The sequence below is a fragment of the Streptomyces sp. DT190 genome (assembly GCF_049846985.1).
Classification (GTDB): domain Bacteria; phylum Actinomycetota; class Actinomycetes; order Streptomycetales; family Streptomycetaceae; genus Streptomyces.
The window spans coordinates 179,664-407,506 of the sequence record NZ_JBNCNM010000003.1; the positions used below are offsets into that span (position 1 = coordinate 179,664).

General features: G+C 73.6%; 196 protein-coding genes and 6 pseudogenes (1 of these 202 only partly in view). 95 read left to right on the plus strand and 107 right to left on the minus strand.

Going from position 1 to position 227,843, the window contains the following annotated elements:
* The first annotated feature begins 551 nt into the window (after positions 1-551).
* Both ACPXCS_RS07670 and ACPXCS_RS07675 read left to right on the plus strand, forming a co-directional pair.
* The gene (locus tag ACPXCS_RS07670; protein WP_425945243.1) at positions 552-1,481 is read left to right on the plus strand and encodes an N-acetylmuramoyl-L-alanine amidase; all 930 of its coding nucleotides are present in this window, start codon (positions 552-554) and stop codon (positions 1,479-1,481) included.
* 158 nt (positions 1,482-1,639) lie between these two features.
* Complete coding sequence (locus ACPXCS_RS07675; protein ID WP_425945242.1) at positions 1,640-2,464, plus strand: hypothetical protein; 825 nt, start codon at positions 1,640-1,642, stop codon at positions 2,462-2,464.
* Between the two features lie 179 nt (positions 2,465-2,643).
* Here the strand turns inward: ACPXCS_RS07675 and ACPXCS_RS07680 are convergent, their stop codons facing one another.
* From ACPXCS_RS07680 to ACPXCS_RS07690, 3 genes are read right to left on the minus strand one after another with little or no spacing between them, the layout of a single operon-like run.
* Complete coding sequence (locus tag ACPXCS_RS07680) at positions 2,644-3,393, minus strand: hypothetical protein (RefSeq protein WP_425945241.1); 750 nt, start codon at positions 3,391-3,393, stop codon at positions 2,644-2,646.
* The gene (locus ACPXCS_RS07685; protein ID WP_425945240.1) at positions 3,380-4,909 is read right to left on the minus strand and encodes a substrate-binding domain-containing protein; all 1,530 of its coding nucleotides are present in this window, start codon (positions 4,907-4,909) and stop codon (positions 3,380-3,382) included. The genes ACPXCS_RS07680 and ACPXCS_RS07685 overlap by 14 nt, the downstream gene beginning before the upstream one ends.
* A 32-nt stretch (positions 4,910-4,941) precedes the next feature.
* Complete coding sequence (locus ACPXCS_RS07690; RefSeq protein WP_425945239.1) at positions 4,942-6,147, minus strand: hypothetical protein; 1,206 nt, start codon at positions 6,145-6,147, stop codon at positions 4,942-4,944.
* Positions 6,148-6,345: 198 nt separating this feature from the next.
* Here ACPXCS_RS07690 and ACPXCS_RS07695 point away from each other — a divergent pair, with 198 nt between their 5' ends.
* Positions 6,346-6,639: a hypothetical protein gene (locus tag ACPXCS_RS07695; RefSeq protein WP_031112118.1), complete on the plus strand. Its 294-nt coding sequence runs from the start codon at positions 6,346-6,348 to the stop codon at positions 6,637-6,639.
* Positions 6,640-6,782: 143 nt separating this feature from the next.
* On the opposite strand, the gene ACPXCS_RS07700 is transcribed toward ACPXCS_RS07695, so the two are convergent.
* The 6 genes from ACPXCS_RS07700 to ACPXCS_RS07725 form a co-directional block, all read right to left on the minus strand.
* Positions 6,783-7,898 (minus strand): winged helix DNA-binding domain-containing protein, encoded by a 1,116-nt coding sequence (locus ACPXCS_RS07700; protein ID WP_425944606.1) that lies wholly within the window; start codon positions 7,896-7,898, stop codon positions 6,783-6,785.
* A 46-nt stretch (positions 7,899-7,944) separates the two neighbouring features.
* Entirely contained in the window at positions 7,945-11,547 is a 3,603-nt protein-coding gene (gene putP / locus ACPXCS_RS07705; RefSeq protein ID WP_425944607.1) for a sodium/proline symporter PutP, read from the minus strand.
* A gap of 123 nt (positions 11,548-11,670) precedes the next feature.
* The gene (locus ACPXCS_RS07710) at positions 11,671-12,369 is read right to left on the minus strand and encodes a hypothetical protein (protein ID WP_425944608.1); all 699 of its coding nucleotides are present in this window, start codon (positions 12,367-12,369) and stop codon (positions 11,671-11,673) included.
* Positions 12,366-14,042: a serine/threonine-protein kinase gene (locus ACPXCS_RS07715; protein WP_425944609.1), complete on the minus strand. Its 1,677-nt coding sequence runs from the start codon at positions 14,040-14,042 to the stop codon at positions 12,366-12,368. The genes ACPXCS_RS07710 and ACPXCS_RS07715 overlap by 4 nt, the downstream gene beginning before the upstream one ends.
* 193 nt (positions 14,043-14,235) lie before the next feature.
* On the minus strand, positions 14,236-14,826 hold the full coding sequence (locus ACPXCS_RS07720) for a hemerythrin domain-containing protein (RefSeq protein WP_425944610.1): 591 nt from the start codon (positions 14,824-14,826) through the stop codon (positions 14,236-14,238).
* An 11-nt stretch (positions 14,827-14,837) separates the two neighbouring features.
* Positions 14,838-16,037 carry a hypothetical protein gene (locus ACPXCS_RS07725; protein WP_425944611.1) on the minus strand — a complete coding sequence of 400 codons (1,200 nt, stop codon included), beginning with the start codon at positions 16,035-16,037 and terminating at the stop codon, positions 14,838-14,840.
* Between the two features lie 244 nt (positions 16,038-16,281).
* Between ACPXCS_RS07725 and ACPXCS_RS07730 the strand changes: the two genes are divergently transcribed.
* A complete protein-coding gene (locus tag ACPXCS_RS07730; protein ID WP_425944612.1) occupies positions 16,282-16,956 on the plus strand; it encodes a hemerythrin domain-containing protein in 675 nt (224 codons plus the stop codon).
* 126 nt (positions 16,957-17,082) lie between these two features.
* Here the strand turns inward: ACPXCS_RS07730 and ACPXCS_RS07735 are convergent, their stop codons facing one another.
* The 6 genes from ACPXCS_RS07735 to ACPXCS_RS07760 all read right to left on the minus strand — a co-directional run bounded on the left by ACPXCS_RS07735 (position 17,083) and on the right by ACPXCS_RS07760 (position 21,323).
* Complete coding sequence (locus ACPXCS_RS07735) at positions 17,083-17,616, minus strand: hypothetical protein (RefSeq protein WP_425944613.1); 534 nt, start codon at positions 17,614-17,616, stop codon at positions 17,083-17,085.
* A gap of 45 nt (positions 17,617-17,661) precedes the next feature.
* Positions 17,662-18,195, minus strand: a complete 534-nt coding sequence (locus tag ACPXCS_RS07740; protein ID WP_425944614.1) for a DUF1360 domain-containing protein — start codon at positions 18,193-18,195, stop codon at positions 17,662-17,664.
* The gene (locus ACPXCS_RS07745) at positions 18,188-19,150 is read right to left on the minus strand and encodes a Rieske 2Fe-2S domain-containing protein (RefSeq protein WP_425944615.1); all 963 of its coding nucleotides are present in this window, start codon (positions 19,148-19,150) and stop codon (positions 18,188-18,190) included. The genes ACPXCS_RS07740 and ACPXCS_RS07745 overlap by 8 nt, the downstream gene beginning before the upstream one ends.
* Before the next feature lie 62 nt (positions 19,151-19,212).
* Positions 19,213-20,388 carry a zinc-dependent alcohol dehydrogenase gene (locus ACPXCS_RS07750; RefSeq protein WP_425944616.1) on the minus strand — a complete coding sequence of 392 codons (1,176 nt, stop codon included), beginning with the start codon at positions 20,386-20,388 and terminating at the stop codon, positions 19,213-19,215.
* Complete coding sequence (locus ACPXCS_RS07755; protein ID WP_425944617.1) at positions 20,385-20,858, minus strand: hypothetical protein; 474 nt, start codon at positions 20,856-20,858, stop codon at positions 20,385-20,387. Before ACPXCS_RS07755 ends, ACPXCS_RS07750 begins: the two co-directional genes overlap by 4 nt.
* 6 nt (positions 20,859-20,864) lie before the next feature.
* Complete coding sequence (locus ACPXCS_RS07760) at positions 20,865-21,323, minus strand: DUF4383 domain-containing protein (RefSeq protein WP_425944618.1); 459 nt, start codon at positions 21,321-21,323, stop codon at positions 20,865-20,867.
* Positions 21,324-21,455: 132 nt separating this feature from the next.
* On the opposite strand from ACPXCS_RS07760, the gene ACPXCS_RS07765 reads away from it, so the two are divergent.
* Positions 21,456-22,703 carry a cytochrome P450 gene (locus ACPXCS_RS07765; RefSeq protein WP_425944619.1) on the plus strand — a complete coding sequence of 416 codons (1,248 nt, stop codon included), beginning with the start codon at positions 21,456-21,458 and terminating at the stop codon, positions 22,701-22,703.
* 339 nt (positions 22,704-23,042) lie between these two features.
* Here ACPXCS_RS07765 and ACPXCS_RS07770 read toward each other — a convergent pair whose 3' ends face one another.
* Complete coding sequence (locus tag ACPXCS_RS07770; RefSeq protein WP_425944620.1) at positions 23,043-24,020, minus strand: SDR family oxidoreductase; 978 nt, start codon at positions 24,018-24,020, stop codon at positions 23,043-23,045.
* A 178-nt stretch (positions 24,021-24,198) separates the two neighbouring features.
* Here ACPXCS_RS07770 and ACPXCS_RS07775 point away from each other — a divergent pair, with 178 nt between their 5' ends.
* From ACPXCS_RS07775 to argG, 4 genes are all read left to right on the plus strand, one after another.
* Positions 24,199-26,010: a methylmalonyl-CoA mutase family protein gene (locus ACPXCS_RS07775; protein ID WP_425944621.1), complete on the plus strand. Its 1,812-nt coding sequence runs from the start codon at positions 24,199-24,201 to the stop codon at positions 26,008-26,010.
* A complete protein-coding gene (gene scpA, locus ACPXCS_RS07780) occupies positions 26,007-28,193 on the plus strand; it encodes a methylmalonyl-CoA mutase (RefSeq protein ID WP_425944622.1) in 2,187 nt (728 codons plus the stop codon). The genes ACPXCS_RS07775 and scpA overlap by 4 nt, the downstream gene beginning before the upstream one ends.
* Positions 28,190-29,182 (plus strand): methylmalonyl Co-A mutase-associated GTPase MeaB, encoded by a 993-nt coding sequence (gene meaB, locus ACPXCS_RS07785; RefSeq protein ID WP_425944623.1) that lies wholly within the window; start codon positions 28,190-28,192, stop codon positions 29,180-29,182. Before scpA ends, meaB begins: the two co-directional genes overlap by 4 nt.
* Before the next feature lie 72 nt (positions 29,183-29,254).
* On the plus strand, positions 29,255-30,709 hold the full coding sequence (gene argG / locus ACPXCS_RS07790; protein WP_383588369.1) for an argininosuccinate synthase: 1,455 nt from the start codon (positions 29,255-29,257) through the stop codon (positions 30,707-30,709).
* A gap of 72 nt (positions 30,710-30,781) precedes the next feature.
* Here argG and pntB read toward each other — a convergent pair whose 3' ends face one another.
* The gene (pntB, locus tag ACPXCS_RS07795) at positions 30,782-32,215 is read right to left on the minus strand and encodes a Re/Si-specific NAD(P)(+) transhydrogenase subunit beta (RefSeq protein WP_425944624.1); all 1,434 of its coding nucleotides are present in this window, start codon (positions 32,213-32,215) and stop codon (positions 30,782-30,784) included.
* Positions 32,216-32,221: 6 nt separating this feature from the next.
* On the minus strand, positions 32,222-33,781 hold the full coding sequence (locus tag ACPXCS_RS07800) for a Re/Si-specific NAD(P)(+) transhydrogenase subunit alpha (protein WP_425944625.1): 1,560 nt from the start codon (positions 33,779-33,781) through the stop codon (positions 32,222-32,224).
* Between the two features lie 320 nt (positions 33,782-34,101).
* On the opposite strand from ACPXCS_RS07800, the gene ACPXCS_RS07805 reads away from it, so the two are divergent.
* Entirely contained in the window at positions 34,102-35,637 is a 1,536-nt protein-coding gene (locus ACPXCS_RS07805) for an MFS transporter (protein ID WP_425944958.1), read from the plus strand.
* 21 nt (positions 35,638-35,658) lie between these two features.
* On the opposite strand, the gene ACPXCS_RS07810 is transcribed toward ACPXCS_RS07805, so the two are convergent.
* Both ACPXCS_RS07810 and ACPXCS_RS07815 read right to left on the minus strand, forming a co-directional pair.
* A complete protein-coding gene (locus ACPXCS_RS07810; RefSeq protein WP_425944626.1) occupies positions 35,659-36,114 on the minus strand; it encodes a VOC family protein in 456 nt (151 codons plus the stop codon).
* Between the two features lie 62 nt (positions 36,115-36,176).
* Positions 36,177-37,019, minus strand: a complete 843-nt coding sequence (locus tag ACPXCS_RS07815; protein ID WP_425944627.1) for a helix-turn-helix domain-containing protein — start codon at positions 37,017-37,019, stop codon at positions 36,177-36,179.
* Positions 37,020-37,215: 196 nt separating this feature from the next.
* Here ACPXCS_RS07815 and ACPXCS_RS07820 point away from each other — a divergent pair, with 196 nt between their 5' ends.
* The 3 genes from ACPXCS_RS07820 (at position 37,216) to ACPXCS_RS07830 (ending at position 40,073) form a co-directional block, all read left to right on the plus strand.
* Complete coding sequence (locus ACPXCS_RS07820) at positions 37,216-38,658, plus strand: family 43 glycosylhydrolase (RefSeq protein WP_425944628.1); 1,443 nt, start codon at positions 37,216-37,218, stop codon at positions 38,656-38,658.
* A 79-nt stretch (positions 38,659-38,737) separates the two neighbouring features.
* The gene (locus ACPXCS_RS07825; RefSeq protein ID WP_425944629.1) at positions 38,738-39,646 is read left to right on the plus strand and encodes a polysaccharide pyruvyl transferase family protein; all 909 of its coding nucleotides are present in this window, start codon (positions 38,738-38,740) and stop codon (positions 39,644-39,646) included.
* 106 nt (positions 39,647-39,752) lie between these two features.
* On the plus strand, positions 39,753-40,073 hold the full coding sequence (locus ACPXCS_RS07830) for a DUF3040 domain-containing protein (RefSeq protein WP_425944630.1): 321 nt from the start codon (positions 39,753-39,755) through the stop codon (positions 40,071-40,073).
* A gap of 36 nt (positions 40,074-40,109) precedes the next feature.
* On the opposite strand, the gene ACPXCS_RS07835 is transcribed toward ACPXCS_RS07830, so the two are convergent.
* The 3 genes from ACPXCS_RS07835 to ACPXCS_RS07845 all read right to left on the minus strand — a co-directional run bounded on the left by ACPXCS_RS07835 (position 40,110) and on the right by ACPXCS_RS07845 (position 43,029).
* A complete protein-coding gene (locus ACPXCS_RS07835) occupies positions 40,110-41,081 on the minus strand; it encodes a glycosyltransferase family 9 protein (protein ID WP_425944631.1) in 972 nt (323 codons plus the stop codon).
* Between the two features lie 353 nt (positions 41,082-41,434).
* On the minus strand, positions 41,435-42,424 hold the full coding sequence (locus ACPXCS_RS07840; RefSeq protein ID WP_425944632.1) for a glycosyltransferase family 9 protein: 990 nt from the start codon (positions 42,422-42,424) through the stop codon (positions 41,435-41,437).
* Positions 42,421-43,029 (minus strand): D-glycero-alpha-D-manno-heptose-1,7-bisphosphate 7-phosphatase, encoded by a 609-nt coding sequence (locus ACPXCS_RS07845; RefSeq protein WP_425944633.1) that lies wholly within the window; start codon positions 43,027-43,029, stop codon positions 42,421-42,423. Before ACPXCS_RS07845 ends, ACPXCS_RS07840 begins: the two co-directional genes overlap by 4 nt.
* A 226-nt stretch (positions 43,030-43,255) precedes the next feature.
* Between ACPXCS_RS07845 and ACPXCS_RS07850 the strand changes: the two genes are divergently transcribed.
* The 3 genes and pseudogenes from ACPXCS_RS07850 (at position 43,256) to ACPXCS_RS07860 (ending at position 44,803) form a co-directional block, all read left to right on the plus strand.
* Positions 43,256-44,044, plus strand: coding sequence for a polysaccharide deacetylase family protein (locus ACPXCS_RS07850; protein ID WP_425944634.1), 789 nt, complete (start codon positions 43,256-43,258; stop codon positions 44,042-44,044).
* Positions 44,045-44,159: 115 nt separating this feature from the next.
* Positions 44,160-44,255: pseudogene (locus ACPXCS_RS07855) on the plus strand (virginiamycin B lyase); the annotation flags it as partial.
* 107 nt (positions 44,256-44,362) lie between these two features.
* Entirely contained in the window at positions 44,363-44,803 is a 441-nt protein-coding gene (locus ACPXCS_RS07860; RefSeq protein WP_425944635.1) for an SRPBCC family protein, read from the plus strand.
* 99 nt (positions 44,804-44,902) lie between these two features.
* On the opposite strand, the gene ACPXCS_RS07865 is transcribed toward ACPXCS_RS07860, so the two are convergent.
* The 5 genes from ACPXCS_RS07865 to ACPXCS_RS07885 form a co-directional block, all read right to left on the minus strand.
* Complete coding sequence (locus tag ACPXCS_RS07865; protein WP_425944636.1) at positions 44,903-46,054, minus strand: XdhC family protein; 1,152 nt, start codon at positions 46,052-46,054, stop codon at positions 44,903-44,905.
* 41 nt (positions 46,055-46,095) lie between these two features.
* A complete protein-coding gene (locus tag ACPXCS_RS07870) occupies positions 46,096-47,553 on the minus strand; it encodes an NCS2 family permease (RefSeq protein WP_425944637.1) in 1,458 nt (485 codons plus the stop codon).
* A 203-nt stretch (positions 47,554-47,756) separates the two neighbouring features.
* A complete protein-coding gene (gene pucD, locus ACPXCS_RS07875) occupies positions 47,757-50,144 on the minus strand; it encodes a xanthine dehydrogenase subunit D (protein WP_425944638.1) in 2,388 nt (795 codons plus the stop codon).
* A 2-nt stretch (positions 50,145-50,146) separates the two neighbouring features.
* A complete protein-coding gene (locus ACPXCS_RS07880; protein WP_425944639.1) occupies positions 50,147-50,728 on the minus strand; it encodes a (2Fe-2S)-binding protein in 582 nt (193 codons plus the stop codon).
* On the minus strand, positions 50,728-51,618 hold the full coding sequence (locus tag ACPXCS_RS07885; RefSeq protein WP_425944640.1) for an FAD binding domain-containing protein: 891 nt from the start codon (positions 51,616-51,618) through the stop codon (positions 50,728-50,730). The genes ACPXCS_RS07880 and ACPXCS_RS07885 overlap by 1 nt, the downstream gene beginning before the upstream one ends.
* Positions 51,619-51,995: 377 nt before the next feature.
* Here ACPXCS_RS07885 and ACPXCS_RS07890 point away from each other — a divergent pair, with 377 nt between their 5' ends.
* Complete coding sequence (locus tag ACPXCS_RS07890; RefSeq protein ID WP_425944641.1) at positions 51,996-53,669, plus strand: PucR family transcriptional regulator; 1,674 nt, start codon at positions 51,996-51,998, stop codon at positions 53,667-53,669.
* Positions 53,670-53,819: 150 nt separating this feature from the next.
* On the plus strand, positions 53,820-54,599 hold the full coding sequence (locus tag ACPXCS_RS07895; protein WP_425944642.1) for a hypothetical protein: 780 nt from the start codon (positions 53,820-53,822) through the stop codon (positions 54,597-54,599).
* Positions 54,600-54,619: 20 nt separating this feature from the next.
* On the opposite strand, the gene ACPXCS_RS07900 is transcribed toward ACPXCS_RS07895, so the two are convergent.
* The 5 genes from ACPXCS_RS07900 to ACPXCS_RS07920 all read right to left on the minus strand — a co-directional run bounded on the left by ACPXCS_RS07900 (position 54,620) and on the right by ACPXCS_RS07920 (position 61,131).
* Positions 54,620-55,039: a DUF3592 domain-containing protein gene (locus tag ACPXCS_RS07900; protein WP_425944643.1), complete on the minus strand. Its 420-nt coding sequence runs from the start codon at positions 55,037-55,039 to the stop codon at positions 54,620-54,622.
* Positions 55,040-55,074: 35 nt separating this feature from the next.
* Positions 55,075-59,157, minus strand: a complete 4,083-nt coding sequence (locus tag ACPXCS_RS07905; protein WP_425944644.1) for a CHAT domain-containing protein — start codon at positions 59,155-59,157, stop codon at positions 55,075-55,077.
* A 58-nt stretch (positions 59,158-59,215) separates the two neighbouring features.
* On the minus strand, positions 59,216-59,911 hold the full coding sequence (locus ACPXCS_RS07910; protein WP_425944645.1) for a hypothetical protein: 696 nt from the start codon (positions 59,909-59,911) through the stop codon (positions 59,216-59,218).
* Positions 59,908-60,111, minus strand: coding sequence for a hypothetical protein (locus ACPXCS_RS07915; protein ID WP_425944646.1), 204 nt, complete (start codon positions 60,109-60,111; stop codon positions 59,908-59,910). The genes ACPXCS_RS07910 and ACPXCS_RS07915 overlap by 4 nt, the downstream gene beginning before the upstream one ends.
* Positions 60,112-60,351: 240 nt before the next feature.
* On the minus strand, positions 60,352-61,131 hold the full coding sequence (locus ACPXCS_RS07920; RefSeq protein ID WP_425944647.1) for a GntR family transcriptional regulator: 780 nt from the start codon (positions 61,129-61,131) through the stop codon (positions 60,352-60,354).
* Between the two features lie 176 nt (positions 61,132-61,307).
* On the opposite strand from ACPXCS_RS07920, the gene ACPXCS_RS07925 reads away from it, so the two are divergent.
* Both ACPXCS_RS07925 and ACPXCS_RS07930 read left to right on the plus strand, forming a co-directional pair.
* On the plus strand, positions 61,308-62,159 hold the full coding sequence (locus tag ACPXCS_RS07925; RefSeq protein ID WP_425944648.1) for a (2Fe-2S)-binding protein: 852 nt from the start codon (positions 61,308-61,310) through the stop codon (positions 62,157-62,159).
* A 304-nt stretch (positions 62,160-62,463) separates the two neighbouring features.
* Positions 62,464-63,504, plus strand: a complete 1,041-nt coding sequence (locus ACPXCS_RS07930; RefSeq protein WP_425944649.1) for a DUF2637 domain-containing protein — start codon at positions 62,464-62,466, stop codon at positions 63,502-63,504.
* Positions 63,505-63,608: 104 nt separating this feature from the next.
* Here ACPXCS_RS07930 and ACPXCS_RS07935 read toward each other — a convergent pair whose 3' ends face one another.
* On the minus strand, positions 63,609-64,040 hold the full coding sequence (locus tag ACPXCS_RS07935; RefSeq protein ID WP_425944959.1) for an ATP-binding protein: 432 nt from the start codon (positions 64,038-64,040) through the stop codon (positions 63,609-63,611).
* Between the two features lie 488 nt (positions 64,041-64,528).
* Entirely contained in the window at positions 64,529-65,152 is a 624-nt protein-coding gene (locus ACPXCS_RS07940) for a hypothetical protein (RefSeq protein ID WP_425944650.1), read from the minus strand.
* Positions 65,153-65,398: 246 nt separating this feature from the next.
* Here ACPXCS_RS07940 and ACPXCS_RS07945 point away from each other — a divergent pair, with 246 nt between their 5' ends.
* Positions 65,399-67,144 (plus strand): helix-turn-helix domain-containing protein, encoded by a 1,746-nt coding sequence (locus ACPXCS_RS07945; RefSeq protein ID WP_425944961.1) that lies wholly within the window; start codon positions 65,399-65,401, stop codon positions 67,142-67,144.
* 32 nt (positions 67,145-67,176) lie between these two features.
* Here the strand turns inward: ACPXCS_RS07945 and ACPXCS_RS07950 are convergent, their stop codons facing one another.
* Both ACPXCS_RS07950 and ACPXCS_RS07955 read right to left on the minus strand, forming a co-directional pair.
* Positions 67,177-68,919: a pyruvate dehydrogenase gene (locus ACPXCS_RS07950; RefSeq protein WP_425944651.1), complete on the minus strand. Its 1,743-nt coding sequence runs from the start codon at positions 68,917-68,919 to the stop codon at positions 67,177-67,179.
* A gap of 65 nt (positions 68,920-68,984) precedes the next feature.
* Positions 68,985-70,448 (minus strand): protein phosphatase 2C domain-containing protein, encoded by a 1,464-nt coding sequence (locus ACPXCS_RS07955; RefSeq protein ID WP_425944962.1) that lies wholly within the window; start codon positions 70,446-70,448, stop codon positions 68,985-68,987.
* 664 nt (positions 70,449-71,112) lie between these two features.
* Here ACPXCS_RS07955 and ACPXCS_RS07960 point away from each other — a divergent pair.
* Positions 71,113-71,595 carry a DUF456 domain-containing protein gene (locus ACPXCS_RS07960; RefSeq protein WP_425944652.1) on the plus strand — a complete coding sequence of 161 codons (483 nt, stop codon included), beginning with the start codon at positions 71,113-71,115 and terminating at the stop codon, positions 71,593-71,595.
* A gap of 21 nt (positions 71,596-71,616) precedes the next feature.
* Here ACPXCS_RS07960 and ACPXCS_RS07965 read toward each other — a convergent pair whose 3' ends face one another.
* The 6 genes from ACPXCS_RS07965 to ACPXCS_RS07990 all read right to left on the minus strand — a co-directional run bounded on the left by ACPXCS_RS07965 (position 71,617) and on the right by ACPXCS_RS07990 (position 79,124).
* Positions 71,617-72,105: a methylated-DNA--[protein]-cysteine S-methyltransferase gene (locus tag ACPXCS_RS07965; protein WP_425944653.1), complete on the minus strand. Its 489-nt coding sequence runs from the start codon at positions 72,103-72,105 to the stop codon at positions 71,617-71,619.
* A complete protein-coding gene (locus tag ACPXCS_RS07970) occupies positions 72,102-73,517 on the minus strand; it encodes a DNA-3-methyladenine glycosylase 2 family protein (RefSeq protein ID WP_425944654.1) in 1,416 nt (471 codons plus the stop codon). Before ACPXCS_RS07970 ends, ACPXCS_RS07965 begins: the two co-directional genes overlap by 4 nt.
* 137 nt (positions 73,518-73,654) lie before the next feature.
* Complete coding sequence (rsgA, locus tag ACPXCS_RS07975; RefSeq protein ID WP_425944655.1) at positions 73,655-74,770, minus strand: ribosome small subunit-dependent GTPase A; 1,116 nt, start codon at positions 74,768-74,770, stop codon at positions 73,655-73,657.
* 204 nt (positions 74,771-74,974) lie between these two features.
* Positions 74,975-76,477, minus strand: coding sequence for a cellulose binding domain-containing protein (locus ACPXCS_RS07980; protein ID WP_425944656.1), 1,503 nt, complete (start codon positions 76,475-76,477; stop codon positions 74,975-74,977).
* Positions 76,478-76,661: 184 nt separating this feature from the next.
* On the minus strand, positions 76,662-77,987 hold the full coding sequence (locus ACPXCS_RS07985; RefSeq protein WP_425944657.1) for a radical SAM protein: 1,326 nt from the start codon (positions 77,985-77,987) through the stop codon (positions 76,662-76,664).
* A gap of 129 nt (positions 77,988-78,116) precedes the next feature.
* Positions 78,117-79,124 carry a hydroxyacid dehydrogenase gene (locus ACPXCS_RS07990; protein ID WP_425944658.1) on the minus strand — a complete coding sequence of 336 codons (1,008 nt, stop codon included), beginning with the start codon at positions 79,122-79,124 and terminating at the stop codon, positions 78,117-78,119.
* Between the two features lie 175 nt (positions 79,125-79,299).
* Between ACPXCS_RS07990 and ACPXCS_RS07995 the strand changes: the two genes are divergently transcribed.
* Entirely contained in the window at positions 79,300-80,556 is a 1,257-nt protein-coding gene (locus ACPXCS_RS07995; RefSeq protein ID WP_425944659.1) for a D-arabinono-1,4-lactone oxidase, read from the plus strand.
* A gap of 54 nt (positions 80,557-80,610) precedes the next feature.
* Here the strand turns inward: ACPXCS_RS07995 and ACPXCS_RS08000 are convergent, their stop codons facing one another.
* Positions 80,611-80,961 (minus strand): helix-turn-helix transcriptional regulator, encoded by a 351-nt coding sequence (locus tag ACPXCS_RS08000; protein ID WP_425944660.1) that lies wholly within the window; start codon positions 80,959-80,961, stop codon positions 80,611-80,613.
* Between the two features lie 131 nt (positions 80,962-81,092).
* Between ACPXCS_RS08000 and ACPXCS_RS08005 the strand changes: the two genes are divergently transcribed.
* From ACPXCS_RS08005 to ACPXCS_RS08030, 6 genes are all read left to right on the plus strand, one after another.
* A complete protein-coding gene (locus tag ACPXCS_RS08005) occupies positions 81,093-81,599 on the plus strand; it encodes an STAS domain-containing protein (protein WP_425944661.1) in 507 nt (168 codons plus the stop codon).
* Positions 81,600-82,241: 642 nt separating this feature from the next.
* On the plus strand, positions 82,242-83,486 hold the full coding sequence (locus ACPXCS_RS08010) for an ROK family transcriptional regulator (protein WP_425944662.1): 1,245 nt from the start codon (positions 82,242-82,244) through the stop codon (positions 83,484-83,486).
* A 224-nt stretch (positions 83,487-83,710) separates the two neighbouring features.
* Complete coding sequence (locus ACPXCS_RS08015; protein WP_425944663.1) at positions 83,711-84,976, plus strand: ABC transporter substrate-binding protein; 1,266 nt, start codon at positions 83,711-83,713, stop codon at positions 84,974-84,976.
* Between the two features lie 20 nt (positions 84,977-84,996).
* Positions 84,997-85,965, plus strand: coding sequence for a carbohydrate ABC transporter permease (locus ACPXCS_RS08020; protein WP_311688912.1), 969 nt, complete (start codon positions 84,997-84,999; stop codon positions 85,963-85,965).
* Positions 85,962-86,843, plus strand: a complete 882-nt coding sequence (locus ACPXCS_RS08025; RefSeq protein ID WP_425944664.1) for a carbohydrate ABC transporter permease — start codon at positions 85,962-85,964, stop codon at positions 86,841-86,843. The genes ACPXCS_RS08020 and ACPXCS_RS08025 overlap by 4 nt, the downstream gene beginning before the upstream one ends.
* A gap of 12 nt (positions 86,844-86,855) precedes the next feature.
* The gene (locus ACPXCS_RS08030) at positions 86,856-89,729 is read left to right on the plus strand and encodes a glycoside hydrolase family 2 TIM barrel-domain containing protein (RefSeq protein ID WP_425944665.1); all 2,874 of its coding nucleotides are present in this window, start codon (positions 86,856-86,858) and stop codon (positions 89,727-89,729) included.
* A gap of 70 nt (positions 89,730-89,799) precedes the next feature.
* On the opposite strand, the gene ACPXCS_RS08035 is transcribed toward ACPXCS_RS08030, so the two are convergent.
* The 3 genes from ACPXCS_RS08035 to ACPXCS_RS08045 form a co-directional block, all read right to left on the minus strand.
* Entirely contained in the window at positions 89,800-91,104 is a 1,305-nt protein-coding gene (locus ACPXCS_RS08035) for an MFS transporter (protein ID WP_425944666.1), read from the minus strand.
* 269 nt (positions 91,105-91,373) lie between these two features.
* The gene (locus ACPXCS_RS08040) at positions 91,374-91,901 is read right to left on the minus strand and encodes a hypothetical protein (protein ID WP_425944667.1); all 528 of its coding nucleotides are present in this window, start codon (positions 91,899-91,901) and stop codon (positions 91,374-91,376) included.
* Positions 91,883-93,574: a PHP domain-containing protein gene (locus ACPXCS_RS08045; protein ID WP_425944668.1), complete on the minus strand. Its 1,692-nt coding sequence runs from the start codon at positions 93,572-93,574 to the stop codon at positions 91,883-91,885. Before ACPXCS_RS08045 ends, ACPXCS_RS08040 begins: the two co-directional genes overlap by 19 nt.
* A 249-nt stretch (positions 93,575-93,823) precedes the next feature.
* Between ACPXCS_RS08045 and ACPXCS_RS08050 the strand changes: the two genes are divergently transcribed.
* Positions 93,824-95,149, plus strand: a complete 1,326-nt coding sequence (locus tag ACPXCS_RS08050) for a jacalin-like lectin (RefSeq protein WP_425944669.1) — start codon at positions 93,824-93,826, stop codon at positions 95,147-95,149.
* Between the two features lie 438 nt (positions 95,150-95,587).
* Positions 95,588-96,175 carry a TetR/AcrR family transcriptional regulator gene (locus ACPXCS_RS08055; RefSeq protein WP_425944670.1) on the plus strand — a complete coding sequence of 196 codons (588 nt, stop codon included), beginning with the start codon at positions 95,588-95,590 and terminating at the stop codon, positions 96,173-96,175.
* Between the two features lie 50 nt (positions 96,176-96,225).
* Here the strand turns inward: ACPXCS_RS08055 and ACPXCS_RS08060 are convergent, their stop codons facing one another.
* The 10 genes and pseudogenes from ACPXCS_RS08060 to ACPXCS_RS08105 all read right to left on the minus strand — a co-directional run.
* Positions 96,226-97,017, minus strand: a complete 792-nt coding sequence (locus ACPXCS_RS08060) for an isocitrate lyase/PEP mutase family protein (RefSeq protein ID WP_425944671.1) — start codon at positions 97,015-97,017, stop codon at positions 96,226-96,228.
* A gap of 176 nt (positions 97,018-97,193) precedes the next feature.
* Positions 97,194-98,876 carry a DUF2264 domain-containing protein gene (locus ACPXCS_RS08065; RefSeq protein WP_425944672.1) on the minus strand — a complete coding sequence of 561 codons (1,683 nt, stop codon included), beginning with the start codon at positions 98,874-98,876 and terminating at the stop codon, positions 97,194-97,196.
* 78 nt (positions 98,877-98,954) lie between these two features.
* Entirely contained in the window at positions 98,955-99,995 is a 1,041-nt protein-coding gene (locus tag ACPXCS_RS08070; protein WP_425944673.1) for a rhamnogalacturonan acetylesterase, read from the minus strand.
* A complete protein-coding gene (locus ACPXCS_RS08075; RefSeq protein ID WP_425944674.1) occupies positions 99,992-101,401 on the minus strand; it encodes an RICIN domain-containing protein in 1,410 nt (469 codons plus the stop codon). Before ACPXCS_RS08075 ends, ACPXCS_RS08070 begins: the two co-directional genes overlap by 4 nt.
* Before the next feature lies 1 nt (position 101,402).
* Positions 101,403-102,503: a glycoside hydrolase family 43 protein gene (locus tag ACPXCS_RS08080; RefSeq protein ID WP_425944675.1), complete on the minus strand. Its 1,101-nt coding sequence runs from the start codon at positions 102,501-102,503 to the stop codon at positions 101,403-101,405.
* Between the two features lie 195 nt (positions 102,504-102,698).
* Positions 102,699-103,526 carry an MOSC domain-containing protein gene (locus tag ACPXCS_RS08085; protein ID WP_425944676.1) on the minus strand — a complete coding sequence of 276 codons (828 nt, stop codon included), beginning with the start codon at positions 103,524-103,526 and terminating at the stop codon, positions 102,699-102,701.
* A gap of 25 nt (positions 103,527-103,551) precedes the next feature.
* Complete coding sequence (locus tag ACPXCS_RS08090) at positions 103,552-104,670, minus strand: aminoglycoside phosphotransferase (protein ID WP_425944677.1); 1,119 nt, start codon at positions 104,668-104,670, stop codon at positions 103,552-103,554.
* 250 nt (positions 104,671-104,920) lie between these two features.
* Positions 104,921-105,325 carry a hypothetical protein gene (locus tag ACPXCS_RS08095; RefSeq protein WP_425944678.1) on the minus strand — a complete coding sequence of 135 codons (405 nt, stop codon included), beginning with the start codon at positions 105,323-105,325 and terminating at the stop codon, positions 104,921-104,923.
* Between the two features lie 248 nt (positions 105,326-105,573).
* Positions 105,574-106,173: an abortive infection family protein gene (locus ACPXCS_RS08100; protein WP_425944963.1), complete on the minus strand. Its 600-nt coding sequence runs from the start codon at positions 106,171-106,173 to the stop codon at positions 105,574-105,576.
* Between the two features lie 136 nt (positions 106,174-106,309).
* Positions 106,310-106,697 (minus strand): annotated as a pseudogene (locus tag ACPXCS_RS08105) (transposase); the annotation flags it as partial.
* Between the two features lie 736 nt (positions 106,698-107,433).
* Between ACPXCS_RS08105 and ACPXCS_RS08110 the strand changes: the two are divergent.
* Positions 107,434-107,823, plus strand: a complete 390-nt coding sequence (locus ACPXCS_RS08110) for a hypothetical protein (RefSeq protein ID WP_425944679.1) — start codon at positions 107,434-107,436, stop codon at positions 107,821-107,823.
* 60 nt (positions 107,824-107,883) lie between these two features.
* Here ACPXCS_RS08110 and ACPXCS_RS08115 read toward each other — a convergent pair.
* A pseudogene (locus ACPXCS_RS08115) lies at positions 107,884-108,033 on the minus strand (amino acid permease); the annotation flags it as partial.
* 239 nt (positions 108,034-108,272) lie between these two features.
* Between ACPXCS_RS08115 and mmuM the strand changes: the two are divergent.
* Entirely contained in the window at positions 108,273-109,184 is a 912-nt protein-coding gene (gene mmuM / locus ACPXCS_RS08120) for a homocysteine S-methyltransferase (RefSeq protein ID WP_425944680.1), read from the plus strand.
* A 350-nt stretch (positions 109,185-109,534) separates the two neighbouring features.
* On the opposite strand, the gene ACPXCS_RS08125 is transcribed toward mmuM, so the two are convergent.
* Complete coding sequence (locus tag ACPXCS_RS08125) at positions 109,535-111,112, minus strand: carboxylesterase/lipase family protein (RefSeq protein ID WP_425944681.1); 1,578 nt, start codon at positions 111,110-111,112, stop codon at positions 109,535-109,537.
* 332 nt (positions 111,113-111,444) lie between these two features.
* Between ACPXCS_RS08125 and ACPXCS_RS08130 the strand changes: the two genes are divergently transcribed.
* Positions 111,445-112,488 carry a LacI family DNA-binding transcriptional regulator gene (locus tag ACPXCS_RS08130; protein ID WP_425944682.1) on the plus strand — a complete coding sequence of 348 codons (1,044 nt, stop codon included), beginning with the start codon at positions 111,445-111,447 and terminating at the stop codon, positions 112,486-112,488.
* Positions 112,489-112,770: 282 nt separating this feature from the next.
* Complete coding sequence (locus ACPXCS_RS08135; protein ID WP_425944683.1) at positions 112,771-113,193, plus strand: RidA family protein; 423 nt, start codon at positions 112,771-112,773, stop codon at positions 113,191-113,193.
* 533 nt (positions 113,194-113,726) lie between these two features.
* Here the strand turns inward: ACPXCS_RS08135 and ACPXCS_RS08140 are convergent.
* A complete protein-coding gene (locus tag ACPXCS_RS08140) occupies positions 113,727-114,380 on the minus strand; it encodes a ThuA domain-containing protein (RefSeq protein WP_425944964.1) in 654 nt (217 codons plus the stop codon).
* 414 nt (positions 114,381-114,794) lie between these two features.
* Here ACPXCS_RS08140 and ACPXCS_RS08145 point away from each other — a divergent pair, with 414 nt between their 5' ends.
* Positions 114,795-115,199 (plus strand): VOC family protein, encoded by a 405-nt coding sequence (locus tag ACPXCS_RS08145; protein WP_425944684.1) that lies wholly within the window; start codon positions 114,795-114,797, stop codon positions 115,197-115,199.
* Here the strand turns inward: ACPXCS_RS08145 and ACPXCS_RS08150 are convergent.
* Both ACPXCS_RS08150 and ACPXCS_RS08155 read right to left on the minus strand, forming a co-directional pair.
* Positions 115,188-115,868 (minus strand): annotated as a pseudogene (locus tag ACPXCS_RS08150) (helix-turn-helix domain-containing protein); the annotation flags it as partial. The gene ACPXCS_RS08145 and the pseudogene ACPXCS_RS08150 sit on opposite strands and share 12 nt — an antisense overlap.
* Before the next feature lie 262 nt (positions 115,869-116,130).
* Positions 116,131-117,066 carry an AraC family transcriptional regulator gene (locus tag ACPXCS_RS08155; protein WP_425944685.1) on the minus strand — a complete coding sequence of 312 codons (936 nt, stop codon included), beginning with the start codon at positions 117,064-117,066 and terminating at the stop codon, positions 116,131-116,133.
* Between the two features lie 81 nt (positions 117,067-117,147).
* Here ACPXCS_RS08155 and ACPXCS_RS08160 point away from each other — a divergent pair, with 81 nt between their 5' ends.
* On the plus strand, positions 117,148-118,014 hold the full coding sequence (locus ACPXCS_RS08160; protein ID WP_425944686.1) for an NmrA family NAD(P)-binding protein: 867 nt from the start codon (positions 117,148-117,150) through the stop codon (positions 118,012-118,014).
* 56 nt (positions 118,015-118,070) lie between these two features.
* On the opposite strand, the gene ACPXCS_RS08165 is transcribed toward ACPXCS_RS08160, so the two are convergent.
* Complete coding sequence (locus ACPXCS_RS08165) at positions 118,071-119,222, minus strand: YihY/virulence factor BrkB family protein (RefSeq protein WP_425944687.1); 1,152 nt, start codon at positions 119,220-119,222, stop codon at positions 118,071-118,073.
* 110 nt (positions 119,223-119,332) lie between these two features.
* Between ACPXCS_RS08165 and ACPXCS_RS08170 the strand changes: the two genes are divergently transcribed.
* The 15 genes from ACPXCS_RS08170 (at position 119,333) to ACPXCS_RS08240 (ending at position 134,276) form a co-directional block, all read left to right on the plus strand.
* Complete coding sequence (locus ACPXCS_RS08170) at positions 119,333-120,979, plus strand: acyl-CoA dehydrogenase family protein (protein WP_425944688.1); 1,647 nt, start codon at positions 119,333-119,335, stop codon at positions 120,977-120,979.
* 250 nt (positions 120,980-121,229) lie between these two features.
* The gene (locus tag ACPXCS_RS08175) at positions 121,230-122,507 is read left to right on the plus strand and encodes a GAF domain-containing protein (RefSeq protein WP_425944689.1); all 1,278 of its coding nucleotides are present in this window, start codon (positions 121,230-121,232) and stop codon (positions 122,505-122,507) included.
* A gap of 303 nt (positions 122,508-122,810) precedes the next feature.
* Positions 122,811-124,139: a hypothetical protein gene (locus ACPXCS_RS08180; RefSeq protein ID WP_425944690.1), complete on the plus strand. Its 1,329-nt coding sequence runs from the start codon at positions 122,811-122,813 to the stop codon at positions 124,137-124,139.
* Positions 124,140-124,161: 22 nt separating this feature from the next.
* Positions 124,162-124,734 carry a GNAT family N-acetyltransferase gene (locus ACPXCS_RS08185; RefSeq protein WP_425944691.1) on the plus strand — a complete coding sequence of 191 codons (573 nt, stop codon included), beginning with the start codon at positions 124,162-124,164 and terminating at the stop codon, positions 124,732-124,734.
* A 126-nt stretch (positions 124,735-124,860) separates the two neighbouring features.
* Positions 124,861-124,944, plus strand: a complete 84-nt coding sequence (locus ACPXCS_RS08190; protein ID WP_311241247.1) for a putative leader peptide — start codon at positions 124,861-124,863, stop codon at positions 124,942-124,944.
* A gap of 130 nt (positions 124,945-125,074) precedes the next feature.
* Entirely contained in the window at positions 125,075-126,772 is a 1,698-nt protein-coding gene (locus ACPXCS_RS08195) for a nitrite/sulfite reductase (protein ID WP_425944692.1), read from the plus strand.
* Positions 126,769-126,948, plus strand: a complete 180-nt coding sequence (locus ACPXCS_RS08200) for a hypothetical protein (RefSeq protein ID WP_425944693.1) — start codon at positions 126,769-126,771, stop codon at positions 126,946-126,948. Before ACPXCS_RS08195 ends, ACPXCS_RS08200 begins: the two co-directional genes overlap by 4 nt.
* Positions 126,945-127,655 carry a phosphoadenylyl-sulfate reductase gene (locus ACPXCS_RS08205; protein ID WP_425944694.1) on the plus strand — a complete coding sequence of 237 codons (711 nt, stop codon included), beginning with the start codon at positions 126,945-126,947 and terminating at the stop codon, positions 127,653-127,655. Before ACPXCS_RS08200 ends, ACPXCS_RS08205 begins: the two co-directional genes overlap by 4 nt.
* Before the next feature lie 29 nt (positions 127,656-127,684).
* A complete protein-coding gene (cysC, locus tag ACPXCS_RS08210; RefSeq protein ID WP_425944695.1) occupies positions 127,685-128,221 on the plus strand; it encodes an adenylyl-sulfate kinase in 537 nt (178 codons plus the stop codon).
* The gene (cysD, locus tag ACPXCS_RS08215) at positions 128,218-129,156 is read left to right on the plus strand and encodes a sulfate adenylyltransferase subunit CysD (RefSeq protein ID WP_392114127.1); all 939 of its coding nucleotides are present in this window, start codon (positions 128,218-128,220) and stop codon (positions 129,154-129,156) included. The genes cysC and cysD overlap by 4 nt, the downstream gene beginning before the upstream one ends.
* 2 nt (positions 129,157-129,158) lie before the next feature.
* On the plus strand, positions 129,159-130,493 hold the full coding sequence (locus tag ACPXCS_RS08220) for a sulfate adenylyltransferase subunit 1 (protein WP_425944696.1): 1,335 nt from the start codon (positions 129,159-129,161) through the stop codon (positions 130,491-130,493).
* A gap of 222 nt (positions 130,494-130,715) precedes the next feature.
* Positions 130,716-131,819, plus strand: a complete 1,104-nt coding sequence (locus ACPXCS_RS08225; protein ID WP_425944697.1) for an aliphatic sulfonate ABC transporter substrate-binding protein — start codon at positions 130,716-130,718, stop codon at positions 131,817-131,819.
* A gap of 36 nt (positions 131,820-131,855) precedes the next feature.
* Positions 131,856-132,644, plus strand: coding sequence for an ABC transporter ATP-binding protein (locus ACPXCS_RS08230; protein WP_425944698.1), 789 nt, complete (start codon positions 131,856-131,858; stop codon positions 132,642-132,644).
* On the plus strand, positions 132,631-133,527 hold the full coding sequence (locus tag ACPXCS_RS08235; RefSeq protein ID WP_425944699.1) for an ABC transporter permease: 897 nt from the start codon (positions 132,631-132,633) through the stop codon (positions 133,525-133,527). Before ACPXCS_RS08230 ends, ACPXCS_RS08235 begins: the two co-directional genes overlap by 14 nt.
* Positions 133,528-133,532: 5 nt before the next feature.
* Entirely contained in the window at positions 133,533-134,276 is a 744-nt protein-coding gene (locus ACPXCS_RS08240; protein WP_425944700.1) for a sirohydrochlorin chelatase, read from the plus strand.
* Positions 134,277-134,298: 22 nt separating this feature from the next.
* On the opposite strand, the gene ACPXCS_RS08245 is transcribed toward ACPXCS_RS08240, so the two are convergent.
* Together ACPXCS_RS08245 and ACPXCS_RS08250 are read right to left on the minus strand one after the other, a co-directional pair.
* Positions 134,299-135,114 carry a GvpL/GvpF family gas vesicle protein gene (locus ACPXCS_RS08245; RefSeq protein WP_425944701.1) on the minus strand — a complete coding sequence of 272 codons (816 nt, stop codon included), beginning with the start codon at positions 135,112-135,114 and terminating at the stop codon, positions 134,299-134,301.
* 144 nt (positions 135,115-135,258) lie between these two features.
* Complete coding sequence (locus ACPXCS_RS08250; RefSeq protein ID WP_425944702.1) at positions 135,259-135,813, minus strand: DUF1697 domain-containing protein; 555 nt, start codon at positions 135,811-135,813, stop codon at positions 135,259-135,261.
* A gap of 342 nt (positions 135,814-136,155) precedes the next feature.
* Between ACPXCS_RS08250 and ACPXCS_RS08255 the strand changes: the two genes are divergently transcribed.
* Positions 136,156-138,405 (plus strand): MMPL family transporter, encoded by a 2,250-nt coding sequence (locus tag ACPXCS_RS08255; RefSeq protein WP_425944703.1) that lies wholly within the window; start codon positions 136,156-136,158, stop codon positions 138,403-138,405.
* 57 nt (positions 138,406-138,462) lie between these two features.
* Here the strand turns inward: ACPXCS_RS08255 and ACPXCS_RS08260 are convergent, their stop codons facing one another.
* Positions 138,463-138,795: a hypothetical protein gene (locus ACPXCS_RS08260; RefSeq protein ID WP_425944704.1), complete on the minus strand. Its 333-nt coding sequence runs from the start codon at positions 138,793-138,795 to the stop codon at positions 138,463-138,465.
* 199 nt (positions 138,796-138,994) lie between these two features.
* Between ACPXCS_RS08260 and ACPXCS_RS08265 the strand changes: the two genes are divergently transcribed.
* Positions 138,995-139,945 carry a zinc metalloprotease gene (locus ACPXCS_RS08265; RefSeq protein WP_425944705.1) on the plus strand — a complete coding sequence of 317 codons (951 nt, stop codon included), beginning with the start codon at positions 138,995-138,997 and terminating at the stop codon, positions 139,943-139,945.
* Positions 139,946-139,969: 24 nt separating this feature from the next.
* Here the strand turns inward: ACPXCS_RS08265 and mgt are convergent, their stop codons facing one another.
* The 4 genes from mgt to ACPXCS_RS08285 form a co-directional block, all read right to left on the minus strand.
* Entirely contained in the window at positions 139,970-141,172 is a 1,203-nt protein-coding gene (gene mgt, locus ACPXCS_RS08270; RefSeq protein WP_425944706.1) for a macrolide-inactivating glycosyltransferase, read from the minus strand.
* Positions 141,173-141,252: 80 nt separating this feature from the next.
* The gene (locus ACPXCS_RS08275; RefSeq protein WP_425944707.1) at positions 141,253-142,527 is read right to left on the minus strand and encodes an ABC transporter substrate-binding protein; all 1,275 of its coding nucleotides are present in this window, start codon (positions 142,525-142,527) and stop codon (positions 141,253-141,255) included.
* Positions 142,527-143,360 carry a carbohydrate ABC transporter permease gene (locus ACPXCS_RS08280; RefSeq protein ID WP_425944708.1) on the minus strand — a complete coding sequence of 278 codons (834 nt, stop codon included), beginning with the start codon at positions 143,358-143,360 and terminating at the stop codon, positions 142,527-142,529. Before ACPXCS_RS08280 ends, ACPXCS_RS08275 begins: the two co-directional genes overlap by 1 nt.
* The gene (locus ACPXCS_RS08285; RefSeq protein WP_425944709.1) at positions 143,357-144,301 is read right to left on the minus strand and encodes a carbohydrate ABC transporter permease; all 945 of its coding nucleotides are present in this window, start codon (positions 144,299-144,301) and stop codon (positions 143,357-143,359) included. Before ACPXCS_RS08285 ends, ACPXCS_RS08280 begins: the two co-directional genes overlap by 4 nt.
* A gap of 160 nt (positions 144,302-144,461) precedes the next feature.
* On the opposite strand from ACPXCS_RS08285, the gene ACPXCS_RS08290 reads away from it, so the two are divergent.
* Positions 144,462-145,325, plus strand: coding sequence for an aminoglycoside phosphotransferase family protein (locus ACPXCS_RS08290; RefSeq protein ID WP_425944710.1), 864 nt, complete (start codon positions 144,462-144,464; stop codon positions 145,323-145,325).
* 16 nt (positions 145,326-145,341) lie between these two features.
* On the opposite strand, the gene ACPXCS_RS08295 is transcribed toward ACPXCS_RS08290, so the two are convergent.
* The 3 genes from ACPXCS_RS08295 to ACPXCS_RS08305 form a co-directional block, all read right to left on the minus strand.
* Positions 145,342-146,064, minus strand: coding sequence for a 3'-5' exonuclease (locus ACPXCS_RS08295; protein ID WP_425944711.1), 723 nt, complete (start codon positions 146,062-146,064; stop codon positions 145,342-145,344).
* Positions 146,065-146,195: 131 nt separating this feature from the next.
* The gene (locus ACPXCS_RS08300; protein ID WP_425944965.1) at positions 146,196-147,467 is read right to left on the minus strand and encodes an SAV2148 family HEPN domain-containing protein; all 1,272 of its coding nucleotides are present in this window, start codon (positions 147,465-147,467) and stop codon (positions 146,196-146,198) included.
* Between the two features lie 72 nt (positions 147,468-147,539).
* Positions 147,540-148,490 carry a hypothetical protein gene (locus ACPXCS_RS08305; protein WP_425944712.1) on the minus strand — a complete coding sequence of 317 codons (951 nt, stop codon included), beginning with the start codon at positions 148,488-148,490 and terminating at the stop codon, positions 147,540-147,542.
* 181 nt (positions 148,491-148,671) lie between these two features.
* On the opposite strand from ACPXCS_RS08305, the gene glgX reads away from it, so the two are divergent.
* From glgX to ACPXCS_RS08320, 3 genes are all read left to right on the plus strand, one after another.
* Entirely contained in the window at positions 148,672-150,804 is a 2,133-nt protein-coding gene (glgX, locus tag ACPXCS_RS08310; RefSeq protein WP_425944713.1) for a glycogen debranching protein GlgX, read from the plus strand.
* Between the two features lie 125 nt (positions 150,805-150,929).
* A complete protein-coding gene (gene treY, locus ACPXCS_RS08315) occupies positions 150,930-153,299 on the plus strand; it encodes a malto-oligosyltrehalose synthase (RefSeq protein WP_425944714.1) in 2,370 nt (789 codons plus the stop codon).
* Positions 153,300-153,885: 586 nt separating this feature from the next.
* Positions 153,886-155,136, plus strand: a complete 1,251-nt coding sequence (locus tag ACPXCS_RS08320) for a M14 family zinc carboxypeptidase (RefSeq protein ID WP_425944715.1) — start codon at positions 153,886-153,888, stop codon at positions 155,134-155,136.
* A 10-nt stretch (positions 155,137-155,146) separates the two neighbouring features.
* Here ACPXCS_RS08320 and ACPXCS_RS08325 read toward each other — a convergent pair whose 3' ends face one another.
* Positions 155,147-156,478, minus strand: a complete 1,332-nt coding sequence (locus tag ACPXCS_RS08325) for a M14 family zinc carboxypeptidase (RefSeq protein ID WP_425944716.1) — start codon at positions 156,476-156,478, stop codon at positions 155,147-155,149.
* Between the two features lie 203 nt (positions 156,479-156,681).
* Complete coding sequence (locus tag ACPXCS_RS08330) at positions 156,682-157,233, minus strand: FHA domain-containing protein (RefSeq protein WP_425944717.1); 552 nt, start codon at positions 157,231-157,233, stop codon at positions 156,682-156,684.
* A 173-nt stretch (positions 157,234-157,406) separates the two neighbouring features.
* Between ACPXCS_RS08330 and treZ the strand changes: the two genes are divergently transcribed.
* Positions 157,407-159,152 (plus strand): malto-oligosyltrehalose trehalohydrolase, encoded by a 1,746-nt coding sequence (gene treZ, locus ACPXCS_RS08335; RefSeq protein WP_425944718.1) that lies wholly within the window; start codon positions 157,407-157,409, stop codon positions 159,150-159,152.
* 15 nt (positions 159,153-159,167) lie between these two features.
* Here the strand turns inward: treZ and ACPXCS_RS08340 are convergent, their stop codons facing one another.
* Complete coding sequence (locus ACPXCS_RS08340) at positions 159,168-160,139, minus strand: aminoglycoside phosphotransferase family protein (RefSeq protein ID WP_425944966.1); 972 nt, start codon at positions 160,137-160,139, stop codon at positions 159,168-159,170.
* A gap of 47 nt (positions 160,140-160,186) precedes the next feature.
* Positions 160,187-161,314 carry a M24 family metallopeptidase gene (locus ACPXCS_RS08345; RefSeq protein ID WP_425944719.1) on the minus strand — a complete coding sequence of 376 codons (1,128 nt, stop codon included), beginning with the start codon at positions 161,312-161,314 and terminating at the stop codon, positions 160,187-160,189.
* Positions 161,315-161,440: 126 nt separating this feature from the next.
* On the opposite strand from ACPXCS_RS08345, the pseudogene ACPXCS_RS08350 reads away from it, so the two are divergent.
* Positions 161,441-161,923: pseudogene (locus ACPXCS_RS08350) on the plus strand (phosphodiesterase); the annotation flags it as partial.
* 27 nt (positions 161,924-161,950) lie between these two features.
* Here ACPXCS_RS08350 and ACPXCS_RS08355 read toward each other — a convergent pair.
* From ACPXCS_RS08355 to ACPXCS_RS08375, 5 genes are all read right to left on the minus strand, one after another.
* The gene (locus ACPXCS_RS08355; protein WP_425944720.1) at positions 161,951-162,508 is read right to left on the minus strand and encodes a PDZ domain-containing protein; all 558 of its coding nucleotides are present in this window, start codon (positions 162,506-162,508) and stop codon (positions 161,951-161,953) included.
* 262 nt (positions 162,509-162,770) lie between these two features.
* On the minus strand, positions 162,771-164,936 hold the full coding sequence (gene cyc2, locus ACPXCS_RS08360; protein ID WP_425944721.1) for a germacradienol/geosmin synthase Cyc2: 2,166 nt from the start codon (positions 164,934-164,936) through the stop codon (positions 162,771-162,773).
* A 101-nt stretch (positions 164,937-165,037) separates the two neighbouring features.
* The gene (locus ACPXCS_RS08365; RefSeq protein WP_425944722.1) at positions 165,038-166,219 is read right to left on the minus strand and encodes a damage-control phosphatase ARMT1 family protein; all 1,182 of its coding nucleotides are present in this window, start codon (positions 166,217-166,219) and stop codon (positions 165,038-165,040) included.
* Positions 166,220-166,366: 147 nt separating this feature from the next.
* Entirely contained in the window at positions 166,367-167,014 is a 648-nt protein-coding gene (locus ACPXCS_RS08370) for a ScbR family autoregulator-binding transcription factor (RefSeq protein ID WP_425944723.1), read from the minus strand.
* A 279-nt stretch (positions 167,015-167,293) separates the two neighbouring features.
* A complete protein-coding gene (locus tag ACPXCS_RS08375) occupies positions 167,294-169,093 on the minus strand; it encodes a S8 family peptidase (RefSeq protein ID WP_425944724.1) in 1,800 nt (599 codons plus the stop codon).
* A gap of 359 nt (positions 169,094-169,452) precedes the next feature.
* On the opposite strand from ACPXCS_RS08375, the gene ACPXCS_RS08380 reads away from it, so the two are divergent.
* Complete coding sequence (locus ACPXCS_RS08380) at positions 169,453-170,400, plus strand: lytic polysaccharide monooxygenase (protein ID WP_425944725.1); 948 nt, start codon at positions 169,453-169,455, stop codon at positions 170,398-170,400.
* 18 nt (positions 170,401-170,418) lie between these two features.
* Here ACPXCS_RS08380 and ACPXCS_RS08385 read toward each other — a convergent pair whose 3' ends face one another.
* Positions 170,419-171,060: a Tat pathway signal sequence domain protein gene (locus tag ACPXCS_RS08385; protein ID WP_425944726.1), complete on the minus strand. Its 642-nt coding sequence runs from the start codon at positions 171,058-171,060 to the stop codon at positions 170,419-170,421.
* A gap of 626 nt (positions 171,061-171,686) precedes the next feature.
* On the opposite strand from ACPXCS_RS08385, the gene ACPXCS_RS08390 reads away from it, so the two are divergent.
* The 7 genes from ACPXCS_RS08390 (at position 171,687) to ACPXCS_RS08420 (ending at position 178,834) form a co-directional block, all read left to right on the plus strand.
* Positions 171,687-172,358: a DUF6230 family protein gene (locus tag ACPXCS_RS08390; protein ID WP_425944727.1), complete on the plus strand. Its 672-nt coding sequence runs from the start codon at positions 171,687-171,689 to the stop codon at positions 172,356-172,358.
* Complete coding sequence (locus tag ACPXCS_RS08395; protein ID WP_425944728.1) at positions 172,358-172,828, plus strand: DUF6114 domain-containing protein; 471 nt, start codon at positions 172,358-172,360, stop codon at positions 172,826-172,828. Before ACPXCS_RS08390 ends, ACPXCS_RS08395 begins: the two co-directional genes overlap by 1 nt.
* Before the next feature lie 828 nt (positions 172,829-173,656).
* The gene (locus ACPXCS_RS08400; protein ID WP_425944729.1) at positions 173,657-174,664 is read left to right on the plus strand and encodes a substrate-binding domain-containing protein; all 1,008 of its coding nucleotides are present in this window, start codon (positions 173,657-173,659) and stop codon (positions 174,662-174,664) included.
* A gap of 191 nt (positions 174,665-174,855) precedes the next feature.
* Positions 174,856-177,456, plus strand: a complete 2,601-nt coding sequence (locus ACPXCS_RS08405) for a sensor histidine kinase (RefSeq protein ID WP_425944730.1) — start codon at positions 174,856-174,858, stop codon at positions 177,454-177,456.
* A 14-nt stretch (positions 177,457-177,470) separates the two neighbouring features.
* Entirely contained in the window at positions 177,471-177,902 is a 432-nt protein-coding gene (locus ACPXCS_RS08410; RefSeq protein WP_010034179.1) for a roadblock/LC7 domain-containing protein, read from the plus strand.
* 1 nt (position 177,903) lies between these two features.
* Positions 177,904-178,263, plus strand: coding sequence for a DUF742 domain-containing protein (locus ACPXCS_RS08415; RefSeq protein WP_425944731.1), 360 nt, complete (start codon positions 177,904-177,906; stop codon positions 178,261-178,263).
* Entirely contained in the window at positions 178,250-178,834 is a 585-nt protein-coding gene (locus ACPXCS_RS08420) for a GTP-binding protein (RefSeq protein ID WP_425944732.1), read from the plus strand. Before ACPXCS_RS08415 ends, ACPXCS_RS08420 begins: the two co-directional genes overlap by 14 nt.
* Positions 178,835-178,847: 13 nt before the next feature.
* Here ACPXCS_RS08420 and ACPXCS_RS08425 read toward each other — a convergent pair whose 3' ends face one another.
* From ACPXCS_RS08425 to ACPXCS_RS08455, 7 genes are all read right to left on the minus strand, one after another.
* The gene (locus ACPXCS_RS08425; RefSeq protein ID WP_425944733.1) at positions 178,848-179,777 is read right to left on the minus strand and encodes a hypothetical protein; all 930 of its coding nucleotides are present in this window, start codon (positions 179,775-179,777) and stop codon (positions 178,848-178,850) included.
* A gap of 123 nt (positions 179,778-179,900) precedes the next feature.
* Positions 179,901-180,857, minus strand: a complete 957-nt coding sequence (locus ACPXCS_RS08430) for an ABC transporter substrate-binding protein (protein WP_425944734.1) — start codon at positions 180,855-180,857, stop codon at positions 179,901-179,903.
* Positions 180,858-180,932: 75 nt separating this feature from the next.
* Entirely contained in the window at positions 180,933-181,598 is a 666-nt protein-coding gene (locus ACPXCS_RS08435; RefSeq protein WP_425944735.1) for an ABC transporter permease, read from the minus strand.
* Positions 181,595-182,296 carry an ABC transporter permease gene (locus tag ACPXCS_RS08440; RefSeq protein ID WP_425944736.1) on the minus strand — a complete coding sequence of 234 codons (702 nt, stop codon included), beginning with the start codon at positions 182,294-182,296 and terminating at the stop codon, positions 181,595-181,597. The genes ACPXCS_RS08435 and ACPXCS_RS08440 overlap by 4 nt, the downstream gene beginning before the upstream one ends.
* Complete coding sequence (locus ACPXCS_RS08445; RefSeq protein ID WP_425944737.1) at positions 182,293-183,417, minus strand: ABC transporter ATP-binding protein; 1,125 nt, start codon at positions 183,415-183,417, stop codon at positions 182,293-182,295. The genes ACPXCS_RS08440 and ACPXCS_RS08445 overlap by 4 nt, the downstream gene beginning before the upstream one ends.
* Before the next feature lie 81 nt (positions 183,418-183,498).
* Positions 183,499-184,956, minus strand: a complete 1,458-nt coding sequence (locus ACPXCS_RS08450) for a sensor histidine kinase (RefSeq protein ID WP_425944738.1) — start codon at positions 184,954-184,956, stop codon at positions 183,499-183,501.
* Positions 184,953-185,651, minus strand: a complete 699-nt coding sequence (locus ACPXCS_RS08455) for a response regulator transcription factor (protein ID WP_425944739.1) — start codon at positions 185,649-185,651, stop codon at positions 184,953-184,955. Before ACPXCS_RS08455 ends, ACPXCS_RS08450 begins: the two co-directional genes overlap by 4 nt.
* 152 nt (positions 185,652-185,803) lie before the next feature.
* Here ACPXCS_RS08455 and ACPXCS_RS08460 point away from each other — a divergent pair, with 152 nt between their 5' ends.
* From ACPXCS_RS08460 to ACPXCS_RS08475, 4 genes are all read left to right on the plus strand, one after another.
* Positions 185,804-187,144, plus strand: a complete 1,341-nt coding sequence (locus ACPXCS_RS08460) for a ferredoxin reductase family protein (protein WP_425944740.1) — start codon at positions 185,804-185,806, stop codon at positions 187,142-187,144.
* 13 nt (positions 187,145-187,157) lie between these two features.
* Positions 187,158-187,565, plus strand: a complete 408-nt coding sequence (locus ACPXCS_RS08465) for an FMN-binding protein (RefSeq protein ID WP_425944741.1) — start codon at positions 187,158-187,160, stop codon at positions 187,563-187,565.
* 3 nt (positions 187,566-187,568) lie between these two features.
* Positions 187,569-188,285, plus strand: a complete 717-nt coding sequence (locus ACPXCS_RS08470) for an FAD:protein FMN transferase (protein ID WP_425944742.1) — start codon at positions 187,569-187,571, stop codon at positions 188,283-188,285.
* A gap of 326 nt (positions 188,286-188,611) precedes the next feature.
* The gene (locus ACPXCS_RS08475) at positions 188,612-189,610 is read left to right on the plus strand and encodes a lysylphosphatidylglycerol synthase transmembrane domain-containing protein (RefSeq protein ID WP_425944968.1); all 999 of its coding nucleotides are present in this window, start codon (positions 188,612-188,614) and stop codon (positions 189,608-189,610) included.
* Positions 189,611-189,626: 16 nt separating this feature from the next.
* On the opposite strand, the gene ACPXCS_RS08480 is transcribed toward ACPXCS_RS08475, so the two are convergent.
* The 3 genes and pseudogenes from ACPXCS_RS08480 to ACPXCS_RS08490 form a co-directional block, all read right to left on the minus strand.
* A complete protein-coding gene (locus tag ACPXCS_RS08480; protein WP_425944743.1) occupies positions 189,627-190,565 on the minus strand; it encodes a Dyp-type peroxidase in 939 nt (312 codons plus the stop codon).
* 108 nt (positions 190,566-190,673) lie between these two features.
* Positions 190,674-190,805, minus strand: coding sequence for a hypothetical protein (locus ACPXCS_RS08485; protein ID WP_425944744.1), 132 nt, complete (start codon positions 190,803-190,805; stop codon positions 190,674-190,676).
* Between the two features lie 172 nt (positions 190,806-190,977).
* Positions 190,978-191,361 (minus strand): annotated as a pseudogene (locus ACPXCS_RS08490) (hypothetical protein); the annotation flags it as partial.
* Here ACPXCS_RS08490 and ACPXCS_RS08495 point away from each other — a divergent pair.
* Complete coding sequence (locus ACPXCS_RS08495) at positions 191,288-191,485, plus strand: hypothetical protein (protein WP_425944745.1); 198 nt, start codon at positions 191,288-191,290, stop codon at positions 191,483-191,485. The pseudogene ACPXCS_RS08490 and the gene ACPXCS_RS08495 overlap by 74 nt on opposite strands.
* Complete coding sequence (locus tag ACPXCS_RS08500) at positions 191,485-192,033, plus strand: hypothetical protein (protein ID WP_425944746.1); 549 nt, start codon at positions 191,485-191,487, stop codon at positions 192,031-192,033. Before ACPXCS_RS08495 ends, ACPXCS_RS08500 begins: the two co-directional genes overlap by 1 nt.
* A gap of 7 nt (positions 192,034-192,040) precedes the next feature.
* Here the strand turns inward: ACPXCS_RS08500 and msrB are convergent, their stop codons facing one another.
* The 4 genes from msrB to ACPXCS_RS08520 form a co-directional block, all read right to left on the minus strand.
* A complete protein-coding gene (msrB, locus tag ACPXCS_RS08505) occupies positions 192,041-192,448 on the minus strand; it encodes a peptide-methionine (R)-S-oxide reductase MsrB (RefSeq protein WP_425944747.1) in 408 nt (135 codons plus the stop codon).
* A gap of 14 nt (positions 192,449-192,462) precedes the next feature.
* Positions 192,463-193,854 carry a UDP-N-acetylmuramate--L-alanine ligase gene (murC, locus tag ACPXCS_RS08510; protein ID WP_425944748.1) on the minus strand — a complete coding sequence of 464 codons (1,392 nt, stop codon included), beginning with the start codon at positions 193,852-193,854 and terminating at the stop codon, positions 192,463-192,465.
* Positions 193,855-193,953: 99 nt separating this feature from the next.
* Entirely contained in the window at positions 193,954-194,427 is a 474-nt protein-coding gene (locus ACPXCS_RS08515) for an indole-3-glycerol phosphate synthase (protein ID WP_425944749.1), read from the minus strand.
* A gap of 253 nt (positions 194,428-194,680) precedes the next feature.
* Positions 194,681-195,484: a pyrimidine reductase family protein gene (locus ACPXCS_RS08520; protein WP_425944750.1), complete on the minus strand. Its 804-nt coding sequence runs from the start codon at positions 195,482-195,484 to the stop codon at positions 194,681-194,683.
* 37 nt (positions 195,485-195,521) lie between these two features.
* Between ACPXCS_RS08520 and zapE the strand changes: the two genes are divergently transcribed.
* The 6 genes from zapE (at position 195,522) to ACPXCS_RS08550 (ending at position 201,900) form a co-directional block, all read left to right on the plus strand.
* Positions 195,522-196,619 carry a cell division protein ZapE gene (zapE, locus tag ACPXCS_RS08525; RefSeq protein WP_425944751.1) on the plus strand — a complete coding sequence of 366 codons (1,098 nt, stop codon included), beginning with the start codon at positions 195,522-195,524 and terminating at the stop codon, positions 196,617-196,619.
* A 198-nt stretch (positions 196,620-196,817) separates the two neighbouring features.
* Positions 196,818-197,246 carry a hypothetical protein gene (locus tag ACPXCS_RS08530; protein WP_425944752.1) on the plus strand — a complete coding sequence of 143 codons (429 nt, stop codon included), beginning with the start codon at positions 196,818-196,820 and terminating at the stop codon, positions 197,244-197,246.
* A 77-nt stretch (positions 197,247-197,323) separates the two neighbouring features.
* Positions 197,324-197,905 carry a carbonic anhydrase gene (locus tag ACPXCS_RS08535; RefSeq protein WP_425944753.1) on the plus strand — a complete coding sequence of 194 codons (582 nt, stop codon included), beginning with the start codon at positions 197,324-197,326 and terminating at the stop codon, positions 197,903-197,905.
* Positions 197,906-197,918: 13 nt separating this feature from the next.
* Entirely contained in the window at positions 197,919-199,412 is a 1,494-nt protein-coding gene (locus ACPXCS_RS08540; RefSeq protein ID WP_425944754.1) for a SulP family inorganic anion transporter, read from the plus strand.
* Between the two features lie 154 nt (positions 199,413-199,566).
* Positions 199,567-200,427 carry a slipin family protein gene (locus ACPXCS_RS08545; RefSeq protein ID WP_425944755.1) on the plus strand — a complete coding sequence of 287 codons (861 nt, stop codon included), beginning with the start codon at positions 199,567-199,569 and terminating at the stop codon, positions 200,425-200,427.
* Between the two features lie 90 nt (positions 200,428-200,517).
* Complete coding sequence (locus ACPXCS_RS08550) at positions 200,518-201,900, plus strand: alkaline phosphatase PhoX (RefSeq protein ID WP_425944756.1); 1,383 nt, start codon at positions 200,518-200,520, stop codon at positions 201,898-201,900.
* 105 nt (positions 201,901-202,005) lie between these two features.
* Here ACPXCS_RS08550 and ACPXCS_RS08555 read toward each other — a convergent pair whose 3' ends face one another.
* Together ACPXCS_RS08555 and ACPXCS_RS08560 are read right to left on the minus strand one after the other, a co-directional pair.
* On the minus strand, positions 202,006-202,491 hold the full coding sequence (locus tag ACPXCS_RS08555) for an SRPBCC family protein (protein ID WP_425944757.1): 486 nt from the start codon (positions 202,489-202,491) through the stop codon (positions 202,006-202,008).
* Positions 202,488-202,892 carry an ArsR/SmtB family transcription factor gene (locus ACPXCS_RS08560; protein ID WP_425944758.1) on the minus strand — a complete coding sequence of 135 codons (405 nt, stop codon included), beginning with the start codon at positions 202,890-202,892 and terminating at the stop codon, positions 202,488-202,490. The genes ACPXCS_RS08555 and ACPXCS_RS08560 overlap by 4 nt, the downstream gene beginning before the upstream one ends.
* Positions 202,893-202,977: 85 nt before the next feature.
* Here ACPXCS_RS08560 and ACPXCS_RS08565 point away from each other — a divergent pair, with 85 nt between their 5' ends.
* The 4 genes from ACPXCS_RS08565 to ACPXCS_RS08580 all read left to right on the plus strand — a co-directional run bounded on the left by ACPXCS_RS08565 (position 202,978) and on the right by ACPXCS_RS08580 (position 206,106).
* Positions 202,978-204,495 (plus strand): FAD-dependent oxidoreductase, encoded by a 1,518-nt coding sequence (locus tag ACPXCS_RS08565; protein ID WP_425944759.1) that lies wholly within the window; start codon positions 202,978-202,980, stop codon positions 204,493-204,495.
* 43 nt (positions 204,496-204,538) lie between these two features.
* The gene (locus tag ACPXCS_RS08570) at positions 204,539-204,718 is read left to right on the plus strand and encodes a hypothetical protein (RefSeq protein ID WP_344533922.1); all 180 of its coding nucleotides are present in this window, start codon (positions 204,539-204,541) and stop codon (positions 204,716-204,718) included.
* A 103-nt stretch (positions 204,719-204,821) separates the two neighbouring features.
* Entirely contained in the window at positions 204,822-205,562 is a 741-nt protein-coding gene (locus ACPXCS_RS08575) for a peptidyl-tRNA hydrolase (protein WP_425944969.1), read from the plus strand.
* 70 nt (positions 205,563-205,632) lie between these two features.
* The gene (locus ACPXCS_RS08580; protein ID WP_425944760.1) at positions 205,633-206,106 is read left to right on the plus strand and encodes a DUF7144 family membrane protein; all 474 of its coding nucleotides are present in this window, start codon (positions 205,633-205,635) and stop codon (positions 206,104-206,106) included.
* 13 nt (positions 206,107-206,119) lie between these two features.
* Here ACPXCS_RS08580 and ACPXCS_RS08585 read toward each other — a convergent pair whose 3' ends face one another.
* The gene (locus ACPXCS_RS08585) at positions 206,120-206,716 is read right to left on the minus strand and encodes a potassium channel family protein (protein WP_425944761.1); all 597 of its coding nucleotides are present in this window, start codon (positions 206,714-206,716) and stop codon (positions 206,120-206,122) included.
* A 180-nt stretch (positions 206,717-206,896) separates the two neighbouring features.
* Here ACPXCS_RS08585 and ACPXCS_RS08590 point away from each other — a divergent pair, with 180 nt between their 5' ends.
* From ACPXCS_RS08590 to ACPXCS_RS08605, 4 genes are all read left to right on the plus strand, one after another.
* Positions 206,897-209,119: a DUF692 family multinuclear iron-containing protein gene (locus ACPXCS_RS08590; protein WP_425944762.1), complete on the plus strand. Its 2,223-nt coding sequence runs from the start codon at positions 206,897-206,899 to the stop codon at positions 209,117-209,119.
* Positions 209,120-209,331: 212 nt separating this feature from the next.
* Positions 209,332-210,057 (plus strand): DUF4142 domain-containing protein, encoded by a 726-nt coding sequence (locus tag ACPXCS_RS08595; RefSeq protein WP_425944763.1) that lies wholly within the window; start codon positions 209,332-209,334, stop codon positions 210,055-210,057.
* A gap of 86 nt (positions 210,058-210,143) precedes the next feature.
* On the plus strand, positions 210,144-210,914 hold the full coding sequence (locus tag ACPXCS_RS08600; protein WP_425944764.1) for a TIGR04222 domain-containing membrane protein: 771 nt from the start codon (positions 210,144-210,146) through the stop codon (positions 210,912-210,914).
* 114 nt (positions 210,915-211,028) lie between these two features.
* Positions 211,029-212,627, plus strand: a complete 1,599-nt coding sequence (locus tag ACPXCS_RS08605) for an alpha/beta hydrolase (protein ID WP_425944765.1) — start codon at positions 211,029-211,031, stop codon at positions 212,625-212,627.
* On the opposite strand, the gene hemQ is transcribed toward ACPXCS_RS08605, so the two are convergent.
* Together hemQ and hemG are read right to left on the minus strand one after the other, a co-directional pair.
* Positions 212,628-213,371 (minus strand): hydrogen peroxide-dependent heme synthase, encoded by a 744-nt coding sequence (gene hemQ / locus ACPXCS_RS08610; RefSeq protein ID WP_425944766.1) that lies wholly within the window; start codon positions 213,369-213,371, stop codon positions 212,628-212,630.
* Between the two features lie 5 nt (positions 213,372-213,376).
* Positions 213,377-214,912: a protoporphyrinogen oxidase gene (hemG, locus tag ACPXCS_RS08615; RefSeq protein ID WP_425944767.1), complete on the minus strand. Its 1,536-nt coding sequence runs from the start codon at positions 214,910-214,912 to the stop codon at positions 213,377-213,379.
* Between the two features lie 158 nt (positions 214,913-215,070).
* Here hemG and ACPXCS_RS08620 point away from each other — a divergent pair, with 158 nt between their 5' ends.
* Together ACPXCS_RS08620 and ACPXCS_RS08625 are read left to right on the plus strand one after the other, a co-directional pair.
* Positions 215,071-216,054, plus strand: coding sequence for a DUF4349 domain-containing protein (locus ACPXCS_RS08620; protein WP_425944768.1), 984 nt, complete (start codon positions 215,071-215,073; stop codon positions 216,052-216,054).
* Between the two features lie 27 nt (positions 216,055-216,081).
* Entirely contained in the window at positions 216,082-217,473 is a 1,392-nt protein-coding gene (locus tag ACPXCS_RS08625; protein ID WP_425944769.1) for an FAD-dependent oxidoreductase, read from the plus strand.
* Positions 217,474-217,483: 10 nt separating this feature from the next.
* Here the strand turns inward: ACPXCS_RS08625 and ACPXCS_RS08630 are convergent, their stop codons facing one another.
* Positions 217,484-217,816, minus strand: coding sequence for a hypothetical protein (locus ACPXCS_RS08630; protein ID WP_425944770.1), 333 nt, complete (start codon positions 217,814-217,816; stop codon positions 217,484-217,486).
* A 134-nt stretch (positions 217,817-217,950) separates the two neighbouring features.
* On the opposite strand from ACPXCS_RS08630, the gene ACPXCS_RS08635 reads away from it, so the two are divergent.
* Positions 217,951-218,769, plus strand: a complete 819-nt coding sequence (locus ACPXCS_RS08635; protein ID WP_425944771.1) for a rhomboid family intramembrane serine protease — start codon at positions 217,951-217,953, stop codon at positions 218,767-218,769.
* A 240-nt stretch (positions 218,770-219,009) separates the two neighbouring features.
* Here the strand turns inward: ACPXCS_RS08635 and hemE are convergent, their stop codons facing one another.
* Positions 219,010-220,077, minus strand: coding sequence for a uroporphyrinogen decarboxylase (gene hemE, locus ACPXCS_RS08640; RefSeq protein WP_425944772.1), 1,068 nt, complete (start codon positions 220,075-220,077; stop codon positions 219,010-219,012).
* A 101-nt stretch (positions 220,078-220,178) separates the two neighbouring features.
* Between hemE and ACPXCS_RS08645 the strand changes: the two genes are divergently transcribed.
* The 3 genes from ACPXCS_RS08645 to ACPXCS_RS08655 all read left to right on the plus strand — a co-directional run bounded on the left by ACPXCS_RS08645 (position 220,179) and on the right by ACPXCS_RS08655 (position 223,387).
* Complete coding sequence (locus ACPXCS_RS08645; protein WP_425944773.1) at positions 220,179-220,853, plus strand: DUF3000 domain-containing protein; 675 nt, start codon at positions 220,179-220,181, stop codon at positions 220,851-220,853.
* A 361-nt stretch (positions 220,854-221,214) separates the two neighbouring features.
* On the plus strand, positions 221,215-221,877 hold the full coding sequence (locus tag ACPXCS_RS08650) for a response regulator transcription factor (RefSeq protein WP_003993737.1): 663 nt from the start codon (positions 221,215-221,217) through the stop codon (positions 221,875-221,877).
* 220 nt (positions 221,878-222,097) lie between these two features.
* Positions 222,098-223,387, plus strand: coding sequence for a ribonuclease D (locus ACPXCS_RS08655; RefSeq protein ID WP_425944774.1), 1,290 nt, complete (start codon positions 222,098-222,100; stop codon positions 223,385-223,387).
* Between the two features lie 15 nt (positions 223,388-223,402).
* Here the strand turns inward: ACPXCS_RS08655 and ACPXCS_RS08660 are convergent, their stop codons facing one another.
* The 3 genes from ACPXCS_RS08660 to ACPXCS_RS08670 are packed head-to-tail and all read right to left on the minus strand — an operon-like array spanning position 223,403 to position 226,490.
* Positions 223,403-224,233, minus strand: coding sequence for a carbohydrate ABC transporter permease (locus ACPXCS_RS08660; protein WP_425944775.1), 831 nt, complete (start codon positions 224,231-224,233; stop codon positions 223,403-223,405).
* The gene (locus tag ACPXCS_RS08665; protein ID WP_425944776.1) at positions 224,230-225,177 is read right to left on the minus strand and encodes a carbohydrate ABC transporter permease; all 948 of its coding nucleotides are present in this window, start codon (positions 225,175-225,177) and stop codon (positions 224,230-224,232) included. Before ACPXCS_RS08665 ends, ACPXCS_RS08660 begins: the two co-directional genes overlap by 4 nt.
* Positions 225,177-226,490 (minus strand): ABC transporter substrate-binding protein, encoded by a 1,314-nt coding sequence (locus tag ACPXCS_RS08670; RefSeq protein ID WP_425944777.1) that lies wholly within the window; start codon positions 226,488-226,490, stop codon positions 225,177-225,179. Before ACPXCS_RS08670 ends, ACPXCS_RS08665 begins: the two co-directional genes overlap by 1 nt.
* A gap of 163 nt (positions 226,491-226,653) precedes the next feature.
* Between ACPXCS_RS08670 and ACPXCS_RS08675 the strand changes: the two genes are divergently transcribed.
* Positions 226,654-227,843: the 5' portion of a glycoside hydrolase family 2 protein gene (locus tag ACPXCS_RS08675; RefSeq protein WP_425944778.1), read on the plus strand. The gene runs 1,183 nt beyond the window's last position; only the first 1,190 of its 2,373 coding nucleotides appear in the window; its start codon is at positions 226,654-226,656; the stop codon falls past the right edge of the window.

Consider the following 227,843-nt stretch of genomic DNA (forward strand, 5'->3'; position numbering starts at 1 on the left):
GGCACCCGCCCGCGTCACGCCTCCGCACGTCCCTCCGGAACACCGGACCCACGCCCCGCACCAAGCCCGGCCCACCCGCGGACCCGCCGCCCAGACACCACCGCAACGACCCACCCCGCACCCGCAACCAGCGCGGCACCCGCCCGCGTCACGCCTCCGCACGTCCCTCCGGAACACCGGACCCACGCCCCGCACCAAGCCCGGCCCACCCCCGGACCCGCCGCCCAGACACCACCGCAGCGACCCACCCCGCACCCGCAGCCCACGCCAGCCCCGCCGCCGCACCCGCGCGCTGCCCGCGTCCGCCCACGCCCGCACATCCCTCCCGGACACGGGACCCGCGCCCCGCACCAAGCCCCGACCCCACCCGCGAACCCGCCGCCCAGGCACCACCGCAGCGACCCGCACCACACCCGCAGCCCGCGCAGGACCCGCCGCCGCCCCCGGACCCCGCGGCCCGTTTCGTCCCGGTCGCGCGGCTCCTCAGGGGGTGGCCGTCCGTCGGGGTGCCTCGGGCCGCGGGGTCCGGGGGCGGCCGCTAGGGTGGCTGCGTGTCGTACGCAGGCCCGGACTTCGAACCTCCCCAGCCCCGCCGCTCCCGTCGCGGCCCTCTGACCGTCGCGCTCGCCGCGCTCGTGCCGGGGGCGCTGCTCGGCTGGCTCGTCTACGAGACGGTGGGCGGCTCGGGGGACGACGGCGGTACGAGCCGGGCGACCGTCGGGGCGTCCACGCCCGCCGCTCCCACCGGGGACGGCAAGCAGCCGGAGCCCTCGCCGACGCCCACGGCCTCCGCTCCCGCCGCCACCGGTCCGCTCAAGGGCAAGGTCGTCGTCATCGACCCGGGCCACAACCCGGGCAACTTCCAGCACCCGGACGAGATCAACCGCACGGTGGACATCGGCACCCACCGCAAGGAGTGCGACACCACGGGCACGTCCACCGACGACGGGTACACCGAGGCGAAGTTCACGCTGGACGTGGCGCACCGGATGCGCACCCTGCTGGAGAGGCAGGGCGCCACGGTGAAGCTGACGCAGGACGGCGACCGGCCGTTCGGCCCCTGCGTCGACGAGCGGGCCCGGATCGGCAACCGGGCGAAGGCCGACGCGGTGGTGTCCGTGCACGCGGACGGCTCGGGGGCCGGCAACCGCGGCTTCCACGTGATCCTGCCCGGCCCGGTCCGGGCCGGCGCCGCCGACACCCGGGCGATCGTGGCCCCTTCCCGCGACCTCGGCGAGCGCGTGGCGGGCCGCTTCGTGGCCGTCACCGGCAGCGCGCCCTCCAACTACGTCGGTGACGGCGGGGGTCTCGTCACGCGGAAGGACCTGGGCGGTCTCAATCTGTCAACGGTTCCCAAGGTGTTCATCGAGTGCGGCAACATGCGCGATAGCAAGGACGCGGCGTTGCTCACCAGTGGCGCCTGGCGACAGAAGGCGGCGCAGGGAATCTCTGAGGGAATCGTGAGTTTCCTGCGCGGGTAGGTGCGGACCGGCAGATCCCGGCGGACACCCTGATGGGGCGGACGATAGGGTCCTCCTTACGATGAGGGGCCACCCCCGCGCTTCACACCGAGTCCGGACGGCGACATGGTGACAGCGACGCCTCTACCGACGACGAGACGACCTACGAAGGACCTGAAGTGAATATCCGCTCCCTCACTCGGGGCGACGGCGTGGTGATCGGAGCAGCGGTATTGCTGTTGATCGCGTCGTTCCTCGACCTCTACTCGTTCGACAATGTCCCCGACAGCGTCGACCTCCCCAGCCTGTGGGGCAGCGGCCCGGTCGTGTTCAGCGTCGTGCTGGCCGGGATCATCGGCGCCGCGCTCGTCGTCGTCGGCCGGGGCCTGCCGCAGGCCCCGAAGATCGCGGGGCTGGAGCTCGTCCCGTTCGGTGTCGCCTTCACGGTGTTCGCCGCGTGGAGCGCGCTCGGCAACATCTTCGACGTGCCGGGCGGCTTCGACAACATCGGTGAGAACGGCAGTTCCGGCGCCCCGAGCCCCGGCATCGGCATGATCCTCGCCCTCGTCGCCACGCTGCTGATGGCCGCCGCCGCCCTCGCCACGCCCCTGGTCCCCGCCCTCAAGGGCGCCCTCGTCCCGGCCCCCCGCCCCGCCGCTCCCCAGCCCTACGGCGGCCAGCCCCAAGGTGGTTACGGCTACCCGGGCGCCCAGCAGCCCGGCGGCTACGGCCAGCCGCAGCCGGGGCAGCCGTTCGGCGGTCAGCCCCAGCCGCAGCAGGCCCAGGCGCCGCAGCCGCCGGCCGGGGACTTCTCCCCGTTCTGGTTCGCGGTGCCGGTGCCGCGTCCGCTGTTCGCGGAGGACGGTTCGCCGACGCCCATCGCCGAACTCGCCCCGGGCACCTGGTACCTGGCCGTCGAGCAGCGTGGAGCGGCCCTGGTCGCCCAGACGCAGGACGGCCGCCGCGGAGTCCTGCAGGACACCTCGGGCATCCAGCGCGGCTGAGCCCCACGGCCCCTCGCACGGCCCCTCGCCCTTCCGGGCGGGGGGCCGTCGCCGTACAGTCGTCGCCCCCATCGGCTGACACACCGTCAGAAGTCGGGCGCGCGGCTCGGACTCGCGCCTCGCGCCCGACCCGCACCCCCTGCGGGTGCTCGCCGACCTCGGCTCCCGCTGAGCGGCGGTCACCAGAAGATCGCGATCGCCTCCAGCGTCACCTCGCGGGTCTCCTCGCGCCAGCCGGTCATCTTGCCCAGGCAGCGGGCCGTGAAGGTGCCGGCCGGGATGGAGCGGCGGGCGTTCCCGGGGGCCACGACCCGCATGGACACCGGGGGCCGCTCCGCGCCGTACTCGGCCCGCAGTGCGAAGCCGTCGGCCACGTCCGGGACGCGGGTGAAGACGCCCTTGACGGAGACGAACTCGCCGATGCGGCTCAGGGTCACCGCGCGGCCGTCCGCCAGGTCGGCGGAGAGGTTCCGGTTGGGGACGACGGTCAGGGTGGTCAGGTCGGCGTGGACGATGGCGTCGGCCCGGTCGAAGGCCTCCATGACCACGCCGATCACGTTGATCGGCTTGTCCTTGCGCACGAACTTGCGGAACGTCTCCTGGCTGACGTCCCGCTTCAGCCGGAACCGGAACAGCCACGTCAGCACCCGGCTCCAGAAGCCGACACTCGTGTCGACCTTCGTGCGCAGCTCGACGGCCTCCTCCAGCGCGGACCGGTAGTTGCCGAGCTCCCACAGGTCCATCACCGCCTGCTCGTCCAGGTACAGGCAGATGCTGTACGCCGACTGCCAGCGCCTCAGGTGCCTGCGGCGCTCGCGGGCGTGGCGCACCAGGACCACCGCGAGCACCACGGTGCCGGCGGCCGTCACCAGCCAGACCGTCATCCACGGCCACCACAGGCTCCACCACAGTGCGTCAGTGACAGCCACGGATCTCCTTGAACGCCTCGGACAGGGACGAGCCGGCGGCCTCCACCATCCGTCCGCCCGTCCGTGCCGCAACGCGCCGCAGCTCGTCGGCGTCGGCCTCGCCGAAGTGGACGGGGTAGGTGGGAACGGCGGAGCGCACGGCGGCGGGCAGCGCCTGGTGGCGGCGCGCGAACTGCGCGTAGCTCAGGCCCGCGTTGTTCTCGCCGTCCGTCATCAGCACGAGGGAGACGGAGCGGCCGGGGTCGGCGGCCAGTTCGCGGGCCGCGGTGCGGTAGCCGTGGTCGAGGGCGGACCACAGGGCGGTGGCGCCGCCGTGGCCGCCCCGGGCGACGGCGGAGGCGAGGGCGTCGAGGTCCTCCGGCCCGGTGACGGTGACGGTCTTCTCCCCCAGGACCCGGCCGCCGAAGCGGACGACGGTCAGCCGCTCGCCCCGGTGGAAGCGGGTGAACTTGCCGGAGGCGGAGGGGTCCGCGCCGCTGAGGCCGGCGAAGGCCGCGCGCAGGGCGGCCGTCCGGGCCCCGCGCATCGAGCCGGAGAAGTCGAGCAGGAAGACCACCTGGCTCGTGGTGCGCCGGCCGGGGTCGCCGTAGTCCGCCAGCAGCGCGTCGACGACGGCGGCCCGGTCGGGGAAGTACAGGGCGTTGCCGACGGGTTCGCGCAGCCGCGCGTCCCGGGTGACGGTCGTGCTGACGGGGCGGCGCAGGGTCTGCCGCATGATCTGCCGCTGCACCGAGTCGCGGCGCAGCCACCGTGTGACCTTGTCGTACGCGGTGCGCCGGGCCGGGTCGAGCAGGAGCAGCGGGAAGTCCGCCAGGACCGTGCCGTCCTCGGGGCGGACGACCTCCAGGGGGCCGGCGAGGCGGCCGGAGGCGTTCAGGGCGAGCAGGTCGGACTCGTACGTGATGAGGGCGTCGGCCTCGTCCTGGTGGTCGACGTAGGAGTCGACGAGGGCGGGGCCGGTGTCGGCGGTGAGGGTCTGGCCGGAGCGGAAGCCGCGCAGCCGGTCGCAGGAGACGTCCTCGGGGCGCAGCGCGGCCCCGGTGCCGGCGGCGGCGGTGGCGACGCCGACGAGGGCGGCCAGTCCGCTGCCGGCGTGCCGCGGGTCGGCCATGCCGAAGCGGACGGTGCCGGTGGCGGCGGCGTCGGCGATGTCGGCCCAGGTGGGCCGGGAGCCGGCCACCCGGGCGCGCAGGTGCGCGGCCACGCCGGGCTTCAGGCCGACGACGACGGGGGACGTCATGGTGGGCGTGCGCTGCAGCCCTCGGGTCGCGTCGTTGCCGGTGAGGCGCAGATAGCGGTCGGAGGACAGCCAGGCGAGGTCGTACCGGCCGCGGTCCGGGGGGCGCGTCTCGGCGTCGGGCCGGTGCTCCAGACGCAGGTCGACGCCCGTCTCGTCCCGCAGCTGCGCCAGCAGCGGCGCCGGTACGGAGACGTCGGGGCCGGCCAGCACGCGCAGCCGCACCGGGTCGTCGCCGTCGCCGCCCGAGCAGGCGGTGACCAGGGAGGCGACGAGCACGAGGCAGAGGGCCGGCAGGCCCGCGCCGCGCCTCACCGGCCGCCCGTCCGGTCCGGGCAGTCGCCGACGATCTCGATCATCCTCTCCAGCAGGGGCAGGCTGGGCAGCACGGCCCGGGTGTCGTCGGAGGACGTGGTGGGCACCGGGATCTGCCGCTCGGTGAGGAACCGGGTGAGTCCGTCACCGGCCGTGCCGCCGCCGGCGTTGCGGGCGCGGAAGCCCAACTCCACGGCGCGCTGCTGGAGTTCGGGGTCCGTGCTGACGAGCTCGCCGAGCCGGGCGCCGTCGCCGGTCAGCGCGACGAGCTGGGGCTCGGTGACGAAGCGGGTGGACGGGTAGAGCAGGACGCGTTCGCCGTCGGGCACGCCCTCGGCGGCCTCGTGCCTGATCTGGTGGGCGAGGAACTGGTGCTCGTAGATCACCGAGACGGGGGCGATGCCCGGCCCGTCCGGGGACAGATACGTCTCGGCCCGCTCCGAGGACGGCAGGCCCTGTTCGACGAGGAGCGGCTTGATCTTCCGGGCGAGTCGCTCCGCCTCGGCCGCGTTGTCCGGCGCGTCGTTGCCGTGCTCGACGAAGGCGACGAGTCCGAGGTAGGTGCCGGCGGAGTTGGCCTCGCAGATGTCCGAGGTCTGGGCGAGGATCTTGTTGCCGTTGCGGACGCGGTCGCCGTGGTCGATCTCGTCCCAGCGGTAGCCGTTGTCCGGGTCGCGCCGGTCGCCCTTTCTCCTGCCGTGGGCCAGATCGAGGAACTTGCGCATGTCGAGGGTGTAGTACATCGGCCGCCCGCCGGGGCCCGGCAGGCGCCGCGCGACGCCCTCGGCCGCGAGGACCTCGGCGTAGTCGCGGTAGGTGGCCAGCACGATGGGGCTGACGAAGGGGCGGTAGAGCAGCACCGGACGGTTCGCCCGGGCGCGCTCGCGGCTGATCAGGTCGGCGGCCGGCTGGCCGGAGGGGAAGACGACGTCGTATCCCTCGTGGTCCTGCTGGGCGATCTCACGGGAGCCCATGTTGGTGATGTGCACCCGGAAGCCGTGCTTCATGAGCAGCCGTTCGACCTCGGGGTCCTGGAAGAAGTCCCGTTTCGAGGCCATCTTGGCCTCGATGGTGACCACGGTCCGCAGCGGCAGCAGGAGGTTCCCGGAGGCCACGAGCAGGGCCAGCCCGACGACCGGGACGGGCAGCGCCGACGCCAGCGCTCTGCGCAGACGCCGGCGCGGAGGTCTGGTGACGGTCAACCGCGGCTCTCGGGTTGCGGGTCTGTTCGCAGGCACCTGCGTCTCTCCCCCCGTGACACCGGCGCGCTCCCCGGCCGCCCGGGCCAGGATCGTCGGTGATGCGGGTGTACCCCGAACGACCGGGCCGGGAACACCGGTTGAACACGGCGGGAAACCCGCGACGGGTTTCGAACCGGCGGCGCGGGCAATCCGGTACCCATGTCCCCTCGATATCGCAACGGCGCGAATCAGGCCGGCACGATCATCGCGGTCGTCGCCGACATCATGGCCCTCATCCTGGGCCTGTGGATCCTGATGTACCTGCTGGACGCGAACCGGGCGAACGACTTCGTCCAGTTCATCCACGACGCGGCCCGCTGGCTGGCCGGCTGGTCGCACGACCTGTTCACCTTCGACGAGGCATGGGCCAGGGTCGTGGCGGGCTACGGCCTGGCGGCGGTGGTGTACCTGTTCGTGGGCCACGCCATCGCCAACCGGGTGCACCGGCACTGAACCTGCCCGCACGGGCGCGGGGGGGGGGGGGGGGGGCGCCCCCCCCCCCCCCCCCCCCCCCCCCCCCCCCCCCCCCTCTCCATGTCCGCGGGCTCATCTCGCCCACGGCGTCGCAGGCACCCCTCCCCGGCGGTCCGGGCCGTTCACCTGCGTACGGTGCCGAAACGGATGTCGTACGAGGTGTCCGGGTGCATGATCCGCAGCATCCGCTCCGCCTCGGCGGTGACCTCCTCGCGCCGCGCCGTGCCGAGCGGTTCGAAGGGCTCGATCACGAGGGCGTCCTTCTCCAGCCGCCACAGGCCCGCGAGGAAGCCGTCGACGAGGAGCGTGCAGTAGGCGATGTTGCCCTGCCAGCTGCGGCCGCGGTGCTCGGGCGGGACGACCCGGGTGCGGTCGGCGTGGGAGAGCAGCAGGTTGTCGAACTCGGGCAGGAAGCGCGGCGGGGCCTCGGTGTCCGGGTCGGGGCGCGGGGCGTCCGGGAGGTCGAAGAGCTCGGTGCCCCTGTCGTCCCGGAAGGTCACCAGGCGCGGGCGCAGCCGCTCGAACGCCTCGCCCAGGCGCGTCACTCCGGCCCAGGCCTGCATGTCGCGCACGGAGGCCGGGCCGAAGGCGGCGAGGTAGCGCAGGACGACCGCGTCGGGCGTGGCGGGCGGTCCGGCGGGGCGGCCGAGCCACCGCTCGGCGGTGGTGAGAGCGACCTGTCCGCTCCTGCCCCACAGGCCGCGCGGGGTGACCTGCACGAGCGGCAGGCGGCAGCGGGCGGCGACCGCCAGGGACTGCGGATCGGCGTCGGGCCACTCCCGCAGCAGGGCCTCGCGCAGCTGCTTCATGGTGCGCGGCTCGGCCTCCACGAGATCGCGGGCCACCCGGTCGAGGCGCTCCAGGTCGACGCCGTCGAGGCCCTTGCGGAAGTGCGCCACCTCCCGGTCCATGGCGGGTTGCGTCAGCGGCCGCAGGGCGAGGCAGTCGGCCGCGGTGTGGGTGTGGAGGGTGGAGCGCATGGTGACGATCCGGACGACCTCCCGGTCGGCCATCGGCCGCGACAGTTCCTCCGGCGTGAAGCCGTCGAGCCGGGCGGCGAGCGCCCAGTACGGCGGCTTGACGTTCTGCGCCTGCAGACCGACCAGGTGCTCGACGGCGCCGGCGGCGGACATCCGGGCGGGCCGCAGGAGCAACTGCCGTTCCAGGGTGGCACGGTTGAGGGCCCTGGTGCCGAGGAGGGGGGCCGTACCGGTGACGCTCCGCTTGGTCTTCGTCATACAGGGCACGGTAGCCGGGCTTGCGGACAGGTACTGTCCGCAAGCCTCACGCGCCGTCCGCCCGCCGGCCGGGCTCGGCGCCCTGGCGCAGGACCTGCTCCGTCCAGATGATCTTGCCGTTCGCGGTGTAGCGGGTGCCCCACCGCTGGGCGAGCTGCGCCACGATCAGCAGACCCCGTCCGCCTTCGTCGGTGGTCCGGGCGTGGCGCAGGCGCGGTGCGGTGCTGGCGCCGTCGGAGACCTCGCAGATGAGGCCGCGGTCCCGGATCAGGCGCAGGCAGACCGGTCCGGTGGCGTGGCGGATGGCGTTGGTGACCAGTTCGCTGACGATGAGTTCCGTGGTGAAGGCCAGGTCCGCCAGGCCCCACTCCTCCAGGCGCCCGACGGCGAGGGAGCGGGCGTGGGCGACGGCGGCCGGGTCGCTGGGCAGGTCCCAGGCGACGACCTGCTCCGCGGCCAGGACGCGGGTCCGGGCCAGCAGCAGGGCCACGTCGTCGGAGGGCGGACCGGTCAGCAGGGCGTCGACCGCGCCCCGGCCGATCTCCTCCAGGTCCGTGCCCCGCGTCGCGAGGGCGTCGCCGAGCCGGTCGAGCCCCAGGTCGACGTCCCGGTCGTAGGTCTCGATGAGGCCGTCCGTGTACAGGGCGATGAGGCTGCCCTCGGCCAGTTCCACCTCGACGGACTCGAAGGGGAGGTAGCCCAGGCCGAGGGGCGGTCCGGCGGGCAGGTCGAGGAGTTCCGCGGTGCCGTCGGGGGCGACGACCACCGGCGGGAGGTGGCCGGCCCGGGCCAGCGCGCACCGTCTGCTGACCGGGTCGTAGACGGCGTACAGGCAGGTCGCCCCGAGGAACGCGGCGCCCGCGGTCTCGTCGTCCGCGGCGGCGGGCTCCCGGTCGCCGGAGTCCCCGAGGTGGCCGATCACCAGGTCGTCCAGATGGGCCAGCAGTTCGTCCGGGGGCAGGTCCAGGTCGGCGAGGGTGCGGACCGCCGTGCGCAGGCGCCCCATGGTGGCCGCCGCGTTCATGCCGTGGCCCACGACGTCCCCGACCACCAGGGCGACCCGGGCACCGGACAGCGGGATCACGTCGAACCAGTCACCGCCCACCCCGCTGGGGGCGTCCGCGGGCAGGTACCAGGACGCCACCTCCAGCGCCGAGCCGCCGGCCAGTTCGTGCGGCAGCAGGTAGCGCTGCATGGAGCGGGCCGCGGCGCGCTCGCGCGTGAAGCGGCGCGCGTTGTCGACGGACACGGCCGCCCGCGACACGAGTTCCTCGGCGAGCCGTACGTCGTCGTCCTCGAACGGGCCCGTGCGGTCGGTGCGGGCGAACGTCGCCACGCCGAGGGTGACGCCGCGGGCCCGCACCGGCACCACCATGAGCGAGCGGAAGCCGAAGTCGCGCAGGGTCGAGCCAAGCGACTCGTCCTCGGTCACCCAGGCGCTGGCCGACAGGTCCAGGACGCGTTCCACCAGCGTCCGGCTCTCCCGCAGGCAGCGGGTCACCGGTGACCGGGACGCGCGCCGTACGGTCTCGCCCACCGCCAGGCTCGCCTCCGGGCAGCCCGCGCGCAGCGACTGCTGGCCCGCGCGGCGGATGACGGGCGTCATGCCCACCGGCCCGGGGGCCGGTTCCTCGCCGCGCATGACCGAGTCGAGCAGGTCGACCGCGACGAACTCGGCGACGGCCGGCACCGCCTCGTCGGCCAGTTCCTGCGCGGTGCGGGTGATCTCCAGCGTGCTGCCGATGCGCGCGCCGGCGTTGTTGAGCAGCGCCAGGCGCTCCTGGGCCCGCCACCGCTCGGTGACGTCGACGACCATGTAGGAGACGCCGACGGTGCGGCCCTTGCGGTCCCGCATGCCGAAGAAGGAGGCGGAGCAGGCCCGGACCCGGCCGGGGTCGAGGTGGCCGGGGGCGCGGTACTCGTGGTCCAGCACCGGTTCCCCGGTCTCCAGGACCTTGCGCATCTGCTCCTCGAAGGCCGCCGCCTCCTCCTGCGGCAGCACCTCCCGCACCTGGCGTCCCAGCCGTCGTTCGAGCGGGATGAGGCGCTCCAGCGGCTCGTTCACCCAGACGTAGCGCAGGTCCGCGTCCAGGACGGCCATGCCGACCGGCGCGTCCGTGAGCAGCGGCGCCACCATCAGCCGGCTGACGCCTCCGCCGGGCATCCGCCAGAAGGCGCGTTTCGGCGGCCGGCCGACGAACCTGCCGAAGACCAGCGCGGCGGCCGTGGCGACCAGGACGCCCGGGACCATCTCGTAGAGGCCCGACTCCAGAGGGCCGAGCAGGGGGTTGAGGTGGTCCCAGAGCAGGACCGTGGCCGCGCCCGACACGATCCCGGCCATGGCGCCCGCCCAGGTCATGCGCGGCCAGTACAGCGACAGCAGGACCACCGGCCCGAAGGCGGCGCCGAAGCCCGCCCAGGCCTGGCCGACGATGTCCAGCAGCCCGCCGCGTCTGAGCGCGATCACATAGGCCACCACGATCACCACGACGACGGCGGCCCGGCCGACCCGCACCAGCGTGCGGTCCCCGGCCCGCCGGTGCAGGAACGCCCGGTAGAAGTCCTCGGTGAGCGCCGTGGAGGACACCAGGAGCTGGCTGTCGGCGGTCGACATGATCGCGGCCAGCACGGCGATCAGCAGCACACCGGCGACCCAGGGCGTGAACAGGGCCCGCGCCAGGGCGATGTACACCGTGTCCGGGTCGCCGAGCGGGGGGTCCAGCCGGGCGATGCCCACCAGGCCGACGACGGTGGCGCCGGCGAGCACGACGGCGACCCAGGCCGTGCCGATGCGGCGGGCCGCCGGGACGGCCCGGGTGCTGCGGATGCCCATGAAGCGGGCCAGGATGTGCGGCTGGCCGAAGTAGCCCAGGCCCCAGGCGAGCAGCGAGACGGTCGCGACGAACCCGAGCGGCCCGTCCGGTGACCACTGTCCGTCGGCGTAGCCGACCCTGGCTCCCATGTCGAGCAGCCCCGGCGTCCTGCCGTCGACGGCGTCGCCCAGGGCCCCGAAGCCGCCGAGCGCCACGACCCCCGTCAGGGGGAGCACCAGCAGCGCCAGGAACATCAGGCTGCCCTGCATCACATGGGTGGTGCTCACGGCGAGGAAGCCGCCCAGGCCCGCGTAGACGACGATCACCAGGGCGGTCAGGGTCACCCCGAGACCGAAGCGGACGTCGAAGACCTGCTCGAACAGCAGTCCGCCGGCCACCAGGCCACCGGCGACGTAGACGGTGAAGAACACCAGCGTGACGGCGGCCGATACCAGCCGGAGCATCCGGGTGCGGTCCTCGAACCGCTCCTCCAGATAGGCCGACAGGCTGACGGCGTTCTCGGCGCGCTCGGTGTAGGTGCGCAGCCGTGGAGCGACGAAGAGCCAGTTGAGGTAGGTGCCGGCGACCAGGCCGACGGCGATCCAGCCGGCGCCGAGACCGGCCGCGTAGATGGCGCCGGGCAACGCGAGGAACAGCCAGCCGGACATGTCGCTGGCCCCGGCGGACAGGGCCGCGACGAACGCGCTGAGCCGGCGGCCGCCGAGCGCGAAGTCGGTGAACGTACGAGTGCGGCGGTACGCCCAGACACCGGTCCCGATCATGGCGGCCACGTACACGAGGAACATGGTCAGGATCGGCGCACTCACATCGAGCATGTGGTCCTCGCCTGCGCGGCTCAGGGGACGGGCACGACCGTCGGCACGCCTGGCATTTTGTCTGTCTCTTCGACCAAATGTACAGATCCCCGCCGGGAGTGGCCGCCCGGCGGGGCTGACGGGTCAGGGGCAGTCGTAGGTGAAACCGGTGCTCAGGGTGCGGGGAGCCGGGGAGATGATGCGCAGTTCGGCCCGGGCGGTCCGCTGCCCGGTGCCCTGGAAGGTCCAGCGCAGGTGCAGGCGTGCCCGGGTCTGCCCCCGGACCAGTTCCTCCTCCAGGACGCCCGAGGCGGTGCCGTCGCTGCGCACCCAGCGGTAGGACAGCGTGCCCGGGCGGCCGTTGGTGGTGACGAGGCCGGTCAGGTGCGCGGTGCCGCCGCAGCCGAGCACCGCGGGCCGGGCCGTGACCGTGGCCCCGCGGACGGCGAGGGGCGGCCCGAGGCGCTGCCAGGCGAGGAACGCGAGGACCCAGAGCACGACCAGCGCGGGCAGCGCGTGCCGGCGCAGCCGTCGGCGCGGGGGCCCGGCGGGAGGCGGCACGGCGGGAAGCGTCCGGTGGGCGCGCTGCGCGACGGCGGCGTTCACACCCGGCCCGAAGCGCAGCACGGTGCCCTCGACGCGGTCGGGCCGCGTCGGCTCCTCCTCCCCCGCGTCCCGCTCGACGCGGGTCTCGTCCTCCTCCGGCCGCACGATCCAGTGGCTGGCCAGCACGGTGGCGCTGTACCCGGTGTCGTCCGGCCCGGTTGTCCGGGCCGGGTCGGCGGGCGGGGAGGCAGCGGTCCGCTCCTCGGGGGGCACGGGGGTGTCGTCGCGTGCGGTCATCGCAGATCGCACCGCCGGGTGAGCAGCTGCTGCGAGGCACCGCCGCCGGCGGCGGCCGGCGTGGTGCCGGCCTGCACCGTCCAGTAGCAGCCGAGGGTCAGGAAGGTGTGGTCGACGGTGAGCGTGTACCGGGTGGCGCCGCTGCGCTCGAAGGTCCGGGGCGCGCCGTCCGGGGTGCCCGGCTGTCCCGCCGTGTCGCCCGTGAACCAGCCGACCGTGATCGTGAGGGGACCGGTGCCGTCCGTGGTGACGCCGAGGGTGGCGGTGGCGGTGGTGGGGCCCGTCTGGCGGAAGGACGTCACCAAGACGTCCTTCACCGCGGGGGCGGCGGGACCGGCGGGAGCGGAGGGGCCGTCGGGCGAGGGCGGGGCCGTGGCCGGCGGCTGCGCGGTGCTCTCGCCGCCGGGGCCGGTCCCGCCGCCGGCCGGGGTGCCGGACGAGGGCGGTCCGCCGGCGTCGGTGGCCGCCGTGCCGGAGGGCGACGCGCCGGACGATTCGGACGGCGACGGCGACAGGCCGCCGGCGGACGCGGTGGGTGCGGCGGACGGGGACGGGGAGGACGCCGTCGCGCCGGGCGTCGCCGACGGTCCGGCTCCGGCACCGGTGGTGGCCAGCGCCTCCGCCGCGCGCTGCGCGGCCGCCCCCGTCTCCTGCGGCAGGCCGGTGAGCAGGGCTCCGAGGAGCACGGCGGCGGCGGACACCAGCAGTCCCGGCCGGTCCGGCAGCCAGGACCGGTCCCGGCCGCGGCCCGTCCCCCCGCTCAGCACGGTGCGGGCGGTGTCCACGGTGCTCCGGGGCGCCTGCCGGGCGGAGGGCAGGAGCAGGGGCAGCAGGGCGACCAGGGCGGCCAGCCGGCCCCGGCCGCGTTCCTCCCAGTCCGGGCCGTAGGCGGCGCCGGCGGCGGCCTCCAGCTCGGTGACGAGGTCCTCGGCACGCTCGGGCCGTTCCCGCGGGTCCTTGGCCATGCCCCGGCGCACCAGGTCCCGTACCGGCTCCGGGGCCTCTTCGGCGGGGACGGGCGCGTCGACGTGCTGGAGCGCGAGTTCCGCGAGGTTCTCACCGGTGTACGGCTTGCGGCCCGTCAGGCACTCGAAGAAGGTGGCCGTGGCCGCGTACACGTCCCCGGCGGGCGAGGCGGGCGCGCCGGTCCACTGCTCGGGCGCCATGTAGGAAGGGGTGCCGGCCACACCGGCGGTGGTGCCCGCGTCCACCGCGATGCCGAAGTCGACCAGCTTGGAGGAACCGTCCGGCTCGACCAGGACGTTCTCCGGCTTGTAGTCGCGGTGGACGACGCCGAGACGGTGCGCGTCGGCCAGACCGAGCAGCGAACCCTTCAGGACCACGAGCGCGGCCTCGGGGCCGAGCGGGCCGCCGCGCCTGAGCAGCGCGCGCAGGGACACCCCGTCGACGAGCTCCATCACGATGGCGGCGCCGTCCGGGCTCTCCACGTACTCGTACAGCCCGGCGACGTACGGGCTCTCCAGCCCGCCGAGCAGCCGCGCCTCGGCCCGGAAGCCGTGCACGAAGCCCGGCCGGGTGCGCAGCGACTCGCTGAGGTACTTCACCGCGACCGGGACGCCGGTCTCCTCGTGGACGGCCAGGACGACCCGTCCGCCGGCTCCCGCGCCGAGTTCGAGCGACTCGGTGTAGCCGGGCACTTCCCATGTGTTCATCGCATCCCCCCGGGCCGCCGCCCAGCAGCGGGCGGCCGCACTCGGAGACACATCTTTCGGCCACCGCGGTTGCGTGGCCAGAAGGATGCGCGAGGCGTGCCCGGACCGTGACACGGCGCGCGGCCGGCGCCACGCGCACCACGGGCGCCGGCCCACCGGCGGGCGGGGCCGGGGGGCGGCACCCGAAAGGCGTCTAGTCCTGGCCCATGGCCCTGCGGACCGCGTCCTTGGTGCGGTCCATCAGCGCGGCGACGGGGCCCAGGGCCACGTTGGCCGCGCCGGACTCGACGCCCGGGTGCGGCCGGGTGGGAGCCATGGCCTCGGCGGCCTTCACGGCCTTGGCCATGGAGGCGAGGCCGGAGGTGTCGGTGCTGCGGCGGATGTGGGCGAACTCGTAGCGCTCCTCCGCCCGGGCGTGCTCCTGCACGTCCGTGCGCAGCTCCCGCAGCCGGGGCAGGAACTCCGGGTCGTCGGTGTCCATGTCGTCCAGGGCCGCGAGGGTCTCCTTGGCCGCGCGTTCCTCCGCGAGCCGGTCCTCCACGACCTGTTCGCCGCCCGGCAGCGACCGGCGGGCGAAGGGGTGGACGACCTCCTCCTCGGCGGTCTCGTGCACCGCCAGCAGCCGTACCAGGCGCCGGAACGCGTCCCGGCGCTCCTCGCCCTCACCGGCCTCCACCTCGTCGAAGAGGTTGCGGATGTCGCCGTGCTGGCGCATCAGGAGGGCGACGACGTCGGCGTCCGGTGCCCGGTCGTCGCCGGCCTGGGGGGTGTGGAGATCGGACATGACCGGCCGCCTCACTTCTCGCGCATCGCGGGGTCGGGGTGCTCGCCCTCGGACTGCACCCGGTACTCGCGGCCGAACATCGCGTCGTGCTCGGCCATGACGCGCTCGCTCGGCGGCTCCTCGCCGCCGTGGCTCTGCTCCTGCAGCTTCTCGAACCGCTCATGGGCCTCGCGCACATAGCCGGCGCCCAGGGTGGTGAGGTCCATCTGGGTCTCCAGCAGTTCGCGCAGGTACTGCTTGTTCGGCTCGAAGGTGAGCACGTCGGGCAACTCCGGCGCCAGGACCTCCTGCGGCTCGCGGCCGTCGTGCCGGCGCATCAGCTCGCAGGCGGTGTGCAGGTGCTCCAGCTCCATGTTCAGGTGCAGCTCCCAGATCGCCTTGACCTTGGGATCGCTCTCCTGCTCCATGAACGAGTAGTACAGGTAGCACTCGTTGTACTCGTGGTTGACCAGTTGCTCCCACCACGTCTCACCCGGGTCGACGAGGGACTCGTAGTGGGTGACGTGCTCCTCCTCGATCAGCCCGATCTCCTGGTAGAGCTGGCGGGCGATCGGCTCCATGTAGGTGGGGCCGGTGTTCATGTAGAAGTTCATGGTCTGCTGCTCCGCCGACATGATCGTCAGGGCGTGCAGCTTCGACAGGGGGTTCGTCCGGTCCTTGTCGTAGGGGTCTCGGACGTTGTCGGCCGGGTGGCGGTGGTGGTACTTCGTGGGGCGCCCCGGCATCACCTCGGTCAGCCCGTCGACGATCGACTCCGCCTTGCGGTGCTCGATCATCTCGTAGAGGTTGGCGTACCGGTACAGGTGGTCGAAGTCCTCCAGCACCCCGAACTGGTATGCCTGCCTGAGATAGGGGTCGGGCTCCATCCGGGCCACCCAGGCGGTCAGGTCCACCGCGACCTGCTCGTAGGCGATGGTCGTCTCCAGTACGGAGGAGACCCCGGGCAGCAGCCAGTTGACGGCCTTCTGCTGCTGCGCCTCGATGTACCGGGTCTGTGCCAGCTGCCGCTTGACCTCCGGGTCGACGGTGTTGCGGGCGAGCTGGTGGCTGAAGAGGATCGCCTCCACCTCGATGCCGTTCATGGTGATGATGCGGCAGCGGGTGTAGGGGTCGCAGCGGTCGGGGTCGATGGGCTGCACGTTCAGCTCGCGCCAGCTGCGCACCTGGCGGTCCAGCGGGATGCCCCGCTGCTCCAGTGGATTGAAGGTCACGGACGGTCTCCTGGGTGGGGGGAAGGGCACTCGCGCGGAAGGACCCACCAGGCCCGGCGAGCACGAGGGCGTCCTTCGCAGTCTTTCGACCGGGACACGGTCCGGCCACCGGTCACGCCCTGTCGACGTGCGGGTTCGGCCGGCCGGGTGACGAGAGGGCATCCGGCCCTGAAAGGGGTACCCGCGCCCTGTGGCACCCGGCGGGCGCCGCGGCGGACGCCGGCGGCCCGGAAAGGAGCGGGGCATGGCCACGACCATCGCGACACAGAGCGTCGACCAGCTGGGAGGCCCGGGCAGCGTCCTGGCCCGCCAGCGCCGCGATCACGCGGAGATGGACCGGCTGATGGACCGGTACCGGGCGCTGGAGGACGGCGCGGACCGAGAGCGGGTCCTGAAGGAGGTCGTCCAACTGGTGTTCAGCCACGCCTTCGCCGAGGAGACGGTGCTGTGGCCGGCCGTGCGCCGGGCGGTCCCGGACGGGGAGGAGCTGACCTCCCGGGTCGAGGAGGAGCACCAGGAGATCAACGACCTGGTCGCCGGCATCGAGCGCCTGGAGCCCGGCACGGCGGAGCGCGAGGACACGATGGAGCGCGTCTTCGACCTGATCCGGCAGGACATCCGGGACGAGGAGGACCTGGTCCTGCCGCGGCTGCAGGAGGCCCTGGACGCCGACCGGCTGCGGCGGCTCGGCGCGGTGTGGGAGACGGTGCGCAGGAGCGCGCCGACCCATCCGCATCCGGTCGTGCCGCGGCGCCCGCCGGGCAACGCGGTCCTGGGCGTGCCGCTCAGCCTCTACGACCGGCTCCGCGACGGGCTGGGGCTCGGCGTGTCGGGCCCGTGGGGCCGGAGGATCCTGTCCGGTCTGATCGGGCTGCTCGTCGCCGGCGCGGTCGTCGTGATCGTGCGCGGCCGGCGGTGAACCGGCAGGTCACCGCCCGGGGGCGTCCCGCGGTGAGCCGACGGGTCATCGCCGTTGAGCAGCCCCGCCGGCCCCCGCCGCTCAGGCCGCCGGGCGACTCCGCCAGGGCGGCCACAGGGCCGGGGGTCAGCGGCCGTGGGCATCACCTCGGGGCAGGGGGCCGACGTCCGCGTGGCGGCCGGGGCGCAGGGCGGCGTGCCGCTGTCCGGGGCCGGGGCCGCCACGCGCGGCCAGGGCGTCTGCGACGGCGCCCGTGACGAAGGCGTAGACGGCCTTGTGCAGGACGTCCACCACCAGTTCCCGCCGCGGCCAGGTCTCGGGCGGGGCGCCGACACCGGTCGCGTTCTCCAGGATCTGGTCGTTGGTGAGGCGGACGACGGCGAACTTGGCGGAGGCGACCGGCCCGCGCAGCCCGGACTGGGCCATGACCGAGCGCAGCACGCCGAGCAGGGCGGCCTGTCCGAAGTGCATGGCCCGATTGACCTTCGGCGGCTGGGTGCCCGGCCGCTCGGGCAGGCCGGTCAGCCGCTGCAGGACGCGGGCCGGTACCTGCGAGTCCGGCCGGCCCGTGACGGCCTGCTCCAGTTTCTCGCCGAGGGTCATCACGGCGCCCCCGGCGGTACCGGCGAGCAGCCCTTGCCACAGTGCGCGCTTGAGCATGTCCCGGCGAGTACCCGGTTCCGGGACCGCGTCACGCGCCGCCCCTCAGTCGCCGGTGGTCTTGTCCATGAGGGCGCTGTACGCCAGTTGCAGCGTGTCCGCCCCCGCCAGGGCCGTGAGGGTGCCCATGGCGGTGCGGGTGGCCCGGGGCCACAGCAACTGGCCGGCGGTCAGGGCCGACGCCACCCAGACGCTCATGCAGAACGGGCAGGTGGCGAGTTCGCCGACGGTGTGCCTGCCGTGCTCGGGCCGCGCCTCCTCGTGCAGTTCGGCCGGGCCCTGTGGTCCGGCGTACCGCGTGAAGGGGGCGCGCAGCGGGCTGGTCACCGAGGCCTTGGTGAGCAGCCTGCTGAGCCGGAAGGTGGCCACCGAGGTCAGGACGACGTCCCACGGCTCGGGGCGGTCGGGCAGCGGGCGGCCGCGGGTGTGCACGACCGTGGCCCAGGCCGTCGTGAACGTGGCGAAGCCCGCCATGGCGGCGACGTATCCGCCGAGCGGCCGGTCGTGCCCCGCCGCGTAGGCGCGTTCGACGCGCCGCAGCAGACCGGTCAGCCGTCGTGCGGGGCGCGCGTCAGCCATCGGAGTCCTGCCTCTGTGCGGCACCCGAGCGTCCCGCCGTCGCGCGGTGCTGCCCCACACGCCGTCCTCCGTTCTGGTGGCGCAGGCGCACCTCGACGCGGCCGTCGGTGATCCGGGACTCGAAGGAGGGCTGCGGCGCGGTGGCCGGGCCGCGTACGTTCCAGCCGTCGGAGAGCCGGAAGACGCTGCCGTGCCACGGGCACCGCACGCAGCCGTCCTCCACGGTGCCCTCCGCGAGCGGTCCGGCGAGGTGGCTGCACCGCTCGGCGAGGGCGTGGATCTGCCCGCCGGTCTCACGGACCACCAGGACCGGCACGTCGTCGACGACCCGGCGCACCGGGCGGCCGGCCGGAAACTCGTCCATGGTTCCCACCGGGTGCCAGCCCTCGGAGACCACGTGCGGGATTTCCTCGGCGTGGTTGGCGCCGGAGGCCTGCCGGTAGGCGAGGTGGCCGCCGAGCATGCCGCCGATCCCGACGGCCGTCATGCCGAGGAAGCCGTAGGTGCGGCCCGCCGTCTCGCGTCCCTTGGTCCGGCAGGCGAGCGAGACGGCGTAGAGGCCGACGGCCGCCGTGTTGGACAGGGCGTGCACCAGGCCGACGCGCTGCTGCTGACGGTGGAGTTCCGCCCAGTCGGTCCAGCCGGCGAGGGCCGCGGGAGCGGCGGCGGCCAGGCCGACGCCGATGAGCAGCCGGGACTCGCGGGAGCGGCCGGGCCGCAGGTCGAGCACGGCCGCCGACAGCCAGCTGCCGATCGGCACCTGGACCATCAGCGGGTGCACCGGGTGCCCGAGCGGGCGGCCGTGCAGCAGGTCCCGGCCGCGGCCCAGGGGCAGAGCCCGTACGCCCTTGCGGAGCGTGTCGATCACCGCGTCGGCCCTGGGTTCGCGCTCCAGGCGGTCCAACAGCCACAGAACCCGGTTCTGCCGCAGCAGGCGGCGTCGCTTTGCACTCATGCCCCGCCGGGTTTCCACCGGTATGGGCGGCAAACGGAGCAGTGTGCGGTGGTGGGGCATCGTCAGCCTCCCGGCCGGATGACCGCGCGGACGCAGCCGTCGCTCTTGTCCTTGAACATCTCGTAGGCCCGCGGCGCCTCGTCCAGGGGCACGCTGTGGGTCGCGAGATGGGCGGTGCTCAGCTCCCCGGCCGCCAGCCGGTCCAGCAGCATCGGGATGTAGCGCTGGCCGTGCTGCTGGGCGCCCCGGACCGTCAGGCCCTTGTTGATCACCGCGCCCAGCGGGAACTTGTCGACGGCGCCGGCGAAGACGCCGAGGACGAAGACGGTGCCGCCCTTGCGGCAGGCGTGGATGGCCTGCCGGACGGCGGTGGGCCGGTCGGTCTGCAGGCGCAGTTGCTGTTTCACCTGGTCGTAGAGGTGCACCGGGCTGTCGCTGTGGGCCTCCATGCCGACCGCCTCGATGCACACGTCGGGGCCGCGGCCGCCGGTGCGTTCGCGCAGTTCGGCGCCGACGTCGGTGGCGGTGTAGTCGATGACCTCGCTGCCGACGTGGCGTTCGGTCATGGCCAGCCGCTCGGGGATGCGGTCGATGGAGATCACGCGTTCCGCGCCCAGCAGGATCGCGGCCCGGGCCGCCATCTGGCCGACGGCCCCGCAGCCCCACACGGCGACCACGTCGCCGGGCTTGACGCCGCCCAGGTCGGCGCCCATCCAGCCGGTGGGCACCGAGTCGGAGACGAACAGGGCGCTGGTGTCGTCGACGCCCTCCGGGACGGGGAAGGCCCCGTGGTCGGCGAAGGGCACCCGCACGTACTCGGCGTGGCTGCCGCGCAGCCCGCCCATGGCGTGGGAGTAGCCGAAGATGCCGCCGGTGTCGGCACCGAACAGGGCCTGCCCGATCCCGGGGTTGGTGTTGGTGTTGTCGCACAGGGACCACAGGTCGTGGGTGCAGTACCAGCAGCGGCCGCAGCCGACGAAGGAGCAGACCACGACCCGGTCGCCCACCTTGTGTTTGCGCACGGCGGAGCCGGTCTCCACGACCTCGCCGACGAACTCGTGGCCGATGACGTCCCCGGACCGCATGAAGGGGATGTAGCCGCCGATGAGGTGGAGGTCGGAGCCGCAGGTGGTGCCTGCGACGAGCCGGACGATCACGTCCTGGTCGTTGCGCAGCTCGGGGTCGGGCACCTGCTCGACGGAGAGCTTGTTGACGCCTTCCCAGCACAGGGCCTTCACAGCACTCCCTCCCCGCCGGCGCGGCGGCCGAGCAGTCCGACGAGCTTTCCGCCCGGGGTGTCGTGGGTGGTGGGCGGCGCGTCGGGTTCGAGGACCTCACCGGCCTCCAGCAGCGACTTGGCGTCGCGCAGCGCCCGGCGCAGGTCCTGGCGCGGGTCCTCACCGGCGAGCCGGGCGGGCAGCGAGTGCGCTCCCTCGGGCTGCGGTTCCCGCAGCCGTACGGCGAGTTCGGTGCCGCGGTCACCGGGGGCGGGGCCGATGCGCGTCTCGATGCGGTCGCCGTACTCCCGCAGGGGCGGGGGCAGCTTGTCCGGCTGGAGCTCGCCCGGGTCGACGTTGATCGTCACGGCGAGCCAGCGGTCGGCCGCGGCGGCGTGGCCGGAGGGGCCCGCCGCCTTGCGCTGCCAGGCGATGACCGCGCCGGCGGTGAGTCCGGCGGCGGCCGTCCACAGGGTCTTGGTGTGCGCCATCGGCGGTCACATCCTCCGCGAGGTGGCGGCCGGACGGCGGGTGAGCAGGGCGCCCAGGGCGATCATGCCGATGCCGAGGACGAAGTGCAGCCAGTCGTCGGCCGTGTTGAGCGGGACGAAGTTGGCGTCGCTGTCGTGGCCGATGATCAGGCCGTACAGCCACAGGACCAGGTAGATGGCGCCGCCCGCCAGGAGGTAGGTGCGGGCTCCGGAGGCGGTGCGGGACAGGGCCAGGCCCGCGACGCCGAACGCGAGGTGGACGAGGTTGTGCAGGATCGAGATCTGGAAGATCCCGAGGAGTTCGGCCCCGGAGTCGTGCGAGGCGAACTTCATGGTGTCGTAGTCCGTGGTGATCCCCGGGATGAAGCCCAGGATCCCGACCAGCAGGAACACCGCTCCGACCAGCAGCGCCGCCTGCTGCACGGGGGTGCGGGCCGTTCTCGTCGGCGAAGTGCGTGTGTTCATGACGGTGGCCTTCCGGCGCGGGGGGCGCGTCAGGGTGAGCGCCCGGTGCGCGGCGAGTACCCCTGCTTCGGCGTGCAATCGTCCGCTGCCGGGCCGCGTTTCCGGGTGGGGCCGACGGGCACCCGGCGCGCCATGGACGACACTCGTCGAGCCCCGCTCGCGGACAGCTCGCTCGCCCTGCTGGCCAAGGGGTACAGCTGGCTGCCCGACCTCCGGAGCCGCACCACCGCCCCCTTGATGCGCACCCGCCTCATGGGCCGGCACGCCGTGGCCCTGTACGGCCCGGAGGCGGTGCGGTTCTTCTACGACGAGCAGCACGTGGAGCGCGGATCGGCGCTGCCCGGACCGGTGCTGAGCACCCTGTTCGGGCACGGGGCCGTGCACACGCTGGACGGGCTGCGGCACCGGGGCCGCAAGGAGATGTTCCTGTCCCTGCTCACCGGCCCGAAGGCGGTCGCCGGGGTGGTGGACGAGGTCGCCGCCGCGTGGGACGAGACCGTCGCCGCGTGGCCCGGGCGCCGGGTCGTGCTGTTCGACGAGGCGAGCCGGGTGCTCACCCGGGGCGTGTGCCGGTGGGCCGGGATCCCGCTGGACGACGCCGGCGCGGTGGCGCGGGACCTGGTCGCCATGGTGGACGGTTTCGCCACGGCGGGTCCGCGCCACTGGCGGGCCCGCCGCGCCCGGACCCGGTGCGAGGAGTGGCTGGGACGGCTGGTCGAGGACGTCCGGGCGGGGACCGCGAGCGCCCCGGACGGATCGGTGCTGGAGGCGGTGGCCGGGCACCGGGACGCGGACGGCCGGCTCCTGGATCCGCGCACCGCGGCGGTCGAACTGCTCAACGTGATCCGGCCGACGGTCGCCGTGTGCTGGTTCGTCTCCTACGCCGGGCACGCGATGCGCCGCCCGGACGTCCGGGAACGCCTGCGCGACGACGACCCGGCCTACGCCGTGGCCTTCGCCCACGAGCTGCGGCGCTTCTACCCCTTCGCGCCGTTCGTCGGCGGCAAGGCGGTCACCGACCTCCAGTGGCGGGGCGAGACCGTCCCGGCGGGCACGATGGTGCTGCTGGACCTGTACGGGCAGAACCACGACCCGGAGCTGTGGGACGACCCGTACGCCTTCCGGCCGCAGCGCTTCCTCGGTCATCCGCCGGCCCGGGACGAGCTGATCCCGCAGGGCGGCGGCGACCGCGCCACGGGCCACCGCTGCCCCGGCGAGGACATCACGATCGCCCTGGTGGCGTCCCTGGCGCCCCGGCTGGCCCGGCTGGAGTACGAGGTGCCCGACCAGGACCTGCGGATCCCGCTGAACCGGGTGCCGGCGCGGGTGCGCAGCGGGTTCGTCCTGGAGTCGGTCCGGGTACCGGCGCCCGTGGGCTGACCGGCACCCGCCGCCCCCAGGGGACGGGCCGGGTGCCCGCCCCTTCGGCCGGCCGGCACCCCCGCACCCTCGACGGCCCGCCCCTCCCCCGGGACAGGCCGTCGAGACCGCTCCCCCGGCGGGTCAGGCGCGGGACAACCGCCGCCACGGCCGCACCCGCCATCGCGGGCCGGCGCAGCGCGGTGCGCCACCGGAAGCTGTTACGTGCACCGCACCGCGCGCGGCGGGTCCGTCCCCGGTCGGGCCGGGTGCCCGCCCCGTCGGCCGGCCGGCACCTCCACACCCTCGACGGCCCGCCCTTCCCCCGCGGCGGGCCGTCGACACCGCTCCCCCGGCGGGTCAGGCGCGGGACAACCGCCGCCCCGCCGCCACGGCCGCACCCGCCATCGCGGTGACCAGCGCGGCCCGGCGCAGCGCGGTGCGCCGGCGCCCGCCCCAGCCGCCGTGCACCGCGCCCTCACCGGGCGCCGGCACGTGCAGCGCACCGTGCGTGGCGGGAGCGTCCTCGTCGTGGTCCAGGTGGCCCCGGTCGGTCTGCCGGGCCATCGCCCGCTCCGCGAGGGCCGGTGCCAGCCGGGCCTGGCGGACCAGGGCGCGGCCCGCCGGGCCGACCACGACCTCGCGGCGCGGGCGGCGCACGAGGGCCACGACCGCGTCGGCGACCCGCTCGGGCGTGTAGACGGGCGGCATGGCCACGACCTTGTGCCCGGTGTGGTTGGCCGCCTGCTGGAAGTGCGGCGTGTCGATGGTCGCCGGCAGCACCGTGCACACGTCGATGCCCTTCACGCCCTCAACGCGCAACTGCTGCCGCAGACCGGAGCCGAGCGCCCGGACGGCGTGCTTGGACATGCCGTAGGGGTGGCTGTAGGGCTGGGCGACGGCCCCCACGATCGACGAGATGTTGATCAGCGTGCCCGAGCCCTGCTCCCGCATCACCGGCAGCGCCGCCCGGGCGCCGTACACGCACCCCATGACGTTGACGTCCAGGACCCTGCGGAAGTCCTCCAGCGGCACGTCCTCGAAACGGCCGAAGGCGTTGACCGCTGCGTTGTTCACCCAGACGTCGATCCGGCCGAACTCCTGCACCGCACGCCGCGCCAGGTCCTCGACCGCCTTGACGTCGCTGACGTCGGTCGGCACGACGAGCGTCCGGGCCCCGCGGTGCCGCTCGCACTCCTCGGCCGCCGCCCGCAGCGCCTCCTCGCGCCGCGCCGCCAGCACCACGGCGCAGCCCTTGCGGGCGAACGCCTCCGCCGTGGCCCGTCCGATCCCGCTGGACGCCCCGGTCACCACCACCACGTGATCCCGCAGTCGCATCCCGCACCTCCTCACGTCTGCGCGGGCCGGGCGCCCGGTGCCCGCCTCCGCGGCACGCCGGGTACCCGCGCCGCGCGCTACGGCACCGGCCCGGAGAGCGGGGTCACAGTCAGGGCGAGGGAAAGGTCACAGCCTCGCCCTCTGCTGCGCCTTCATGCTTGTGCCCTAGCATCCGAGCATGACGGTCCTGCCTGACGACGGGCTTGAACTGGCCGGCGAGTTCCCTGACGTGCCCCATGAGCAGTGGCAGCGCCTTGTGGCGGGTGTGCTGCGCAAGGCGGGCAAGGACGTCGAGGGCGCCGAGGCCGAGGAAGCCCTCTCCACCGCGCTGGAGGACGGGGTGCGCACCCGGCCCCTCTACACCGCGCGCGATGCCTCACCCGAGCCGGGTCTGCCGGGATTCGCGCCCTTTGTGCGCGGCGGCCGAGCCGAAGGGAACACGCTCGGCGGCTGGGACGTACGGCAGCGGCACACGACCGCCGACCGCGACGCCGTGCTCGCGGACCTGGAGAACGGGGTCACCTCCCTCTGGCTGAAGGTCGGCGAGGGCGGCGTCCCGCTGCCGGAGCTCGGCCGGGTCCTCGACGGCGTGTACCTGGACCTCGCCCCGGTCGCGCTCGACCCGGGACCCGAAGCGGAGCCCGCCGCGCGGGAGTTGCTGCGGCTGTACGAGGAGCGGGGCGTGGCCCCGGAGGCCGCGCGCGGCAATCTCGGCGCGGATCCGCTGGGACAGCAGGCCCGTACCGGCCGGACGTACGACGTCGCGCCGGCGGCGGAACTCGCGCGGCTGTGCGCCGCGCGGTACCCGGGGCTGCGGGCGCTGAGCGTGGACGCGCTGCCGTACCACGAGGCCGGCGGTTCGGCCGCGCAGGAACTGGGTGCCTCGCTGGCCACGGCGGTGGCGTACCTGCGGGAGCTGACCGGGGCCGGGTTGAGCGTCGAACAGGCCTGCGGGCAACTGGAGTTCCGGTACGCGGCGACCGCCGACCAGTTCCTGACCATCGCCAAGCTGCGGGCGGCGCGCCGGCTGTGGGCGCGGGTGGCCGAGGTCTGCGGCGCGCCGCGCGCCGGGGCGCAGGCGCAGCACGTGGTCACCTCGCCGGTGATGATGACGCGCCGCGACCCCTGGGTGAACATGCTGCGCACGACGATCGCCACGCTCGCGGCCGGAGCGGGCGGGGCCGACGCGGTGACCGTGCTGCCCTTCGACCACGCCCTCGGGCTGCCGGACGCGTTCGCGCGCCGCATCGCCCGCAACACCTCCACGATCCTCATCGAGGAGTCGCACCTGGCCCGGGTGATCGACCCGGCGGGCGGCTCCTGGTACGTGGAGCGGCTCACGGACGAACTCGCCCACGCGGGCTGGGAGTTCTTCCAGCGGATCGAGCGGCTCGGCGGCATGGCGGCCGCGCTGCGCTCGGGAGACGTCGAGCGGGACCTCGCCGAGACCTGGCAGGCGCGCACCGGCCGGCTGGCCAGACGGCGCGAACCGGTCACGGGCGTCAGCGAGTTCCCGTACCTGGCGGAGAAGCCGGTGGTGCGCGCGAGCGCCCCGGAGCAGCTGTCCGGCGGGCTGCCGCGGGTGCGCCGCGACGAGGCCTTCGAGGAGCTGCGGGCCCGCTCGGACGCGCATCTGGCCGCGACCGGCTCCCGGCCGCGCGTCTACCTCGCCGCGCTCGGTCCGGCCGCCGCCCACACCGCACGCCTCACCTTCGCCTCCAACCTGTTCCAGGCGGGCGGCATCGAGCCGGTCACCGAGGGCGCGTTCGCGGACAGCGGCGCGACCGAGGCCGTGCTCTGCTCCAGCGACGCCCTGTACGAGGAGCAGGCGGCGGATCGCGCCGCGGAACTGAAGGAGGCGGGCGCCGCGCACGTGTTCCTCGCCGGGCGGCCCGGGGAGTACCCCGGTGTCGACGGTTACGTCTTCGCGGGCTGCGACGCCGTGGCCGTGCTGTCCGCGACCCTCGACCGCATGGGAGTTGCCCGATGACCGCCCGCGATGGCATCCCCGACTTCTCCGGGATCGAGCTGGGCGTCCCGGCCGCCGACGGCACGCCCGACGAGTGGCGCGCGGCGGTCAAGAACGCCTCCGGCGGGGACGACCTGCTGTGGGAGACCCCGGAGGGCATCGCGGTCAAGCCGCTGTACACCGGCCGCGACCTGGAGGGCCTGGACTTCCTGCAGACGTACCCGGGTGCGGCGCCGTACCTGCGCGGGCCGTACCCGACGATGTACGTCAACCAGCCCTGGACGATCCGCCAGTACGCCGGTTTCTCCACGGCCGAGGAGTCCAACGCCTTCTACCGGCGCAACCTCGCGGCCGGGCAGAAGGGCCTGTCGGTCGCCTTCGACCTGCCCACGCACCGCGGTTACGACAGCGACCACCCGCGCGTGACGGGTGACGTCGGCATGGCGGGCGTGGCCATCGACTCGATCCTCGACATGCGGCAGCTGTTCGACGGCATCCCGCTGGACAGGATGACCGTGTCGATGACGATGAACGGCGCCGTGCTGCCGGTGCTGGCGCTCTACATCGTCGCCGCCGAGGAGCAGGGCGTGCCGCCGGAGAAGCTGGCGGGGACCATCCAGAACGACATCCTCAAGGAGTTCATGGTCCGCAACACCTACATCTATCCGCCGAAGCCGTCGATGCGGATCATCTCCGACATCTTCGCCTTCACCTCGCAGCGGATGCCGCGCTACAACTCCATCTCCATCTCCGGCTACCACATCCAGGAGGCCGGCGCGACGGCCGACCTGGAGCTGGCGTACACGCTCGCGGACGGCGTGGAGTACATCCGAGCGGGCCGTGAGGCCGGCCTGGACGTGGACGCGTTCGCGCCCCGGCTGTCGTTCTTCTGGGCGATCGGCATGAACTTCTTCATGGAGGTCGCCAAGCTGCGCGCCGCGCGCCTGCTGTGGGCGAAGCTGGTGAAGCAGTTCGACCCGCAGAACGCCAAGTCGCTGTCCCTGCGGACCCATTCGCAGACCTCCGGCTGGTCGCTGACCGCGCAGGACGTGTTCAACAACGTCACGCGCACCTGCGTCGAGGCGATGGCGGCGACGCAGGGCCACACCCAGTCGCTGCACACCAACGCCCTGGACGAGGCGCTCGCCCTGCCGACCGACTTCTCGGCGCGCATCGCCCGCAACACCCAGCTGCTGCTGCAGCAGGAGTCCGGCACGACCCGGGTCATCGACCCGTGGGGCGGCAGCGCCTACGTGGAGAAGCTGACGTACGACCTGGCCCGGCGGGCCTGGCAGCACATCCAGGAGGTCGAGGCCGCGGGCGGCATGGCCAAGGCCATCGACGCGGGCATCCCGAAGCTGCGCATCGAGGAGGCCGCGGCCCGCACGCAGGCGCGGATCGACTCGGGCCGCCAGCCGGTCATCGGCGTCAACAAGTACCGGGTGGAGACCGACGAGCAGATCGACGTGCTCAAGGTCGACAACTCCTCCGTGCGCGCCCAGCAGATCGAGAAGCTGCGGCGGCTGCGCGCCGAGCGGGACGAGACGGCCTGCCGGGACGCGCTGGACGCGCTGACCCGGGCCGCCGCGGGCGAGGGCAACCTGCTGGAGCTGGCGGTGCACGCGGCCCGCGCCAAGGCCACGGTCGGGGAGATCTCCGACGCGCTGGAGAAGGTGTACGGCCGGCACGCGAGCCAGATCCGTACGATCACCGGCGTGTACCGCAACGAGACGGGAGAGTCCCCGAGCGTGGACCGCACCCGCACCCTGGTGTCCGACTTCGAGGAGGCCGAGGGCCGCCGCCCGCGCATCCTGGTCGCCAAGATGGGCCAGGACGGCCACGACCGCGGCCAGAAGGTCATCGCCACCGCCTTCGCCGACCTCGGCTTCGACGTGGACGTCGGCCCGCTGTTCCAGACGCCCGCCGAGGTCGCCCGGCAGGCCGTCGAGGCGGACGTGCACATCGTCGGCGTGTCGTCGCTGGCGGCCGGTCACCTCACCCTCGTCCCGGCGCTGCGCGAGGCGCTGGCCGAGGAGGGGCGCGAGGACATCATGGTCGTGGTCGGCGGCGTGATCCCGCCGCAGGACGTGCCGACGCTGCTGGAGATGGGCGCGGCGGCCGTGTTCCCGCCCGGGACGGTGATCCCGGACGCGGCGTACGACCTGGTGAAGCGGCTGTCGGGCGACCTCGGGCACGACCTGTGATCGATGTCGACGCGTATGTGAAGGGCGTGCTCGACGGGAAGCGGGCGATCGTCGCCCGGGCCATCACACTCGTCGAGTCGACCCGGCCGCAGCACCGCGCGCTGGCGCAGGAGGTGCTCACCGCGCTGCTGCCGCACAGCGGCCGGGCCCGGCGGATCGGGATCAGCGGGGTGCCCGGGGTGGGCAAGTCGACGTTCATCGACGCGTTCGGCACGCTGCTGACCTCCCTCGGGCACCGGGTGGCGGTCCTGGCCGTCGATCCGTCCTCCAGCCGTACGGGCGGCTCCATCCTGGGCGACAAGACCCGGATGGAGCGGCTCGCGGTGGACCCGGCGGCGTTCGTGCGCCCCTCCCCCACGGCGGGCACGCTGGGCGGGGTCGCCAAGGCCACCCGCGAGTCGATCGTGGTGATGGAGGCGGCCGGCTACGACGTGATCCTGGTGGAGACGGTCGGCGTCGGGCAGTCGGAGACGGCCGTGGCGAACATGGTCGACACCTTCCTGCTGCTCACCCTCGCCCGCACCGGCGACCAGCTCCAGGGCATCAAGAAGGGCGTGCTGGAGCTGGCCGACGTGATCGCCGTCAACAAGGCGGACGGGCCGCACGAGCGCGACGCCCGGGCGGCCGCGCGGGAACTGGCGGGCGCGCTGCGCCTGATGCACGGCAAGGACGCCTTCTGGACCCCGCCGGTGCTGCACTGCAGCGCCCGCGAGTCGACGGGCCTGGACGCGGTGTGGGAGCGCCTGGAGCAGCACCGCACGCTGCTGGACTCCACGGGCCGGCTCACCGCCAAGCGCCGCGACCAGCAGGTCGACTGGACCTGGAACATGGTCCGCGACGAGCTCCTCGGCCGGCTGCGGGACGATCCGGCGGTGCGGGCCCTGGCTCCGGTGCTGGAGCGGCGCGTCCGGGAGGGCGAGCTGACCCCGACGCTGGCGGCCGAGCGGATCCTGGGCGCGCTGGACGGTTCCGGAGCGGCTGATTCCTGAGTGTCACCCGGCCGGGCGGCGATTTCGCATACCCGGCTTGCATGACTATGCAAAGTGATACATACTCTTTCTATGTCCAAGGTCCTCACCTCCCTGCCCGCCGGCGAGCGCGTCGGCATCGCCTTCTCGGGCGGTCTCGACACGTCCGTCGCGGTCGCGTGGATGCGCGACAAGGGCGCCGTCCCGTGCACCTACACCGCCGACATCGGCCAGTACGACGAGCCCGACATCGCCTCGGTGCCCGGCCGTGCCCAGACCTACGGGGCCGAGATCGCCCGCCTGGTCGACTGCCGAGCGGCGCTGGTGGAGGAGGGCCTGGCCGCGCTGACCTGCGGCGCGTTCCACATCCGCTCGGGCGGGCGGGCGTACTTCAACACCACCCCGCTGGGCCGCGCCGTCACCGGCACGCTGCTGGTGCGGGCGATGCTGGAGGACGACGTCCAGATCTGGGGCGACGGCTCGACCTTCAAGGGCAACGACATCGAGCGGTTCTACCGCTACGGCCTGCTCGCCAACCCGCACCTCAGGATCTACAAGCCCTGGCTGGACGCGGCGTTCGTGACCGAGCTCGGCGGCCGCAAGGAGATGTCGGAGTGGCTGCTCGCCCACGGCCTCCCCTACCGCGACAGCACGGAGAAGGCGTACTCCACCGACGCCAACATCTGGGGCGCCACCCACGAGGCCAAGACCCTGGAGCACCTGGACACCGGCATCGAGACGGTCGAGCCCATCATGGGTGTGAAGTTCTGGGACCCGTCGGTCGAGATCGCCACCGAGGACGTGACGATCGGCTTCGACCAGGGCCGCCCGGTGTCGATCAACGGCAAGGAGTTCGCCACCGCCGTCGACCTGGTCATGGAGGCCAACGCCATCGGCGGCCGGCACGGCCTCGGCATGTCCGACCAGATCGAGAACCGCATCATCGAGGCCAAGAGCCGCGGCATCTACGAGGCCCCCGGCATGGCCCTGCTGCACGCCGCGTACGAGCGGCTCGTCAACGCCATCCACAACGAGGACACCCTCGCCCAGTACCACACCGAGGGCCGGCGTCTCGGGCGGCTGATGTACGAGGGCCGCTGGCTGGACCCGCAGGCGCTGATGATCCGCGAGTCGCTGCAGCGCTGGGTCGGCGCGGCCGTCACCGGCGAGGTCACGCTGCGGCTGCGGCGCGGTGAGGACTACTCGATCCTGGACACCACCGGCCCGGCCTTCAGCTACCACCCGGACAAGCTGTCCATGGAGCGCACCGAGGACTCCGCGTTCGGCCCGGTGGACCGGATCGGCCAGCTCACCATGCGCAACCTGGACATCGCCGACTCGCGCGCCAAGCTGGAGCAGTACGCCGGCATCGGCCTGATCGGCACCGGCAGCCCCACCATCGGCGCCTCCCAGGCCGCCGCGACCGGGCTGATCGGCACCATGCCGGAGCTGCCCGAGGGCGGCGCCGAGGCCATCGCCTCCCGGGGCGCGGTCTCGGAGGAGGACGCCTGGCTGGACCGCGCGGCGATGGAGTCCGGCACGGACTGACCGCACGGACGGAAAGCGGGAAGGCCGGCTCGACGGTGTCGAGCCGGCCTTCCCGTGTCCGTGCCCGGCGGTTCAGCGGGACGAGCCCGCCATCTCCCGGACGGGGGTGTCCAGGGCGTCCAGGCCCCGCAGGATGTCCTCCACCCGCTGCTTGGCGTCGCCGAAGAGCATCTGGGTGTTCTCGCGGAAGAACAGCGGGTTCTGCACGCCCGCGTACCCGGCGGCCATGGACCGCTTGAAGACGACCACGTTCGCCGCCTCCCACACGTGCAGCACCGGCATGCCCGCGATGGGGCTGGACGGGTTGTCCGTGGCGGCCGGGTTGACCGTGTCGTTGGCGCCGATGACCAGGACGACCGAGGTGGCGGCGAAGTCGTCGTTGATCTCGTCCATCTCCAGGACGACGTCGTACGGCACGTTGGCCTCGGCCAGCAGCACGTTCATGTGGCCGGGCAGCCGGCCGGCGACCGGGTGGATGCCGAAGCGCACCTCGACGCCCCGCTCGCGCAGCTTGCGCGCGAGTTCGGCGACCGGGTACTGCGCCTGGGCGACGGCCATGCCGTAGCCCGGGGTGATGATCACCGAGGAGGCGTCGCGCAGGAGTTCCGCGGTCTCCTCGGCGCTGATCTCCCGGTGCTCGCCCTGCTCGCCCTCGTCGCCCGCGGCGGCGGGAGTCCCGAAGCCGCCGGCGATCACCGAGATGAACGACCGGTTCATCGCCTTGCACATGATGTACGACAGGTAGGCACCGGAGGAGCCGACCAGCGCGCCGGTGACGATGAGCAGGTTGTTGGAGAGCAGGAAGCCCGAGGCGGCCGCCGCCCAGCCCGAGTAGCTGTTCAGCATGGAGACGACGACCGGCATGTCGCCGCCGCCGATGGAGGCGACCAGGTGCGCGCCGAGGGCGAGGGCGACCACGGTGACCGCGATGAGCAGGCCCATGTTCGGACGGGCCACGAACGCGATGGTCAGCCCCACGAAGGCGACCAGCGCGCCGATGTTCAGCACGTGCTTGCCCGGCAGGGTCAGCGGACGCGAGGCGATGCGCGCCGAGAGCTTCAGGTAGGCGACGACCGAGCCCGTGAAGGTGACGGCGCCGATGAACACACCGATGAACACCTCGGCGTGGTGGATGCCCAGCAGCGAGCCGGACAGGGCGGGGTCGACGTCGAGGTAGCCGTTCCAGCCGACGAACGTGGCGGCCAGGCCGACGAGGCTGTGCATGATGGCGATCAGCTCGGGCATGCCGGTCATCTCGACGACCCGGGCCCGCCACAGGCCGATGCCGGCGCCGACCGCGGTGGCGACGGCGATCAGCACCAGCCCCGTGGCGGTGATGCTGCGGGAGGCGAGACCCACCGTGGCGGCCAGCGCGACGACCATGCCGGCGATGCCCCAGACGACTCCGGAGCGGGAGGTGCGGTGCTGCGAGAGGCCGGCGAGGCTGAGGATGAACAGCAGCGCCGCGACGACGTAGGCGGCCTGGGCGGCCGTGTCTGTGGTCATCCCTGATCAGCCCTTCGAGAACATGCCGAGCATGCGGCGGGTGACGGCGAATCCGCCGAAGATGTTGATGCTCGCCAGCAGGATCGCGGCGAACGACAGCACGGTGACGGCGGTGTCGCCCTGCCCGATCTGCAGCAGCGCGCCGACCACGACGATCCCGGAGATGGCGTTGGTGACCGACATCAGCGGGGTGTGCAGGGCGTGGTGCACGTTGCCGATGACGTAGAAGCCGATGACGATCGCCAGGACGAACACCGTGAAGTGGCCGAGGAGTTCGCTCGGGGAGAAGGCCGTCACGAGGAACAGCGCGAGCGCCCCGGCCGCGACGAGGGCGTACGAGGAGCGGGCGCTGCGAGCGGGCTTGGCGGGTGCCTCGGGCGCGGCCGGGGCGGCGGGCTCCTTCGCGGCGCCGGACGCGGGCGCGGCGGACACCTGCACCGGGGGCGGCGGCCAGGTCTTCTCGCCCTCGCGGACCACGGTGATCGAGCGCTGCACGACGTCGTCGAAGTCGAGGACGAGCCGGCCGTCCTTGCCGGGCGTGAGCAGCTTCATCAGGTTGACGATGTTGGTGCCGTACAGCTGCGAGGCCTGGGCGGGGAGCCGGCCGGGCAGGTCGGTGTAGCCGATGATCGTCACGTCGTTGTCGGTGACGACGGCCTTGCCGGCCACCGTGCCCTCGACGTTGCCGCCCTGGGCCGCGGCCATGTCGACGATGACGCTGCCGGGCTTCATGCGGGCCACGTGCTCGGCGGTGATCAGCGTCGGCGCCGGGCGGCCGGGGATGAGCGCGGTGGTGATGACGATGTCGACGTCGGCGGCCTGCTCGGCGTACAGCTGCGCGGCGAGCCGGTTGTAGTCCTCCGAGGTGGCCTTGGCGTAGCCGTCGGTGCTGACCTCCTGCTCGGCGGAGACCGTCAGGAACTCACCGCCCAACGACCGCACCTGCTCGGCGACCTCGGGCCGCGGGTCGGTGGCCCGGACCACGGCGCCGAGGCTGCGCGCCGCGCCGATCGCGGCGAGCCCGGCCACTCCGGCACCGGCCACCAGCACCTTGGCCGGCGGCACCTTGCCGGCCGCGGTCACCTGGCCGGTGAAGAACCGGCCGAAGGCGTGTGCCGCCTCGACGACCGCCCGGTACCCGGCGATGTTCGCCATCGAGCTGAGCACGTCCAGGGACTGGGCGCGCGAGATGCGCGGCACGGCGTCCATGGCGAGCACGGTGATCGGCCGCCGTGCGAGCTCCTCGACCAGCTCCGGGTTGAAGGCCGGGCTGATCAGCGCGATCAGCGTGGCCCCGTCGCAGAGCCTGCCGAGCTCCTCGGTGGAGGGGGCGTTGACCTTCAGCACGATCGGGGCCGCCCACGGGTCGCCGAGCCGCGCCCCCGCCTCCTCGTAGGCCGCGTCGGAGAAGCGGGACGAGGCCCCCGCTCCCGGTTCGACCACCACGTCGTACCCGAGCGCGACAAGTCTCCCCACGGTGGCGGGCGTCGCCGCCACCCTGGTCTCGCCCGCAGTGGACTCGGCCGGGACGCCGATCCTCTGGGGTTCTGGTTCCGCTGGGACCATCGTCTGCCTCTCCCGTCGTTCGTGTGTCTGTCCTCCTTGGTGCCCGCATCCTGCACCTTCGACGCGGCATCCGTGGCGGGCCGTGGTCACATGGCCGGAGAGGCCGTCCTCACACGACCGGGGGGTTGCCGTGCAAGGCGTTCGGCGGTATCGGCGTGACGGCGTCAGGTGGTACCGGCGTGACCGGTGAGGCGACGGAGTCCCCTGATGCGACACGGCACCGCCGGGCGCAGACTGGGGCTGTGAGCACCGCGCGCCCAGGACGCGGGACCGCGTCCCCTCCCCGTACCGCCCCGCAGCAGTCGGTGGCGCTGGCGGCGATGATGTTCGCGGTCGCCATGACGTTCATCGACCAGACCATCGTGTCGATCGCGGCCCCGGACATCGTCCGCGAACTGGGCCTGTCGTCCTCCGGCATGCAGTGGGTGGTCAACGCCTATCTGCTGTCCCTCGCCGCGTTCTTCGCCCTCGGCGGGCGCCTGGCGGACCTCTACGGGCCGCGCCGGGTCGTCGTCGCCGGCACGCTCGTCTTCGTCGTCTCGTCGGTGCTGTGCGGCTGTGTGCCCGCCGGCGGTGCGGCGCAGACCTGGCTCATCGTGTTCCGCGCCACGCAGGGGCTCGGAGCGGCCCTGCTCTTCCCCGCGGCCCTGGCGGTGGTGGTGGCCGTGTTCCCGGTCGAGCGGCGCGGCCGCGCCCTCGCCCTGTTCTTCGGGGTCACCGGCGCGCTGACCGCCGTCGGGCCGCTGCTGGGCGGCTGGCTGACGAGCTGGACGTGGCGGGCCGTGTTCTGGGTCAACGTCCCCGTCGCGGTGGCGGCGTTGGTGCTCACGGCCCTGGCGCACCTGTCCGACCGGCGGCGGTCCGGCACGCTGGACGTGCGGGGCGCCGCCCTGGTCGCGGCCGGCATGGGCCTGAGCGTCCTGGGCTTCCAGCAGGCCTGGTCGTGGGGGTGGGACAGCTGGGCGACCTGGGTCTGCATCGCGGGCGGCGTCGCGGTGCTCTGCGTGTTCGTGCGCTTCGAGCACCGGGTCCGGCACCCGCTGGTCGACCTGCGGGTCTTCCGCGACAAGGCGTTCAGCGTCGACGCCGCGGTGCTGTTCTTCTCGATGCTCGCCTTCGTCCCGCTGTTCTTCTTCACCTCGGTCTACGCCCAGGTGTCGCTGAGCGCCTCACCGAACCAGGCGGCCCTGTTCCTGCTGTACTTCTTCGTGGGCTTCGCGATCGCCTCCCAGTGGGGCGGGCGGATCCTGGACAAGCAGGGGGCGCGCCCGGCGCTGAAGCTGGGCACCGCCCTGGGCTGCGTGGGGTTCGCGCTGTGGGCGGGCAAGCTCACCGACCTGTCCATGCACGACCAGTGGCCCTACGCGGCCCTGGCCGGGGCCGGGATCGGCTTCGTCCTGGCGCCGGCCTCCACGGACGCGGTGAACCGGTCCATCGGCGCCTCCTACGGCGAGGTCACCGGCATCACCCAGACCGTGCGCAACTACGCGGCGAGCGTGGGCCTGGCCGTCTACGGCACCGTCCTCACGCACGTCACCACCGGCAGGGTCGAGGACACCCTGACGTCGCGGGGGATGCCCGCCGACGACGCGAAGACCGTGGCCCGCGACGTCACCGAGTCGGTCACGGGCAACGGCGACGCCCGGCCGCCCACCGGCACCGGACCCACCGCCGAGGCGATGCGGGACGCGATGTCCGCGATCCGCATGGACTTCGCCGAGGCCAACCAGTGGGTGTTCTACGGCATGGCCATCGCCCTGGGCGTCGCCTTCCTGTGCGCCCTGCGCCACCCGGGCGGCAAGGCCGGCACGGCGGACCCGGCGGAGGCCGGGGAACCGGCGGCACGGGCCCGCTGACGCCGCCCGGACGCCCGCCCGTCAGGAGGCGAACATCGCGTCCGTGCGCTGCTGGATCTCCTCGGGGGTGAGGTCCTCGATCGTCCGGGAGACCATCCACAGGTGGCCGAACGGGTCGGCGAGCCGGCCGCCGCGCTGTCCGTAGGGCTGGTCGGCGACGGGGTACACCACCGTCGCCCCGGCCCGCACCATGGCGTCCGCGACCGCGTCCGGGTCGGTGACGTCCAGGGCCATGATCACGGGAGTGCCGCCGAGGGAGGGCGGGGCCGGGTCGCCGCCGTCCGCGTCCTTGACCGCGAGGACCGTGTCGCCGAGGCGCATCAGGGCGTGCACGATCCTGCCCTCGGGGCCGGTGTAGCGCTCGATCTCCTCGGCGCCGAGTGCGGTCCGGTAGAAGTCGATCGCGGCGGGTCCGTCGGAGACCACGAGCCGGGCGTGGAGCCGGGTGATGCGCGGGGTGGGGGTCGCGTGTGTCATGCCTCAACGGTGGCGGGTCCCGTGGGCCGTGGATTGTAGAAAAAGGCCGGGCGGCGGGCCCGTCACCCACCGAGCGGCACGTGGTTGCGGGCGAGCGGGGAGCGCGGTGCGTACGCGGTCGGGGTGATCCCGGCCAGCGCACGGAACTCGTGGATCAGGTGGGCCTGGTCGTGGTAGCCGCAGTCCGCGGCGAGGACCGCCCAGTCGGGCGCCCCGGGCGCGGTGTTCACCCGCGTCAGCAGCCGCTGGAAGCGCCGTACCCGGGCGTACCGCTTGGGCGGGAGCCCCAGCTGTTCGGTACACCGGCGGGCCAGCCGCCGGGAGGTCCAGCCGAGCCGGTCGGCGACCTCGGCCACGGGTGTCCCGCGGTCCAGCAGGGCGGCCGCGCGGCGGACCGCCGGATCGGGCTCCGGGGGCCCCACCGCCCGCCGCAGCAGGGTCCGCTCCACCTCCCGCAGGCACGCCTCGGGTCCGCCGGCGGCCCGGGCCTCCAGCAGCCGCTCGCGCAGCACCGCGCCGTCCGTGCCCCACAGTTCGTCCAGCCCCACGAGCCGGTCGCGCAGCGCGCCGACCGGAGCGGTGAGGAAGGGGCGGGCCCCGGCGGGCCGGAACGCCACCCACACGACGGCGCGTTGCTGCGCGGGGTCGATCAGCGCGGGCTGCGTGTACGGCCCTTGCAGGGCGGCTCCGCCGGTGCGCCGGTCCGGTCCGCCCGGCCGGGACGAGGTCAGGACGTCCCGGTCGAGGTTCACCAGCAGCTGCACCCCGCCGTTCGGCAGGGCCAGCTCGACGGGGTGCGGGAACCGGCCCTCGGCATACCCCAGCGCGCCGATCGACGGCCCGAGCGCGGGCGCCGACGGCCGGACGGTGAGCGCGACGGGTACGTCCTCGGCCGTTCGAGCCATGCGTCCAGCGTACGGCCGGAGAGCGGGGCCGGAAGGCCGGGCGGGGAGGGCCTCGGTGGCATCCGGCCGCGTCCGAACCGTTGACGGGGGTGTGGGCTCCCCCTATCTTCTGACCGCGTTCATGGCCGAATTCACGAACCACGTTCGAAATAACGGACAGAGCCGGTCTCCCCACCCCTGCCCCCGGAGAACTCCCTTGAGACGCATAGCCGTACGGCTGCTCCTGGCGGTCCTCGTCGCCCTGGCGACCTGCCTCTCCGGCGCGCCCGCACAGGCCGCCGCACCCGACTCCCCCGCCGTCACGTACACCAACCCCCTCGTGGAGAAGCGCGCCGATCCGCACATCTTCAAGCACACGGACGGCTACTACTACTTCACCGCGACCGTCCCCGAGTACGACCGCATCGTGCTGCGCAGGGCGACCACCGTCCAGGGACTCAAGTCGGCCCCGGAGACGACGATCTGGACCAAGCACGCCGGCGGTGTGATGGGGGCGCACATCTGGGCGCCGGAGATCCACTTCATCGACGGCAAGTGGTACGTGTACTTCGCGGCGGGCGCCACGAACGACGTCTGGGCGATCCGGATGTACGTCCTCGAGGGCACCGGCGCCAACCCGCTCACGGCCGCCTGGACGGAGAAGGGCCAGATCAGGACCCAGTGGGAGAGCTTCTCCCTGGACGCCACCACCTTCGTCGTGAACGGCGTGCGCTACCTGGCCTGGGCGCAGCGCGACCCGTCGGTGAACAACAACACCGACCTCTACCTCGCCAGGATGGCCAACCCCTGGACCATCACCGGGACGCCGGTGATGCTGTCGCGCCCCACCTACGCGTGGGAGACCGTCGGCTACAAGGTCAACGAGGGCCCGGCCGTGATCCAGCGCGGCGGCAAGGTGTTCATGACGTACTCCGCGAGCGCCACCGACAGCAACTACTGCCTCGGCATGCTCACCGCGTCCGCGAACGCCGACCTGCTCAGCCGGGCGTCCTGGACCAAGAGCCCCACCCCGGTGTTCGCGAGCAACGCCGCGACCGGCCAGTACGGTCCGGGCCACAACTCCTTCACCGTCTCCGAGGACGGCAAGAGCGACATCCTCGTCTACCACGACCGCAGCTACAAGGACATCAGCGGCGACCCGCTGAACGACCCCAACCGCCGCACGCGTGTGCAGAAGGTCTACTGGAACGCCGACGGCACCCCGAACTTCGGCATCCCCGTGGCCGACGGGGTCACCCCGCAGCGCTTGTCGTCGTACAACTTCCCGGACCGGTTCGTCCGGCACTACGACTACCGGGCCCGCATCGAGGCGAACGTCACCCCGCTCGCCGACTCGCAGTTCCGCGTCGTGCCCGGCCTGGCGGGCAGCGGCACCGTCTCGCTGGAGTCGGCGAACTTCCCCGGTCACTACCTGCGGCACGACAACTTCGAGGTGTGGCTGGAGCGGAACGACGGCAGCGCCCGGTTCGCCGCCGACGCCGCCTTCCACCGGCGCGCCGGGCTCGCCGACTCCACGGGCGTCTCGTTCGAGTCGTACAACCATCCCGGGCGCTACGTCCGCCACTGGGAGTACCTGCTGAACGTGCAGGCGGTGAGCACGGCCACGGACCGGGCGGACGCCACCTTCCACGCCCGGTGACGGCACGCCATATGTGCGTGATGTTCTGATTGTCCTCCCGGTGGGCGGGCACTCAGGGCATGTGCAGACACGACAGGGCATGCGACCGCGCAGGGTGCTGCTCACCGGGTGGTTCAGCTTCCGCGACGGGGAGGCCACCGCCGGGGACGTACTGGCCCTGCGCCGGGTGGAGGACGTACTACGGGGGACGGGCATCCGCTACGACATCGCCTGGAGTCCCGGCTTCCGGCCGGAGGCGCTGCACCTGGACCGGCTGTGGCCCGGGGACTACAGCCACCTGGTGTTCGTGTGCGGTCCGCTGCACGGGCCGCAGGTCGAGGAGCTGCACCGGCGGTTCGCGCACTGCGTGCGGATCGCCGTCGGCACCTCGGTGATCGACCCCGACAGCGCGGCCGTCACCGGCTTCCACCGGGTGCTGCCCCGGGACGCGCCGGACAGCGAGCCGGTGGAGGACCTGGCGGCCCGCGCGCCCCAGGTGCCCGCCCGGCCGGTGGTCGGGGTGATCCTCACGCACGGGCAGGAGGAGTACGGGCAGCTGCGGCGGCACGGGCAGGTCGCCGAGGAGGTGACGCGCTGGCTGGCCGCGAAGGACTGCGCCCGGCTGGAGCTGGAGACCCGGCTCGACACCCACGACTGGCATCTGAGCGCCACGCCCGCGCAGCTGCAGTCCGTGCTGGCCCGGCTGGACCTGGTGGTCACCGACCGGCTGCACGGCCTGGTGATCGCGCTGCGGGTCGGCACCCCGGTCCTGGCCGTCGACCCGGTCTCCGGCGGCGCCAAGCTGACCGCGCAGGCACGGGCCTGCGGCTGGCCCGCGCTGGTGCCCGCCGACCGGCTGGACGTACGGCAGTTGGACCGATGGTGGGACTGGTGCCTGACCGGTGGGCGGGTGACGGCACGGCAGATCCGGGACGGGTTCCGCGAGGGCGCCGCGCCGGACAGCGCGGACCGGCTCGTCGAGGCGCTGGCGCGGCCGGTCCCCGGTTAGCCCCCGGATGTCACGGGGCACCCGCACGTCCGGTCCCCCGCCACGCGTCCCCGCCGCACGTCCCGCCGGGAGGACCCACGGTCAGGCCGCCCGGAAGGAGAACCGCGTGTCCATCAGCCGCCTCCCCGACCACGAGCAGCGCATTCTCGACGAGATGGAGCGCGTCCTGCGCCGTGACCGGCGCCTGGACCGCCGGCTGCGCACCCTCCGGCTGAGCCGCCTGCCCGACCCGGCCCGGATACTCTCCCGGATCGCCTCCTACCGTCCCCGCGTCCTGACGGTGGCGGTCCTCCTCGCGGTGTCGACGGGTCTGATGGTGGTCGGGATGGCCACCTCCGAACCCGCCGTCATCTGGGCGTTCGCCGCCCTGTGGCCCGTCACGCTGTTCGCCGGCTTCCGACTGATGTGCCGCTGGTGCGGCGGCTGACCGGTCCTCGCATGATGATCGCCGGGCGAGGACCGGTCAGCCCGTGCCGGGCAGGGCGTCGACGGCGTTCAGGACGTCGTCCGGGGTGATGCGCAGCAGTGCGGGATCGGGGTGGTGGCCGTGCGGGTCGCCCTCCGGGCCGTACCAGAGCGCGCGGTGGCGCGGGTCGGGTGGCGGGCCCCAGTGGCTCGGTGCGACCGGGCCGAACAGGGTGACCGAGCGGGTCGCGTGGGCGACCGCGAGGTGGGCGATGCCGGTGTCGCCGCTGATGACGACCTGCGCGTCGGCGACGAGCGCGGCCAGCCGGCCGAAGGGCAGGCCGCCGCCGAAGACGTCCGTGTCGGGCAGGCCGGCCTGCTTGGCGAGCCGCGCCACGAGGTCGCCCTCGTCGGGTCCGCCGCTGACGACCACCCGCAGGCCCCGGGCGCGCAGCTCCGTGGCGACGGCCGCGTAGCGCTCCACGGGCCAGCAGCGGGCGGGTGATCCGGCCCCGGGGTGCAGCACGGCCGCGCCGGGCGCCGGGGAGGCCGTGGCCGGGCGGGGCAGGCGCAGGTCGGCCGGGTCGGCGTCGATGCCGTACGCCCGGAGCAGCCGGCACCAGCGGTCGCGCTCGTGCTCGTCCGCGTACCAGGGCGGGCCGTCGATCTCGGGGGTGTCGGGGTGGGCGAAGGCGAGCAGCCGCGGCGGGCGCAGCGCCATCAGCAGACGGTGGCTGGGCGGGCCGTTGCCGTGCAGGTCGACGGCGACGTCCGGGGGCGGGCCGGTCCAGTCGAGCGACCGCGGTACGGCGCGCCCCGGGGCGGCGGCGGGCAGCAGCCGGTCCACGGCGCCGCTGGCCTCGGCGACCGGTGCGAGCCCGGCGGGCGCGGCCAGGACGAGTTCGTGCCGCGGGTAGGCCCGCCGCAGGGCGCGCAGGGCGGGTACGCCGGCGAGGAGGTCGCCGAGTCCCAGGGCGCGCAGGACGAGGAGGCGGGGCGGCGTCGCGTCGGGTGCCGGGTCGGGTGTCATGGCAGCAGACTGCCCCGTGTCCCCGGCGCCCGCCCCCGCTGCCCGCTCATCGGGTGCGTCATCGGGCTCCTCGCGCCGCCCGCGCCGGCAGGGCGGTGGAGGAGCGGCCGTCACAGGCGAGCAGCCGGCGCCGTCCGCCGCGTGCCGGGACGCCGTAAAACGGCCGGACACCCACCGGGGCGGCACACCCGTCGCGGCGCGTTCGCGCACCGGCGGCGGGCGGTGGCCCGGCCAGCGGTCGCCCGGGGCGCGTTCGTGCGGGCGCTGCGGGTGCTGCCGGTGCTGCGGGACGACGGCGTCGGTGGGGTCGGAGGCGGTGGTCCGGGGAACGTGCACGTGCCCCGGCGGGGACCTCATCTCTCGGCCCGGACCTTCTCCACGGCGGTGACCACGTCGTGCGCGGTGACGGTGTCCAGGCACGGGTGGCCGGGCACGGGGCACTGCCGGGCCCTGCTGTCCGCGCAGGGCGCGTCCTGGTCGCCGAGCAGCACGTACGGGACGCCGTAGGGCCGCCAGCGCTCGGCGGGCACGACCGGCGCGAACAGGGAGACGACCGGGGTGCCGACGGCGGCGGCGAGATGGGCGGGGCCGGTGTTGCCGGTGACCACGGCGTCGGCGCCCGCGAGGACGCCGGACAGTTCCGCCGCGCCGGTGCGGCCGCCGAGGTCGAGGGCCTGCCCGCCCGCGACGAACGCGGTCAGCCCGCTCTCCCCCGCACCGCCGGTGACCACCACCCGGTGCCCGGCGGCGGCCAGTTCGCGCACCGCCTCGGCGCAGCGCTCAGGGCTCCAGGCGCGGGCGGGGACGCTGGCGCCGGGGTGCACGACGACGTAGGGGCCGGGGCCGGTGAGGCCCGCGGTCGCCGGCGGCGGGAGCACCCGCAGCCGGCCGTCGTCGGGCGCCGGGAACCCGGCGGCCTCGGCGAGGTCGAGGGCGGCCTCGGCCTCGTGGGCGTGCGGGGCGCGCTGGTGGCGCACGTCGAGCAGCGAGCCGGGGTGGTCCTCGCTGTCGGCGGCGATGAAGCCGACGCCGGCCAGGCGCAGCAGCAGGGCGGCGGGCAGCGGCGACTGGTGGAAGGAGGTGAGGATCAGCGCGGTGTCGGCGTCGATGGTGTCGATGAGCTGGTCGACCTCGCCGCGGCCGACGGGCGGAGGTGTGAATCCCACCCAGGGCGCGTCCCAGACGAGGATGTCGTCCACGCCGGGGAGCAGCCGGGCCGCGGGGGCGCCACGCGGTCCGCACAGCACGATGACGGTGTCTGCGCGGGCGGCGACCGCGCGGATCGCGGGACCGGCGAGCAGCACGTCGCCGAAGCTGTCGAGTCGGGTCACGAGGGCTTTCACCGGCACCTCCCGGATCCGGGGCCGGTGGTGAAGGCCTCCTGGACGGGTCGTTCGTCGACGAGGACGCGGCCCCGCGGCACTCCGCCGAGCACCGCGCGGACGGCGGTCGCGAGGTCGGGCGCGACGTGGTCGGCCGCCGTGACCTCCTCGGGGCGGGTCTGCTCGGTGGGGACGAGGATGCCGTGGGCGCCGGCCCGGCGGGCGGCCTCCACGTCGGCGCCGATGTCGCCGACGACGACGAGGTCGGCGGGGTGGGCGCAGAGGCGTCCGGCCGCCCACAGCACCATGCCGGGCTGCGGCTTGCGGCACCGGCAGCCGTCGTCGGGGCCGTGCGGGCAGACGGCGATCACGTCGAAGGGACCGAGGAGTTCGTCGACGCGGTGGTTGACGCGGCGGACGTCGGCCTCGGTGAGCAGCCCACGGGCGACACCGGACTGGTTGGTGACGACGCCGGTGGCGATGCCGTGCTCGCGCAGGCCGGCGAGCGCGTCGCGGGCGCCGTCGACGGGGCGTACCAGGTCGGGGTCGCCGTTGTAGGGGACGTCCTCGACGAGAGTGCCGTCGCGGTCGAAGAGCACGGCCTTGACGGGGCGGGCCGGGCTCACGGGGTCACCTCCTGCTGCCGGGCGAGGGCGCCGGGCGTGGTCACCGAGGATGCGCATGGGCAACGTGCTCCGTCCCGTGCGGGGTGAAGACCTACGGTGCAAGCGAGTGCCGCGGACGAGCTGACTTAAACAATTGATGCCAACTGCCTACGTAAGTAGCGATTCGTCACAGAATACGACCGAAAAACTATAAACAGCGCGTATACATGCTATGTATAGTCCCGGCATGCCTTCTCTGACCAAGAAGATGAAGAAAACGGGGACCGCGTTCCGGACGGCCGGGACGCTCGCGGCGGCCGCCGCCCTCACCCTCGCCCTGAGCGGCTGCTCGGGCACCGACACCACCGCCCCCAGCGCCGTCCGGGCCGAACCGGCCGCCGGCGCCCCGGCGGCCCGGTACGGCAGCGTGGACTGCCGCGAGGCCAAGTGCATCGCGCTCACCTTCGACGCCGGGCCGAGCGAGCACTCCGCGCGTCTGCTGGACATCCTGAAGGACAAGCAGGTCCCGGCGACCTTCTTCCTGCTGGGCGAGCGGCACATCGAGAAGTACCCGGAGCTGGTGCGGCGGATGGCCGACGAGGGCCACGAGGTGGCCGGCCACACCTGGGACCACAAGATCCTGACCGGCCTGGGACCCGAGGAGATACGCGAAGAACTGGAGCGCCCGAACCGCGAGATAGAGCGCCTCACCGGCCGCCGTCCCACCCTGGTGCGCCCGCCGCAGGGCCGCACCAACGACACCGTGCACGAGATCTGCCGCGAACTGGGCCTCTCCGAGGTGCTGTGGACCGTGACGGCGAAGGACTACACGACCACCGACCCGGAGCTGATCGGCCGCCGCGTCCTCGCCCAGGCGTCCCGGGACGGCATCATCCTGCTGCACGACATCTACGACGGCACGGTGCCGGCCGTGCCCGGGATCGTCGACGCGCTGAAGGAACGGGGCTATGTCTTCGTGACGGTGCCGCAGTTGCTGGCACCGGGGACGGCGCGGCCAGGGGCCGTGTACCGGTGACGGGCCGCGGCGAAAGGGCGTTGCGCAGCGCCGGCGAGCACGGGGAGGGTGCCAGGGCGTCGAAGGGAGACCACGTGCCGCACCCCCTCCAGGAGATCCCCCTGCCCGACCCCTCACCCCGTCCTGCGAACCGCACGGCATCACGGTGGGGCCGGACGGGGCGCTGTGGGTGGCCCTGGAGACGGGGGCGGTGGCGCGGGTGACGCCGTAGGGCGGTGGGGCCGCCGGGGCGCGAGCGGCGGGGCCGGTGCGTGGGCCGGGCGGGTGAACGGGGCGCGGGCGCGGCGGCGGGCGGCGCGGGTTCCTTACGATCGTGCCGTGGCGAACATCGAGCTCCAGCGCACGGCCCCGCTCCCCCTCGACGAGGCGTGGCGCCGGATCACGGCGTGGCCCCGGCACGGCGACGTCGTGCCCCTGACGGTGGTCCGGGTGGTCCCGCCCGGCCCGACCCGCGAGGGCACGCGCGTCGTGGCCCGCTCGGGCGTCGGCCCGCTGGGCTTCGACGACCCGATGGAGATCACCGTGTGGCGGCCACCGCGGGACGGATCACCCGGGATGTGCCGGCTGGAGAAACGCGGCCGGGTGGTGCTGGGCTGGGCGGAGCTGGAGGTGCGGCCGGGTCCGGGCGGGCGCACCCGGGTGCTGTGGCGCGAGGAGATCAGGCTCCGCTTCCTGCCGCCGCTCTTCGACGGGGTGGTACGGGCGTCGGCGCGGCACGTGTTCGGCCGGGCACTGAACCACTTGCTCCGCCGCCCCTGACCCCGGCGCGGACGCCCCGGGGGGCCGGACGGGCAGGCCGCGTCCGCGACCGTGCCGGCCGGCACGGACGGGCAGGCGCCGGGACGCGCCCGTCCCGCCTCAGGCCACCGACCCGATCCGCCCCACCTCACCCGCCCCGGGCTCGTGGTGGATCGGCGTGTGCGCTCCCGTCAGCGACACCCCGCTTCCGCCGCGCCGCCCCGCGACGATCTCCGCCGCGATCGACAGGGCCGTCTCCTCGGGCGTACGAGCGCCGAGGTCGAGGCCGATCGGCGAGTGCAGACGGCTCAGCTCCCTCTCCGTGACGCCGACTTCGCGCAGACGGTCGTTGCGGTCCAGGTGGGTGCGCCGGGAGCCCATGGCGCCGACGTACGCCACCGGCAGCCGCAGGGCGAGCTTCAGCAGGGGCACGTCGAACTTGGCGTCGTGGGTCAGCACGCACAGCACCGTGCGGGCGTCGACCTCCGTGCGCTCCAGGTAGCGGTGGGGCCAGTCGACGACGATCTCGTCCGCCTCGGGGAAGCGCGTCCGGGTCGCGAAGACGGGGCGGGCGTCGCACACCGTGACGTGGAAGCCGAGGAACTTGCCGACGCGGACCAGCGCCGAGGCGAAGTCGATCGCGCCGAACACGATCATGCGGGGCGCGGGGACCGAGGACTCGACCAGGACCGTGAGCGGTGCTCCGCAGCGAGAGCCCTGCTCTCCGATCTCCAGGGTGCCGGTGCGTCCGGCGTCCAGGAAGGCGCCCGCCTCGGCCGCGACCGTACGGTCCAGCTCGGGGTGGGCGCCGAAGCCGCCCGAGCGGGAGCCGTCGGGGCGGACCAGCAGGGCGCGGCCCGTCAGGCCGGCCGGGCCGGACACGATCCGCGCCACCGCCGCCGCCTCCCCTCGCGCGGCGGCGGCGAGCGCGGCCGCGACCACCGGGCGGACCGGATCGGCGGCCCGCACCGGGGTGACCAGGATGTCGATGACGCCGCCGCAGGTCAGGCCCACGGCGAAGGCGTCGTCGTCGCTGTAGCCGAAGCGCTCGAGGACGGTCTCGCCGTCCCGCAGCGCCTGCGCGCACAGTTCGTAGACCGCGCCCTCCACACAGCCGCCGGAGACCGAGCCGACGGCCGTGCCGTCGGCGTCCACCGCGAGCGCGGCGCCGGGCTGCCGGGGCGCGCTGCCGCCCACGGCCACCACGGTGGCCACGGCGAAGTCGCGGCCCTGCCCGACCCACCGGTTCAGCTCCTCGGCGATGTCCAGCATCTGTCTCGGTCTCCTTAGGGCTGCTGCGGCGGGGCGGGGCGTCAGTGGACGCCCAGCCAGCTCTCGATCGGGTTGAGGGCGAAGTAGACGAGGAACACCGCCGTGAGGATCCACATGAAGATGCCGATCTCGCGCCACTTGCCCTGGGCGGTCTTGATGGCGACGTAGGAGATGACGCCGGCGGCCACACCGGTGGTGATGGTGTACGTGAACGGCATCAGCACGACCGTCAGGAACACCGGGACGGCGGTGGCGCGGTCGGCCCAGTCCACGTGCCGGGCGTTCATCAGCATCATCGCGCCGATGACCACGAGGGCGGCGGACGCCACCTCCTGCGGCACGATCGCGGTGAGCGGGGTGAAGAACAGGCAGGCCGCGAAGAACAGTCCGGTGACGACCGAGGCGAGGCCCGTGCGCGCGCCCTCGCCGACGCCGGTGGCCGACTCGATGAACACCGTCTGCCCGGAGCCGCCCGACACACCGCCGATCGCCCCGCCGGCCCCGTCGATGAACAGCGCCTTGGACAGGCCCGGCATCCGGCCCTTGTCGTCGGCGAGCTTCGCTTCCGTGCCGACGCCGATGATGGTCGCCATGGCGTCGAAGAACCCGGCGAGCACCAGGGTGAAGACGATCATGCCGACGGTCATCGCGCCGACCTGCCCCCAGCCGCCGAACTCGACGTCGCCGAAGAGTGAGAAGTCCGGCATGGACACGGCACCGCCGTGCAGTTCGGGGGCCCCGGCCGCCCACTCCTCGGGGTCGACGACGCCGGCGGCGTTCAGGAGCGCGGCGACGACCGTGCCGCCGACGATGCCGATGAGGATGGCGCCCGGGATGTTGCGGGCCTGCAGCATGAAGATCAGCAGCAGGGTGCCGGCGAAGAGCAGGACCGGCCAGCCGGCGAGTTCGCCCGCCGGTCCGAGCGTGACGGGGGTGGCCTCGCCCTGGTGCACGAAGCCGGACTTGTAGAAGCCGATGAGGGCGATGAACAGGCCGATGCCCATGGTGATGCCGTGCTTGAGCGCGAGCGGGATCGCGTTCATGATCATCTCGCGCAGGCCGGTGACGACCAGCAGCATGATGACGACGCCGTACATCACGCACATGCCCATCGCCTGCGGCCAGGTCATCTCGGGCGCGACCTGGGAGGCGAGCACCCCGGAGACGGACAGGCCCGCGGCGAGCGCGAGCGGGACCTTGCCGACGAAGCCCATCAGCAGAGTGGTCAGGGCCGCCGCGAACGCGGTCGCGGTGATCAGCGCCTGCTGCCCGAGGGTGGCCCCGGCCGCGTCCTTGCCGGACAGGATCACGGGGTTGAGCAGGAGGATGTACGCCATCGCCATGAAGGTCGTGATGCCGCCGCGCACTTCGCGGGCGACGGTGGACCCTCTGTGGGATATGTGGAAGTACCGGTCGAGCCAGGACCGCCCGGCCGGGACGCGGGTGCCTTCGCCCGCGTCGTCGGCTGTGGTCCTCGGCTCCGTGGACTGCTGGGTCATGTGGGCCTACTCCCAAGGTTCATAGGGGCACCCGCGGCTCGTCGCGACGACGTGCGGGATTTGGGAAGGTGCTTCGGCCGCACGACCCGGGGGACGGCCCGAGACGAACGATCAGACGGTGTGCGAGGACCGCGAGCGGTGCGGTTCCCGGTCCTCCGGGCGGCGCGGGAAGGTGACGTCCCGGTGCGCCGCCCGGAGAGCTCTCACGCGGTGCCGGTCAGGTGCTCGGGGCGGACCGGCGTCCTGTTCAGCTCCAGTCCGGTCGCCGCGCGGATCGCCGCGAGCACGGCCGGCGTGGACGACAGGGTGGGGGCCTCGCCGACGCCGCGCAGCCCGTACGGGGCGTGCTCGTCGGCGAGTTCGAGCACGTCGACGGGGATGGTCGGCGTGTCGAGGATGGTGGGGATCAGGTAGTCGGTGAAGGAGGGGTTCTTGACCTTCGCCGTCTTCGGGTCGACGACGATCTCCTCCATGACCGCCACGCCCAGGCCCTGGGTCGTGCCGCCCTGGATCTGGCCGATGACCGACAGCGGGTTGAGGGCCTTGCCGACGTCCTGGGCGCAGGCCAGCTCGATCACCTTGACCAGGCCGAGCTCGGTGTCGACCTCGACGACGGCGCGATGCGCGGCGAAGGAGTACTGCACGTGCCCGTTGCCCTGGCCGGTGCGCAGGTCGAAGGGCTCGGTCGGCCGGTGCCGCCACTCCTCCTCGACCTCCACGATCTCGTCCTCCAGCACGTCGGCCAGGTCGCCGAGGACCTCGCCGCCGTCGGTGACGACCTTGCCGCCCTCCAGGAGCAGTTCGGCCGTCGCCCAGGCCGGGTGGTAGGAGCCGAACTTGCGGCGGCCGATCTCCAGGACCTTCTCGCGGACGAGTTCGCAGGCGTTCTTGACCGCGCCGCCGGTGACGTACGTCTGCCGTGAGGCCGAGGTCGAACCGGCGCTGCCCACCTGGGTGTCGGCCGGGTGGATGGTCACCTGCGTGACGCCCAGCTCGGTGCGGGCGATCTGCGCGTGGACGGTGACGCCGCCCTGCCCGACCTCCGCCATGGCCGTGTGGACGGTGGCCACCGGTTCCCCGCCCAGGACCTCCATGCGGACCTTGGCGGTGGAGTAGTCGTCGAACCCCTCGGAGAAGCCGACGTTCTTGATGCCGACCGCGTAGCCGACGCCGCGTACGACGCCCTCGCCGTGCGTGGTGTTGGACAGGCCGCCCGGCAGCTGCCGTACGTCGGCGCCCTCGCTGGACTCCCACTGGCGCTCCGGCGGCATCGGCATCGCCTTGACGCGGCGCAGGAGTTCGGCGACCGGGGCCGGGGAGTCGACGGGCTGGCCGGTGGGCAGGAGGGTGCCCTGCTCCATCGCGTTGAGCCGGCGGAACTCCACCGGATCCATGCCGAGTGCGTGCGCCAGCTTGTCCATCTGCGCCTCGTAGGCGAAGCAGGCCTGGACCGCGCCGAAGCCGCGCATGGCGCCGCAGGGCGGGTTGTTGGTGTAGAGGGCGATGGCCTCGATGTCGACGTCGTCGATCGCGTACGGGCCGGCCGACAGGGACGAGGCGTTGCCGACGACCGCCGGGGAGGCGGAGGCGTAGGCGCCGCCGTCCAGGACGATCCGGCACTTCATGTGCGTGAGCTTGCCGTCCCTGGTCGCCCCGTGCTCGTAGTGCAGCTTCGCGGGGTGGCGGTGGACGTGCCCGAAGAAGGACTCGAACCGGTTGTAGACGATCTTGACGGGCTTGCCGGTGCGCAGCGCCAGCAGGCAGGCGTGGATCTGCATCGACAGGTCCTCGCGGCCGCCGAAGGCCCCGCCCACGCCGGACAGCGTCATGCGCACCTTGTCCTCGGGCAGGCCGAGCACGGGCGCGATCTGGCGCAGGTCGCTGTGCAGCCACTGGGTGGCGATGTAGAGGTGGACGCCGCCGTCCTCCTCGGGCACGGCGAGGCCGGACTCGGGGCCGAGGAAGGCCTGGTCCTGCATGCCGAAGGTGTACTCGCCCTCGACGATCACGTCGGCCCGCCTGCGCGCCTCCTCGACGTCGCCGCGCACGATCGGCTGGCGGTGCACGATGTTGGGGTGCGGGACGTGGCCGGCGTGGTGGTCGTCGCGGTTCTCGTGGACGAGGACCGCGTCCGGGGCGGTCGCGGAGGCCTCGTCGGTGACGACCGGCAGCTCCCGGTACTCCACCTTGATCTTCGCGGCGGCGCGGCGCGCGGTCTCCGGGTGGTCGGCGGCGACGACGGCGACCGGCTCGCCGTGGTGGCGGACCTTGCCGTGGGCGAGGACCGGGGTGTCCTGGATCTCCAGGCCGTAGTTCCGCACCTCGGTCGGCAGGTCGTCGTAGGTCAGCACGGCGTACACGCCCGGCATCGCCAGCGCCTCACCGGTGTCGATGGAGACGATCTCCGCGTGCGCGACGGTGGAGCGGAGGATCTGGCCCCACAGCATGTCCTCGTGCCACATGTCGGAGGAGTACGCGAACTCTCCGGTGACCTTGAGGGTGCCGTCCGGGCGGAGCGTGGACTCGCCGATGCCGCCCTTGGTCTGCGAGCCCTGCGTGATCCTGGTGGGGGTTCCGTTGGGTGAGGACACGATCAGACCGCCTCTGACTGCCGGGCGGCCGCCAGGCGGACCGCGTCCATGATCTTCTCGTAGCCGGTGCAGCGGCACAGGTTGCCCGACAGGGCCTCGCGGATGTCCGCGTCGGTCGGGTTGGGGTTGCGCTCCAGCATCTCGTCGGCGGCGACCAGCAGACCGGGCGTGCAGAAGCCGCACTGGACGGCGCCGGCGTCGATGAACGCCTGCTGGATCGGGGAGAGTTCGGTGCCCTCGCCGGTGTGCGAGTCGGCGCCCTTGGCCTGCCACGCCTGGGCGTCCTGCAGCCCGGTGCCGCACGCCCCGGAGGCGCAGCCGCCCTCGGCGCGCTGCCTGGCGTACTCGGCGAGGCCCTCGACGGTGACGACCTCGCGGCCCTCCACCTGCCCGGCCGCGACCAGGCACGAACACACCGGCACACCGTCCAGGCGGACCGTGCACGAGCCGCACTCGCCCTGCTCGCAGGCGTTCTTGGAACCCGGCAGTCCGAGCCGCTCCCTCAGCACGTACAGCAGGGACTCGCCCTCCCACACGTCGTCGGCTTCCTGCGGACGGCCGTTGACCGTGAAGTTGACGCGCATTACGCAGCTCCCTCGGTGGCGCGGCGGGCGCCGCGGTAGGACTCCCAGGTCCAGGTCAGCGTGCGGCGGGCCATGACGCCGACCGCGTGGCGGCGGTAGCTCGCGGTGCCCCGGACGTCGTCGATCGGGTTGCAGGCGGCGGAGCACAGGTCCGCGAACTGCTTGGCGACCGACGGGGTGATGATCCTGCCGTTGTCCCAGAAGCCGCCCTCCTCCAGCGCGGCGTTCAGGAACTCCTCGGCGGCCTTGGCCCGCACGGGCGTCGGGGCCGCGGAGCCGATGCCGGTCCGCACGGTCCGCGACCGCGGGTGCAGCGCCAGCCCGAAGGCGCACACGGCGATGACCATCGCGTTGCGGGTGCCCACCTTGGAGAACTGCTGCGGCCCGTCGGCCTTCTTCACGTGCACGGCCCGGATGAGCTCGTCCGCCGCCAGCGCGTTGCGCTTCACACCCGTGTAGAACGCGTCGATCGGGATCCGGCGCGCTCCGCGCACCGACTCGACCTCCACCTCGGCGCCCGCGGCGAGCAACGCCGGGTGGGCGTCGCCGGCCGGGGAGGCGGTGCCGAGGTTGCCGCCGACGCCGCCGCGGTTGCGGATCTGCGGGGAGGCGACCGTGTGCGAGGCCAGGGCGAGCCCCGGCAGTTCGGCACGGAGGTTCTCCATGATCCGCGAGTACGGCACGGAGGCGCCGAGCCGCACGCTCTCCTCGCCGACCTCCCACTCGGACAGGTCGCCGATGCGGTTCAGGTCCATGAGGTACTCGGGCCGGCGGTGGTCGAAGTTGATCTCGACCATCACGTCGGTGCCACCCGCAATCGGCACAGCGGTGGGGTGCTCGGCTTTCGCGGCGAGCGCCTCCTCCCAGCTGGCGGGGCGAAGGAAGTCCATGACCGGCTCTCTTCTTCGTCTTCTCGTGGGGCGTTCAGATTGAGCCAATCCGTGTGCGGCGGTCCCGGCTCGTTCATGTGCTGTTTACGCGTAGTGGTCTCAGTACACAGCGCCGTACTCCGAGGGGGTCAGTCACGGAAACCATGAAGGAGTTGGCTGGCCAGGAGTGGCATCTTGTAGATTCGTATGAACGGAGGCCCTCGGTAACCTCCTCGTTTTCCTGTGGAAACGCGCGACACGACCGCGTGACCTGGACCACAGCCGGGACACGGTCCGAGGACGGCGAACGCCGCCCGCCGGACCACCGGACAGGCGTTCCCTCCGGGGTCCACCGAGATCCACCATAGTTTTCGAGACAAAGAACGGCGGCGACGAGAATGCGGCTGCGCGCACTGCTGGACACGGACGCGCTGGGCCTCAAGCTGCTCGGCGGCGAGGACGAGCTGGACCGCGCCGTGCGCGGCGTGATGACCACCGACCTGCGCGACCCGAGCCGCTACCTCTCGGGCGGTGAGCTGGTGCTCACGGGCCTGGCCTGGCGCCGGGACGCCGAGGACTCGGAGCCGTTCGTGCGTCTGCTGGTGCAGGCCGGGGTGGCCGCCCTGGCCGCGGGCGAGGCCGAGCTGGGCGATGTGCCGGAGGACCTGGTCGTGGCCTGCGCCCGGCACCGTCTGCCGCTCTTCGCGGTGCACGAGTCGGTGGCCTTCGCGACGATCACCGAGCACGTCGTGCGGCAGGTCTCGGGCGAACGCGCCGGCGATCTCGCGGCGGTGGTCGACCGGCACCGCCGGATGATGACGTCGGGCCCGGCCGGCGGCGGCCCGGACGTGGTCCTCGACCTGCTCGGCTCCGACCTCGACCTGCGGGCCTGGGTCCTCTCCCCCACCGGCCGCCTCATCGCGGGCTCGAAGGCCGCGGGCCCCGCCCTGCCCGCCGAGGCCTGCGCCCGCCTGGCGGCGGAACACCTGTCCGCCACCCGCACCGGCCGCCGCGGCCCGCACCGCGTCATCCTGGGCTCCACCACCTACTCGCTCTTCCCGGTCCGCTCGACGGGCCGCTCCCCGCAGAGCGCCCGGGACGTGCGGGAGACCGTGCTGTCCGACTGGCTGCTTGCGGTCGAGGCGGACGCCGGGGACTGGGCCGAGGAGCGCCTCGACCTGCTGCACGGCGTCACCCAGCTGATCGCCGTCGAACGGGACCGCAGGGACGCCGCCCGCACGGTCCGCCGCCGCCTGGCCCAGGAGGTCCTGGAACTGGTCCAGACGGGCGCGGCCCCCGCCGAGATCGCCGCCCGCCTGCGCGTGGCCGCTCCGGTGCTGCTGCCCGGCCTCGGCGCGGCGCCGCACTGGCAGGTCGTGGTGGCCCGTGTGGACTGGGACGGCGCCGAGACCGAGACCGGCCCGGTCGCCCAGGCCCTGCTGGAGGAGGTCCTCGTCGACCCCCGGGCGGCCGGCCCCGAGCACTCCGACCGCATCGCGGTCGCGCACACCGGCGACGAGGCGATAGCCCTGGTGCCCCTCCCGGCCGTCTCCACCGAGCACGACGGCTCGGAGACCGGCGTCCTCGCCGACGCGCTCCTGGAGTCGGTACGGTCCCCCCTCACGGCCGGCCTGGACGACGACGGCCGCCTCACCCTCGGCGTCAGCGCGGCCGTGCACTCGGCGGAGGGCCTGCGCGGCGCGCTGGAGGAGGCCCGCCACGCCCGGCGCGTCGCCGCGGCCCGCCCGGGCCGGGTCTGCGCGGCGGGCCACCAGGAACTGGCCAGCCACGTCCTGCTGCTCCCCTTCGTCCCGGACGACGTCCGCCGCGCCTTCACCGCCCGCCTCCTGGACCCCCTGCGCGACTACGACCGCCGCCACCGCGCCGAGCTGATCCCGACCCTGGAGGCCTTCCTCGACTGTGACGGCTCCTGGACCCGCTGCGCCACCCGTCTGCACCTGCACGTCAACACGCTGCGCTACCGCGTCGGCCGCATCGAGCAGTTGACGAGCCGTGACCTGTCGCGGCTCGAGGACAAGCTGGACTTCTTCCTGGCCCTGCGGATGAGCTGAGCAACGGGGCTGTCCCGGCCCAAACCCGGGACGCCCCGGAGTCCCACGACTTTGTGAAATCCTTCACCCACCCTCTTGGCCCGGCCCTGCGATTCGTGCTGAGATGCCGCCACCACTCAACAGCTCGATGGCGTGCTCGGGGAGGGCAACGTGGCGCATACCGCCATGTCTGGTAACGGAACGACCGCTGGTGACGATCCCCTCCAGACCGCGGTATGGCGGCTGCGCTCCCGCGGGTGCTGGGCCGACGCGGCCGCGCTGCTGCTGCCCGCCACCCCGGCGGCGGCGCTGCAACGCGCGTCCTTGCTGGTCGAACGGTGTCTGTACACCGAGGAGGGCTGGGAGGAGGCCGAGGACGCGCTGCGCACGGCCGAGGCCCTGGCCCACAGCGACGACGAGCGCGGCGCGGCCGCTTGTGAACGCGGGTACTTGGCGTACGCGGCGACCCTGCTGGCCGTCCGGGACCGGGCCGACGAGGCCCGGGCCGCGCTGGGCCGGGCGGCGGCGCTGATCCCTCCGGGAGCTGCGGCCCGCGCCCTGCTGGACTTCCGCCGGGGCCTGCTGGCGGAGAACCTGACGAGTGCGCCCCAGGCCGCGCGGGCCGCCTACCGCCGCGCCCACGCGGGCGCCACGGCCCACGCCGACCCGCTGCTGCTCTCCTTCACCTGGCGCCACCTCGCCGGACTCGCCCTGCGCGACGGCGAGTTGGCCGAGGCCCGGCACGGCTTCACCGAGTCGCTGCGGATCCGCGAGGAACTGGGCTACCTGGTGGGCACGGCCCCGGCGCTGGTGTCCCTGGCCGACACGGAGACGGAACCGGAGGCGTCCCGGCTCCGGGCGGAGGCACGACGTCTGTACCGCCTCCTCGGGGGCGTGCCGACGTGGCTGGCCCGCCAGCTGACACCGGCGCCCCCGGCGGCCACGGCCTGAGGGGATCGCGCCGTGCGGGCTCACACCACCCGGCTCATCAAGAGCGCGACGGCGACGGCCAGGGACCCTCCCAGCACGATCTCCGTGCAGGCGCGCCCGCGGACGCCGTGGCCGTCGACGGCCAGTTCCCTCGGATCGTCCGCGGAGTGGAACACGGTGACCCGTGCGTGCGCACGGGCCCTGATGGGTCGCTTCCTGCTGCCGACGCCCTGCTCGACGGTGCGGCCGTCCGGGGTGGTGAAGCTGAGCAGGGGGTTGATCACCCAGTCGCCCCTGCCGCGGGAGTGCGACGCCGGGACGCCCGGGACCGGGCCGACCACCCGGGCCTCGGTGCGGATGCCGCGGCGGCGCAGTTCGTTGTGGGCCATCAGGTGGTAGGCGCCGCTCCCGGCCCAGACGAGGCCGGTGACGAGGGGGACGAGGAAGACGAGCAGGTCCATGGGGGGTCCTTTCGAGGCGTGCGTCCGGAGCGGGCTCACGGGCCGGTGTGCACCCAGGCGGCCCAGAACAGAGGGTCGGCGACGTGCCGGCGGATGCGGCGGACGGCGCTGTGGAGGGCGTACGCGCAGCGGCCGGGGTCCAGTCGGCCGGGGGCGTCGGGGTCGCGCAGCTCGGCGTAGAAGTGCGCGGTGAGTTCCTGGGCCGCGCTGTCCTCGGCGGCCCACTGGGCGGCCACGACATGGGCGTAGCCCGCCAGTTGGAGGGCGCCCGCGAGATGCAGCGCCTCGTCCGGCAGGCGTGCCGTGCCGCGGGCCGTCTCGCAGGCGGACAGGAAGGCCAGCCGCGCGGTGCCGAGCCGGATGCGGGCGATGTCCTCGACGGTGAGCAGCGCGGGCCGCCCGTCCCCGTGGCAGTACAGCCCGCTTCCGGCCGGGCGGGCCGGGTCGTGGCGGGCGTGTCCCGCGAAGTGCAGGCAGGAGTGGTGGGGCAGGGCCCTGCGCACCGCGCGCGGGTCGACCGTCGGTCCCGCCAGCAGCCTGCGCTCCGTCAGCTGCGTGACCAGGCGCAGCGCCTCCTTGCGGGCGGACGGCAGCCGCGGCAGGCCGGGGACGTCCGCCTGGTCCACGACGAGGACACCACCGTCACCGCTGACACCGCCGCGGGCACCGCCGGACCGCCGCCGCGCGTCCGCCAGGGACCTCAGCGTCGTGGTGTACGAGCAGACGTACCGTTCCGGGAGGTCGCCGGCGGCGTGCAGGGGCAGGAGGGCGAGCAGGCCGGTGGGACACCACCACAGGCGGCCCGAATCCTGGCCCGCTGACCGCAGCACGGTCAGCACCGGCTCCACGACCGCCTCCCGCAGCCATTCCAGGGTCTCCCCCAGGACACGGCCGGCCTCGTCCGGCGCGCGGCCGGCCGAGGAGAGCGCGGCGAGCAGCGTCTCCGTCCGGGCCCGCACTCCGCCCGCCTCCTCCAGGCTCAGACCCGGCAGCGGTACGGTGCGCAGCGCGTCCCGTGTGACGACGAGCGCGTCGCAGCGCAGAAAGCTGGTGTTGACCACCACCACGGTTCCGTCGCCGGCCGCCGCCCGCAGTTCCTCGGGGTCGGGCGGGCGCAGGTGGTCGTCCAGGCCGAGCAGGCGGTACGCCTCAAGGGTCAGCCCGTCCAGTTCGGCGGTCAGTTCGCGGCGCTCGTGGATGTCGGCGCGGCGCTCGTGGACCGGTGCGGTCGGGTCGGTGAGCGAGGCGTCGGCCGAGTGGAGGGTCCGGCGGATCCCGGCGATGCGGCCGGCGAGGCCGGGTTCCCGTTCCTCGAGCTCCGCGATGTCGAAGCGGGAGTCCACGGCCTGTGCCAGGAGCACCCCGCGGCCCAGCTCCAGCAGCTGCAGCGCGGTCTGCGGCCGGCCGGCGGACAGGGCGGCCGCCGCGGCGTCGCAGGCGATGCTGTCCGAGACGGCCAGCCCGCTGATCCGGTCCTCCAGCTCCAGTCCGTGCCAGGCCAGCAGCGGCAGCTGGGCGAGGGCCGCTCGGTAGGCGTCGACGGCCTGCGCCCAGTCCGCCAGCAACGCGGCCCGCAGCGCCCAGTGCGCCGTGACGGCGAAGCGCACCTTGGCGGGCACGCCCTCCACGGCCGCCGCCTCCCGGAACACCGCGCACGCCGTGGCGAGGCCGGCGTCGCTCTCCTCGCGCATGAAGGCGAGGGAATGAGCCTGCGCCAGGGCCAGGAGGAAGGACACCCGGCGCGGGTCGTCCTCGGGCACGGTGCGCAGCGCCGACTCCGCCGCGTCGATCGCCCCGGCCAGATCGGCGGCGGAGTGTGTCAGCGCGTACCGCCCGCCGTGGGCCAGGGAGAGCCCGAGCAGGGCTCTGCTCCGGGCGGGGTGGCCGTCCGGGGTCGCGTCCACGGCCTCCCGGCAGCAGCGGACGGCCTCGTCCGCGTCGCCGCGCCGTCCCAGCGACGTGCTGCGGTCCAGGAGCACCGTGGCCAGGTTCGTGAGGGCCCCGACCCGCCGCGCGTGTCCTCGCGGCCACACCTGCACGGCCAGCCGCCCGGCGTCGATCGCCTCGTCCAGCTCCGCGGCGGAGCGCGTGCGTTCGTGGCGGTCGGACAGCGCCAGACACAGGTTGGTGGCGGCCTCGCCCGCGCGCTCGCTGCCGGCAGCCGCCGTCTCGACGGCCGCGCGCAGCACCTCGACGGCCTCGTCCAGGTCGGCGAGCGCGCCCGACCGTTCGTACATCCGGCGCAGTGACACGCCCAGGTTCGTCAGCAGGACCGCCCGGTCGTGCGGCGGTGTCGCGCCCGGCAGCGCGCGGACGGCCTCCCGGCCCACCCGGGCCGCCTCCTCCAGGTCCGCGACCCGGTTGAGCCGGAGGTAGCGCGAGGTCAGGGTGACACCGAGGTGCGAGAGCCACTGCGCGCGCTCCGGGTCACCGGCGGGCACGGCCCGCACGGCCAGCCCCGTCAGCTCCACGGCCCGGTGCAGGTCGGCCACATCGTCCAGCCGCTCGGCGCGCTCCCGCAGGGCCATGCCGAGCGCGGAGAGCACCTGCGCACGCTCCGGACCGTCGGTCCCGGCCACGAGGGCCTCGGCGCCCTCCAGGTGCCGCACGGCCTCGTCCAGGAGGGCGGCGTCGCCGGAACGCTCGTACAGCATGCCGAGGGCACGGCCGAGGTGGAACAGCACCGGCAGTGCTTGAGCCCCTTCGAGCACCGGCGGTTCCGCCGCCTCCCGCAGGGCGGCCACGGCCCGCTCCAGAGACCCGGACGAGTCGCCGCTGCCCGCGTGCCGGTGCCGGATCGCCCGGGTGAGATGGGTGAGTCCCAGCTCCGAGAGGTGCCTGGCACGTTCCGCACCACCGGCGGGTGAGCGGCGGGCGACCGCCTCCAGGGCGGTGACGGCGGCGACGCCGTCGCGGTCCCGTGCGTCCTCGGCCGCGCCGTGCCCACCCTCCGCGACCTCCGCGGAGAGCCGGTACCGCACCGCCCTCGCCTGAGCCAGCAGCGTCTCCGCTCGCTCCTGTTCCGCGCCGGTGGCCGAGGCCACGGCCCGCTCGGCGAGACCGACCGCGGCATCGCCGTCCGCAGGGTCCCGCGACTGGCGGAAGCGCGCGAGGTGGGCGCTGCCGAGCTCGTGGAGGTACGGCCCGACGACTCCCGCCTCGCACGACCGGAGCGCCTTCCGGCAGAGTTCGACGGCTTCGTCGATGTCGCGCGGGTCGTGGGTACGGTCGTGCCGAAGCCGCAGGGCCACCACGAGCAGCCACGCCCGCCGCGCACGCAACTCCTCCGGCAGGGTCCGCAGTTCGCGGCGCTCGGACTCCACCAAGGCGTCGAAGTCGGCCTCGCCCGGGGCCAGTTCCGCCATGGCGGCGATCACGGTGGCCACGTTGCCCAGGTACAGGGCGTACTCGGGATCGGCCGGGGAACACCGGCGTGCCGCCTGCCGGGTGAGGTCGAGGGCTTCCCGCAGGGTGGCGGCCCGCTCGCCCGGAACCCGGGTGTGCCGTGCTCCCAGGTGCCGGGCGATGCCGAGGTGGGTCAGGTACATCGCGAGCTGGGGGTCGCGGGGATCCGCCGTGCGCACGGCGGCGTGGAAGGCGCCCGCGGCCTCGTGTGCGTCCGGGCCGGCCCGACGGCCTCCCCGCGCGGCGCGGGCGAGGAGCGCCACACCCAGGTGTGAGTGGAACACGGGCACGGGTACGGGGGCCGCCCGCACTGCTTCCGCCGCGACCGCGACGGCCTCGTCGAGGACCCCGTCGGGGCTCGACGGCCGGGTCTGCACCAGCGCGTTGAGGGCGCCCGCGAGGTTGCCGTGGTACATCCACCGGTTCGGGTCGGCGGGGTGCGCGCCGGCCACCGCGCGCCGCCCGGAGTCCACCGCGGCGTCCAGATCCGCCTCGTCCCCGCGCAGCACGAACCGGTCCCGTAACGCGGCGCACAGGTTGGACAGCACCATGGGGCGCCGGGGGTGAACCTCGGGCAGCAGGTCACGGCAGCGCCGCAGGAGTTCTGCGGCCTCGTCCAGCGCTCCGGCGTCGCGTGCGGCGCCCCAGCGCGCGTACCGCTCCAGGGCCCGGGCACCGAGCCGGGCCACGTCGTCCTCCCACGGCCTGCGCAAACCTCGTCGACCTCTCGTCTCGGGTCCCGGTGCCCGGGCTCGTGCGGCGGGAGCGCGCTCAGCCCCCGTCCGTTGCCAACAGGAAAAGCACCGCGCCGGTCACGACGAGCAGCGATCCGAGCATCGTGTGCACCCGGGCCCGGCGCAGGGCTCCGCGCACCTGCCAGGCGTGCGCGAGTTCCACCAGGGCGCGGCGGCGGGCCGTGGCGTGCGCGATGTTGGCCCGGGCGGCCGCGAGGGCGCGGTCCAGCTCGGCGCGCAGCGCGTCGTCGCGCTCCCGGGCCAGCAGTGCCGTCAGGTTCACGGCCACGGCGGTGTGGGTCCGGCACGCGTGGCCGAGTTCGTCCACGGTCGTGCCGAACGGGCCGAAGAACAGCTCGGGGGCGGCATCGATCTCGGCGCGCAGGTCGGCGAGGGCGGGCTCCCGCAGCGACCGGAGTGTGGTGAAGCGGGGGGTGAGCACCTCGCCGGTGCTCCAGACCGCCCAGAACACCCCCAGCAGCGCCACTGCGAGCCCGCCTCCGGCCAGGGCGATGTCGCGCGGACCGTGGATCTTGCCGATGGCGGCCAGCGGGAAGCCGGCGAGCACCAGTCCGCCGACGGCCGCGTTGGCCATGATCGTCCAGCGCGCGACGGCCCGCATGTCGGCGACGGTGGCGTCCGCGGACGTGACCACGGCCGCCTGTTCCCCGGTCGGCACGGCCGACGCGGCCGGATCCTGCGACTGCGGCGGCGCGGGGGACGGGATGGTCACGGCCGCGCGGGACCGGCCGTGTCGTCGAGTCGGAACCGCGGCTCCGACAGGTCGCCGTCGTCGGGCAATTCCCCGTACGGGCGCCACGCCGTGCCGTCGTAGTGCTCCACCCGGCCCTCGGCGTTGATCCGGACGGTACCGGCCTGTGGGACGTCCTCGCCGTCCGAGACCGGGCCTTCCGCGCGCACCTGCTCACTCACGCCTGTAACTCCCCCATGACGCCTTGCGGGTGGGAGAAGCGTACCGCTCGTGCCCACCTCCGATGCGGCGATGACGGCGGACCGCGCGAGCCGGCGCGAGACGAGCGGGATCGCGTCCTGGCGCGACCCCGGCCCGGCCGGCACCGGCCGCGGCCGGCCTCAGCCACCGGCCGGCACGACCGCCCGTCGGCACGCACGAAGGCAGGACCAGCCGTCCGTGGGCCCGGGCGGAGGCGGGTCTCAGCCGCCGGTCGCTCCCGTGAAGTGCTCGCCCACCAGTGCCCGCACCACGTCCAGGTCCCGCGCGATCAGCGCGTCCAGCAGCGCCGTGTGCTCGTGCGCGTCCGCGACCAGGTCCGCACGCCCCCGCACCCCCGGCCCGCCCCCGACCAGCGGCCACTGCGCCCTGCGGTGCAGGTCCCCCGCGATCTGCACCAGCTGCCGGTTCCCGGACAGGGACAGCACCGCCCGGTGGAACCCCCGGTCGGACTCCGCGTACGTCGCCCTGCAGCCGGAGGACGCCGCGCGGACCGTCGCCTCGGCCAGCGGGCGCAGTTCGGCCCACCGCTCGGCGGGCACCGTCCGGGCCAGCCGCAGCATCACGGGCACCTCGATCAGCGCCCGGACCTCGGCCAGTTCGGCCAGCTCCCGCGCCCCGCGCTCGACGACCCGGAACCCGCGGTTGGGCACCACCTCGACCGCGCCCTCCAGCGCGAGCTGCTGCATCGCCTCGCGCACCGGCGTCGCCGACACCCCGAAGCGCTCCCCCAGCACCGGCGCCGAGTACACCTCCCCGGGCCGCAGGTCCCCGGCCACCAGCGCCGCCCGCAGCGCGTCGAGGATCTGGCCCCGTACCGAGGCCCGCTGCACGACGGGCCGCACCCGCGGCGCGGGGGGCTCGGAGTGGGTGTGCTCCCCGCGCGCCGCCGCGGCCTGCCGCGGAACCCGGGCCTGACCGGCGGCCTCGGCCCGGACCTGCGGAACCCCCGTCCCGGCGGAGCCCTGCGCACCCTGCTTCACGGGTCCTCCTCCGGACGTATCGGTACTTGGGGTCATTACGGCGGGTTGTTACTCGCCCGTCAAGCACGATAAGCGCACCGGCCCCCAGTTCAAATCCCGGCGATCTTCGGTAAGGTAAGCCTTACCTTCAGGACTCGCCCGTGAGGGACCGTCTACAGACACGGATCGGTGATCACATGCCCGCGACCCGTTCGGCCGTCTCCGGCGCCTACACCCGCCTGGCCGAGGTCCTGCCGGGACTCACCGTCACCGAACTCGCCCCCGGCGAGAAAGCCCCGCACGGCGGGGGCTGGGTCACCGCCGCCGACCTGGCGGCCGCGGGCGACGGCCTCGACGCGTTCCTCGCCTGGGACGAGGCCCAGATCGAGCGGGACTACGACCGGCAGGCCCGGCCCGACGTCGTCGCCAGCTTCGGCCTGCACCGGTACGCCTGGCCCGCCTGCCTGCTGATCACCGTGCCCTGGTTCCTGCACCGGCGCGTCCCCCGCTACCCCGTGACGCACGTCTCCTACGACCGCACCGACCCCCGCCACGCCCTCGGCCACCTGGCCGTCCGCCCGGCCGGCTTCGCCTGCCTGCCCGGCGACGAGGCCGCCGGGCTGCCCGGTGCCCGTGTCGTCGCGGACGAGGAGGCGCTGCGCGCGGAGGTGCGGTCGGCGGTCGCCGAGCACCTGGAGCCGGTCCTGACCGGTTTCGGGCCGCGGATGCGGCGCCGCGGCCGGGCCCTGTGGGGCATGGCGACCGACGAGATCGTCGAGGGCCTGTGGTACGTCGCCCAGCTGTTCGGGGAGATCGAGGAGCGGCGCGCGATGCGCGAACTGGAGCTGCTCCTGCCGGGCGCCACCAAGCCGTACGTCGGCACGGCGGCGTTCCGCGAGCTGACGGGCCCCGGCGGCGAGCCGCTGCGCACCCGGGACCGGGCCAGCTGCTGCATGTTCTACACGCTGCGCCCCGAGGACACCTGCGCCACCTGCCCGCGCACCTGCGACGCCGACCGGGTCAGCAAGCTGCTCGTCACGGCCAGTTGACGGGCCGTCGGACAACGACCCTCCCGGCGTCCCGTAGGATCATCACGCAACCGGACCCCCGTGCACCCGCAGGCGATTCACAACTTCCTCACGCGTCACGGGAACTTTCCGGGGAACCACTCGTACGGGTAGTCTTGTTCGAACTCAACTCCCGCCCCTCAAGCGGCAGTTCGAGCAGAACGCCGCCCTGGGCATCCCCTTGCACTTCCTTGGCGGCCTCTTGCCCCGAAACCCTCTGAGGGCCGGTGGGATTGGGCCACTATGGCGGGCGTTACGCCCTATCCCCATGCAAGGGACCACCCACATGAGACTGACCGACATATCGCTGAACTGGCTGCTTCCGGGCGCCGTGCTTCTCCTGGGCATGCTGGCGGCGGTGGCGGTGCTCGCGCGCGGCAAGCGCTCCTCGGTCAAGGACACGAGCGCGGACGACTCCTGGGAGCGCAGCGAGGAGCGCCGCAGACGCAAGGAAGCGATCTACGGCACTGTTTCCTATGTCCTGCTGTTCTGCTGCGCGGCCGTCGCCGCCGCGCTCTCCTTCCACGGCCTGGTCGGCTTCGGCGAGCAGAACCTGGGCCTGACCGGCGGCTGGCAGTACCTCGTCCCGTTCGGCCTGGACGGCGCGGCGATGTTCTGCTCCGTGCTCGCGGTGCGCGAGGCCAGCCACGGTGACGCGGCGCTCGGTTCGCGGATACTCGTCTGGACGTTCGCACTCGCCGCCGCCTGGTTCAACTGGGTGCACGCGCCCAGGGGCATCGGACACGACGGCGCCCCCCACTTCTTCGCCGGCATGTCCCTCTCCGCGGCCGTCCTGTTCGACCGCGCTCTGAAGCAGACCCGCCGGGCCGCCCTGCGCGAGCAGGGCCTGGTGCCGCGCCCGCTGCCGCAGATCCGCATAGTGCGCTGGCTGCGGGCCCCCCGGGAGACGTACAAGGCCTGGTCGCTGATGCTGCTGGAGGGTGTGCGCAGCCTCGACGAGGCGGTCGACGAGGTGCGCGAGGACAAGCGCAAGAAGGACGCCGACCGGCAGCGGCGCCGCGACCAGCAGCGCGTGGAGCGGGCCCAGCTGAAGGCGATCAGCCGCGGTCACCGCGGCTATCTCGGCCGCGGCGGCGGCCGGCAGCTGGAGGTGCAGGTGGAGCGCGGCTCCTCGCAGGTCACCGCGGAGCCTGCCATATCCGGGCCGGAGCAGCTGCCCGTCCGCTCGCGTCCCTCCCTGCAGCCCGTCCGCAAAGGGGCTGACCCCGTGACGGTCGACCTCACCGCGGAGGACGACACCATGGCGCTGCCGCGCCTGGACTCCCTGGAGCGCAAGCTCAAGGACCTGGAGCAGCAGTTCGGCTAGCCGAGCCGCAGCGGTACGGCAAGGGGGCGTGGCCTGCGGGCCGCGCCCCTTCGGCCGTCAGGCCTCCCGCGGCCCGGCCATGACGCCGGCCCTGGTCCCGGCCTTCACGCCGCCCCGGCCTCCAGCTCGAACCAGACGGCCTTGCCCACGCCGTGCGGCCGTACGCCCCAGGCGTCCGCGAGGGACTGCACCAGGAACAGCCCCCTGCCGTTGGTGCCGTCGTCGGCCACCGGCATCCGCAGCCGGGGCCTGCGGGCCACGAAGTCCCTCACCTCCACGTGCAGTCCGCGGGGCCCGACGGTGGCCGTCAGGACCGCGTCATGGTCGGTGTGGACGATCGCGTTGGTGACGAGCTCGCTGGTGAGCAGCTCCGCCACGTCGGAGATGTCGGACCGCCCCGGCCTTCCCCATTGCCCGAGCAGCTCCCGCAGGGCCCTGCGGGCCTCCGGCACGGCGCGCAGGTCCGACCTGCCCAGTCTGCGCCTCAGCTGAGGCGTCGGCGCCCGCTCCGTGACGTCGTCGGCCTTGTCCTCCACGGTCTTCACCGAGAGGGCCCCGATCGCTATGGGACCGCCTCCTCGTGCCTGCCTCTCCATGACCCCCGCCCGCGCGCCGATGTCGGTTCCCCTCCTGCTCGAACACGTTCACGGGGATCCATGCCCCATGGGGCACGCGGCAGTCATGGGGGGCCGTCGACGACCGGGTGTTCGGCCACGCCGAGGCGGCCGGAGGCGCGGGCGGAGGGCCGCCGGGAGGTGCGGCGGAGACGGGGAGGGGGACAAGAGGGTAGCCGGTCCGGGGCCTCGGCCGGATCCTGACCGCCCGAGATCGGACGATGTGCCGACGGCGGACTGCCGATCCGTACGTATACGGCGGGACTCCAAAACGGCCGGGCACCGTGCGCGCGGGCCCGGTGAAGTTGGCTGAACTACGACGGTTCTCCCGGGGCCGCCGACCCGTTCGGGGCCGTCCTCCCCACCCCCGTGGCGGAGGACGGCCCCGGCCCCTCCCCGGCGCCGGCCCGTCAGTACAGCTTGTTGACGGCGGTGGTCGTCGTCTTCTTGAAGGCGGTCACGGGAGCGTCGTCGAAGTCGCCCATCTGCCCCCACTGCACGACGGTGACGGTGTTGCCGTCCCGTCCGACGGACAGCAGGGAGACGTCGTTGGCACCCCAGGAGGTCTCGGTGTGCAGACCACGGACGCGGGCGCCCTCCTCGACGGGCAGCGTGCCGTAGTCGCGGCCCTCGGCCGCGACGTCCGGGTCGGCCTTCTCGATGCGGTCGGCACAGGTGCGGATCAGGTCGTCGTAGTGCTTCGCCAGGGCCTTGGCCAGGGCGGCCGTGTCCGCCACGACGGTCAGCTGCACCGCGCCGGTGTCCAGGTCGGTCCGGAACTCGCGGTGCCGGTAGTCGTAGGAGGGCACGCCCTCCGTGCTCACACAGAAGCCGAGGGCCTCCGGGAACCCTTCCGTGACCGGTCCGGCGGTCCACGACGACGTCGGGTGCGGCGGCAGCTGGGAAGCCGACAGGAACTTGGGCGCGGCGGCCTTCGGCGCGGCGCCGGCGGCCGGTGCGGTGAGGACCGTGCCGGCCGTGAGGGCGGCGGCGGTGAGTGCGGTGAGCACGCCTGCTCGGATGCGCTGGGACATGGGTGTTTCCCCCGTGGGTCGGTACATGGATGCGAGATGCCGCGGCGACGCCCGTCGGTCGGCCGGGCCGGTCGGTTGCGACACCAAGAGCATCGGCGGTCCCGGCGGACGGGCGCAACAGCCGGCGCCCGATCCGGCGGGGTGGAACCATCCCAGCCCGTCTGACGTGCAGGTACATGGGTGCCTGGGATGCCGTCCCGGGCCGGTTCGTACCTACGAGACGGGGGCACGGTGTCGGCAGTCGACATGGAGGGCACGGGCGGCACGGACGGCGTGGACGACGTCGCCGCGTTCGCGGCGCTGCTGCGGGCGCTGAAGGAGCGCACGGACCGCAGCTACGGTTCGCTGGCCCGCCGCCTCGCCATGAACACCTCGACCCTGCACCGCTATTGCGCGGGCGAGGCGGTGCCGGTCGACTTCGCGCCCGTGGAGCGGCTCGCGGCCCTCTGCGGAGCCCGGCCCGAGGAACGCCTGGAACTCCACCGCCGCTGGCTCCTCGCGGTGGCGGCCCGGCAGCGGCCCCGGGGTGCGGCGACGGCCGGTTCCGCGGAGACCGCGGGCATGACGCGAGAAGCGGGCGCGGTCAACCCGGCGGCCGATGCGGGGAAGGGGCGCGCGCCGCAGGACACGAGCGTCCCGCACGGCGCGGGCGCGGCAGAGGAAGGGCGCGCGGCGCCGACTGCCGACGAGGGGCGGGAAGCCGCCGCGACGCAGGACACCGGCACGGCGCACGACGCCGACGCCGACGCAGCGCACGACGCCGACGCCGCACAGGACGCCCACGCGCCGCAGGACCCCGGCACGACGCAGGACCCCGACGCCGCACAGGCCCCCGGCACGACACAGACCCCCCACGCAGCACAGAACCCCGGCACGACACACACCCCCGGCACAGCGCAGGACGCCGACGCGTCGCAGGACCCCGCCGAGGCGCAAGGCGCGCACAGGCCCGTCGATGAGGACGGCGCACCCCGGGACACGAACCCGGCGCCGGCAGCCGGCCCCGTGGCCCGCCCCGCCACCGGAGCCGCACTCCCCCGCCGCCCCTGGTACCGGCGCAGACGCCTCGCGGTGGGGATGGCCGCCGTCTCGGCCCTGCTCGCGGCCCTCGGGACGCTCGCCGCGCTGCCGGACGGACGGCGCGCGGCCGCCGACGACCGCGCCCGCGCAGCCGGTCCGGCCACATCGGGGGCGACGGGGACCGGGACACCCGAGCGGCACGGCTCCTCTGCCGCACCGAGCACCTCCCCCACCCCCGACCCGTCGTCGCCCTCCGCGGGCCCCAAGGAGAAGGGAGAACGGAAGAAGGAGCCCGCCCCCGCACCCTCCGCCCGCACCACCGCCCCGCCGAAGAGCGGCACGCACGGGACCGGGACCACACCCCTGACCTGGACCGCCAACTCCCAGGCCTGGAAGTTCGGCTGCGGTCACGACTACGTGGTCACCAAGCCCCCGGCCCAGGTCCCCCCGCCCCCGGTCCCGCAGGACGCCGGCACCTGGGCGGCGACCCAGAGCGCGGTCCACGGCGGCGAGACGCTCGTGCAGCTGTCCGTGCAGGGGCGCAGCGACCGGGCCGTCGTGCTGGACGCCCTGCGCGTGCGCGTGGTCGGGCGTGCGGCCCCGGTCCGGGGCAACGCCTACGCCATGGACCAGGGCTGCGGCGGTTCGGTCACCCCGCGCTCCTTCGACGTGGACCTGGACAAGGACCGCCCCATCGCCCGCGCGGTCGCCGGCAGCGACGCCGGTACGCCGATCCCGGCGGTGAGCATGCCGTACCGGGTCTCGGCGCGGGACCCGGAGGTGCTGCTGGTCAACGCCCGGACGCGGGGCTGCGACTGCCGCTGGTACCTGGAGCTTGACTGGTCGTCCGAGGGCCGCACCGGCACCGTCCGCATCGACGACGCCGGCCGCCCGTTCCGCACCAGCGGCATCGCGGACCTGCCCCGCTACACGTACGACACCTCGGCACGCCGGTGGAGACAGGACAGCTGACGGCCCTCGACGACCTCTGACGCCCCCGGAACCTAGAACCGGGGCACGTTGCGCAGGTTGGAGCGGGCCATCTGGAGCATGCGGCCGACTCCGCCGTCCAGCACGACCTTGGAGGCGGACAGCGCGAAGCCGGTCACCATCTCCGCCTTGATCTTCGGCGGGATGGACAGCGCGTTGGGGTCGGTGACGACGTCGACGAGGGCCGGCCCCTTGTGCTTGAAGGCGTCCTTCAGGGCGCCGGCGAGGTCCTTGGGCTTCTCGACGCGTACGCCGTAGGCGCCGCAGGCCCGGGCGACGGCGGCGAAGTCGGGGTTCTTGTTGGCCGTGCCGTGCGAGGGCAGTCCGGCGACCAGCATCTCCAACTCGACCATGCCGAGGGAGGAGTTGTTGAAGAGGACGACCTTGACCGGCAGGTCGTACTGCACCAGCGTCAGGAAGTCGCCCATCAGCATGGAGAACCCGCCGTCGCCGGACATCGACACGACCTGGCGCTTGCGGTCGGTGAACTGCGCGCCGATCGCCATGGGCAGGGCGTTGGCCATCGAGCCGTGGGAGAAGGAACCGATGACGCGGCGGCGGCCGTTGGGCGAGATGTAGCGGGCGGCCCAGACGTTGCACATGCCGGTGTCGACGGTGAACACGGCGTCGTCGGCGGCGACTTCGTCCAGCACGGACGCCACGTACTCGGGGTGGATCGGTGTGTGCTTCTCGACCTTGCGGGTGTACGCCTTCACCACGCCTTCCAGCGCGTCGGCGTGCTTCTTCAGCATCCGGTCGAGGAAGCGGCGGTTCTTCTTCTCCTTCACCCGCGGGATCAGGCAGCGCAGCGTCTCCCGCACGTCGCCCCACACCGCGAGGTCCAGCTTGGAACGGCGGCCCAGGTGTTCCGGCCGGATGTCGACCTGGACGATCTTCACGTCGTCGGGGAGGAACGCGTTGTAGGGGAAGTCCGTGCCCAGCAGGATCAGCAGGTCGCACTCGTGGGTGGCCTCGTAGGCGGCGCCGTAGCCGAGCAGTCCGCTCATGCCGACGTCGAAGGGGTTGTCGTACTGGATCCACTCCTTGCCGCGCAGGGCGTGCCCGACCGGGGACTTGATCTTCGCGGCGAACTCCATGACCTCGGCGTGCGCGCCGGCCGTGCCGCTGCCGCAGAAGAGGGTGACCTTGCCGGCCTCGTCGATCATCTCGACGAGCCGGTCGATCTCGGCGTCGCCGGGGCGGACCGTGGGCCGGGAGGTGACGAGGGCGGTTTCCGCCGCCTGCTCCGGGGCGGGGCGGTCGGCGATGTCACCGGGCAGGGTGACGACGCTGACGCCGCTGCGGCCGACGGCGTTCTGGATGGCGGTCTGCAGCAGCCGCGGCATCTGCTGCGGGCTGGAGATCATCTCGCTGTAGTGGCTGCACTCGGCGAACAGCCGGTCGGGGTGGGTCTCCTGGAAGTAGCCCAGGCCGATCTCGCTGGAGGGGATGTGCGAGGCGAGGGCGAGGACCGGGGCCATCGAGCGGTGGGCGTCGTAGAGGCCGTTGATGAGGTGGAGGTTGCCGGGCCCGCAGGAGCCTGCGCAGGCGGCGAGGCCGCCGGTGATCTGTGCTTCGGCACTGGCGGCGAAGGCGGCGGTCTCCTCGTGCCGGACGTGGATCCAGTCGATGGCGGAGTTGCGGCGGACGGCGTCGACGATCGGGTTGAGACTGTCGCCGACGACGCCGTAGAGGCGTTTCACTCCGGCTCGGGTCAGGATGTCGACGAACTGTTCCGCGACGTTCTGTTTGGCCATGGTCCTCGTCTGCCCCTTCGGTCTCCTGGGATCCCTCCGGTTCCATCAAGTCACAGGGCGCGCTCTCACGCCTCCCAAACGGCAGCGGCCGTACGGTCGTCCGCGTACCCCTTGACCCGTACCTGGGAGTCGGCGAGGAACGCCGCGAGGCCGGGAGGCTCGGGCCGCGACCACCGCTCGGCGAGGAACTCGCCCAGTTCGGGCTCCCCGCGCAGGGGCTCGGCGAGACCGCTGCTGCACATCAGGAGCGTGTCACCCGGGCGGGCGACGGAGGTGCGGAAACGGAAGGGTTCGCGGGGCGGTTCCGGGGCGGGCTCGTAAGGGCTGGGCGGGGTCGGGATGCCCAGGTCCATGGTGAGCCGGTCGCCCTGGGGCGTCTCGGACGGCGGCGATCCGTAGCCCACGACCGGTTCGCCCCTGGCCTCGGTGACCTGCGGCTCGATGTCCTGCCACTCGCCCTCCCGCAGCCGGAACAGCCCGCCCGGGCCGACGCCGAAGAACACGCGCGTGCGGCATTCGGGGTCGGCGGGCAGCAGCAGGCAGCGCAGGCCCGCCGCGTACTCCTCCGGGGCGACGCCCTGCTCGGCGGCGCTGGCGCGGAGCTTGCCGAGGCTGCGGTCGGTGAGGCGGTGCAGGCCGGACTTGAGGTCGCCACGCCGGCCGCCCCTTATGTCCTCCACGAGCCGCGCGTGGCTGCGTCCCACGGCCCGGCCGATCCACTGGCAGGCCTCGGCGGCGGCCCGGTGCGCTCCCGGTGCGGTCCGGGCCCCGGTCGCCACGGCCACGAGCAGCAGCGCGTGCTCACCCGTGCCGAAGCGCGCCGTGAGCAGCGCGTCGCGCCGTGGCTCGCCGCGGTACCGCGCGGAGTCGCCGCGCACGGACGCCGCCCGTACCGTGCAGACCCCGTAGCGGGCCCCGTCGAGCACGGTGTCCGCGACCAGGCCACCCAGGTCGTCCGGGTCGGCGGGCGGGAGCGCGGTCGGCTCGGCGTCGTAGGTGGGCGGTCGCGACCCGACGTGGCCGCGGGCCCGCGGGACGGACTCGTGCGGCTCGACGCGCGGACCGGGTCCGGCCTCGGCGGCGCGCGGGGAGGGCGGTGCCCCCGCGCCGGCGGGGGGCTCGGGCGGCGGAGCCGGGACCGCCGGGGGGACGGCAGGCGGTGGCCCCGGAGGGACGGCGGGCGGATCGGCGGGGGCCGGCGGGGCGAGCCGGCCGACGACTGTCGGAGGGGTGGCGTCACGCGGCGGGTCGGCCGCGGCCGAGGGATCGAGGTCGCGCCAGCCGGGAGGAACCGTGGGCGGCGGCGGTGGCACGGGCGGCGAAACCGGAGGTGGCGGCGCGTCGGGAACCGCAGGGGCGGGCGAGTCCGGCCGGTCGGTCGCTGAAGGGGAGGACGGCCCGGCGGGATCGCCGGGCTCCGCACGGCCCGCGGGACGGGACGCCGTCGGGAAGGTCACGGGGCCCGTGGCCCGGGCGGGCGGCGGTTCCCAGGGCGCCCGCTGCGGCGCCCTGCCGCCGGGGCGCGGCAGGTCGTCCGCTCCGGAGCGGGGTGCCGGCACCACCGGCTCCACACCCCCCGGCCGCCTCGGCCCCGACCGCTCGGCATCGGACGCCCGCGGAGCCCCGGTCCGCTCCGCGTCGGACGGCCACGGTGAACCAGGTCCCTCCGTCTCGCCCGACCGCGACGGGCCTGACCGCGACCCGTGGGGCGGCTGCTGCCCCGGCCGCTCGGCGCCAGCGGGCCGCGACGGCCCCCACCGTTCCGCCTGTGCCGGCTGTCCCGGGCGGTCGTCCGGTGGGTCGAGTCTCCCGGCGGCGGGGCCGGTCTCCTCCGGGCCGCCCACCGTCCCCGCCGCCGAGGCGAAGCGGTCGTCCAGGGAATCGGGGGCCGGTGCGGGGCCCGTGTCGCCGGTGGAGTCGTCGTACAACTGCCCCCACCAGTCGTCCTCGTGACCGGTGGGCCTTCCCCCCTGCTGGCTCATGCCCGTCATTGTCCACCGCGTGAGCCGGATGAAAACGGGGCTTGTGGAAAAAACCGGCCCGCCACCCCGGCGCACCCCGCGCTCCGGGTGATCCGTAGAACGGTCGTCCGATACCGCGCGCCCCGGCGGCCAGGGGTCGCTGACCTGCGGGTCTGGCCGTCCCGAACGGTCCTGACCTGCGCCTTCTGTCGGGTTCCGGCAGTCTGGTCAGATGGGAGTGTGGGACCTCCTGCTGGTCGGGCTGGTCATCCTGCTCGGCCTGTGCGGAGTGCTGCTGCCCGCGATGCCGGGGTCGCTGCTCGTGTGGGCCGCGGTCCTGTGGTGGGCGCTGCAGGACCCGCGGGCCGTCGCCTGGGGGGTGCTGGTGGGGGCGACGGTGCTGCTGCTCGTCTCCCAGGCGGTGCGCTGGGCGCTGCCGCCCAGGCGCCTGCGGGCGAACCGCACCAGCCGCCGCATGCTGGCCTGCGCCGGAGCCGGCTCCACCGCCGGTTTCGTCCTGCTGCCCGTCCTCGGCGCGATCCCGGGCTTCCTGGCCGGCGTCTACGTCTTCGAACGCGTCCGGCTGGGCCGCCGCGCCGAGGCGAGGTCCGCCCTGCGCACCGTGATGCGCTCGGGCGGCTCCAGCGTCCTGGCCGAACTGTTCGCCTGCCAGCTGATCGCGGCGGCGTGGCTGGGCGCGGTCCTCTGGGCCTGACACGGGGACCCCGGGCCGGGGTCAGAGCACTCCCTCGTGCGTCAGCAGCCGCACCTTGCGGTCCAGTCCGCCCGCGTAACCGGTCAGCGTGCCGTCGGCCCCGATGACCCGGTGGCACGGGCGGACCACCAGCAGCGGGTTCGCACCGATCGCACCGCCGACGGCCCGCACGGCCGCCCGGGGCGCCCCGATCCGGCGGGCGATCTCCCCGTACGTCACGGTCGAGCCGTAGGGGACGTCGTCCAGCGCGGCCCACACCCGCTCCCGGAAGGGGGTGCCCTCGGTGCGCCACGCCAGCCGGAACTCCTTCAGTTCCCCGGCGAAGTACGCGGCCAGCTGCTCCCGCGCCGCGCGGAACGGCCCGGGGTCGCGCCGCCAGTCGTCCCGCACCACGCGTCCGCCCTTCTGCCCGGGCACGGACAGCGAGGTCAGCTCGCCGGTCGGGGCGGCGGTGAGCAGGAGCGGCCCGACGGGGCTGGGCACGCTCGTCCAGTAGGTCGGCTGGGTCATCGGAGCTCCCACTCCCCTGCTGCGCGCAGGTGGTTCAGGGCGTACGAGCGCCAGGGGCGCCACGTGCCGGGGATGTCGAGGCCGGGCGGGGCGACGTCCGGGTCGCCGAGGGCGCGGGTGCGGATCGCGGCGGCCGTACGGGCGTCCAGTCCGGGCAGGGCCAGCAGGGCGTCCTGCGCGGCCTCCCGGTCGGCGCCCGGGTCGAGGCGCAGGACGCCGTCGGCGAGGGCGGTGGTGAGCGCCCCGAGGGTGCCGCCGGGCTCGGCCCCCGCGAGGACGGCCGGCTCGGGGAAGAGGTGCGTGAGGCTGCCGCAGGGGGCGTCGAGGGCCTTGCCGTAGCGCCGTACCAGGCGCTCGGCCTCGGTGCGTCCGGCCAGCGCGCGCACCGCGAGTTCCTCCGGGTCGGCGGCGCCGGGCGAGCGCAGGCCGGGGCGGGCACGGACCAGCGGGGCGAGCCGCGGGTCGGCGCCGAGCCGTTCGTCGACGGCGTAGGGGTCGGCGTCGAGGTCGAACAGCCGCCGCAGCCGCTGTACTGCGGTGGTCAGGTCGCGAGGGTCGGTGAGGTGCAGCCGGGCGTCGAGCCAGCCGCCCGGGTGGGCGCCGGAGCCGGTCCGGGTGGTGCCGGGACGTTCGCCGACGGCGACGATGCCGGTGCCGTACGGCAGGCGCAGGGTGCGCCGGTAGGTGCGCGCGCCGGGCGGGCCGCTCACCTCCTCGATGCCGGGCACGGCCTCGTCCTGGAGCAGGTCGAAGACGGGTCCGGCCTGGTAGGGGCCGCGGTGGGCGAGCCGCAGCGGGATCCCGGCGCCGGGGGTGGCCGTGCGGCGGGCGCGGCCGTTCCCCGGTGCGGCGGCACGCAGCCGGCTCGGGGTCGACGCGTAGATCGCGCGGATCGTGTCGTTGAACTGCCGCACGCTGGCGAACCCGGCGGCGAACGCGATCTCCGTGATCGGCAGCTCGGTGGTCTGCACCAGCAGGCGCGCGGTGTGGGCCCGCTGGGCGCGGGCGAGGGCGACCGGCCCGGCGCCGAGTTCGGCGGTGAGCTGCCGCTGCACCTGCCGTGCGCTGTAGCCGAGCCGTGCGGCGAGCCCGGCGACGCCCTCCCGGTCGACGACGCCGTCGGCGATCAGCCGCATGGCCCGGCCCACCACGTCCGCGCGGACGTTCCACTCGGCGGAGCCGGGCACGGCGTCCGGGCGGCACCGCCGGCAGGCCCGGAACCCCGAGCCCTGCGCGGCGGCGGCCGTGGCGAAGAACCGTACGTTGGCCCGCTTGGGGGTGACCGCGGGGCAGCTCGGCCGGCAGTAGATGCCGGTCGTCTCGACGGCGAAGAAGAACAGGCCGTCGAAGCGGGCGTCGCGGCTGCGTACGGCCTCGTACCTGGTGTCCTCGTCCGTTCCCTGGGTGCTCACGGGTCCAGTCTCCGCCGTGGGCGGGGCCACCGCTGGCGGAAATCGGACACCGCGATCGGGGACCGCCCCGCCACCCCGCGGCTCCGGGGCGGCGGGGAGAACCCCACTCGTCGAGAGGGCGGGGAACGGCCGTACCGTCAGGAACGCCAGTGCGCTCCCCGCTTGGCCTCCATCGCGGCCTTGCCCATCGCCCCCTTCCGCTTCCAGTCCTTGCGGATCTCCGCCCGGAGGCGGGCGTCCGTCTTGGCGACGATGCGCTGGTTCTCGCGCAGCAGCTTGCGGTAGCTGTGCAGCCGCCGCTCCGGCAGGTCACCGGAGTCCACGGCGGCCAGCACCGCGCAGCCGGGCTCGGCCTCGTGGGCGCAGTCGTGGAAGCGGCACCGCGCGGCCAGTTCCTCGATCTCGGAGAACACCTGCCCGACGCCGGTCTCGGCGTCCCACAGGCCCACGCCCCGCAGGCCGGGTGTGTCGATCAGGACGCCCCCGCCGGGCAGGGCGAGCAGGTTGCGCGTGGTGGTGGTGTGGCGGCCCTTGCCGTCGACGTCCCGGGTGGCCCGGACGTCCATGACGTCCTCGCCGAGGAGCGCGTTGGCGAGGGTCGACTTGCCGGCACCCGACTGTCCGAGCAGCACGGACGTACCGCCGCAGACGAGGGCGGCGACGACGTCGAGCCCGTCCCCGTCCTGGGCGCTGACGGGCACCACCGGGACGCCGGGCGCGCTGGTCTCCACGTCCTGGACGAGGTGGGAGCGGGTCACCGCGTCGGGCACGAGGTCGGCCTTGGTGAGGACGACCACGGGCTGCGCCCCGGACTCCCAGGCGAGGGCCAGGAACCGCTCGACGCGGCCGAGGTCGAGTTCGACGGCGAGGGACACGGCGACGACGGCGTGGTCGACGTTGGCCGCGAGGATCTGTCCCTCGGACCGCTTGGAGGAGGTGGAGCGGACGAAGGCGGTGCGGCGCGGCAGGTACGTGCGGACGTAGCGCGGGTTGCCGCCCGGTTCGACGGCGACCCAGTCGCCGGTGCAGACGACCCGCAGGGGGTCGTGCGGGGTGACGAACGCGGTGTCGGCCCGCAGGATCCCGTCGGCGGTGACGACGTCGCACTGCCCGCGGTCGACGCGGACGACCCGGCCGGGCAGCAGCCCTTCGGCCTCGTACGGAGCGAAGGTCTCGGCCCAGGCGGCGTCCCAGCCGTAGGGAGCGAGGGCGGCGGAAACGGATGAAGCGGAGGAGGCGGAGCTGGAAGACAAGGGTGATCCTTCTGGAGGACGGCCCCGGCCCGACGCTCGGTCGGTCAGCCGGCGACCACGGAGGTGGACTTCAGGAACTGGATGCGGGCAGCGCTCATCGCAATGACAGCCATCGGTCGACACCTCCTCGTCCCTCTTGGATCTTCGGCTTCGTCGGCTCTTCGCAGAACCGGCGTCACCGTACCCCGTCCTGCCGCGGTCGCGTCAACCGCTTTTCGCGCAGGCCCGGCCGTTCAGCGTGAAGTCGTAGGGCGGGGAGTTCCTGCCCTGCCAGGAGGCGAGGAAGCCGAAGGCCAGTTCGCCGCCCGCGGGCACGGACCTGTTGTAGTCGGCGGCGGTGGCGGTGACGCGGGAGCCGTCCTGGGAGACGGAGGCGTCCCACATCTGCCCGACCTGCTGGCCGTCCCGGAAGGACCAGGAGACCTCCCAGGAGCCGAGGGCGGCGGTGCTGGTGACGCTGACGGTGGCCTGGAAGCCGTCGGGCCACTGGTTGACCAGGTCGTACTCGACCCGGCAGGTGGGCTGTGCGCGCTCGTCGCCGGGTGGGGGCCGGTCGGTGGGCGAGGCGGTGCCCTGCGGTTCGGTGTGCTGGTTGCGGCTCTTCGACGAGCGGGGCTCGTCCGGCTCGGGCGCGCCGGTGCCGGAGCCCGCCGGGCCGGCCGGCTGGGAGGTGGCGGGCGGCAGCGACGGGGCGGAGGGCAGGGACGGGCCGGGGTCGGCCACCGGCTGGCGGCCGGCGTCGTCGCGCGCGCCGAGGTCGTCGCCCGAGCCGCCGAAGGGCATCAGGGAGACGCCGAGCGCCAGGACGGAGACGAGGACGGCGGCGACGAGGAGGCCGCTGCGGGCGACACGCGCCTTCTGCGTCCCGTCCTCCGCCTCCTCGGCGGCCCGGTCCGCCGCGCCGGGCCGGCCGGAGCCGAGCCGTACCTCGGCGGCGCGCCGGCGGCGCTCCAGGTAGGCGAGTCCGCCCCAGCCGATCACCCCGCCGGCCAGCGCCCCCGGCAGTCCGCCGCCGTGCAGGCGCAGGCAGGCGGCGGCCTCGGCGCACTCCACGCAGGTGGCGAGGTGCCGGGAGAGGTCGCCGGGGGTGTCGGCGGCTGAGGAGCGTGTGACGGCGTCCAGCAGCCGGGCGTAGCTGCGGCACCGGGCGTCCATCGGGGTGTCGAGGTGGTTGCGGTGGCAGCGGTCCCGGAACAGGGTGCGCACCTGCTGGAGTTCCTCGGCGGCGGTGGCCGGGTCCAGGCCCAGGCGGCGGGCGGCCAGGGACAGCGGCAGGGCCTCCACCTCGGCCAGCCACAGCAGTTCGGCGTCCGCCTGCTGCAGGTCGCGCAGGCCGCGCAGCGCGAGCGGGCGCCGCAGGGGCGGCCCGGTGTACCGGGCGGCCTTGTCCGAGTTGAGCCACAGCCGCAGATCGGGGTCGAGCTTGTGGCCCTGCCCGTCCTCCTCCCAGGCCGCCGCCGTGGTGCGCACGGAGGTCAGCAGCAGGGGGATGCGGGGCAGCCGGGCGGGGCGGCGGCCGGCGCCGCGGACGGGACCGGCCTCGGCGGCGCGGGCCTCGCGCATGCCGTGCGCGAACGCCTCCCGGCCCAGCTGCGCGGCGGCCGTGGAACCGGACGTGCACAGGTCGGCGTAGGCGAGGACCGCGTCCCAGCACTCGGAGAACAGCGCGGCCTCGGTGGCGTCCTGAGGGGTCGGCAGGTCGGGCATGAGTCTCCTGCATCCGCAAGCGAGGTCAACTCACCATGTCGGCATTGGAGTTGGGGGGAACCTCGGGGGCGGGCAGGAGTTTTTCACGCTTCCGACACAACTGACAAGCCGCGTATTCAAATCCCGGTGCGGGGCTTCCGGGTGGATACGTACGCGGCGCCGTTCCGTCTCAGGGCGGACCGGGTCAGACCTCGACGGGTGCGTCCGCGGGCAGGCTGTCCATGAAGGAGCTGACCGAGAAGACCGCGTTCCCCGCGCCGGGCGGGCCGTAACCGGGGGGCGAGGAGAGGCCGAAGTCCTCCATCGTCTGCCGGTACGCCTGGAGCAGGCGGATGTGGTACTCCAGGGGCGCGCCCTGCGGGTTGGCCTTGCCGAGCGGGGTCGTGGGCTCCGGGCACCAGGTGGTGAAGCGGGGCGTGATCCCGTGGGACATGAAGAAGCGCAGGCCCTCGGTGGTGGAGGCGATGGCCTCGTCGACCGTCTTGAAGCCGAAGGGCTCGGCCATCTCGACTCCGGCGACGAAGTTCGGGATGACGTTGCGGGCGCCGAAGATCTCGGCGGAGTCCAGGATGCGCTTGTGCCACTCGTCGCGGCCGACGTACCGCTCCTTGCCGGGGCAGTACATCTTGAACAGGTACTCGTCCCACACCTCGTAGTTGGGGTGGTAGATCTGCACGCCGTAGTCCTTGAAGCGCTGGACGTCGTCGCGGGGCAGGGCCTGGGCGACCACCTTGCCGATCCAGCGGCCGGGGAAGCGCTCCTCGATGGCCTTGGCGTAGTGGCCGTAGAAGTCGGCCTCGTCACGGCCGGAGACCGTCTTGGTGATGGCGCCGCCGGTGAGGGTGTAGGCGGTGGAGGTCTTCGCCGTGTCGTAGCGGTCGATGATCTCCAGGGCCTCGAGGACCTCCTCGACGTCCTTCACGCCCGTGTAGGGCCGGCCCGCGGCCTTGTGCTGGCGCCAGTTGTGGTTGATGTCGCAGTACTGGCACTCCTCCTTGGCGCCGAAGTACTGGCAGACCCGGAAGACGGTCAGGTAGATCAGGTAGCCCCACTGGATGGTCGGGGCGACCTCCATGACCGACTTCCCGTTGGACAGGGTGTGCCGGTAGTACTCGGGCATCGGCGGCACGCCGACGTCGGAGATCCGCCTGCCGTCGAGGTAGAGGCCGAGCACGCCGTCCTCGTTCGCGGCGACGCGGTAGGGCGAGGAGGGGTTCACCCGGACCGAGACGACCGTGCGCCGCAGGTCGTAGGGGCCGCCGGTGAGGATGATCTCCTCCGGGGGGCGGCGCAGCGCCGCCTCGCCCAGTTCGGGCAGGGTGCCGTGGTCGAAGGAGAAGATGAAGTAGGACTTCGGCTTGACGTCACCGCCCTCGTTGTCGCTGAGCGCCGACGGGTCGAAGGCCACACCGCCCCGGAGCAGGTCCTCCTTGAAGACGGCTTCCCGCGGGACGTGCGGGAACCGCTCCATCAGATCCTCGACCAGCGCGGTACGGCTGCCGCTGCCCATCCCGTGTCTCCTCCCGCTCGGACGTACGACTCCTCACGGTATGCCCATGGCTGTGCGTGAGCGGTACCGGGTCCCCCCGAGGCGCTGCTTATGACCGGAATCACCGCTTCTGCGACACCCGGGCCGCCGTCACGCCGCGTGGGCCAGGGCCGCCGGATCGACGGCGTGGGCCAGGCCCGTGCCGGCCAGCAGCCGTTCCGCCTCCTCCACCACGGTCAGGCCGAGCCGGGCCAGCTCGTTGCCCTGGGAGCCCGCGAGGTGCGGGGTGACGAACGCCCCGGGCAGGTCGTACAGGGGCGAGTCGGCGGGCAGCGGCTCGGGGTCGGTGACGTCGAGGACCGCGGTCAGGCGCCCGGTGCGCAGTTCCGCCACGAGGGCGTCGTGGTCGACCAGCGTGCCCCGGGCGGTGTTGATCAGGACCGCCCCGTCGGGCATGAGGGCCAGTTCGCGGCGGCCGATCAGATGGCGGGTCTCGGGCGTCTCGGGGGCGTGGACGGTGACGACGTCGCAGGTGCGCAGCAGGTCGTCGAGCGGCAGCAGGGGGACGCCGAGCGCGGCGGCCTCCCGCTCGTCGACGTAGGGGTCGGTGAGGACGGGCCGCAGGTCGAAGGGGCGGAGCAGTTCGAGGACACGGCGGCCGATGCGGGAGGCGCCGATCACGCCGACGCGGCGGCCGTGGTTGCCGATGCCGGCCAGGACGCCCCAGCCCGCCGACGCCCGGGTGGCGCGCAGCCGCTCGCGGGAGGCGAGGACGTCCTTCCCGGCGAGCAGGATCATGGCGAGGGTGTACTCGGCGACCGGCAGGGCGTTGGCCGCCGCCGCCGAGGAGACGGCGATGCCGCGCTCCCAGACCGCGGGGGTGACGAAGGATTTCACGGACCCGGCCGAGTGCAGCACCGCGCGCAGCCGGGGAGCCGCCTCCAGGACCGCCTCGTCGAGCGGGGGGCAGCCCCAGCCGGTCACCAGGATCTCGGTCCGGGCCAGGGCGTCGAGGACGGCGGGCTCGGTGAAGTCCCGGGCCACGAGGGCGGGATCGATGTCCACCGAGGTCCGCAGCCGGGCCAGCACCTCGGGCGGGAAGACCTGCGGCACGTGTTCGGCGGCCAGGGCGAACAGTGCCTGGGGGCGCTGGTTCAAGGAGGTGACCTTCCCACTCGTGACCCGCGGGCGCGGCTCCGGCGGATCGTTGGAAACCGCTTCCTACGGCAGCTCCACGGTAGGCCGACCCGGGCGGCGGCGGCAACGGAAGGCGGCCGGGGTAGGTTCCGGCAGGGGCTTTCCCTGCCCCACTGCCTCGGGGAAGGACGACGCGATGACCGGGACCGTGACCAACTGGGCGGGCAACATCACCTACGCGGCGAAGGAACTGCACCGGCCGGCCTCGCTCGACGCGCTGCGGGCGCTCGTCGCGGCCGGTGACCGCGTGCGGGTGCTGGGCAGCGGACACTCGTTCAACCTGATAGCCGAGCCGGGCCGCGAGGGCGTCCTGCTGTCCCTGGCCGACCTGCCTCCCGAGGTGGAGGTCGACACCGCGGCCCGCACGGTCCGGGTGGGCGGCGGCGTGCGGTACGCGGAGCTGGCCCGGCGGGTGCACGCGCAGGGCCTCGCGCTGCCCAACATGGCGTCCCTGCCGCACATCTCGGTGGCCGGGTCGGTGGCGACCGGCACGCACGGCTCCGGGGTGCTCAACGGGCCGCTGTCGGTGCCCGTCCGGGAGGTGGAGCTGGTCACGGCCGACGGTTCGACGGTGCGCATCGGGCGCGACGAGGAGCGGTTCGGCGGGGCCGTGACCTCGCTCGGCGCGCTGGGCGTGGTCACCGCGCTCACCCTGGACCTGGAGCCGGCCTACGAGGTGGAGCAGCACCTGTTCACCGAACTGCCGCTGGAGGGGCTGGACTCCGGGGCGTTCGAGACGGTGATGGCGACGGCGTACAGCGTCAGCCTGTTCACCGACTGGCGGGCGCCGGGCTTCCGGCAGGTGTGGCTGAAGCGGCGCACCGACCAGCCGCTCCCCGCGTTCCCGTGGGCCGCGCCGGCCACCGAGAAGCTGCACCCGGTGCCGGGCATGCCGGCGGTCAACTGCACGGAGCAGTTCGGCGTGCCGGGGCCGTGGCACGAGCGGCTGCCGCACTTCCGGGCGGAGTTCGTGCCGAGCAGCGGGGAGGAGCTGCAGTCGGAGTACCTGCTGCCGCGCGGGCACGCCGTGCAGATGCTGCGGGCGCTCGACGCGATCCGGGACACCCTCGCCCCGGTGCTGCAGACCTGCGAGGTGCGCACCGTCGCCGCCGACGACCAGTGGCTGAGCCCGTCCTACGGCCGGGACACGGTGGCGGTGCACTTCACGTGGGTGGCGGACACACCGGCGGTGCTGCCGGTGGTGCGGCGGGTGGAGGAGGCGCTCGCCCCGTTCGGGGCGCGGCCGCACTGGGGCAAGGTGTTCACCCTGCCCGCCTCCGCCCTGGCCGGGCTGTATCCGCGTCTGGGCGACTTCCGGTCGCTGGCGCGGGAACTGGACCCGCGGGGGACGTTCGCCAACGCCTTCGTGCGGGACGTGCTGGCGGAGGCGTAAGGGCGCGGCCCAACCGGGGCGGGCGGCCGCCCGGCCCGTCCCGCGCGCGGCCGGTCAGGCCGTGGCGTGCGGCCGGCTGGGCGGGCTCGGGGGCACGACGCGGTCCGCCTCGTCCTGGAGCAGCAGCGAGAGCAGGGACGCCACGGTCAGGCCGGCCTCGGCGGGGTGCCGCAGCACCTTGCCGGGGTCGATGCGGTACGTGTTCGTACGGCCCTCCCGGGTGTGGGAGAGGTAGCCGTCCTGCTCCAGGTCGGAAATGATCTTCTGTACGGCACGTTCCGTGAGCCGGCAGTGGGCCGCGATGTCCCTGATCCGGGCGCTGCGGTTGTCGGCGATGGCCGCCAGCACTCGCGCATGGTTGGTGAGGAACGTCCATCCGGTGTGTGGCTCGGGCACTCCATCCATACCCCCACTCTACTGACCGAACATTCGCGCACCCAAAAACACGTACTGCATTTCACGTATTGGTTGACGTGTCCGGGGTAGAGGGGCAAGGCTGGACACGAAGGCAGGGCGAAAGAGAGGGAGCGACAGCCATGCCGGAGCCCGCGCATACCGCGGCGATGCCGCCCTGCACGGCGACCCTGGAGGTCACACCGGAGGGCGGCCGGACGCGGGTGACGCTGCGGGGCGAGCTGGATCTGGGCAGCCGGCGGCTCCTTCCCGAACTCCACGACGCCCTGCGCCTGTCGGGCAGCGGCGTCGACCTGTATCTGGACGGGGTCGGGTTCTGCGACTGCTCCGGGCTCGGCACGCTGATGGACCTGCGGACCCGCGCCCTCCGCGAGGACAGGACGCTCACCGTCCGCTCCGCGGGCACGGCGGTCGGGCGCCTGCTCGACCTGACGGGTACGAGGGAGCTGTTCGAGGAACCCCGGCGCCCGCCCGGCCCGTCGGGGGATCCGGCACCCGCCGCCGCGCCCGGCCCGGCCCGGCCGGACGGGACCGACGGGGGCCCGCGCACCCAGGTCATCCCCGTGCGGCGGACCGTACAGGCCAGGCGCACGGCCGACCCGGCCCGCGACCTGATGGGCCGCGCGTAGGGCGGCACACCGCCGGACCGGACCCGGCACCGGCGAACGGCCGCCGTCGCGGTCACGGAGCCCGGACCGGGGACGGCGATGCGCCCCGGAACCGGAACGCGGGAACCGGGACGACGCCGGAGGACGGGGCCTGACGCACCCCGCCACCCGCCACGGCCGAAGCCCATGCACCGGCCCGCACGGTCCCGACTCCGGACGGACCCCTCGCGCCGCCGCCGCACCGCGCCCGACTCCGGACGGACTCTTCCCCCCTACCCCGTACGCCCCCCGCACCGCGCCCGACTCCGGACGGACCGGCCCTGTACGGGCCCGCAGGACCCGGAGTGCCGGTCGCGCACGACCCCGCACCACGCCCGTTTCCCGACGGATCCTTGGCCGCGCACGGAGCGACCGGCGGCCACCCACCGCACGACGCCGCGGCTCCACCATCCCCCGCGGTCACCCCCGGGCCGACCCCGCCCCCACCCCCTGAGGCATCATGGGCGAGCCACCCCCGGCCGCAGGTCTCCCGCGCGCGGGACGGACTTTATAAAGCCCCTTTCCAAACCCCTTGTCGAAAGTCCCGGCAGACCATAGCCTTGCGCCGCGCCGGTGCCGACGTCGACCCGGCCCGAGCCGGTCTGGGAAAGGGATGAGCACCCGGTGAAGCGCACATCACGCGACATCCGCACCGCGAACCGCTACGAGGTGCTGCGCCAGATCATCGCGGCGTCCCCCACCTCCCGGCAGGAGCTGGCGGCAGCCACCGGTCTCAGCCTCGCGACGGTCGCCACCCTCGTCGGCGAGCTGCTCGACCTGCGCATGATCACGGAGGTCGGCTTCGAGGACTCGGCAGGCGGCCGCCCCCGGGGCCTGGTCGCGGTCAACGCCTCGGGCGGCGCGCTGATCGGCGTCGACATCGCCGAGACGTACGTCCACGTCGAGCTGTTCGACCTGGCGCTGAACGTGCTGGCCCGGGCCGAGGAGGACGTCCGGCCCGGCGAGAGCCTGCCCGAGCAGGTGGTGGGCCACGTGGCCACCGCCGTCGGCTCGGTGGTCGCCCAGGCCGGCATCGAGGGCGCCCGGGTGCTCGGGGTCGGCGTGAGCGTGCCGGGACAGGTGGACCGGGCCACCGGCATCGCGGAGTACGCGCCCAACTGGGACTGGCACGACGTGCCGCTGCTCGACCTGCTCACCGAGCACATCGCCTACCCGCTGTACCTGGACAACCCGCTGCGCGCCAGCGCGGTGGCCGAGCTGTGGTTCGGCGCCGCGCGCGGCCGCGGGAACGCCGTGGTGGTCAACCTCGGGACGGGCGTGGGCGCCGGACTCGTCCTGGGCGGCGGACTGCACCGCGGCGTGAGCAACAGCGCCGGCGAGTGGGGCCACACCACGATGGTGCTGGACGGACGGCTGTGCCGGTGCGGCAACCACGGCTGCGTGGAGGCCTACGTCGGCGCCCGCGGCATCATGCTGAACCTGCGCGAGATCGGCCCCGACAGCCCGCTGCTGCACGCCGAGGACCAGACGGCGACCATCGACGCGCTGGCCCGGGGCGTACGGGGCGGCGACCCGGTGGCGCGCCGGGCCGTCCAGGAGACCGCCCGCTATCTGGGCGCCGGCGTCGCCGACCTGGTGAACCTGTTCAACCCCGAGATCGTCGTGCTGAGCAGCTGGGTCGCCCGCACCCTGGGCGAACCGCTGCTGCACGAGGTGCGCGACGCCGTGACCCGGCACGCGCTGCCGCGGCCGCTGGCCGCCACCGAGATCGTCCTGTCGCCGATCCCCACCGACGCGGTGTGCCTGGGCGCGGCGACGTTCGCGCTGGAGGGCGCGCTGCAGGCGGTCGGGCAGAAGAACGGCACGCGGGCCGCCGTGCGCGGCCGGGCCGCCGCACCCCCCTCGTAACGGCGGAGCCGGGCTGCGCCACACCCTCCGGCCGTTCGAAATCGCGAACCGGAGACAACGCTTCGCACCGACTTCGTCCAACCCCTTGCCGAAGCCTTAGCCGAAGCTCTAGCGTCCCGCACCGCACCCCCCTCTTCCAGCCAACCGGCGCGAGCCACCGGGCCGAGCGTGATCCGGGGACCGAGCCGGAGAGCCGCAGCCGTACTCGAGACAAGGACGTCAGCATGTCGGCATCGAGCAACAGCACCTGGGACCGCCGAACCGTACTGCGGGCCGCGATGGGCCTGGCCGCCGCCGGCGGGCTGGCCGCCTGCGGCAGCAACACCGGGCGGGGCGGCGGGTCGGGGTCGGGCAAGGGCCTCGTCCAGTACTTCCACGCGTACGGCGAGGCCGGCGTCGAGCAGGCCGTCAAGCGCTACGCCAAGGCCTACAAGGACGCCGACGTGACCACGCGGTGGATCACGGGCAACAACTTCGAGCAGAAGCTCTTCGCCGCGCTGCTCACCGACAACGCGCCCGACGTCTTCGAGTTCCACCCGCAGATCCAGCTCGTCAAGAGCGGTCAGGTGGCCGACCTGACGGACATCATCGAGCCGGTCAAGGACGACTTCAACCAGGCCGACATCACGTCGCACACGGTCGACGGGAAGATATACGGCGTCCGGATGATCGACGACCCGCAGTTCTTCTTCTACCGCCCGTCGATGTTCGAGAAGGCCGGCGTCGAGGTGCCGACGACGCTGGAGGAGCTGGTCGAGGCGGCCGCCCGGCTCAGGACCGGCAAGGTCAAGGGCGCCTACCTGGGCAACGACCTCACCCCGGTGCAGCACAACCTGATCTGGTCGGCCGGTGCCGACACCCTGACCACCGACAACAAGCCCGCCTTCAACACCGACGCGGTCGCCGACGGCCTCAAGCAGCTGCGTGGCCTGTTCACCAGCGGTGACCTGCTCCTCGGCGCCCCCGCCGACTGGTGGGACCCCTCGGCCTTCACCCAGGGTCTGACGGCGATCCAGTGGTGCGGCATGTGGGCCATGCCGGTCATGCAGAAGGCGCTCGGCGACGACATCGGCATCTTCCCCTTCCCGAAGGTCGGTTCGGCCGGCAAGGAGTCCGTCTACAACGGCGGCTGGTCGATGTTCGTCAACGCCAAGGGCAAGAACGTCGAGGCGGCCAAGGAATACGTCAAGTGGCTGTGGATCGACCAGAAGCAGTACCAGGAGGACTTCGCCACCTCCTACGGCTTCCACATCCCGCCGCGCACCTCCCTCGCTCAGTCCGCCGACAAGCTGAAGTCGGGCCTGCCTGCCGAGGGCGTGAAGCTGTTCAACGAGTTCGGGCACTTCGACAACATCGGCTGGACGCAGGCCATGATCGCCGCGTTCAACGACGTCATGGCGAACTCCGTCCGCAAGAACGGCGATCCGAAGGCCCAGCTCGCCGCCTGCGAGAAGAAGGTCGGCGCCGAGCTCAAGAAGCTCTTCGGTTAGGCCGCCGGACGGATCCCGACATGTCGACCACCACCACACCCGGGGTCGCCGAGAGCCCCGCCCCGGCCGGGGTCTCCCAGGACCGGCCGCGGCGGGGCCTCAGGGCGAGCAGCACCTTCAACTTCTGGCTCTTCACCGGGCCGTTCCTGATCGGCCTGGTGATCTTCGTCTTCGTGCCGATCGGCTGGAGCGTCTGGCTCAGCTTCTTCGAGGCGCGCTTCACGGTCACGCCGAGCGAGTTCGTCGGCTTCGCCAACTACAAGGAGGTCCTCACCGACACGGACTTCCGCAACTCGCTCGTCACGTTCACCGTGTTCGCCGCGTTCATCGTGCCGGCGACCTGGGCCCTGTCCCTGGGCCTGGCGCTGCTGGTGAACCGGCTGCGGTTCATGCGGGCGTTCTTCCGGTCGGTGTTCTTCCTGCCGACCGCGGTCAGCTACGTCGCCGCCTCGCTGATCTGGAAGATGTCCCTGTTCAACGGCGTCCGTTTCGGCCTCGCCAACACCGTCCTCGGCTGGTTCGGCGTGGACAACATCGCCTGGCTGGCGAGCCCCGACCCGCCCTGGTACTGGCTGGTCATCGTGACCGTCCGGCTGTGGCTCCAGTCGGGCTTCTTCATGATCCTTTTCCTGGCGGCGCTGCAGAACATCCCGCGGGAGCTGTACGAGGCCGCCGCGATCGACGGCGCCAAGCCCGGCTGGCAGACCTTCCGGCACATCACGCTGCCGCAACTGCGGGCCACGTCCACCGCGGTGATCCTGCTCCTGCTGATCGCCGCCTACCAGGCCTTCGACGAGTTCTTCAACCTGCTCTCCAAGGCCACCTGGGGCCAGCCCCCGCTGGTCGAGCTGTACAAGATGGCCCTCGGCGAGAACCAGAACTACGGCGCGGGCAGCGCGGGCGCGGTCGTACTGACCCTGCTCATCTGCGTCGTCACCCTGCTCCAGGGCAGGATCATGGGCTTCGGAAGGGGTGAGGAGTCCAAGTGACCACCACAGCACCCGAGATGGGAAAGACCGCGAAGCCGGGCAGGGTCCGGCGCGGCGGGGTCGTCGGCAACACCGGCCTGTACCTCGCGACCGGCGTCGCCGCCGTCCTGTTCCTGATCCCCTTCTACCTGATCGTCCGCAACGCCTTCATGACGGACCCGGAGATCACGGGCGAGGAGTGGAAGTGGTTCCCCACCACCGTCCAGTGGGGCAACATCACCGAACCGTTCGACGACGTCACCGTCGACTTCGCCCGTTCCCTGTGGAACTCCGTGGTCGTCGCCGTCCTGCACACCGCCGGCATCCTGCTGATCTGCTCACTCGCCGGCTACGGCCTCGCCCGGATCCCGTACCGGCACGCCAACAAGGTGTTCTACGCCGTCCTTGCCACCCTGATGGTTCCCACGGCGGTCACGTTCGTGCCGAGCTTCGTGCTGGTGTCGTCCCTGGGCTGGGTGGACAGTTACCGGGGCCTCATCATCCCGGGCCTGTTCAGTGGTTTCACGTGCTTCCTGTTCCGGCAGTACTTCCTGGGGTTCCCCAAGGAGCTGGAGGAGGCGGCGCGCGTGGACGGGCTCGGCTACTGGGGCGCCTACTGGCGTGTCGTCGTGCCGAACTCGCTGAACTTCTTCGCGGCCATCGCCACGATCACCTTCATCAACGGCTGGAACGCCTTCCTGTGGCCCCTGGTCATCGGCCAGGACCCGAGTGCCTGGACCGTCCAGGTGGCGCTGTCGTCGTACATGACGAACCAGACCGTCAACTACCACCTGATCTTCATGGCCACGGCCATCTCGATCCTGCCCCTGGTGTTCGTCTTCCTCTTCCTCCAGCGCTGGCTGGTGCAGGGGATCGCGCAGACCGGCATCAAGGGCTGAGCTAGGAGACCGATGTCTTTCCGCACGATCCCCTCCGCCGACTACGTCGAGGACGTCTCCCCGGGCAGCGGGACCCTGCCGCCCCGTGCCTGGTACGCGTCCTCGGACGCGCGGTCGCTGTCGCTGAACGGCAGCTGGCGCTTCCGTCTGTCGGCCACGGCCGGCGCCGAGGACGACTCGTTCGCCGAGGAGGGCTTCGACGCCGGGGACTGGGCCGAGGTCACGGTCCCCGGCCACTGGGTCCTCCAGGGTGACGGGGCGTTCGGGTCCCCGATCTACACCAACCACCTCTACCCCTTCCCGGTGGACCCGCCGCACGTCCCGACGGAGAACCCGACCGGTGACCACCTGCGCGTCTTCGACCTGCCGTCCGACTGGCCGTCGGACGGCGGGGCGGTGGTGCGCTTCGACGGCGTCGAGTCCTGCGCCCGCGTCTGGCTGAACGGCACCGAGCTCGGCGAGTTCAAGGGGTCCCGGCTGCCGCACGAGTTCGCGGTCGGGCACCTGCTGAGGCCCGGGCGCAACGTGCTCGCGGTCCGGGTCCACCAGTGGTCGGCGGGGTCGTACCTGGAGGACCAGGACCAGTGGTGGCTGCCGGGCATCTTCCGCGACGTGACGCTGCTGCACCGGCCGGCGGGCGCCGTGGGCGACTTCTTCGTGCACGCCTCCTACGACCACACCACCGGCGAGGGCACCCTGCGCGTCGACTCCGACGTCGCCGGGCGGGTGACCGTCCCCGCCCTGGACATCGATGTCGCGACCGGCGAGCCGGTGACCGTCGTGGTCGAGCCGTGGACCGCCGAGACACCGAGGCTCTACGACGGCGTGCTGGCCACCGAGGGCGAGCGGGTGCCGCTGCGCATCGGTTTCCGCACGGTCGTGCTGGAGGACGGCCTGATCAAGGTCAACGGCCGGGCGATCCTCTTCAAGGGCGTCAACCGGCACGAGTGGCACCCGCGCACGGGCCGCGCGCTCGACGTGGAGACCATGCGCGAGGACGTGCTGCTGATGAAGCGGCACAACCTCAACGCCGTGCGCACCTCGCACTACCCGCCGCACCCGGCCTTCCTGGACCTGTGCGACGAGTACGGTCTGTGGGTCGTCGACGAGTGCGACCTGGAGACGCACGGCTTCACCGAGCAGGACTGGCGGGACAACCCGGTCGACGACGACCGCTGGACCCCGGCCCTGCTGGACCGGGCCGCGCGGATGGTCGAGCGGGACAAGAACCACCCGTCGGTGGTGTTCTGGTCGCTGGGCAACGAGGCCGGCACCGGCCGCGGGCTCACCGCCATGGCCGAGTGGATCCGCGCGCGGGACCCCGAGCGGCTGGTGCACTACGAGGGCGACTGGAACTGCCGCGACACGGACGTCTACTCGCGCATGTACGCCTTCCACGACGAGGTCGACAGGATCGGGCGGGGTCTCGACGGCGGCACGCACAAGCGCCGCGCACTGCCGTTCATCCAGTGCGAGTACGGGCACGCCATGGGCAACGGCCCCGGCGGCATCGCCGACTACCAGGAGCTGTTCGAGCAGCACGAGCGGCTCCAGGGCGGGTTCATCTGGGAGTGGATCGACCACGGCGTCGACCACCCGGAGCTGGGCTACGCCTACGGCGGCGACTTCGGCGAGGAGCTGCACGACGGCAACTTCGTCTGCGACGGGCTGGTCTTCCCGGACCGCACGCCGTCCCCGGGCCTGATCGAGTACAAGAAGGTCATCGAACCCGTCCACATCGAGGGCGACGGCACCGACGGCACCGTGCGGATCACCAACAAGCACGACTTCGCCGACCTGTCCGCGCTGGCCTTCACCTGGTCCTGCCAGGTGGACGGCGAGACCGTCGAGTCGGGCCCGCTCACGGTGCCGGCGCTCGCGCCGGGCGAGAGCGCCGAGATCAAGCTGCCCGAGCCGCCCGCCGACGGCCGGGGCGGCGAACGCCAGTGGACGGTGCGGGCGCTCCTCGCGGACGACACCTCCTGGGCGGCGAAGGACCACGTCGTGGCCTGGGGGCAGTTCGCCGTCGGGACCAGGCCGCTGCCGAGCTTCCCCGCGACCGACAAACCCGTGCCCGACGGGGACCGGATCACCCTCGGTCCGGGCGCGTTCGACGCCCGGACCGGGGCGCTGCTCTCGATCGGCGCGGTGCCGGTCGGCGCGGCGCCGCGCCTGGACGTGTGGCGGGCGCCGACCGACAACGACGACGGCGCCGAGTGGCAGTCGGACACCCGCTACGGCCTGCTGTGGCGCGCGCTCGGCCTGCACCGGATGCGGCACCGGCTGGTGTCGGTCGAGGCGGGCGACGACGCCCTGACGGTCCGCAGCCGGGTGGCGCCCGCCGCCCGGGACATCGGCCTGGACGCGGTGTACCGCTGGACGTCCGACGGCGAGCGGCTGCGGCTGTCCGTGTCCGTGACGCCCGAGGGCGACTGGACGGTGCCGCTGCCGCGGCTCGGTGTGCGCTTCGGGCTGCGGGAGGCCGACGGCGTGGAGTGGTTCGGCGGCGGTCCCGGCGAGGCGTACCCGGACACCCGGGCGGCGTCCATGGTGGGCCGCTGGCGGTCGACGGTGGACGGGCTGCAGACGCCGTACCTCCGCCCGCAGGAGAACGGAGCCCGTGCCGACGTCCGGTGGGTGGAGCTCGGCGGGCTGCGGATCGAGGGCGACCCGGAGTTCTGGTTCACCGCGCGGCGCTGGACGACCGAGCAGCTGGACGCGGCCCGGCACCGCACGGACCTGGTGCCCGGCGACACGGTGTGGGTCAACCTCGACCACGGGCAGCACGGCATCGGCTCGCAGTCGTGCGGTCCGGGCCCGCTGCCGCGGTACCACCTGAGGGCGGAGCCGGCCCACTTCTCGTTCGTGTTCTCGACCACCGGGTGAGAAGTCGCTCGATCGACCGGGTGAGAAGTCGCTCGGTCGACCGACACACCGGCCGGCCGGGACTCGCCGCCTACCTCTTCGCGGCGGTCCCGGCCGGCCGGCCCGATCCACGGATGGGGGTGCGCAGGGCGGTCCCGGCGAGCAGCACGCAGGCCGCACCGGCGGCCAGGGCGACCGGGGCCGTGCCCTGTTCCTCGGCGGCCCAGGTGAGCACGGCCGCGCCGATCGGTGCCGCCGCGTACTGGAGGGTCCAGAAGGCGGAGGTGACGCGGCCCAGGAGGTGCTCGGGGGTGACCTCCTGGCGCAGCGACATCGAGCACGTGCCCGCCATGGCGGCGCAGGCGAGGAAGGCGGCGCTCAGGGCGGCCACCACGGGCACGTCCCGGGCCCAGCCGAGACCGGCGAAGGCCAGGCCGCACACCGCGACCGCGCCGGTCCAGGTCGTGCCGAAGCCGAGGCGGCGGCGGACCCGGGCGACCAGCAGGGCGCCGGCGACGGTGCCGAGGGCGCCGGCGGCCATGACGGTGCCGACCGTGCCGTCGTCGTGGCCGAGGTCGTGCTTGAGGTGGTAGATGACCAGGTCGTTCAGGCCCAGAGTGAGGAAGCTGAAGCCGAAGAGGAGAACGGTGAGGGAGCGCAGCACCGGGTGGCCGCGGAGGAAGTCGACGCCCACGCGCAGGTCCCGCCACAGGCCCGTGCGCTCCCCGGTCCGCTCGTCCGGCGGGCGGGGCCGGAACCGTACGAGGAACAGGCACGCCGCCGACACCCCGAAGCTGGCCGCGTTCACGCCCACGGCCGCGGCGGGGCCCGACCAGGCGGCCACCAGCCCGGCGCACAGCGGCCCGAGGACACCAGCGGCGGCGGCCGTGGCGTTCAACCGCCCGTTGGCTTCGGTCAGTCGGGCGGTGCCGACCAGGCCGCGCACGACGGTGACGTAGCCGACCGCGAAGAGCATGCCGACCGCCTCGCACAGCGGCAGCACCACGTACAGCAGCCAGAGCTGCGGGCCGACCAGCCACACCAGCGGGATCACGCCGTACAGGCCCATGCGGACCAGGTCGCAGGCGATGAGCAGGCGGCGCCGGTCCACGCGGTCCACCACCGCCCCGGCGAAGAGGGCCGCCACGACCGACGCCGCCCCGCCCACCGCCGTCAGCAGGCCCATGCGGGCGACCGAGCCCGTGGCATCGAGGACCAGCAGGGGCAGGGCGATCAGCGCGAAGGAGTCGCCCAGCACGGACAGGGTCTGCGCGGCCCAGAAGATCCCGAAGTCCCGCTGCCGCCACAGCGGCCGGGTGCCGGGTGGCACCCGGCCTGCGGAGCCGGCCGTGGTGCCGCCCGGCTCGTCCTCGCGCCGTGCCGCCTCGTGCGTCATGCCGCCTCCCCGTGTCCCGCGTCCCTCGGACTCCCCGCTGTCCCATGGTTCCAGCGGCGGCCGCACGATGGACGACACGATGGAGACCGTCACGTGACCGAGCACTTCCGGCTCCTGCCCGGGCCGCGGCGCATCCCGGCCGGCGGCGACCCGGCCGTGCGGTGCGGTCCGTTCACCGCCGTGGAGGAGGCGGCGCGCCGGGCCGGGCACGACCGGGTGCTCGACCCCCGGGCGCGGACCCGGAGTTGCCGCGGCGGTCCTCGAACGCCTCAGTGGTCCGCGCAGCACGGGGTCGGGTCGGGCACCTCGAAGGGGACGAGGGTGCCGCCCGCGGCGGGCATCGCGGTCAGCACCAGTTCCCCGTCCTGCCACTGCGGGCGCACGTGGTCCCGGGTCGCCAGCGGTGTGCCGGGCCCGGGCGGGTCCGGCGTGCCGAGGACGGTCACACGGTCGATCGCGGACCGGGCCAGCAGGTCCGCGATCGTCAGCGTGCCGGTGAGCGACGCGGCACCCGGGTAGAGCACCGCACGCCCCACCCGGTCCGGAAGGCCGGGCGCCACCGCGTGTCCCAGGCCCGAGAGCCGCTCCACGGCGGTGCGCTGGAGCGGCTCAGCGGGCAGGGCGAGGGACAGCACGACCCGGGGACGCTCGCCCCGCACCAGGTGGGTGCAGCCGAACACGTCCTCGGGAAAGGCGAGTTCGGCTGCCAGGGTGTGCAGCAGGTGGTCGGCGGCGGGCAGTTGCCCGAGGCCCGGGTCGACCGTGAGGGTGTACGGCGTCACGAGGGCAGGACCCACACCGGGTTGGTGTAGAACCACAGGTCGCGCCACGGGTCGGCGTCGCCGACGACGTCGAGCGCGGGGCCCGCCGGGTCGACGGCCGCGCCCATGGCGCCGACGGCGGACCGGTTGCCGTCGGTGCCGCGCAGCCGGAGGTACACGGGCCGGTCCACGCGGCCGAGGTCGAGGGTGAGGCGGACGGTGCCGGTGGCCTTGCTGACGTCGTACGCCCTGACGACCTTCGCGGTCGGGGCCGTGAAGGTGTCCCGGTCGGCCACGGGCCCGGTCACCTCGCCCTGGATGACGTCGACACGGGCCAGCTCGGGCAGGAAACCGGCCCAGTTGGGGCCGCCGGCCGGGGTGACGTCGACGGTGAGCGTGACCCGGGTGCCCTTCTTCACGTGCAGCGCGCCGCCGAGCGTGGCCCGGCGGCCGCCGCCCGTCACGCGCACGTCCACGGCGTCGACGAGCTGCCCGTGGTCGACCCAGACGCGGCCGGCGCGGATGCCGTCCATCACGGCGGCGTAGGAGAAGCCGTCGGCGCCCACGTGGGTGCGGCTGTACTGGCCGGGCCAGTAGTCGCCCTGGGTGACGTCGATCTTCCCGCCGTACACGGGGTCCGGGTAGCGGCCGTCGGCGTTGAAGTCGCCGCCGGGACCGCGCACGGCGGTGTCCGCGTAGACCTGGTGGGAGTCGGAGTTGGCGGTGATCCACCAGGGCTTGCCCTCGGCGAGGAGGCTGTCCCACAGGCCGCCGACGGTGGCGGTCATCCAGTCGAACCCGCCCCAGGTGCGGTAGCTCTCGGGCGGGTACCCGGGGAAGGAGTTGGCGCCGGGGCTGTTGTCGTAGATGCCGCGGGCACGGCCCATGCCGAGCGGGGCGGGCAGGCCGGCGGCCTGGTGGCCGGGGGCGCCCTCGAAGCCGACGGCGATCTGCCGGCCGGAGCCGGTGGCGTCGCGCCAGGCGCGGATCTCGTGCGGGGAGTCGACGCCGCGCCGGGCCGGGTGGTTGGCGAGCATCAGGGCGTCCTCGACCTTGCGGCGCCTGACCTGGTCGGCGAGGAAGTTCAGACCCGCGACGGCGAGCGCCTCGTTGGCCGGTGTGGAGTCGGAGGCGTTCTTGACGCTGCCGTCGTAGTCGGTCTCGAACTGCTTGAGGACGGCGACCTCGTTGCGGCCGGGGTGCACGAAGACGGTGCCGTGCTCGGCGGCCGGGATGTTCCACTCCAGGCCCTGGAAGACGAGGGTGTCGCGGTGGGCGGCGCGGGCCGCCCGGATGTCGGGGTTGACCTTCTCCACGCCGATCCTCGCGTGGGTGGCGCTGCCGTGGTCGGTGATGACGAGCCAGTCCATGCCGTGCTTGGCGCCCTGGCGGACCTGGTCGACGACGCGGTACTTGCCGTCGCTGCTGTACTGGGTGTGGATGTGGTGGTCGCCGGCGAGCCACAGGAAGCCGTCCCGGCGGCGGCCTGCGGCCGCGGCGGCGGGCGCGGCCGGGGTGAGGACGCTGCCGGCCGCGAGCCCCGCGCCGAGCAGCCCGGCGCGGCGCAGCAGCGAGCGGCGTGAGGCCTGCTCGGGGGTGAGGGCCTCGTCGGGGACGGAGGTGTCGAAGGCGGCGGGCAGGGCCTGTGCGGCCTCGTGCTCGTGGTCGTGCCCGTGGTGGTGATGGCCGTGTGCGTGCCCGTGTCCCATGAAGCGCCTCCTGTGTGCCGCCGGTACGGCGGCTGCCTCCCGCGGCGCGTGATCACGCCGCGTGTGGAGGATCGAGGCGAAACGTGAACGTTGAACGACTGGGGGGTGAGCGGCGGGCGGCCCCGGCACGGCGGGCTGTCCCCGTCCGTCACTGTTCTCTCGACTCCCCTTGTTCGTCACACTGATGGGCACACAACCTGAGCATCGTTCAGGTTCCGTCGCGCCTCCCCGACCGGAGAGACCCCCACCATGAGACGACTCCTCGGCACCCTCACCGCCGCCGCCCTGGCCCTCGGCGGACTCACCGCCGCCACCGCCACCCCCGCGGCGGCGGCCACCGCGGCCACCGGCTCCTTCACCGTGCTCACGTACAACATCGCCGGGCTCCCCCTCGGCCTCGGCGACAGCGACCCCGAGACCAACACCCCGCTGATCGGGCAGCGGCTCGGGCCGTACGACATCGTGAACGTGCAGGAGGACTTCAACTACCACGCGTCGCTGTACGCCCACGACCAGCACCCGTACCGCACGGCGACCAGCGGCGGCGCGGCCTTCGGCGACGGCCTCAACACCCTGTCGGACCTCCCCTTCGAGGACTTCCAGCGGGTGAGGTGGAACGACTGCACCGGCACCAACTGCCTGACGCCCAAGGGCTTCACGCTGGCGCGGGTCCGCCTGGCCGAAGGCGCCTACGTCGACCTGTACAACGTCCACACCAACGCCGACTCGACCGAGGAGGCGCTGGCCGCGCGCCGGGCCAACATCGAGCAGCTCTCCGACTTCGTGCGGGCGAACTCCTCGGGCAACGCGGTGATCGTCATGGGCGACACCAACACCCGGTACACGCGCACCGGCGACAACATCCGCACCCTGCTGACGGAGAACGGCCTGACCGACGCGTGGGTCGAGCGGGTGCGCGGCGGCACCCCGCCGGCGCAGGGCTCCGACGCGCTGCTGTGCGACGCGGTGGCCCCGGCGGACGACTGCGAGGTGGTGGACAAGGTCCTCTACCGCGGCAGCGCGCTCGTGGACCTCACCGCCACCCGGTACGCCAACGACTGGCGCTCCTTCCTCCGCTCCGACGGCAAGCACCTCTCCGACCACTTCCCGCACACGGTCGGCTTCTCCTACGCCCTCGATCCGGCGCTGCGCGCGAGCGACTTCTTCGGCGGCCCGCACGGCACGGCGTTCAACGACGCGGACGACCTGCCCGCGGCCCTGGCGCCCCGCACCCTGACCCTGCGCGGCGACGCCCGCCTGGACGCGCTCTCGCTCACCCACGACGACGGCACGGTCCTCGCCCACGGCGGCACGGGCGGCACGGCCAGGTCGCTGACGCTGGCGCCCGGCGAGCACCTGACCACCGTGCGGCTGACGCAAGGGCAGAAGGACGGCCGTACCCGCATCTTCTCGGCGTCCTTCACCACCGACCGGGGCCGCACCCTGTCCGCCGGCACGCCCACGTCCGACGCGCGGACCTTCACCGCACCGGCCGGCCGGCGGATCGTCGGCTTCACGGGCCGGGCGGGCTCCGAGATCGACAAGCTGGGCGTGATCCACGCGCCCGTGAGCTGAGCGGCGGGCACCGGCCGGCGGCACCCGGGACGGCCGCGCCCCCGGCGGTCCCGGACGCCGCCACGGCAGCACGGCCCGCGCCGAGGCCGCCGCGCCGTACCCGGGTGCCGGGCCGCGCCGACCGCCGGACCGCGCCGTACCCGGCCACCGGACCGCGTAGCCCTCCGGACCGCGCCATACCCGGCCACCGGGCCGTGCCGTACCCGGGTGCCGGACCGCGTAGGCCTCCGGACCGCGCCGTACTCGGGTGCCGGGCCGACCCGTACCCGACCGCCGGGCCGACCCGGGCCCGGCCGCCGGGCCGTGCCGGCCTCCGGGCCGTGCCGTACCCGGGGACCGGGGCGCGTGCGCCCGGTCCCCCGGTCCCCGGCTCGGCGCCCGCTACGATCACACGGCCCCAGCCGACACGGCCCCGTCCGAGAGGGAGGTCCGAGACCCATGCCCAGAGCCGGCCTCACCCCGGACCGTCTCGTCGCGGCGGCGGCCGACCTCGCCGACGAGGCCGGGTTCGAGCACGTCACCCTGTCCGCGCTGGCCCGCCGCTTCGGCGTGAAGGACGCGAGTCTGTACTCGCACGTCAGGAACCTGCGGGATCTGCGCACCCGCATGGCCCTGCTCGCGGGCTCCGAGATGATCGACCGGATCGCGGCGGCGGTCGCCGGGCGCACCGGCCGGGACGCGCTCGCCGCGTTCGCCGCCGCGTACCGGGCCTACGCCCTGGAGCACCCCGGCCGCTACGCGGCGACCCAGCTCCCCCTGGACCAGGCCCTGGTCGCCGACTCCCCCGCCCTGCGCCGCACCGCCGAGGTGACCTACGGCATGCTCCGCGCCTACGGCCTGGAGGAACCCGACCTCACCGACGCCGTGCGTCTGCTGCGCAGCGCCTTCCACGGCTACTGCGCCCTGGAGTCCACCGGTGCCTTCGGCGCGCCCCGGGACGTGCAGGCCTCCTGGGACAAGGCGATCGACGCCCTGCACGTGCTGCTGCTCAACTGGCCGCGCGAGGAGGGGACGCCCGGCGCGTGACGGAACCGGCCCGTTCGGCAGTGGAGGCTCGTCCCCTCGGCCGGACCCGGTCAGCCGGGCGGTGGGAGCAGCCCCGCCACGTCGCCGTACGAGGGTGTCGTCCCGCCCGGCGTCCGGCCCGCCCGGATGTCGGCCGCCGCCTCCAGCGCCGCGCCCAGCGCCCTGCGGTACAGCAGGGAGCCGAGGCTGATCCGGCGGGCCCCCGCCCCGGCGAGCTGCCGGACGGGCGGGCCGGCGGGTGTGTAGAGGACGTTGAGGGGGACGTCCAGGTGACGGACCAGGGCGGCGATGCGGTACGGGTCGGTGAGGCCGGGGACGAACACGCAGTCCGCGCCGGCTTCCTGGTAGGCGTCGAGGCGGCGGAGCGTGTCCGCGCCGTCGCCGTCGCCCAGCCAGTGCGTGTCGGTGCGGGCGTTGACGAAGAGCGCGGGAACGGCCCGTTTGACGGCGGCGATCTTCGCAGCCGTGTGCGCGGCGGGCCCGAGGCCGTCCTCCAGGTTGATCCCGGCGGCGCCGACGGCGTACAGCTCGCGTGCGAACTCCGCGACCTCGTCCGGGTCGTCGCCGAAGCCGCCCTCGGCGTCGACGGACAGCAGCAGCGGCTGCGAGCCGAGGGCGAGGGCCAGCCGGAGCGTCTCCTCGCGGGTCGCGGCCACCGCGTCGGGCAGGCCCGCGACGGCGGCCACGCCGAGGCTCGTCGTCGCCACCGCCCGGAACCCCTGCCCGGCGAGGGCCCGTGCGGAGGCGTAGTCCCACGCGTTGGGCAGCAGCAGTGGCTCCTCGCGGTGGTGGAGCGCGGCGAATTCGGTGCCGGGCGGGGTCCGCCGGGGATGCTCGGTCATGCCGCCACGCTAGGCCCGGATCGTTTCGGCCCACGCCGAACAACGGCCGTCCGCGCGGGCCGGTCCCGTGCACGCCCGATGGCCGTGCCCGCCCCTGCCGCAGCGCGGGGCACGCCGGCGCACCCCGGGCCGGCCGCCCCTGTAGGCCGGCCCCCGTACGCCGGCGCCGGGCCGCGTCAGTGCACGCGCACCCCGGCCTCGTCCAGCCGGAGCCGCACCTCGGGCCCCTCGCTCCAGCGGACCGTCAGCGCGCCCTCCCCGTCCTCGCCGACGCTCACCGTCCCGGCCAGCGGCAGGGGGTCCGGTTCGGCGGTGAGCCGGGCCAGCGCGACGAACAGGGTGGCGTCCCCGGTGGTGACGCCGGTCAGGCCGGCGTCCAGGCGGACGGCGGGCAGGATCTCCGCGCGGACGCCCTCCGGGGCGCTCCACCCGGTCACGCGCACCGTCGTGCCCGGCTCGGCACCCACGACCAGGTGGGCGCGGACCTCCACCGCCCCGCGCGCCAGCACCACGCTCGTCACCCTCGCTCCCCCGCCCGCCGTGTGCCGCGAGGCCGCCCAGCCCTCGCCGGTGCCCAGCGGCTCGATCCCCGTGCGGCCCGGGTCGCCGCCCACGATCACGCTGTTGTCGTACGCCTGCGTGGGGGCCGTCACCGTGGAGTAGGCGAGGCGTGTGTAGTACGGGTCGTAGCGGACGTCCTCGCTGCCGTGGTTGTGGAGGCGGACGACGCCGTCACCACGGGTCGACTGCAGCAGCCAGTTGGGCGGTCCGACGGGGGTGACGGCGTCCTCGCGCCCGGCCGGTCCGGGGCGTTCGGCCGCCGTCCACACCTCGTGCTCCGGCGGCAGGAGCAGGCCGAGGAAGCCCTTGCTCGCCCAGTACGGGGAGGCCGGGCCCGAATAGCCCTGCAGGACGGACGGGTCGGGGCCGTGCCAGCCGAGGGTCAGCAGGCCCCGGTCGTCGACGGCGCCCCGCTCCAGGAAGTACCGCAGCGCGCCCGACGCCAGACGCCGGGTCTCGCCCGGCTCCAGCGGCGTGCGGCCGGTCAGCGCGCCCAGCCACAGCGGGGCGGTCGTCGCGAAGCGGTAGGTCAGGGAACGCCCCTGGTGCATCGGGGCGCCGTCGCCCCCGAACAACCGGGCGTAGTCGTCGAGATGCCGCTCCAGGCGGCTCCCGTACAGCTCCAGCAGGCGCTCGTCCCGCTCCAGCCAGGCGTGCAGCACGGGGTAGAGGTGCATCGCCCAGCCGTTGTAGTAGTCGTACTTGCGGCCGTCGCCGTCGGTGTACCAGCCGTCGCCCCTGTACCACTGCTCGATGCGTTCCAGGCCGCGGTCGATCGCCGCGCGGGACGCCTCCGGCTCGTGGCCGGTCTCCGCGAGGAAGCCGCCGACCGTGAGGGGGAACAACTCCCAGTTGCAGGGCCAGGGTTCGGCCGTGAGCGCGTCGGCAAGCCAGGCCGCCGCGCGCTGCCGCACACCGTCGTCGAGGCGGTCCCAGAGCAGGTCGCGGGTCAGGCGCAGGGCCAGGGCGACGGACGCGGCCTCCACCAGGGGCTGGCCGCGGTCCTCGATGCGCGGCCAGACGCCCGACACCCCGGCCGCGAGACCGGCCGCGTAGCGCTCCAGGGCCTTCTCGTCGCGGCGGAAGGCGGCCAGCAGCAGGGTGCGCGCGTACCCCTCCAGACCGTCGGAGAGGCGGCCGGACCAGCTGGTGCGGTCGCCGGGCAGGTGGTACAGCGCGCGGTCCTCGGACGCGTAGGGCTCGACGGCGGCGAGCAGGGCGTCGGCGGCCGCCTCCCAGTGGGCGCGGGTGTAGCCGGTGAACGGGGACGCCGTGCGGTCGGCGGGGGGCAGCTGCATCGGTTCTCTTCCGTGCTCGGACCGGTCGGACTGATCGGGCCTGGAGCGCCCCGGTTCCGGTCGGGGCGCCCCAGGGGCTCATCCCACCCGCACCGTGCCCCGGGGCACCAGGTGCCGGGTGACGAGTTCGTCGCGGACCAGACCCGCGTAGACGGTCGCACCGCGCACGGAGGTGTGGGTGTTGTCCCGCGCCTCGTCGGTGAGGTACAGCGCCTTGGACGCCTCCACGCCCAGGGCCTCCACGAGCGCCTTGGTCTTCGCCGTGAGGTCGATCAGCGGCACGTCCCGCGCGGCGGCCACGGAGCGGACGACCGCGGGGTGGTCGACGCCCTGGCCGTTGACCAGGAGGGCGGTTCCGTTGTTCAGCGTGCCGTCGGCGTTGAACCAGCGGCGCACGATCGGAGTGACAAGGACCGGCTGTCCGCCCCGCTCCCGCACGCCCGCCACCAGGGTCTCCAGGTTGGCCCGGTAGGTGGCCTCGTCCGTGGTCTTGTCGTTGTGGGCGAGCTGGACGAGCACCAGGTCGCCGGGGCGGATCAGGGGCCGTACGGTGGCCCACAGCCGCGGGTTCCCCAGATACGACACCGTACTCTCCCCGGAATCGGCGTAGTTGGCGACGGAGACACCGCCGCGGAGGTACTGGGGAAGCTGCTGTCCCCAGCCGGAGTACGGGGCGCCGGGCTGGTCGCAGACGGTGGAGTCGCCGACCAGGAGGATCCGGCGGGCGTGTCGGGCCGGGGTGACCCGGAGGCCGGCGAGTGCGGGAGCGGACCCGCCGATCCGCAGGTCGAGGCCGGGAGTTCCGTCGGGACCGGTGGGCTCGCCCTCGGGGGTGCGGACGTCCACGGTGAAGCGCCGGGTGACGCGCTCCCCGGCGGGGACGGCCGTCTCGGGCAGCAGGGCGCGGCGGGTCTCGCCGCTGACGCTGGTGCCGGACGCGGCCGCCCCGCCGAGGGTGACCCGCACGTCGTAGGTGCCCGGCGGCAGGTCGAAGTGGCAGACACCGGCGGTGCACGGCGCGGGGCCCGCGGGGGTTCCGGCCGAGGGTGCGGCCGGTGCGGCCGGTGCGGCGGTTCCCAGGGCCACGGCCGTCACGACGGCGATGCTGAGACGTCTCACGCGCGGCTCCACTGCTGGTTGGTTCCGCCGTTGCACGTGTACGTGATGATCGCGGCGCCGTTGGCGGTGGATCCGCCGTTCACGTCCAGGCACTCGCCGCTCGCCCGTGACCTGACGTTCAGGTGGGAGCCGGTGGTGGTCAGCGACCACTGCTGGCTCGGGGCGGAGGCGTCGCAGTTCTCCTGCGTGACGGTGTTCGCGTTCTCCTGCACGCACAGCGAGCTGTTCCTGACCATCAGCTGGTAGGAGCCGCCGCCGACGGACCTGAACCAGTACTTCTGGTTGGCGCCGCCGTTGCAGTCGTACTGCTTGAGCTGGGCGCCCTGCCACAGCGACTGGCTCGTGACGTCCGCGCACCTGGAGGAGTGGCGGGCGATCAGCGTGCTGTAGGTGGCACTGGTGCCGGAGACGGTCCCGGCGGCGGTGTCGACGGTGATCTCCGGCGACCAGGACATGGACATCGTGGTCGAGTCGGAGAAGGCCAGCGGCAGCCACACGTACCGCGAGTCGTTGACGGTGCCGCCGAAGGAGTTGCCCCAGCGGTCGCCCAGGTACAGGTAGGAGGTGCCCGAGGCGCCCTGCACGGGCAGGACGAACGCGGTCTGCGAGCCGTACGTCGTCGCGTCGCCGATGTTCCTCATGGCCGACCAGGGCCCGGCGATGTTCGTGGCGGTGGCGTACTGCTGCTGGTTGGGGTTCCAGCCCGTCGCGCCCGAGGTCAGCATGAAGTACACGCCGTTCCGCTTGAACAGGGCGGGGGCCTCGCGGTGGCCGCCGGGCCAGGGGTTGGCGACCAGGCCTGCGATGCCGGTGTAGTCGGCGGTGAGGCGGTAGATCTGCAGGTCGTAGTTCTCGCGGGCGGCGGAGATCATGTAGCCGGCGCCGTCGGTGTCGGTGAAGACCGTGATGTCGCGGGACATGTGCCGGCCGAGCGGCCGGAAGCTGCCCTTCCAGGTGTAGTTCCCGTCGACGGTGTCGGAGACGGCGACGGCCGCGCGGGCCTCGCTGTAGTCGCTGCCGTTCTCCTTGTGCATCCACATCACGAACGTGCCGGTGGCCGCGTTGTACATGACCTTCGGCCGCTCGATGTTGGCGGTGGCGAGCTCCGGGTCGCTCGCCTCGGTCAGGACGTGGTTGCGGAACTCCCAGTTCTTCAGGTCGGTCGAGCGGTAGGCGTCGACGTAGCGGAAGGTGTTGTCGGCGTTGCGGTGCTCGCCGAACCAGTAGTAGTAGGAGCCGACCTTGAGGACCCCACCGCCATGGGCGTGGACGGGGTTTCCCGAAGTGTCCCTGAACTGGGTGCCGTTGGTGATCGTCTGGGGCGCGGCCCGGGCGGGCCCGGCGGTGGCGAGCGTGCCGAGCAGGCCGAGGCACAGGGCGAGCAGGGCGGCGTACGCGCGTCTCATGTCAGTCACCCGCCCTGGCCGTGTCGGCGACCGGTATGCCGAAGTCGGGGGTGCCGTCCGCCTTCCAGCCGAGCTTCTGCACCCGGGTGTGGCGGTTGGGGTCGTCCAGCGGGTCGCCGTCGATCTCCTTGTACGGGCGGACGTGGTAGACGAGCACGTCGGTGCGGCCGTCCTCGGCGACCGTGAAGCAGTTGTGGCCGGGGCCGTACTGCTTCGTCGTGTCGTTGCTGGTGAAGACCGGGACGGGCGACTTGGTCCAGCTCAGCGGGTCCAGCAGGTGGCTGTCGGTGTCGGCGGTCAGCAGGCCCACGCAGTAGTGCGCGTCGGTGGCGCTGGCCGAGTAGGTCATGAACAGGCGACCGTTGCGCTTGAGGACGTACGGGCCCTCGTTCACCTTGAAGCCGATGCACTCCCAGTCGTACTCCGGGGTGGAGAGCCGCACCTGCGGGCCCTTCAGGGTCCACGGGTTCGCCATCTCGGACAGGAAGATGCCGGTGTTGTTGTCCATGCCGGGCTCGTGCTGCGCCCAGGCGAGGTAGCGCCTGCCCCGGTGGGTGAAGGTGGTGGCGTCCAGCGAGAACGTCTCCCAGGCGGTCTTGACCTGTCCCCGCTCCACCCAGGTGCCGCGGAAGGGGTCGGGGTGGGCGTTCTCCAGCACCCAGACGCGGATCGCCCAGACGTCCTCGGCGGGCGCGGAGGCGAAGTAGACGTACCACTTGCCGCCGATGCGGTGCAGTTCGGGCGCCCAGATGTGGGCGCCCATCGGACCGGTGGCGTGGGCGCGCCAGATGACGGACTCGGCCGCCGTGCCGAGGCCGTCGAGGGTGCGGGAGCGGCGCAGGACGATGCGGTCGTACTCGGGGACGGTGGCGGTGAAGTAGTAGTGGCCGTCCTTGTGCCGGTGGATGTGCGGGTCGGCGCGGTTGCGGACGAGCGGGTTGGCGAAGGGGGCCGGCCCGGACGGCCGGTCGTGCCCGGCCGTCCGGGCGACGGCGGGGGCGGCGGGGACGGCGGCCAGGGCTCCGGCGGCGCCGGCGGCTGCGGCGCCCTTCAGCAGCAGCCTGCGGCTGGGGGGTTCGGGCAGAGCGGGGTCGCGGCTCATGCGGCCTGCCTCTCATGGGGGGAACACACCACGTGGTGCGAGATGCCGATACGTTCGACCTTTCGAACACCATCTGTAATAACGAACGCCGAAAAGGTAAGGGGGTGGCACGGGGAGGTCAACGGGTCCGACGGGACCAGTCGTTCGGCGGTGCTGCGCCCTCGCACCGGACCGGCCGGCTCCGGCCGGTGGGCCTCACAGCTCGGACCGCCCCCACAGGCCGACCTCCACCTCGTCCCCGACGGCGACGGAGCCGGGCCTGAGCACGGCGTACTTCGCGCCGAAGGCGACACCGCCCCGGGCCGCCCGCCGGTAGCCGGCGAGGGTGCGCAGCGGCTCCGGACCCGCCCTGACCCCCTGGTCCTGGTCGACCAGGACCACGGCGCAGCGGATGGCGAGCTTGGCGTAGCCCAGTTCGGCGCCGCCGACGCGCAGGAGACGGGCGCGGTCCTCGGTGTGGGGCTCGTCCCAGCCGTCGACGACGAGGTTGGGGCGGAAGCGGCCGACCGGCAGCGGCCGGACGCCGCGTTCGGCGAGGGCGCGGTCCAGCAGGTCGAGCGTGGCCCGGGAGAGGACGTGCACGGCACAGCTGTCGGCGTAGCCGGAGGTGCCGGGTGTCATGCCGTCGGTCACCCGGTGGTGTTCCGGCGGTACGCGCACGAGCCGGCTGCGCGCCCCCAGCACCTCGGAGAACCAGGCCGCCGCCTCGTCGCCCTGGTCGATGCCCCGGTAGGCCGTTCCGAACAGGTCGACCGCCCGCCGGGGGCCGGACGTGCGGACCGGGAGGCGGAGGGACCCGGCCCCGGGTGCGGTGAGCGTGAGGTGCGCCCCGTCGGGGGACACGGCGGGGCGGACGACGGCCAGGCGGGGATCGCGGCGCTGCGTGCGGTACCCGCCCTCCTCGCTCACCACCATGAAGCTGCGGTCGTGCACCGGCCCGGCCGGGGTCAGCACCGTCTCGCGCGCCGACGTCCCGGCGCACCCCTTGACGGGGTAGTACAGCAGGTCGGTCACCCGGGCCATGACCCCTCCGTCCCGTCGCGCGCGGTCAGCGTCCGCTCGGGGCCGGCGGGAAGCCCAGCCGCGGAGCCAGGACTCTGGCCTCCGCCGCCCATTCGGCCAGGTACGCCAGCGTCAGGCCCCGTTCGCGGAAGCGGAGTTCGGCCGGCACGGCGTCCGCGCCGCCGTACGCCACCGGCGCCTCGTCCGCCCGGGCCGGCATCAGCGCGGTGAGCCGGTCGTACTTCACGGCGGAGGCGCACACGCCGAGGCGGACGAGGTGTTCGTCACCGCGCCAGCCGCTCGTGCGCAGGCCGTGAAGATAGGCGTCGTAGGCCGCCTTGGTCAGACCGGGGAGTTCCTCGGCGGGCAGGAAGTGGTCGAGGACGGATCCGGGGAGGTAAGTGCCGAGGTCCTCGCCGAAGGCGCCGTCGCCCGTGCAGGCCCAGTCCAGCAGGACGCTGGTGCCGGGGCCGCCGGAGAGGACGTTGGCCGGCCACTGGTCGAGGTGGGACAGGGCGCGCGGGAGGGACTCCATGACCGTCAGGAACCACTCGCGGTCGTGCCGCAGACGGACCATGTCCGCGCGCAGGCCGGGCGGGAAGTGCCGCCGGACCAGGGGGTGCCGCCACGCCTCGTCGTCGTCCAGCAGGTCCTCGCCCGTGACCTTGCCCGCCGTGCGGTCCCGCAGGAAGCGCTGCGACAGCCACGGCAGGTCCTCCCCCGCGCCGACCGCTCCCTGCGCGGCGCCGAGCCGGTAGGCGTGCTCCACGTGGCGGGCCGGGGACCAGGAGGTGGCCGGGGTGCCCGGCACGTCCTCCAGCCACAACGCCACGTCCCCGTCGGCTCGTTCGACGCACTCCAGCAGCCGGGGCGCCCGGATGCCGTGCCGTTCCCAGATGCGGGCCAGCCCGGACCGGTAGACGTAGGCCTCCCGGCGCCAGAAGTTCCAGTGCCGCGGGTCGTTCGAGGCCGCCCACGCGACGCCGGTCTCCCTCGTCCGCGTGAGCACCTTCAGCACGGCCGTGCGGCCGCCGCCGGCGACCCGCCACACCCCGGCCGTGACGCCGTTGGAGGGGTTGTGCGTGAGCGGTTCGCACACCGCCCGGGCCGCCGGGACCCCCAGCACCTCACGTACTTCGGCATCTGCGACAGCGACCTCGGGCATCCCCCGATGCTATGCCGCCGCCCCGGCCCTGTCCCGGTGTCCCCACAGCCACACGTACACCGGAATCCTGGCGAACAGGAAGAGCACGCCTGCTTCCGGGGCGGAGTACCCCCTTCCACGCCTTCAGTAGCTCTGCGGCCTTCCGCAGCAGTCGGTGTACCGGGGTCTGATCAGCGAGATCCCATGACACGCCGCGACCCGGCCCTTCAGCGAGAGGAACCCGAACCGGGTCGAAGTGTTTTGGAAGTGATCAGGACAGCACCGCGAGGAGCACGAGAACGCAAAGGATGCCGACGATCCACAGGGCCACGGTCTTCAACGGGGAGGGAGTGGCGAGCGGAGCTGTGGGCCGGGTGGCCTCCTCACGGGCGCGGGCCTCACGCTCCCGCTTCAGTTCCTCCTCAGCCTTCCGCGCCAGTCGTTCCCGCTCCTCCCGGGCCTCACGGATGAGCCGGGGTGCGCGCAGGGCCGCTTCAAGCTCCAGGTCTTTCTGGCGCTGTTGCAGCGGTGTAAGTGAGTTGTAGTCGTACGACACAGAGTCTTCGTACCCCGGCGAGCCCTGACCGCCATATGCGATGTCGTGGCCCATGTCGATGAACTGCTGGTGCTCCACGGAGCGTCGCGCCATCTCTGCTTCTTCTTCGGCGTAACTCATGTACTCGTCCTCACACCTGGCGGATCCTCAGTGTCCAGTGGCTGAAAGATCACCTCAAGTTCGGACGTCTATATTTTTCATCGCGGAACGAGTCAAATCCTGTTGCTCCGGGCGGAAGCAAGTCGGCCCCGTTCCGGCTGGCTCCATCGCCCTCAGAGCTGTTCAGACTCCGCTGATGCGCCACGGGGCCGATGGATCGGCGAGCGTGTCGAGAATCAGTTCACACCAGGTGACGGCTGCGTTGACCGTCAGGCGAGCGTGACGGAGACTCCCAGCCCGGACGGTACGCTCGCCTGGCCGTGGCCGCTACCAAAGCCCTGGTTGCGCAACTCGGCGACACCCACGGCGATGTTCACCGAACCGGAAAGAATCTTCTTCACAGCCTTGCTGCCGTCTGGGCCGTCCGAAGCCGAAGCTGCGTCGAGCTTCAGCACCTTCTGGACCGTGCTAATCAGTGAGGGAAGCGCGGCGTTCCTGTCGACCTCGATACTCAGCTCCCGGAGGGCCGTCTTAGCCGTGGCCTCGATGAGCTGCTTGGCCGCACCGATGGCCCCGTGAGGGTCGGTCGTCAGGTCACGCCGGATGCGCTCCAGCTCGATCGTGATGCCCGAGGCGTCGCTCAGTGTGCTGAGGTCTCGAGCCAGCACAGGCGGGGTGGACCAGGAGATCCGACCCTCCTTGTCAAGCGCGAACCCGTCACGCTCCAGGCGGACTCGGATGTCGTCCAGCCACTTCGGGGTGCCCTGCTGATCGGGATCCCGGTACGCGCGGATGAAGTCCTCGAAGACCAGGAGCGCACGCCGGACCTGATCCGAATCAGACCAGTCCACGCCCTCCGCATAGAGCATGAACTCGGTCCGCCGCTGGCCCGGGTCCTGATACTTCAGCTCATCTGGCGGGATGGGAGCGAACCCGTGGTCCTCCCACAGCTCAGCCACGATACGGACGGTCAGGTCCGTGGCCAGGGAGCGGAAGGCGTTACCTTCGCCGCAGACGGTGACCAACTTGATCGGACGGCTGCGGAATAACAGCTCGGATCCCTCGCCGGCGCAGCTGCCCACGGATCGCACGCGACGAATACGCTCGATCCGCCAGGAGGGCCTCCGGACGCGTCCTGGGTCTGCCACGTCCGCTCCGCGGAACGCGGATGCCAGCCATGACGGCCTCGAAGGCCGGCGCGTCACCTTCCTGGCCTGCGGTGACGTGGGGGGGCCAGGGGTCGTGCATAGCTGTCGCTGGCGAGATGGACTTTCGTGCTCAGGCCGCCGCGGGAGCGTCCATGATCGTCTTGTTCGGAGCGGTCCGCAGCCCGAGCAGCACTGCGTCGGCGTACGGCCGCTGCATCAGGCTGCGGCCACAGTGGCGCGCGGCACGGTCAGGGGCGTATCCAAGGCTGACGCTGGCTGAGAAAACGCCTGAGCGTACAGGTCACGGACGTGCAAGCGCACATCGTTCAATATCTGACGAGTTCGCAACCCAAATTGCCGACTGCCCCGGGATGCGTCAACAGTCCAACGGCGTAACGATGGAAAGGTAAGGCGTGGCGTGGTCGCTACGCCTGGCTGGAAAGGTCGTGATGCCAGTGTCTGCCGACTCCAAGCTGTCTGAGGCGATCCTCGCTGAGCTAGATGAGACTGAGGCGCGTTTTCGAGAGGTGCAGATGAAGGCTCGTCAGCAACTTTCGGGGGAGGATGATGGTGGTGGCGGGAGCACTCGCTGCTTCAGATGCAGTTGCCCTTTCTACGAGTCGCCTAGCTCTGGGCACTCGGTCATCTGCTCTCGTTCCACCTGTCGTCATGGTTTCACCTCACACGACGTTTTCTAGTTCGCGAGATCATGCCTGATCAACGATCGCGGCCATCCCTGTACACCTCGCGGACAGCCGAATCGCTGCGTAGTCCGGACCTGAGATGCATTCGGCGGCGGTCGGATGCGGAGCGAGGTCGGTCGGATTCAGTCCCGTCAGACTCGGCGGTCGCACTGATCGTCGTATACGTCGTCGTCCTCGTCTTCATCGGTGCCGCCTCGCTCTCGTCGTCTTCGACTCGTTGGAAGCCGTGCTTCTGGTCGGCAGCAAGCGAGCAGGGGTGGACCTGACCTGAGGCATCATGGCAACCGACCTGGCTGCCAATTGGTATGCGGTCTACTCCATCCAGCACAGCAACCTGTCCGCCCAGCCGGGTCTTCAGCGGCTCACCGCCTTCGCCACAGCACCATCTGAAACGACGTCTTATGCCTCAGACCTCGTCCTCGAACTCATTTTCGTCCGCGATTTCCTCGATCTCATCGATCAGATCGGGGCGGCGGAACTGCACGTCGCTATCCCGGATCCAGCGGTACGACCAGTCGACCTCGCTGGTGATGCCCCTGATGCTGTCGGGCGGGAGGACCTTCTTCGCCTCCCGGATCGCTGCCTCTACAGCAGCCTTAGTACGCTGCGCGCGCCCGTTGATAGTGGATCGTCGATCCCTCGGTTTGAAGGTCGAAGTCGATGGTGATCGTCAGATGCTTCGGAGCAGGTGCCTTGGGCATGTCCCCCCTCGGGTCGGTTTGCAGCTCATGAGGACCTCTACGTAACCGACGACCGCGACGGCCAGGGTAACGATGCTGACCCAGCACATCGTCCAGTACGACCAAGTCGACAGGAACCCGGCGAAGTCCCGGAACGCGTCGCGCGGGTAGACGGACAGAGGGCCTGGCGGCGGCGAGGCCGAAGGTGCGGCGGGGGGCGGGTGCCGGGGCGCCGGGCGGTCCCGTCGATGCGGCGCCCTCGGACGGTGGCGCAGCGGGTTCGCGGCCTCGGGGACTGTCATGGGTGTTCCTTGACGAGCGGAGCGGGTGGGGGGCTCGTGATCGCAACCCGGCGCCCCACATGCTGATCACTCTGTTCACGGCCTGGACAACGACGGCTGGGGTGCCGCAGGGGACGTCGACTACCGTCGACCGCATGACCAGCGCCCTCACCCTCGCCGAAGCCCTCGCCACCGGGACGGTCGTCCTGGACGGCGGCATGTCCAACCAGCTGGAGTCGGCCGGGCACGACCTGAGCGACGAGCTGTGGTCCGCGCGGCTGCTCGCCGAACAGCCGGAGGCGGTCACCGAGGCGCACCTGGCCTACTTCCGGGCGGGCGCGGACGTGGCGATCACGGCCAGCTACCAGGCCACGTTCGAGGGCTTCGCCCAGCAGGGGATCGACCACGACCGGGCGGCCGGGCTCATGGCGCTGAGCGTGGAGTCGGCGAGGGAGGCGGCACGCCGGGCCCGTGCCTCCAGGCCCCTGTGGGTGGCGGCCTCGGCGGGTCCGTACGGGGCGATGCTCGCGGACGGCTCGGAGTACCGGGGCCGGTACGGCCTGACGGTGGACGAGCTGGAGCGTTTCCACCGCCCGCGCCTGGAGGTGCTCGCCACGGCCCGCCCCGACGTCCTCGCCCTGGAGACGGTCCCGGACGCCGACGAGGCCGCGGCGCTGCTGCGGGCGGTGCGCGGTCTCGGGGTCCCGGCCTGGCTGACGTACTCGGTCGCCGGCGACCGCACCCGGGCCGGACAGCCCCTGGAGGAGGCCTTCGCCCTGGCCGCCGAGGCGGACGAGGTGATCGCGGTCGGCGTGAACTGCTGCGCACCCGAGGACGTCGAGCCCGCGGCGGCGACTGCGGCACGGGTGACGGGCAAGCCGGTCGTCGTCTACCCCAACAGCGGCGAGACCTGGAACGCCACGGCCCGCACCTGGTCCGGCCGCTCCACCTTCACCCCCGACCAGGTGCAGCGCTGGCGCGAGGCGGGCGCCCGCCTGATCGGCGGGTGCTGCCGGGTGGGGCCGGAGGCGATCTCGGGGATCGCGGGGGTACTGGCGGCGGCGTGACGCCTGCGCCGGCCACGAGCGGACGGCCGCGAAGCGGCCCGTGACCCATCCCGGGCACCGCGAACGGACGCCCCGGACCCTCCTCGGCCCCCGTCGGGGACACATCCCGGGCACGGCGAACGGACGCCAGGGGCCACTCCCCTCGAACCCACCGCCAGGCACACATCCCGGCACCGCGAACGGATGTCCGGGACCCTTCTCGAACCCGCCGCCGAGGACCCATCCCAGGCACCACGAACGGACGCCCCGGACCCTCCTCGACCCCCGTCGGGGACACATCCCGGGCACCGTGCACGCGCGTCCGGGGCCCTGGCCAACCCATCGCGCGCGACCCCGCGCCCGCGGGTTCGCTACCGCCGCAGCGCCCCCGACCGCCGCAGGCGTCGTACGGCCGCGCGGATGTCCGGGCCGCGTGGCTGCCTGGCGTCACTCGGGACCGGGTCGGGCATGGCGGCGTCGCGTGCCCAGACGGCGAGTTCCCGGTCCAGCGGGCCGTGCGCGGTGTAGGCCACCGCGTGTTCCGCGTCCGGGGCGCGGTCGCCGAACACGCGCACCGGGTGCGTGCCGTCCCAGCGTTCCCAGCCCGGGTCGCCCTCCGTCGCGAAGCGCACCCAGGCGGAGTGCATGGCGTCGGCGAGTTCCCGGGGCGCGCCCTCGCCGGCGAGTCTGCGGGACTCGGGCACCTCACCCGTGTCGAAGACGAAGCCCAGTTCCAGCCCGTGGCAGGCGCCGAGGCCGGGGAGGCCGGAGGGCCAGGCGAACTCGTAGACGTACGACGCTGCCGCACGGGCGTCGGCCAGCCGGTGCAGCGGGACACGCAGCAGGTGGTCGGTGACGAGCCGGCCGACCAGGTCCGCCGTGCCGGCCTCGGGGTGCAGGGCGCGGTAGCCCCGCGGGACCTCGCTGCCGCAGCGGCAGCGGGCCATGGCACCGGCCAGCGCGACGGCGCCGAGGCGGTCGACGCGTTCCATGAGGCCGCCCGGGACCAGCCAGAGCCGGTGTTCGTCGCGGGTCCAGCCCATCAGCAGGTCCACACCGGGGGCCGCGCCCCCGGCGAGGGCGTCCAGCGGGTCGCGCGGGACGACGTCGCCGTCGACGACGATGCCGAAGGCGGGTCCGCCGAGGACCGGGCTGCTGAGCCGGCCTACCTCGGCCTGGGTGCGCAGCAGCAGGCCGCGGTCGACGGCGGCGAAGGCCTCGGCGGTGGCCGGGATCCTCAGCCGGGACGCCATCCGGCGCACCATACGGCGGACCTTGGCCCGCTCCGCCGCCTCGGGCGGACCGCTCTGCAGGACGGCCCGGCGGACCAGGCCCCGGGTCTGCGGGGCGGCGAGGAGCGCGCCGACGCTGATGGCCCCGGCGGACTGGCCGCAGAGGGTGATGCGGCCCGGGTCGCCGCCGAACGCCTCGATGGTCTCGTGGACCCAGGTCAGGGCGGCGATCTGGTCGCGCAGGCCCGGGTTGGGGGGCGTGTCGGGGAACAGGCCGTAGCCCTCGACGCCCAGGCGGTAGTTGACGGACACGCAGACCACGCCGTCCCGGGCGAAGGCGTGGCCGTCGTACACCGGGACGGCGGAGGAGCCCCTGGTCAGGGCGCCGCCGTGGAACCAGACCAGGACGGGGAGGCGGGCCGCGGGATCGGGGGTCCAGACGTTGAGGTTGAGGACGTCGTCGCCGGGGATGACGGGGTCGGACAGGTAGCGGGCGAAGGCGTCGGAGTACGGGGGTTTGGGCGGGGTGGGGCCGAAGGCGCCGGCGTCGCGGACGCCGTCCCAGGGCGGGAGGGGCACGGGCGGGCGGAAGCGGCGCGGGCCGAAGGGGGGTGCCGCGTAGGGGATGCCGCGGAAGACCGCGACACCGCGCTCGCGTCTGCCCCGGAGGGCTCCGTGGGCCGTGCTCACCACGGGGTCCGCCTGGTCTGCCGTCATACGTCCACCAGCCTCCTCACCGCGCTCGTGCACCGTGAAGATCAGAGCACCCCAGCATGGCCCGGTATTCCGGTGCGGGGGCGGTGGGGAGGGCTGTTCGGCCTACCTGCCGCACCGGCGCATCCGGCCGGTCCGTACGCCGGAGTGAGCACATTGCTCCGGGTTTCGAAAGTTCTGACCGGCGCGAACCCGTGAATTCACCCGTCTTCCCGCCGTCCTGCGCCACACCTACAGTAGGAAGCGCTTTCTGTACCGCCGGAGCCGAACCGCGGCGGGCAGCACTGGTCGAAACTTTCCACGGCCCGGGGCGGGCCGGAGAGGCGGGGTTCCCGATGGCGCGTACGGCGAGTGCGAGCGCGGCGGCCGGTCCGACGCTGGCGGTCGTGGCCCGCGAGGCGGGGGTCTCGGTGCCGACCGCCTCGAAGGTGGTCAACGGCCGGGAGGACGTCGCGCCCGAGACCCGCCGCCGCGTCACCGAGGCGCTCGACCGGCTCGGTTACGTGCGCAGACCCCGCTTCGACGCGGCGAAGGCGCCCCGGCTCGTCGACCTGGTCGTGCACTCGCTGGAGAGCTCCTGGTCGGGCGCCGTGCTGCACGGGGCGGAGGAGGCGGCGCACGACGCGGGCCTGGAGGTCGTGGTGTCGGCCGCGCTGACCCGCTCCCGGGCCGGACGCCCCGAGCGGGGCTGGCTGGACAAGCTGGTCGCGCGGGGCTCCTCCGGAGTGCTGTTCAACCTGGCCGAGTTGAGCGCCTCGCAGTACGCCTGGCTGGAGCAGCACCGCATCCCCTTCGTGATGATCGACCCGGTGCAGGAGCCCCCGGAGGGCGTGGTGTCGGTGGGGGCGGCGAACTGGCAGGGCGGTCTGACGGCCACCGAGCACCTGCTCGCCCTGGGGCACGAGCGGATCGCCGTGGTCGCGGGGTCCCGGCGCACGATGTGCAACAGCGCTCGGGTCGCCGGCTACCGCTCGGCGCTCGCGTCGGCCGGGATCCGGCAGCGCCCCGAGTACGTCCGGTACGCCGGCTTCGACGAGGCCCGGGCCCGCCGCCGCATGCTGGAGCTCCTCGACCTGCCCGAACCGCCGACGGCCGTGTTCGTCTGCTCCGACGGAATGGCCCTGGGGGTCTACGAGGCCCTCGGCGCACGGGGGTTGAGGGTTCCGGACGACATGAGCGTGGTCGGCTTCGACGACCTGCCCGAGGCGCGCTGGGCCTCCCCGGCGCTGACCACGGTCCGCCAGCCGCTGTCGGAGATGGCCGCGACGGCCCTGAGGTCGCTGCTGCGCATGATGGACGGGCACCGGCCGGAGAGCACCCGCACGGAGTTGTCGACCCGGCTGGTGCGACGGGCGAGCACGGCGGCGCCCCGCGCGTAGCCGGCGGCCGCCGGGCCGGCCGCGTGACGCCCGGGCATGGAAGGCGTGCGTCCCCGCCCGGAGCGACGCCGCGGGCCGCCCCGGGGGCGGTGGAAGCGCGGCCGTGGGCGTGGAACGCGCCCCCACCGGAAGGAGTTGACGGGAGGAGTGGAGGGCACGCCGCGTCCGCTACCGCGAGAAGCCGGCAGGCCGGGCGGAATGCCCGCGCGGTCGCGCGGAGTTGGCAGGTGGGACAGGGCCGTCGCACGCGGCGGCCGTATCCCGGGAAAGGACCCTCCGGTCATGACGCGCGACCAGCGCACGATCACCAATCCGGCCACGCTCCACGACCCCACCCCGTTCGGTTACAGCCACGCCGTGTCGGCCCCCGGCGAGACCGTCTTCATCGGGGGCCAGTACGCCTCCGACGCCACCGGCGCGCCCGTGCCGGGGGACTTCGCCGCCCAGGTGGACCTGGCCTTCGACCGGCTGCGGTCGGCGCTGGAGGGCGTGGGGCTGGGCTACGAACACGTGGTCCGGCTCGGCACGTTCATCGTCGACCACGACCTCGGCAAGCTGGAGGTCCTCGGCAAGGCGCTGCACGCCCGCTTCGGCGACCGGCTCCCGGCGCAGACCCTGAGCGGGGTGGCCTCGCTGGCCCTGCCGGGGATGCTGTTCGAGGTCGACGCGGTGGCGGTCCGCCCGGCGGTGCCGGACGCGAGCTGAGCGTCGCCCCCGGCCCCACCCCACTCCCGGCCCGACCCCGCTCCGGCCCCCGGCCGCCCCTCGCTTCCGCTCCCGGCGCACTCGGCGGCGGCCGAGGTCGCCCGGGCGGTGGTCGCACACCCCCTGCACGCGCCGCGCGCCCGTCGTGAGGGGGAACTGGCCGGAACCCGTCGGCGTCGAACGATGCGGCGGGGAGGGGCCGGTGCCCGGGGGCGACGCCCGTGCCGCCGGCCCCCAGCGGTGCGGCCGTCACCATCGCGGGGGCCCGATTGCGCATGCTCATGCGGTCTTCCTTTCCGAGCCGCCGTCCCCCGGCGGGTCTCCCCTGGGGCGGCTCGTGTCGTCTGGCACGGCACAGCCTCACGGTCCGCGGTCGGCCGCGGCGGGCCTCCCAGGCGTCCACGGGCCGCCCAGGGACGGTTCACGCGCCGGGCGGCGGCGTCCCGGCCGGGTATGGGTCGTCCGGGCCCGGCGTGGGACGGGGCCGGGCCGGGCCGCCCGGCACACCCCGGGCCCCTGCCGTGGGAACGCCCTCAGGGCAGGGGCCGTGCGGCCGCCCAGGAGATGCCGCCCAGCAGGTGCGCCCGGAAGGCCGGGTCCGCGTAGGCCTCCGGGGCGTGACCGAGGGCGGTGTAGAAGACCCGGCCCGCGCCGTGGTCGCGGCACCAGGCCAGCGGGTGGTCCTCACCCATGCCGCCGCCCTCGTAGGAGGACTCGTCGGCGCTCACCAGGACGCGGGCCGTGCCGCGCGGGTTGGTGCGGAAGTCGTACCACTCGTCGGTGAAGTCCCAGACGGCGGGCAGGTGCCGGGTCGCCGGATGGTCGTGGTCCTCGACGACGGCCCGGCCCGGCTGAAGGCGGGGGTGCCGGTCGAACCACGTGCCCAGCAGCGTGCCGTAGTAGGGCCAGCCGTACTCCGTGCAGGCCGCCGCGTGCACCCCGACGAAGCCGCCGCCCGAATCCACGTACGCGGCGAGCCGCTGACGGCCGGCCGGGGTGAGGATGTCGCCGCTGGTGGAGAGGAAGACGACGGCCGCGTAGCCGTCCAGGGGCTGTTCCAGGGCCGCCGGGTCCTCGGTGGCGTGGACCTCGAAGTCGCCGAGGGTGCGCAGGGCGGCGACACCGGCGGGGATGGAGTCGTGCCGGTATCCGGTGGTGCGGGTATGGACGAGCAGTCGTGGCGCCATGACACAGAACCTAGGAGATCGGGGAGGCCGGCGGAGCGCTCGGACGCCGGAAGGTACCGCCTCCGCGTCACGGCGGAACTCCTCGTCGCTCGTCCCCGGCTGCCGGCGCAGCGTGAACACCACTTCGCGGCCGGGCCCATCGGCGAGGACCCGCATCGGATGGTGCACGGTCCGCCCCGGGGGCAGCGTGACGTCGTGGTCCAGGTCGCCGAGGTCGTTCCGTGGCGCGAAGTCCACGGTGATCCGTAGACGCTCGGGTGCCGCGATGTCGTCCGTGTCGTGGTCGTCGTGGCGGCGACGCTACGGGGCCGGCCGAGGGCCGTCCTGAACGGATCGGACAGGCGGCCCGGACGGGTGCGGCCGGTGTCCGTTTCCTTCAAGACCGGCCGTCGCGGTCCTGCCTACGGTGGGGCCATGACCGCACGATTCGATGCCATCGGCCTGGTCGTCTCCGACATGGCCGCCTCCGTCGCCTTCTACCGCCGGCTCGGGTTCGCCTTCCCGGAGGACGCCGGGCACCAGCCGCACACCGAGGCCGGGCTGCCCGGCGGGCTGCGGCTGATGCTCGACACCGAGGAGACGGTCCGCTCCTTCCTGCCCGCGTGGCGGCCCCCCGCGGGCGGCGGCCGGACCTCGCTGGCCCTCAGGTGCGACGGGCCGGACGAGGTGGACGCGCTGTACGCGGAGCTGACCGGCGCCGGGTACCACGGGGAGCTCAAGCCCTGGGACGCCTTCTGGGGGCAGCGGTACGCCGTGGTCCACGACCCCGACGGCAACGGGGTGGACCTGTTCGCGCCGCTGGACGCCGCGGCCGAGTAGCACGCTCAGCGGCAGGCCCGTCAACTCCCGTACGTCGCGGGAGAGATGGGCCTGATCGGCGTAACCGGCCCGGGCGGCCGTCTCCGCGAAAGGTGTGCCGGACCGGGCCAGTGCGAGGGCCCTGCGCAGCCGGAGGATGCGGGCCAGGGTCTTGGGTCCGTAGCCGAAGGCCGCCAGGGAGCGGCGGTGCAACCGGCGTGCCCCGACGCCGAGTTCGTCGGCGGTGGCGGCGACCGAGCGGCCCGCGTCGAGGGCGGCGACGACCCGCCGCAGCAGCGGGTCCGGCGGGTCAGCGTCGGCCGCCCGCCGCAGCGCCAGTTCCTCCAGGCCGCTCACCGGGTCGGGGGCCGCGTGCACCCGGGCGGCCAGTCTCCGCACCTCGGCCGCCGGCCACAGGTCCGCGAGCTCCACCCGGCGGTCGCGCAGTTCGTGGGCGGGGACGCCGAGGAGCGCCGGTGCCGTGCCCGGCGGGAAGCGGATGCCCGACCAGGGGCCGCCCGCGCCGTCCGTGTGGTGGGCCCGGGTGTCGGGCCCGGCGACCAGCAGCCTTCCGTCGTGCCAGAGCAGGTCCATGCACCCGTCCGGCAGTACCCGCCCGGTCCCGGACCGCTCCGGGGCGTTGGTCCACACGACCGCCCCGGCGAGCCGCGACGCCCGCTCCGCATACACGTCTGCCAGGCTACGCCGCCGACACGCCCTCAGGGGCGCGGAGATCTGCGCGACCAGCCACAGCGCACCCGGCACGGCCACCGCTCTGCACCGGCCGCAGCACACACCCACCCAGGGCCCGCCCATCCATCAGCCCCCTGCTCCGCAGACGCCTCAGGGGCGCGGGGAACTGCGCGAACAACCACAACGCACCCGCACCCGCACCGCCCACCACCAGCACCCCACACGCCGGCCGCCGGCCGCCGGATCCCGCTGTCCGTCCCTACCCCACCCGCCCCCGGTACTCCGCCGGACTCACCCCGTACACCCGCTTGAACGCCGTGGACAGGGCGAAGGCGCTGCCGTAGCCCACCCTGCGGGCCACCGCGTCGAGGGTGTCGTCGGAGTCGCGCAGGCGGTCGGCGGCCAGGGCCAGGCGCCAGCCGGTGAGGTACGCCATCGGCGGTTGCCCGACCAGCGCCGTGAAGCGGCGGGCCAGCGCGGCCCGGGACACCCCGGCCTTGGCGGCGAGCGCGGCGACCGTCCACGGGTGGGCCGGGTCGTCCTGGAGCAGCCGCAGCACCCCGCCGACGACCGGGTCGGCCAGCGCCCGGTACCAGGCCGGCGCCGCCGCCTCCGGGCGGGCGAACCAGGCCCGCAGCGCGGCGATGACCAGCAGGTCGAGCAGGCGGTCCAGGACGACCTCCTGGCCGGGCTCGTCCCGCACGATCTCCGCGCAGGCGTACGGCGTGAGCGGGCAGTCCCACACCTCGGGCGTCAGGGTGAGCAGCGGCGGCAGGGCGTCCAGCAGCCGCCCGCCGATCTCGCCCCGCATCGGGTACGAGCCGATCAGCAGGACGGTGGCGCCGTCGGGCCGGTCGCCCCAGGTGCGCACGCCGAGGTCCATGGAGCCGTTGAGGGGCCGCCCGTCCGGGTGGTGGCACTCCTGGCCGGGCAGGATCAGCGCCTGCGGTGCCGTACCGGGGGCGTCGGCGCAGGTGTAGGGGTCGGGGCCGCGGGCGATGGCGAGGTCGCCGGCACGCAGCCGGGTGGCGGCGCCCCGGTCGGGCAGCACCCAGGCCTCGCCGCGCACGGCGAGCATCACGGTGAGCGACGCCCGGTCCTCCACCCGGACCGCCCAGGGCGGGTCGAAGCACGCCCTGATCATGAACGCGCCCCGTGCCCGGGGGCCTTCGAGCAGGCCTGCGAGAGCGTCCATACGGCCAGCGTAGACGCGGGCGTATGGGAATGAGCCGTTCGGCGATGGTTCCGTCCGCCGTACGGCAGTTGACTCGACGGCATGACGAACACGACGCGGGACACGCAGGAGACGGCGGGGGGCGTGCGGGAGATGACGCTGGTGGTGACGGGCGCCTCGGGACGGACGGGCAGCCGGGTGGCGCGGGCCGCCGAGGCGGCGGGGCTGACCGTGCGGGCGGTGTCACGGGCCACCGGTTTCGACTGGTGGTCCGCTTCCACCTGGGCGGACGCCCTGCGCGGCGCCGACGCGGCCTACCTCGCCCTGCCCTCGGACGTCGGGGCGCCGGGCGCCGCCGAGGCGGTCGGGGAACTCGCCCGGGAGGCGGTCCGGCTCGGGACGCGGCGGCTGGTGCTGCTGTCGGCGCGGGGCGAGGACCAGGCCCTGCCCACGGAGGAGGCGCTGCGCGCCAGCGGCGCGGACTGGACGGTCGTACGGGCGGCGTGGTTCGCGCAGAACTTCAGCGAGGGACCGCTGGTGGCGGAGCTGCGCGAGCGGGGCGAGCTGGTGTTCCCGGCCGGCGCGGTGCGCGAGCCGTTCCTCGACGTCCGGGACATCGCGGACGTGGTGGTGGCCGCGCTGACGGCCGGCGACCGGTACACGGGACGGACCCTCACCCTCTCCGGGGGGCGGCTGCTGACCTTCGGGGAGGCGGTCGCGGAGATCGCCGCGGCGACGGGGCGGCCGCTGACGTACCGCGCGGTCCCGACGCGGGACTACGGGGAGGCGCTGGCCGCTTTCGGGGTGCCGCCGCAGGAGGTCGCGGCCCTGACCGAGATCTTCGGCACCCTCCTGGACGGCCGCAACGCGCACCTCTCGGACGGGGTGCGGCAGGTGCTGGGCCGGGCGCCCCGGGAGTTCTCGGACTTCGTGCGGGAGGAGGCGGCGGCCGGTACCTGGAAGGCCTGAGCTGCGCCGCCTGAAAGGCGTGAGCGCGGCACCTGGAGGGCCTGAGCGGCCGCCCGTCACTTCCCGGCGGGCGGCTGCCCCTCCCCGTTGCCGTGGCCGTTCTTGGCGTGCGCGGACCTCACCTGCGTGCGCAGCCGGGCCGTGACGTCCTCCGGGGGCAGGAAGCGGGACCAGCGCTCGGGGAACTCGGACGGCATGTCGGGGTCGGCCTCGCCCCGGGCGGCGGCGCGCGCCACGTACTCGGCGACCTGCGCCTGCCGCAGCCGTTCGTTGGCCTCGCGGGCCGCGGCCGTCGCGGCGGCCGGCCAGACCCGGTCGATCGCGGCGTTCACCGCGGCCCCGACGAGCACGGCGAACGCGGACACGCCGATCCACAGCAGCACGGCGACCGCGGCGGCGAGCGAGCCGTAGATGGTGGCGCCCTCGACGGTGTTCTGCAGGTAGATCCGCAGCAGGAAGCTGCCCAGCACCCACATGCCGAGGGCGACCAGCGCGCCCGGCACGTCCTCGATCCACGGGGAGCGCACCGGCACGGACACGTGGTAGAGCGTGGTGAGGAAGGCGATCGACAGCAGTATCACCACCGGCCAGTACAGGACCTGCACCACCGTCGTCGACCAGGGCAGGATGTCCACCATCGCGTCCGGGCCCGCCACCATCAGCGGCAGCGCGACCGAGCCGATCAGCAGGGCGACGATGAACAGCAGGAAGGCCAGCAGGCGGGTCTTGACGATGCCCCGGACGCCGTCCAGGCCGTACATCACGGTGATGGTGTCGATGAAGACGTTCACCGCGCGGGAGCCCGACCACAGCGCGATCAGGAAGCCGAGGGAGATGACGTCGACCCGGCCGCCCTTCATCACGTCGTGCAGGATCGGCTCGGCGATCTCGCGCACGCCGCGGTCGGACAGCACCGTGCGCGAGGCCTCCAGCAGGTTGGTGCGCAGGCTCTGGATGGTGTCGGCGCCGGTCCAGGCGTCGACGTAGCCGAGCAGCCCGATCATGCTCAGCAGCAGCGGGGGCACCGACAGCAGCGTGAAGAACGCGGCCTCCGCGGCGAGGCCCAGGATGCGGTACTCGATGCAGGAGTTGACGGTGTCCTTGAGCAACAGCCAGGCGGTCCTGCGCTTGGAGACGTTCCGGTAGAGGGCCCGCGCCCGGTGGAGGCGCCCGGAGGGCGTGTCGGGGGTTTCACTTGCTGGCTGCACCCCCTAACGGTATCCGTCGGGCCCGGCCCCACTCACCCACAGGCCGGGTCTTGGCGGACCGGGCCGGGTCCGCTGGTGACCGAGGTGCTACCGCGGGGTACTTTCGCACCATGGCAGGCAGCACGCACCTCGTGACGAACCAGGTCCCGCCGCTGGTCGGGTACGACGTCTTCTCCTCGGACCGGGCCCTGGCCGCCGCGGTCGAACGGCACCTGGAACCGGAGCTGCGCGAGGAGGTGCTCGGGGAGCTGTCGGCCCTCGGGCGGACCTCCGGCTCGGCCCAGGTGCAGGAGTGGGGTGCGCAGGCGAACGAGAACCCGCCGCGGCTGCGCACCCACGACCGGTACGGCCACCGGATCGACGAGGTGGAGTTCCACCCGGCCTGGCACCGGCTGCTCGGCAAGGGCGTCTCGGCCGGTCTGACCGCGGCCTGGGGACGGCCGGCGGGGCACGTGCGGCGGGCCGCCGCCTTCGTGGTGTGGACGCAGGTCGAGGCCGGCAACGGCTGCCCGCTGTCGATGACGCACGCGGCCGTGCCCGCCCTGCGCGCGGACCCGGACCTGGCCGCCGAGTGGGAGCCGCGGCTGACGTCCATGGTCTACGACCGTGAGCTGCGGCCCGCGCACCTCAAGGCCGGGGCGCTGTTCGGGATGGCCATGACGGAGAAGCAGGGCGGCAGCGACGTCCGGGCGAACACCACCTCCGCGCGGCCGCTCGCACAGGCCGGGACGTACGAGCTGACCGGGCACAAGTGGTTCTGCTCGGCGCCGATGTCGGACGGTTTCCTGGTGCTGGCGCAGGCCCCGGAGGGGCTGACGTGCTTCCTGGTGCCGCGGGTGCTGCCGGACGGCTCGCGCAACGTGTTCCGGATCCAGCGGCTCAAGGACAAACTCGGCAACCGGTCGAACGCCTCGGCGGAGGTCGAGTTCGACGGGACGTGGGCGCGGCGGGTCGGCGAGGAGGGGCGCGGGGTGCGCACCATCATCGAGATGGTCGCGGCCACCCGCCTCGACTGCGTGCTGGGCTCGGCCGGGCTGATGCGGCAGGCGGTGGCGCAGGCCGTGCACCACGGCGCCCACCGCGAGGCCTTCGGCGGGAAGCTCGTCGACAAGCCGCTGATGCGCAACGTCCTGGCCGATCTCGCCGTCGAGTCGGAGGCGGCGACGACGCTGGCACTGCGGCTCGCGGCGGCCTGCGACGACGGCGGCGAGCAGGAGCGGGCCCTGCTGCGGATCGCGGTGCCGGCCGCCAAGTACTGGGTGACCAAGCGGTGCCCGGCGGTCGCGGTGGAGGCGGCGGAGTGCCTGGGCGGCAACGGGTACGTGGAGGAGTCCGGGATGCCGCGGCTGGTGCGCGAGTCGCCGCTGAACTCGATTTGGGAGGGCGCGGGCAACGTGCAGGCGCTCGACGTGCTGCGGGCGCTGCGGCGGGAGCCGGGGGTGTTCGACGCCTATCTGCGGGAGGTCGGCAAGGCGCGCGGCGCCGATCACCGGCTGGACGGGGCCATCAAGAACCTGCTGACCGAACTGGCCGACCTGGAGGGCGCGGAGGGCCGGGCGCGGCGCCTGACGGAACGGCTCGCACTGGTGCTCCAGGGTTCGCTGCTGGTCCGTTTCGCGCCGCCGCAGGTCGCCGACGCGTTCTGCGCGGCGCGGCTGGGCGGCGACGGGGGCGCGGCCTTCGGGACGCTGCCGCACACGCTCGACCTGGCGTCGGTGGTGGAGCGGGCCCGGCCGGAGCACGACCCGGCGCCCTGACCCGCGGACCCGGGAAGCGGGGGTGGTGCTGCGCCGACACGGCACCACCCCCGCCGCACTGGCCCGTTCGAGCCACTGAACGCCGCTCGGGACGGCGCGGCTCAAGTTTCGGACAGGGCCGGGCCGTCCACCAGGGTTGCAGGGGGTTGCAACTTGCTGGTGACTGTGTGCGGACTGTGCGCACGCCCACGGCGGCAGACGGCACTATGAGACAGACGGTCAAACATGCAACTTCAGGGGGCGCTCGCGTATGGACGTCACGCACCTGGCCGCTGTGGACACCTCGCGTGCGGCCCGGGTCCTCAGCGAGGTCCGTTCCGCCCGGCTGTCCGGGCGGCCCGCTCCCGTGGCGCCGCGGCCCGTGATCGAGCAGTCCTGGGAGCGCATGCTGCGCAGCGGTGTCGATCCGGAGCGTGACGTCCGGGCGGATCCGCTGTCCCGCGAGGAGCTGCAGCGGCGGCGCGAGACGTCGGCGCTGCGCCATGTGCTGCCGGTGCTGCGGCAGGGCCTGCTGGCGGCGGCGGACGTCGCCCACCACATCATGGTCGTGGCCGACGCGGACGGCCGGGTGCTGTGGCGCGAGGGCAGCCCGCCGGTGCTGCGCCGGGCGGACGGGCTCGGCTTCGAACTGGGCGCCGACTGGCGGGAAAGCGTCGTCGGCACCAACGGCCTGGGCACTCCGGCCGTGGTGCGCCGGCCGGTGCAGGTCTTCGCCTCCGAGCACTTCGTGCGCTCCCAGGCCCACTGGACGTGCGCGGGCGCTCCGCTGACCGATCCGCGCGACGGCCGGCTGCTGGGCGTGGTGGACGTCAGCGGGCCGCTGGAGACGATGCATCCGGCCACGCTGTCCTGGGTCGACTCGGTGGCCAAGCTGGCCGAGGCCCGGCTGCGGGAGATGCACCTGGAGTCGCTGGAGCGGTTGCGGGCGGTGGCGGCGCCGGTGCTGGCCCGGCTCGGCGGACGTGCCCTGGTCGTCGACGCGGACGGCTGGACGGCCGCGGTGAGCGGGATGCCGTACACCCGGCGCGTGGGCCTGCCCAAGTCGCTGTCGGCGGGCCTGCGGTGGATGCCGGCGCTCGGGCTGTGCGCGGTGGAGCCGCTGGCCGGGGGCTGGCTGCTGCGGGCGGCGGCGGACGAGCCGGTGCCGCGCGGCGGGACCAGGATCGTGCTGGACCTCAGACAACCGCGCCGCTGGTCGGTGGAGGTGGCCGGCGGGGCGGGCTCCTGGACGAGGGAGCTGAGTCCGCGCCACGCCGAACTGCTGTACCTCCTCGCGGTGCACCGCTCCGGCCGCAGCGCCTCGGGCCTGGCGGCGGACGTGTTCGGCGACCCGGACCGCACGGTGACGGTGCGTGCCGAGATGTCCCGGGTGCGGCGGTATCTGGGGACGTTCCTGGAGCACCGGCCGTACCGGTTCGCCGAGGACGCGGAGGTCGAGGTGCTGCTGCCGGACGACCCCGCCGACCTGCTGCCGCACTCATCGGCACCGGCGGTGGCGCGCCTCCGGCCGTCCACGGCGACGCCGTGAGGCCCGCGCGGCGGCGTCTTGAGAGTCTCCCCCGTGCCCTCCGAGGCTTCCGTGATGCCGTCCGAGGCTTCTGTGGTGGCGTCCGAGGCTTCCGTGGTGGCGTCCGAGGCTTCCGTGGTGGCGCCCTGAGAATCACGCAGCGTGGCGTCCGGCCCGCCCCGAGGGTGCGTCTTTCGCATATTTGCGGCATCTTCGTCCGCCACCCCCTCCCCCTGCCGTAGCATCCCTGTACGGACCACCCCACCTGCTCCTCCGTCAACGTACGGACCACAGGGCGCAGTTGGTCCGTCTCGGGAGGACGGTATGAAGCATCGCGGCAGACACCGGCGGCGCAGGCGGGGCAGGGCGCTGCGCGCGACCCTGGCAGGGACGGCCCTCGCGCTCACCGCCGCCGCCACCGTGATCAGCGCCTCGCAGGCCACCGTCGCCGACGACCCGGGCGCCCTGCGGCCGGTCGCGGTGTCCGCCGGGGCGGGGCTGCTGCCGCTGGCCGAGCAGCGGACGCCCGGGCGGTGGCTGGACCGGCTGACGGACCGGATGGGCCGGCCCGTCGGCGTCGGCGCGGTGCTCCGGGACGCCGACCTCCCGCTGCGGAACGCGGCGGACTGCGCGAGCTCCGACCGGCGCGGCCTGCCGGTCGAACCGGCGGCGACGCGCGCCTACTGCTTCGGCGCCTCCGACACCCGCGGCTGGCGGCCCGGCGCGGTCACCACCTCGGGCGACGCCGACGACGACGGCCGCTGGGCCGGGGACCGCGTGATCCTGTCCGGCTGGAGCCGCGGCGGCGCCGGGGGCGGTTCCCTCGACGGCCCGGACCCGGAGCGGGGCCTGGCCAAGGTCGCCTTCGTCGACGCGAACGACCCGGCCCGGCTGCGCTACACCTGGGCCCTGCTGGCCGTCCCGGTGGACGGCGGGCGGGACTACCGGGGCCTGGTCTCCCCGCTGTCCGGCATGGTCTGGTACCAGGACAAGCTGCTGGTGACGACCCGTGAGGGCGACCGGGACGCGCTGTACGTGTACGACCTCGACCGCATCCTGCGCGCCACCGTCGACGCCGACGCGGTGGGCCGGGTGCCGGGTGGCTGGTCGGCGCACGGCTCCCGCTACGTGCTGCCCGCCGTCGGCTCCTACACCCTGCCCGGCGGCGACGACGTGCCGCGCCCGGCCTCCGTGTCCCTGGACCGCAGCACGGTGCCGGACAGCCTGGTGGCCGGCGAGTGGGTGCCGGCGGACGGGGACCGGCCGACCCGGCTGTGGCGCTACGCCCTCAGCCGCGACCCGGCCCGCTCCGGTCTGCTCGCCACCGGCTCGGCCGGGCGCGCCGAGCCCGTCGAGGCGTACGAGACGAAGACGGCCGATGTGCGCGGGGTGCTGGCGTACCGCTCGGCCTGGTACCTGGACCGGGCGGCCGGCTCCCCCGGCGGGCACGGGACGCTGTGGCGCCAGGACGCGGACGGGGCCCGGGTGACGGAGTGCGGGACGGACGGGACGCGGCACTGCTGGAGCGGGTGGTCGGGATCGCTGTCCTACTGGGAGGAGACCGGTGAGGTGTGGTCGCAGTCCGGGCGGATGCTGTTCGCGCTGCCGCTGACCTCCGTCGACCGGGCACTGGGCCGATCGACAGACGAGTAGGCCGGATGGTTTTCTGGCCCGCATGACGACCATCGCCGTGACCACCTGGTCCCTGGAGCAGACCGCGCCGACCGATCTGCTGCCGTCCGCAGCGCCGGAGGGCGACGTGCGGATCGTCCGCTCCGAGGTGCCCTCCCCCGAGTTCAGCCGTTTCCTGTACGCCTCGGTGGGCGGCGACATCCGCTGGACCGACCGGCTGAGCTGGTCGTACGCCCGCTGGCAGGAGCACCTGCAGCGGCCGGGTGTGGAGACGTGGGTGGCCTACGACCGGGGCACGCCCGCCGGGTACGTGGAGCTGGAGGCGCAGGACGACGCGGTCGTGGAGATCGTCTACTTCGGGCTGCTGCCCGCCTTCCGCGGCCGGCGCATCGGCGGCCACCTGCTGTCCTACGGCACCGCCCGGGCCTGGGACCTGGCCGACCGCTGGGCGGGACTGGCCCCGACGAAGCGGGTCTGGCTGCACACCTGCAGCAAGGACGGGGAGCACGCGATGGACAACTACCAGCGCCGCGGCTTCAAGCTGTTCGACACCAAGGTCGAGGAGGAACCGGAGGTCACCGCTCCGGGACCGTGGCCTGGAGCTTTCCCTGCCTGAACTGGACGGACACCTCCCCTCCGAACGATGTGACCAAGGACACCCTTGTCTCGTAAGGCGAGACAAGGGTGTCCGCATTTTGGACAAAGCTGGACTGTGTCCAGATCGCCATGACACGCTTCCGTCATGTCTGGAACTGGAATCGCCTTGGTGAGTCGACGGCACGTCGACCTCGGCCGCATGTCCAGCGCCATCTGTCCGGCGCACTGAGAGCACTCAGCACGCGCCCGGCATCCCCTTTTCTCGTCTCGTTCCTGCGCAATGACGCGCACGTATGCCCATGCGCCCGCGCGCGCAGGTCAGAGCCGCATTTCCGCCTGTCCCGAAGGACGTATCAACCATGGCCGCCACCCCGCAGAAGCCTGCCGCCGCGACTCCCCGCCGCAAGGTGAGCCGTCACCGCGGTGAGGGCCAGTGGGCCGCGGGGCACTTCACCCCGCTGAACGGCAACGAGCAGTTCAAGAAGGACGACGACGGTCTCAATGTGCGGACACGCATTGAGACGATCTACTCCAAGCGCGGCTTCGACTCGATCGACCCGAACGACCTGCGCGGCCGGATGCGCTGGTGGGGTCTGTACACCCAGCGCAAGCCCGGGATCGACGGCGGCAAGACGGCCGTCCTGGAGCCGGAGGAGCTGGACGACGAGTACTTCATGCTGCGGGTCCGCATCGACGGCGGGGCGCTGACCACCCGCCAGCTGCGGGTCATCGGCGAGGTCTCGCAGGAGTTCGCGCGCGGGACGGCCGACATCACCGACCGGCAGAACGTGCAGTACCACTGGATCCGGATCGAGGACGTGCCCGAGATCTGGAACCGGCTGGAGGGCGTGGGCCTGTCCACCGTCACCGCCTGCGGCGACACCCCGCGCGTCATGATCGGCTCCCCGGTGGCGGGCATCGCCGAGGACGAGATCATCGACGCCACCCCGGCGCTGGAGGAGATGAAGCGCCGGGTCCTGAACAACCCGGCGTACTCGAACCTCCCCCGGAAGTTCAAGACGGCCATCTCGGGCTCGCCGCTGCTGGACGTGGTGCACGAGATCAACGACGTCGCGTTCGTCGGCGTCCGCCACCCCGAGCACGGCCCGGGCTTCGACGTGTGGGTCGGCGGCGGCCTGTCCACCAACCCCAAGCTGGGCGTGCGGCTGGGCACCTGGGTGTCGATCGACGACGTCCCGGACGTCTACGAGGGCGTCATCTCGATCTTCCGCGACTACGGCTACCGCCGGCTGCGCAACCGCGCCCGCCTGAAGTTCCTCGTCGCCGACTGGGGCGCGGAGAAGTTCCGCCAGGTGCTGGAGGACGAGTACCTCGGGCGCAAGCTCACCGACGGGCCCGCCCCGGAGCAGCCGTCGCAGCAGTGGCGCGACCACATCGGGGTGCACCGGCAGAAGGACGGCCGCTTCTACGTCGGCTTCGCCCCGCGCGTGGGACGCGTCGACGGTGCGACGCTGACGAAGATCGCCGACCTCGCCGAGGCCCACGGCTCGGGCCGGGTGCGCACCACCGTCGAGCAGAAGATGATCGTCCTCGACGTCGAGGAGGACAAGGTCGACTCGCTCGTGGAGGGCCTGGAGGCGCTCGACCTGACCGCCCGGCCGTCCTCGTTCCGGCGCGGCACCATGGCCTGCACCGGCATCGAGTTCTGCAAGCTGGCCATCGTCGAGACCAAGCAGCGCGGCGCGCAGCTCATCGACGAACTGGAGCGCCGTCTGCCGGAGTTCGACGAGCCGCTCACCATCAACCTCAACGGCTGCCCGAACGCCTGCGCCCGTATCCAGGTCGCGGACATCGGTCTCAAGGGGCAGCTGGTCCTCAACGACCGGGGCGAGCAGGTCGAGGGCTACCAGGTGCATCTGGGCGGCGCGCTGGGCCTGGAGGCCGGGTTCGGCCGCAAGGTACGCGGTCTGAAGGTCACCTCCGACGAACTGCCGGACTACATCGAGCGCGTGCTCAAGCGGTTCCAGGCGGAGCGCGAGGACGGCGAGCGGTTCGCCGCGTGGGCCTCGCGGGCCGGCGAGGAGGCCCTGTCGTGAGCGAGCGGATGGCCCCGTTCTACTGCCCGTACTGCGGGGACGAGGACCTGCGGCCGAGCGAGGAGGGGCACGGCGCGTGGGAATGCGCGGCGTGCAGCCGGGCCTTTCAGCTGAAGTTCCTGGGGCTGCTGTCCCAGGGGCTGAAGCGATCCGACTCCGGAGGGGCACAGATATGACGACCACTCAGGAAGAACGCACCGCCGAGGAACTGAAGGCGCTCGCCGAGCAGGCGGGCCGCGACCTGGAGGACGCCTCCGCGCTGGAGATCCTCCAGTGGGCGGCCGAGACGTTCGGCAAGCGCTTCTGCGTCACCTCGTCCATGGAGGACGCGGTGGTCGCCCACCTCGCCTCCCGCGCGATGCCCGGCGTCGACGTCGTCTTCCTCGACACCGGCTACCACTTCGAGGAGACCATCGGCACCCGCGACGCGGTCGACGCCGTGATGGACGTCAACGTCATCACGCTCACCCCCCGTCGGACGGTCGCCGAGCAGGACGCCGAGTACGGCCCGAGGCTGCACGACCGCGACCCCGACCTGTGCTGCAAGCTGCGCAAGGTGCAGCCGCTGGAAGAGGGGCTCAAGGGATACCGGGCCTGGGCGACCGGCCTGCGCCGCGACGAGTCCCCGACGCGCGCGAACACCCCCGTGGTCGGCTGGGACGAGAAGCGGCAGAAGGTCAAGATCTCGCCGATCGCCCGCTGGACCCAGGACGACGTGGACGCCTACGTCACCGAGCACGGCGTACTGACGAACCCGCTGCTGATGGACGGCTACGCCTCCGTCGGCTGCGCCCCCTGCACCCGCCGGGTCCTGGAGGGCGAGGACGCCCGGGCGGGACGCTGGGCGGGCCGGGCCAAGACCGAGTGCGGGCTGCACGGATGACGACGCCTCAGACGATTCAGGAGACCGACGTGACGACCGGAGCCACCGTCTGGCTCACGGGTCTGCCGAGTGCGGGCAAGACCACCATCGCCCACGAACTGGCCGGCCGGCTGCGCGAGCAGGGCCACCGGGTCGAGGTGCTCGACGGTGACGAGATCCGCGAGTTCCTCTCGGCGGGCCTCGGCTTCACCCGCGAGGACCGGCACACCAACGTGCAGCGCATCGGCTTCGTCGCCGAACTGCTCGCCCGCAACGGCGTGCTGGCGCTCGTCCCGGTGATCGCGCCGTACCAGGACAGCCGCGAGGCGGTACGCAAGCGCCACCAGGCGAACGGCACGGCGTACGTCGAGGTGCACGTGGCGACCCCGGTCGAGGTGTGCAGCGAGCGGGACGTGAAGGGCCTGTACGCCAAGCAGGCCGCGGGTGAGCTCACCGGGCTCACCGGCGTCGACGACCCGTACGAGGAGCCCGCCTCGCCCGATCTGCGGATCGAGTCGCAGCACCAGACCGTGCAGGAGTCCGCGGCGTCGGTGTACGCCCTGCTGACCGAAAGGGGACTGGCATGACGACGACCGTCGCCACCGTGTCCGAGGAGACCGGCAGCCCGTACGCGCTGTCGCACCTCGACGCCCTCGAGTCCGAGGCGGTGCACATCTTCCGCGAGGTGGCGGGCGAGTTCGAGCGGCCGGTGATCCTGTTCTCCGGCGGCAAGGACTCCATCGTCATGCTGCACCTGGCGCTGAAGGCGTTCCGCCCGGCGGCGGTGCCGTTCTCGCTGCTGCACGTCGACACCGGGCACAACTTCCCCGAGGTACTCGACTACCGCGACCGCACGGTGGCGAAGCACGGGCTGCGGCTGCACGTCGCCTCCGTGCAGGACTACATCGACCGCGGGGTGCTCAAGGAGCGCCCGGACGGCACCCGCAACCCGCTGCAGACGCTGCCGCTGACCGAGAAGATCCAGGCGGAGAGGTTCGACGCCGTCTTCGGCGGCGGGCGCCGCGACGAGGAGAAGGCCCGGGCCAAGGAACGGGTGTTCTCGCTGCGCGACGAGTTCTCCCAGTGGGACCCGCGCCGCCAGCGCCCCGAGCTGTGGAACCTGTACAACGGCCGCCACGCGCCCGGCGAGCACGTGCGGGTCTTCCCGCTGTCCAACTGGACCGAGCTGGACGTGTGGCAGTACATCGCCCGCGAGGGCATCGAGCTGCCGGAGATCTACTACGCGCACGAGCGCGAGGTGTTCCGGCGCGCCGGCATGTGGCTGACCGCCGGCGAGTGGGGCGGTCCCAAGGACGGCGAGACCGTCGAGAAGCGGCTGGTGCGCTACCGGACCGTCGGTGACATGTCCTGCACGGGCGCGGTGGACTCCGACGCCGACACGATCGAGAAGGTGATCGTGGAGATCGCCGCCTCCCGGCTCACCGAGCGCGGCGCCACCCGCGCCGACGACAAGATGTCCGAGGCCGCGATGGAAGACCGCAAGCGCGAGGGGTACTTCTAGAGATGAGCACGATCACGACCGAGGAGCTCTCGGCCACCACCCTGCTGCGGTTCGCCACCGCCGGTTCCGTCGACGACGGCAAGTCCACCCTGGTGGGCCGGCTGCTGCACGACTCCAAGTCGGTCCTCACCGACCAGCTGGAGGCCGTGGAGCGCGCCTCCGCGAGCCGGGGCCAGGACGCGCCGGACCTCGCGCTGCTGACGGACGGTCTGCGGGCCGAGCGGGAGCAGGGCATCACCATCGACGTGGCGTACCGCTACTTCGCCACGCCCCGGCGCCGGTTCATCCTCGCCGACACCCCCGGGCACGTGCAGTACACGCGGAACATGGTCACCGGCGCCTCCACGGCCGAGCTGACGGTGATCCTGGTCGACGCCCGCAACGGCGTCGTCGAGCAGACCCGCCGGCACGCCGCCATCGCCGCCCTGCTGCGCGTGCCGCACGCGGTCCTCGCGGTCAACAAGATGGACCTCGTCGGCTACGAGGAGAAGGTGTTCGCGGCCATCGCCGAGGAGTTCACGGCGTACGCGACCGAGCTGGGCGTCCCCGAGGTCACGGCGATCCCGATCTCCGCGCTCGTCGGCGACAACGTGGTGGAGCCGTCCTCCCACATGGACTGGTACGGCGGCCCGACCGTGCTGGAGCACCTGGAGACGGTGCCGGTCAGCCACGACCTGAGCCACTGCCACGCCCGGCTGCCCGTGCAGTACGTGATCCGGCCGCAGAGCGCGGACCACCCCGACTACCGGGGGTACGCCGGCCAGATCGCGGCCGGTTCCTTCCACGTCGGCGAGCAGGTCACCGTGCTGCCGTCGGGCCGCTCCACGAAGATCTCCGGCATCGACCTGCTGGGCGAGCCGGTCGACGTCGCCTGGACCACCCAGTCGGTGACCCTCCTGCTGGAGGACGACATCGACATCTCGCGCGGCGACCTGATCGTGCCCAGCAAGGACGCGCCGCCCACCACCCAGGACATCGAGGCGACCGTCTGCCACGTCGCGGACGCCGCCCTGACCGTCGGGCACCGGGTGCTGCTCAAGCACGGCACGCGCACGGTCAAGGCCATCGTCAAGGACATCCCGTCCCGGCTCACGCTCAACGACCTGTCGCTGCACCCGCATCCGGGACAGCTCGTCGCCAACGACATCGGCCGGGTCAAGATCCGCACCGCCGAGCCGCTGCCGGTCGACTCCTACGCCGACTCGCGGCGCACCGGCTCGTTCATCCTGATCGACCCGAACGACGGCACGACCCTGACCGCGGGCATGGTCGGCGAGTCCTTCGCCGCCCCGGAGCCGGTCAAGAACGAGTCCGACGACGACGGGTGGGACTTCTGACATGAGCTCCCCCGACTTCTACTCCATGTTCGCCAAGGAGGGCGGCCGCGTCGGCAGCGGTGCGCTCGGCAGCGGGCAGGGCGGAGTGGCGCGATGTGTGCGCTGACGTACGCGCACTGCCCGCGCGCCCGCACCCCCCACCGCCGTAGACGAAAACCTGCCGACCTCCCGGCCACGACCTGAAAGACCGTGACCGCCGGGCCAACGAGAGGACCACCTCCCGTGCCTGCTTCATCCGCTGTGCGCCGCGGCCTCGCGGTCGTCGCCGCACTGCCCCTGCTCACGCTCGCCGCCTGCGGCTACGGTTCCCAGGCCGAGGACGACGGCGCCGCCAAGGTCGCCGCCGGGGCCGAGAGGATCGACGGGCTCGACTCCGTGAAGATCGGCTACTTCGGCAACCTGACCCACGGCACCGCGCTGGTGGGCATGGAGAAGGGCTTCTTCCAGAAGGAGCTCGGTGCCACCAAGGTCGTGCCGGCCGTCTTCAACGCCGGCCCCTCGGAGATCGAGGCGCTCAACTCCGGTTCCATCGACATCGGCTGGATCGGCCCCTCCCCCGCCATCAACGGCTACACCAAGTCCGGCGGCAAGAACCTGCGCATCATCGGCGGTTCGGCGTCCGGCGGGGTGAAGCTGGTGGTGAACCCGGACAGGATCAAGTCGCTGAAGGACGTCAAGGGCAAGCGGATCGCGACTCCGCAGCTGGGCAACACGCAGGACGTGGCGTTCCTCAACTGGGCCGCCGAGCAGGGCTGGAAGGTCGACCCGCAGAGCGGCAAGGGCGACGTCACGGTCGTCCGCAGCGACAACAAGGTCACCCCGGACGCCTTCAAGGCCGGGTCGGTCGACGGCGCGTGGGTGCCGGAGCCGACCGCGTCGAAGCTGGTCGCCGAGGGCGGCAAGGAGCTGCTCGACGAGGCGACGCTGTGGCCGGACGAGAAGTTCGTGATCACGAACATCATCGTGCGGCAGGAGTTCCTGAGGAAGCACCCGAAGGTCGTCGAGGCCGTGCTCAAGGGCTCGGTGGCGACCAACAAGTGGATCAACGCCAACCCGGACGCGGCCAAGGAGGCGGCGAACACACTCCTGGAGAAGGAGACCGGCAAGGCGCTGCCCGCCGAGGTGCTGGACCCGGCGTGGAAGTCGATCCGGTTCACCGACGACCCGCTGGCCTCCACCCTCAGCACCGAGGCGGAGCACGCCGTGAAGGCCGGGCTGCTGGAGAAGCCGAACCTGAAGGGCATCTACGACCTCGCGCCGCTGAACCAGGTCCTCGAGGCCGAGGGCGAGCCCACGGTCGACGACGCCGGTCTCGGCGCCGAGTAAGCCCGCAACCCGACCCGTTCCCAGGAGGTGACGACCATGGCCACGACCCTCGCCAAGGCCGCCGACGGCACCGAGGCGGCCACGCACGCCGCCCGGATCGAGCACGTCTCGAAGTCGTTCGCGGGCCCCGCCGGGCAGCAGCTCGTCCTGGACGACATCACACTCGATGTCGCGCCCGGCGAGTTCGTCACCCTGCTGGGGGCCTCGGGCTGCGGCAAGTCCACGCTGCTCAACCTGGTGGCCGGTCTGGACCGGCCCAGCGCCGGTGAGATCACCACGGACGGCCGCCCGGCGCTGATGTTCCAGGAGCACGCGCTGTTCCCGTGGCTGACCGCGGGCAAGAACATCGAACTCGCCCTGAAGCTGCGGGGCGTGCCGAAGACCGAGCGCCGCGACCGGGCGGAGGAGCTGCTCGAACTCGTCCGGCTCAAGGGCGCCCACGGCAAGCGGGTGCACGAGCTGTCGGGCGGGATGCGCCAGCGGGTCGCGCTGGCCCGGGCGCTCGCCCAGGAGAGCCGGCTGCTGCTGATGGACGAGCCGTTCGCGGCGCTGGACGCCATCACCCGGGACGTGCTGCACGACGAGCTGACCCGCATCTGGCGCGAGACGCAGCTGTCGGTCCTGTTCGTCACGCACAACGTGCGCGAGGCGGTCCGGCTCGCCCAGCGCGTGGTGCTGCTGTCCTCCCGCCCCGGGCGCATCGCGCGCGAGTGGACGGTGGGCATCCCGCATCCGCGCCGCATCGAGGACACCGCCGTGGCGGAACTGTCCGTCGAGATCACCGAAGAACTGCGTGGGGAGATCCGCCGCCATGGCCAGCACTGATTCGACGACCGTCGCCAAGGACGGCAGCGATCTCGCCGGTCTGGAGGCGGGGCTCGACGCCCTGGAGACGCGGCAGACGGGCCGCACGCCGTTCCGGCAGACCTTCACCGAGAAGATCCTGCCGCCCGTCCTCGCCGTCGCGCTGGTGCTGGCGGTCTGGCAGGCCCTCGTCTCGTTCCGGATCGTCGACGACCCGACGAAGCTGCCCTCGCCCGGGGCCGTGTGGGACGTCGTCCACACGGCGTGGCTCAAGGGCGAGCTGCTCGGCTACATCTGGACCAGCGTCTCGCGCGGCCTGCTCGGCTTCTGCTTCGCGCTGGCGATCGGCACGCCGCTGGGTCTGCTCGTCGCCCGGGTGAAGTTCGTCCGCGCGGCGATCGGCCCCATCCTGTCGGGCCTGCAGTCCCTGCCGTCGGTCGCCTGGGTGCCGCCCGCGGTGATCTGGCTGGGTCTGAACAACTCGATGATGTACGCGGTGATCCTGCTCGGCGCGGTCCCGTCGATCGCCAACGGCCTGGTGTCGGGCGTCGACCAGGTGCCGCCGCTGTTCCTGCGCGCGGGCCGCACGCTCGGTGCGACGGGCCTGAAGGGCACCTGGCACATCGTGCTGCCGGCCGCCCTGCCCGGTTACGTGGCGGGCCTGAAGCAGGGCTGGGCCTTCTCCTGGCGTTCGCTGATGGCCGCCGAGATCATCGCGTCCTTCCCCGACCTCGGCGTCGGCCTCGGCCAGTTGCTGGAGAACGGCCGCAACGCCAGCGACATGGCCATGGTCTTCGAGGCGATCCTGCTCATCCTGATCGTCGGCATCGCGATCGACCTGCTGATCTTCAGCCCGCTGGAGCGGTGGGTGCTGCGCAGCCGCGGCCTGCTGGTGAAGAGCTGAGTCCCATGACGCACACGCCCGTTCTCCTCGTCATCGCCCACGGCAGCCGCGACCCGCGGCACGCCGCGACGGTGCACGCCCTGGTGCGCCGGGTGCGCGCGCTGCGCCCCGACGTCCGCGTGGAGACCGGGTTCCTGGACTTCAACGTGCCGTCCGTGCAGGGCGTGCTGGAGTCCCTGGCGGTGCAGGGCGTGCGGGACGTGGTCGCCCTGCCGCTCCTGCTCACCCGCGCCTTCCACGCCAAGGCCGACATCCCGGCGGTCCTGGCGGACGCGCCCTCGCGGCTGCGCATCCGCCAGGCGGAGGTCCTGGGCCCCTCGCCGCTGCTGCTGGCGGCCCTGGAGCGGCGTCTGTACGAGGCGGGTCTGACGCCCGGCGACAAGTCCTCGACCGGGGTCGTGCTGGCCTCGGCGGGGTCCACCGACCCGGAGGCGATCGCAGTGATCGCAGAGATCGCGCGGGAGTGGCGGCACACCGGTTGGTGCGCCGTGCGGCCTGCGTTCGCCTCCGCATCCCTGCCGCGCACGGAGGACGCCGTCCGCGAACTGCGCGCCCTCGGCTGTTCCCGCGTCGCCGTCGCCCCCTACGTACTGGCCCCCGGCTTCCTCCCCGACCGCATCGCCCGGGGCGCTGCGGAGGCAGACGTCCTGGCGGACGTCCTCGGTGCGGCGCCGGAGGTGGCGCGGGTGGTGCTGGAACGGTACGAGGCGGCCCGGGTGCCGGCGCTGGCGGCCCCGCTGAGCGCCTGAGCTCCGGCCGGCCTCACGCGGGCTACGGTGCCGGTTCCGGCTGCAGCGCGAAGGAGTACGGGGCCCAGGGGCCGGTGACCTCCACGCGCAGGCCGGGGATGCCGCGCGCGGCCGCCAGGACGCCCGTGCGGAACGCGTCGACGCGGTCCCGGGGGACGAGGTAGGCGTCGTTGCCCATGTTGGTGCCGGGCGCGGAGCCGGCCAGGCTGCCGCGTTCGGGGGTGTGGGCGACGCGGTCGACGGCGAGGCTCCCGGCGGTCTCGGTGAGGCGGGCGGCGGCCTGGGCGACGGTGCGCCAGGCCTCCTCGTTCCTGCGGTGTCTGCGGCGGCGGATGGCCAGGTAGGCGCGTCCCACGCCGAGGCCGGTGACGGTGTCCGGGCCCGGGTCCCGGACGGCCTCCGGCGGGGTGATGTCCGGGGTGGCGTAGATCTTGACGCCGAGTTCGACGTGGCCGGTGAGGCGGTCCAGCAGGGACAGGAAGTAGGCGCGGCGGGTGTCGAGGGCCTCGCGGGCGCGGGCCTCGTCGCGGTAGACGGTGGCGAGGCGCAGGGGCAGCACGGCGGCGCCGGAGGCGACCAGGGCGGCGACCACCGCGTGGTGGGAGCGGACCGTGGACTCCATCCAGTCCAGGTCGTCGAGGTGGGCCCGCAGCGGGGCGTCGTCGTAGTCGGCGGGCGGGACGCGGCCGACGGCGAGGGCCAGGGGTCCGGTGGCGGTCGCGGGGTCGACCAGGTGGATGGGTTCTCCGGCGACGCCGCGCAGGTGTGCGGCCGCCGCGATGGCCTCGGGGGTGCGGCGCAGGACCGCGTAGGCGTAGACGAGCTGGGTGTCGGTCATGGGTCCGGGCTCCTGTCGCTGGCCGTGCGCTTCCTCTCGCGAGACTCCGTTCTCGTGCCGTCCGTCCGACCGTAGGTACGGCGGTGGCGGCCGAGGTGTTCACGCGAGCGGCGACCCGGCCGGCCCGGCGGGATCACCGGAGGGTCACGCCGCGGGGGCCGTCAGCTCCACCAGCTTGAGCACGGTGTTCCAGTTGCGGGTCGTGGCGATGACGCCCCGGGTGACGCGCGGCCTGGCCAGTTGCTCGGCCAGTTTGGAGCGGCCCAGGCCGTTCGGCGTGTACAGGTACAGGGCGCGCTCCCCGAGGCGGAACTCCTCGGGGAGATGGGCGGCCCGGTCGATCCCCGCGAAGCGGTCGGGGGTGACGGGCGCGGAGAAGTAGGTGACGTGGAGCTGCTTGGGCTCCAGGCCGGCGGCCGGGAACGGGCAGGCCTCGACGATCGCCCGCAGGTAGGCGTGGTCGCGCACGATGACGTCGACGCCGAACCCGAAGTGCTGCTCGATGCCGTGCGCGAGCTCGGCGGCCAGGGACTCCTCGTCGCCGTGCCCGGCGGCGAACACCGCCTGGCCGCTCTGCAGATACGTACGGACGTCGTCGTGGCCGAGGTCGCCCAGGAGGGCGCGCAGTTCGGCCATCGGGACCTTCCTGCTGCCGCCCACGTTGATCCCGCGCAGCAGGGCCGCGTACATCGTCGTCATCCGCACACCATAAGGCGGCCGTCGTGCCCCGTGGGGGTGGGCACGACGGCCGCCGCGGGCAGCTGCCCGGCCCGTAAATTACTCACCGGTCACCGAGCGGCACAACCGTCTGCCCAGGATCCGCACACCCGGGGAGCCCGGAATGTCCGCCGATAGGTGTAAGGGGCCATGGTCCGTGCGGGTCCTCCCCAGTGGGGAGGGAGCCAGGTCCATGGGGATGAGTTCCGGTCGCGCGGCTTCACCGGGCAGCACGACGAGATGGCTTTATCCGGCCCCTACCTTCGACAGGAGAGGGGGCGGCAGGGGGCCGCCGCCGCCGCATCACGAGGGGGCAAGCCCGTCATGGGGAACGGAGAAACACGGGTGCGGGGCCTCGCCGCCCGGGCCGGCGGCTGGAGCGCCCGGCATCGATGGGCTGCCGTCGGCATCTGGGTCCTGTTCGTCGTCCTGGCGATGGGCCTCGGTTCGGCCGCGGGCCGGGTCGACGTCAAGGACAGCGACCAGCTCAAGGGGGAGACGCACACCGCCGCCCGGATCGTGGAGGACGCCGGGATCGAGGAGCCGGCCGGGGAGACGGTGCTGATCCAGGCCAAGGGGGGTGGACTCGAGGCGACGGACCCCGAGTTCCGCGACGCCGTCACCGCGGTCGTCCGGGCCGTCGAGAAGACCGGCCGGGTCACCGACGTGACCTCGCCGTACGACGCCGGGACGATCTCGAAGGACGGGCGCAGCGCGCTCGTGCAGTTCGACATGCGGGGTGACTCCGACACCGCGGGCGAGCGGGTCGAGCCGGTGCTGGAGGCCGTCGAGGGCGTGCAGCAGGAGCACGAGGCGCTGCGGATCGAGGAGATCGGCGGCGCCAGCATGATGAAGACGTTCGACGACGCGTTCGGGGACGACTTCAAGAAGGCCGAGTACTCCGCGGTGCCGGTGGCCCTCGGCATCCTGCTGATCGCCTTCGGCGCGCTGGTGGCGGCGCTGCTGCCGGTGGCGCTGGCGGTGACCGCGATCATGGCGACGATGGGCCTGATGGGCGTCGTCAGCCACGTCATGCCGATGAGCGACACCGCCAACTCCGTGATGCTGCTGGTCGGTCTGGCGGTCGGTGTCGACTACTGCCTGTTCTACCTGCGGCGTGAGCGCGAGGAGCGGGAGGCCGGCCGGGACGCGCAGACGGCCCTGCGGATCGCCGCCGCGACCAGTGGCCGCGCGATCGTCGTCTCCGGTGTCACGGTGTGCGTGGCCATGGCGGGCATGCTGTTCACCGGGCTCGCCGAGTTCGAGGCGATGGGCCTGGCCTCGCTGATGGTGGTCGCGGTGGCGATGGTGGGGTCCGTGACCGTCCTGCCCGCGCTGCTGTCGCTGCTGGGCGGGCGCGTGGAGAAGGGCCGCGTCCCGTTCCTGCGGCGGCGCAAGCGCGGGGCGCCCCAGGACAGCCGGTTCTGGACGGCCGTGCTGCGGCGGGTCCTGGCCCGGCCGGTGATCTCCGTGGTAGTGGCGGCCGGTGCGCTGCTGGCGGTCTCGGCGCCCGCGCTGGGCATGAAGACGCAACAGCTCACGCTGGACCAGGAGTTCGGGGACTCGCTGCCGATCGTGCAGACGTACAACCGGCTCAACGAGGCCTTCCCCGGCGGTTCCGAACCCGCCGAGGTGGTCGTCAGGGCGGACGACATCAACGCGCCCGAGGTGCAGTCCGCGCTCGCCGACTTCCGTGAGCGGGCGATCAGTTCGGGCGCCTCGCGCGGCCCGGTGGAGATCAAGCTGCACGACGCGCAGGACGTGGCGTTCGTCTACGTGCCGCTGGTGGGCGGCTCCGACCTGGACAAGGCCGGGGTGAGTCTGGACAAGCTGCGCGACGAGGTGCGTCCGGCCACGCTCGGCAAGGTCGACGGCCTCCAGGCGCCGATCACCGGGCAGGTGGCCGGGTCGAAGGACTTCAACGACCAGCTCGCCGGCGCCGTCGTGCCGGTGTTCGCGTTCGTCGTGGTGTTCGCCTTCGCGCTGATGCTGCTGTCGTTCCGCTCGCTGACCATCGCGGTCACCTCGATCGTGCTGAACCTGCTGTCGGTGGGCGCGGCCTACGGCATCCTGGTCGCGGTCTTCCAGCACGGCTGGGGCGCGTCCCTGGTGGGCGCGGAGGGCGTCGGCGCGATCATCACGTGGCTGCCGCTGTTCCTCTTCGTGATCCTGTTCGGCCTGTCGATGGACTACCACGTGTTCGTGGTGTCGCGGATCCGCGAGGCCCGGCTGCGGGGCCTCGAGACGCGGGACGCGATCCGGCACGGTGTGGTCACCACCGCCGGGGTGGTCACCAGCGCCGCGGTCATCATGGTCGCCGTGTTCGCGATCTTCGGGACGCTGTCGATGCAGTCGATGAAGCAGATGGGCGTCGGTCTGGCGGCGGCGGTGCTCATCGACGCGACGATCATCCGCGGTGTGCTGCTGCCGGCGGTGATGGCGCTGCTCGGCGAGCGCAACTGGTACCTGCCGAAGTGGCTGAACCGGCTGCCGGACCTCACCCACGACGAGACACCGCAGGCGATCGCGGCGCCGGCGGCACGCGACGACGAGGGCGAGCCCGTGAGGGTCTGACGACTCCCCGACGCGCGGAGTAGGGCCCGTCGCTCCCCGGGAGGGGGCGACGGGCCCTTACGTGCCCTCGGCCCGGACGATGCGGCGCACGTGCAGGACGTTCCCGTCGCAGCGCAGGATCTCCAGCTCCCGGTCCGGGCGTTCGCCGCCGAAGGAGAGCGCGAGGTGACGGTCCGCCACCAGCCGCCAGCGGCCCGGCACGGTGCCGGGCGCGTCGCCGCGCCCCAGGGGACGGTCGACGAAGCCGCCGTCGGGCGCGAACTCCATGCCGCGGCGTCCGCGCGCCGGGGGGAACGGGTAGTCGTCCGGACGGTAGACCCGCACGTCCTCGTGGTCCTCCTCGTAGGAGTGGAACCACGCGCGGAACAGGCCCGAGGGGGGCTGCTGCATGATCCGGCCACCTCACTGCGCAGAGTGGTCCGTATTGCCGGTCTCACACCGGAGTGCCTAGGATTATCAGTGTATGGGTACGGAGGGAACGGGCAACCGACCGCTCCGCCCGGTGTCGCCCGGCCCTCGCGGCGCGTAGCAGACGCGCAGGTCCGCAGCCGCGTGCGCGGCGCACTCCCCGCTCACCCGAAGGACAGTCATGTCCGACGCCCAGTCCTATCTCCGTGTCACCTCCGCCGACTACAGCCGCTGGTGCGGCGCGATGGAGGTGGACCGCAGACTCCTCGGCCAGAACCCGGAGTACGCCGGGAACCGGGCCGCGATCGAGAACACCGCGTTCGCCTACGAGACGATGGAGCACATCGCCGGACGGCAGAGCGTGGTCGACGTCCCCGTGGTGGTGCACGTCGTGCACCACGCACCCGAGGAGAACATCGACGAGGCCCAGATCCGCAGTCAGATCGAGGTGCTCAACCAGGACTTCCGCGCGAGCAACCCGGACGTCGGCCAAGTGCCGCCGGTCTGGCGGGACCTGGTGGCCGACGTGCGCCTGCAGTTCCACCTCGCCCGCACCGACCCGCTGGGGCGGCCCACGGACGGCATCACGCGGACCCGGAGCGGGACCGCGGACTGGGACACCGACGACCTGGTCAAGTTCAGCCTGAGCGGGGGCCACGACGCCTGGCCCGCCGACGTCTATCTGAACATCTGGGTCTGCAGGCTGCGCCGCGGTCTGCTGGGCTACGCCCAGTTCCCGGGTGGCGCCGCCTCCACGGACGGCGTGGTCGTCACCTACAGCGCCTTCGGCACCACCGGCACCGCCACCGCCCCCTTCGACGGAGGCCGCACGGCCGTGCACGAGATCGGGCACTGGCTGAACCTGCGGCACATCTGGGGCGACGACGACGAGGGGTGCAGCGGCAGCGACTTCGTGTCGGACACGCCCAACCAGGCGGGCCCGAACCTCGGTTCGCCCGGCTTCCCCCATGTGACGTGCAACAACGGGCCGGACGGCGACATGTTCATGAACTACATGGACTACACCGACGACGCCGCGATGTTCATGTTCACCAAGGGCCAGGCCGCGCGCATGGACGCCACGCTCGACAACGCCCGCCTGGCCCTCACCCGCCAGGCCGTCGCGGTCTGACGACGGCCCGGCGCGTGTCGCCGACTACCTCCTGTGCGCGGCCAGTTCCGCCTCGATGAGGTCGGCCGCGCGGCGGGTACCGCCCTCCTGGAGCGTCTGCGCCTGGATCTCCTTCAGGCGGCGCGCCACCTCCGGGTCGTCGACCAGGGCGAGCGCCGCCTCGCGCAGCGCCTCGCCGGTCGCCTCCTCCGTGGCGAGGCAGCGGGCGACACCGAGGCCGCGCAGCGTCTCGGCGTTGCCGAACTGGTCCGCCGCCTGCGGTACGGCGATCATCGGCGTGGCCGTGAGCAGGCCCTCCTGGCTGCCGCCGGCACCGGCGTGCGTGACGAACAGGTCGGCCTCCCGCAGGACGGCCGGCTGCGGCACCCAGGAGTGCACCTCCACGTTGGCGGGGACCTCCCCGAGCACCGCCGGGTCGACGTGCCTGCCCACCGAGAGCACCAGATGCCAGCCGGGCAGGTCGCCGAACGCCTTCACACACTCCCGGTAGAAGTCCGGCTGCTTGGTGAAGGCGGACCCGAGGGAGACGAGTACGACCTTCTCCGCACCGGCCGGCCGCCGCCAGCCGCCCTCGGCGCCGCGGTCGCCCTGACAGGTGCCCACGAAGGAGTACACGCTCTCGTCGACCCGGTCCGCGTGCGGCTGGAGCGCCTTGGGCATCAGGACGATCGAGCGGTCGGGCCGGCCCCCGAACGCGTCGGGGTGCAGGGTGATGCCGTTCTCCTCCAGCCAGGCCGTGAAGCGGGCGTAGTAGGCGCGGCCGCGTTCGGTCTTCCGCGGCTCCGCCCACAGGGGCTCGGCGACCTCCTCCTCGTATCCCTCCCAGGCGACCATGGCCGGCGAGAGGGAGACGGCGGGCACGCCCCAGCGGTGGGCGAGGACCCGGCCCGGGTAGGCGGCGATGTCGTGCAGCACGAGGTCCGGCTCGTCGCCCTCGTACGCCGCGATCAGTTGCGGGAGTGCCTGGATCGCGTCGTCGAGGAACGGCTCCACGTTGTCCAGCAGGGTGCTCCCCCATGCCTCCGGGTCGTCGTCGGGCGAGGGCAGGGTCGAGTGCCAGGGCTTCACCTCGGCTCCGGTCCCCGCGACCTTCTCCGCGAAGACCGGCGGGATGGCGTAGGTGACCCGGTGGCCGCGCGCCACCAGCTCGCGGATCACCTCCAGGCTCGGGTTCACGTGGCCGTGGGCGGCGATGGAGAACATGGCGATGTGCGCGCGACTGGTCATGCACCGAGACTAAACGAGACGAGACGTCTCGTGCAACACGATGGGCGTGCGGCCGCCGGCTCCGCGGGACCGGGCCGGGGTCAGCGCTGATAGCGGGCCAGGACCAGGTTGCCGTCCTCCTCCAGCCGTTCGCGCAGGGCGCCGAGGCCGATCGCCCCGCTGTAGTACTCCTGAAGGGCCGGCGTCGCCACCTTGTCCTTCCACTCGGGGTAGCCCCGGACCGTCTGCGCGGGGGCCGGGCGCAGCCGGGCGGCGAGGGCCGTGCCGGTGGCCCAGCCGTGCCGCGCGGTGTGCAGGGCGGGGTCCTGCAGCGCCTGGGTGCCGGTGGGCAGCATCCAGTCGCCGAGGGCGAGGCGGACCATGTTCCCCGGGCGCAGCAGGAAGGCGAGGAAGGCGGCGGCCTCCTTCTTGTGCGGGCAGTCCTCGGCGATGGAGAGGGTCTGCGGGCTGACGCCCTGGGTCAGTCCGCCGGCGCCGGCCGGGGCGGGCAGGACCTGCCAGTCGAAGCCCTCGGGGGCCTGCTGCACGATCTGCTGCCGGTAGGAGAACCCCAGCGGCACCATCGCGTAGCGGCCGCCGAAGAAGCCGGGCAGGGTGTCGGAGCCGCCGCTGCCGAGGGTCGTGGGCGAGGCGCTGCGGTCGCCGGTCACCTGGTCGTGGATGGTGCGCGGCACGACCTGGTCGGCCGCCTCGAACCGCACCGTCACCCGGCCGTCCGCCCCGCGGTGGAAGAGCTGTCCGCCCGTCGACAGGGAGAGGTTGAGGGTGGCGGAGACGGGGTCCTTCAGCGGCCAGGCGACGCCGTACTTGCCGCGGTGGCTGAGCCGTTCGGTGACGCGCCGGAACTCCTCCCAGCTCCACGGCTTGCCCGGGGTCGGGATCCGCACGCCGGACGTGCGCAGCCAGGTCGCGTTGGCGATGAGCACGCGCGGTTCCTGCAGGAACGGCACGCCGTAGACACCGTCGCCGAAGGTCGTGGTCTCCCAGCTGCGCCGCGGGATGTCCGCTTCGAGGGTGGCGGGCAGCAGGCCGGTCAGGTCCGCGAGGTGACCGCCGTAGGCGAAGTCGGCGAGGTCGTCGGAGGCGTCGTGGATGATGTCGGGCGCCTCGCCGCCCTCGAAGGCGGTGAGGAGCTGGTCGTGGACGCTGTCCCAGGAGCCCTGGACGTACTCGACGCGGACGTCCGGGTGGGCGGCGTTCCACTCCGCCACCAGGTCCTCGGTGACCTCGACGGACTCCTCCTGCCAGGCCAGTGACTGGAAGCGGAGGGTGACCCGGCCGTCGTCCGCGGTGCCGCCCGAGGTGCAGCCGGCGAGGAGCAGCAGCAGGACGAGGGCCAGCAGGCGGGCGCGCATCAGCTCTTCACCGCCCCGGTGAGCATGCCGCCCGTGATGCGGCGCTGGATGAGCGCGAAGACGACCAGGGAGGGCAGGGTCGCGAGGAACGCGGCCGCAGCGAGCGGGCCGAGGTCGGCGACGCCCTCGGCGCCGATGAAGTGCGTGAGCACCACCGGCAGGGTCTGTTTCTCCGGTGTCTTCAGCAGCACGAGCGCGAAGAAGAACTCGTTCCACGCGGTGACGAACGCGAACAGGCCGGTCGCCACGATGCCCGGTGCGAGCAGCGGCGCGGTCACCGACACCAGCGTGCGCACCCGCCCCGCCCCGTCGACCGCCGCGGCCTCCTCCAGCTCGCGCGGCACGGCCCGTACGTACCCGGCGAGCATCCACAGCGCGAACGGCAGCGCCCACACCACGTACACCAGCACCAGCCCCGGCACGGAGTCGATCATGCGCAGGTTCTTCAGCACGAGGAACAGGGGGATGATCAGCAGCACGAACGGGAACGCCTGGCTGACCACCACCCAGCCCGTCACCGCCTGGGCGAGCCGGGTGCGGCGGCGGGCGACGACGTAGGCCGCCGGGGTGGCGATCAGCACGGCGAGGACCGCCGCCGCGAGCGCGGCGAGCAGGGAGTTGAGGGCCGCGTGCAGCAGCGGCTGCTCGTCGAAGGCCTGCCGGAAGTTGGCGAGGGTGGGGTCCTCCGGGAGCCACGTCGGGTGCAGGCCGCTCAGCTCGCGCGGCGGCTTGAACGCGGTGGAGAGCAGCCACAGCAGCGGGAAGGCCAGGAAGACCAGGTACGCGAGCAGCGCGGTGTACTGGCCGACGCGGGCCGGGGTGCCGGTCCTCACGTGTCGTCACCTCCTTTGAGGCGGCCGGCGAGGAACACGGCCAGGGCGATCGAGATCACGGCGACCATGACGCAGCCCATCGCCGCCGCGTAGCCGAACTGGCCGTAACGGAAGGCCTCTTCGTAGGCGAAGAGCATCGGCAGCCGGGTCCGGCCGCCGGGGCCGCCGCTGGTGAGCACGTAGACCAGGGCGAAGGAGTTGAAGTTCCAGATGAGGTTGAGCGCCGTGATGGCGAGGGCGACGGGCCTGAGGGCGGGCCAGGTGACCGTGCGGAACCGGCGCCAGGCGCCCGCGCCGTCGACCGCCGCCGCCTCGTGCAGCTCGCGCGGGGTGTTCTGCAGCCCGGCGAGCAGCGCCACGGTCGTCTGCGGCATGCCCGCCCAGACGCCGACGACGATGACGGCGGGCAGCGCGGTGGCCAGCCCGCTGAGCCAGTCGCGGCCGCCGCCGAGGCCCAGGTCCCGCAGGGTCTCGTTCAGGACGCCTGCGTCGGGGTGGTAGACGAGCCGCCACATGATGCCGACGACGACCTCGGGCATCGCCCAGGGCACGATCGCCAGGGCGCGGGCCAGCCACCGCAGCCGGAGGTCCTGGTCGAGCAGCAGGGCCAGGCCGAGGGCGAGCAGGAACTGCGGCACGGTCACCCCGACCGCCCACACCAGGCCGATCCGGAACGACTCCCAGAAGAGCGTGTCGTGCAGCAGGTCCCGGAAGTTGAGGGTGCCGATCCAGCGGGTGGGCTCGGTGCGGCCCGACTGGGCGTCGGTGAAGGCCAGCAGGATGCCGTGGAGCAGCGGTCCGACGCTGAGCAGGAGGATGGGGATCAGGGCGGGCAGCACCAGGAACCAGGCGCCGTGGTCGACGGCCCGCCGGGACCCGCCGTCCGGGGATCCGCGATCGGCCGGTCTCCTCGGTAACGGCGTCTCGGTCACCGATGTCACGGAATCAGCCCCTTTGCACAGCGCGGCCGGCCACGTCATGGTCGTGAAGGCCGTCTGTCTCGTCAAGGGACCGCGCATGCCCCCCGACCTGTGCCGATGCGACACTGACCGGAGGATGGCCGGAACCCGGCGGCAGCGGTGCGGACGACGGAGGCGGACGATGGACGAGGCACGGGCACGGGACGTACTGGCGGCGGCGCGGGTGCTGCCCGGCGCGGCCCGCGCGGCACGGCTGCTCGCCCTGGGCGAGAACGCGGTGTTCGCCGCCGGTGACCTGGTCGTCAAGGTCGGCCGCGATGCCGAACTCCTCGACCGGGCGCGCCGCGAGCTGGACATCGCCGGGTGGCTCGCGCAGGCCGGGGTGCCGGCGGTGCGGGCGGCCGAGCCGGAGGCGCTGCTGGTGGAGGGGCATCCGGTGACCGTCTGGCACCGGCTGCCGGATGCCGTACGGCCCGCCGAGCCGCGGGACCTGGCCCGACTGCTGCGGGTCGTGCATGCCACGCCGCCCCCTCCCTTCGCTCTTCCGGGGCGTGATCTGCTGGGTGGTGTGGAGCGCTGGCTGCGGCTCGCGGGGGACGCCGTCGACCCCGCCGACGCGGCCTATCTGCGCGAGCGGCGGGACGCGTTCGCCGCGCAGGCCGCGGAGCTGACGCCGCATCTGCCGCCCGGGGTGATCCACGGCGACGCGCTGCCGCGCAACGTGCACGTCGGGCCGGACGGTCCGGTCCTGGTCGACCTGGAGACGGTCTCCTCGGACCTGCGCGAGCACGATCTGGTGGTGATGGCCCTGTCCCACGACCGGTACGGGCTCGGGGACGAGGCGTACGCGTCCTTCACCGGGACGTACGGCTGGGACGTGCGGGCGTGGGAGGGCTGCTCGGTGCTGCGCGGCGCGCGGGAGACCGCCAGTTGCGCCTGGGTGGCCCAGCACGCGCCGGGCAACCCGAAGGCGCTGGCCGAGTTCGAGCGGCGGGTGGCGTCCCTGCGGGACGGGGACCCGACGGTGCGCTGGTATCCGTTCTGAGGGCGGGCGGGCCGCCTCAGGCCGGTTCGCCCGCCGGCTCCCGCAGCGGCCACGCGCCGTCGACGAGGGCCGTGGCGTCCCCCTTGCCGCGCAGGAAGCTCTGGAAGTCCGCCGCCCACTGCGCGTACCACTCGATCTGGCGGTGGTGCAGGGCCGCCGGGCCGAGCATGGCGATCTTGGGGTGGCGGTCGGCTATCGCGCAGGCCAGGCGGGCCGCCGCCAGGGCGTCGGCCAGCGCGTCGTGCGCCGAGTCGAGGACGACGCCGTACTCCGCGCAGACCGCTTCGAGGTTGCGTTTGCCGCGGCGGTAGCGGTCGGCCCAGCGGTCGATGGTGTAGGGGTCGATGACCGGGGCCGGGTCCACGCCGCCCAGGCGGTCGCGCAGGGACGGCAGGCCGTGGCGGCGCAGCTCGGCGGAGAGCAGGGTCAGGTCGAAGGCGGCGTTGTAGGCGACGACCGGCACGCCCGCCTTCCAGTAGGAGCTCAGGACGTCGGCGACGGCGTCCGCCACCCGGTCGGCCGGTGCGCCCTCGGCGGCCGCCCGTTCGTTGCTGATGCCGTGCACCGCCACCGCGTCCTCGGGGATCGGCACCCCGGGATCGGCCAGCCACTCCCGGCGCCCCAGCGGCTTGCCGCCCCTGACCTCGATCACGGCCGCCGTGACGATGCGCGCCTCGTGCGGATCCGTGCCCGTCGTCTCCAGGTCGAAGCCGATCAGCAGCTCCCGGTGCCAGCCCATGGGCGGGCCCCCCTTCTTGTGGTGCGTTCCCCCAGTGGCCTCCACCTTCCCACGCACCACTGACAATCAGAGGACCGCGTTCCGCTCGGGCCCTTCGGCGGGCGCGGAACCACCCGGTGGCGGGGCGCAGTTCACGACACGGGCCGCGAATCCGCCCACATCACCTCGAACTCCTCGCGATACGTGGGGAAGAGGCCGCTTTCGTCCGGCTCGCCCGACTTGACCACCTTGCTGCCGTTGCGCAGGACGAACACCGGCGCCTCCATGCCGCGCGTGCGGCGCAGGTAGTTCTGCACGACCGCGATGCCGTCGGCGCCGTCGCCGTCGACCAGGTACGCCGTGAAGCGGGGTGTCTCGTCGAAGACCTGGATCTCGAAGGCGCCCGGGTCGCGCAGCCGGGCCCGCACCCGCCGCATGTGCAGGATGTTCATCTCGACGGCGCGGCTGAGCTCGCCGCGTTTGATGCCCAGTTCGCGCTCGCGCCGCTTGACCGCGCTGGAGGCGGGGTTGAGGAACAGCAGCCGCACCCGGCAGCCGGACTCGGCGAGCCGCACCAGGCGGCGGCCGGAGAAGTTCTGCACGAGCAGGTTGAGCCCGATGCCGATGGCGTCCAGGCGGCGGGCGCCGCCGAAGATGTCCTCGGCCGGGAACTGCCGCATCAGCCGCACCCGGTCCGGGTGGACGGCGACGACGTCGGCGTACCGGTCGCCGATCAGGTCCTCGACCGCGTCGACGGGCAGCCGGCGCGCGGAGGGCACGTCACCGCCCGCGCCGAGCATCTCCAGCAGCCGGGCCGAGGCCCGCTCGGCCTGGTTCAGCACGGCCTCGGACAGGGCCCGGTTGCGGGAGACGACGTTCCGGGTCACCTCCAGCTCGTCCAGGGCGAGTTCGACGTCCCGGCGGTCGTCGAAGTAGGGCTCGAAGCAGGGCCAGTGCTGCACCATCAGCTCGCGCAGCTGCGGCAGGGTGAGGAAGGACAGCACGTTGTCGTCGGCCGGGTCGAGCAGGTACCCCTTGCGGCGGCTGACCTCGCGGACGGCGACGGCGCGCTGCACCCACTCCTGGCCGGCGGGGCCGGCGGCGGCCACCACCCAGTCGTCGCCGTGGACCGGTTCGTAGATCGGCCGCAGCACGGCGGCCACGACGGCGCGCAGCCGCTGTTCGACGAGGTTCAGCCAGATGTAGGCCCGGCCGGCCCGCTGGGCGCGGGTGCGCACCTCGCGCCAGGCGTCGGCGTCCCAGTCCAGTTCCGGACCGATCGAGCCCGACGCGTCCATCGGCCGTGCCAGGGACACGGCACCGGTCGGGACGTCTGCGGAGTTCCCCTCGTGACCCTCGTCACCAGGGGGCAGCTCCAGCCCTCCCGAGCCCACCCGCGCACCGCCTTCCGCTCCCCCGAGCACTCCCCTTGTCAACGATCAAGGAAGGGTACTCCGCAAGCGGTCGGCGGTGCAGCCCGATGGGCAGCATCGGTCTCAACGGCGGGGTCGCCAGAGCGTGTTCTGCCACCCGAGCCCGTCCGGAGCGAGCGGATTCATGGCGGTGGAATCCGGTGTTCGCCCCGGAGCCGGCGGACAGGTCGCCCCTGGTGCCGTGCGCGACGTGGAGATCGTGCTTGGTGCAGCCGCGCACCGGGTACCTGGTGGTGACCCCGGGACGATCTCGTAGGAGCGCGTGTGTCCGTCCTTGTTCTTGCCGACCGCGCGGACGACGCGCCACCAGCGGTGGTTCCGGCTGCTCGCGGCGAGCTCCTTGGTGATCTCCGTGCGGGCCGTCCCGGAGCCGTCGGGGGCGCAGCCGGGCCGCCGGAAGGCGCCGGCGCGGGCCGGGCGCCGGGTGCCGCCCGGTGGACGGCACCGCGGAGCCGGAGCCGGTCCGGGGAGGTGAGAGTCGTGCCGGTGGTCGGCCTCGAGACCCGCGCCGGGCGGGTCGGCGATCAGGAGTGCGGCCGCCTCGGCCTTCCCGGCGGCGCTCAGGGGCGGCAGGACGCGGCGCCGGGCGCCGGTCCGCACCACCGTGCCGGTGCCGAGGCCGACGGTCCGGGTGACGAGCGGGTCGTCCCGGTGGTCGTCGTGCGGCACGCCGGAGCGGCGCGGCGCGTCCGGAGCACCGGCCTCCCGGGGCCCGGGGTCGGCCAGGCCGACGGCGAGGCGCCGTGGTCCGCGCCCGCCGTCCGCGTTCTCGCGGCTCAGGACGGGCTGCCGGCTCGGGGCGAGCTGCTCGGCCCGCCTCAGCTCGTCGTCGGTCAGCGGGTCGCGGCCGGTGCCCTTCGCCGCCTCCGCGGACGGCCGCTCCACGACGCCCGGGGCCCCGGGTCGTCCTGCGCCGGTCCCCTGCCGGGCGGACCGTTCCGCTCCCGCCCCCGCGCCCGGGCCCGTGTCGCCGGCCCCGGCCCGGCCCAGGTGGCGGTGCACTATGGTGCGCACATCTTCCCCCTGCTCCCCCACAGCCCCGGGAGTACGCCTTTGCCCCGTCGGTCGGGCATACCTCGTATGCACCGGCCACTCGGTGAGCAGGAGATAAGTCAGAGGAGGTTCCCCCACTTTCGGGGAGACTCGGTGGCCAAGGCGTCCCCACCGGCGCCGCACACCTGAAAGAGTCGTATCCATGCAGGTCTGGCCTGGCGAGGCGTATCCACTCGGTGCCACTTACGACGGCGCCGGTACCAATTTCGCGGTCTTCACGGAGGCCGCGGACCGAGTAGAGCTGTGTCTGCTGCACGACGACGGCTCGGAGACGGCGATCGAGCTCCGCGAGAGCGACGCCTTCGTGCGGCACGCGTACGTGCCGGGCATCATGCCCGGGCAGCGGTACGGGTTCCGGGTGCACGGTCCGTACGCACCCGAGCACGGACTGCGGTGCAACTCCGCGAAACTGCTGCTCGACCCGTACGCGCGTGCGATCAGCGGTTCGATCCGCTGGGGCGAGGAGGTCTACGGCTACCACTTCGACGATCCCGATCGGCGCAACGATCTCGACTCGGCGCCGCACATGATGACCTCGGTCGTCGTCAACCCCTACTTCGACTGGGGCGACGACCGCCGTCCGCGCACCGAGTACCACCACACCGTGCTGTACGAGGCCCATGTCAAGGGCCTCACCATGCGCCACCCGGGGCTCCCGGAGGAGCTGCGCGGCACCTACGCGGCCCTGGCGCACCCGGCGATCATCGAGCACCTCACCGAGCTCGGGGTCACCGCCCTGGAGCTGATGCCCGTACACCAGTTCGTGAACGACCACCGGCTGGTCGACATGGGCCTGAACAACTACTGGGGCTACAACACGATCGGCTTCTTCGCCCCGCACAACGCCTACGCGTCGTGGGGCGACCGGGGCCAGCAGGTGCTGGAGTTCAAGTCGGCGGTGAAGGCGCTGCACGAGGCCGGGATCGAGGTGATCCTCGACGTGGTCTACAACCACACCGCCGAGGGCAACCACCTGGGCCCGACCCTGTCCTTCAAGGGTCTGGACAATCCGCGCTACTACCGGCTGACGGACGACCCCCGCTACTACATGGACACGACAGGGACCGGGAACTCCCTGCTCATGCGGTCCCCGCACGTGCTCCAGCTGATCATGGACTCGCTGCGGTACTGGGTCACGGACATGCACGTGGACGGGTTCCGCTTCGACCTGGCCGCGACGCTGGCCCGGCAGTTCCACGAGGTGGACCGGCTGTCGTCGTTCTTCGACCTGGTCCAGCAGGACCCGGTGGTCTCCCAGGTGAAGCTGATCGCCGAGCCGTGGGACGTGGGCGAGGGCGGCTACCAGGTGGGGAACTTCCCGCCGCTGTGGACGGAGTGGAACGGCAAGTACCGGGACACCGTCCGGGACCTGTGGCGGGGCGAGCAGCGCACCCTGGCGGAGTTCGCCTCGCGGCTGACCGGGTCCTCCGACCTGTACCAGGACGACGGGCGCCGCCCGCTGGCCTCGATCAACTTCGTGACCTGCCACGACGGCTTCACCCTGCACGACCTGGTGGCCTACAACGACAAGCACAACGAGGCCAACGGCGAGGACAACCGGGACGGCGAGAGCCACAACCGGTCCTGGAACTGCGGCGCCGAGGGCGACACGGACGACCCGGACGTGCTGGCGCTGCGGGCCCGGCAGATGCGCAACTTCATCGCGACGCTGATGCTGTCCCAGGGCGTGCCCATGATCAGTCACGGTGACGAGTTCGCCCGCACCCAGCGCGGCAACAACAACGCCTACTGCCAGGACAACGAGCTGGCCTGGGTGGAGTGGCCCGAGGAGACGGAGGACGGCGAGGGGGGCCTGAGCAGGGAGCTGCTGGGCTTCACGCGCGCGATGGTGTGGCTGCGCCGCGACCACCCGGTCTTCCGCCGCCGGCGCTTCTTCCACGGGCGGCCCGTGGAGGGCACCCACGACGACCTGTCCGACATCGCCTGGTTCACCCCGGACGGCCGGGAGATGACCCAGCGGGACTGGGACTCGGCGCAGGCGTCGGCGCTGACCGTGTTCCTCAACGGCAACGCCATCTCGGAGCCGGGCGCGCGCGGCGAGCGCATCACGGACGACTCGTTCCTGCTGATGTTCAACGCCTCCCCCAAGCCGCTGGAGTTCGTCGTCCCGGTCAACCACGGGCGGCAGTGGGAGGTCGTGGTCGACACGGCGCTCCCGGAGGGCGTGCCGGCGGACACCGGCCCGAAGGTGGAGGCCGGTGACCGGCTGACCCTCGCCGACCGGAGCATGACCGTGCTCCAGCGGCCCGTGTAGCCGCACCGCTACGGCGTCACGGCGGCGCCGCGTCGCCCGGACAGAGCCACTCGTCCGGGCGACGCGCGGCGCACCCGGAGGGCCCCGGGGGCACGAACCGCCGCCGGGCGGGTACGTACGTCTGCATGACACCTGAGCGACCTGACCCGGTGGTGCCCACGGCCACGTACCGGCTGCAGCTGCAGCCCGACTTCCCGTTCGGAGCAGCCGCGGCCGCCGTGCCGTACCTGGCCTCGCTCGGGGTCTCGCACCTGCACCTGTCCCCCGTCCTGGAGGCGGTGCCCGGCTCGACGCACGGCTACGACGTCGTCGACCACGCGCGCGTGCGTGAGGAGCTGGGCGGCGAGGACGGGCTGCGGGCGCTGGCCCGCACGGCCGGCGAGCACGGCCTCGGCCTGGTGGTGGACATCGTCCCGAACCACATGGCCATGTCCCCGCGCCACAACCGGGCCCTGTGGGAGGTGCTGCGCGAGGGCCCGAAGTCGCCCTACGCGCGCTGGTTCGACATCGACTGGGAGGCCCAGGACGGCCAGGTGCTGCTGCCGGTGCTGGGCGGGCCGCTGGGCGAGGTGCTCGACGAGCTGCGCGTCGACGGGGACGTGCTGCGCTACTACGACCACGTCCTCCCGCTGCGCGAGGGCACCGAGGACCTGGCGCTGCCGCACCTGCTGGACGCGCAGTGGTACCGGCCCGTGTGGTGGCGGCTGGCCCGGACCGAGCTCAACTACCGGCGGTTCTTCAGCATCTCGGAGCTCATCGGGGTGCGGGTGGAGGACCCGGAGGTCTTCGAGGCCACCCACGACAAGATCCTCCAGCTGCTGCACGAGGGCGTGATCGACGGGCTGCGCATCGACCACCCGGACGGGCTCGCCGACCCCGACGGCTACCTGCGCCGGCTGCACGAGGCGACCGGCGGGCGCTGGACGGTCGTGGAGAAGATCCTGGCCGACGGCGAGCACCTGCCGGCGTCCTGGCCCGTGGCGGGCACGACCGGCTACGACGCCCTGCGGCACGTGGACGGGGTCTTCACCGACCCGGCCGGGTTCGGGGAGCTGCTCGGCCGCTACCGGCGCTTCGCGGCCCCGCAGACGGACCGGGGCGGGCAGTGGGACGCGACGGTGCGGCGCGCGGCCTACAAGGTGCTCACGCACGAGCTGGCCACCGAGACGGAACGGCTGACCCGGGTGGCGACCCGGCTGTGCGCGACCTCGCCGGAGCCGGCGCTGCGCGACCGCGCGCCCTGGGCGCTGCGCACGGCGCTGCAGGAGCTGCTGGTCCGCATGGAGGTGTACCGGCCCTACGAGTCCGTCGACGCGGCGACGGTGGTCACCGAGGAGGCGGCGGCCGAGGCCAGGCTCGCCTTCGCGGTGCCGGAGGAGGCCGGCGCGGTCGACGTCGTACGCGACCTGGTGCTGGGGCGGTACGGCGACGGGCCCGCGCAGGTGGAGTTCCGTACGCGGTTCGCGCAGACCTCCTCGGCGCTGCGGGCGAAGTCCGTGGAGGACACGGCGTTCTACCGGTACGTGCCGCTGCTGTCGGCGACCGAGGTGGGCGGGAACCCGGGAGCGCCGGCGCTGTCGCCGGAGGAGTTCCACGGGTACTGCGCGCGCCTGCAGCGCGACTGGCCGGCGACCGGGACGGTGGCCTCGACGCACGACACCAAGCGCAGTGCGGACGTCCGGGCGGCGCTGGAGGTGCTGACCGAGTGCCCGGACCGCTGGGCGGACGTCCTCGCCGAGGTGACCCGTTCCGGCGAGGGCGTGCCGGACGCGCAGCTGGCCTGGGCGGCCTGGCAGACGGTGTTCGGGCTGGGCCCGGCGGCCGGGGCGCCGGAGCGGGTGCAGGGCGCGCTGCTGAAGCACGTGCGCGAGGCGGGCCTGTTCACCAGCTGGACCGAGCAGGAGCCGCCGTACGAGGAGGCGGTGGCGCGGTTCGTGGCGGCCGGGCCCTGCGGGGCCCCGGGAGAGCGGGTCGCCGCGTTCCGGGAGTCGCTCGCCCCGCACATCCGGGCCAACGTGCTGGGCACGGCCCTGGTGCAGCTGACGATGCCGGGCGTCCCGGACGTCTACCAGGGCACGGAGGCCGAGTACCGGGCCCTGGTCGACCCCGACAACCGGCGGGCGGTGGACTTCCCGCCCGCGGACGCGTCCGGCACGTCCGGCGAGAAGACCGCGGTGACGCGGGCGGCGCTGGCGCTGCGGGCGCGGCGGCCCGAGGCGTTCGGCGACACGGCCACCTACATGGCGCTGCCGGCGGAAGGACCTGCGGCCGGGCACTGCCTGGCCTTCGCCCGCTCGGGCGAGGTGGTGACGGCCGTGACCCGGCTGTCGCTGCGGCTCGCCGAGGCGGGCGGCTGGCGGGACACCCGGCTGCCGCTGCCGCCGGGGCGCTGGGCGGACACCCTGGATCCGGGCCGGGAGTTCACGGGGCACGCGCGCGTGGCGGAGCTGTTCACGGACGTGCCGGTGGCCCTGCTGGAACGGGTCGGCGACTAGGGCTCGCCCACCACCGACCCCCCGGCGCCGGTCACCCGTACACCTCCGGCCACCGGCACGCCTCCACAGGGCACGGGCCGCGCACCGGGCCGCACCCGGTGCGCGCAGGCCGGGAACGGACCGCACCCCACGCGCGCGCCACGCGGACCCGGCCGCTCCCCCGCCACCCGCGGCACGGACGCCGGGCCCGCACCCCGTGCCCGCAGGCCGGGAACGGACCGCACCCCACGCGCGCGCCACGCGGACCCGATCGCTCCCCGCCCGCCGGACGGATACCAGGCCCGCACCCCGTGGGCACGCCACAGGGCCCCGGTCACTCCCCCCGCCACCCGCGGGACGGACGCCGGGCCCGCACCCCGTGCCCGCAGGCCGGGTACGGACCGCACCCCACGCGCGCGCCACAGGGACCCGGCTGGGTCTCTGACGGGAGGCCGGGGCGGGTCGTCCGGCATCCCGGACGAGGACCAGCCGGCCCGGGGCGGGCGAGTGCTTCCGGGCGCCCCCGGGAGCCTCCCCCGCTGTGCCCTTGACACCGCACCATGGCCGTGGGGTACTGCGATGGCGAACTCGGGCGGATGTGACGGGGGTGAGTGTCCTGCCGGAGCTGCGCTACCCGACGGTGACCGAACAGGTCCACGCGGCCCGGGCGTTGAGCGCCGAGCGCCCCGGCGTGTGCACGCTGCGGCAGGTGGGTGCCTCGCGGGCCGGCAGACCGCTGCACCTGCTGTCCGTGGGCCGGGCCCGCCGCGCCGTGCTGGTGGTGGCCGGCGCCCACGCCAACGAGCCGACCGGCTCCTGCACGCTCCTCGCGCTCGCCCGGCGGGTGCTGGAGCAGCGGGACCTGCGCGACGGCATCTCCTGGCACTTCCTGCTGTGCGCCGACCCGGACGGGGCGAGTCTGCACGTGACACCGGCGCCGCGCAGTCTGTACGACTACCACCTCGGCTTCTTCCGGCCCGCGGGCCCGGAGCAGCCGGAGTGGGCGCCGTCCGTGCTGCCGCCCGACCGGCTGCCGCCCGAGACCCGCGCGCTGACCGGCGTCATCGACGAGCTGCGTCCCTACCTGCAGGTGACCCTGCACGGCACGGACCTGGGCGGCAGCTGGGTGCAGCTGACCAGGGACGTGCCCGGGCTCGCCGAGCCGTTCGCCAAGTCCGCGGCGGAACTGCACATACCGGTGGAGACCGGCGCCTCGGACGCCGCCGGCTGGCCCGCCTCCGGGCCGGGCGTGCACGTCATGCCCGCTCCGGGGATCGGCCCGGCCTACCCGAGCCTGCCGGACGACGCGCGACACAGCACCTGGTTCCACGCCCACCGCTACGGCGGCCTCACCGCCGTGGTTGAGGTGCCGATGTGGGCGAGCGACCTGGTGGACGACCCGGCCCCCCATCCGGCCCCGGCGGCGGCGATCGGGCGGCTCGCGCGCCGGCTGCAGCGCGACGCGCTGGAGGTGACGCGCGTCCTGGAGGGCGCGCTGCCGCGGCTGGCCGATCTGGACGGGCCGTTGCTGCGGGCCGCGCGGTGGGGTCTGGAACTGGTACCGGGGCTGGCCGCCGACCTGGTGCACACCCCGCCCGCCGACCGGACGATGGCGTACGTCGGCAGTGTGGACGCGTTCGCGCGGCGCGTGCCGCTGCGGGCGGCGGCCATGCTCCGGCGGGTGCTGCGCGGCACCGACGAGCGGGCCGCGCAACAGCTGGAGAACCTCGTGGCGACCTGGAGCGACGCTTTCGCGGAACGTTTCCGCGCCCGTTGGGTGCCCTTGGAGCACCAGGTCGAGCACCAGTCCAGGACGGTGGTCGCCGCGGCCCTGCACGCGCGTGAGGGAAGCGACTAGACCGGCCCGGTCAGGGCGCCGTCCCGGCCGCGTCGCCGCCGCCCGGGACCGTCACACCGGTCTGCTCCGCGCCGGAGCCGGCGCGCGTGGGCCGCCCGGCCAGTTCAAACGCCGAGAGCACCACCCGGGCCTGGTACTCCGCCTGGCGGGCGACCGGGATCCAGCGGGCCCCGCAGCCGTCGCGGTAGTCGTCGCACCACCGGTCGATCAGCCGGTCCAGCTCCTCCAGCGCCCCGGCCGGATCGCGGCCGGCGGCCCGCACGAGCTGGTGGAGCAGCCCGGCGGTGCGCAGCGCCAGCCGTCGCCCGGAGATGCGCAGGGCGGCCAGGTGGGCGCTGCTGAGGGACGGCAGGGGGTGGGCCGCGCCGCTGCCGGTGTCGGGATCCCAGGCATCGGCGAGGCCGGGGCAGACCAGTAAGTAGTCGTCCACCGGGGCGAGCAGGCGCGCCGCGTCGCGGGCGCCCGCGAGATGCGGCCGGATCCGCGCCAGCAGCTGCCGCAGCACGTGCGTGTCCTGGCGCAGCGTGTGGCTCACGGCGCGCAGGACCGCGTCCCGGTTCCCGGGCGGCGCCCCGTCCGACACGGCCGCCACGCCCCACATGGGCGCCTCGACGACCGCGGTGACCGTGCCGTGCCGGTGCGGGTGGAACCACGTCGACTCGACGGCGGCCTCCGTGATGGCGGCGGCCAGATCGGCCCGGCGCGGCGGTGGGATGCGGTAGACGGCGGGCCCGAGGCGGGGCCAGTACAGCGCGTCGTAGGCGCCGAGTTCGCGGGGGATGCCGAGGCGGGCGGCGATGTGGGCCTGGCGCCGGTCGAGGCCGGGCAGGTCGTGGGTGAGCTCGACGAAGCCGCCGCCGACGTCGACGCCGTGCAGGGAGCACTGGAGGAAGGGCCGCAGCTCGTCCTGGACGTCGAGGAGGGCGCGGGTCTCGGGAAGGACGGCGGCCGCCGCGCCGTCGGGCAGCCATTCGGGCTGTTCCAGGAAGCCGGGCCGGAAGAAGTTCCGGAAGTACTGGCCGAGGGTGTACGGGCCGGTCAGCCAGCCCTCGTTGCGGCGCAGGCCGTCCGGGTCGAGGCTGAGCAGCAGGTTCCAGGTGGCGTCGGCGCCCGCGGTGAGCCGCGGGTCGGCCAGGGCCCGCTCGGCCAGGCGCAGCACGGTGGCCCCGCCCACGGGCTCGTTGGCGTGGGGTCCGGCGACGACGAGGGCCTGGCGGTCGCCGTGGCCGACGCAGAGCAGCCACAGGGGGGTGCCCGCGCGGGACGTGCCGACCCGGCGCAGCCGGGCGTCACGGGGATGGCGGGCGACGAGTGCGGCGGCCCGGGCGCCCAGTTCGTCCACGGTCGGGTAGCGCGGGAGGGGCGGCAGGGCACACCTCCCCGATGCGGAGCCGTCGGTTCACCAGGAGTACATGGCGTACGCACAGTCAGTCACGACTTCAGAGGTACGTCAACACCGCGGGCGATAAAGGGGTTTCAGCCATTCCGGAAGGATCGACGGCCGGTCAACCCAAGGCCAGAGCTGGGGTGGGGTGCGGTTTTCGGTCAGGTGGCGGACAGCCGGAACAGCATGTGCCCGAAGCCCACCTGGTCGCCCTCGCGGACCACGGCAGCGCCCACGACCCGCCGTCCGTTGACCGTCGTGCCGTTGGTGGAGCCGAGGTCGCGCAGGACCCACATGCCGCCCTGGTGGCGCAGTTCGGCGTGCACGCGCGAGACCGTCTCGTGGTTGAGGCGCAGCCCGCTGGCGGGATCACGGCCTATGCGCAGCGGATGGCCGTGCGCCGGGTGGGGCAGCAGCAGCTTGGGCAGCCGCTCGGCCTGCCAGGCCCGGCGCAGCCGTACGGTGAACCCGGAGACCGCCTCGACGGAGCCGAACAGCAGACGGGCGAACCGGCTCTCCGTGGGCAGGTCGGCGGTGAGCACCGCGAGCTCGTCCGGGCGGCGTGCGGCGAGCGCCAGTTCCATGCGGCGGATGAACGTGTCGTGGGACAGGCGGCCCATGGCGACGCCGTCACGCAGCACCTGCAGCGCCCTGTCGCGCTCCGCGTCGGAGAGCCGCGCGGGGTACGTGTTGAACTCGAAGGACGACGTCACGCTCGTGATTGTCGGGCAGCGTGGCCGGGCTGTCCAGGAAACGGGAAAACGCCCGCCACGCGCGCGTACCCGGTGAGACCCGCCGCAAAAGGGTGGATGCACCAGCGGATTGATCTCGTTTGACGCACCATGGACGGGCTACATCACGGTGAGCAGACGAAGGGGAACCGTCCGTGCAGTTCGAGGTGTGGGCACCGCAGGCCGGCCGAGTGACGCTCGAGTGCGACGGCGTCGCACGCGCGTTGGAGCGCGATCGGGACCGGCCGGGGTGGTGGTGGGGTGAGGCGGACGCGCACGACGGGTCCCGGTACGGCTTCGCGCTGGACGACGGCAGGGTGCTGCCGGATCCGCGCTCGCGGCGGCAGCCGGACGGCCCGGACGGGCTGAGCGCGGTCGTCGACCACGAGCGGTACGCGTGGCGCGTGCCCTGGCAGGGGCGCCCGCTGCCCGGAGCGGTGCTGTACGAGCTGCACGTGGGGACGTACACGCCCGAGGGCACCCTGGACGCGGCCGCCGGCCGGCTCGGCCATCTCGCCGAACTGGGCGTGACGCACGTGGAGCTGATGCCGCTGTGCCCCTTCCCGGGCACGCACGGCTGGGGCTACGAGGGCGTCTCCCTGTGGGCGGTGCACGAGCCGTACGGCGGGCCCGAGGCGCTGAAACGCTTCGTCGACCGGGCCCACGAACTCGGGCTGGGCGTCGTCCTCGACGTGGTGCACAATCACTTCGGCCCGTCCGGCAACTACCTGCCGGTCTTCGGCCCGTACCTCACGGACACGCACCACACGCCGTGGGGCGCCGCGGTCAACCTGGACGCGCCCGGCTCGGACGAGGTGCGCGCGTTCCTGATCGGCAGCGCGCTGGCCTGGCTGCGGGACTACCGGCTGGACGGGCTGCGGCTGGACGCGGTGCACGCCCTGGTGGACACGCGCGCGCTGCACTTCCTGGAGGAGCTGTCGACGGCCGTGGACGCCCTGGCCGCCGAGGTGGAGCGGCCGCTGTTCCTGGTCGCCGAGTCCGATCTGAACGACCCGCGGCTCATCACCGCCCGCAGCGAGGGGGGCCTCGGGCTGCACGCGCAGTGGAACGACGACTTCCACCACGCCCTGCACACCGTGCTGACCGGCGAGGCCCAGGGCTACTACGCCGACTTCGCGCGCGCTCCCCTGGGCGGCCTCGCCAAGACCCTCACCGGCGGGTACTTCCACGACGGGTCGTACTCCAGCTTCCGCGAACGCCACCACGGGCGGCCGCTGGACCGCAGCCGGGTGGCCGGGCACCGGCTGCTGGGCTACAGCCAGACCCACGACCAGGTCGGCAACCGCGCCCAGGGGGACCGGCTTTCGGCCCTCGCCTCCCCCGGGCTGCTGGCCTGCGCGGCCACGCTGGTGCTCACGGCGCCGTTCACGCCGATGCTCTTCATGGGCGAGGAGTGGGCGGCGGGCACGCCCTGGCAGTTCTTCACCGACCACACCGACCCGGAGCTGGCCGAGGCCGTACGCCGGGGCAGGCGGCGGGAGTTCGCCGCGCACGGCTGGAAGGAGGAGGACGTGCCCGACCCGCAGGATTCGGCGACCCGGGACCGCTCCTGCCTGGACTGGTCCGAGCCGGAACGCGAGCCGCACGCGCGCGTGCTGGCCTGGTACCGCCGGCTCCTCGCCCTGCGCCGGGAACAGCCCGACCTGACCGATCCGGACCTCGCCGACACGAAGGTGGCCTACGACGAGGAGCGGCGCTGGATCGCCTTCCGGCGCGGGGACGTCCTGGTGGCGGTGAACCTGGCCCCGGAGCCGGCCTCGCTGTCGCTCGGGGTGCCCCACGCGCGTGTGCTGGCCGCGTGGGAGCCGGTCAGCACGCCCGGGGCGGACGGCGTGGTGCTGCTGCCCGGTGAGTCCGGCGTGGTGCTGCTGCAGGAGTGAGTCGCCCGGGGCGGGTCACGGGGCGTCGTCCGTGGTGGCGAGGTCCGTCACCCGTTCCAGCAGGATCGGCTCCCACGCGTGGCGCAGGCGGGTGCGCAGCAGGGCGGCGTCCTTGGTGGTGAGGGCCTCGGCGAGGCCGGTCACGGCGTCGCAGCGGGCGAGCCACAGGCCGCGCAGGCAGGGCCGGGCGCCGTAGCCGGCGAGGGTGGCGGCGCGTACGGCGGCGGGTGCGCCGACGGCGAGCGCGAGGCCCGCGATGTCCTCGGCCGGGTCGCCGAGGACCGCGCCGGACCAGCCGAGGACGCCGCGCACCCGCCCGTCCGCGCCGACCACGAGGTGCCCCGCCGTCAGGGAGTGGTGGGTGAGGACCGCCGAACCGGGCTGGGCGGCCAGCTGGGCCGCGGCGGGCGGGGTGAGCTGGTGCACGCGCGCGGCGTCGAACTCGTCGGCCTGGTCCAGGCGTTGGGCGGCGCGTACGGCGGCCCGGCGCAGCGTCTCCAGGGAGCGGGGTGCGGCGCGCGGCACGCCGAGGGTCTCGGCCTGCCGGACCGGCACCTCGCGCAGGCCCGTGAGCAGTCCGGCGAGGTCGGCCTCCCCGACGGCGGACACGTCGTGCCGCTCGCCCGACCCGCCCGGCACCCTGGTGTCCAGCGTGTAGGCCAGGCCGGGCGCCCACTCGCCGTGCGCCACGCTGGCCGGGACCGCCACCGGCACGTGCGGGCGCACGAGGTCGCGCAGGCGCAGTTCGCGGCGGCGGCGCACGGTGGCCTCGGGGTCGGCGGCGAGGCGCAGCACATGACGGGGGCCGACCCACCAGGTGGTGGGTTCGGCGCCCTCGGTGGCGGGCCGGATGTCGGGGCCGCCGTTCCGCGCGGTGCCCCCGCCTTGGGTGTCCTGGGTGCCGGTCCCGCCTTCCCTGCCGTCCTTCAGCAGGGTCAGGACCAGTCGGCGGACGGTGTCCGCGGTGGGGGTGGGTGCCTGGGTCATGGTCGCGCCGTTGCCGTTCGTCAGGCCTGCGGGGGACATCGGTGGCCTCACTCCACTATGACCAGCTCGCGGGTGGTGCGGTTCAGGCGTCGCCCGCCGTCCTCGGTGACGGTGACGATGTCCTCGATGCGCACGCCGAACCGGCCGGGCAGGTAGATGCCGGGCTCCACGGAGAAGCACATGCCGGGCACGAGCGGCCGCTCCTCGCCCTCGATCATGTACGGCGGCTCGTGGGTGGTGACGCCGATGCCGTGGCCGGTGCGGTGGATGAAGTACGCGCCGTACCCGGCGTCGGCGATGACGGCGCGGGCGGCCCGGTCGACGTCCTGGCAGGCGGCTCCCGGCCGCACCGCGCGGACACCGGCCTCCTGGGCCGCGCGCACCACGTCGTGCACCCGGCGCTCCTCGTCGGTGGGCGGGCCGACGTGGACGGTGCGGGAGGTGTCGGAGCCGTAACCGTCCCGCAGTCCGCCGAAGTCGAGGACGACCATGTCACCGCGCGCGATGACCCGGTCGCCGGCCTCGTGGTGGGGGTTGGCGCCGTTGGGGCCGGAGGCGACGATGGTGAAGTCGACCTGCTCGTGGCCGTGCCGGCGCAGCAGCCGGTTCAGGTCGGCGGCCACCTCGGACTCCCGGCGGCCGGCGAAGGGGACGTCGCGGATCTCCTCGAACGCGGCGTCGGCGGCGGCCCCGGCGGCCGTCATGCGCTCCAGCTCGGCCGCGTCCTTGACGGCGCGCAGCATCGGCAGGGCGTCGGTGAGCGAGGTGTGGGAGCTGCCCGGCAGGGCCCGCTGGAGGGCGAGCAGGTGCAGCGCCCAGGCGTTGTCGCTGATGCCGAACCGGCCCGCCGGGTCCAGGAGCGCGGCGGTGGCGGCGTAGGGATCCTTGCCGTCGGTCCAGTCGCGCAGGGTCAGGGCGGGCGCGCCGGGGGCCTTGAGCGCGTCCGGGGCCTCCAGCGCGGGCACGACGAGGACGGGGTCCTGCCCGGCGGCCAGGACCAGCAGGGTGAGCCGCTCGGTGACCGCGGGGGGCGTGTACCCGGTGAGCCACACCAGGTCCGGCCCGGGGGCGACGAGCAGGCCCGCGAGCCCGGCCTCGGCGGCGGTCCGCGCGGCGCGCTCCATGCGGGCCCGGTAGACATCGGCGGTGAACGAGGCGGCCGTGCTTCCGGTCATCCGGGCCTCCCTGGACGGACGAAAAGGCTACGGGCAGCATCCTGCCCGGCCGGAGGGGGCGGCGCGAGCCGTCTGCGGGCTTTCACCCGGCCACCGTGCCGGACGGCAGCGCGCGGGCGACGGAGCGTGACCGGCGGCATCGCGGACCACGGCGCGGAACCGGAGTACGAGGAGGCCGCCGGCTGCTGGGGCTGCGTGACGGCGGTGCCCCGTTCCCGGTGCCGACCTGCCCGGGCAACCACGACAGCCGCGTGCCCCACCGCACGGCGCTGCCCGGCCGTCCGGGCACCGGCGGGCCGCCTGCCCCCGTCCGCCGGTGGCGACGCACCGCCCGCTGCCCGGCTCCTGCCGGCTGCGGGACCCCGGCAGGCCGGCCGGGCTGCCGGAGCGCCGGCCCGAGGCCGCGGGGTTGATCACGGGCCAGCCCACGCCCCGCGGCGACGTCGTTCGCGGGACGGCCGCCGACGGCCGGGTCCGGGGTGACGTGGACGCTGCGGCTGCCCTGCGAGGGGGAACAGGTCGCCGACCGTGACGCGCCGCCCGGGCCGGCCCTCCACGTCCCGGACGACGCGGGGCGGCTTGACGAGCCACCACCGGGTCGCCCCGTGACGACGGCACGTCACCGGTGGCACGTGGTCACGTGACGAGGGCCGGTACGACCGCCACCTGCTCGTAGCCGCCGCTGCGGTGCCGCACCGTCAGTTCGATCTTCCGACCGGGACGGGCCCGGGCGACGGCCCGCACCAGGTCGGCGGCCGTGTCGATCCTGGTCGCGCCGAAGTTCAGCAGGACGTCGCCGCGCACCAGGCCCGCCTGCTGCGCCGGCCCGGGGACGTGCAGCCCGACGATCACGGCCCCGGGTCTGCGCGCGTCCATGACCTGCACACCGAGGGTCACGGCGGCGGGCGCGGACACGGTGGCGGACGGCGAGGGACGGGTGGGCGGGGGTGTCTGCCGCCCACGCGGGTCGAACATCCCGCCCTTGCCCACCACCGTGGCGCCCATCGCCCCCAGGCCGATGCCGGACAGCACCAGGACCGCGCCGGCGAACGCTGCGAGCAGCACGTTGACCAGCCGCCGCCCGCGCCGCCGGGCGGCGTGCGGGCGGCGCCGGGGCGGGCCGGACCCCGTCGCCGCCGACGCCTCGGGCTCCTGGCCCGGCATCGGTTTGGGTCGCAGCGCGGTCTGTTCCATGGCTCGCCTCCGGGTGGTGCCGATCGCCTCCGGCGGACACCGGAACGATCTCGGCAGGTGCTCTACCCGGCCCACCCGCGCCCGACGAGCCACGAACGAGTGAGACTTGGCCGCCGTGGTGGAACTTCGGCACCGGCGTGGGCATCACGACGAAGCGCCGCCTCATGCCCAGGTCCTCGTGCTCCAGCAGAGGGCAGTGGCACATGAGCCGGCTGTGCGCGCCGGGCCAGGTGGATCCCCCGTGGGCTGGAAGCCACGGTGCTCAGCCGAAGGCGGGCACGGGCACGGCCGGCGGCCGGTCGGGCAGGAAGCCGTGAGCCCGGCGGGAGAGCCACTCGTCCTTGTAGCGGTCCACCTCGCGGTGCCAGTTCAGGATGCCCGACATCCAGTTCCGCAGGTCCGCCACGTAGGTCGCCATGGCGGCGCGGGCCTCCTTCGAGAGCTGGAAGTCGTCGTAGAGGATGGGCAGTTCGTGGGCGACGACGTGCTCGAACTGCCGCATGCGCTGGCTCATCAGGTCGTGCACGATGCCGAGGCCGGTCGGGTAGTCGCAGCCGAAGAAGTTCTGCACGACGAGGATCGCGTTGTGGATCTCGCCCTCGAACTCGATCTCCTTCTGGTACGAGAAGACGTCGTTGAGCAGGCACGCGAAGTCCATCGCGGCGTTCTCCAGCGACCGGACGGGGCCGCTGCGGTAGACCTCGGGCGGGACGGCCGGGCCGTGTCCCAGCCGGCACAGGCTGAGGGTGAGGTCGGAGCCGAAGGTGGCCCGGCGCATCTCCAGGTAGTCGACCGGGTCGGGGACGCGGTTGTGGAGCTGGTTGGACAGCTCCCACACCCAGCTCTCGGTCATGACGTCGATCGCGGCCTTGAGCGTGCGCCGCGCCTCGGGCGTCATGTCCGCGGTGGTGCGCAGCCAGAGGTCGACCAGGCCGCGTTCCATGGCGTTGGCCGGGACCGGCGGCGCCGAACCGTCGACCGGCATGCAGTCGGACAGGCGGGCCGTGGTCAGCCGGGCCGCGGCCAGGTCGCGGCGGTGGCCGTAGACCAGCGGGTAGTAGTCGTCGCCGTAGGTGCCCCAGGCCAGCCACTGCGAGCTGAGGTCGAGGGCCTCGGGGGTGGCGTCCGGGTCGAGGCCGGCCGCGCAGAGCGGCAGGTCGTAGGCCCTGAGCTTGTCGGCGTCCCAGACGCCCTCGGCGAGGATGCCCATCCGGGTCACCCAGTCGGTCAGGTTCCGGCGGGAGGCGTCGAGGTGCGGGCTGAGCTCCAGCGGGAACGGCATCCGGATGTCGGGGATCCGCGACGGCCCGACCTTCTGGTACGGCACGTGCGTGTGGGAGCGAAGACGCTCGGCGCCGGCCGAGGCGAGCAGTCCGCGGACGTCGGCGGCGGAGGTGCCGAAGCCGCTGCACCCGGGCCAGGGGCTGCCCCCGCGCGCGGCGTTCTCGTTCATGTAGCGGCTGGAGCGCAGATGCCACTCGTGGCCGCCCGACTGCCAGTCCTGCAGGCCCTTGGTGTACGCCGCGACGGCCGCGAGCTCGTCCGGCGTCAGGCCCTTCTCCAGGGCCAGCGCGGGCACTTCGGTGAACGCGGTGTGCTCGAACTGGTGGAGGCGGGAGGTGAGGACGTCGTTGACGGTGTCGGCGGCCTCCTGGGTGGTGCAGCCGAAGAACGTCTCCAGCACGAGCACGCCGTTGCTGTTCTCGCCCTCCTCCTCGACCTCCCGCTGGTACGAGAACAGGTCGTTGCGCAGGTGCACGGCGTCGGAGAACGTCTCCATCAGCACCCTGAGCGGCCTGGACCCGGCGACGGAGGCGGGCACTTCGGCGGTCGCGTACTCCACGAGCCCCGCCGACCAGGGGGCGCCGCCGACCTTGCGGCGCATCTCGATGTACTCGACGGGGTTGGCGATCCGCCCCTCGTTGATGTTGGACAGCTCCCACATGGACTCGTTCAGCAGGTGCTCGGTGGCCACGGCGAAACGGCGGCGCCAGTCCTCGGACATCGCGGGCACCGTGCGCGCCCACAGGTCGGCGAGGCCGGCCTCGACCGGGTTCCGCGGCTCCGGCACGGGGGTCGCGAGGTCCAGCGGCATGAACAGCGGCAGCCGGTCCAGGTGGGCCTTGCCGGCGGCGCGGTCCTGGCTGCGCTTGTACATCTCCAGGAAGTGGTCGTCGAAGAAGAAGACCCACACGTACCAGTCGGTGATGAGGGACAGCGCCGGGCCGTCGCAGTCGGGGTGGGTGTAGGCACAGAGGAGGCCGTAGTCGTGCGCGTCGAGGTCGGCCCGGTCCCAGACACCGGACCCCTCCAGCATGCCCATCTCGCGCGCCCACTCGGCCGAGTGCGCCCGGGCTTCGTCGACATGGGGGTTCAGCCGCGCCGGGTGCGGCATGTAGAAGTGCGGGAGTTCGAACGGCTGCGTCATGGCCGGGCCCTACCCGGGGCCTCGCGGCGGCATCCGCGCGGCCGGACATGATCACACCATCGCGTGAATCGGGGCCTTGAATCCGGGAGTCGGTCCCGCTCCTATGCGACCTGGATCAGCGCGTGGGTGCCGCCGGTACGCCAGCGCCGGCCCTCCGCCGCGTTCAGGGCGGCCTCGGTGTCCGCGCCAAGGCCGGTGATCACGTCGGACTTCAGGGTGCGCAGCGCGGCGACCGGACCGGGGAAGTACCCGGTGACCTCCGTGAACGGGGTGGTCGGGTCCCAGAGCCGGTCGCCCACCAGGCGGCGGTAGTTGAGGTCGCCCTTGACGATCGTGAGCGTCGCGGCGGCGAACTCGGCGCGCAGGTCGGCCGGCATCTCCTCGTACGGCAGCGGGGCGCTGGAGAAGGAGTGGGCCCGCAGAGCGAGACGGCCCTCGGCCAGGGCCGACCACAGCCGCCGTCCGTACGCGGCGGCCGCTCCTCCGGCGCCGGTCAGCCGGCGCAGCGCGTCGACGACGTCGGCGGTGGTGGCGTCGGAGACGTAGTACGGGTAGGGCTTGACGTGCAGGACGGCCCGTCCGATCCGCCCCTCGGCCAGGAGATGGGCGATCAGCAGCAGGTCGGGGACGAGTTCGCGGCCGGCGTTGTCGGCGACCAGGCACAGCGTGCCGGTGCCCTCGCCCGGGGCGCCGAGCAGGGACCACAGCCGGTCGCTGTCGTCGGCCACCAGGCCGGGCACGGCCTCAGCGGCCCGGGCGCCTTCGGCGGAGAGGCGGAAGCCGAGGTCGGCGCGGTTGCCCCAGAGGGAGCCGTGCAGCAGCGCCCGTGCCTGTTCGCCGGCGGGCCGGCCGGCGAGGTCGTCGAGGGCGGCCAGTTCCTCGTCGGTCTCGGGGGAGTCGAGTTCGGCCCGCTTGAAGGGGCGGAAGGGGTCCAGGCCCTGCCAGGGGCCGGGCCCGAAGTAGCCGACGGCCTGGAGCAGCAGGCGGTAGAACCAGCTCTCGGACCACAGCCACGGCACGTCGAACCAGGAGCGGCCGGTGTACGCGCGCAGGCCCCAGTCGTCCCAGTTCTCCCGGTCGTGCGCGTCGGCGGGGAGGGGTTCGATCGCGCCCTCGGTGCAGTTGGCCAGCAGCTCGTCGAGCGCGCGGTGCTGCGCCGGTTCGTACGGGAAGGCCTCGCGGACCTGCTGGATGATGGCGGGGTGCCGCTCGGCGAGCACGCTGTGGGGGAACGAACCCGGCTGGTTGCCGAGGAGCACGGGTGCGGTGGGGGTGGCGGGCATGGGCCTCACCGTAACGCGCGGGCCTCGCACGCCGGGCCACCCGCCCTGCGCCCGCCGCCGCGCATCGGCCCCCCTGCACCGGCCACCCACCGCCCGGCGGCCGAACCGCCGGGCGCCGCCGAGGCAGCGTCGCCTCCCTCAGCGGGGTCAGACCGGCACGATCTCCCGCTCCAGGCGGGCCGCCAGGCTCAGGTAGCGGGCGCGGCGGGTCACCGGGACCAGGCCGCGGATGAGTATGTTCCACATCTCCGCGGTCCGGCGGGGCTGGCGTGCGACGGGCTCGCGGGAGCGGCCCACGACCCGGGTGCCGACGAAGAAGCAGACCAGGGAGTGGGCCACGACGTCGATGTCGACGTCGGGATGGACGTCGGCCTCCTTGACGGCGCCGACCAGCCGGGCCGTGACGATGTCCAGCCACTCCGTGAACGGGTGGCTCAGCGGTGGCCGGGGGCGGATCTCGCCGGTGGCGAGCCGGAGGCCGGCCCGCAGGACCGGGTCCTCGACGGACATGCGGGTGATGCCGAACGTGAGGCGCATCAGCGCCTCAAGGGAGGTGTACCCGCGCTGGTCGGTCTCCGCCGACAGCCGCCGGGCGGTGTGCGACTGGAGTTCCAGGATCGCGTGGGCGAGGTCCTCCTTCGCCGCGAAGTGGAAGTACAGGGCGCCTTTGGTGACCTGGGCGTGCTCGACGATGTCGCTGAGACTGGTCGATTCGTAGCCGCGACGGTCGAACAGGTCAGCGGCGGCCGTGATGATCGTCGAGCGGGTCTGCTCGGCTCGCAACTGCCTCGCCATCGACTGAACTCTCCCGGGACGGAAATGAACGGGTCATGCCGTTTGTTTTTACCCCCCGTACACGATAACTCACCCTGAGACGGCGCTCCTCACACCAGTGTGCCGGAGTGCGGGGACACTTCCGGCAAAACCCGTGCAACCAGCCAAAGAAAACAGCAGGTTCGGTATCTATCTGTGGAGGATGTGGGAGCACACGTGAAGGCGGGCCGACCGGTGCCCATCCGCACCGGCCGGCCCGCCCGTTCGCGGCCTGCCCCGTTCAGCGTTCCCGAGGAGGGTTCAGAAGGTCAGCTTCCAGCTGTTCAGCGTGCCCGTGTCCTGCGCCGCGGTGTCCTGGACGCGCAGCTTCCAGGTGCCGTTGGCGACCTCGCCGGAGGCGTTCACGGTGTAGGTGGTGTTCACGTTGTCCGCGGAGTCCGACGCGGCCGACTTCAGGCGGTACGTCGAGCCGTCCGGCGCGACCAGGTCGATGACGAGGTCGCCGCGGTAGGTGTGGGTGATGTCGACACCGACCTGGAGGGCCGAGGGGGCGTTGCCGCTGCGGCCGCTGACGGTGATCGGGGACTCGATCGCCGCGCCGTTGTCCGGGATGGCGACGGCCGTGGTGCTGGCGAAGGTGGTGCCGGTGGACGTACCGCCCTTGACGGCCTGCACCGTCTTGGCGGCGTCCGCGAGGCCGGCGCCGCAGCCGCCGGAGCAGGTGCCGGGCAGCGGGCGGGCGTTGGCCTTGATGGCCGACTCGATCTGCGCCGGGGTGAGGGCGGAGTTGGCCGACTTCATCAGGGCGGCGAGGCCCGCGACGTGCGGGGTGGCCATGCTGGTGCCCTGGTAGTAGGCGTAGTTCTCGGTCGACGGCGTCTTCGTGCCGGAGTTCAGCGTGGAGAGGATGCCGTTGGCGGTGGTGGTGCGGGTCTCGCCGCCGGGGGCGGAGATGTCGACCACCGTGCCGTAGTTGGAGTACGAGGCGCGGCTGCCGGCGCGGTTGGTGGCGGCGACGGTGATGACGTTGCCGCAGTTCGCCGGGGACGAGCTGGAGGCGTTGGTGTTCTCGTTGCCGGCCGCGACGACGACCGAGGTGCCCCGGCTCACGGCGCCGTTGATGGCACTCTGGGTGGCGGTGGAGCAGGCGCCGCCCCCGCCGAGGCTCATGTTGATGACCTTGGCGACGTTGGTGTTGGCGGGCACGCCGGAGACGGTGCCGCCGGACGCCCAGGTGATGGCGTCGATGATGTCCGAGTCGTAGCCGCCGCACTTGCCGAGGACGCGGACCGGGGAGATCTTCGCGCCCCAGGCGACGCCGGCGACGCCCTTGCCGTTGTTGGTGGCGGCGGCGATGGTGCCCGCCACGTGGGTGCCGTGCCAGGAGGAGGTGGAGGCCGGGATGCCCGCGCCGCACTCGCCCGCGTTGTACCAGTCGCCCGGGTCGGCCGGGTTGCTGTCACGGCCGTTGCCGTCGACGGAGACGGCGGTGTCGGAGATGAAGTCGTAGCCGCCGACGATGTTCGCGGCCAGGTCGGAGTGGGCGACGTAGCCGGTGTCGATGACGGCGACGGTCACGCCGGTGCCCGTGGTGGTGTCCCAGGCGGCCGGGACGTTCATGCCCGCGGTGGACTCGAACAGGTCCCACTGCTTGCCGTACTCGGTGTCGTTGGGGGTGACGGCCGTCGGCTTGTTCAGGCGGTCCGGGACGACGTAGGCGACCTGCGGGTCGGCCTGGTACGCGGCGACGACGTCGGCGACGGACGCCCGGGTGGGGTCGGTGCCCAGCTCGACGAGGGCGGCACCGGTGCCGAGGCGGCGCTGGAAGTCGACGTCCTCGCCGGTCTTCTCGGCCTTGGCCGCGGCGTCGGCGGCGGCGGCCTTGTTGGACTCGGCCTCGCTGGCGCCGGACTTGTAGCCGACGATGAGGCGCTCGGCGGGGGTGCCCGGGGCGGCCTCGGTCTGCGCGGCCGGGACGGCCGCCGGGGTGGGGGCGGACTCCTGGGCGACGGCGACCGAGGCGGGGGCTGCGGTCAGCAGGGCGGCGGAAACGGCGGCGACGGATATCAGCTTGCGTCTGAGCGTTGGGGAGGTACGCACGGTCTGCCTTTCGTGGCCGGACTCCGGGCTGGGCGGAGCGGCGGTGGAGTCGCTTCGTCGTCGAAGCGGAGGGGGGTCGTTCGAAAAGCGGGGAGCGACGCGGTGGCCGGCCAGGCGCGAGACGGAAGCGGACCCGTTCGGGGTTACCTGTGGGTCGGCTGTGCAGGAACGATAGGCAAACGGCAGGTCGCCGGGATACGGGGGAAACCCTCGATCCGCGCAGGGTCCCACCCTCTATGGCGGGCCCTCGTGCGCCCATGTGCCCCTTTTCCCACGGCTGGTGACGAGGTGAACGCGTCGGGCCGTTTTCCCGTACTGCACACCGAACGTCGCCGCCCCGGCCGAGGAGACGCACACCCATGCCCCCTACGACTGCCCGCCGCACCGCGCTCGCGGCCGCCCTGGTGACCCCGCTGCTGCTGCCGTTGTGGGCGGCGGGCCCGGCCGCGGCGCACGGGGCGCCGGTGGATCCCGTGAGCCGGGCCGTGGCCTGCTCCCCCGAGGGCGGCGCGCGGGCGGACTCGGCGGCGTGCCGGGCCGCCGCGGCGGCGAACGGCGGGCCCCTGGCGGCCTGGGACGACCTGCGGCTGGCGAACGTGGACGGCCGGGACCGGCAGGTCGTACCGGACGGCGAGTTGTGCAGCGGGGGCCTGCCCGGCTACCGGGGCCTCGACCTCGCCCGCGCGGACTGGCCGTCGACCCGGGTGGCGCCCGGCGCGACGCTGACCGTGCGCTACGCGTCGACGATCCCGCACACCGGCACGTTCCGGATGTACCTGACGAAGCCCGGCTACGACCCGGCCGGGCCGCTGTCCTGGTCGGACCTGCCGGCCGAGCCGTTCGCGCGGGTGACGGACCCGGCGCTGACGGACGGCGCGTACCGCATGAAGGTGACCCTGCCGTCCGATCGCGCCGGGCGGCACGTGCTGTACACGGTGTGGCGGAACACCAGCACGCCGGACACCTATTACTCCTGCTCCGACGTGGTGTTCCCGGAGAAGGCGCGGGAGCCGCGGGAGGAGCAGTTGAGGGACCAGGAGCGGGAGAAGGAGCCGGCGCAGGCGGAGACACCGCAGGACAAGGCGCCGGAAAGGGCACCGGAGAAGGAGCCGGAGACGGAGGCCGCGCCGGGCGGCCGGGCCGCGCCGGCAGGCCCGGAGGTGCCGGCGCGGCAGGAGCCCGCCGCCGCGACGCAGCGGGCGGAGCGCGCGGCCGGCCCGAACACGCCCGTGCTGGCGGGCGGCGCCGCGGCGGTGCTGGCGCTCACCGGCGGCGCCGCCCTGGCCCTACGGCTGCGGCGGCGCTGAACCGCGGGCCGTGTGCCGTCAGTTGACGTTGACCGCGACACCGCCCTTCGTCACCGGGGCGTACTTGGCGGTGAAGAACGCGTTGGCGAAGCACAGCGACGAGCCGGACACCTTGGTGAACTGCTGGTTGCTGAAGGAGATGCTGTGGTCGGCGTTGCTCGCCGTGCCGGTCAGGCCGGGGGCCTGGTAGACGCAGGTGATCGTGCCGAGCAGGGTGCGCAGCTTGACCGTGGACTGGACGGTGGAGCCGGCGGCCGGGGTCACGGAGACGGTGCCGCCGGAGGACACGCTGGTCGAGTAGGGCAGGTTGTCGACGGTGATGCCGCTGACGCCGAGCACGCCGACGACGTTGGTGGTGCAGCTGGCGGCGTCGAAGGTGTGCGCGGTGAGGGACTCGGTCGCTACGCCGGGGGCGGCCGGGTTGTCGGTGACGGTGGCGGCGAACGCGGACTTGGTGCAGGAGATGCCGCTGGTGCCGGTCGCGCTGGAGTAGAAGGTGGCGGCCGTGCCGCTCGCGAGGGACGCGTCGAGCACGTCGCCGACGGCGACGGCCGCGCCGTCGGCGGTGGTGAGGACCGGGGTGTCGGCCGCCGAGGCGGGGGCGGCGAGGCCCAGGGCGGCCACGGCGGCGGTGAGGGTGACAAGGGTGCGCGTACGCATGCGGGTGTACCTCTTTCGTCAGCGGGGGTGGGGGACCACCCCGCGCCCCGCCGTCGCCGCCCCGTCACGCCTTCTCCGTACGTGACGGGCCGGCAACGGCAGGCCGGTGAGCGGCCGGAGGCGTGCACGGGGACAGGTCTCCGGCCGGGCCGGGCGGGGGGTGGCTGCGGGCACGGCGTCACAGGAAGCGGCCGTGCCGGGGTGCGACTCGTGCGAGGGAAAGCCCGTGCTGGCACACCGGGCCGCAGGACGCCCGTCCGGGACGGGCGGTCCGGGATGCGCGGCCGGTGCCGTGCAGGCGGATCCGGCGCCACGGATCCGGTGGGACGAGCAGAGTTGTAGACCTGGCGGTCCGTCAACGTCAAGGCTGCGTAAGCGAGTTGTGAGGTCAGTGAGCGTTTTCGGAAGGCGGCGACTCACCTGCGGCACACCGTCGACACCCCGTGTTCACACTTCCCTTGACCCTTCATGTAACCCCCGGTAACTTCCTCGACGGCTACCGCGGCGTAACGAGAAAGCCCTTGCAACCGCCGGGGGTTGCGGGGAGCCGTGTGCACGCGGTCGGTGTCCGCGCCAGGGCAACGTGCCACCGATGTCCGATCCGCACCGAAGCACCGGGAGCAGACATGACCTCCTCCGCCGAGCACACCTCCGACAGACCGGACGGCTCCGCCGCCCCGGGTTCTGGCGACGCCCCGACGCGTCGCGGACGGGTCCGGGCGCGCCGCGCCGCGGTGATGGCGGTGCCGGCCGCCGCGGTCGCCGCGGGCCTCGCGATCCTCACGGCCGAGGGGGCGCTGGGTGTGCAGTTCGCCATCTCGGGCATGCCGTTCACGGTCACCGCCACCGAGCTGAACGGCACCGGCTTCGCGCAGTTCGGCGGCCTGGACGAGATGGCCGAGGGCAGCCCCAACGCCGGTGACACCGGTGGCCAGGTGCTGGTCGTCACGTCCGTGATCAAGAACGCGACGCTCACCAAGCTGTGCCAGAGCGTGGACCTGGGCGGCACGAACCTGGTCATCCGGGCGGGCGAGGGCGCGCAGAAGGTCACCGCCAGCGATCTGACGACCGACTCGACGCAGCTGTCCGGCGACGCCGCGTTCAACAACATCGAGATCGGCAACGACGCGAGCACCCTCGACAAGGCCGGGCCGAAGGGCCGCGGGCCCAAGGGCGTGTTCAGCCAGCAGTCCGACACCGTGCACATCGCCAACCTGCGGCAGACCAACTACGCGACGACGGCGGGTGTGTTCAAGCTGCCCGGGCTCAAGCTCGGCTTCAGCGAGTCGGGTTGCTGATGCCCGGCGGTCGGCGCGGAAGGCTCCGGCCCGCCTTCCGGCGATGGCGGGCCGGCCGTCCGTTCTGGGGCGGGCTGCTGCTCGCCCTGGGCGGGGCGGAGATCCTGCTCACCCTCAGGGCGTCGCTGGACGTCGTCCTGCACGTCGGCATGCAGGGCCTGGCCGGCTATCTCCTGCCCGCCGTGATGCTGCTGTGCGGGCTGCTGACCCTCTTCAACCCCGCCCAGCGCCTGTTCTACTCGGTCATCGGGGTGCTGGTCTCGCTAGGCTCCTGGCTGACCTCCAATCTGGGCGGCTTCTTCGTCGGCCTGCTCCTGGGCGTGGTCGGCAGCTGCCTCGCCTTCGGCTGGCTGCCGGACCAGGAGCCACGGGTCAGCCGCCGCCGGCGCCGCAAGGAGGCCCGGGCGGCACGCGCGCCCCGGCCGGCCGGGGGGGCGACACCACCGACAGAGACAGCGTCACGGCCCTGACCGGCGCGCCTCGGAGGCGAATGCCCCGACGCGGGGCCCCGGCGGGGCCGGCAGACCCGGCGACCTCAGCAAGCCTGGCGACCTCAGCAGGCCTGGTGGCCCCGGCGGGCCCCGGTGGCCCGGGCGCCTTTGGTGGCCTCCGACGGCCTCGGCTAGCCCTGTGGGGCGCCGCGGGCGAACGCCGGCAGCCCGGGCGGCCTCGGTGGCCCCCGACGGCCTCGGCTGGCCCCCGTGCGGCGCGGCGGCCTCGGCGGGCCCAGTGCGGCCCGGCTGGCCCAATGCCGCGCTGCGGCCCATGTGTGCCCAGTAGGCCCAGTGCCGCCCGGCGGGCCCAGTGCCGCCCGGCGTCCAGGTGATGTCGGCACCGCGGCGCCGGCACCGCGCCGGCGTCCGGAAGGCGACTGCGGCGAACATGGCTGCACCCGGTCCGGCCCGGACCGACCCACCCGGCCCCACCCGGACCCGGCCGGAGCGCGACGGCTCCGGCCGGAGCGGGGCCGCCACGGCCGGAGCGGGGCCGCCCCGGCCGGATCCGGGCGGAGCGGGGCGGCGGTCCGGGAGGGACCGCGCGGGGTGTGTGCGCCGGAGGGCCGGTGCACGCCGGGGCCGTGCGGTCGCGTTCCAGGCCGGGTTCCCTTGTTCGACGGGTCGGACAGATCATCACGATGCGGCAGCATCAACTCACGGCATGTGGCTGCTCACTTGACGGGGTGTGGTCACACACGGTTGGCTCCGGGCCAGCGAGAGTCATCCGGTCGGTGCACACCCTGCGGCCCGCCTGCGCTCTCACCCTGCTCCAGCTCGGCCGCACAGCGAGGTTCCGCCCCCATGAACGCTCCCTCCCCGCCGCACACCCCCCTGAGACTCGCCCGCGCCGGGGCCCTGGCGTCGGCCCTGTGCCTGCTGGTGTCCGGCTGTTCCGTCCTCGGCGCCGACGACGCGTCGGACGGGGACGCGGCGGCGGGTTCCGGCTCGGGGATGCGGGTCGCCCTCGTCACCCACGGCAGTCAGGGCGACGCCTTCTGGGACCGGGTGCGCCGGGGCGCCGAGGCGGCGGCCGCCAAGGACGGCATCGACCTGACGTACACCAGCGACGCCGACCCGGCCGCGCAGGCCGACCTGGTGCGCGACGCGGTCCGCGACAAGGTCGACGGCATCGCGGTGACGCTGGCCAAACCGGCGGCGATGCGGGGCCCGGTGGCGCAGGCCAAGGCGGCCGGCATACCCGTCGTCGGGCTCAACTCCGGGATCGACGCCTGGCGGCCGACGGGCCTGCTGGAGTACTTCGGCCAGGACGAGTCCGTCGCGGGCCGGGCCGTCGGCGACAAGCTGGACGACCTCAAGGCCAAGCACGCCCTGTGCGTGGTGCACGAGCGGGGCAACGTGGCGCTGGAGGCCCGCTGCGCCGGCGTGAAGAAGACCTTCGGCGGCGACACCGACAACCTCTACGTGGACGGCACCGACATGAACGCGGTGGCCGCCACGATCGCCGCCCGGCTGCGGCAGGACACGAGCATCGACGAGGTCGTCACCAACGGCGCGCAGTACGCGCTCACCGCGGTCAAGGCCGTGCGGCAGGCCCGGAGCAAGGCCGAGGTCGCCACCTTCGACCTCGACAAGGACCTGGTCGGGGCGGTGCGCGACGGCTCCGTGCAGTTCGCCGTGGACCAGCAGCCGTATCTGCAGGGCTACCTCGCCGTGGACGCCCTGTGGCTGTACCGGACGAACGGCAACGTCAGCGGCGGCGGAGCGGCTCCGGTGCTCACCGGGCCCGCCTTCGTCACCAGGTCGAACGTCTCCGCGGTGGCACGGTTCGCCGCCGCCGGGACCCGGTGACCGGAACCTTCCCGTGACGCTCTCGCCAAAGATTCCGTCAGGCCCGGGCCGTACGTCCACTTGTGCGGATAACATCCTGCGCATCCCATGTGCCGCACCCGGCGCACCCGCTCCCCCGCGCCCGTCCCCCGCCCTCCCCGACCGCTCCGCCTCCCCGTTCCTCACCCCCCGCTGATCGCCCTAGGACGACGATGTCTCGACGGACAGGTGCCCGGCGCCGTCTCGGTTCCATACGCCTCTCCCTGGTGCTGCTGGCCCTGGTGCCCGGCGTCACCCTCGCCGCCATGTGGGGCGTGACGACGATCCAGATGTTCTCGGAGGGGCTGCGGCTGCGCGACCAGACCGAGCTCAGCCGGTCGACCGGCGCCATGGGCACCGACGCGACGCTCGCCCTGCAGCGCGAACGCAGCCTGTCGGCCGCCTGGCTCGCCTCGCCGCGCGGCTCCCGCGCCGCACTGGACGCCCAGCGCGAGCAGACCGACAAGGCGGTCGCGAAGCTGGTCGGGCAGGCGGACGCGATCGACAAGGCGCCCTCGCGCATCTCCGACCGGCTGTACTCGGTGCTCGGCTCGCTGGGCAGCCTGGAGTACTACCGCGACCAGGTCGACGACCCCACCGACATCACGCCCCAGCAGGCGCTCGACCAGTACTCCTCGATCATCGACGACCAGATCCACGCCTTCCAGGAGCTGTCCCAGGTCGACGACGGCGACCTCACCTCGCAGGCCGGTCCGCTGGTCGCGCTGGAGCACACCGCGGAGCTGGTCTCCCGGGCGGACGCGCAGCTGACCCTGGCCTGGCCGTCGGGGCATCTGGACGACGCGGCCTGGACGCAGTTCGCGGAGCTGGTGAACACCCGGCGCTGGCTGGTGCAGGACCAGGTCGTGCCGCAGCTGACCGGCGAGGCCAAGGCGCAGACCGAGCGGATCCTGGCGGGCTCCCAGTGGCAGACCCTGCAGTCGATCGAGGACCGGGTGCTGGCGGCGCGCAACTCCGGTGCCGCGCCCGGCCGGATCGCCCTGCCGGACTCCCAGAAGCGGTGGAACACCGCCATGGACAAGCTGTCCGAGCAGTACGCGGGCCTCATCCGGCAGCAGACGTCGGGGCTGCTGGAGCGCAGTGCCGACAAGGCGGACGCCCTGCTGCTCAAGGCGGCGCTGCTGAGCGCCGGCGGGCTGCTCGCGCTGCTGGTGTGCGTGGGCATGTCCTGGCGGATCACCCGCTCGCTGTCCCGGCGGCTGCGCGGTCTGCGCCGGGCCGCCGTGAGCCTCGCGCAGGAGCGGCTGCCGGACGTGGTGGCGCGTCTGGAGCGGGGTGAGACCGTCGACCCGGAGTCGGCGACGCCCGAGCTGGACTACGGCCACGACGAACTCGGCCAGGTGGCGCAGGCGTTCAACACCGCCCAGCGCACGGCCGTGCACACCGCCGTCGAACTCGCCGACACCCGGCGCGGCTTCCAGAAGGTCATCCTGGGCATCGCCCGGCAGAGCCAGAACCTGGTCAACCTCCAGCTGAGCAAGCTCGACACGCTGGAGCGCGAGCACACCGACCCGGACATCCTCAAGGGCCTGTACGAACTGGACTCCACGGCGAGCCAGTTGCGCCGCTACGAGGAGAACCTGGTCATCGTCAGCGGGGAACGGCCGGGCCGCAGCTGGAGCGAGCCGGTGGCGCTGATCGACATCCTGCGCAGCGCGATCGGGGAGGTCGCCGAGTACCAGCGTGTGGAGGTGCACACCGAGGAGGAGGTGTACGTCGCCCCGCCCGCGGTGGCCGACGTCATCCACCTGCTGGCCGAGCTCATCGACAACGCGACCGCCTACTCGCCCGCGCCGAGCCCCGTCACCGTGCGGGCCATGATGGTGGCCAGGGGGCTGGCCGTCGAGGTGGAGGACCGGGGCCTGGGCATGTCCGAGGACGACTACGCGTCCTTCAACGAACAGCTCGCGGTGCCCCCGCAGTTCGACGTGGTGGCGCTCGCCGACGACCTGCGGCTCGGCATGTTCGTGGTCGCCCAGCTCGCCCACCGGCACGGCATCGCCGTCACCCTGCGCGCCTCCCCCTACGGCGGGACCACGGCGATCGTGCTGGTCCCGCACGAGATCGTGGTGCGGGAGGCCCCGGGCGAGAGGGCGCCGGGCGCCGCGGGCGGACCCGGCTCGAACGGCCGCCCGGCCGCGAACGGCCCGAAGAACACGGGCGGCTCGCCGGACGGCGGCACCGACACCCCCAAGGACGGGCGGATGCCGGCAGACGAACGGACCGCGGCGAACGGCCGCGCCCCGGCGGAACCCGCCGGGGCCGGAACGCCCCGGGACACCGGACGGTCCGGGGGCGCCGGGGCCGCGCGGGACACGGCGGCCTCCCCCGGCGCCGGGGCGTCCCAGGGCGCCGGAGCGGGCTCCGCGGCAGCGCGGGGTGCCGAGCGCCCTGGTGGGTCCCCGCGGGAGCCCCGCCCTCTGGTGGCGGCCCGCACGGCGGCCTCCGCCCCCGCGCCCGGCCCCACCGCGCGGGAGGTCATCCCCCGCAGGGACGGTCTCGCCCCGCTCCCCCGCCGGGTGCCGCAGACCAGCCTGGTGGAGGAGCTGCGTGAGGAGGCCCCGGCCACCGGCGCGGACGACGGCCTCGACGAGTTCACCGCGGAGGCCGCCGCCTCCTCCCTGGCCGGCTTCCAGCGCGGCACGCTCCGGGCCCGTGACGACGACGCCGAGCCGCCGCACCGCGAGGAGGCGGCCGCACCACCCCGGCAGGCCGCCGGCCCCGTCCCCTCGACTCCGCCCGCCGACCGCTGACGAAGGACACCGCAATGACACGCCCCATCCCCGCCACGCACACCCAGCTCGACCAGCTGCTGACCGGACTCGTGGAGCGGGTCGCCGACGTGAACCAGGCCGTGGTCCTCTCCGAGGACGGCCTGGTGGTCAGCAAGTCCACCGGGTTCCTGCGCGACGACGCCGAGCGGCTCGCGGCCACCGCGTCCGGCCTGATGAGCCTCAGCAAGGGCGTCAGCATGGACTTCCGCGGCGGTCCGGTGCGCCAGGCGCTCATCGAGATGGCCAACAGCTATCTGATCCTGACCTCCGCGGGTCCCGGCGCGCACCTGGTCGTGCTGACCGGCCCGGGTGCGGACGTCGGGGTGGTCGCGTACCAGATGAACATGCTGGTGAAGAAGATCGGCGAGCACCTCAGCGCGGCACCGCGGGGTGTGGCCGGACCCGTCGTCGACCCCGGCGTGTGAGGTGGGCGGAGGCGATGCGGCGGGCAGGCTCGTACGGCCGTTCGCCCTGACCGGAGGGCGGACGCGGCCCAGCCGCGCCGACTTCACCCTCATCGCGACGGTCACCGCGGTCGATCCGCCCCCTGCAGGCGCGACCCGGCCGCAGCCCGAGCACACCCGGATCCTGCGGATGTGCGCCGAGCCGCTCGCCGTCGCGGAGCTGGCCGCCCGGCTGGACCTCCCGGTGAGCGTGGTCGCGATCCTGCTGAGCGACCTACTGGAGGCGGGCCGCATCACGGTCCGTCCGCCGCGCCCCGTCTCCCGTACCACTGTGGACCTGGACCTGCTGCAGAAAGTGAGGGACGGCCTTGGCCGGCTCTGACCTTGCCACCGACGCGTCCTCGGCACCCGACACGGTCAAGATCCTCATCGCCGGGGGTTTCGGCGTGGGCAAGACCACCATGGTCGGGTCGGTCAGCGAGATCGTCCCGCTGCGCACCGAGGAACCCCTGACCATGGCCGGTCTGGGCGTCGACGACCTCGACGGCATCGAGGAGAAGCGGGCCACGACCGTGGCCCTGGACTTCGGCCGCATCACCATCAGCCGCGACCTGGTGCTGTACCTGTTCGGCACGCCGGGGCAGCAGCGGTTCTGGTTCATGTGGAACGACCTGGCGCTCGGCGCGCTCGGCGCCGTGGTCCTGGTGGACGTCCGCAGACCCGAGTCGAGCTTCGCCGCGATCGACTTCTTCGAACGCCGGGGCATCCCGTTCGTCGTGGGCGTCAACGGCTTCCACGGTGAGCACCCGTATCCGGCCGAGGACATCCGGGAGGCGCTCGCGGTGCCGGAGCACGTGCAGGTGCTGCTGTGCGACGCGCGGGACCGGGAGTCGTCCCGGGACGTGCTGATCGCGCTGATCGACCAGCTGATCGCCTCGGCGGTGCAGGCCTGAGGCCGGGGGCGGCTCAGTTCGGGGCGGGTGCGGCACCCGGCCACTCGGTGTACGGCACGGGCCGGCCGGTGAAGGCGTCCAGGACCACCCGGTCGCCGATCGGCCGGCGCAGCTTCACCGTCATCCGTTCGCCGCGCAGTTCGGAGGTGCAGGGGCCGTCCTGGACACCCCTCACGGCGGCGGACAGCACGACGCTGCCATCCGTCTCGTGCGCCGTCACGACGGGGCCGTCGTCGCATGAGCCGTGCTGGGCCACGACGGTGACGGACCGCCCGTTCCCGGCGATGCCCGTCAGGCCGCCGAGCGGCGCCAGCACACGCGCGGCCACGTCCTGCCCCAGCGGCCCGACCGGCGAGGCGGGAACCTCCGACGGGTGCACCGCGGCACGGGCCAGGGGACGGTCGTAGCCCTCCAGCGTGAACAGCCAGGCGGGGACGGTCGCCGGGCCGCGGGTGGTCGCCACTGTCATCCCGCCCAGACGCGCCCCGGTCACGGTCAGGCGTGGCCCGGGGCTGTCGTCCCGGTCCACGTCCCGGTAGGCCTGCTCCGCGTCCATGAGCGGCGCGGTGAGCGAGTCCCCGCTCGGCCATGTCACCCGGCCGCTGCGGGCCGGTGCGGCGGGGAGCTTCCCACGCAGGTCGAAGTTCCCGGTCTCGTAGGCGCGCCGGTCGGCGTCGTCGCGGAGGAGGCCGGGCCCGGGCAGCCGGACGACCGGCGCCACGGGGTGGTAGCCCTCGCGCCATCGCGCGGCGGCCCGGGAGCCGTCCCACGCGTCGGCGACCTGGCGGGCGCGGTCCGAGGGACGCGGGGTGGTGCCGCCCGTGGGTGGCGGGGCCGGTTCCGTGCCGCCGGCCGTGCCGCACCCCGCGGCGGCACCGGCGACGGCGGCGGACAGGGCGAGGACGAGGAACAGGCGGGCGGTGCGGGTCGGGTCGGTGCGCATGGCGCTCCCAGGGTTCGCGGTGACCGGGGGTGGTTCCGTTCCTGGGACGCCCCGCCCCCGGCCCGCGTTCGGTGCCGCCGGGACCCGGCCGCCGCCGTTACCGCATCGTGACGGGCGGCCGGCTCAGGCGAGGCCGGCCGACTTCAGCCACGTCCTGGCGACGTCCAGCGGGTCCTTCTTCTCCAGCTGCACCTGCGCGTCCAGTTCCAGGAGCGTCTTGGTGTCCAGCGCGGCGGAGACCGCGTCGAGCGCCTCGACGCCCTCCTTCGGCAGCCCGCTCTTGTGGACCAGCGGGGTCACGTTGGCGAATCCGAAGAGGTTCTCCGGGTCCTTCAGGACGACGAACTTCTCCTTCACGATGGTCGGGTCCGTGGTGAAGATGTCCGCGGCCTGGACGGTGTTGCGGGTCAGCGCCGCCTGGGTCAGCGGGCCGCCCGCGTCGAGCGCCTTGAAGGACTTGAACTCCAGCCCGTACACGGACTTCAGGCCCTCCAGGCCCTGGTGCCGGGTCTGGAACTCGGGGGAACCGCCGATCACCAGGTCCGGCGCGGCGTCCTTGAGGTCGGCGAGGGTGGAGGAGGACGTCAGCTTGTACTTCCTGGCCGTCGCGGCGTTGACGGTGACCGAGTCCTTGTCCTCGGCGGGCGAGGACTGCAGGATCGTCAGCTTCTTGTCGAGCTTGGCCTTGACGGCCTCGTTCACCGCCTCGGCGGACTTCTGCTCGGCCTTGGGGTCGAGGTAGGCGAGCAGGGAGCCGTTGTACTCCGGCAGCACGGTGACGGAGCCGTTCTTCATCAGGCCGTAGGTGGTCTCCCGGCTGCCGATGTTGTGCTTGTAGGTGACCTTGAGGCCCTTGGCCTTGAGGGCCTCGCCGTAGATGTCGGCGAGCAGGGTGCTCTCGGCGAAGTTGTTGGAGCCGACGACGACGGTGCCCGCCTTCGCCTTCTCGCCCGCCAGGGGGTCGTCGGAGGTGTCGCCGGACGAACAGCCCGCGAGCAGCGCCGCGGCGGCGGTGAGCGCGATGCCCACCGCGCCGGCGTGCCTCGTCCTGGACCTGCTGCTTTTCGCGGTAGAAGTCATCCACCGATCCAATCCAGCCGCTTTGTGATCAGTCAAGGGCGGCCTCGTTACGGTTTCTGACGGATCATCAGGACACTATCGTCTGCGTACGCCTGGTGACACGGCCAGGCGGCCGGCCGCCCAGAACACCGCCAGCGTGACGAGCGCCAGGACGGCCACGAGCGTGGCGCCGCCGACGACCTTCTCGTAGTTCCGCTGGTAGAGGCCGTCGACGATGTACCGGCCGAGCCCGCCGAGGCTGACGTACGCGGCGATGGTGGCCGTGGAGACGATCTGGATGGCCGCCGAGCGCAGCCCGCTCAGGATCAGCGGCAGGGCGACGGGCAGTTCGACCTGGAACAGGATCCGCGACTCGCGCATGCCCATGCCGCGGGCGGCGTCCACCGGGGAGGGGTCGACGGTGCGGACCGCCTCGTAGGTGGTGACCAGGATCGGCGGGACGGCGAGGACGACCAGCGGGATCATCACGGGCAGCAGGCCGAATCCCATCACGATGACGATGAGCACCAGCAGGCCGAAGCTGGGCAGCGCCCGGGCGGCGGTGGCGACGAAGGCGAGCGCGTTGCCGCCCCGCCCGGTGTGCCCGGTCAGCAGTCCGACCGGCAGGCCGATCGCGGCCGCGAGGGCGAGCGCCAGCAGCGAGTACTGGACGTGTTCGAGCAGGCGTTGCGGGATGCCGTCGTAGCCGTGCCAGTGGGCGCTGTCGCCGAAGAAGGCCTGGACGAAGCTGAGTACGTTCACCGGATCACGTCCTCGGGCACGGGCTGTCGCCGCGGGGCGGTCTTCGGGCGCCCGCCGCCGGGCATCCAGGGGGTCAGCCCGGTGCGGAGCAGGACGAGCAGGGCGTCGCAGACGATGGCCAGGACGGCCGTGGTGAGCACGGAGTTCAGGGCCAGTTCGGGACGGTCGTACTTCTGCGCGGCGGCGAGCAGGTTGCCGAGCGCGCCCTGGTTGCCGATCAGGGCGCCGACGCTGACCAGGGAGATGCTGGAGACGGTGGCGACCCGCAGCCCGGCGATGATGGCGGGTACGGCGATGGGCAACTGCACCTGCGCGTAGCGGCGTACGGGTCCGAAGCCCATGGCGGTGGCGGCGGCCAGGGTCTCCTGCGGCACGGAGCGCACGCCGTCGACGATGGCCGGGACGAGCACCACGAGGCTGTACACGGCCAGCGGGATCATCACGGTCAGCTCGGTCTGGCCCGTGTAGTCGATGAGCACGACGAAGAAGGCCAGGGACGGCACGGCGTACAGGACGGTGGTGGCGCCGAGCACGGGCGGGTACAGCCAGCGGAAGCGGACGCACAGCTGGGCCAGCGGCAGCGCGAGCAGCAGCCCGGCCAGGACCGGCAGCAGGGCCTCGCGCAGGTGGAGCCCGATCAGGCCGGCCCAGCTGTGCTGCAGGTCGCTCGGGATGTCGAAGAAGCGGTCGAGGTTCACGAGGCGACCTTGGCCTCGTCGGCCCGGTCGGCGGCGTGGGCGCCGCGGATGGCCTCGCCGATGGCCGCCTGCGAGACCACCCCGGTCACCCGCCCGGTGTCGTCCACGGCGACGGCGTGTCCGGCCGGGGAGAGCACGGCGCTGTCGAGGGCGGACCGCAGCGAGTCCGTGCCGGGCGTGAAGGGCCGCCCGGGCGGCAGGAGTTCGGCGGGCTCGATGGCGCCGGCCGTGAGGGTGTGCGGCTCGCCCCAGCCGAGCGGGCGGCGGTCGGCGTCGGTCACCAGCAGCCAGGGGGCGCCGGCGGCGGCGATCTGCTCGGCGGTGGCGTCGAGCGGGATCACCGGGCCGCTGGTCAGGGCGAGTTCGGCGGACGGGAAGAACGACAGCCGCCGGATGCCGCGGTCGGCGCCGAGGAAGTCCTCGACGAACGCGTCGGCCGGGGCGGCCAGCAGCTCGGCGGGCGGCGCGTACTGGGCGAGCCGGCCGCCCTCGCGCATCACGGCGACCATGCTGCCGAGCTTGATCGCCTCGTCGATGTCGTGGGTGACGAAGACGATGGTCTTGCCCAGCTCGTCCTGGATCCGCAGCAGTTCGTCCTGGAGTCCCTTGCGCACCACCGGGTCGACCGCCGAGAACGGCTCGTCCATGAGCAGCACCGGCGGGTCGGCGGCGAGCGCGCGGGCCACGCCGACGCGCTGCTGCTGGCCGCCGGAGAGCTGGTAGGGGTAGCGCCGGGCCAGCGCGGCGTCCAGGCCGACCCGCTCCATGAGTTCGGCCGCCCGGGCGCGGGCCTTCTGCTTGCCCCAGCCGAGCATGCGGGGCACGGTCGCGATGTTGTCGACGATGGTGCGGTGCTGGAACAGGCCGGCGTTCTGGATGACGTAACCCATGGAGCGGCGCAGGGTGGTGACGGGCTGCCGCTGGATGTCCTCGCCGTCGAGGAGGATCGTTCCCTCACTCGGTTCGACCATCCGGTTGATCATCCGCAGGGTGGTCGTCTTGCCGCAGCCGGACGGTCCGACGAGGACGGTGATCGAGCGGTCGGGTATCTCCAGCGAGAGCCGGTCGACCGCCACCGTGCCGTCCGGGTACCGCTTGGTGACTGATTCCATCCGTATCAAGACGCCGGGGCCCTTCGGGTTGGCGGAGACTTTTGGCCATGGTCGTACGGGCTGTTGCCGGTCGAGTCTAGAGGGCCCGGGTCACCGGCCTGCGGGGCCCGTCCCGCCGAGGGGCAGGCGGACGGTGAACACCGTCGCGCCGGGCGCGCTGTCCACCTCGATCCGGCCACCGTGCGCCCGGACCAGGGACCGGGCCACCGCGAGTCCCAGTCCGCTGCCGCCGCGGTCGCGGCTGCGGGCCTTGTCGACGCGGTAGAAGCGGTCGAAGACCCGGGCCCGGTCGTCGGGCGGGATGCCCGGACCGGTGTCGGCGACCCGCACCTCGGCGGCGCCGGAGACCCCGCGCACCTCGACGGAGACCTCCGTCCCGGCGGGGGTGTGCACGGCGGCGTTGGTGAGGAGGTTGTCGACGACCTGGCGGACGCGCAGCGGGTCCATGCGCAGTCGCAGGGGGCCGGGATCCCCGAGCACGGTCAGCGGATGGCCGGGGTGGCCGGCGCGGAAGGCGTCGGCGGCCTGGCCGACCAGTTCCGTCAGGTCGGCCTCCTGCAGCCGCAGCGGTGTCTCCACCTCGGCCGCGTCGAGCCGGGCGAGCAGCAGCAGGTCGTCGAGGAGCACTCCCATCCGGGCGGCCTCCGCGCGCAGCCGGGCGAGGTGCCGGTCGCGTTCCTCGGGGGCGTTGGCGGCGGCGTACTGGAAGAGGTCGGCGTAGCCGCGCACCGACATCAGCGGGGTGCGCAGTTCGTGCGAGGCGTCGGCGACGAACCGGCGCAGCCGCTGCTCGGCCTCGGCGCGCACGGCGAGGGAGTCGTCGATGTGCTCCAGCATGGTGTTGAAGGCGGTCCGCAGTTCGTCCACCTCCGGCCCGCCGTCCCGGCCGTCGGCGCGCAGCGGCAGCCGGGCCGCCGACTCGGTCAGGTTGTGCGAGGCGATGCCGTGGGCGGTGGTCGCCATGTCGCTGAGCGGTTTCAGGCCCCGGCGCAGCATCCGGCGCCCGAAGACGACCAGGGCGAGCAGCGCGAGCGCGAACGTGACGACCTGGAGGGTGATCAGCTGCCCGACCGTGTCCTGGATCTCGTCCATGGGCGCGGCGCTGACCAGGACCACCCCGGGTTCCACCTCGCAGGCGCGCAGCCGGTAGGTGCCCGCGCCCCTGAGGTGCTCGGTGCGCAGCAGCTCCGTGTGCGCGGCGCTCTGCGCGGAGGCCAGGGCGGTGAAGTCGTCGACGTCCTTCGGCAGGTCGGCCGGGTCCTCGGGCCGGCGCAGCTCGGGCCCGCCGCCCCGCACGTCGTACACGGCGTAGAACCAGCTGTAGTACTTCTTGCCCGAGAGGGTGCCGTAGTCGGCGATGCTCTTGGACTGGGCGATCTGGGCCTGGGCGAGCTGGGTGTCGAGCTGGGCCGACAGGTAGCCGCGCATGGAGGTGGTCAGGGCGGTGCCGACCACGGCGAACACCACCAGCGACAGGGCGCCCAGCCCCAGGGCCAGCCGGGTGCCCAGGCGCATCCTGCGGTAGGTCCGCCTCAGCCGGGCGATCACTCGGAGGCCTGCCGCAGCACGTACCCGAAGCCGCGCACGGTGTGGATCAGCTCGGCGGCGCCGGCGTCGGCCTCGTCGAGCTTGCGGCGCAGTCTGCTGACGACCAGCTCGACGACGTTGGAGCGGCCGCCGAAGCCGTACTCCCACACGTGGTCGAGGATCTGCGCCTTGGTGAGCACGGTGGGCGACTTGCGCATGAGGTAGCGCAGCACCTCGTACTCGGTCGGGGTCAGCGACAGCAGCCGCTCGCCGCGCCGCACCTCGCGGGTGTCCTCGTCCATGGTGAGGTCCCCGACCCGGAGCACGGACCGCTGGAAGGACGGTCCGGCGCTGCGCCGCAGCACGGTGCGCAGCCGGGCCATCAGCTCCTCCACGGCGAACGGCTTGACCAGGTAGTCGTCGCCGCCGCGGGTGAGACCGGCGACCCGGTCGGCGACGCCGTCGCGCGCGGTCAGGAACACCACCGGCACCATCGTGCCGGAGGCGCGCAGCCGGTCCAGGACGCCGAAGCCGTCGACGCCGGGCAGCATCAGGTCCAGCACCACGATGTCCGGGTGGAACTCGGCGGCCCGCCGCAGCGCGTCCTCGCCGGTGTACGCGGTGACCGCCTCCCAGCCCTCGTAACGGGCGACGGTCGCGACGAGGTCGGCGATGGGCGGGTCGTCGTCGACGACGAGAAGTCGTACTTTTTCCACGACCTCATAGTGCTGCACGCGTCCGACGCCGCCATAGCCGCGGGCCGCCCCGGAGCGGGATCGATAAAAACTTGAAAGTCGGGTGACAGCTTCCGGACAGCTCCGCCGCGCCAAGCTCGGTAGCCCAGGATCCGATCAAGGAGCTGCCGATCGTGACGACCCTCCGACAACCTCCCGTGGCGACCCGCCCCGGCGTGCGCCCCCGCGTGGTGGGCCGCGCCGGCCTGTACGCGGTGCTGCTCGCCAACGCGGCCGTGGTGGCCGTCTTCTTCGTCCAGGCCGGCTTCGCCTCGAACGCGCTGATCGTGCTGGGACGGCTGGCCGGGCTGTGCGCGGCGCTGCTGATGGCGTTCCAGCTGCTGCTGGTGGCGCGGCTGCCGTGGTTCGACCGGCGGATCGGGATGGACCGGCTGACGTCCTGGCACCGCTGGAACGGCTTCTCGGTGCTGTGGCTGCTGCTGGCGCACCTGGTGTTCATCGTCCTCGGGTACGCCGAGGCATCCTCGCTGGATCCGGTGAACCAGCTGGTGGACCTCGCCGAGACGGTCGAGGGCGTGCTGCGGGCGATCGTGGCGCTGGCGCTCGTCATCGTGGTGGGGGTGGTCTCGGCCCGCTCCGCCCGGCGGCGGCTGGCCTACGAGACCTGGCACTTCATCCACCTGTACACCTACGTGGCGGTGGTGCTGGCGTTCACGCACCAGGTCGCGGCCGGGACGACGTTCACCTCGTCGCCGGCGGCGAAGGCGTACTGGTACTCCCTGTGGGGTGCCGCCCTCGCCGCGGTGTTCGCCGGCCGGCTGGTGCTGCCGCTGTGGCGGAACCTGCGCCACCGGCTGCGGGTGACGGCCGTCGTCCCGGAGAACGACGACGTCGTCTCGGTCTACGTCACCGGCCGCGACCTGGACCGGCTGCCCGCGCGGGCCGGGCAGTTCTTCCTGTGGCGGTTCCTGACGAAGGACCGCTGGTGGCAGGCGAACCCGTTCTCGCTGTCCGCCGCCCCCGACGGCCGCACCCTGCGGCTGACCGTCAAGGGGGCCGGTGACGGCAGCGCGGCCCTGCGGCACCTGGAGCCCGGCACCCGCGTCTTCGCCGAGGGCCCCTACGGCGCCTTCACCGCGCTGCACCGCACCCGCCCGGACGCCCTGCTCATCGCGGGCGGCGTCGGGGTCACGCCGATCCGGGCCCTGCTGGAGGAGCTGCACGGCCACACGGTCGTGATCCACCGGGTCGCCTCGGACCGGGACGCCGTGCTCCACGACGAGCTGCGCGACCTCGCGCTCGCCCGGGGAGCCGAGCTGCACCTGGTCACGGGCCCGCCGGTGCCCGACCGGCTGGCGGCCGGGGAGCTGGCGCGGCTGGTGCCGGACCTCGCCGGGCGGGACGTCTACCTGTGCGGTCCGCCACCGATGATGAAGGCCGTGCTGGGCAGCCTGCGCGAGCTGGGCGTGCCCGGGCCGCAGATCCACTTCGAACGCTTCAGCCTGGCCGGATGACGAGGAGACTGTCGTGAAGCGAGCCCTGCCCGTCCTCGTCCTCAGCGTCGCGGGCCTGATCCCCGTCTGGCGTTACGCGCCCGCGCAGGACACCGTGTCCCCCTCTCGGGCCGCCGCCCCGGCGCCCTCGGTCTCGTCGTCCGAGGGGCCCGGCGGCACGACGTCCACGGTCGTGGCCGGGTCCACGGTCCACACCGAGAAGGGGCCGGTGCAGGTCGAGGTCACCTTCACCGGCGACGAGATCTCCTCGGTGCGGATGCTGCGGCAGCCCGGCCATCCGCAGACCACCGCCGCCGTGCCGAAGCTCATCGAGGAGACGCTGAGCGCGCAGAGCGCCGACATCGACACGGTCTCCGGCGCCACGGTCACCAGCGACGGCTACCGGGAGTCGCTGCAGGCGGCCCTCGACGCCAAGGGCTGACGGATGCGGCGCGTGGAGCACGTCATGGGGTTCCCGGTCTCGGTGCGGATCGACGACGAGGGCTTCCCCGAGGCGCCGGTGGACGAGCTGTTCGCGTGGCTGCGGGAGGCCGACGCGCGCTTCAGCCCGTTCCGTCCGGACAGCGAGGTGTCGCGGCTGGACCGGGGCGAGGTGACCGAGCCCGGGCCGGACCTGCGGGAGGTCCTGGACCTGTGCGAGGAGTACCGGATCGCGACCGGGGGCGCCTTCGACGTGCGTCCGCCCGGCCGGGGACTGGACCCCTGCGCCGTGGTGAAGGGCTGGTCGGTGCAGCGGGCGGCGGAGCTGCTGTCGGCTGCCGGGGCGCGGCGCTTCTGCCTCAACGCGGGCGGTGACGTGGTCGCCGCCGGCGGTCCCTGGCGGGTGGGCGTCCGCCACCCCGAGCAGGCCGGCCGGCTGTGCGCGGTCCTGGACCTCACGGACCGCGCCGTCGCCACATCCGCCCGTTACGAGCGCGGCGACCACATCCTCGACGCCCGCACGGGCCGTCCGGCGACCGGCCTGCTCAGCATGACGGTGGTGGCCCCCACCCTGACCGAGGCGGACACGGTGGCCACGGCGGCCTTCGCCCTGGGCGCGGAGGGCGTCACCTGGGCGGCGTCCCGGCCCGGCTGCGAGGTGTTCGCGGTGGACGCGCACCGGAAGGTGCTGCGGAGCGCGGGGTTCCCGGCGGCGGCGTAACCACCGGCGAGGCGGTGCCGGAGCCCGGCCCGGAGGCCGCCGCGGGCCGGCTCGCCCAGGGCCCCGAGCACACCGCGCGGCTGCCGGCCCACGTCCACGCCCTCGTCGCGGTGCCCCTGCTCGCCCGCGGTGTCCTCAAGGGCTCCGCCGGCTCCTCCCCGGCGCCCCGGGCGGGCGGCCCGGCCGTGTCGTCCGCCCGCCCCGCTCCCGTCCTCTGCCGGACACCGTGGCGTCACGCCGGCCGGGCACGTTTCGGCCGTCCCCTGCCTCGCCCTGCATCCGTCCGCCCTGTCCCCGGGCGGGACGCCGGAAGGACGACGTACGCCGTGTCCCAGCTGCTCGGAACACTCCCCGCCGCATCCTGCCCCGTCACCCCGGCCCGGCGCTCCCCCGCCGCCGCCCGGTTCGTCCGGCCCGCCCTGGTCCTGCTGCCGATGCTGCTCGTCGGGGCGTGGGCGGTGACCGACCGGCGGGCCGCCGCCGCGGGCGTCGCCCGCCTGGCGTCCGCCGACCCGCGGTGGCTGCTCGCCGCCTCGCTGCTCACCTGCCTGACCTGGGTCGCCGCCGCCTGTGCCCGGCAGGGCGCGCTGCCGGAGCGGCTGCCGCCCGGGCTGCTGGTGGCGTCGCAGTTCGCCGCCGGTGCCGCGAACCAGGTGCTGCCCGCGGGGCTCGGCGCGCACGCCGTCACCCTGCGCTTCCTGCGGCGCCAGGGTGTGCCGCTCGCCCGGGCCACCGCTTCGCTCGCGCTGTACTCCCTGGTCAAGCCGGTCGCCAGGGCGCTGGTGCTGGTGGCGTTCCTGCCGGCGTTCCCGCACGTGCCGCGGCTCGCAGCGCTCCTGCCCGGCGACAGCACCCTGCTGACGGCGGCCGGGGCGGTGGCCGTCCTCGCCGCGACCGCGCTGACGCTGATGACCGTACGGGCCGTGCGCCGGCCCGTCCTCGGTCTCCTGCGCACCGCTGTGACCGACGCCCGCGCGCTGCACACCCGGCCCGGCCGCGTGCTCGCCCTGTGGGGCGGGGCGGCCGCGACCCCGCTGCTGCAGGGCAGCGTGATCGCCACCGTCGGTTTCTCGCTCGGGCTGCCGCTGTCCTGGGCGCAGGTGGTCCTCGCGCTGCTGGTGGCCGGCACCGCGGCCGGGGCCGTGCCGGCGCCGGGCGGGATCGGCCCCGTGGACGCGGCGCTCGTCCTCACGATGGCCGCGTTCGGCGCACCCGTGGGCACGGCCACGGCCACCGTGATCGGCTACCGCGTCCTGACGGTGTGGCTTCCGATGCTGCCGGGCGCCCTCGTGCTGTCGGCGCTGGTGCACCGCAAGGTGCTCTGAGGTCCGCGACCGGGGCTCAGTCGTGCGGCAGGGCCTCCAGGAAGGCGGCCGGCGGCACGAAGAACAGGCTGCCGGTGACCGCCCGCGCGTAGTCCAGCAGCGGGTCGGGGCCGGCGCCCGGCCCGCCCAGGAACATCTTGCGCAGCATCGTCTCGGGTATCTCGGGTGTGCGGGCGTAGGCCACGAAGTACGTGCCGAACTCCCCGTGCCCGGGCCTGCCGAACGGCATCGCCGAGCGCAGTATCTTCTGCTCGGAGCCGTCCGGTCCGAGGAGGGTGTTGACGTCCTTGTGGGAGCCGGGCGCGTCGAGTTCGAGGTTGGTGAGCTTGGTGCGGCCGATGATCTTCTCCTGCGCCTCGACGGCGAGGGCCTCCCAGGCGTCCACGTCGTGCAGGTACTTCTGCACGAGCGCGTAGGCGCCGCCCCGGAAGCCGGGGTCCTCGTCACCGACCAGCGCCGCGTCGGCCGCCGCCCGGCCGACGGGGTTCTCGGTGCCGTCGACGAAGCCGAGGAGGTTGCGCGAGTCGAAGGAGGAGAACGCCTGCGTCTCGTCCCGCACGGTGACCGCCCCGCGCAGCCGCCGCAGGATCTCCGCGGCGAGGGCGAAACACAGGTCGGTGCGGGCGGCCTTGAGGTGGAAGAACAGGTCGCCCGGGGTGGCCGGGGCGTGGTGCCGGGGCCCGGCCAGTTCGCGGAACGGGTGCAGTGCGGCGGGCCGCGGGCCGCCGAACACCCGGCCCCAGGCCCGTGATCCGACCCCGGCGACGCAGCCCAGCCCGCCGTCGGGGCTGGGGAAGCCGACGGAGCGCACCAGGCCCGCGAGGGAGCCCAGCACCTCCCGTACGGCGGCCTCCCCACCGGGTTCGATCGTGGCGACCAGGAACACCGCGACCGAGGCCGGCGGATGCAGCAGCGGTTGCGGCAGCGTCTCTCCCGAGGGCAGCGGTGACGTCATGGCTTCCCATCCCTTCGCCGGCCGGTACGGCCCGCCCGCTCCCCCTCCGGGGCGGCGCGGCCCACGCCCCTGACACGATGCCCAGCGAACGGGCGGGCGGAACTCCCCTCACCCGAAGGGCGGTTGCGTGCCGGACTCCTCGCGCAGCACCTTCACGTCCCAGGGCCCGAGCGGCACGGCGTCCGGGTGCAGGGCCTGCGACAGCACGTCCCGCAGGGCGGCGGGCACCGGTACGGACACCTCCTGCCAGGACCAGTTGTGCAGGAAGCGCAGCCGGCGGCCGTCCCGCGCGGTGGCCGAGGTGGCCGTGACGCTCGGGTGCGCGGGGCGCCGGGCGCCGGGCGCCGTCGGGGGCGTACCGCTCGAACAGGGCGCGGGCGAAGACCGGGTCGGGCACGGTGCCGACGTAGGTGACGCGCCCGGCGCCGTGGCTGTGCGTGGTGGCGGCGGGCCAGCGGCCGAAGTGCGGGTGGGTGTACGCCGCCAGCGTCTCGGCGCCCCGGGGCCGCAGTCCGTCCGCCCAGTGCAGGGCGTGCGCGCCCGGCGGCAGGGGGAGCGCGTTCGTACCGGTGACGGGCAGCGGCTCGCGCAGGTTGCTGAATTCGTCGTACGTCACCCCGGCCGCCTCGGCCGGCCGGCCCGGCTGGAGGCCGGTGCGGGCCCGGGCCTCGGTGTCGCCGTAGCGGATGACGCGCTCGGCGTGGAAGCGGAACGCCGGGTGGGTGAAGTCGACCTCCTGGCGGGCGCCCCAGCCGATGCGCCGCCCGGTGCCGCTCTCCCCACCGCGCGGCGACATCTTCGGCCACCCGCCGGAGCTCGTCCCGGACCCCTTCACCCTGGGCAACTACCGCGCCCTGCTCACCGCGTCGACCGGCCGAGTCGCCCCTTCGCCGGCCGGGTGGAGGACGTCGATCCGCTGATGACCCAGCTGGGCACCGAGCCCGGCTGCGCCGGGACGCCCCTGGCCATCCTCACCGGCGACGACCTGTCCAAGGCCGACTTCAGCGTGGGCGGACAGTCCGTGGCGCCGAAGGTCACGCTGTACCACGCGGCCCTCGCCGAGCTGGAGAAGGCCGCCGCCGACACGGCCTTCTACCAGGACGCCGCCACGTACCTGCCCGGCCTGGCGGGCCGGCGGCTGCGCCACGACAGCCCGGCCCTGGCCAGCGGCCAGACGGCCCTGGCGCACGACGCGACCCGCGCCCTGTTCTGGGCGGCCACCCGCGACGACCGGCCCCAGAGCCGCGCCTCGACCTGGGTGAACCTGCGCAACGTCAAGATCGTGGGCATGGCCACCGGCGTCATCGACTTCACCGGCGCCCCGCTCTACGGCGACCGCACCGGGCACAGCATCGTCCTGAAGGAGGTCAGCCAAGACGGCGACGGCACCTCCACGCCCCGCGTGGTGTGCCGCCGCACCGCCGGGGACACGACGCCCCTCACCCGGAAGGAGTGCCGTATCCGCTGAGCGCCGCTCAGCCCGCGTCGGGCGTCAGCCGCAGGGAGATGCTGTTGATGCAGTACCGCTGGTCCGTGGGCGTGGGGTACCCCTCGCCCTCGAAGACGTGCCCGAGGTGCGAGCCGCAGCGGGCGCACCGCACCTCGGTCCGCACCATGCCGTGCGAACGGTCCTCGACCAGCTCCACCGCGTCGGTGTCCTTCGGGTCGAAGAAGGACGGCCAGCCGCAGTGCGACTCGAACTTGGTGTCCGAGGTGAACAGCTCCGCTCCGCAGGCACGGCAGGAGTAGACGCCCTGCGTCTTGGTGTCGGTGTACTCACCGGTGAAGGCGGGCTCCGTGGCCGCCTGGCGCAGCACCGCGTATTCGCCCGGGCTCAGCTCCGCGCGCCACTGCTCGTCCGGCTTCTCGACGTCGTACGGCATGAGCCTCCAGCCCCTCAGTTCGACAGACGGTCCAGGATCCGCGGGCCGAGGTCGGTGACGTCGCCCGCTCCCATGGTGAGAACGAGATCACCGGGCTTCGCCATTCCCGCGACGACGGAGGGGACGTCCGCGGCGTCGTGCACCGGCGTCACGTCCGCGCCCGCGGCCCGGGCCGCCTCGATGATCAGCTCACTGGTCACGCCGGGGATCGGGTCCTCGCGGGCCGGGTAGATGTCCAGGACGACCGAGGCGTCCGCGAGGGCCAGCGACTGCCCCATCTCCTTGCCGAGCTCCTGCGTCCGCGAGAACAGGTGCGGCTGGAAGACGACCAGGATCCGCGACTCCCCCGCCGCCGAGCGCATGGCCTCCAGGTCGGCGGTCATCTCGGTGGGGTGGTGGGCGTAGGAGTCGACGACCTGCACACCGGCCGCCTCGCCCTTCAGCTGCAGCCGCCGCTTCACGCCGGTGTACGCCCCGAGCGCCCGGGCCAGCTCGGCCGCGGGGACGCCGAGCGCCACGCCGGCCGCCAGCGCGGCGACCGCGTTGTGCGCGTAGTGCCGGCCGGGCACGGAGACCGCGAAGGTCAGCTCCCGGCCCTCCAGCACCACGGTGACCTCGCTCTTCAGCCCCTGCGGCACGACCGACAGGATGCGCACGGCGGCGTCCTCGGACTCGCCGTAGGTCACCACCCGCACGCCGCGTCCGGCGACCCGCCGGGTCAGCTCCCGCGCACCCTCGTGGTCGGCGGCGATCACCAGCGTGCCGCCCTCGGTGATCCGGTCCACGAACGTCTCGAACGACTCGTAGATCTCGTCCATCGACGCGTAGTTGGCGTGGTGGTCGAGCTCGACGTTGAGGATGATCGCGACCTCGGGCGCGTACGTGTGGAAGCTGCGGTCCGACTCGTCGGCCTCGGCGACGAAGATCTCGCCCTCGCCGTGCAGCGCGTTGGAGCCGGGTGCGTCCAGGTCGCCGCCGATGGCGTAGGAGGGCTGCAGGCCCAGCTCGCCCAGGGACACGGCGAGCATCGAGGTGGTCGTCGTCTTGCCGTGCGTGCCGGCGACCGCGATCGGGCGCAGCCCGTCCATCAGGGCGGCCAGCGCGTCGGAGCGGTGCACGACGGGGATGCCCAGCTCGGCCGCGCGGGCCAGCTCGGGGTTGTCCCGCCGGATCGCCGAGGACACGACCACGCAGCTGGCGTCGGCGGCCAGGTGTTCGGCGGCGTGCCCGATGTGCACGGTCACGCCGAGCTCCCGCAGCGCCTCGGCCGTGGCCGACTCCTTGGCGTCGCTGCCCGCGACGACGGCCCCGCGCTGGGCGAGGATCTTCGCGATCCCCGACATCCCGGCCCCACCGATCCCGATGAAGTGCGGTCGGTCCATGGCGGTGGGAAGGCCGGGTGCCATGCGTGTCTCCCTGTGCGTGTGCGCGGAACGTTCAGCGGCACAGCCTATGCCGAAGCGTTCACCGGTGCCGACACCGCTCGCGGCCCGGGCCGGACACGCCTAGGCCTTGCTGTGCGAGAACAGCTTCAGCACCGGCACCCCGACCTTGTGCCGGGCCCGCGAGGCCCAGTCCCGGTGGAAGAACTCCTCCACGTAGTGCGGGTCGGTCAGCACGATGACCTCGTCGGCCCCGACCTCCTCGACCAGGGACTTCAGCGCGTCCAGCGGGTGGTCCTCGATCAGCCGCCCCTGCGCCGTGCTGCCCGAGGCCCGCAGCGCGGTGAGGGAGACCTCCAGGGCGCGCTGCCCCACGCTCAGGGCCTCCTCGCCCTCCGGCGTCTCGCCTTCCCGAACGGCCTCGTCGAGTTCACCGAGCGCCACGTCGTCGATGGCCCGCAGCAGCCGGTCCGCCTGCTCGCCGCGCGGCTGCAGCAGCACCTGGAAGGAGACCTCCTCCTCCCCGTGCAAGGTCGTGACGAACTCCACGTCGGCGGACGTCAGGGCCTTCTCGATCATCAAAACGCTAGTGAACACCAGGCGCCCCTTCTGCTCCGGGGGCCTCAGGCCCCACTCCTGCGTGGGCCGTGCCGGGCCCTGCGTGAACCATCCTGCCCGTGTACGCACGGGTACTGCCGGATCCAGTGTGCCTTCCGGAACCCGAGCGCAACGGCATATGCCGTCGGTGAGCGGAACCGGAGAGCCACCGACGTCCTCTTCCGGTCGCACCGGCCGTCCGGATGCACCGGCCGGCCGACCCCTTGTACCCCGAGTCCGGCGGTTCAGTACGTCAGGCCCGCCCGTACCGCGTGAACAGGAAACCGTCCTCCTCCAGCATCGACAGCAGCGCGAAGCGCTGCGGGACGGTGACGGCCGGTCCGCCGGCGATGCGCTGCGCGTCGCCCGCGGTGAGCATCGGGGAGACGGTCAGGCACAGCTCGTCGAGGGCGCCGGCCGCCACCATCTGTCCCAGCAGCCGGGGACCGCCCTCGGTCAGCAGGCGGGTGTGGCCGAGTTCGCCCAGGGCCGCCACGGCCCGGACGGGGTCCACGCCCATGCCGTCCCCGGCCGTCACCACGCGCGCCCCGGCCTCCGCGGCGGCGGCGACGCGGTCCGGGGCGGCCGCGGCACCGGTGAGGATCAGGGTGGGCACCAGGGGCGAGGTGAACAGCGGCAGCGAGAAGTCGAGGTCCAGGCTTGCGGTGACCACCGCGATCGCGGGCGCCGGGGCCTGCCCGGCCGCCTCCCGCATCGCGGCGAAGTCGGCCCGCGCGCGGGCGGGGCGGTAGCCCTCGCGCCGGACGGTCTCCGCCCCCACGACCACGACGTCGGCCAGCGCCCGCAGCGTGCCGAAGACGCGCATGTCGGCCGCGCTGGAGATGGGCTGCGAGCGTCCGTCGTGCTGGGCGGCGCCGTCCAGCGTGGACACCATGTTCGCCCGCAGATACGGCACCGGCCCCTCGGGGCCGGGCTCGGGATAGGCGTACGCGGCGGCCAGCTCGGCCAGGCCCCACTCCCCTCCGGCGCCCTCGCCGGACCGGCCGTCCGGGGCCGGAGCTGCTGTTTCATCGGTCACAGGGAACAGGCGTCGCATGCCGTGCAGTGTTCCACGCGCCGTAGCATGGTGAACCGTGTCCTCTTCCCCCGCCCCTTCCGGAACCGGCCCCGTGACCGACCCGGCCCCGCTGTCGCTGTGCGCCCGTGAGCCGCACGTGCCCGCGGACCGGCTGGTCGCCGAGATGGTTCCGCCGCCGCGGTTCGACTCCGTGCGGTTCAGCACGTACATACCGGACCCGAACCAGCCCAGCCAGACCGAGGCCGTGCGCGCCCTGGAGGGCTTCGCGGCCGGCCTGGGCGGGGAGGGCGACTCCGGCAGGCGGCGGCTGTTCGGGTTCGGCAGACCGGCGAGGAAGGCCCCCACCGGCCCGCGCGGCGTCTACCTGGACGGCGGCTACGGCGTCGGCAAGACGCACCTGCTGGCCTCCCTGTGGCACGCCACCCCGGCCGAGCCCGCCCTGAAGGCGTTCGGCACGTTCGTGGAGCTGACCAACCTGGTCGGCGCCCTCGGCTTCCAGGAGACCGTCCGGACGCTGTCCGGTCACCGTCTGCTCTGCATCGACGAGTTCGAACTCGACGACCCGGGCGACACGGTCCTGGTCTCCACGCTGCTCGGCAAGCTCGTCGACGCGGGCGTCGCCCTCGCCGCCACCTCCAACACGCTGCCGGGCAAGCTCGGCGAGGGCCGCTTCGCCGCGGCCGACTTCCTGCGCGAGATCCAGGGTCTGTCGGCGCACTTCCGCGCGCTGCGCATCGACGGTGAGGACTACCGCCACCGGGGCCTGCCCGAGGCGCCGCCGCCGTTCTCCGACGAACAGGTCACCGCCACGGCGCACGCCACCGCGGGCGCCTCACTCGACGCGTTCTCGCCCCTCCTGGACCACCTGGCCCGGGTGCACCCGAGCCGGTACGGCGCTCTGACGGACGGGATCGAGGCGGTGTGCCTCACCGGCGTGCGGCCCGTTCCCGACCAGTCGACCGCCCTCAGGCTGGTCGTCCTGGCGGACCGGCTCTACGACCGCGAGGTGCCCGTGATGGCCTCGGGCGTGCCGTTCGACCAGCTGTTCAGCGACGAGATGCTCAACGGCGGCTACCGCAAGAAGTACTTCCGGGCCATCTCCCGGCTCACCGCCCTGGCGCGCGACGCGGCCACGCTGGCGAACGCGCGGTAGCCACCACCTCAATATCGCCTCAACAGCCGTACGGGAAGGGCTGGTTCCGGCCAGCCCACCCACGGTTTTCAGGCTCTCTTCAGCTCGAAACGTTAAGTTAACCCTGCAAATGACTTTGCAGGGTTAACGTGTTTCTTGACCAGCCGTTGACCAACTGTTGGTCCGCGCTAGACGCGTGAAACAGCTGAAGGGGGGCGCATGCATCGAGGTACGACGGCACGGACCGCGGTTTCGCTCCTCGCCGCCGTCCTGCTCGCCCTCCAGTTCTTCGCACCGGCGGCTTCCTTCGCAACCGCGCACACGCCGAGTCACGCAGAGGCCAAGGCTCAGCCCGGAACCAATCCCTCCGGTACGGCCTCGCGCCCCGGAGTCACGCTCTCCGTCAAGGCGCTGCGCGACGAGATCGCCACCTGCCGCGCCGGGCACCACGGGGACCCGACCGGTCCCCTGCGCACCCGCGACCGGTCCCACGCCGCCGATTCGGCGCCCTCCGCGCCCGATCGGCCGCTGCCGAGGCACACCCGGCCGACGGCGCACGAACCGTCCGGCAACGGCACCGCGCACCACCGCACGTCGAGATCCTCGGCGTCGCACACACCGGCAGCACTGCAGGTCTTCCGCTGCTGAGCAGCAGAGCAGCACCCCCCCACCTCTGTCATGCCCGTCCGACGCGCCCCCACTGCGCGCCAGGAGGAGTCACACACATGCAGCCCCTCATCGACAACGCCCGCAAGTTCGGACAGCGCCCTGAGGAGTTCGCCCGCCTCGCCGAGGGCCAGTCCCCCGACGTCCTGTTCATCACCTGCTCCGACTCCCGGGTCGTCCCGGCCCTGATCACGGGCGCCCGCCCCGGCGAGCTCTTCGAGCTGCGCACCGCGGGCAACGTGGTGCCCCCCTACGCCTCCGCCACCCCCACCGGCGAGGCGGCCACCATCGAGTACGCCGTACAGGTGCTCGGCGTCCAGCACGTCGTGGTGTGCGGCCATTCCCACTGCGGCGCCGTCGGCGCGGTGGTGCGCCACGACGACCTCGCGGCCGTTCCCGCCGTCCGCGACTGGCTCGCGCACGCGGCGGACGAGCCCCGGTGCTCCGACCCCGCCGACCCGACGGTCGCCGAGGCCGTACAGCACCACGTGCTGACGCAGTTGCTGCGGCTGCGGTCCTACCCGTGCGTCGCACAGCGCCTCGAAGCGGGCGAACTGCAGCTGCACGGCTGGTACTACGAGGTCCACACCGGCGTCGTGCGGGAACACCGCGCGGAGTCCGACACGTTCGAGACGCTCTGAGGGGGCCGGTGACATGCTGTCCAAGTTCCCTTATCTGAGGCAGGACTTCCTCGCCTCCATCGTCGTCTTCCTGGTCGCGGTGCCGCTGTGCGTCGGCGTGGCGGTCGCCTCCGGCGTGCCCGCCGAGCTGGGTCTCATCACCGGCATCGTCGGCGGCATCGTCACCGGGATGATGCGCGGCAGCAGCCTGCAGGTGTCCGGGCCCGCAGCGGGCCTCACCGTGCTGGTCTTCGAGGCGGTCAGCGAGTTCGGCGTGGGCACGCTCGGCGTGATCGTGCTGTTCGCCGGGCTGCTCCAGCTCGCGATGGGCTTCCTCGGCATAGGCCGCTGGTTCCGGGCGATATCCGTCTCGGTCGTCGAGGGCATGCTCTGCGGCATCGGACTGGTGATCATCGCCGGTCAGATCTACGCCGCGGCGGGCCTGAAGGCACCGGATTCCGGCCTCGGCAAGATCGCCGGCCTGCCCGGGGCGTTCACCGACGCGTTCGGCAGCACCAGGGCCCTGACCTCCCTCGCCATCGGCGCGGGCACCATCGCCGTCATCGTGCTGTGGACGAGGATGCCGAAGGCGGTGCGGACCGTGCCCGGCGCCCTCGCCGCGGTCGTGCTGGCCACGGTCACCGCGCTGGCCTTCGATCTGCCCGTCGCCACCGTCCAGGTGGAGGGCCTGCTCGGCGTCGTCCAGGTGCCCGGGTCCGAGGCCTTCGGCGAGCTGGCGAGCCCCGCGATCTGGGGCACGATCATCGCCTTCGCGCTGATCGCCTCCGCCGAGAGCCTGTTCAGCGCGGCGGCCGTGGACCGGCTGCACAACGGCCCGCGCACCGAGTACAACAAGGAGATGATCGCCCAGGGCGCGGGCAACACCCTGTGCGGTCTGCTGGGCGCGCTGCCGATGACCGCGGTCATCGTGCGCAGCTCCGCCAACGTGAACGCGGGCGCCCGGACCAAGGCGTCGCGGGTGATGCACGGCGTGTGGCTGCTGCTGTTCGCCGCCGCGATGCCCTGGGCCCTGGCGCTGATCCCGATCCCCGCCCTGGCCGGCATCCTGGTGCACGCCGGCTGGAAGCTGATCCCGTTCCGGCAGATCACGGCGCTGTGGCGGACCCACCAGGGTGAGGCGCTGATCCTCGTCGTCACGGCCGTGTCGATCGTCGCGGTGAACATGTTCGAGGGTGTGCTCATCGGTCTGGCCCTGTCGGTGGTGAAGACCGCCTGGGAGGCCTCGCACGTCAAGCTGGAGGTCATCGACAAGGGTGCCGGCCCGATCCAGGTGTACCTGGCGGGCAACGCGACCTTCCTGCGGCTGCCGAAGATCATGGACAGTCTGGAGGCCCTGCCCCAGGACCGCCCGGTGGAGCTGAACCTGTCGGGTCTGCACCACCTCGACCACGCCTGCCGCACGGCCCTGGAGAACTGGGCCGAACGCCACAGCGCGACGGGCACGGAGCCGGTGAAGGTCACGGAGACCGAGGCGTCACCGCGCAGCGAGAAGGTCACGGCGGCCTAGCCGGGCACCGCCGGATCCCGGTCCGGGGCGCGCCGACCGCGCGCCCCGGACCACGTGCGTCCGGCCCGGACCGCCCGGGCATGGCCCCGACCCCTGAACCCGGCATATCGTGACAGAAACACCCGGAACGGGGCCTCTGAGCGGGGAGGTCGGCATGGTCGAGGAGCTGATCGGGGCGGTGGCGGCGGTCGCCGCCGGCGGCCTGGTGTATCTGGCGGCGGCCGCGCGGGTCGTCAAGCAGTACGAACGCGGGGTGGTCTTCCGGCTCGGGCGTCTGCACGGGGACGTGCGCCGGCCCGGTTTCACCCTGGTCGTCCCGGCGGTGGACCGGATGCGCAAGGTCAATCTGCAGATCGTGACCATGCCCGTCCCCGCCCAGGAGGGCATCACCCGCGACAACGTGACCGTGCGGGTGGACGCGGTGGTGTACTTCAAGGTCGTGGACCCGGCGGCCGCGGTCGTCAACGTCGAGGACTACCGTTTCGCCGTCTCCCAGATGGCGCAGACCTCCCTGCGCTCGATCATCGGCAAGAGCGAGCTGGACGACCTGCTGTCCAACCGGGAGAAGCTCAACCAGGGCCTGGAGCTGATGATCGACAGCCCGGCGGTGGAGTGGGGCGTGACCATCGACCGCGTCGAGATCAAGGACGTCTCCCTGCCGGACACCATGAAGCGCTCCATGGCCCGCCAGGCCGAGGCCGACCGGGAGCGGCGGGCCCGGCTGATCAACGCCGACGCCGAGTACCAGGCGGCGAAGAAGCTGTCCCAGGCCGCCGAGCAGATGGCCGAGACGCCCTCGGCACTGCAGCTGCGGCTGCTGCAGACCGTGATGGCCGTGGCGGCCGAGAAGAACTCCACGCTGGTGCTGCCCATCCCGGTGGAGCTGCTCCGCTTCCTGGAACGGGGCCACGAGGCGGGCGGTCAGGGCGCGCGGGCCCCGGTGGAACAGGCCCTCGACCGCACGGAGCGGGCGCAACAGGCCATGGAGGAGTTGCGGCACACGGTGGAGCGGTGACGCGCGCTACGCGCGTGGTTCCCGCCACCGGCACCAGGTGGTAGACACAGCGGGATCACCGTCCCTGTCCGCCAGCAGGAAGGTTGTCCCATGACCGAATCCGGTCCTACCGCCACTCGACGTCAGGTGCTCGCCACGACGGGTGCCCTGGGCATCGGGATCGCGTTCTCCGGCGCCCTGTCCGAACTCTTCGCCGGCACCGCCGCCGCCCAGCCCCTCGGCCGCACCGGCTACGGCCCCCTCGTTCCCGATCCGCGGGGCCTGCTCGATCTGCCGGAAGGTTTCCGCTACCGGATCCTCTCCCGTGAGGGCGACCCGCTGCGCTCGGGCGAGGGCCCGGTCCCCTCCAACCACGACGGCATGGCGGCCTTCGAGGGCAGAGGCGGCCGGGTCCACCTGGTCCGCAACCACGAGAACCGCCACACCGGCAGGATCCCGGTGCCGGCGATCGAGGGCCTCACCTACGACCCGGCCGGCAAGGGCGGCTGTACGGCCCTGACGCTGGACTCCCGCAACCGGGTGCTGTCCGAGCGCGTCGCGATCGCCGGCACGGCCGTCAACTGCGCGGGCGGACCCACTCCCTGGGGCACCTGGCTGACCTGCGAGGAGACCGAGGACAAGGCGGGCACCAACGGCTACGCCAAGGACCACGGCTTCATCTTCGAGGTCGACCCGGTGGACCCGCGCCGCACCGGGGCCGTCCCGCTGACCGCGATGGGCCGCTTCCAGCACGAGGCGATCGCCGTGGACCCGGCGCGCGGTGTGGTCTACGAGACCGAGGACGCCTTCGAGAAGCCCTTCGGCCTGTTCTACCGCTTCCTGCCGGACCGGCCGCTGGGCGGCCGGGGTTCGCTGCGCGCGGGCGGGCGGCTGCAGGCCATGCGGGTGCCGGGGGTGCCCGACCTGTCCATGGTCCAGGAGACCGGTGCCGCGTTCGACGGCGTCACGTGGGTGGACGTCCCCGATCCGCAGGCCGCGCAGACACCGATCCGGCTGCAGGACTTCGGGCGCGGGGGCATCACGCACGCGCAGAAGCTGGAGGGCTGCTACTGGGGCGGCCGGTCGGTGTACTTCGTGTCGTCCTTCGCGCGCACCGGCGACGGTTCGGCGGCCGACCACTACGGCCAGGTCTGGCGCTACGACCCGCAGCGGCGCCGGCTGACCCTGGTCGTCGTGTTCGGACCGGACACCGACGTGCAGCTGCCGGGCGAGTCGCCGGACAACATCTGCCTGGCGGCCGGCGGCGGCCTGATGGTCTGCGAGGACGGCAACGGCGCCCAGCACGTCTACGGCGTGACCAGGCGCGGCGAGGTCTACGCGATGGCCCGCAACCGCCAGAACATCGGCAGCCCCGAGGAGCCGGAGTGGGGCGAGTTCGCCGGGGTGACCTTCTCACCCGACGGCGACACGATGTACGTCAACTGCTACGCCCCCGGCACCACGTTCGCGGTGACCGGCCCCTGGCGCGGATAGCCGCCCGCACACCCGCCGGCCGGGGCCCCGGGGCACCCGGCCGGCGAGCCGCCCGCCCGGTCCGGCCGGGACCGGGACGGGTCGGTCAGGACCGGGACGGGTCGGTCAGGCGGCCAGCAGGGCGTCGATCTGGCCGACGGCCTCCCGGAGGCCCTCCTCCATGCCCATGGTGATCAGCTGCTCCATCTGCTCGCGTGAGTCGAACAGGGAGCGCATCTCCATGCGGGTGCCGCCCTCGTGCTCGCCGAGCCGGACCGACACGGACATGGTCGGCATGTCGTCCTTGGGCTTTCCGTCGTCGTCGGCGAAGCCGTCGGTGAACTCCAGGGCCGTCGGCTCGGTGACGGAGGTGATCCGCCACCAGCCGCGGTGCCGGTCGCCCTCCGGGCCGGTCATGAAGTAGGTGACCTCGCCTCCGGGAGTGAGGTCGTGCTGCTCCACGGTCGCCGGGTAGGCCGGCGGGCCCCACCAGCGCTCCAGCTGCCGGGGATCGGCCCACAGCCGCCACACCCGCTCCACGGGGGCGGCGAAGTCGGCGACCAGGGTCAGGGTCAGGTGGTCGAGGTCCTTGTCGACACTGGTGACACTCATCTGTCGGGCCCTTCCGTCGTGTCGTCGTCTCGGGTTGCGGACGGCCCGCCGCGGGGCTCCCCGGTGCCGGGGTCCTCGGCGAGCAGGCGGGCCATCCGGTCCACCCGCCCGCGCCACGCCGACTCGAGCGCGTCGAGCGCCTGGCGCGCGCGGCCCACCGCGTCGGGATCGGTGCGCACGAGCTGCTCCCGTCCGCTGCGCTGCTTGGTGACCAGCCCCGCCCGCTCCAGCACCGCCACGTGCTTCTGGACGGCCGCGAAGCTCATCGGATAGGCCTCGGCGAGCCGGGACACCGACAGCTCCCCGCGCACGCAGCGGCGCAGTATGTCCCGGCGCGTGGTGTCGGCCAGGGCGTGGAACAGCCGGTCCACCGTCTCGTCGCCCATCTCATCTACAACCATTTGGTTGTACATTAGTCCCGCCTGCTCCGTCTGTAAAGCGACGGGCCCGGCACTGACACGGGCACGCCGGGGTACTCGGTGCCCCATGAGCGAGAAGCAGCAGGTCAGCAGCTCCTACTGGCTCGAGACGGCACCGGAGGGCCGCCATCCGGCGCTGGCGGAGGACCTGGACGTCGACGTGGCGGTGATCGGTGCCGGGATCGCCGGACTGTGCACGGCGTGGGAGCTGACACGGGCCGGGCGGAGTGTGGCGGTGCTGGAGGCGGGCCGGGTCGCCGCCGGCGTCACCGGGCACACCACCGCCAAGGTGACCGCCCTGCACTCCCTCGTCTACGACAAACTGCGCCGCACCCGCGGCCCCGAGGGCGCGCGCCTGTACGCCCGGTCCCAGTCCGAGGCGATCGAGCGCGCGGCGGGGATCGCGGCGGAGCTCGGCATCGACTGCGACTGGGAGGCCAGGAGCGCCTACACCTACGCCCGCGACCCCGGCAAGGTGGAGGAACTGCGGGCCGAGGCCCGGGCGGCCGCCGAGGCCGGGCTGCCCGCCGAGTTCGTGACGGAGACCGGGCTGCCCTTCGAGGTGGCGGGCGCGGTCCGGGTCACCGGGCAGGCCCAGTTCCACCCGCGCAAGTACCTGCTGGCACTCGCCGCCGACCTGGTCGAGGGCGGCGGCCGGATCTACGAGGACACCACCGTCCTCGGTCTCGACGAGGGAACGCCCTGCCGGCTGTCGACCGCGACCGGGGCGACGGTCCGCGCCCGGGACGTGGTCGTCGCCACGCACTACCCGATCTTCGACCGGGCGCTGCTGTTCGCCCGGCTGACACCGAAGCGCGAACTGGTCGTCGCCGGGCCCGTCCCCGCGGACCGGGACCCCGGCGGCATGTTCATCACGCCCGACGAGAACACCCGCTCGGTGCGCACGGCCCCCTACGACGCGGACCGGCGCCTGCTCATCGTCACCGGTGAGCACTTCACGCCGGGCACGGGCGACACCCGGGAGCGTTTCGAACGCCTCACCTCCTGGGCCACCGGGAACTTCCCCGGCCTGGAGGTCACGCACCGCTGGGCCACGCAGGACAACACGGCCACCGACACCGTGCCCATGGTCGGCCTGCTGCACCCGGGTGCCCGGCACTCCTACGTGGCCACCGGGTTCGGCGGCTGGGGCATGACCGGCGGCATCATGGCGGGCCGTCTGCTCGCCGCGCAGATCACCGGCGAGGAGTGCGAGTGGAGCGGGCTGTACGACCCGCGCCGGGTGAAGCCGGCCCTGCGGGAGGCGCCGTCGTTCCTCAAGACGCAGGCCAAGGTGGCCGGGCACTTCGTGGGCGACCGGCTGCGGCCCTCGCCGCCGGTGGAGTCCCTGCCGCCCGGTGAGGGGGCCGTGGTCCGGGCCGGCGGCCACCGGCTCGCCGTCTACCGGGACGACGACGGAGCCCTGCACGCCTTCTCCGCCCGCTGCACCCACCTCGGCTGCCTGGTCGACTTCAACGCCGCCGAGCGGGCCTGGGAGTGCCCCTGCCACGGCTCCCGCTTCGACACGGACGGCAAGGTGATCCAGGGCCCGGCGACCAAGCCGCTGGAACGGCGGGACATCTGAGCGGGCCGTGGGCGGACGGCACCGACCGGCCTACGCTGAAGACATGAGCGAGGACGACTACTGCCTGATCGACGCGGCCAGGCCGCCCCGGGCGGAGGGCCCGCCGTACGCGGAGTGCGTGCTGTGCCGGGAGCCGACGGAGTACCCGGAGTCGTACAAGGGCATCACGCTCTGCCCGGTCTGCGAGTGGCAGGAGGCCCAGCGCACGGCCTGCTCGGGGTGACGGGCGGGAGATGGGCGGCGGCCGCGGCGGGCGGCTGCCCGGGCCGGGCTGCCGCGATCTTCCGGCTGGCACACTGGGATGCGTGAGCGAACACCCGACGCCCGTGAACGACAGCCCCTTCCGGTCCGACCCCTCCGCGCGCGACGCCGCACCGCAGTTCGTGCTGCCGCTGGTCGTGCGGATCGAGCGGGCGGACCCGCCGGCGCGCACCGACGCGCTGGAGACGGCCGCGCGGGCCGTGCTGACGATCCTGGCCGACGAGCGGTCGGCCGGCGACGGCGCGTGGGCGCAGGCCATGTCGGACTGGCAGGACGCCCGGATCCGCAAGGTGGTGCGCCGGGCGCGCGGCGCCGAGTGGCGGCGGGCCGAGGCCCTGCCCGGCATCACGGTCACCGGCAAGTCGGCCGAGGTGCGGGTCTTCCCGCCCGTGCCGCTGGACGGCTGGCCCAAGGACCTGGCCCGGCTCCAGGTCTCCGGCACCGACCTGGACGACCCCGAGCCCCCGGTGGACGCCGGCCCGGCCGCCCCCGTGCTCTGGCTCAACCCCGGGCTCGGCATGTCCGCCGGCAAGGCGATGGCCCAGGCCGGGCACGCCGCCCAGCTGGCCTGGTGGGAGCTGTCCGACGCGGAGCGCGCCGCCTGGCGGGACGCGGGCTTCCCGCTCGCGGTCCGCACGGCCGACCCGGCCCGCTGGCCCGAACTGACCGCGAGCGGACTGCCGTTGGTCCGCGACGCCGGGTTCACGGAGATCGCGCCCGGCTCCTGCACGGTCGTCGCGGACCACCCGGCGCTGCGCCGGGAGCCGCACGACGGCACCGGACCCGCGTCCACCCGTTCGGAGTAGCCGCGGGCGCGGCGAGCGCGGACGGGTGCTCCAGTGGGGTTACCAGACACCCCCGACCCAGGAGGCAGCCATGTCCAGCGCCGCGCCCCCTCCCCCCGCCCCTCCCGCGCCCGACGACCGGATGCCCGGCGGGGGCGGCCCACGCGGTTCCGGTGACGGTTCCGCCGACGCGTGGGCGTCCGGGGGTCTCGCCCTCGGCGGCACCCTGATGGTCGTCTACGGTCTCTTCGCGGTCCTGCAGGGCATCGCGGCGATCGCCGACGACGAGGTGTACACGAGCTTCGGCGACTACGTCTTCGAGTTCGACCTGACCGCGTGGGGCTGGATCCACCTGATCGTCGGCGTGCTCGTGGTGGCGGCCGGGTTCGGCCTGTTCACCGGCGCCACCTGGGCCCGGATCGTGGGCGCGGTCGTGGTCGGCCTGGCGCTGATCGCGAACTTCATGTGGCTGCCGTACCAGCCGTTCTGGTCGATCATCATGATCGTGACCGGCCTGTTCGTCCTGTGGTCGGTGTTCAACTACCGCTCCACCCGGGTGGTCTAGGGCCCACCCGGGTTCAGGAGGGCGGCGGGCGGCGGTCCCGCTCGGCGACCACCGTGTGCAGCCGACGGGTCAGCGCGGTCGCCACCGCCGTGAGGAAGACGAACGTGTAGAGGATCTGCCCGACCGCCACCAGACGGGCCTCCTGCCCGCTCGGGGTGATGTCGCCGTAGCCGACGGTCGCGAGCGTGACGACGGTGAAGTACAGCGCGTCCACGCGAGTGCGCAGACCGGTGAACTGGCCCGGCTGCTGGGCGAGGGCGTAGTAGCCGGCGGAGAAGACCAGCACGGCGAGGCACATCAGCAGCCCGATCATCAGGCCCGGGCGGGTGTGCGGCCGCTCCCGCACCACATCGCCCACCTGGCGCAGCAGCAGCGCGGCCACGATCCCCAGGCACAGCCCGAACAGCGGCCAGCCCAGCCACGGGCGGTCCGCGCCGAGCCCCTCCAGGGGCAGCAGGAAGTAGGCCGTTGCGACGGCCACCACCAGGGCGCCGGGAAGGGCCCGCAGCACACGGGCGGAGGCCGGGACCCTCCCCGGCCTCCCCGGCCTCCCCGGCCTCCCCGGCCGCTTCCGCGCGGGGCGGTGCGCCTGCTCGCTGCCTTCGCGCATGGGTCCGGTCTACGACGCTTCGGGGTGCGGCGCGAGCCCGGGGACTCCGTCGGTGGGAGGGGCGGCACCCGGCGAACCTCAAATGTTGCTCTGAAGGCGGCCCGTGCGGGGTTCGGCGGCGGGCGGCTGGGCCATACCCCCCACACGTTCGGGGACCGGGGCCGGGTGGAGGAGGGGACGATGGAGCGACTGGGGACGGGCATCGGGTGGCGGCCGGAGATCGCGGACGCCGTGGAGCGCATGCCGGGGATCGACTGGGTCGAGGCCGTGGCCGAGAACATCTGCCCCGGGCACCTGCCCGACTCGCTGCTGCGGCTGCGCGAGCGCGGCGTCACCGTGGTGCCGCACGGTGTCTCGCTGGGCCTCGGGGGCGCGGAGCGGCCCGACGAGGGCCGGCTGGCGGCGCTGGCCGAGCGGGTGGAGGCGCTGCGCTCGCCGCTGGTCACCGAGCACATCGCGTTCGTACGGGCGGGCGGTGCCCTGACGGCGTCCCCGCGGCTGGAGGCGGGCCACCTGCTGCCCGTCCCCCGGACCCGGGACGCCCTGGACGTGCTGTGCGAGAACGTGCGGATCGCGCAGGACGCGCTGCCGGTGCCGCTGGCGGTGGAGAACATCGCGGCGCTGATCTCCTGGCCGGCCGAGGAGATGACGGAGGGCCAGTTCCTGTACGAGCTGGCCGAGCGCACGGGGGTGCGGCTCCTGATCGACGTGGCCAACCTGCACACCAACCACGTCAACCGGGGCGAGGACCCCGCGAAGGCCCTGGCGGAGCTGCCGCTGGAGGCCATCGCCTACGTCCATGTCGCGGGCGGCTTGGTACGCGACGGCGTCTGGCACGACAGCCACGCCCACCCGGTGCCGCGGCCGGTCCTCGACATCCTGACCGACCTGGCGTCCCGCGTCAGCCCGCCGGGTGTCCTGCTGGAACGGGACGAGAACTTCCCGGAACCGGCGGAACTGCGGGCCGAACTCTCCGCGATCCGGCGGGCCGTGCAGGCGGGCGCGGTGGAACGGGTGAAGACCCGGGTGCGCCCGGCGGGCCGGCCAGCGGCGACCGCGGCCGGGGTGGCGGAGCCGCCCGGGGCCGGGGCGGCCGGGACCGGGACGGCCGGGGTCGGGGCGGCGGAGTCGCCCGGGGCGGGCACGACCGCAGCCGGGGCGGTCGAGCCGCCCGGGGCTGGGACGACCGCGACCGGGGCGGTGGAGCCGCCCGGTGCGGGCTCGACCGCGGCCGGAGCACCAGGTCCGCCCAGCGCGGGGACGACCGCCTCGCGGCGGGCCGATGAGACGGGGGCGGCCGAGGCGACACGGGGCGCCTTCGGCCCGCCCCACCCCGGGGAGGCCGCCGAGGCCCGGCGTCCACGCGGGGGCACGGGCGGGGCCCGGCAGGTGGTCGACGCCCGGGAGACCCGGGAGACCCCGGAGACCCCGGAGATCCGGGAGATCCGGGAGATCCGGGAGATCCGGGAGATCCGGGAGGGCCGGGAGGGCCGGGAGGGCCGGGAGGGCCGGGAGGGCCGGGAGGGCCGGGAGGGCCGGGAGGGCCGGGAGGGCCGAGAAGCCCAGGAGACGCGAGGGCTCGGTGGCGCCCGGAAGGTGGCCGAGGCCTGCGAGGAGACGCGGCAGCGGCCCGGGCCCGCTGGCGAAGTGGCCCCGCAGCAGCTCGGGCACGCTGCGGTCCCGCAGCAGCTCGGGCACGCCGGCGACGAGACCGCGCAGCAGCCCGGTCGCGCCGCCGAAGCGGCCCCGCGGCGGCTCAGGCACGCCAGTGACGAGACCCGGCAGCAGCCCGGGCACGCCGGTGAAGCGGCCCCACAACGGACCGCGGGCGCCAGCGGCGAGGCCACGCAGCAGTTCGCGGACGCCGGTGACAAGGCCGCACCGCCCGAGTCGGCCGCCCACTCCTCCAAGCACGCCAGTGACGAAACCCGGCAGCAGACCGGGCACGCCAGTGACGAAACCCGGCAGCAGACCGGGCACGCCAGTGACGGAACCCGGCAGCGGCTCGGGCTTGCGCAGGCTGCCCTGTTGTCCGCGCTCGTCGCGGGGACGCCCGTGCCCGAGGGGTTCGACCGGGTGCGGATCGGCGTGCAGGCCCGGGCGCTCGCGGCGAAGCGGGCGGACGTCGTCGCGAAAGTCGCGCCCGAACTGCCCGTCATCCTGGGCGAGGAGTACCGCCCGGCCTTCCTCGGCTACGCCCAGACGCAGCCCATGACCGCCGGCTACCGGCGCGACGCCCTCACCTTCGCCGAGCACCTGCTCACGGCCGGCCGGCCCCGCAACGCGCGGGCCCGGCGGGAGCTGAAGGACTGGTGGCTGGAGCGCTCGGGTCCCACACCGCGCTCCGGGCGGCCCGTCCACCGGCTGGCCCGCGCGACGCGCAAGGCCCTGCTCCGGCGCTGAGGCGCGTCGACGATCCTCTCGGGAGTCCTCGCGGCGGGACTTACGTCCACCCACTCGCCTGCCCGCCTGGTCGCCATCCGCCCATTCGCCCCACTCTGCCCCTTACCCAACTCTTCGCCCCTGTACGGCAGTTGGGCGCGGACCTCGCAGTAACATGTCAGGCCCGCACCCCAAACGCACTGGCGTGCGGTGCCGTACCAGGAGGCACCACCATGCGACCGCGCCCCCCGCTCAAGGGCCGAGGCGTCGTCAGCGGCACGGGACTCGTCGTCACGTGCCTCATCGCGACGCTGGCCGCCCTGGTCGTCTCGTTCTGGTCGATCACCGACCGGCCCGGGACGGCACCGGACGCCCTGAGCGCCCACACCCTGCAGACCGGTTACGGGCCGCTGTCCGCGCTCGACCAGGACTTCCTCGTCAAGGTCAGGCTGGCCGGGCTGTGGGAGCTGCCGGCCGGGCGGCAGGCGCAGACGAAGGGGACGACACCGGCGGTCCGTACGGCCGGACGGCATCTCGTCGAGGGGCACCGGTCGCTGGACGAGCGGGTCCGCGGCGTGGCCGCGCGGCTGAACCTGGCCCTGCCGGACGAGCCCACCGCCGAGCAGAAGCAGTGGCTGGCCACGCTCGACAGGAGCCGGGGCGCCGCCTACGACCGGGAGTTCGCCACCCTGCTGCGCGTGGCGCACGGCCGGGTGTTCCCGCTGGTCGCCCAGGTGCGGGCGAGCACCCGCAACTCCCTGGTGCGCGCGCTCGCCGACGACGCGAACACGACCGTCCTCGACCACATCAAGGTCCTGGAGGCCACGGGATACGTCGACTACGACGCCGTGGCGCGCGACCTGGCCGGCGCGAGCGGCGCCCCCGCCGCACCGTCCCCGGCCCCCTCCTCCGCCTTCACGCTCCCGCCGCCCGCGTACCGTCCGCCACCGGGACAGTGAAACGGAACGTCACATACCGACAACACTCCGTCCGGATCGTGAACAGGGCATGGTGCTCCCGCAACCGTGTCACATACAAACAACATATGCTCTGGGTTCTTTTCCTGCTGGCGGCCTGGGCCGTGGCCGCCACGGCGTGCACCCGCCTGTGCCTGGCCGCCGTACGCGCCGCCGCCGGTGGCACGGACACCGGCCGGGCGCGTGAACTCACGCTGTACGAGGCCGCGTTCCTCTCCGGCGGTCCGCGGCGGGTCGCCGACGTGACCCTGGTGGCGATGGCGCGTCAGCGGCGTCTGCTGCTGGCCCACACGGGCTGGGCGACGGTCGTCGACCCGCGCGGACGCGACGAGATGGAGCGGTCGGTGATCGGGGCCATCGGGCCCGGGGGGCAGTCCCGGATCGCGCCGGTGCGGTCCACCGCCGCCACGGCGGACGCGGTGCGCGGGATCGCCGACGGGCTGGTGCGCGCCGGGCTCGCCGTCCCCGACAGTTCCCGCACGACGGTCGCGGCGGCGGTCCGGCAGGTGCGCGGGGCGGCCGTCACCGTGCTCGCTCTCGGCGGGGTCGCGCTGCTGACCCCCCTCCCGCCGGACATGCCGCGTCACCTGGTCGTCGCGTGGTTCGCGCTGCCGCTCGCCCTGACCCTGAGCTGCCTCGCCCTGGCGCGCATCGAGGTCCACCCGTACTCGCGCTGGGCCTCCCCGGCCGGTCAGCGGCTGCTCGGCTCCCTGGCCCGGACCGCGGACGGCGCCGCCGACGACCGTACGTACCTCACGTCCGTCGCGGTGCGCGGGGTCCGCGCGATCGGCGAGCCGGACCTGCGTGCCGCCTTCACGCACCGTGGGGCGCGCGACTGAGGGTTCGGGGCGCACCGGGGGCATCGGCGCCGACACCGGCGAACGGTGCTTGCCTTCCCCCCTGCGCGCACGAAACATCCCTTGCGTCGCCACCGTGCAGCGAAGGGACCCCCGATGCGAGCCGCCCTCCTCTACTCCGCCGCGGGGTCCCTGCTGCTGAGCGCCCTCACGGCCGTCCCGGACGCCGAGGCCCGGACGACCGGGACGGCCGAGATGCGGGGGACGGCGGTGGCCGCGGAGCGGGCCAGGGCGGCCGGGATCGACTTCGGTCCGTGCCCCGACGCGCAGGACCTGCCCGGCGGTATGCGGTGCGGCACCGTCAAGGTCCCGCTGGACTACGCCCGGCCGGACGGCCGGCAGATCCAACTCACCGTCAGCCGCGCCCTCGCCACCCGCAAGGACCCGCACGGCGCAGGTGCGGTCCTGCGGCAGGGCAGCCTGGTCTACAACCCGGGCGGGCCCGGCGCCACCGGCCTGTACTTCCCGCTCATCGGCCTGCTCCCCGAGTGGAAGCGGATCGCGGCCGCCTACGACCTCGTCGGCTACGCCCCGCGCGGGGTCGGCCCGTCCGCGCCGCTGTCCTGCAAGGACCCCGCGCTCTTCTTCAAGGGCCCCACGCAGGCTCCGACGCACCCCTCGGAGGCGTACAAGAGGGAACGCCGCGCGCAGGCGGAGGCGTACGCCCGCGGCTGCGCCGAACGCGCCGGTGACGCGCTGCGCCACTACCACTCGCTGAACAACGCCCGCGACCTCGACGTGCTGCGCGCGGCGCTCGGCGAGGAACGGCTGACGTTCCTCGGCTCCTCGTACGGCACCTACTTCGGGGCGCTCTACGCGACGCTGTTCCCCGCGCACGTGCGGCGGATGGCGTTCGACTCGGTGGTCGACCCCGACCCGGAGCGGATCTGGTACCGCAACAACCTCGCCCAGTCGGCCGCCTTCGAGCACCGCTGGCGGGACTTCCGCGCGTGGATCGCCCGGCACCACGCCGTGTACGGACTGGGCCGGACCCCTCGGGAGGTGCTGCGCAGCTACACGCGGGCGAGCGCGCGGCTGGCGGCCGAGCCGGCGGGCGGGAAGGTCGGACCGGGTCAGCTGCAGGGGGCGTTCCTGCAGGCCGGGTACTACGACGACCAGTGGCCGCACCGGGCGCACGCACTGTCGGCGTATCTCAAGGGCGACCCGCGGCCCCTGGTGGAGCAGGCGGAACAGCATCCCGAGGCGGCCGTGGAGGCGGAGAACTCCCGGGCGGTGTACGTGGCCGTGGAGTGCAACGACGCCCCCTGGCCCACGGACTGGGAGGTGTGGGACCGGGACAACACGCGGCTCGCGCGGGTGGCGCCGTTCGAGACCTGGGACAACGTGTGGACGAACCTGCCGTGCGCGTACTGGCGGGCGCCCCGGCAGCGGCCGGTCGACGTCGGCACCGGGCCGGGCGAGCTGCCGCCGACGCTGATCCTGGCCGCCGAGCGGGACGCGGCCACGCCGTACCGCGGCGCCCTCGCACTGCACCGGCGTCTCGCCGGGTCGGTGCTGGTGACCGAGCGGGACGCCGGCGCCCATGGTCTCGCGGGCGGCCCGAACGCCTGCGTCAACGCCCACCTGGAGGCGTACCTGCTGGACGGGCGGCTGCCCGGACGGCGCGCGGACTGCGCGCCGCACGCCGAGCCGAAGCCGCCGGCCCCGCGGGGGGCCGGCGCGCGCGTGCGCTGATCATGCCAGACCGGCGACCAGCTCGGCGACGTCCTTGCGGCGGCCGGTGTAGAACGGCACCTCCTCGCGGACGTGCCGGCGGGCCTCCGAGCCGCGCAGGTGCCGCATGAGGTCGACGATGCGGTACAGCTCGTCGGCCTCGAAGGCGAGGATCCACTCGTAGTCGCCGAGGGAGAACGAGGCGACGGTGTTGGCGCGCACGTCCGGGTAACCGCGGGCCATCTTGCCGTGGTCGGCCAGCATGCGGCGGCGGTCCTCGTCGGGCAGCAGGTACCAGTCGTAGGAGCGCACGAAGGGGTAGACGCTCACGTAGGCGCGGGGCGTCTCGTCGGCGAGGAACGCCGGGATGTGCGAGCGGTTGAACTCGGCGGGGCGGTGCAGCGCCATGTTCGACCAGACCGGCTCCAGGGCGCGGCCCAGCTTCGTGCGGCGGAAGAGGTTGTAGGCCTCCTGCAGCGCGTCGCTGGTCTCCGCGTGCCACCAGATCATGACGTCGGCGTCGGCGCGCAGGCCGGAGACGTCGTAGGTGCCGCGGACGGTCACGTCCTTGGCGGCGAGCTGGTCGAACAGCTCCTGGACCTCGTCGGCGTACCCGGTGCGGTCCTCGGGCAGCACGTCCTTCAGCCGGAAGACGGACCAGAGCGTGTAGCGGATGACCTCGTTGAGGTCCTTGGCCAGCTTGCCCTTGTTCGGGATGCGCTCGGGCGCGGTGCCGGAGGGCGTGGTGGAGGCGTCGTCACTCATGCTCCTCATTCTCCCGCTCCGCCGTGCAGACTCTGCACCGGGTGGGCGGTGAGCTCCTGCACACCCCGCAGGTCACCGTGGACCTGGTCGACGGCGGCGTACGCGCCGGCGATGCAGGCGGGGATGCCGACCCCGTCGTACGGGGCGCCGCAGACGGCGAGTCCGGGGAGCCGGGCGAGCTGCTCGCGGATGCGGGCCACGCGCGCGTGGTGGCCGACCGGGTACTGCGGCAGGCCGTCGTCCCAGCGGGTGACGCGGGTGGCGACGGGCGTGGCGTCCAGGCCGGTGGCGGCCTTCAGATCGTGCCGGGACACGTCGACGAGCTCGCTGTCGTCCCGCCCGAGGATCTCCGTCTCGCCGTACCGCCCGACGGAGGTGCGCAGCACGACCAGGTCCGGGTTCTCGTCGGCGATCCAGCCCCACTTCTGCGAGGCGAACGTGGACGCCTTGATGGTGCGGCCGTCGACCGGCGGCACGAGGAAGCCGCTGCCGTCGGGCAGGTCCGTCCCGGCACGCCGGTAGGCGAGGGTGACCAGCGCCATGGAGGCGTACTCGACGGTCCCGAGCTCGGCGGCGGCCCCGGGGCTCTCGGCGCGCAGCAGCCGGGCGGCGGCGGGCGCGGGAACGGCCAGCACCACCGCGTCGGCCTCCAGCACCCGGTCGCCGGCCACCACCCGCCAGGCCGCCGTGGCCCCGCCGGGCCTGCTCGCGCCGTCGCCCGGGCCCGAGCCGTGCGGGCCCGACCCGCCGGCCGGGCCGGGTCCGGCCACCCTGCGCAGCTCCGTCACCGGGGTGCCGGTGAGGATCTCGCCGCCGCGGGCCCGGACCGACTCCGCCACCGCGAGCGGCAGGCTGCCCACGCCGCCCCGGATGCCCATGAACACCGGGCCGGTCTGCGGCGCGGCGGCGGCCCTGGCCTGGATCTCGCGGACGCCCTCGGTCAGGGAGGTGTGGGTGCGGGCGGCCTCGAACAGCTGCGGCACGGCCGAGCGCATCGAGATGCGGTAGGCGTCGCCCGCGTACACCCCGCCCAGCAGGGGCTCCACCAGCCGGTCGACGACCTCGCGGCCGAGGCGCGCCGCCACGTACTCCCCGACGGCCACGTCGTCCCCGACCTCGGTGCGCGGCAGGTCGGCGTCGCGCCCGATGCGGGCCAGGCCCTCCTCGGACAGCACACCGGACAGGGCTTCGGCGGTGCCCGGCACACCCATCACATGGCCCTTGGGCATGGGGCGCAGGGCGCCGCGGGTCCAGATCGAGGCCGTCGCGGTCGCGGGCGGCTGGAGGCGGTCGGCGAGACCGGCCTCGCGTGCGAGCGCCACCGCCTCGGGCCGGCGGGCGAGCATCGACTCGGCGCCGAGGTCCACCCGGGCGCCCGCGATCTCCCCGGGCAGCAGCTTGCCGCCGATCCGGCCGGAGGCCTCCAGCACGGTCACCCGCGCCCCCCGCTCCAGCAGCCGGTGCGCCGCGGCCAGCCCCGCGATGCCCGCCCCGACGACGACGACCTGCCCCATGGCCCCACGACCTCGAACTTCGCGCATGCCCCCAGCCTCTCAGACCCCGCAGACGGTGAGGTCCCGGCCCGGTGTCCTTCGCGAGTCCCGACCGTGACCGCATCGGAACCGTCCCGGGCCAAACGCCGGGCGTGCCTCGCGCGTCGAAGAAGCGTCAGCAGAATCGACCCTCGGGGGATGCCCGCATGCGCACACCACGATCCACCCGCCGCCCCGCCCCGGCCCTGGCGGCCCTGCTGCTGGCCGCCGCGCTCGCGCTCACCGGGTGCAGCGGCGCCGGGGACGACACCGCCGGGAGCACGGCCGCCGACCGCGGTCTCACACAGGGCGGGGGCGGCGCGAAGGAGGCCGCGCCCGGCGGCACCGGCAGCGGGGCCCGGGCGACGGCGCCGGCGAAGCTCCCGGCGCAGCACATCATCCGCACGGCCTCGCTGACCGTGCAGGTCAAGGACGTTCCCAAGGCCCTGGACGAGGCCCGCACGAGCACCGAGGACGCCGGCGGCTACATCGGCAACGAGAACACCACCCGGGACGGGCAGGGCCGCGAGCGCACCCGGGTCGTGCTGCGCGTGCCCGCCGAGAAGTACGACCAGGTCCTGGCCTCCCTGGAGGGCGCCGGAAAGCTCCTGGACCGCAGCGCGAAGGCCGAGGACGTCACCGACCAGGTCGTGGACGTGGGGAGCCGGATCACCTCGCAGCGGGCGAGCGTGGCCCGCATCCGCAAGCTGATGGACCGGGCCACCGAGCTCAGCGACGTGGTGACCCTGGAGGGCGAGCTGAGCACGCGGCAGGCCGACCTGGAGGCGCTGCTCGCCCGGCAGGCGTCCCTGAAGGAGCGCACGAGCCTGGCCACCATCACCCTGACGCTGTCCGAGACCCCCGTGAAGAAGGAGGCCGAGAAGGACGAGGACCCGGGCTTCCTGGACGCGCTGGCGGGCGGCTGGAACGCCTTCGTGACGATGCTGCGCTGGCTCGCGGTGGTGCTCGGCGCGATCCTGCCGTTCGCGGCGGTGGCGGCCCTGCTCGCGCTGGTGTGGCTGCGTGTCGTACGGCCCCGCCTGCCGCGCCGCCCGCGGCCCGCGCCCGCGACGGCCGTCCCCGGCCGGCTGCCGACGGCCCGCCCGGCGCCCGAGACCGCGCAGCCGCGGACCCCGGGTGAGCAGGACTGAAATCCCCTGCTCCCGTAGCGTGTTCGCATGAACATGAGCCGTACGCGCAGGGAGCGACTGGTCGTCGTCGGCGGTGACGCCGCGGGCATGTCCGCGGCGTCGCAGGCCCGCCGTCTGAAGGATGGCGGCGAGCTGGAGATCGTGGCGTTCGAACGGGGCCACTTCACGTCGTACTCCGCGTGCGGCATCCCCTACTGGGTGGGCGGCGACGTCACCGACCGGGACCGGCTGATCGCCCGCACCCCCGAGGAGCACCGCGCGCGGGACATCGACGTGCGGCTGCGCACCGAGGTGACGGAGATCGACCCCGGCGGGCGGCGCGTCCGCGCCCGGGACCTCGACTCGGGCGCCGAGTCCTGGACCTCGTACGACAAGCTCGTGATCGCGACCGGGGCCCGGCCGATCCGGCCGGACCTGCCGGGGGCCGACGCGCCCGGGGTGCACGGTGTGCAGACGCTGGACGACGGACAGGCCCTGCTCGACACGCTGGCGGCCACGCGCGGCCGGCGCGCGGTGGTGGTCGGCGCGGGGTACATCGGCGTGGAGATGGCCGAGGCGCTCATCAACCGCGGCTACGAGGTGACGGTCGTCAACCGGGGCAGCGAGCCCATGTCGACCCTCGACCCCGACATGGGGCGCCTGGTGCACGACGCCATGGAGGGCCTGGGCATCGCGATGGTGAACGACGCCGAGGTGACCAAGATCCTGACCGGCGGCGACGGCCGGGTCCGGGCGGTGGCCACGCAGGACCGCGAGTTCCCGGCCGACGTGGTCGTGCTCGGCATCGGCGTGCGCCCCGAGACGTCCCTGGCGCGGGCGGCGGGTCTTCCGCTGGGCACGCACGGCGGGCTCCTCACGGACCGTTCGATGCGGGTGCGCGGCCACGAGGACGTCTGGGCGGGCGGCGACTGCGTGGAGGTCCTCGACCTGGTCTCCGGCCAGGAGCGGCACATCGCGCTCGGCACCCACGCCAACAAGCACGGCCAGGTCATCGGCACCAACGTCGGCGGGGGCTATGCCACGTTCCCGGGTGTGGTCGGCACGGCGGTCAGCAAGGTCTGCGACCTGGAGATCGCCCGCACGGGCCTGCGCGAGAAGGACGCCCACCGCGTGGGGCTCCGTTTCGAGGCGGTCACCATCGAGTCGACCAGCCGCGCGGGCTACTACCCGGACGCCTCCCCCATGACGGTCAAGATGCTCGCCGAGGTGCGCACCGGCCGCCTGCTCGGCGTGCAGATCGTCGGCAGGGAGGGCGCGGGCAAACGCGTCGACATCGCGGCGGTCGCCCTCACGGCGGGCATGACGGCGGAGCAGATGACCACCCTGGACCTGGGCTACGCCCCGCCGTTCTCCCCCGTCTGGGACCCGGTCCTGGTGGCGGCCCGCAAGGCGGCGGCGAAGGTACGCGCTTCCGGGTAGGGGGCGGACCCTACGCGGTACCGGCGGTTCCGGTGATCCGGTCGATGGCCTGCCGGGCCTGCTCGGCCGGCGGCCGTGACGGCAGCGACGACACCGACGCGGGCGCGGCCGTCACCGCCGGCGGCTGATCCCCCGCCGGCTTGGCGTGCGCCGCCACCCGCGAGGAACGCAGCCGGTGGCTCACCGCCTCCTCCAGCGTCACCGGCCGCCCCCACTGCGCGGCCAGCCGCCCCGCGTCCTGGCCGAGGCGGGCCACGTCCTCCCAGGGCAGCTTCACCACCAGCGTCAGCTCCGCCTCGCCGTCCGGCAACGCGTGCATCGGAGGAGTCACTCGGTCGTTCATCGCCTGTTCCTCACGTCGGCCCCGCGGCCCGCCTTCCCCGCGCCGCGGGCGGTTGCCGAGTCATACGCACGCCCGGACGGCCGCGTTCAGCCACCCCGCCGATTCGCCGGCGGCGCCGCGGGCACACGTGCCGTGTGGTGATCCCCGTCCATGACGTGAACCCGGTGCGGCGCACCCCCTGGGTCACGTACGCGCTGCTGGCGGCCAACGTCGTCGTGTTCCTGCTCACCCCCGGCATGGCCGGCTCGCTCACGGGTGAGAGCGGCCTGGCCCAGCTCTGCCATCTCCAGGCGTTCCTCGACCACTACGCGGCCGTGCCGCGGGAGCTGATCCACCACCGGATGCCGGGTCTGGTGCCGACCGGCGACGTGGGCGTGGGCCCGCAGGGACCGGGCTGCGTGGTCGGCCCGCCGTCCTACGCCAAGTCACCGGAACTGAGCGTGCTGACCGCGATGTTCCTGCACGGCGGCTGGCTGCACCTGCTGGGCAACATGCTGTTCCTGTGGATCTTCGGCAACAACGTCGAGGACCGCATGGGCCACCTCCGCTTCCTGCTCTTCTACGGGGTCTGCGGCTACGCGGCGTCGTACGGCTTCGCGCTCCTCGACGCCGGTTCGGCCACGCCGCTGATCGGCGCCTCGGGAGCGGTCGCCGGGGTGCTGGGCGCCTATCTGGTGCTGTACCCGAGGGCCCGGGTCTGGGTGCTCGTCCCGTTCCTGGTCTTCCTGCCGCTGCGGCTGCCGGCCTGGATCGTGCTGGGCCTGTGGTTCGTGCTGCAGGCGGTGTACTCCTCCGGCGCCGGCGTCGCCGACGCCGGCACGGTGGCGTACGCGGCGCACGTGGTCGGCTTCGTCGTCGGTCTGCTGATCGCCCTGCCGCTGCGCCCGGGCACGCCGCCCCCGCCGGAGCCGCGCGGCATCCTGTTCGGCAGGCGGGCCCGGCCGGGGTGGTGAGGAGCGGCTGACGCACGGCCGGCCGGCGTGCCCGGGGGCCGAGCGGGTCCACGGCATGGGGGCCAACGGCTGGGGCGGGGGATTTGTGGCCGCTCTCCTCGATCGGGCCCGGGCAGCAGGATCGTTCCCGGCAGGATCGGCGCCCTCGACGCGGCGTACGGGATCGTCCACGGCGGGTCGGGCACGCCGGTGCGGCCCGGCATCCCTGTCGGATGAGGGCCGCGGATGCCGCGGCCCGGGTCAGCGGGCGGTGTGCGTGTGGACGTACTCCACGAGCCGGGTCAGCGCGTCCGGGTCCGTGGCCGGCATGACGCCGTGGCCGAGGTTGAAGACGTGGCCCTCCAGACCGGCCGCCGACTCCAGGACCTCCCGGGTCTTGGCCTCGACGGCCTCGGTCGGAGCGAACAGCACGGTCGGGTCGAGGTTGCCCTGGATGGCCTTGCCGGGTCCGACGCGCCGGGCGGCCTCGTCCAGCGGGACGCGCCAGTCGGCGCCGACGACGTCCGCGCCGGCCTCGCCCATGAGGCCGAGCAGCTCGCCGGTGCCGACGCCGAAGTGGATGCGCGGGACGCCGTAGCCGGCCACGGCCTCGAAGACCTTGGCCGACGCCGGCAGCACCGAGCGCCGGTAGTCCACGGGGGCCAGGGCGCCGGCCCAGGAGTCGAACAGCTGCACCGCCGAGGCGCCCGCCTCGATCTGCACCTTAAGGAAGGCGGCCGTGATGTCGGCGAGGCGGTCGAGCAGGTCGGCCCACAGCTCCGGGTCGCCGTACATCATCGCCTTGGCGTTCTCGTACGTGCGGGACGGGCCGCCCTCGACGAGGTAGCTGGCGAGGGTGAAGGGGGCGCCGGCGAAGCCGATCAGGGGCGTGGCGCCGAGCTCGCGGGTGAGCAGGCCGATGGCCTCCGTGACGTAGGAGACGTCCTCGGGGGTCAGGTCGCGCAGCCGGGCGAGGTCGGCGCGGGTGCGGACCGGCTGCTCGACGACCGGGCCGACGCCGGGCTTGATGTCCAGGTCGATGCCGATGGCCTTGAGCGGGACGACGATGTCGCTGAAGTAGATCGCCGCGTCCACGCCGTGCCGGCGGACCGGCTGGAGCGTGATCTCGGTGACCAGTTCGGGCCGCATGCAGGACTCCAGCATCGGGATGCCCTCGCGCACCTTGCGGTACTCCGGCAGCGAACGCCCGGCCTGCCGCATGAACCACACCGGCGTGTGCGGCACGGGCTCGCGCCGGCACGCCCTGAGGAAGGCGGAGTCGTACGGGGCGGACGGCTGCGGGGCCCGGGGGGCGTCGTTGGCACTCACGGGCCCAAGTTTCGCACGCCGTCGGACCGCGCGATCCGGCCCCCGGGAAGGCGCGGGGTGTCTAGCCCGCACCCGGGCTCCGGTCCCCGTAATCTTCCCGCATGGCTGCGGCTCAGGGACGACTGTCGGACGGCGCTGGCGGAATGGATGAAGCGAAGGACACCGAGAACGACCGGCGGGAGGCGGACTCCGCCCCGCCGCCCTTCCGGGCCGCCGTCGAGGCGCTCAGGGGGGCGCGGCTGCGGCCCCAGATCGAGGTCGAGCAGACGCCCGCGCCCAAGCGGCTCGCGCCGTACTCCTACGCCCTGGAGGCCGCGGTCGTCGACGGCGACCAGGACCTGGCCGACGGACGCCTGGTGCTGCTGCACGACCCGGCCGGGCACGACGCCTGGCGGGGCACCTTCCGGCTGGTGACGCTGGTGCGCGCCGAGTTGGAGCCGGAGATGGCCGCGGACCCGCTGCTGCCGGAGGTGTGCTGGTCCTGGCTGACCGGCGCGCTGCAGACGCGCGGGCTGACCTGCGGGGAGCCGAGCGGCACGGTCACGCGGGCGAGCTCCCACTACTTCGGCGGGCTGTCCGCCCGCCCCGCCGCCTCGCAGATCGAGATCCGCGCCTCGTGGACGCCGCGCGAGGGGCTGGACGGGGTGCCGGACACGGCCGCCCACCTGGCGTCCTGGTGCGATCTGCTCGCCCAGGTCGCGGGGCTGCCCCCGGCCGTGCCGGGTGACGCGTCCGTGGTGACGCTGCCCCAGCGCCGCGGTCCCCGCTCCCGCTGACCGGACCTCCCGGCTGACCGGGCCTCCCGGCTGACCGACGACCCTCCTGCCACCCCGTACTGATCGAACTTGTACGGGGTGGTCAACGCTGCCCTGTCGACGATCACACCTGCGTCCCCCTCTTGGCCGAATCACTTTGTCGATACGGCCACTTTCGACCGCGTAGTGACGCAGACCGAAACCGTCCGGCCTTCGAATGATCGACCGCGTGTCCGAATTGCACGGATTGTTATCACCGAATCGTGATCATTCTCTAAAGGCGGACGCCCCGGGTGCCGAAGACGACTGTGACCTTGAAAGCACGGTTCGTCCCGGCTTCACCCCCCACGAGCCGGCCCCGTCCCGCACCCCAGGAGGCCTGGTGTCCGTTCTCCTCGAGCAGCCCGCAAGCCTGGTCGCCTACCGCCCGAACAAGCCGACCGCCATGGTGGTCGTGGCCGACCCGCGCGTCCGCTCCACCGTCACCCGCCACCTGTGGGCGCTCGGTGTGCGCGATGTCATCGAGGCCTCGTCCATCGCGGAGGCTCGTCCCCGCATCGGCAACCCCCGCGACATCTGTGTCGCCGACGTCCACCTGCCGGATGGCTCCGGCCTCACCCTGCTGTCCGAGACCCGCGCCGCGGGCTGGCCCAACGGCCTCGCCCTCTCCGCGGCCGACGACATCGGCGCCGTGCGCAACGCGCTCGCCGGCGGTGTGAAGGGGTACGTCGTCACCGGCACGCGCACCAACGTCGGGCTCCCCACCCGGCCGGGCGCCGCCCCCATCGGCGCCGCCGCCGCGCGCCTGCACCGCCGCCCCCCGGGCGCCCCGAGCCACCCGGGCGGCTACCGCGAACTGTCCGGCCGAGAGGTCGAGGTCCTGAGACTGGTCGCGGAAGGCCAGTCGAACAAGGCGATCGGCGTCTCGATGGGCCTGTCCGCGCTGACCGTCAAGAGCCACCTCGCCCGCATCGCCCGCAAGCTCGGCACGGGCGACCGCGCCGGGATGGTGGCGGTGGCGCTGCGGACCGGCATCATCCACTGACCCCGACCACCGGCCGGCCCCGGATCACCCGGCCGCTGCTCCACCCGACCCTCCCCGCTCATTCACTCATGTGAACGGGACCGGCCGCTCGGTCCCCTTCCCCTCACGCGTGGCTCGTGAACCCGCCACTTCCCCGACATGACTGGTTTGCGACCCCCGGGCGCCCGCCGACGGAACGTTCCGTCGGCGGGCGCTGTCCATACATGGATACTCTTGACAGGTGACCGACGCCCACGACACCGCAGCAGACAGCCCACTGCGAAGCACCGGAGGCGCCCCTCCGGACGACGGCGGATCTTCTGCTGTGGAGGCGCCGACCCCTCTGCTGGAGCCCCGCGAGGGCATTCCGCCCGTGATCGCGGACGAGGCCGCCCTGGCCCGGGTCATCGCCGCCTTCGAGGCCGGTTCGGGCCCGGTCGCCGTCGACGCCGAGCGGGCCTCCGGCTACCGCTACGGCCAGCGCGCCTACCTCGTGCAGCTGCGCCGCGAGGGCGCCGGCACCGCCCTGATCGACCCCGTGGCCTGCCCCGACCTGTCCGCGCTGGGCGAGGCCCTGTCCGGCGTCGAATGGGTGCTGCACGCGGCCACCCAGGACCTGCCCTGCCTGCGCGAGATAGGCATGGTGCCGACGCGGCTGTTCGACACGGAGCTGGCCGGGCGGCTCGCCGGGTTCCCCCGGGTCGGCCTCGGCGCGATGGTCGAGAGCGTGCTGGGCTTCGTCCTGGAGAAGGGCCACTCCGCCGTCGACTGGTCCACCCGGCCGCTGCCCGAGCCCTGGCTGCGCTACGCGGCGCTGGACGTCGAGCTCCTGGTCGACCTGCGTGACGCGCTGGAGAAGGAGCTGGACCGGCAGGGCAAGCTGGACTGGGCCCGCCAGGAGTTCGACGCGATCGCCTCGGCCCCGCCGCCCGAGCCCCGCAAGGACCCGTGGCGGCGTACGTCCGGCATGCACAAGGTGCGCCGGCGGCGGCAGCTGGCCGTGGTGCGGGAGCTGTGGCAGACCCGCGACCGGATCGCGCAGCGGCGGGACGTCTCGCCCGGCAAGGTGCTCGGGGACGCGGCCATCGTGGAGGCCGCGCTCGCCGTGCCGGCCAACGTGCACGCGCTGGCCGCGCTGAACGGCTTCGGGCACCGGATGGGCAAGCGGCAGCTGGAGCAGTGGCAGGCCGCGGTGGACCGGGCGAAGGCGCTGACCGAGGCGCAGTTGCCGCAGCCGGGGCAGCCGGTGGCCGGGCCGCCGCCGCCCCGTGCCTGGGCCGACAAGGATCCCGCGGCGGCGGCGCGGCTGTCCGCCGCCCGGGCCGGGGTGTCCGCGCTCGCCGAGGAACTCAACATGCCGCAGGAGAACCTGATCACGCCGGACACGGTGCGGCGGGTGTGCTGGGAGCCGCCGGCGGTGGTGGACGCGGAGTCCGTCGCGGCGGCGCTGGCCGGGCACGGGGCCCGGCCCTGGCAGGTCGAGCAGGTCACGCCGGTGCTGGTGACCGCTCTGTCCGCCGGGGCGCCGTAGGGGGCGGGTGCCTGCTCACCTGGTCGCCCCCTTGGTGAAGCCGTTGTAGATGTAGCGCTGCAGGCACAGGAAGACGATCAGGGTCGGGAGGATCACGAGGATCGCTCCCGCCGAGATGGTCTCCCAGTGCGCGCCGAAGGGGCCCTTGAAGCGGAAGAGGGAGGTCGAGATCACGCCAAGATCTTCCGAGGGCATGTAGAGGAACGGGATGTAGAAGTCGTTGTAGGTCGTGATGCCCTTCACGATCACCACCGTCGCGATCGCGGGCTTCAGCAGCGGGAAGATGATCTTGCGGTAGATCGTGAAGGCGCCCGCCCCGTCCAGGCGGGCCGCCTCGTCCAGTGAGGTGGGGATGGACCGCACGAACTGCAGGAAGATGTAGATCGAGACGATGTCGGTGCCCATGTAGAGGGCGATCGGGGCCCACAGGCTGTCGAACATGCCGAAGCTGTTCACGATCTGGAAGGTCGCCACCTGCGTCGTGACGCCGGGCACCAGGGCGGCGACCAGGAACAGGGCCAGGACCGGCTTCTTGAGGCGGAAGCTGAAGCGGTCGATGGCGTAGGCCGTCATCGAGCCGATCAGGACCGTGCCGCCGATGGCGAAGACCAGGATGACCGCGGTGTTCGCGAAGGCCGCCAGCATCCGGCCGTCCTGGAACGCCGTCACGTAGTTGTGCAGGTTCAGCGGGTCGTCGGGCAGGGCGAGGGCTCCGCTGCCGTCGGCCAGCTCCCGCTCGGACTTCAGGGACGTCAGCAGGACGGCCGCCAGCGGGAGCAGCACCACCGCGGTCGCGGCGACCAGGGAGGCGTACATCAGGGCGCGGGCCACTGCGCGGCGGGTCATGCGAGGTCCACCTTGTCGTCGGGGACGAGACGCCGCTGCACCCAGGTCACGGCCAGGACGATCAGCAGCAGCACGATCGCGGCCGCCGAGGCGAGCCCCGTCTTGTTGAACTGGAAGGCCAGCTTCACCGTCTGGATCACGAAGGTCTCCGTGCCGGTCGCGCCGCCGGTCATGATGTACGGGATCTCGAAGACCGACAGGGATCCCGAGATCGCGAGGATCACCGTCAGGGACAGGACCGGCTTGATGCCGGGCGCGATGATGTGGCGGAACTGGTGCCAGCGGTTCGCGCCGTCCAGCTCGGCCGCCTCGTACAGGTCCCCCGGGATCGACTGGATCGCGCCGAGGAAGAGGACGAAGTTCAGGCCCAGGTAGCGCCAGACCGAGACGGCGGCGAGGGAGGTGTTCGCCGACTCCGGGGTGCCCAGCCAGGCGCGGTCGTTCTCCACGCCGAACAGGCCGAGGACCGAGTCGAGGGTGCCGCCGTCCTGGAAGAAGTAGAGGAAGACGAAGCCGATCGCCACCCCGTTGATCAGGTACGGGAAGAACAGCACGCCCTTGAAGAAGTTCCGGAAGCGGACGTTGAAGCTCAGGACCGTGGCGAAGTAGAGCGCGGCGGCGATCTGCAGGACGGAGGCGGCCAGGTAGTAGCCGCTGACCCAGAAAACCTCGAACAGCTCGGAGCGGGTGAAGAGCTCGGTGTAGTTCCCGGCGCCCGTGTACCGCAGCTCGGGGCTCACGCCGTCCCAGTCGGTGAAGCTGTACGCGACCATGTTGGCGATCGGCGCGTAGGTGAAGACGATCAGGAGCGTGAGCGGGGCCAGCAGGAACAGCCAGGGGGTGGCCCCGCGCCACAGGCGTACCGGGCGCGGGGCCGGGGCCGGCCGCGGGGTGGCCGGGCCCGGGCCGGGCCGGACGGCCGCCTTCTCGGTGGTGTCCGTCATCACGACCCCAGGGACCGCTGGGTCTCGGTCCACTTCTTCGCGAGGCCGTCCAGGAAGTCGTCCAGGCTGCCCCGGGTGGCGCCGCGGGCCAGGTCGACGAGGTCCTGGCGGTAGTCGGGCTTGTTGATGCCGACCTCGGACCGGTTGTCGATGGCCTTCACCTCGGCGCCCTTGGAGTCGTCGAGGTCGAGGAGCTTCACGCCCGCCTCCTCGTAGGGTTCGAGCACCTCGGGCAGCGGGTCGTCCTTCAGCGGGGACAGGGCCAGGTTGTCCTCGGCGTAGCCGGACTCGTCGGTGAACCAGTCGATCCAGGCGCGGGCGGCCGCCTTGTGGTCGGAGTGGATGCTGACGGCCTGGTTGTAGTCGGGCAGCGCCACCGCGCAGAACCTGCCGTCCTGCTGCGCCGGGAACGGCATGAACCCGATGTCGTCCGGGTTCGCTCCCGCCTGCTCGGCGGCGGCGCGCATCTGGATGACCGCCCAGGAGCCGAGCCACATGGTGGCGATCTCGCCCTTGGCCAGCTTCGGCTTGGAGGCCTCCCAGTTGGTGGTGGTCGGGTCCTTCTCGGCGAGCCCCGCGCGCACGATGTCGTGGAGCAGCGTGTCGGCGGTGCGCAGGTCGGCGCCCTCGGCCCACGGGTTGCCCTCGGCGAGCCGGGTGGTGGCCTGTTCGTCGCAGCTGACCGAGCCGTTGACCTGGGTCCACTGGGTGAGCGGCCACATGTCCTTGAAGTTGGTGTAGTACGGCACCGCGTCGGTCCGCGACCCGATCGCCTTCAGGTCGGCGAGGAACTCGGCCGGGGTCCTCGGCCAGTCGGTGACGCCGGCCTTGCGCCACACCGCCTTGTTGTAGAGGAAGCCGGGGACCGCGCCGAGCGGACTCTGGCCGTAGACCTTGCCGTCGACGGTGGTGTAGTCGGTGAAGCGGTACTTCGCGCTCCGTTCGGCCGTGCTGCCCAGCGAGGCGAAGAACCGGGGGTAGTCCTTCTTCTCGATCACGCCCGGGATCATGAGGACGTCGCCGTAGTTCTCCGTGTTCATGCGGATCTTGACTTCGCCCTCGTAGTCGGTGACGGCGTCGAACTCGACCTTCACCCCGGGGTAGGTCCTGCGGAACTCGGCGGCGTACTTCCTCATCGTCCCGTCCTGGACGAGGTCGGTGCGGTGGGTGAGGACCGTGATGGTCCCGCTGACCTCGGAGGGATCGTCGGGCGCCTCGGCGTCGGCGCCTTTCGTACTGCCTCCGGTGCCGGTGCAGCCGGAGGCCAGCAGGGCCGCGCCCACGGCCAGGACGAGGACGGTACGGCGGTTCATGTGCATCAGCTCCGTTCGCGGAGAGGGACTCGGGACGGACGAGCACGTGCGGTATGGCTGGTTCGGCACTCTGACAGCGCTGACTCAACCGGTAAAGTCCCAATCGCGCCAACGATGCGAAGTCGACACTCAACACTTCACTGAACCGGTAAAGGGAGTGCGCATGCTGGAGGCCACACCACTGGGCGACGGCTGGACCCTGCGGCACGACTCGGAGACGCTGCCGGCCGCCGTGCCGGGCTGCGTGCACACCGACCTGATGGCGGCCGGGGTGATCCCCGACCCCTTCCTCGGCCGCAACGAGACCGAGGTGGCCTGGGTGGGGCGCCGGGACTGGACCTACGAGCGCGAGCTCGACGGCTCGTCGGGCCAGGAACAGACCGACCTGGTCTTCGACGGGCTCGACACGGTCGCCGAGATCCGGCTGGACGGGCGGTCGCTGGGGACGGTGCGGAACATGCACCGCTCGTACCGGTTCGACGTCACGGGGCTGTCCGGGCGGCTGTCCGTGCGGTTCCTCTCCGCCTACGCCGAGGCCGAGGCCGTCCGGGGCCGGCTGGGCGAGCGGCCCGCCGCCTACGCCGAGCCGTACCCGTACCTGCGCAAGATGGCCTGCTCCTTCGGCTGGGACTGGGGGCCGACGCTCGTGACGGCCGGGATCTGGCGTCCGGTGCGCCTGGAGCACTGGTCGACGGCCCGGATCGCCCGGGTGCGGCCCCTGGTGACCGTCGAGGAGGGCACCGGGGTCGTCGAACTGGCCGTCGACGTCGAGCGCACCCGGGTGGAGGCACCGCTCGCCGTGGAGGCCTCCGTCGCCGGGGTGCGGGCCCGCGCGCAGCTCGGGGGCGCGGCGGGGACGGTACGGCTCCGGGTGCCGGACCCGGAGCTGTGGTGGCCGCGGGGTTACGGTGGACAGCCGCTGTACGAGGTCGAGTTGACGCTGCTGCACGGCGACGAGGCGCTGGACGTGTGGCGGCGGCGGATCGGCTTCAGGACCGTGGAGCTGGACCGGCGGCCCGACGCGCACGGCACCGGCTTCACCCTCGTCCTGAACGGCGAGCGGCTCTTCGCGCGCGGGGTCAACTGGATCCCGGACGACGTCTTCCCCTCCCGGATCACCCGCGCGCGCTACCGGGAGCGGCTGGAGCAGGCCGCCGCCGCGGGCGTGGACCTCGTGCGCGTCTGGGGCGGCGGCCTCTACGAGAGCGAGGACTTCTACGACGCCTGCGACGAACTCGGCCTGCTGGTGTGGCAGGACTTCCCGTTCGCCTGCGCGGCCTACCCGGAGGAGCAGCCGCTGCGCGGGGAGGTCGAGGCCGAGGCGCGGGAGAACGTCGTACGGCTGATGCCGCA

Bases quoted from the DNA above. Each gene is read 5' to 3' on its own strand.
- ACPXCS_RS07695 (WP_031112118.1), top strand. From the start codon at position 6,346: ATGTCCCCTCGATATCGCAACGGCGCGAATCAGGCCGGCACGATCATC.
- ACPXCS_RS07700 (WP_425944606.1), bottom strand. From the start codon at position 7,898: ATGACGAAGACCAAGCGGAGCGTCACCGGTACGGCCCCCCTCCTCGGC.
- putP (WP_425944607.1), bottom strand. From the start codon at position 11,547: ATGCTCGATGTGAGTGCGCCGATCCTGACCATGTTCCTCGTGTACGTG.
- ACPXCS_RS07710 (WP_425944608.1), bottom strand. From the start codon at position 12,369: ATGACCGCACGCGACGACACCCCCGTGCCCCCCGAGGAGCGGACCGCT.
- ACPXCS_RS07715 (WP_425944609.1), bottom strand. From the start codon at position 14,042: ATGAACACATGGGAAGTGCCCGGCTACACCGAGTCGCTCGAACTCGGC.
- ACPXCS_RS07720 (WP_425944610.1), bottom strand. From the start codon at position 14,826: ATGTCCGATCTCCACACCCCCCAGGCCGGCGACGACCGGGCACCGGAC.
- ACPXCS_RS07730 (WP_425944612.1), top strand. From the start codon at position 16,282: ATGGCCACGACCATCGCGACACAGAGCGTCGACCAGCTGGGAGGCCCG.
- ACPXCS_RS07735 (WP_425944613.1), bottom strand. From the start codon at position 17,616: ATGCTCAAGCGCGCACTGTGGCAAGGGCTGCTCGCCGGTACCGCCGGG.
- ACPXCS_RS07740 (WP_425944614.1), bottom strand. From the start codon at position 18,195: ATGGCTGACGCGCGCCCCGCACGACGGCTGACCGGTCTGCTGCGGCGC.
- ACPXCS_RS07745 (WP_425944615.1), bottom strand. From the start codon at position 19,150: ATGAGTGCAAAGCGACGCCGCCTGCTGCGGCAGAACCGGGTTCTGTGG.
- ACPXCS_RS07755 (WP_425944617.1), bottom strand. From the start codon at position 20,858: ATGGCGCACACCAAGACCCTGTGGACGGCCGCCGCCGGACTCACCGCC.
- ACPXCS_RS07760 (WP_425944618.1), bottom strand. From the start codon at position 21,323: ATGAACACACGCACTTCGCCGACGAGAACGGCCCGCACCCCCGTGCAG.
- ACPXCS_RS07765 (WP_425944619.1), top strand. From the start codon at position 21,456: ATGGACGACACTCGTCGAGCCCCGCTCGCGGACAGCTCGCTCGCCCTG.
- ACPXCS_RS07770 (WP_425944620.1), bottom strand. From the start codon at position 24,020: ATGCGACTGCGGGATCACGTGGTGGTGGTGACCGGGGCGTCCAGCGGG.
- ACPXCS_RS07775 (WP_425944621.1), top strand. From the start codon at position 24,199: ATGACGGTCCTGCCTGACGACGGGCTTGAACTGGCCGGCGAGTTCCCT.
- scpA (WP_425944622.1), top strand. From the start codon at position 26,007: ATGACCGCCCGCGATGGCATCCCCGACTTCTCCGGGATCGAGCTGGGC.
- argG (WP_383588369.1), top strand. From the start codon at position 29,255: ATGTCCAAGGTCCTCACCTCCCTGCCCGCCGGCGAGCGCGTCGGCATC.
- pntB (WP_425944624.1), bottom strand. From the start codon at position 32,215: ATGACCACAGACACGGCCGCCCAGGCCGCCTACGTCGTCGCGGCGCTG.
- ACPXCS_RS07800 (WP_425944625.1), bottom strand. From the start codon at position 33,781: ATGGTCCCAGCGGAACCAGAACCCCAGAGGATCGGCGTCCCGGCCGAG.
- ACPXCS_RS07805 (WP_425944958.1), top strand. From the start codon at position 34,102: ATGATGTTCGCGGTCGCCATGACGTTCATCGACCAGACCATCGTGTCG.
- ACPXCS_RS07810 (WP_425944626.1), bottom strand. From the start codon at position 36,114: ATGACACACGCGACCCCCACCCCGCGCATCACCCGGCTCCACGCCCGG.
- ACPXCS_RS07815 (WP_425944627.1), bottom strand. From the start codon at position 37,019: ATGGCTCGAACGGCCGAGGACGTACCCGTCGCGCTCACCGTCCGGCCG.
- ACPXCS_RS07825 (WP_425944629.1), top strand. From the start codon at position 38,738: ATGCGACCGCGCAGGGTGCTGCTCACCGGGTGGTTCAGCTTCCGCGAC.
- ACPXCS_RS07835 (WP_425944631.1), bottom strand. From the start codon at position 41,081: ATGACACCCGACCCGGCACCCGACGCGACGCCGCCCCGCCTCCTCGTC.
- ACPXCS_RS07850 (WP_425944634.1), top strand. From the start codon at position 43,256: ATGCCTTCTCTGACCAAGAAGATGAAGAAAACGGGGACCGCGTTCCGG.
- ACPXCS_RS07865 (WP_425944636.1), bottom strand. From the start codon at position 46,054: ATGCTGGACATCGCCGAGGAGCTGAACCGGTGGGTCGGGCAGGGCCGC.
- ACPXCS_RS07870 (WP_425944637.1), bottom strand. From the start codon at position 47,553: ATGACCCAGCAGTCCACGGAGCCGAGGACCACAGCCGACGACGCGGGC.
- ACPXCS_RS07880 (WP_425944639.1), bottom strand. From the start codon at position 50,728: ATGCGCGTCAACTTCACGGTCAACGGCCGTCCGCAGGAAGCCGACGAC.
- ACPXCS_RS07885 (WP_425944640.1), bottom strand. From the start codon at position 51,618: ATGGACTTCCTTCGCCCCGCCAGCTGGGAGGAGGCGCTCGCCGCGAAA.
- ACPXCS_RS07890 (WP_425944641.1), top strand. From the start codon at position 51,996: ATGCGGCTGCGCGCACTGCTGGACACGGACGCGCTGGGCCTCAAGCTG.
- ACPXCS_RS07900 (WP_425944643.1), bottom strand. From the start codon at position 55,039: ATGGACCTGCTCGTCTTCCTCGTCCCCCTCGTCACCGGCCTCGTCTGG.
- ACPXCS_RS07925 (WP_425944648.1), top strand. From the start codon at position 61,308: ATGCCCGCGACCCGTTCGGCCGTCTCCGGCGCCTACACCCGCCTGGCC.
- ACPXCS_RS07930 (WP_425944649.1), top strand. From the start codon at position 62,464: ATGAGACTGACCGACATATCGCTGAACTGGCTGCTTCCGGGCGCCGTG.
- ACPXCS_RS07940 (WP_425944650.1), bottom strand. From the start codon at position 65,152: ATGTCCCAGCGCATCCGAGCAGGCGTGCTCACCGCACTCACCGCCGCC.
- ACPXCS_RS07945 (WP_425944961.1), top strand. From the start codon at position 65,399: ATGGAGGGCACGGGCGGCACGGACGGCGTGGACGACGTCGCCGCGTTC.
- ACPXCS_RS07950 (WP_425944651.1), bottom strand. From the start codon at position 68,919: ATGGCCAAACAGAACGTCGCGGAACAGTTCGTCGACATCCTGACCCGA.
- ACPXCS_RS07960 (WP_425944652.1), top strand. From the start codon at position 71,113: ATGGGAGTGTGGGACCTCCTGCTGGTCGGGCTGGTCATCCTGCTCGGC.
- ACPXCS_RS07965 (WP_425944653.1), bottom strand. From the start codon at position 72,105: ATGACCCAGCCGACCTACTGGACGAGCGTGCCCAGCCCCGTCGGGCCG.
- ACPXCS_RS07980 (WP_425944656.1), bottom strand. From the start codon at position 76,477: ATGCCCGACCTGCCGACCCCTCAGGACGCCACCGAGGCCGCGCTGTTC.
- ACPXCS_RS07985 (WP_425944657.1), bottom strand. From the start codon at position 77,987: ATGGGCAGCGGCAGCCGTACCGCGCTGGTCGAGGATCTGATGGAGCGG.
- ACPXCS_RS07995 (WP_425944659.1), top strand. From the start codon at position 79,300: ATGACCGGGACCGTGACCAACTGGGCGGGCAACATCACCTACGCGGCG.
- ACPXCS_RS08000 (WP_425944660.1), bottom strand. From the start codon at position 80,961: ATGGATGGAGTGCCCGAGCCACACACCGGATGGACGTTCCTCACCAAC.
- ACPXCS_RS08005 (WP_425944661.1), top strand. From the start codon at position 81,093: ATGCCGGAGCCCGCGCATACCGCGGCGATGCCGCCCTGCACGGCGACC.
- ACPXCS_RS08015 (WP_425944663.1), top strand. From the start codon at position 83,711: ATGTCGGCATCGAGCAACAGCACCTGGGACCGCCGAACCGTACTGCGG.
- ACPXCS_RS08020 (WP_311688912.1), top strand. From the start codon at position 84,997: ATGTCGACCACCACCACACCCGGGGTCGCCGAGAGCCCCGCCCCGGCC.
- ACPXCS_RS08030 (WP_425944665.1), top strand. From the start codon at position 86,856: ATGTCTTTCCGCACGATCCCCTCCGCCGACTACGTCGAGGACGTCTCC.
- ACPXCS_RS08035 (WP_425944666.1), bottom strand. From the start codon at position 91,104: ATGACGCACGAGGCGGCACGGCGCGAGGACGAGCCGGGCGGCACCACG.
- ACPXCS_RS08045 (WP_425944668.1), bottom strand. From the start codon at position 93,574: ATGGGACACGGGCACGCACACGGCCATCACCACCACGGGCACGACCAC.
- ACPXCS_RS08050 (WP_425944669.1), top strand. From the start codon at position 93,824: ATGAGACGACTCCTCGGCACCCTCACCGCCGCCGCCCTGGCCCTCGGC.
- ACPXCS_RS08055 (WP_425944670.1), top strand. From the start codon at position 95,588: ATGCCCAGAGCCGGCCTCACCCCGGACCGTCTCGTCGCGGCGGCGGCC.
- ACPXCS_RS08060 (WP_425944671.1), bottom strand. From the start codon at position 97,017: ATGACCGAGCATCCCCGGCGGACCCCGCCCGGCACCGAATTCGCCGCG.
- ACPXCS_RS08065 (WP_425944672.1), bottom strand. From the start codon at position 98,876: ATGCAGCTGCCCCCCGCCGACCGCACGGCGTCCCCGTTCACCGGCTAC.
- ACPXCS_RS08075 (WP_425944674.1), bottom strand. From the start codon at position 101,401: ATGAGACGCGCGTACGCCGCCCTGCTCGCCCTGTGCCTCGGCCTGCTC.
- ACPXCS_RS08080 (WP_425944675.1), bottom strand. From the start codon at position 102,503: ATGAGCCGCGACCCCGCTCTGCCCGAACCCCCCAGCCGCAGGCTGCTG.
- ACPXCS_RS08085 (WP_425944676.1), bottom strand. From the start codon at position 103,526: ATGGCCCGGGTGACCGACCTGCTGTACTACCCCGTCAAGGGGTGCGCC.
- ACPXCS_RS08090 (WP_425944677.1), bottom strand. From the start codon at position 104,670: ATGCCCGAGGTCGCTGTCGCAGATGCCGAAGTACGTGAGGTGCTGGGG.
- ACPXCS_RS08095 (WP_425944678.1), bottom strand. From the start codon at position 105,325: ATGAGTTACGCCGAAGAAGAAGCAGAGATGGCGCGACGCTCCGTGGAG.
- ACPXCS_RS08100 (WP_425944963.1), bottom strand. From the start codon at position 106,173: ATGCTCTATGCGGAGGGCGTGGACTGGTCTGATTCGGATCAGGTCCGG.
- ACPXCS_RS08110 (WP_425944679.1), top strand. From the start codon at position 107,434: ATGGCAACCGACCTGGCTGCCAATTGGTATGCGGTCTACTCCATCCAG.
- mmuM (WP_425944680.1), top strand. From the start codon at position 108,273: ATGACCAGCGCCCTCACCCTCGCCGAAGCCCTCGCCACCGGGACGGTC.
- ACPXCS_RS08125 (WP_425944681.1), bottom strand. From the start codon at position 111,112: ATGACGGCAGACCAGGCGGACCCCGTGGTGAGCACGGCCCACGGAGCC.
- ACPXCS_RS08130 (WP_425944682.1), top strand. From the start codon at position 111,445: ATGGCGCGTACGGCGAGTGCGAGCGCGGCGGCCGGTCCGACGCTGGCG.
- ACPXCS_RS08135 (WP_425944683.1), top strand. From the start codon at position 112,771: ATGACGCGCGACCAGCGCACGATCACCAATCCGGCCACGCTCCACGAC.
- ACPXCS_RS08140 (WP_425944964.1), bottom strand. From the start codon at position 114,380: ATGGCGCCACGACTGCTCGTCCATACCCGCACCACCGGATACCGGCAC.
- ACPXCS_RS08145 (WP_425944684.1), top strand. From the start codon at position 114,795: ATGACCGCACGATTCGATGCCATCGGCCTGGTCGTCTCCGACATGGCC.
- ACPXCS_RS08155 (WP_425944685.1), bottom strand. From the start codon at position 117,066: ATGGACGCTCTCGCAGGCCTGCTCGAAGGCCCCCGGGCACGGGGCGCG.
- ACPXCS_RS08160 (WP_425944686.1), top strand. From the start codon at position 117,148: ATGACGAACACGACGCGGGACACGCAGGAGACGGCGGGGGGCGTGCGG.
- ACPXCS_RS08170 (WP_425944688.1), top strand. From the start codon at position 119,333: ATGGCAGGCAGCACGCACCTCGTGACGAACCAGGTCCCGCCGCTGGTC.
- ACPXCS_RS08175 (WP_425944689.1), top strand. From the start codon at position 121,230: ATGGACGTCACGCACCTGGCCGCTGTGGACACCTCGCGTGCGGCCCGG.
- ACPXCS_RS08180 (WP_425944690.1), top strand. From the start codon at position 122,811: ATGAAGCATCGCGGCAGACACCGGCGGCGCAGGCGGGGCAGGGCGCTG.
- ACPXCS_RS08185 (WP_425944691.1), top strand. From the start codon at position 124,162: ATGACGACCATCGCCGTGACCACCTGGTCCCTGGAGCAGACCGCGCCG.
- ACPXCS_RS08190 (WP_311241247.1), top strand. From the start codon at position 124,861: ATGTCTGGAACTGGAATCGCCTTGGTGAGTCGACGGCACGTCGACCTC.
- ACPXCS_RS08195 (WP_425944692.1), top strand. From the start codon at position 125,075: ATGGCCGCCACCCCGCAGAAGCCTGCCGCCGCGACTCCCCGCCGCAAG.
- ACPXCS_RS08205 (WP_425944694.1), top strand. From the start codon at position 126,945: ATGACGACCACTCAGGAAGAACGCACCGCCGAGGAACTGAAGGCGCTC.
- cysD (WP_392114127.1), top strand. From the start codon at position 128,218: ATGACGACGACCGTCGCCACCGTGTCCGAGGAGACCGGCAGCCCGTAC.
- ACPXCS_RS08220 (WP_425944696.1), top strand. From the start codon at position 129,159: ATGAGCACGATCACGACCGAGGAGCTCTCGGCCACCACCCTGCTGCGG.
- ACPXCS_RS08230 (WP_425944698.1), top strand. From the start codon at position 131,856: ATGGCCACGACCCTCGCCAAGGCCGCCGACGGCACCGAGGCGGCCACG.
- ACPXCS_RS08235 (WP_425944699.1), top strand. From the start codon at position 132,631: ATGGCCAGCACTGATTCGACGACCGTCGCCAAGGACGGCAGCGATCTC.
- ACPXCS_RS08240 (WP_425944700.1), top strand. From the start codon at position 133,533: ATGACGCACACGCCCGTTCTCCTCGTCATCGCCCACGGCAGCCGCGAC.
- ACPXCS_RS08245 (WP_425944701.1), bottom strand. From the start codon at position 135,114: ATGACCGACACCCAGCTCGTCTACGCCTACGCGGTCCTGCGCCGCACC.
- ACPXCS_RS08250 (WP_425944702.1), bottom strand. From the start codon at position 135,813: ATGACGACGATGTACGCGGCCCTGCTGCGCGGGATCAACGTGGGCGGC.
- ACPXCS_RS08255 (WP_425944703.1), top strand. From the start codon at position 136,156: ATGGGGAACGGAGAAACACGGGTGCGGGGCCTCGCCGCCCGGGCCGGC.
- ACPXCS_RS08260 (WP_425944704.1), bottom strand. From the start codon at position 138,795: ATGCAGCAGCCCCCCTCGGGCCTGTTCCGCGCGTGGTTCCACTCCTAC.
- ACPXCS_RS08265 (WP_425944705.1), top strand. From the start codon at position 138,995: ATGTCCGACGCCCAGTCCTATCTCCGTGTCACCTCCGCCGACTACAGC.
- mgt (WP_425944706.1), bottom strand. From the start codon at position 141,172: ATGACCAGTCGCGCGCACATCGCCATGTTCTCCATCGCCGCCCACGGC.
- ACPXCS_RS08275 (WP_425944707.1), bottom strand. From the start codon at position 142,527: ATGCGCGCCCGCCTGCTGGCCCTCGTCCTGCTGCTGCTCCTCGCCGGC.
- ACPXCS_RS08290 (WP_425944710.1), top strand. From the start codon at position 144,462: ATGGACGAGGCACGGGCACGGGACGTACTGGCGGCGGCGCGGGTGCTG.
- ACPXCS_RS08295 (WP_425944711.1), bottom strand. From the start codon at position 146,064: ATGGGCTGGCACCGGGAGCTGCTGATCGGCTTCGACCTGGAGACGACG.
- glgX (WP_425944713.1), top strand. From the start codon at position 148,672: ATGCAGGTCTGGCCTGGCGAGGCGTATCCACTCGGTGCCACTTACGAC.
- treY (WP_425944714.1), top strand. From the start codon at position 150,930: ATGACACCTGAGCGACCTGACCCGGTGGTGCCCACGGCCACGTACCGG.
- ACPXCS_RS08340 (WP_425944966.1), bottom strand. From the start codon at position 160,139: ATGACCCAGGCACCCACCCCCACCGCGGACACCGTCCGCCGACTGGTC.
- ACPXCS_RS08345 (WP_425944719.1), bottom strand. From the start codon at position 161,314: ATGACCGGAAGCACGGCCGCCTCGTTCACCGCCGATGTCTACCGGGCC.
- ACPXCS_RS08355 (WP_425944720.1), bottom strand. From the start codon at position 162,508: ATGGAACAGACCGCGCTGCGACCCAAACCGATGCCGGGCCAGGAGCCC.
- cyc2 (WP_425944721.1), bottom strand. From the start codon at position 164,936: ATGACGCAGCCGTTCGAACTCCCGCACTTCTACATGCCGCACCCGGCG.
- ACPXCS_RS08365 (WP_425944722.1), bottom strand. From the start codon at position 166,219: ATGCCCGCCACCCCCACCGCACCCGTGCTCCTCGGCAACCAGCCGGGT.
- ACPXCS_RS08370 (WP_425944723.1), bottom strand. From the start codon at position 167,014: ATGGCGAGGCAGTTGCGAGCCGAGCAGACCCGCTCGACGATCATCACG.
- ACPXCS_RS08380 (WP_425944725.1), top strand. From the start codon at position 169,453: ATGCCCCCTACGACTGCCCGCCGCACCGCGCTCGCGGCCGCCCTGGTG.
- ACPXCS_RS08385 (WP_425944726.1), bottom strand. From the start codon at position 171,060: ATGCGTACGCGCACCCTTGTCACCCTCACCGCCGCCGTGGCCGCCCTG.
- ACPXCS_RS08390 (WP_425944727.1), top strand. From the start codon at position 171,687: ATGACCTCCTCCGCCGAGCACACCTCCGACAGACCGGACGGCTCCGCC.
- ACPXCS_RS08395 (WP_425944728.1), top strand. From the start codon at position 172,358: ATGCCCGGCGGTCGGCGCGGAAGGCTCCGGCCCGCCTTCCGGCGATGG.
- ACPXCS_RS08400 (WP_425944729.1), top strand. From the start codon at position 173,657: ATGAACGCTCCCTCCCCGCCGCACACCCCCCTGAGACTCGCCCGCGCC.
- ACPXCS_RS08405 (WP_425944730.1), top strand. From the start codon at position 174,856: ATGTCTCGACGGACAGGTGCCCGGCGCCGTCTCGGTTCCATACGCCTC.
- ACPXCS_RS08410 (WP_010034179.1), top strand. From the start codon at position 177,471: ATGACACGCCCCATCCCCGCCACGCACACCCAGCTCGACCAGCTGCTG.
- ACPXCS_RS08425 (WP_425944733.1), bottom strand. From the start codon at position 179,777: ATGCGCACCGACCCGACCCGCACCGCCCGCCTGTTCCTCGTCCTCGCC.
- ACPXCS_RS08430 (WP_425944734.1), bottom strand. From the start codon at position 180,857: ATGACTTCTACCGCGAAAAGCAGCAGGTCCAGGACGAGGCACGCCGGC.
- ACPXCS_RS08470 (WP_425944742.1), top strand. From the start codon at position 187,569: ATGCGGCGCGTGGAGCACGTCATGGGGTTCCCGGTCTCGGTGCGGATC.
- ACPXCS_RS08480 (WP_425944743.1), bottom strand. From the start codon at position 190,565: ATGACGTCACCGCTGCCCTCGGGAGAGACGCTGCCGCAACCGCTGCTG.
- ACPXCS_RS08500 (WP_425944746.1), top strand. From the start codon at position 191,485: ATGACCCAGCTGGGCACCGAGCCCGGCTGCGCCGGGACGCCCCTGGCC.
- msrB (WP_425944747.1), bottom strand. From the start codon at position 192,448: ATGCCGTACGACGTCGAGAAGCCGGACGAGCAGTGGCGCGCGGAGCTG.
- murC (WP_425944748.1), bottom strand. From the start codon at position 193,854: ATGGCACCCGGCCTTCCCACCGCCATGGACCGACCGCACTTCATCGGG.
- ACPXCS_RS08520 (WP_425944750.1), bottom strand. From the start codon at position 195,484: ATGCGACGCCTGTTCCCTGTGACCGATGAAACAGCAGCTCCGGCCCCG.
- ACPXCS_RS08530 (WP_425944752.1), top strand. From the start codon at position 196,818: ATGCATCGAGGTACGACGGCACGGACCGCGGTTTCGCTCCTCGCCGCC.
- ACPXCS_RS08535 (WP_425944753.1), top strand. From the start codon at position 197,324: ATGCAGCCCCTCATCGACAACGCCCGCAAGTTCGGACAGCGCCCTGAG.
- ACPXCS_RS08540 (WP_425944754.1), top strand. From the start codon at position 197,919: ATGCTGTCCAAGTTCCCTTATCTGAGGCAGGACTTCCTCGCCTCCATC.
- ACPXCS_RS08545 (WP_425944755.1), top strand. From the start codon at position 199,567: ATGGTCGAGGAGCTGATCGGGGCGGTGGCGGCGGTCGCCGCCGGCGGC.
- ACPXCS_RS08550 (WP_425944756.1), top strand. From the start codon at position 200,518: ATGACCGAATCCGGTCCTACCGCCACTCGACGTCAGGTGCTCGCCACG.
- ACPXCS_RS08555 (WP_425944757.1), bottom strand. From the start codon at position 202,491: ATGAGTGTCACCAGTGTCGACAAGGACCTCGACCACCTGACCCTGACC.
- ACPXCS_RS08560 (WP_425944758.1), bottom strand. From the start codon at position 202,892: ATGGTTGTAGATGAGATGGGCGACGAGACGGTGGACCGGCTGTTCCAC.
- ACPXCS_RS08565 (WP_425944759.1), top strand. From the start codon at position 202,978: ATGAGCGAGAAGCAGCAGGTCAGCAGCTCCTACTGGCTCGAGACGGCA.
- ACPXCS_RS08570 (WP_344533922.1), top strand. From the start codon at position 204,539: ATGAGCGAGGACGACTACTGCCTGATCGACGCGGCCAGGCCGCCCCGG.
- ACPXCS_RS08580 (WP_425944760.1), top strand. From the start codon at position 205,633: ATGTCCAGCGCCGCGCCCCCTCCCCCCGCCCCTCCCGCGCCCGACGAC.
- ACPXCS_RS08585 (WP_425944761.1), bottom strand. From the start codon at position 206,716: ATGCGCGAAGGCAGCGAGCAGGCGCACCGCCCCGCGCGGAAGCGGCCG.
- ACPXCS_RS08590 (WP_425944762.1), top strand. From the start codon at position 206,897: ATGGAGCGACTGGGGACGGGCATCGGGTGGCGGCCGGAGATCGCGGAC.
- ACPXCS_RS08595 (WP_425944763.1), top strand. From the start codon at position 209,332: ATGCGACCGCGCCCCCCGCTCAAGGGCCGAGGCGTCGTCAGCGGCACG.
- ACPXCS_RS08600 (WP_425944764.1), top strand. From the start codon at position 210,144: ATGCTCTGGGTTCTTTTCCTGCTGGCGGCCTGGGCCGTGGCCGCCACG.
- ACPXCS_RS08605 (WP_425944765.1), top strand. From the start codon at position 211,029: ATGCGAGCCGCCCTCCTCTACTCCGCCGCGGGGTCCCTGCTGCTGAGC.
- hemQ (WP_425944766.1), bottom strand. From the start codon at position 213,371: ATGAGTGACGACGCCTCCACCACGCCCTCCGGCACCGCGCCCGAGCGC.
- hemG (WP_425944767.1), bottom strand. From the start codon at position 214,912: ATGCGCGAAGTTCGAGGTCGTGGGGCCATGGGGCAGGTCGTCGTCGTC.
- ACPXCS_RS08620 (WP_425944768.1), top strand. From the start codon at position 215,071: ATGCGCACACCACGATCCACCCGCCGCCCCGCCCCGGCCCTGGCGGCC.
- ACPXCS_RS08625 (WP_425944769.1), top strand. From the start codon at position 216,082: ATGAACATGAGCCGTACGCGCAGGGAGCGACTGGTCGTCGTCGGCGGT.
- ACPXCS_RS08630 (WP_425944770.1), bottom strand. From the start codon at position 217,816: ATGAACGACCGAGTGACTCCTCCGATGCACGCGTTGCCGGACGGCGAG.
- ACPXCS_RS08645 (WP_425944773.1), top strand. From the start codon at position 220,179: ATGGCTGCGGCTCAGGGACGACTGTCGGACGGCGCTGGCGGAATGGAT.
- ACPXCS_RS08660 (WP_425944775.1), bottom strand. From the start codon at position 224,233: ATGACCCGCCGCGCAGTGGCCCGCGCCCTGATGTACGCCTCCCTGGTC.
- ACPXCS_RS08665 (WP_425944776.1), bottom strand. From the start codon at position 225,177: ATGACGGACACCACCGAGAAGGCGGCCGTCCGGCCCGGCCCGGGCCCG.
- ACPXCS_RS08670 (WP_425944777.1), bottom strand. From the start codon at position 226,490: ATGAACCGCCGTACCGTCCTCGTCCTGGCCGTGGGCGCGGCCCTGCTG.